Annotated in this window: 190 protein-coding genes, 7 tRNA genes, 3 rRNA genes, 4 pseudogenes and 2 CRISPR repeat arrays (2 of these 206 cut by a window edge); of the genes and pseudogenes, 94 read left to right on the top strand and 110 right to left on the bottom strand. The window is 52.3% G+C overall.

What is annotated here, in order from left to right:
* Positions 1 to 251, top strand: the final stretch of a protein-coding gene (locus LVJ88_RS10720) for a SulP family inorganic anion transporter (RefSeq protein ID WP_085356178.1). 1,309 nt of this gene lie to the left of the window's left edge; only the last 251 of its 1,560 coding nucleotides appear in the window; its start codon lies off the left edge, out of view; the stop codon is at positions 249 to 251.
* Positions 252 to 460: 209 nt separating this feature from the next.
* Here the strand turns inward: LVJ88_RS10720 and LVJ88_RS10725 are convergent, their stop codons facing one another.
* The 4 genes from LVJ88_RS10725 to LVJ88_RS10740 form a co-directional block, all read right to left on the bottom strand.
* A complete protein-coding gene (locus LVJ88_RS10725) occupies positions 461 to 808 on the bottom strand; it encodes a DUF805 domain-containing protein (RefSeq protein WP_085418363.1) in 348 nt (115 codons plus the stop codon).
* 141 nt (positions 809 to 949) lie between these two features.
* Complete coding sequence (prmC, locus tag LVJ88_RS10730; protein ID WP_085418362.1) at positions 950 to 1,789, bottom strand: peptide chain release factor N(5)-glutamine methyltransferase; 840 nt, start codon at positions 1,787 to 1,789, stop codon at positions 950 to 952.
* A 115-nt stretch (positions 1,790 to 1,904) separates the two neighbouring features.
* Entirely contained in the window at positions 1,905 to 2,108 is a 204-nt protein-coding gene (locus LVJ88_RS10735; protein ID WP_143773657.1) for a hypothetical protein, read from the bottom strand.
* Between the two features lie 76 nt (positions 2,109 to 2,184).
* Positions 2,185 to 2,808 (bottom strand): hypothetical protein, encoded by a 624-nt coding sequence (locus LVJ88_RS10740; RefSeq protein ID WP_096777399.1) that lies wholly within the window; start codon positions 2,806 to 2,808, stop codon positions 2,185 to 2,187.
* A gap of 261 nt (positions 2,809 to 3,069) precedes the next feature.
* On the opposite strand from LVJ88_RS10740, the pseudogene LVJ88_RS10745 reads away from it, so the two are divergent.
* Positions 3,070 to 3,234 (top strand): annotated as a pseudogene (locus LVJ88_RS10745) (diaminopimelate decarboxylase); the annotation flags it as partial.
* 328 nt (positions 3,235 to 3,562) lie between these two features.
* Here the strand turns inward: LVJ88_RS10745 and LVJ88_RS10750 are convergent.
* Together LVJ88_RS10750 and polA are read right to left on the bottom strand one after the other, a co-directional pair.
* A complete protein-coding gene (locus LVJ88_RS10750) occupies positions 3,563 to 4,456 on the bottom strand; it encodes a hypothetical protein (RefSeq protein WP_198941575.1) in 894 nt (297 codons plus the stop codon).
* A gap of 51 nt (positions 4,457 to 4,507) precedes the next feature.
* Positions 4,508 to 7,291: a DNA polymerase I gene (gene polA, locus LVJ88_RS10755; RefSeq protein WP_085418361.1), complete on the bottom strand. Its 2,784-nt coding sequence runs from the start codon at positions 7,289 to 7,291 to the stop codon at positions 4,508 to 4,510.
* A 381-nt stretch (positions 7,292 to 7,672) separates the two neighbouring features.
* Here polA and LVJ88_RS10760 point away from each other — a divergent pair, with 381 nt between their 5' ends.
* The 11 genes from LVJ88_RS10760 to LVJ88_RS10810 all read left to right on the top strand — a co-directional run bounded on the left by LVJ88_RS10760 (position 7,673) and on the right by LVJ88_RS10810 (position 20,298).
* Positions 7,673 to 8,149, top strand: coding sequence for an MJ0042-type zinc finger domain-containing protein (locus LVJ88_RS10760; RefSeq protein WP_054600605.1), 477 nt, complete (start codon positions 7,673 to 7,675; stop codon positions 8,147 to 8,149).
* A gap of 1 nt (position 8,150) precedes the next feature.
* Positions 8,151 to 9,467, top strand: coding sequence for an amino-acid N-acetyltransferase (gene argA, locus LVJ88_RS10765; RefSeq protein WP_085418360.1), 1,317 nt, complete (start codon positions 8,151 to 8,153; stop codon positions 9,465 to 9,467).
* A 243-nt stretch (positions 9,468 to 9,710) separates the two neighbouring features.
* The gene (locus LVJ88_RS10770) at positions 9,711 to 11,021 is read left to right on the top strand and encodes a sensor histidine kinase (protein ID WP_085360820.1); all 1,311 of its coding nucleotides are present in this window, start codon (positions 9,711 to 9,713) and stop codon (positions 11,019 to 11,021) included.
* Positions 11,022 to 11,398: 377 nt separating this feature from the next.
* Positions 11,399 to 12,205 (top strand): ABC transporter ATP-binding protein, encoded by an 807-nt coding sequence (locus LVJ88_RS10775; protein ID WP_054600599.1) that lies wholly within the window; start codon positions 11,399 to 11,401, stop codon positions 12,203 to 12,205.
* Positions 12,206 to 12,367: 162 nt separating this feature from the next.
* Positions 12,368 to 13,144, top strand: coding sequence for a lipid asymmetry maintenance ABC transporter permease subunit MlaE (gene mlaE / locus LVJ88_RS10780; RefSeq protein WP_054600603.1), 777 nt, complete (start codon positions 12,368 to 12,370; stop codon positions 13,142 to 13,144).
* A gap of 20 nt (positions 13,145 to 13,164) precedes the next feature.
* The gene (mlaD, locus tag LVJ88_RS10785; RefSeq protein WP_085418359.1) at positions 13,165 to 13,674 is read left to right on the top strand and encodes an outer membrane lipid asymmetry maintenance protein MlaD; all 510 of its coding nucleotides are present in this window, start codon (positions 13,165 to 13,167) and stop codon (positions 13,672 to 13,674) included.
* Between the two features lie 34 nt (positions 13,675 to 13,708).
* Positions 13,709 to 14,308, top strand: a complete 600-nt coding sequence (locus LVJ88_RS10790) for an MlaC/ttg2D family ABC transporter substrate-binding protein (RefSeq protein ID WP_085356169.1) — start codon at positions 13,709 to 13,711, stop codon at positions 14,306 to 14,308.
* A 3-nt stretch (positions 14,309 to 14,311) separates the two neighbouring features.
* Positions 14,312 to 14,590 carry an STAS domain-containing protein gene (locus LVJ88_RS10795; RefSeq protein ID WP_085356168.1) on the top strand — a complete coding sequence of 93 codons (279 nt, stop codon included), beginning with the start codon at positions 14,312 to 14,314 and terminating at the stop codon, positions 14,588 to 14,590.
* Complete coding sequence (locus tag LVJ88_RS10800) at positions 14,587 to 15,459, top strand: MlaA family lipoprotein (protein ID WP_082403081.1); 873 nt, start codon at positions 14,587 to 14,589, stop codon at positions 15,457 to 15,459. Before LVJ88_RS10795 ends, LVJ88_RS10800 begins: the two co-directional genes overlap by 4 nt.
* Before the next feature lie 327 nt (positions 15,460 to 15,786).
* Entirely contained in the window at positions 15,787 to 16,095 is a 309-nt protein-coding gene (locus LVJ88_RS10805; RefSeq protein ID WP_054600595.1) for a PepSY domain-containing protein, read from the top strand.
* A gap of 540 nt (positions 16,096 to 16,635) precedes the next feature.
* Complete coding sequence (locus LVJ88_RS10810; protein ID WP_244694159.1) at positions 16,636 to 20,298, top strand: VWA domain-containing protein; 3,663 nt, start codon at positions 16,636 to 16,638, stop codon at positions 20,296 to 20,298.
* A 134-nt stretch (positions 20,299 to 20,432) separates the two neighbouring features.
* On the opposite strand, the gene LVJ88_RS10815 is transcribed toward LVJ88_RS10810, so the two are convergent.
* The 3 genes from LVJ88_RS10815 to LVJ88_RS10825 all read right to left on the bottom strand — a co-directional run bounded on the left by LVJ88_RS10815 (position 20,433) and on the right by LVJ88_RS10825 (position 24,658).
* Positions 20,433 to 21,530, bottom strand: a complete 1,098-nt coding sequence (locus LVJ88_RS10815) for a FlxJ family methyltransferase (protein WP_085419013.1) — start codon at positions 21,528 to 21,530, stop codon at positions 20,433 to 20,435.
* A 398-nt stretch (positions 21,531 to 21,928) separates the two neighbouring features.
* Positions 21,929 to 23,542, bottom strand: a complete 1,614-nt coding sequence (locus LVJ88_RS10820) for a DNA recombination protein RmuC (protein ID WP_085419014.1) — start codon at positions 23,540 to 23,542, stop codon at positions 21,929 to 21,931.
* A 462-nt stretch (positions 23,543 to 24,004) separates the two neighbouring features.
* Positions 24,005 to 24,658, bottom strand: coding sequence for an IS1595 family transposase (locus LVJ88_RS10825; protein ID WP_244694147.1), 654 nt, complete (start codon positions 24,656 to 24,658; stop codon positions 24,005 to 24,007).
* A 64-nt stretch (positions 24,659 to 24,722) separates the two neighbouring features.
* Between LVJ88_RS10825 and LVJ88_RS10830 the strand changes: the two genes are divergently transcribed.
* Positions 24,723 to 26,072 carry a transferrin-binding protein-like solute binding protein gene (locus tag LVJ88_RS10830; protein ID WP_085417906.1) on the top strand — a complete coding sequence of 450 codons (1,350 nt, stop codon included), beginning with the start codon at positions 24,723 to 24,725 and terminating at the stop codon, positions 26,070 to 26,072.
* A gap of 132 nt (positions 26,073 to 26,204) precedes the next feature.
* Here LVJ88_RS10830 and speA read toward each other — a convergent pair whose 3' ends face one another.
* The gene (speA, locus tag LVJ88_RS10835; protein WP_085417905.1) at positions 26,205 to 28,112 is read right to left on the bottom strand and encodes an arginine decarboxylase; all 1,908 of its coding nucleotides are present in this window, start codon (positions 28,110 to 28,112) and stop codon (positions 26,205 to 26,207) included.
* 400 nt (positions 28,113 to 28,512) lie between these two features.
* On the opposite strand from speA, the gene LVJ88_RS10840 reads away from it, so the two are divergent.
* The gene (locus tag LVJ88_RS10840; RefSeq protein ID WP_172392816.1) at positions 28,513 to 29,853 is read left to right on the top strand and encodes an NCS2 family permease; all 1,341 of its coding nucleotides are present in this window, start codon (positions 28,513 to 28,515) and stop codon (positions 29,851 to 29,853) included.
* Positions 29,854 to 29,973: 120 nt separating this feature from the next.
* On the opposite strand, the gene LVJ88_RS10845 is transcribed toward LVJ88_RS10840, so the two are convergent.
* From LVJ88_RS10845 to LVJ88_RS10860, 4 genes are all read right to left on the bottom strand, one after another.
* Positions 29,974 to 30,489, bottom strand: a complete 516-nt coding sequence (locus LVJ88_RS10845; RefSeq protein ID WP_085417903.1) for a TPM domain-containing protein — start codon at positions 30,487 to 30,489, stop codon at positions 29,974 to 29,976.
* Positions 30,489 to 31,388, bottom strand: a complete 900-nt coding sequence (locus LVJ88_RS10850; RefSeq protein WP_085417902.1) for a TPM domain-containing protein — start codon at positions 31,386 to 31,388, stop codon at positions 30,489 to 30,491. The genes LVJ88_RS10845 and LVJ88_RS10850 overlap by 1 nt, the downstream gene beginning before the upstream one ends.
* 246 nt (positions 31,389 to 31,634) lie before the next feature.
* Complete coding sequence (locus LVJ88_RS10855; protein ID WP_197273123.1) at positions 31,635 to 31,958, bottom strand: YnfA family protein; 324 nt, start codon at positions 31,956 to 31,958, stop codon at positions 31,635 to 31,637.
* Between the two features lie 92 nt (positions 31,959 to 32,050).
* On the bottom strand, positions 32,051 to 32,641 hold the full coding sequence (locus LVJ88_RS10860) for a LemA family protein (RefSeq protein ID WP_085357673.1): 591 nt from the start codon (positions 32,639 to 32,641) through the stop codon (positions 32,051 to 32,053).
* Between the two features lie 358 nt (positions 32,642 to 32,999).
* Here LVJ88_RS10860 and rfbD point away from each other — a divergent pair, with 358 nt between their 5' ends.
* On the top strand, positions 33,000 to 33,863 hold the full coding sequence (gene rfbD / locus LVJ88_RS10865; protein WP_085417901.1) for a dTDP-4-dehydrorhamnose reductase: 864 nt from the start codon (positions 33,000 to 33,002) through the stop codon (positions 33,861 to 33,863).
* A 165-nt stretch (positions 33,864 to 34,028) separates the two neighbouring features.
* On the opposite strand, the gene mtgA is transcribed toward rfbD, so the two are convergent.
* A complete protein-coding gene (gene mtgA / locus LVJ88_RS10870) occupies positions 34,029 to 34,715 on the bottom strand; it encodes a monofunctional biosynthetic peptidoglycan transglycosylase (protein ID WP_085355625.1) in 687 nt (228 codons plus the stop codon).
* A 1-nt stretch (position 34,716) separates the two neighbouring features.
* Complete coding sequence (gene aroE, locus LVJ88_RS10875) at positions 34,717 to 35,532, bottom strand: shikimate dehydrogenase (protein WP_085417900.1); 816 nt, start codon at positions 35,530 to 35,532, stop codon at positions 34,717 to 34,719.
* Positions 35,533 to 35,720: 188 nt separating this feature from the next.
* Here aroE and LVJ88_RS10880 point away from each other — a divergent pair, with 188 nt between their 5' ends.
* Both LVJ88_RS10880 and glnA read left to right on the top strand, forming a co-directional pair.
* The gene (locus tag LVJ88_RS10880) at positions 35,721 to 36,302 is read left to right on the top strand and encodes a GNAT family N-acetyltransferase (protein ID WP_085417899.1); all 582 of its coding nucleotides are present in this window, start codon (positions 35,721 to 35,723) and stop codon (positions 36,300 to 36,302) included.
* A 110-nt stretch (positions 36,303 to 36,412) separates the two neighbouring features.
* Positions 36,413 to 37,831 carry a type I glutamate--ammonia ligase gene (gene glnA / locus LVJ88_RS10885; protein ID WP_085357683.1) on the top strand — a complete coding sequence of 473 codons (1,419 nt, stop codon included), beginning with the start codon at positions 36,413 to 36,415 and terminating at the stop codon, positions 37,829 to 37,831.
* Positions 37,832 to 37,990: 159 nt separating this feature from the next.
* Here the strand turns inward: glnA and LVJ88_RS10890 are convergent, their stop codons facing one another.
* The gene (locus tag LVJ88_RS10890) at positions 37,991 to 39,643 is read right to left on the bottom strand and encodes an ArnT family glycosyltransferase (RefSeq protein ID WP_085417898.1); all 1,653 of its coding nucleotides are present in this window, start codon (positions 39,641 to 39,643) and stop codon (positions 37,991 to 37,993) included.
* 233 nt (positions 39,644 to 39,876) lie between these two features.
* Here LVJ88_RS10890 and LVJ88_RS10895 point away from each other — a divergent pair, with 233 nt between their 5' ends.
* Entirely contained in the window at positions 39,877 to 41,655 is a 1,779-nt protein-coding gene (locus tag LVJ88_RS10895) for an extracellular solute-binding protein (protein WP_085417897.1), read from the top strand.
* Positions 41,633 to 41,818, top strand: coding sequence for a lipoprotein signal peptidase (locus LVJ88_RS10900; RefSeq protein ID WP_085417896.1), 186 nt, complete (start codon positions 41,633 to 41,635; stop codon positions 41,816 to 41,818). Before LVJ88_RS10895 ends, LVJ88_RS10900 begins: the two co-directional genes overlap by 23 nt.
* Positions 41,819 to 41,962: 144 nt before the next feature.
* Here the strand turns inward: LVJ88_RS10900 and fabF are convergent, their stop codons facing one another.
* From fabF to LVJ88_RS10915, 3 genes are all read right to left on the bottom strand, one after another.
* Positions 41,963 to 43,210 carry a beta-ketoacyl-ACP synthase II gene (gene fabF / locus LVJ88_RS10905; protein ID WP_085417895.1) on the bottom strand — a complete coding sequence of 416 codons (1,248 nt, stop codon included), beginning with the start codon at positions 43,208 to 43,210 and terminating at the stop codon, positions 41,963 to 41,965.
* Positions 43,211 to 43,381: 171 nt separating this feature from the next.
* Positions 43,382 to 43,618, bottom strand: coding sequence for an acyl carrier protein (gene acpP / locus LVJ88_RS10910; protein ID WP_054599558.1), 237 nt, complete (start codon positions 43,616 to 43,618; stop codon positions 43,382 to 43,384).
* Positions 43,619 to 43,927: 309 nt separating this feature from the next.
* Positions 43,928 to 45,958, bottom strand: coding sequence for a prolyl oligopeptidase family serine peptidase (locus LVJ88_RS10915; RefSeq protein ID WP_416171743.1), 2,031 nt, complete (start codon positions 45,956 to 45,958; stop codon positions 43,928 to 43,930).
* Positions 45,959 to 46,156: 198 nt separating this feature from the next.
* Here LVJ88_RS10915 and LVJ88_RS10920 point away from each other — a divergent pair, with 198 nt between their 5' ends.
* From LVJ88_RS10920 to ptsP, 4 genes are all read left to right on the top strand, one after another.
* Entirely contained in the window at positions 46,157 to 46,720 is a 564-nt protein-coding gene (locus tag LVJ88_RS10920; RefSeq protein WP_054599556.1) for a hypoxanthine-guanine phosphoribosyltransferase, read from the top strand.
* 63 nt (positions 46,721 to 46,783) lie between these two features.
* Positions 46,784 to 47,203, top strand: a complete 420-nt coding sequence (locus LVJ88_RS10925) for a PTS sugar transporter subunit IIA (protein ID WP_054599555.1) — start codon at positions 46,784 to 46,786, stop codon at positions 47,201 to 47,203.
* Positions 47,197 to 47,466, top strand: coding sequence for an HPr family phosphocarrier protein (locus LVJ88_RS10930; RefSeq protein ID WP_054599554.1), 270 nt, complete (start codon positions 47,197 to 47,199; stop codon positions 47,464 to 47,466). Before LVJ88_RS10925 ends, LVJ88_RS10930 begins: the two co-directional genes overlap by 7 nt.
* 1 nt (position 47,467) lies before the next feature.
* The gene (gene ptsP, locus LVJ88_RS10935; RefSeq protein ID WP_085417893.1) at positions 47,468 to 49,231 is read left to right on the top strand and encodes a phosphoenolpyruvate--protein phosphotransferase; all 1,764 of its coding nucleotides are present in this window, start codon (positions 47,468 to 47,470) and stop codon (positions 49,229 to 49,231) included.
* A gap of 152 nt (positions 49,232 to 49,383) precedes the next feature.
* On the opposite strand, the gene LVJ88_RS10940 is transcribed toward ptsP, so the two are convergent.
* A complete protein-coding gene (locus LVJ88_RS10940) occupies positions 49,384 to 49,836 on the bottom strand; it encodes a universal stress protein (RefSeq protein ID WP_085417892.1) in 453 nt (150 codons plus the stop codon).
* Positions 49,837 to 50,220: 384 nt separating this feature from the next.
* A complete protein-coding gene (locus LVJ88_RS10945; RefSeq protein WP_054599549.1) occupies positions 50,221 to 50,490 on the bottom strand; it encodes an oxidative damage protection protein in 270 nt (89 codons plus the stop codon).
* Between the two features lie 351 nt (positions 50,491 to 50,841).
* Here LVJ88_RS10945 and LVJ88_RS10955 point away from each other — a divergent pair, with 351 nt between their 5' ends.
* From LVJ88_RS10955 to aceK, 10 genes are all read left to right on the top strand, one after another.
* Positions 50,842 to 51,594, top strand: coding sequence for a Nif3-like dinuclear metal center hexameric protein (locus tag LVJ88_RS10955; protein ID WP_085417891.1), 753 nt, complete (start codon positions 50,842 to 50,844; stop codon positions 51,592 to 51,594).
* A 122-nt stretch (positions 51,595 to 51,716) separates the two neighbouring features.
* Positions 51,717 to 52,301 (top strand): ubiquinol-cytochrome c reductase iron-sulfur subunit, encoded by a 585-nt coding sequence (gene petA / locus LVJ88_RS10960; RefSeq protein ID WP_054599547.1) that lies wholly within the window; start codon positions 51,717 to 51,719, stop codon positions 52,299 to 52,301.
* Between the two features lie 11 nt (positions 52,302 to 52,312).
* Positions 52,313 to 53,662 (top strand): cytochrome b, encoded by a 1,350-nt coding sequence (locus tag LVJ88_RS10965; RefSeq protein WP_085417890.1) that lies wholly within the window; start codon positions 52,313 to 52,315, stop codon positions 53,660 to 53,662.
* 14 nt (positions 53,663 to 53,676) lie between these two features.
* Positions 53,677 to 54,465: a cytochrome c1 gene (locus LVJ88_RS10970; protein WP_198941562.1), complete on the top strand. Its 789-nt coding sequence runs from the start codon at positions 53,677 to 53,679 to the stop codon at positions 54,463 to 54,465.
* A gap of 307 nt (positions 54,466 to 54,772) precedes the next feature.
* Positions 54,773 to 55,342, top strand: a complete 570-nt coding sequence (gene grpE / locus LVJ88_RS10975; protein ID WP_085417888.1) for a nucleotide exchange factor GrpE — start codon at positions 54,773 to 54,775, stop codon at positions 55,340 to 55,342.
* A gap of 257 nt (positions 55,343 to 55,599) precedes the next feature.
* Positions 55,600 to 57,531 carry a molecular chaperone DnaK gene (gene dnaK / locus LVJ88_RS10980; protein ID WP_085355639.1) on the top strand — a complete coding sequence of 644 codons (1,932 nt, stop codon included), beginning with the start codon at positions 55,600 to 55,602 and terminating at the stop codon, positions 57,529 to 57,531.
* A gap of 398 nt (positions 57,532 to 57,929) precedes the next feature.
* On the top strand, positions 57,930 to 58,835 hold the full coding sequence (gene menA / locus LVJ88_RS10985) for a 1,4-dihydroxy-2-naphthoate octaprenyltransferase (protein ID WP_085417887.1): 906 nt from the start codon (positions 57,930 to 57,932) through the stop codon (positions 58,833 to 58,835).
* A 126-nt stretch (positions 58,836 to 58,961) separates the two neighbouring features.
* Positions 58,962 to 59,651, top strand: coding sequence for a Bax inhibitor-1 family protein (locus LVJ88_RS10990; protein WP_085355641.1), 690 nt, complete (start codon positions 58,962 to 58,964; stop codon positions 59,649 to 59,651).
* 122 nt (positions 59,652 to 59,773) lie between these two features.
* Positions 59,774 to 60,286 (top strand): pantetheine-phosphate adenylyltransferase, encoded by a 513-nt coding sequence (gene coaD / locus LVJ88_RS10995; RefSeq protein WP_054599541.1) that lies wholly within the window; start codon positions 59,774 to 59,776, stop codon positions 60,284 to 60,286.
* 238 nt (positions 60,287 to 60,524) lie between these two features.
* Complete coding sequence (aceK, locus tag LVJ88_RS11000) at positions 60,525 to 62,300, top strand: bifunctional isocitrate dehydrogenase kinase/phosphatase (protein ID WP_085417886.1); 1,776 nt, start codon at positions 60,525 to 60,527, stop codon at positions 62,298 to 62,300.
* Between the two features lie 137 nt (positions 62,301 to 62,437).
* Here aceK and LVJ88_RS11005 read toward each other — a convergent pair whose 3' ends face one another.
* From LVJ88_RS11005 to pilM, 9 genes are all read right to left on the bottom strand, one after another.
* Complete coding sequence (locus LVJ88_RS11005) at positions 62,438 to 62,878, bottom strand: hypothetical protein (protein ID WP_085417885.1); 441 nt, start codon at positions 62,876 to 62,878, stop codon at positions 62,438 to 62,440.
* 12 nt (positions 62,879 to 62,890) lie between these two features.
* Positions 62,891 to 63,691: an NUDIX domain-containing protein gene (locus LVJ88_RS11010; protein WP_085417884.1), complete on the bottom strand. Its 801-nt coding sequence runs from the start codon at positions 63,689 to 63,691 to the stop codon at positions 62,891 to 62,893.
* Positions 63,692 to 63,968: 277 nt separating this feature from the next.
* Entirely contained in the window at positions 63,969 to 65,048 is a 1,080-nt protein-coding gene (gene aroB / locus LVJ88_RS11015) for a 3-dehydroquinate synthase (RefSeq protein ID WP_085417883.1), read from the bottom strand.
* Between the two features lie 157 nt (positions 65,049 to 65,205).
* Positions 65,206 to 65,751 (bottom strand): shikimate kinase, encoded by a 546-nt coding sequence (locus LVJ88_RS11020; protein WP_085355646.1) that lies wholly within the window; start codon positions 65,749 to 65,751, stop codon positions 65,206 to 65,208.
* 58 nt (positions 65,752 to 65,809) lie between these two features.
* Positions 65,810 to 67,972, bottom strand: coding sequence for a type IV pilus secretin PilQ (locus tag LVJ88_RS11025; protein ID WP_085417912.1), 2,163 nt, complete (start codon positions 67,970 to 67,972; stop codon positions 65,810 to 65,812).
* 13 nt (positions 67,973 to 67,985) lie between these two features.
* Positions 67,986 to 68,519, bottom strand: a complete 534-nt coding sequence (locus LVJ88_RS11030; protein ID WP_054599535.1) for a pilus assembly protein PilP — start codon at positions 68,517 to 68,519, stop codon at positions 67,986 to 67,988.
* 17 nt (positions 68,520 to 68,536) lie between these two features.
* Positions 68,537 to 69,181, bottom strand: a complete 645-nt coding sequence (locus tag LVJ88_RS11035) for a type IV pilus inner membrane component PilO (protein ID WP_054599534.1) — start codon at positions 69,179 to 69,181, stop codon at positions 68,537 to 68,539.
* A gap of 1 nt (position 69,182) precedes the next feature.
* Positions 69,183 to 69,797, bottom strand: a complete 615-nt coding sequence (locus LVJ88_RS11040) for a PilN domain-containing protein (protein ID WP_085417882.1) — start codon at positions 69,795 to 69,797, stop codon at positions 69,183 to 69,185.
* 1 nt (position 69,798) lies between these two features.
* Complete coding sequence (gene pilM, locus LVJ88_RS11045; protein ID WP_054599532.1) at positions 69,799 to 70,896, bottom strand: type IV pilus assembly protein PilM; 1,098 nt, start codon at positions 70,894 to 70,896, stop codon at positions 69,799 to 69,801.
* A 150-nt stretch (positions 70,897 to 71,046) separates the two neighbouring features.
* Here pilM and LVJ88_RS11050 point away from each other — a divergent pair, with 150 nt between their 5' ends.
* The gene (locus LVJ88_RS11050; RefSeq protein WP_085417881.1) at positions 71,047 to 73,506 is read left to right on the top strand and encodes a penicillin-binding protein 1A; all 2,460 of its coding nucleotides are present in this window, start codon (positions 71,047 to 71,049) and stop codon (positions 73,504 to 73,506) included.
* 95 nt (positions 73,507 to 73,601) lie between these two features.
* Here the strand turns inward: LVJ88_RS11050 and LVJ88_RS11055 are convergent, their stop codons facing one another.
* From LVJ88_RS11055 to pgaA, 6 genes are all read right to left on the bottom strand, one after another.
* A complete protein-coding gene (locus LVJ88_RS11055; RefSeq protein ID WP_085417880.1) occupies positions 73,602 to 74,219 on the bottom strand; it encodes a hypothetical protein in 618 nt (205 codons plus the stop codon).
* A gap of 299 nt (positions 74,220 to 74,518) precedes the next feature.
* The gene (gene acnB, locus LVJ88_RS11060) at positions 74,519 to 77,104 is read right to left on the bottom strand and encodes a bifunctional aconitate hydratase 2/2-methylisocitrate dehydratase (protein ID WP_085417879.1); all 2,586 of its coding nucleotides are present in this window, start codon (positions 77,102 to 77,104) and stop codon (positions 74,519 to 74,521) included.
* Positions 77,105 to 77,282: 178 nt separating this feature from the next.
* The gene (locus LVJ88_RS11065; RefSeq protein WP_085357727.1) at positions 77,283 to 77,594 is read right to left on the bottom strand and encodes a hypothetical protein; all 312 of its coding nucleotides are present in this window, start codon (positions 77,592 to 77,594) and stop codon (positions 77,283 to 77,285) included.
* A gap of 31 nt (positions 77,595 to 77,625) precedes the next feature.
* Positions 77,626 to 78,852 (bottom strand): poly-beta-1,6-N-acetyl-D-glucosamine synthase, encoded by a 1,227-nt coding sequence (pgaC, locus tag LVJ88_RS11070; RefSeq protein ID WP_054599145.1) that lies wholly within the window; start codon positions 78,850 to 78,852, stop codon positions 77,626 to 77,628.
* Positions 78,853 to 78,982: 130 nt separating this feature from the next.
* Positions 78,983 to 80,863, bottom strand: coding sequence for a poly-beta-1,6-N-acetyl-D-glucosamine N-deacetylase PgaB (pgaB, locus tag LVJ88_RS11075; RefSeq protein ID WP_085417878.1), 1,881 nt, complete (start codon positions 80,861 to 80,863; stop codon positions 78,983 to 78,985).
* A 106-nt stretch (positions 80,864 to 80,969) separates the two neighbouring features.
* Complete coding sequence (gene pgaA / locus LVJ88_RS11080; RefSeq protein ID WP_096777378.1) at positions 80,970 to 83,378, bottom strand: poly-beta-1,6 N-acetyl-D-glucosamine export porin PgaA; 2,409 nt, start codon at positions 83,376 to 83,378, stop codon at positions 80,970 to 80,972.
* A 646-nt stretch (positions 83,379 to 84,024) separates the two neighbouring features.
* On the opposite strand from pgaA, the gene LVJ88_RS11085 reads away from it, so the two are divergent.
* Both LVJ88_RS11085 and glnE read left to right on the top strand, forming a co-directional pair.
* A complete protein-coding gene (locus tag LVJ88_RS11085) occupies positions 84,025 to 84,567 on the top strand; it encodes an isochorismatase family protein (RefSeq protein ID WP_085417877.1) in 543 nt (180 codons plus the stop codon).
* 94 nt (positions 84,568 to 84,661) lie between these two features.
* Positions 84,662 to 87,355 (top strand): bifunctional [glutamate--ammonia ligase]-adenylyl-L-tyrosine phosphorylase/[glutamate--ammonia-ligase] adenylyltransferase, encoded by a 2,694-nt coding sequence (gene glnE, locus LVJ88_RS11090; RefSeq protein ID WP_085417876.1) that lies wholly within the window; start codon positions 84,662 to 84,664, stop codon positions 87,353 to 87,355.
* A 168-nt stretch (positions 87,356 to 87,523) separates the two neighbouring features.
* Here glnE and LVJ88_RS11095 read toward each other — a convergent pair whose 3' ends face one another.
* Together LVJ88_RS11095 and LVJ88_RS11100 are read right to left on the bottom strand one after the other, a co-directional pair.
* On the bottom strand, positions 87,524 to 88,231 hold the full coding sequence (locus LVJ88_RS11095; RefSeq protein ID WP_085357741.1) for a phospholipase D family protein: 708 nt from the start codon (positions 88,229 to 88,231) through the stop codon (positions 87,524 to 87,526).
* A 41-nt stretch (positions 88,232 to 88,272) separates the two neighbouring features.
* A complete protein-coding gene (locus LVJ88_RS11100) occupies positions 88,273 to 89,541 on the bottom strand; it encodes a tetratricopeptide repeat protein (RefSeq protein WP_085417875.1) in 1,269 nt (422 codons plus the stop codon).
* 78 nt (positions 89,542 to 89,619) lie between these two features.
* Between LVJ88_RS11100 and LVJ88_RS11105 the strand changes: the two genes are divergently transcribed.
* Positions 89,620 to 89,802 (top strand): lipoprotein signal peptidase, encoded by a 183-nt coding sequence (locus LVJ88_RS11105; protein ID WP_085417874.1) that lies wholly within the window; start codon positions 89,620 to 89,622, stop codon positions 89,800 to 89,802.
* A 7-nt stretch (positions 89,803 to 89,809) separates the two neighbouring features.
* Here LVJ88_RS11105 and LVJ88_RS11110 read toward each other — a convergent pair whose 3' ends face one another.
* The 5 genes from LVJ88_RS11110 to LVJ88_RS11130 all read right to left on the bottom strand — a co-directional run bounded on the left by LVJ88_RS11110 (position 89,810) and on the right by LVJ88_RS11130 (position 96,731).
* Positions 89,810 to 90,568 carry a class I SAM-dependent methyltransferase gene (locus LVJ88_RS11110; protein ID WP_085417910.1) on the bottom strand — a complete coding sequence of 253 codons (759 nt, stop codon included), beginning with the start codon at positions 90,566 to 90,568 and terminating at the stop codon, positions 89,810 to 89,812.
* An 83-nt stretch (positions 90,569 to 90,651) separates the two neighbouring features.
* Positions 90,652 to 92,337: a sigma-54-dependent transcriptional regulator gene (locus tag LVJ88_RS11115; protein WP_054599140.1), complete on the bottom strand. Its 1,686-nt coding sequence runs from the start codon at positions 92,335 to 92,337 to the stop codon at positions 90,652 to 90,654.
* The gene (locus LVJ88_RS11120) at positions 92,324 to 93,919 is read right to left on the bottom strand and encodes a two-component system sensor histidine kinase NtrB (RefSeq protein ID WP_054599139.1); all 1,596 of its coding nucleotides are present in this window, start codon (positions 93,917 to 93,919) and stop codon (positions 92,324 to 92,326) included. The genes LVJ88_RS11115 and LVJ88_RS11120 overlap by 14 nt, the downstream gene beginning before the upstream one ends.
* A 282-nt stretch (positions 93,920 to 94,201) precedes the next feature.
* Positions 94,202 to 96,511 carry a DNA topoisomerase IV subunit A gene (gene parC, locus LVJ88_RS11125; protein ID WP_085417873.1) on the bottom strand — a complete coding sequence of 770 codons (2,310 nt, stop codon included), beginning with the start codon at positions 96,509 to 96,511 and terminating at the stop codon, positions 94,202 to 94,204.
* A 73-nt stretch (positions 96,512 to 96,584) separates the two neighbouring features.
* On the bottom strand, positions 96,585 to 96,731 hold the full coding sequence (locus LVJ88_RS11130; protein WP_082402929.1) for a lipoprotein signal peptidase: 147 nt from the start codon (positions 96,729 to 96,731) through the stop codon (positions 96,585 to 96,587).
* 131 nt (positions 96,732 to 96,862) lie between these two features.
* Here LVJ88_RS11130 and LVJ88_RS11135 point away from each other — a divergent pair, with 131 nt between their 5' ends.
* From LVJ88_RS11135 to LVJ88_RS11295, 33 genes are all read left to right on the top strand, one after another.
* A complete protein-coding gene (locus LVJ88_RS11135) occupies positions 96,863 to 97,750 on the top strand; it encodes an NUDIX hydrolase (protein WP_085417872.1) in 888 nt (295 codons plus the stop codon).
* A gap of 142 nt (positions 97,751 to 97,892) precedes the next feature.
* Positions 97,893 to 98,132, top strand: coding sequence for a TM2 domain-containing protein (locus LVJ88_RS11140; RefSeq protein ID WP_054599136.1), 240 nt, complete (start codon positions 97,893 to 97,895; stop codon positions 98,130 to 98,132).
* A gap of 268 nt (positions 98,133 to 98,400) precedes the next feature.
* The gene (gene pdxA / locus LVJ88_RS11145) at positions 98,401 to 99,396 is read left to right on the top strand and encodes a 4-hydroxythreonine-4-phosphate dehydrogenase PdxA (RefSeq protein ID WP_085417909.1); all 996 of its coding nucleotides are present in this window, start codon (positions 98,401 to 98,403) and stop codon (positions 99,394 to 99,396) included.
* The gene (locus tag LVJ88_RS11150) at positions 99,393 to 99,623 is read left to right on the top strand and encodes a VIT1/CCC1 transporter family protein (RefSeq protein ID WP_085355666.1); all 231 of its coding nucleotides are present in this window, start codon (positions 99,393 to 99,395) and stop codon (positions 99,621 to 99,623) included. Before pdxA ends, LVJ88_RS11150 begins: the two co-directional genes overlap by 4 nt.
* A 123-nt stretch (positions 99,624 to 99,746) precedes the next feature.
* A complete protein-coding gene (locus LVJ88_RS11155; RefSeq protein ID WP_054599134.1) occupies positions 99,747 to 100,325 on the top strand; it encodes a beta-class carbonic anhydrase in 579 nt (192 codons plus the stop codon).
* A gap of 20 nt (positions 100,326 to 100,345) precedes the next feature.
* Positions 100,346 to 100,954: a nicotinate-nucleotide adenylyltransferase gene (gene nadD / locus LVJ88_RS11160; RefSeq protein WP_085417871.1), complete on the top strand. Its 609-nt coding sequence runs from the start codon at positions 100,346 to 100,348 to the stop codon at positions 100,952 to 100,954.
* Between the two features lie 80 nt (positions 100,955 to 101,034).
* The gene (gene rsfS / locus LVJ88_RS11165) at positions 101,035 to 101,427 is read left to right on the top strand and encodes a ribosome silencing factor (protein ID WP_085417870.1); all 393 of its coding nucleotides are present in this window, start codon (positions 101,035 to 101,037) and stop codon (positions 101,425 to 101,427) included.
* A 153-nt stretch (positions 101,428 to 101,580) separates the two neighbouring features.
* Positions 101,581 to 101,658: transfer RNA gene (locus LVJ88_RS11170), tRNA-Pro, on the top strand.
* Positions 101,659 to 101,702: 44 nt separating this feature from the next.
* Positions 101,703 to 101,779 (top strand) — tRNA-Arg (locus LVJ88_RS11175).
* A 16-nt stretch (positions 101,780 to 101,795) separates the two neighbouring features.
* Positions 101,796 to 101,871, top strand: a tRNA-His gene (locus LVJ88_RS11180).
* A gap of 177 nt (positions 101,872 to 102,048) precedes the next feature.
* Positions 102,049 to 102,507 (top strand): transcriptional regulator NrdR, encoded by a 459-nt coding sequence (gene nrdR / locus LVJ88_RS11185; protein WP_085355668.1) that lies wholly within the window; start codon positions 102,049 to 102,051, stop codon positions 102,505 to 102,507.
* A gap of 303 nt (positions 102,508 to 102,810) precedes the next feature.
* The gene (locus LVJ88_RS11190; protein WP_054599130.1) at positions 102,811 to 103,377 is read left to right on the top strand and encodes a hypothetical protein; all 567 of its coding nucleotides are present in this window, start codon (positions 102,811 to 102,813) and stop codon (positions 103,375 to 103,377) included.
* A gap of 38 nt (positions 103,378 to 103,415) precedes the next feature.
* A complete protein-coding gene (gene ribD / locus LVJ88_RS11195) occupies positions 103,416 to 104,510 on the top strand; it encodes a bifunctional diaminohydroxyphosphoribosylaminopyrimidine deaminase/5-amino-6-(5-phosphoribosylamino)uracil reductase RibD (RefSeq protein WP_085417869.1) in 1,095 nt (364 codons plus the stop codon).
* A gap of 562 nt (positions 104,511 to 105,072) precedes the next feature.
* The gene (locus LVJ88_RS11200; protein ID WP_054599128.1) at positions 105,073 to 106,377 is read left to right on the top strand and encodes a nucleotide sugar dehydrogenase; all 1,305 of its coding nucleotides are present in this window, start codon (positions 105,073 to 105,075) and stop codon (positions 106,375 to 106,377) included.
* Positions 106,378 to 106,393: 16 nt separating this feature from the next.
* Entirely contained in the window at positions 106,394 to 107,446 is a 1,053-nt protein-coding gene (locus LVJ88_RS11205; protein WP_085417868.1) for a Gfo/Idh/MocA family protein, read from the top strand.
* 15 nt (positions 107,447 to 107,461) lie between these two features.
* Positions 107,462 to 108,502, top strand: coding sequence for a glycerol-3-phosphate dehydrogenase/oxidase (locus LVJ88_RS11210; RefSeq protein ID WP_085417867.1), 1,041 nt, complete (start codon positions 107,462 to 107,464; stop codon positions 108,500 to 108,502).
* A complete protein-coding gene (locus tag LVJ88_RS11215; protein ID WP_085417866.1) occupies positions 108,499 to 109,080 on the top strand; it encodes an acyltransferase in 582 nt (193 codons plus the stop codon). The genes LVJ88_RS11210 and LVJ88_RS11215 overlap by 4 nt, the downstream gene beginning before the upstream one ends.
* Before the next feature lie 16 nt (positions 109,081 to 109,096).
* On the top strand, positions 109,097 to 110,176 hold the full coding sequence (locus LVJ88_RS11220) for a DegT/DnrJ/EryC1/StrS family aminotransferase (RefSeq protein WP_085417865.1): 1,080 nt from the start codon (positions 109,097 to 109,099) through the stop codon (positions 110,174 to 110,176).
* Positions 110,177 to 110,236: 60 nt separating this feature from the next.
* Positions 110,237 to 111,664 (top strand): lipopolysaccharide biosynthesis protein, encoded by a 1,428-nt coding sequence (locus LVJ88_RS11225; RefSeq protein WP_054599123.1) that lies wholly within the window; start codon positions 110,237 to 110,239, stop codon positions 111,662 to 111,664.
* Positions 111,665 to 111,773: 109 nt separating this feature from the next.
* Positions 111,774 to 112,958, top strand: a complete 1,185-nt coding sequence (locus LVJ88_RS11230) for a glycosyltransferase (RefSeq protein ID WP_085417864.1) — start codon at positions 111,774 to 111,776, stop codon at positions 112,956 to 112,958.
* Positions 112,955 to 114,292, top strand: coding sequence for an O-antigen ligase family protein (locus tag LVJ88_RS11235; RefSeq protein ID WP_085417863.1), 1,338 nt, complete (start codon positions 112,955 to 112,957; stop codon positions 114,290 to 114,292). The genes LVJ88_RS11230 and LVJ88_RS11235 overlap by 4 nt, the downstream gene beginning before the upstream one ends.
* A complete protein-coding gene (locus tag LVJ88_RS11240) occupies positions 114,289 to 115,359 on the top strand; it encodes a glycosyltransferase family 4 protein (RefSeq protein ID WP_085357772.1) in 1,071 nt (356 codons plus the stop codon). The genes LVJ88_RS11235 and LVJ88_RS11240 overlap by 4 nt, the downstream gene beginning before the upstream one ends.
* Positions 115,360 to 115,499: 140 nt before the next feature.
* Entirely contained in the window at positions 115,500 to 116,567 is a 1,068-nt protein-coding gene (locus LVJ88_RS11245; protein ID WP_085417862.1) for a glycosyltransferase family 4 protein, read from the top strand.
* 15 nt (positions 116,568 to 116,582) lie between these two features.
* Positions 116,583 to 117,743 carry a glycosyltransferase gene (locus LVJ88_RS11250; RefSeq protein ID WP_085417861.1) on the top strand — a complete coding sequence of 387 codons (1,161 nt, stop codon included), beginning with the start codon at positions 116,583 to 116,585 and terminating at the stop codon, positions 117,741 to 117,743.
* Entirely contained in the window at positions 117,736 to 118,368 is a 633-nt protein-coding gene (locus LVJ88_RS11255; RefSeq protein WP_085417860.1) for a sugar transferase, read from the top strand. The genes LVJ88_RS11250 and LVJ88_RS11255 overlap by 8 nt, the downstream gene beginning before the upstream one ends.
* Entirely contained in the window at positions 118,355 to 119,320 is a 966-nt protein-coding gene (locus LVJ88_RS11260; protein ID WP_085417859.1) for an ATP-grasp domain-containing protein, read from the top strand. Before LVJ88_RS11255 ends, LVJ88_RS11260 begins: the two co-directional genes overlap by 14 nt.
* 29 nt (positions 119,321 to 119,349) lie before the next feature.
* Positions 119,350 to 120,024, top strand: coding sequence for an HAD family hydrolase (locus tag LVJ88_RS11265; protein ID WP_085357776.1), 675 nt, complete (start codon positions 119,350 to 119,352; stop codon positions 120,022 to 120,024).
* Positions 120,025 to 120,082: 58 nt separating this feature from the next.
* Positions 120,083 to 120,865, top strand: a complete 783-nt coding sequence (locus LVJ88_RS11270) for a formyltransferase family protein (protein ID WP_085417858.1) — start codon at positions 120,083 to 120,085, stop codon at positions 120,863 to 120,865.
* Positions 120,858 to 122,033, top strand: a complete 1,176-nt coding sequence (locus tag LVJ88_RS11275; RefSeq protein ID WP_085417857.1) for a DegT/DnrJ/EryC1/StrS family aminotransferase — start codon at positions 120,858 to 120,860, stop codon at positions 122,031 to 122,033. Before LVJ88_RS11270 ends, LVJ88_RS11275 begins: the two co-directional genes overlap by 8 nt.
* Positions 122,034 to 122,212: 179 nt before the next feature.
* Complete coding sequence (locus tag LVJ88_RS11280) at positions 122,213 to 124,117, top strand: polysaccharide biosynthesis protein (RefSeq protein WP_085357780.1); 1,905 nt, start codon at positions 122,213 to 122,215, stop codon at positions 124,115 to 124,117.
* 51 nt (positions 124,118 to 124,168) lie between these two features.
* Positions 124,169 to 125,299 (top strand): polysaccharide export protein, encoded by a 1,131-nt coding sequence (locus tag LVJ88_RS11285; RefSeq protein WP_085417856.1) that lies wholly within the window; start codon positions 124,169 to 124,171, stop codon positions 125,297 to 125,299.
* Between the two features lie 32 nt (positions 125,300 to 125,331).
* Positions 125,332 to 125,772, top strand: a complete 441-nt coding sequence (locus LVJ88_RS11290; protein WP_085417908.1) for an arsenate reductase/protein-tyrosine-phosphatase family protein — start codon at positions 125,332 to 125,334, stop codon at positions 125,770 to 125,772.
* A 37-nt stretch (positions 125,773 to 125,809) separates the two neighbouring features.
* Positions 125,810 to 127,978 (top strand): polysaccharide biosynthesis tyrosine autokinase, encoded by a 2,169-nt coding sequence (locus LVJ88_RS11295; RefSeq protein WP_085417855.1) that lies wholly within the window; start codon positions 125,810 to 125,812, stop codon positions 127,976 to 127,978.
* Between the two features lie 107 nt (positions 127,979 to 128,085).
* On the opposite strand, the gene LVJ88_RS11300 is transcribed toward LVJ88_RS11295, so the two are convergent.
* From LVJ88_RS11300 to LVJ88_RS11330, 7 genes are all read right to left on the bottom strand, one after another.
* Positions 128,086 to 129,537, bottom strand: a complete 1,452-nt coding sequence (locus LVJ88_RS11300) for an alanine/glycine:cation symporter family protein (RefSeq protein WP_085355687.1) — start codon at positions 129,535 to 129,537, stop codon at positions 128,086 to 128,088.
* Between the two features lie 106 nt (positions 129,538 to 129,643).
* Positions 129,644 to 131,113 (bottom strand): aldehyde dehydrogenase, encoded by a 1,470-nt coding sequence (locus LVJ88_RS11305; RefSeq protein WP_085355688.1) that lies wholly within the window; start codon positions 131,111 to 131,113, stop codon positions 129,644 to 129,646.
* A gap of 12 nt (positions 131,114 to 131,125) precedes the next feature.
* Entirely contained in the window at positions 131,126 to 131,989 is an 864-nt protein-coding gene (gene dapA, locus LVJ88_RS11310; RefSeq protein WP_085357788.1) for a 4-hydroxy-tetrahydrodipicolinate synthase, read from the bottom strand.
* An 89-nt stretch (positions 131,990 to 132,078) separates the two neighbouring features.
* A complete protein-coding gene (locus LVJ88_RS11315) occupies positions 132,079 to 133,332 on the bottom strand; it encodes an NAD(P)/FAD-dependent oxidoreductase (protein ID WP_085417854.1) in 1,254 nt (417 codons plus the stop codon).
* The gene (locus tag LVJ88_RS11320; protein WP_085417853.1) at positions 133,329 to 134,294 is read right to left on the bottom strand and encodes a 4-hydroxyproline epimerase; all 966 of its coding nucleotides are present in this window, start codon (positions 134,292 to 134,294) and stop codon (positions 133,329 to 133,331) included. Before LVJ88_RS11320 ends, LVJ88_RS11315 begins: the two co-directional genes overlap by 4 nt.
* 239 nt (positions 134,295 to 134,533) lie before the next feature.
* Positions 134,534 to 135,286, bottom strand: coding sequence for an AraC family transcriptional regulator (locus tag LVJ88_RS11325; RefSeq protein ID WP_085417852.1), 753 nt, complete (start codon positions 135,284 to 135,286; stop codon positions 134,534 to 134,536).
* Between the two features lie 30 nt (positions 135,287 to 135,316).
* Positions 135,317 to 136,168, bottom strand: a complete 852-nt coding sequence (locus LVJ88_RS11330; protein ID WP_085417851.1) for a mechanosensitive ion channel family protein — start codon at positions 136,166 to 136,168, stop codon at positions 135,317 to 135,319.
* Between the two features lie 389 nt (positions 136,169 to 136,557).
* Here LVJ88_RS11330 and LVJ88_RS11335 point away from each other — a divergent pair, with 389 nt between their 5' ends.
* From LVJ88_RS11335 to LVJ88_RS11350, 4 genes are all read left to right on the top strand, one after another.
* The gene (locus LVJ88_RS11335; RefSeq protein WP_085417850.1) at positions 136,558 to 137,580 is read left to right on the top strand and encodes a hypothetical protein; all 1,023 of its coding nucleotides are present in this window, start codon (positions 136,558 to 136,560) and stop codon (positions 137,578 to 137,580) included.
* Positions 137,581 to 137,741: 161 nt separating this feature from the next.
* Entirely contained in the window at positions 137,742 to 138,845 is a 1,104-nt protein-coding gene (gene prfB, locus LVJ88_RS11340) for a peptide chain release factor 2 (protein ID WP_085417907.1), read from the top strand.
* 80 nt (positions 138,846 to 138,925) lie between these two features.
* The gene (locus LVJ88_RS11345) at positions 138,926 to 140,248 is read left to right on the top strand and encodes a M16 family metallopeptidase (protein WP_085417849.1); all 1,323 of its coding nucleotides are present in this window, start codon (positions 138,926 to 138,928) and stop codon (positions 140,246 to 140,248) included.
* Positions 140,249 to 140,577: 329 nt separating this feature from the next.
* Positions 140,578 to 141,309, top strand: a complete 732-nt coding sequence (locus LVJ88_RS11350) for a dienelactone hydrolase family protein (RefSeq protein WP_085417848.1) — start codon at positions 140,578 to 140,580, stop codon at positions 141,307 to 141,309.
* A 102-nt stretch (positions 141,310 to 141,411) separates the two neighbouring features.
* On the opposite strand, the gene LVJ88_RS11355 is transcribed toward LVJ88_RS11350, so the two are convergent.
* The 4 genes from LVJ88_RS11355 to LVJ88_RS11370 all read right to left on the bottom strand — a co-directional run bounded on the left by LVJ88_RS11355 (position 141,412) and on the right by LVJ88_RS11370 (position 145,493).
* Complete coding sequence (locus LVJ88_RS11355) at positions 141,412 to 142,017, bottom strand: trimeric intracellular cation channel family protein (protein WP_085417847.1); 606 nt, start codon at positions 142,015 to 142,017, stop codon at positions 141,412 to 141,414.
* A gap of 331 nt (positions 142,018 to 142,348) precedes the next feature.
* Positions 142,349 to 143,236 carry a hypothetical protein gene (locus LVJ88_RS11360; RefSeq protein ID WP_085355698.1) on the bottom strand — a complete coding sequence of 296 codons (888 nt, stop codon included), beginning with the start codon at positions 143,234 to 143,236 and terminating at the stop codon, positions 142,349 to 142,351.
* Positions 143,233 to 144,987 carry a bifunctional biotin--[acetyl-CoA-carboxylase] ligase/type III pantothenate kinase gene (locus LVJ88_RS11365; protein ID WP_085417846.1) on the bottom strand — a complete coding sequence of 585 codons (1,755 nt, stop codon included), beginning with the start codon at positions 144,985 to 144,987 and terminating at the stop codon, positions 143,233 to 143,235. Before LVJ88_RS11365 ends, LVJ88_RS11360 begins: the two co-directional genes overlap by 4 nt.
* A complete protein-coding gene (locus LVJ88_RS11370; protein WP_085417845.1) occupies positions 144,984 to 145,493 on the bottom strand; it encodes an adenylyltransferase/cytidyltransferase family protein in 510 nt (169 codons plus the stop codon). The genes LVJ88_RS11365 and LVJ88_RS11370 overlap by 4 nt, the downstream gene beginning before the upstream one ends.
* 231 nt (positions 145,494 to 145,724) lie before the next feature.
* Here LVJ88_RS11370 and LVJ88_RS11375 point away from each other — a divergent pair, with 231 nt between their 5' ends.
* Both LVJ88_RS11375 and LVJ88_RS12690 read left to right on the top strand, forming a co-directional pair.
* Positions 145,725 to 145,937 (top strand): hypothetical protein, encoded by a 213-nt coding sequence (locus LVJ88_RS11375; protein ID WP_085417844.1) that lies wholly within the window; start codon positions 145,725 to 145,727, stop codon positions 145,935 to 145,937.
* Between the two features lie 44 nt (positions 145,938 to 145,981).
* Positions 145,982 to 146,197 (top strand): hypothetical protein, encoded by a 216-nt coding sequence (locus LVJ88_RS12690; protein ID WP_085417843.1) that lies wholly within the window; start codon positions 145,982 to 145,984, stop codon positions 146,195 to 146,197.
* Between the two features lie 338 nt (positions 146,198 to 146,535).
* Here the strand turns inward: LVJ88_RS12690 and LVJ88_RS11380 are convergent.
* The 8 genes and pseudogenes from LVJ88_RS11380 to sstT form a co-directional block, all read right to left on the bottom strand.
* Positions 146,536 to 146,751, bottom strand: a pseudogene (locus LVJ88_RS11380) (transposase); the annotation flags it as partial.
* Between the two features lie 200 nt (positions 146,752 to 146,951).
* Complete coding sequence (locus tag LVJ88_RS11385; protein ID WP_085419017.1) at positions 146,952 to 147,251, bottom strand: ComEA family DNA-binding protein; 300 nt, start codon at positions 147,249 to 147,251, stop codon at positions 146,952 to 146,954.
* A 324-nt stretch (positions 147,252 to 147,575) separates the two neighbouring features.
* A 5S ribosomal RNA gene (rrf, locus tag LVJ88_RS11390) occupies positions 147,576 to 147,688 on the bottom strand.
* A 138-nt stretch (positions 147,689 to 147,826) separates the two neighbouring features.
* Positions 147,827 to 150,713, bottom strand: a 23S ribosomal RNA gene (locus tag LVJ88_RS11395).
* 328 nt (positions 150,714 to 151,041) lie between these two features.
* Positions 151,042 to 151,117 (bottom strand) — tRNA-Ala (locus LVJ88_RS11400).
* A 49-nt stretch (positions 151,118 to 151,166) separates the two neighbouring features.
* Positions 151,167 to 151,243: transfer RNA gene (locus LVJ88_RS11405), tRNA-Ile, on the bottom strand.
* Between the two features lie 111 nt (positions 151,244 to 151,354).
* A 16S ribosomal RNA gene (locus LVJ88_RS11410) occupies positions 151,355 to 152,895 on the bottom strand.
* The 16S, 23S and 5S rRNA genes sit together here with 2 tRNA genes alongside, the layout of an rRNA operon.
* A gap of 455 nt (positions 152,896 to 153,350) precedes the next feature.
* Entirely contained in the window at positions 153,351 to 154,580 is a 1,230-nt protein-coding gene (sstT, locus tag LVJ88_RS11415; RefSeq protein ID WP_054599820.1) for a serine/threonine transporter SstT, read from the bottom strand.
* A 364-nt stretch (positions 154,581 to 154,944) separates the two neighbouring features.
* Here sstT and LVJ88_RS11420 point away from each other — a divergent pair, with 364 nt between their 5' ends.
* The 3 genes from LVJ88_RS11420 (at position 154,945) to purB (ending at position 162,453) form a co-directional block, all read left to right on the top strand.
* The gene (locus tag LVJ88_RS11420) at positions 154,945 to 156,774 is read left to right on the top strand and encodes an autotransporter assembly complex protein TamA (RefSeq protein ID WP_085418216.1); all 1,830 of its coding nucleotides are present in this window, start codon (positions 154,945 to 154,947) and stop codon (positions 156,772 to 156,774) included.
* A 136-nt stretch (positions 156,775 to 156,910) separates the two neighbouring features.
* Positions 156,911 to 160,822, top strand: a complete 3,912-nt coding sequence (locus tag LVJ88_RS11425) for a translocation/assembly module TamB domain-containing protein (RefSeq protein ID WP_085418212.1) — start codon at positions 156,911 to 156,913, stop codon at positions 160,820 to 160,822.
* A 260-nt stretch (positions 160,823 to 161,082) separates the two neighbouring features.
* Positions 161,083 to 162,453 carry an adenylosuccinate lyase gene (gene purB, locus LVJ88_RS11430; RefSeq protein ID WP_054599818.1) on the top strand — a complete coding sequence of 457 codons (1,371 nt, stop codon included), beginning with the start codon at positions 161,083 to 161,085 and terminating at the stop codon, positions 162,451 to 162,453.
* 64 nt (positions 162,454 to 162,517) lie between these two features.
* Positions 162,518 to 163,014: direct repeats of the CRISPR family, unit length 32 nt; unit sequence GTTTCAACACACAGCCACGCGAAGGTGGCTGA.
* Positions 163,015 to 163,455: 441 nt separating this feature from the next.
* On the opposite strand, the gene LVJ88_RS12585 is transcribed toward purB, so the two are convergent.
* Positions 163,456 to 165,528 (bottom strand): calcium-binding protein, encoded by a 2,073-nt coding sequence (locus LVJ88_RS12585; protein ID WP_085418211.1) that lies wholly within the window; start codon positions 165,526 to 165,528, stop codon positions 163,456 to 163,458.
* 630 nt (positions 165,529 to 166,158) lie between these two features.
* Here LVJ88_RS12585 and LVJ88_RS11445 point away from each other — a divergent pair.
* Positions 166,159 to 167,700 carry an ABC transporter permease gene (locus LVJ88_RS11445; RefSeq protein ID WP_085418209.1) on the top strand — a complete coding sequence of 514 codons (1,542 nt, stop codon included), beginning with the start codon at positions 166,159 to 166,161 and terminating at the stop codon, positions 167,698 to 167,700.
* 13 nt (positions 167,701 to 167,713) lie between these two features.
* On the top strand, positions 167,714 to 168,685 hold the full coding sequence (locus tag LVJ88_RS11450) for an ABC transporter ATP-binding protein (protein ID WP_085418208.1): 972 nt from the start codon (positions 167,714 to 167,716) through the stop codon (positions 168,683 to 168,685).
* Between the two features lie 213 nt (positions 168,686 to 168,898).
* Positions 168,899 to 169,396: direct repeats of the CRISPR family, unit length 32 nt; unit sequence GTTTCAACACACAGCCGCCTGAAGGCGGCTGG.
* Between the two features lie 190 nt (positions 169,397 to 169,586).
* Here the strand turns inward: LVJ88_RS11450 and cas2 are convergent.
* From cas2 to LVJ88_RS12620, 13 genes and pseudogenes are all read right to left on the bottom strand, one after another.
* Positions 169,587 to 169,880: a CRISPR-associated endonuclease Cas2 gene (cas2, locus tag LVJ88_RS11455; protein ID WP_085418207.1), complete on the bottom strand. Its 294-nt coding sequence runs from the start codon at positions 169,878 to 169,880 to the stop codon at positions 169,587 to 169,589.
* A gap of 92 nt (positions 169,881 to 169,972) precedes the next feature.
* Positions 169,973 to 170,986, bottom strand: a complete 1,014-nt coding sequence (gene cas1c / locus LVJ88_RS11460; RefSeq protein WP_085418206.1) for a type I-C CRISPR-associated endonuclease Cas1c — start codon at positions 170,984 to 170,986, stop codon at positions 169,973 to 169,975.
* Positions 170,987 to 171,312: 326 nt separating this feature from the next.
* Positions 171,313 to 172,419, bottom strand: coding sequence for a Shedu anti-phage system protein SduA domain-containing protein (locus tag LVJ88_RS11465; RefSeq protein WP_085418205.1), 1,107 nt, complete (start codon positions 172,417 to 172,419; stop codon positions 171,313 to 171,315).
* 24 nt (positions 172,420 to 172,443) lie between these two features.
* Positions 172,444 to 173,049, bottom strand: coding sequence for a CRISPR-associated protein Cas4 (gene cas4 / locus LVJ88_RS11470; protein WP_085418204.1), 606 nt, complete (start codon positions 173,047 to 173,049; stop codon positions 172,444 to 172,446).
* Between the two features lie 3 nt (positions 173,050 to 173,052).
* Positions 173,053 to 173,916 carry a type I-C CRISPR-associated protein Cas7/Csd2 gene (gene cas7c, locus LVJ88_RS11475; RefSeq protein WP_085418203.1) on the bottom strand — a complete coding sequence of 288 codons (864 nt, stop codon included), beginning with the start codon at positions 173,914 to 173,916 and terminating at the stop codon, positions 173,053 to 173,055.
* 2 nt (positions 173,917 to 173,918) lie between these two features.
* Positions 173,919 to 175,709 carry a type I-C CRISPR-associated protein Cas8c/Csd1 gene (cas8c, locus tag LVJ88_RS11480; RefSeq protein WP_085418202.1) on the bottom strand — a complete coding sequence of 597 codons (1,791 nt, stop codon included), beginning with the start codon at positions 175,707 to 175,709 and terminating at the stop codon, positions 173,919 to 173,921.
* Positions 175,706 to 176,377: a type I-C CRISPR-associated protein Cas5c gene (gene cas5c, locus LVJ88_RS11485; protein ID WP_085418201.1), complete on the bottom strand. Its 672-nt coding sequence runs from the start codon at positions 176,375 to 176,377 to the stop codon at positions 175,706 to 175,708. The genes cas8c and cas5c overlap by 4 nt, the downstream gene beginning before the upstream one ends.
* Before the next feature lie 79 nt (positions 176,378 to 176,456).
* Positions 176,457 to 178,157, bottom strand: a complete 1,701-nt coding sequence (locus LVJ88_RS11490; RefSeq protein ID WP_085418200.1) for a LeoA/HP0731 family dynamin-like GTPase — start codon at positions 178,155 to 178,157, stop codon at positions 176,457 to 176,459.
* 14 nt (positions 178,158 to 178,171) lie between these two features.
* Positions 178,172 to 180,367: an AAA family ATPase gene (locus LVJ88_RS11495; protein WP_085418199.1), complete on the bottom strand. Its 2,196-nt coding sequence runs from the start codon at positions 180,365 to 180,367 to the stop codon at positions 178,172 to 178,174.
* 18 nt (positions 180,368 to 180,385) lie between these two features.
* Positions 180,386 to 182,698 (bottom strand): CRISPR-associated helicase/endonuclease Cas3, encoded by a 2,313-nt coding sequence (locus LVJ88_RS11500; RefSeq protein ID WP_085418198.1) that lies wholly within the window; start codon positions 182,696 to 182,698, stop codon positions 180,386 to 180,388.
* A gap of 172 nt (positions 182,699 to 182,870) precedes the next feature.
* Positions 182,871 to 184,892 carry a transglutaminase TgpA family protein gene (locus LVJ88_RS11505; protein ID WP_244694160.1) on the bottom strand — a complete coding sequence of 674 codons (2,022 nt, stop codon included), beginning with the start codon at positions 184,890 to 184,892 and terminating at the stop codon, positions 182,871 to 182,873.
* A gap of 133 nt (positions 184,893 to 185,025) precedes the next feature.
* Entirely contained in the window at positions 185,026 to 185,277 is a 252-nt protein-coding gene (locus tag LVJ88_RS11510; protein ID WP_085418214.1) for a BolA family protein, read from the bottom strand.
* 360 nt (positions 185,278 to 185,637) lie between these two features.
* Positions 185,638 to 185,787 (bottom strand): annotated as a pseudogene (locus LVJ88_RS12620) (signal peptidase); the annotation flags it as partial.
* A gap of 67 nt (positions 185,788 to 185,854) precedes the next feature.
* On the opposite strand from LVJ88_RS12620, the gene ftsE reads away from it, so the two are divergent.
* Together ftsE and ftsX are read left to right on the top strand one after the other, a co-directional pair.
* A complete protein-coding gene (gene ftsE, locus LVJ88_RS11515; protein ID WP_085355540.1) occupies positions 185,855 to 186,508 on the top strand; it encodes a cell division ATP-binding protein FtsE in 654 nt (217 codons plus the stop codon).
* Positions 186,505 to 187,419, top strand: a complete 915-nt coding sequence (ftsX, locus tag LVJ88_RS11520; RefSeq protein ID WP_085418197.1) for a permease-like cell division protein FtsX — start codon at positions 186,505 to 186,507, stop codon at positions 187,417 to 187,419. Before ftsE ends, ftsX begins: the two co-directional genes overlap by 4 nt.
* A 108-nt stretch (positions 187,420 to 187,527) precedes the next feature.
* On the opposite strand, the gene pyk is transcribed toward ftsX, so the two are convergent.
* The 3 genes from pyk to LVJ88_RS11535 form a co-directional block, all read right to left on the bottom strand.
* The gene (pyk, locus tag LVJ88_RS11525) at positions 187,528 to 189,000 is read right to left on the bottom strand and encodes a pyruvate kinase (RefSeq protein ID WP_085355542.1); all 1,473 of its coding nucleotides are present in this window, start codon (positions 188,998 to 189,000) and stop codon (positions 187,528 to 187,530) included.
* 274 nt (positions 189,001 to 189,274) lie between these two features.
* On the bottom strand, positions 189,275 to 190,735 hold the full coding sequence (locus LVJ88_RS11530) for a surface lipoprotein assembly modifier (RefSeq protein WP_085355543.1): 1,461 nt from the start codon (positions 190,733 to 190,735) through the stop codon (positions 189,275 to 189,277).
* Positions 190,736 to 190,856: 121 nt separating this feature from the next.
* Entirely contained in the window at positions 190,857 to 191,699 is an 843-nt protein-coding gene (locus LVJ88_RS11535; RefSeq protein ID WP_085418196.1) for a Slam-dependent surface lipoprotein, read from the bottom strand.
* 380 nt (positions 191,700 to 192,079) lie between these two features.
* Between LVJ88_RS11535 and LVJ88_RS11540 the strand changes: the two genes are divergently transcribed.
* Positions 192,080 to 192,688, top strand: coding sequence for a class I SAM-dependent methyltransferase (locus LVJ88_RS11540; RefSeq protein ID WP_085418195.1), 609 nt, complete (start codon positions 192,080 to 192,082; stop codon positions 192,686 to 192,688).
* A gap of 315 nt (positions 192,689 to 193,003) precedes the next feature.
* On the top strand, positions 193,004 to 194,857 hold the full coding sequence (locus LVJ88_RS11545) for a Pycsar system effector family protein (protein WP_085418194.1): 1,854 nt from the start codon (positions 193,004 to 193,006) through the stop codon (positions 194,855 to 194,857).
* 83 nt (positions 194,858 to 194,940) lie between these two features.
* Here LVJ88_RS11545 and LVJ88_RS11550 read toward each other — a convergent pair.
* Positions 194,941 to 195,122 (bottom strand): annotated as a pseudogene (locus LVJ88_RS11550) (lipoprotein signal peptidase).
* Between the two features lie 299 nt (positions 195,123 to 195,421).
* Between LVJ88_RS11550 and folD the strand changes: the two are divergent.
* Positions 195,422 to 196,288, top strand: a complete 867-nt coding sequence (folD, locus tag LVJ88_RS11555) for a bifunctional methylenetetrahydrofolate dehydrogenase/methenyltetrahydrofolate cyclohydrolase FolD (RefSeq protein ID WP_054599844.1) — start codon at positions 195,422 to 195,424, stop codon at positions 196,286 to 196,288.
* A 136-nt stretch (positions 196,289 to 196,424) separates the two neighbouring features.
* Here the strand turns inward: folD and LVJ88_RS11560 are convergent, their stop codons facing one another.
* A complete protein-coding gene (locus LVJ88_RS11560; RefSeq protein WP_082403008.1) occupies positions 196,425 to 196,844 on the bottom strand; it encodes an META domain-containing protein in 420 nt (139 codons plus the stop codon).
* A gap of 270 nt (positions 196,845 to 197,114) precedes the next feature.
* Here LVJ88_RS11560 and murU point away from each other — a divergent pair, with 270 nt between their 5' ends.
* The 3 genes from murU to LVJ88_RS11575 all read left to right on the top strand — a co-directional run bounded on the left by murU (position 197,115) and on the right by LVJ88_RS11575 (position 200,920).
* Positions 197,115 to 197,813 carry an N-acetylmuramate alpha-1-phosphate uridylyltransferase MurU gene (gene murU / locus LVJ88_RS11565; RefSeq protein WP_085355549.1) on the top strand — a complete coding sequence of 233 codons (699 nt, stop codon included), beginning with the start codon at positions 197,115 to 197,117 and terminating at the stop codon, positions 197,811 to 197,813.
* 176 nt (positions 197,814 to 197,989) lie between these two features.
* Positions 197,990 to 199,894 (top strand): 1-deoxy-D-xylulose-5-phosphate synthase, encoded by a 1,905-nt coding sequence (gene dxs / locus LVJ88_RS11570; RefSeq protein WP_085418193.1) that lies wholly within the window; start codon positions 197,990 to 197,992, stop codon positions 199,892 to 199,894.
* Between the two features lie 246 nt (positions 199,895 to 200,140).
* Complete coding sequence (locus LVJ88_RS11575) at positions 200,141 to 200,920, top strand: ParA family protein (protein ID WP_085418192.1); 780 nt, start codon at positions 200,141 to 200,143, stop codon at positions 200,918 to 200,920.
* Here LVJ88_RS11575 and LVJ88_RS11580 read toward each other — a convergent pair.
* The 27 genes from LVJ88_RS11580 to mraZ form a co-directional block, all read right to left on the bottom strand.
* Positions 200,913 to 201,128 (bottom strand): signal peptidase, encoded by a 216-nt coding sequence (locus LVJ88_RS11580; protein WP_096777389.1) that lies wholly within the window; start codon positions 201,126 to 201,128, stop codon positions 200,913 to 200,915. The two genes, LVJ88_RS11575 and LVJ88_RS11580, sit on opposite strands and share 8 nt — an antisense overlap.
* Positions 201,129 to 201,244: 116 nt before the next feature.
* Positions 201,245 to 202,615, bottom strand: coding sequence for a signal recognition particle-docking protein FtsY (ftsY, locus tag LVJ88_RS11585; protein WP_085390588.1), 1,371 nt, complete (start codon positions 202,613 to 202,615; stop codon positions 201,245 to 201,247).
* A gap of 199 nt (positions 202,616 to 202,814) precedes the next feature.
* Positions 202,815 to 202,979 (bottom strand): lipoprotein signal peptidase, encoded by a 165-nt coding sequence (locus tag LVJ88_RS11590; RefSeq protein ID WP_233127543.1) that lies wholly within the window; start codon positions 202,977 to 202,979, stop codon positions 202,815 to 202,817.
* A 3-nt stretch (positions 202,980 to 202,982) separates the two neighbouring features.
* Complete coding sequence (locus LVJ88_RS11595) at positions 202,983 to 203,486, bottom strand: isoprenylcysteine carboxyl methyltransferase family protein (protein ID WP_054599838.1); 504 nt, start codon at positions 203,484 to 203,486, stop codon at positions 202,983 to 202,985.
* A 382-nt stretch (positions 203,487 to 203,868) separates the two neighbouring features.
* On the bottom strand, positions 203,869 to 205,041 hold the full coding sequence (gene ftsZ / locus LVJ88_RS11600) for a cell division protein FtsZ (protein ID WP_085418191.1): 1,173 nt from the start codon (positions 205,039 to 205,041) through the stop codon (positions 203,869 to 203,871).
* A 137-nt stretch (positions 205,042 to 205,178) separates the two neighbouring features.
* Complete coding sequence (ftsA, locus tag LVJ88_RS11605; RefSeq protein ID WP_054599836.1) at positions 205,179 to 206,414, bottom strand: cell division protein FtsA; 1,236 nt, start codon at positions 206,412 to 206,414, stop codon at positions 205,179 to 205,181.
* A gap of 24 nt (positions 206,415 to 206,438) precedes the next feature.
* Positions 206,439 to 207,206 carry a cell division protein FtsQ/DivIB gene (locus tag LVJ88_RS11610; RefSeq protein WP_085418190.1) on the bottom strand — a complete coding sequence of 256 codons (768 nt, stop codon included), beginning with the start codon at positions 207,204 to 207,206 and terminating at the stop codon, positions 206,439 to 206,441.
* On the bottom strand, positions 207,196 to 208,107 hold the full coding sequence (locus LVJ88_RS11615) for a D-alanine--D-alanine ligase (RefSeq protein ID WP_085355555.1): 912 nt from the start codon (positions 208,105 to 208,107) through the stop codon (positions 207,196 to 207,198). The genes LVJ88_RS11610 and LVJ88_RS11615 overlap by 11 nt, the downstream gene beginning before the upstream one ends.
* A 34-nt stretch (positions 208,108 to 208,141) precedes the next feature.
* Positions 208,142 to 209,542, bottom strand: a complete 1,401-nt coding sequence (murC, locus tag LVJ88_RS11620; RefSeq protein ID WP_054599834.1) for a UDP-N-acetylmuramate--L-alanine ligase — start codon at positions 209,540 to 209,542, stop codon at positions 208,142 to 208,144.
* Between the two features lie 237 nt (positions 209,543 to 209,779).
* Entirely contained in the window at positions 209,780 to 210,847 is a 1,068-nt protein-coding gene (gene murG, locus LVJ88_RS11625; RefSeq protein WP_054599833.1) for an undecaprenyldiphospho-muramoylpentapeptide beta-N-acetylglucosaminyltransferase, read from the bottom strand.
* Positions 210,848 to 210,852: 5 nt separating this feature from the next.
* Complete coding sequence (gene ftsW, locus LVJ88_RS11630) at positions 210,853 to 212,013, bottom strand: putative lipid II flippase FtsW (RefSeq protein ID WP_054599832.1); 1,161 nt, start codon at positions 212,011 to 212,013, stop codon at positions 210,853 to 210,855.
* A 145-nt stretch (positions 212,014 to 212,158) separates the two neighbouring features.
* Positions 212,159 to 212,593, bottom strand: a complete 435-nt coding sequence (locus tag LVJ88_RS11635; protein ID WP_085418188.1) for a hypothetical protein — start codon at positions 212,591 to 212,593, stop codon at positions 212,159 to 212,161.
* A 177-nt stretch (positions 212,594 to 212,770) separates the two neighbouring features.
* The gene (murD, locus tag LVJ88_RS11640; RefSeq protein WP_085418187.1) at positions 212,771 to 214,108 is read right to left on the bottom strand and encodes a UDP-N-acetylmuramoyl-L-alanine--D-glutamate ligase; all 1,338 of its coding nucleotides are present in this window, start codon (positions 214,106 to 214,108) and stop codon (positions 212,771 to 212,773) included.
* A gap of 149 nt (positions 214,109 to 214,257) precedes the next feature.
* Entirely contained in the window at positions 214,258 to 214,755 is a 498-nt protein-coding gene (locus tag LVJ88_RS11645; protein WP_085418186.1) for a group II truncated hemoglobin, read from the bottom strand.
* 45 nt (positions 214,756 to 214,800) lie between these two features.
* Positions 214,801 to 215,775, bottom strand: a complete 975-nt coding sequence (locus LVJ88_RS11650; RefSeq protein ID WP_085418185.1) for a hypothetical protein — start codon at positions 215,773 to 215,775, stop codon at positions 214,801 to 214,803.
* 86 nt (positions 215,776 to 215,861) lie between these two features.
* Entirely contained in the window at positions 215,862 to 216,944 is a 1,083-nt protein-coding gene (gene mraY / locus LVJ88_RS11655) for a phospho-N-acetylmuramoyl-pentapeptide-transferase (RefSeq protein ID WP_054599828.1), read from the bottom strand.
* Positions 216,945 to 217,089: 145 nt separating this feature from the next.
* Entirely contained in the window at positions 217,090 to 217,950 is an 861-nt protein-coding gene (locus LVJ88_RS11660; RefSeq protein WP_085418184.1) for a hypothetical protein, read from the bottom strand.
* 56 nt (positions 217,951 to 218,006) lie between these two features.
* Positions 218,007 to 218,198, bottom strand: a complete 192-nt coding sequence (locus LVJ88_RS11665; protein ID WP_085363935.1) for a hypothetical protein — start codon at positions 218,196 to 218,198, stop codon at positions 218,007 to 218,009.
* Positions 218,199 to 218,220: 22 nt separating this feature from the next.
* Complete coding sequence (locus tag LVJ88_RS11670) at positions 218,221 to 219,582, bottom strand: UDP-N-acetylmuramoyl-tripeptide--D-alanyl-D-alanine ligase (RefSeq protein ID WP_085418183.1); 1,362 nt, start codon at positions 219,580 to 219,582, stop codon at positions 218,221 to 218,223.
* 174 nt (positions 219,583 to 219,756) lie between these two features.
* Positions 219,757 to 220,698 carry an Abi family protein gene (locus LVJ88_RS11675; protein ID WP_085418182.1) on the bottom strand — a complete coding sequence of 314 codons (942 nt, stop codon included), beginning with the start codon at positions 220,696 to 220,698 and terminating at the stop codon, positions 219,757 to 219,759.
* Between the two features lie 69 nt (positions 220,699 to 220,767).
* Positions 220,768 to 221,286 (bottom strand): M23 family metallopeptidase, encoded by a 519-nt coding sequence (locus LVJ88_RS11680; RefSeq protein WP_198941571.1) that lies wholly within the window; start codon positions 221,284 to 221,286, stop codon positions 220,768 to 220,770.
* An 80-nt stretch (positions 221,287 to 221,366) separates the two neighbouring features.
* Complete coding sequence (locus LVJ88_RS11685; protein WP_085418180.1) at positions 221,367 to 222,386, bottom strand: FmdB family zinc ribbon protein; 1,020 nt, start codon at positions 222,384 to 222,386, stop codon at positions 221,367 to 221,369.
* 132 nt (positions 222,387 to 222,518) lie between these two features.
* Positions 222,519 to 223,994, bottom strand: a complete 1,476-nt coding sequence (locus LVJ88_RS11690; RefSeq protein ID WP_085418179.1) for a UDP-N-acetylmuramoyl-L-alanyl-D-glutamate--2,6-diaminopimelate ligase — start codon at positions 223,992 to 223,994, stop codon at positions 222,519 to 222,521.
* Positions 223,995 to 224,006: 12 nt separating this feature from the next.
* Positions 224,007 to 225,758, bottom strand: a complete 1,752-nt coding sequence (gene penA / locus LVJ88_RS11695; RefSeq protein WP_085418178.1) for a peptidoglycan D,D-transpeptidase PBP2 — start codon at positions 225,756 to 225,758, stop codon at positions 224,007 to 224,009.
* 43 nt (positions 225,759 to 225,801) lie between these two features.
* Positions 225,802 to 226,062 carry a cell division protein FtsL gene (gene ftsL, locus LVJ88_RS11700; protein WP_085355564.1) on the bottom strand — a complete coding sequence of 87 codons (261 nt, stop codon included), beginning with the start codon at positions 226,060 to 226,062 and terminating at the stop codon, positions 225,802 to 225,804.
* A gap of 36 nt (positions 226,063 to 226,098) precedes the next feature.
* Complete coding sequence (gene rsmH, locus LVJ88_RS11705) at positions 226,099 to 227,061, bottom strand: 16S rRNA (cytosine(1402)-N(4))-methyltransferase RsmH (RefSeq protein WP_096777388.1); 963 nt, start codon at positions 227,059 to 227,061, stop codon at positions 226,099 to 226,101.
* Positions 227,062 to 227,063: 2 nt separating this feature from the next.
* Positions 227,064 to 227,519: a division/cell wall cluster transcriptional repressor MraZ gene (gene mraZ, locus LVJ88_RS11710; protein WP_054600487.1), complete on the bottom strand. Its 456-nt coding sequence runs from the start codon at positions 227,517 to 227,519 to the stop codon at positions 227,064 to 227,066.
* Between the two features lie 320 nt (positions 227,520 to 227,839).
* Between mraZ and LVJ88_RS11715 the strand changes: the two genes are divergently transcribed.
* The 3 genes from LVJ88_RS11715 (at position 227,840) to LVJ88_RS11725 (ending at position 229,338) form a co-directional block, all read left to right on the top strand.
* Positions 227,840 to 228,988, top strand: coding sequence for a class I SAM-dependent methyltransferase (locus LVJ88_RS11715; protein WP_085418177.1), 1,149 nt, complete (start codon positions 227,840 to 227,842; stop codon positions 228,986 to 228,988).
* A 191-nt stretch (positions 228,989 to 229,179) separates the two neighbouring features.
* Positions 229,180 to 229,256 (top strand) — tRNA-Met (locus tag LVJ88_RS11720).
* A 6-nt stretch (positions 229,257 to 229,262) separates the two neighbouring features.
* Positions 229,263 to 229,338 (top strand) — tRNA-Ala (locus LVJ88_RS11725).
* A gap of 208 nt (positions 229,339 to 229,546) precedes the next feature.
* Here the strand turns inward: LVJ88_RS11725 and LVJ88_RS11730 are convergent.
* Positions 229,547 to 230,173, bottom strand: coding sequence for an RDD family protein (locus LVJ88_RS11730; protein WP_085418176.1), 627 nt, complete (start codon positions 230,171 to 230,173; stop codon positions 229,547 to 229,549).
* 179 nt (positions 230,174 to 230,352) lie between these two features.
* Here LVJ88_RS11730 and asd point away from each other — a divergent pair, with 179 nt between their 5' ends.
* On the top strand, positions 230,353 to 230,686 hold the start of the coding sequence (asd, locus tag LVJ88_RS11735; protein ID WP_085418175.1) for an aspartate-semialdehyde dehydrogenase. The gene runs 785 nt beyond the window's last position; the window shows 334 of its 1,119 coding nt (coding positions 1-334); its start codon is at positions 230,353 to 230,355; its stop codon lies off the right edge, out of view.

Raw genomic sequence — 230,686 nt, forward strand, 5'->3', positions numbered from 1 at the left:
TATCGTTTCTCAACAAAGCGGCGATTAAGAAAACCCTGAAAAACGTGCGCCCGCATTCAAAAATCACGATTAATGCCGAGCGTTCCTCATACATTGCCAGCGACGTATTGGAGCTGATTGAGGATTTTGCCAACATCTTCGCTAAAGAACACAACATCGATGTGATTTTGAAAGGGTTTAAACCGCAATACGACGAAGAAGGCAATAATTACAGCACCCATGTGCGCGTAGCCCATAAGAGTACGATTTAGACTGCTAAACAACGGCCTGCTTTCAGGCCGAAACTTGAAACCTGAGACCTTTGTATAGCCAAGCCAGCGGGCAACATACAACACAGAAATGCGCCGCAAATGGCGACTGGCAAATGTATAGGCCGTCTGAAAAAAGCACCGCATGCAACACTTTTTTCCAGTGCTGCATGCGGTGCTTTTTTCAGACGGCCTGTATTGCCGAAACAGAATTAAGCCACGCCTTTGGGGTTGGGGCCGTATTCGTTGGTGCCCGGTTGGCTGTCTTGGCAGGCCCAGTAGATCAATACGATGGCGCCGATAACGGGAATGAAGCTCAGCAGCAGCCACCAACCGCTGCGGCCGATGTCGTGCAGGCGGCGGATACTGACGCCGATGCTGGGCAGAAGCACTGCCAGCGTGTACAGCAATGCAAAGATATTGGTGCCCAGCAAGCTGTCTAAAGTTGAAAAAATAATAGAGGCAATAATGTTGAATAAGGTGAACATCCAGTATTCTTGGCGGCGCGAACGTCCGTTAAAAACCGCATATTTCTTTAATACTTCCAAATACCAATTCATCGTTATCTTCCTATGTTATTAAGGTTTGTTGAGCGGAAACTACCGATTGTTCAAGCACAATCGCCGCGATTATAACAAACCTATTCACAAACCATCATTTTTATTAATTATTTATCAAAAAGTTGCGATGACAGATGGATTTTATTCATCATGCTTGGAAAGATATCCGATGCGCCCCAGTGTGAGCCTGTCCAGCCCTGCCAAATCTTGGCGGGTTTCAACCGACTCAAAGCCGTTTTGTTCAAATATCGCCCTCACTGCCGCGCCCTGATCGTAGCCGTGCTCTATCATTAACATGCCGCCGGGTTTCAGATACATGCCTGCGCCTGCCGCCAAAATGCGGATACAGCTGAGGCCGTCTGAAAAATCGGTGAGCGCGGTTTGCGGCTCGAAGCGCAAATCGCCTTGATGTAAATGCCGGTCTTCCGCTTCGATGTAGGGTGGATTGGAAACCACAATATCGTAAGCATGGTATTCAGACGGCCTGCCCGCTTCAAACCACGAGCCGACAGCCCATTCGATGTCCGCACCCAGCCTTCGCGCATTGTGTTCGGCGGTGTTCAGTGCCTGCGGGCTGATATCGGAAGCACGCACGGCGGCATCCGGCCTTTCCAATGCCACGGTAACGGCAATCGCGCCGCTGCCGGTGCCCAAATCCCACACCTTTCCGCCCTGCGGCAGATACTCCAGCACGGCCTCGACCAAATGCTCGGTTTCGGGGCGGGGAATCAGCACATGCGGGTTAACGTGAAACAAACGGCCGTAAAACTCGCGGCTGCCTAAAATATAAGCCATCGGCTCGCCCTTGCAGCGGCGTTCGGCAAGCGCATCCAATGTTTGTAGGGTTGAGGCATCCAGCACATCACTTCCGCGCGTAACCAACTGGGCGCGGGTCAGGCCGGTGCAGTGTTGCAACAGCATCCTCGCTTCGAGTTTGGGCAGCGGGCAGCGATTCAGCCACCCCGTGATGGTTTGAGACATTTCAGACGGCCTGTATTAAGGTTGGAAGGCTGATATTATAAAGAAACACAATAAGGCCGTCTGAAAAGAAATCCGATAAACATTGCAGGGCAGGCATATCCCCGCCCACCTTTATTCACACGATGAAATATGCGGCGGCAGACAAATGGCAATCGGGCGACACATAACGGCATGTAGGGCGGGCAAAGATACCCGCCCTACATATAAGCAGGCCGTCTGAAATAGGCGAGGCTTTGCCTATCTGCGGCATATTTCTGTATTGTGCGCCGCCCGCCCGCTTAGCCTTGCATTGGATAGTCTGCGCCCGCAAAAGTCTCATGCTTCTTTAACGCCACATGAAAAAAGCGTTTGCGCATCTGTTCGTTCAACTTAACCGCCCTGCCCGCTACGGATATTCAGCGTTTCATCTCCGCTTTCATCGCGCGGATGCTCGCCTCACGGTCGCGGATATCGCGTTCCAAACGGGCGATTTTGGCCTGCTCCCCTTTTTTGCGCGCCACCGCCAACTGAGCCTGAGCACGGGTTAACGCCGTTTGCTCGGAGCGGATTTCGTTTTGCAGAATCTGATGGCGCGACATCTGCTGTTGCGCCGGCGCGGTAGTCACTTTCGGCACAACAATCACCGGCCTGCGCGCCGCTTTGGCCTTTTGATTTCGCAGCTTGATTTCCATAGAAGGATTGGCCGCATCGGCCGTGTTCGTTACCGAAGTAACAGGCGCATTCGGGTCGATTTTAATATCATCGTAAGCATCGGTTTTTTCAACGGGCCAAATCGTTTCGATTTGGTTCTGCTCCGTTTTCGGTGCCGCTCCCGCATCCGAAGGAACCGTTTGCTCTTCGGTATCGTTGGGCGAAGCAGCAAGATTGCCGCCGTCCATTTTGGAAGGATTGCAGCTGCTGTTGATTTTTTCAGACGAATAAACCGCCCGCCCGCCGTCTTTACAGATATAGGTAACGGCATGGGCGGGAAAGGCGGTTAAGCCCGGCGCAAGCAGGGCGCAGTAAAAACAAGCTTTCATGAATGGCAAGTAATGCGATGGAAAAATAGGGAGAATTATACCCACAATGTATGTAAATGTAGGTTTGAAGAATGAAACCGCCACCATAACCGGATAATCCGGCTTGAACAACAATAGGCCGTCTGAACAGAATATTTCAGACGGCTTGGGGAGTGGATATGCTAACGGCGTGTGCGTATGGCACGGAAATGACACTTGGAGTTGGGCTTGATGGAGATATAAACGGCAGTAGGTCGGATGCAAGTATCCTATCTACGCTTGCTACTCGTCATCCGCAACACCAGCGCATACGGCAGCAGCATGGCCAGCAACTACAACACCCGCAACCGCGCCGCCGAAGTGTTGGTAAACGGCGCAGAAGCCAAACTCATCCGCCGCCGCGAAACCATCGAACAGCAACTTGCCAACGAACAAGCCTGTTTATAACGAATATCGGCCATAGCGTTTTAAATCGTTGAGATGTGATAAGGCCGTCTGAAAATGAATTGCCCAAAGTTTAAAGGGCGGTTTATTTTCAGACGGCCTTATTGCTTCTCAAGGCTTGATCAATACATTAGCGAAAAGTCGGATACAAGTATCCGACCTATGAGAACTTGATCAATGCACCGGTAGGGTGTGTGGCATAGCCACGCACGCGGTTTTAGTTCAGATCGGCAAACAACGCGCGCGCGTCAAAGGTACACACCCTACATGCAGGCTACTGTTTACTACGACTTGCTACTTAGAGCCGGTGGATAAGCTTTTTAGCTTTTCTTTACATCTCTTTATCTTTTTCTGACTCTGTATCTTTTCCTGACTCTGTATCTTTTCCTGACCCTGTTTCTGTTCCTAACTCTCCGTGAACAACGGCACCCTCTAAACGATGGGCATAGAAATATACTAAAGCTGCCGGAAAAACCCAAATACATATAACAAAAGAAACTAAAGAAAACGGCAATATTTCTTGCTTAATCTCAAAATTCAAAGTATGCCAAATAATAATGGCAAGCAATATTTCTAAAAGCAATATCAGAGCTGTATTGCCGTGCTCTCTCAAATGCTTATATGATTCTGTAAACTCTTTGGTTATTTCACCTTTTTTCCCTCTCTGTATAGCTAATTTCATTAAGTGCTCTTTATATGAGTTAAATTCTTTACATAATAAATGTATTAAAATATACGAAAACAACAATACAGGAAACAAAAAATATCCTATTGCACTTATCCCAAACCCTAAGATTTGAAATAAACCTGAAATAATTGCCATTAAAAATAAAATAATTATTAAGGTTTTACAATAAAGTATTCTTTTCGGCTCATTCATAAGTAAATGTCTGATTGCATGAATAACCAAAACCGGATAAGAAGCGATATAGCAATATAATGTACCGAATAACAACCAACCAACTAAGCTGGCTGTATTAAATTTATCTGCGCTACCAAATTTCAACATGGGTAAATAAGCTTCTATGATTCCTTGCTTACCAACACTTAAATTAGCTCCCAATACTTCATATCCACTAAAACTAAAATAATTTATCAACACCCCATCTTCGCTAATTTTAATATGCTGATTAAACCACATTAAAATAAACATTCCGGCAATTGAAGGTACTAAATAGCGGACTAAATAGTTTTCCCACCATCGTGTTCCATTGCTATTACTCATATTGTTTCCTTTTTAGTCAGTTTAATAAAAGTCGATCCGGCCTACGGCAAATCAATGCGCCTCTTCCCAATTCTCCCCCACACCCACTTCGGCCACCAGCGGCACGCCCAGCATGCCATTGGCCACGCCGGCCATAATCTCGGGCAGTTTTGTTTTCACTAAATCCCGTTCTGATTCGGGCACTTCCAGCACCAATTCGTCGTGCACTTGCATGATGAGTTTGCTTTGGAGGCCGTCTGAAACGAGCCAGTTGCGCACGGCGATCATGGCGCGCTTGATGAGGTCGGAGGCGGTGCCTTGCATGGGGGCGTTGATGGCGGCGCGTTCGGCTCCGGCGCGGGCGTTGGCGTTTTTGTTGTGGATGTCGGGCAGGTAGAGGCGGCGGCCGAACAGGGTTTCTACGTAACCTTGGGCGGCGGCTTGTTCTTTGGTGCGCTGCATGTAGTCGGCCACGCCGGGGTAGCGGGCGAAGTAGCGGTCGATGAAGTTTTTGGCGGAAAGGTTGTCAATGCCCAGTGATTTGGCGAGGCCGTATTGGCCCATGCCGTAGATGAGGCCGAAGTTGATGGTTTTGGCGTAGCGGCGCTGTTCGCTGCTCACGTTCTCTTGGGCGACGCCGAACACTTCGGCGGCGGTGCGGCGGTGGATGTCTTCGCCGTTTTTAAAGGCTTCGATAAGGGTTTTGTCGCCGCTTAAATGTGCCATGATGCGCAGTTCGATTTGGGAATAGTCGGCGGACACGATTACGCTGCCTGCGGGGGCGGTAAAGGCGCGGCGCACGCGGCGGCCTTCTTCGGTGCGGATGGGGATGTTTTGCAGGTTGGGGTTGTTGCTGGCGAGCCGCCCGGTGATGGCGACGGCTTGGGCGTAGGTGGTGTGCACGCGGCCGGTGTGCGGGTTGATCATTTCGGGCAGTTTGTCGGTGTAGGTGGACTTGAGTTTGGCCAGGCCGCGGTTTTGTAAGATGATTTTGGGCAGCGGGTAGTCGAGCGCAAGCTGTTCGAGCACGGCTTCGTTGGTGGAAATGCCGCCGGACGCGGTTTTTTTCAGCCCTTTGGTGGGAATGCCCATTTTGTCGAACAGGATTTCTTGCAATTGTTTGGGCGAATTGAGGTTGAAGGGCTGGCCTGCGGCTTCGTAGGCTTGCTGCTCCAGTGCCAGCAGTTGGGTGCCGAGTTCATGGCTTTGTTGGGCGAGTTCGTTTTTATCGATGAGTACGCCGTTGCGCTCCATTTCAAACAGCACTTGGGCCACGGGCAGCTCCATGTTTTGATACATTTCCAGCTGTTTTTCGTCCATTTGTGCTTTCAGCCAGCCTTCGATACGCAGGGCGAAATCGGCATCTTGGGCGGCGTATTCGGTGGCTTGTTCGAGGCCGACATCGGCAAACGAAATCTGCTTGGCACCTTTGCCGCACAGGGATTCGTAGGTGATGGTGGGCAGGCCGAGCCAGCGTTCGGAAAGTTCGTCGAGGCCGTGCCCCAAGTGGCTTTCGATAATATAAGATGCAAGCATGGCATCGCCGGCAATGCCGTTCAGCTCAATGCCGTAGTTGGCGAAAATGTGTTGGTCGTATTTGAGGTTTTGGCCGATTTTTTTCAGACAGGCATTCTCCAAATGGGGTTTCAGACGGCCTAATACGTCTTGCAAATCAAGCTGTTCGGGCGCGGCGGTGGGTGTGTGGCCGAGCGGGATATACACGGCTTCGCCTGCTTTGAAAGCGATGCTGATGCCGACGAGCTGGGCTTCCATCGGGTTGAGGCTGGTGGTTTCGGTGTCGATGCCGATGGTGTCGGCTTGCGACAATTTGCTCAGCAGGGCGGCGAATTGGCTTTCGGCGGTAACGGCTTGATAATCCAGCGTTTCAGGGGCTTGGACGATGCCTATTTCCTTTTCAGACGGCCTCTCGGCAGCAAGCGCAGCCTGTTCGCCGATATGCGCCACGCCGAACAAATCGCTGTTGCCTTCGTGCATGCGCTCTTCGGCTTCTTTCAGCCAAGTGCGGAAGTTGAGGCGTTTGAATTCCACCGCCAGTTGCGACCATTTCGGCGTGGTGCGGCGCAGGCTTTCGAGGCCGTCTGAAAGATCGCCGTGCAAATCCACATCGGTTTTGATGGTCACGAGTTGGTAAGACAGGGGCAGCTGCGGCAGCGCGGCTTGCAGGTTTTCGCCGACTTTACCTTTGATTTCAGACGCATTCTCCATCACGTTTTGCAGCGTGCCGTATTGATCCAGCCATTTCACGGCGGTTTTGGGGCCGCATTTGTCCACGCCCGGCACGTTGTCCACCTTGTCGCCGATTAAGGTCAGATAATCAATGATTTGGTCGGGGCGCACGCCGAATTTGTTTTTCACGCCTTCAATGTCGAGCTTTTCGTTGCTCATGGTGTTGACGAGGGTAACGTGCTCGGACACCAGCTGCGCCATATCCTTATCACCGGTGGAAATCACCACGTTCCAGCCCGCTTCCTCGCCTTGCTTGGCCAGCGTGCCGATCACGTCGTCGGCTTCCACATCCGGCACAATCAGCACCGGCCAGCCCATCAGCCGCACCAGTTCGGGCAGCATTTCGGCTTGCGGGCGCAGTTCGTCGGGCATCGGCGGGCGTGTGGCTTTGTAGTCGGGATACATCTTGTGGCGGAAATTTTCGCCTTTGGCATCAAACACCACCGCGCAATAGTCGTGCACATAATCGGCACGCAGGCGGCGCAGCATGTTGAGCACGCCGTAAAGCGCGCCGGTGGACGTGCCGTCGGGCGCGGTAAGCGGTGCCATGGCATGAAACGCGCGGTAGAGATAGGAAGAGCCGTCAACAAGAAGAAGGGTTTGGGACATGGTAAGGCCGTCTGAAAAGGTTATAGATGGGTGGATTATAACGGAATCAATCAGAAACGGCGGCGGACGGGGCGATTGCCTCCCTATCGATTCAAGGCCGTCTGAAAAACATGAACCCTCACTTTTCAGACGGCCTTAGACAGATTGGTTTGGCACTACCCATGCTTCGTTCCATTCAAAAAAACGGCGGCGAAACGCTGTTTTGAAACAAGGCAAACTCACACCGCACACGGGCTAAATTTCATAGCCATAGGTAATAAAAACACACAAATCACACCGAACAGCCCCCAATCCCTACCGTCAGCCCCGGCTTGCTTCCCATGCCGTCTGAAAAACCTTAAAATGCCCAATCCTTTAATAATAACGTTCAATTACAACACTATGCCCGTCTGCGTCTGTCCTCACTGCAAAACCCGTTTGTGGGTTAAAGATACGCAACTGAATGTTGCGCAAGGTTTCGTGGTTTGCCGTAAATGCGAAGGCTTGTTTCAGGCCAAAAACCATATTGCCGAAACACCGAAAAACATCGACCCCAGCCTGCTGTTGAACGCCGTTACCGATACCAAACTCGTGCATTCCATCGGCCCGCAGGTGCGTACGCGCAAAACTTTGTCGAAAAATGAAATTGCCGACCTGCTCGACAATATGCTGGTGAGCGATGCCCGCAATTCCGCCAAAGCCGCCACCGCCGTTAAAATGAAAAGCGCATCCAAACCGCAGCCGCCGCAGATACCGGGGCCTGCGCCGATGCCTGCCCAAGAGCTGAGAAAAGACGGCTTTAACTGGACGTTGGCCACTTTGGTGGCGTTAACGGTATTGATTATGCAGCTTTTTTACTTGGTGTTACTGTTAAACTGAGATGACCGCATCCGTTGATTTTATCCGCGACTTTCGGGAAGCCGCGCCGTATATCCACTATTTGCGCGGCAAAACGCTGGTAGTAGGCATATCGAGCAGCCTGCTTTCCGGCCCGTCACTTCCCGCACTCGCCGCCGATTTGAACCTGATTGCCGGCTTGGGTGTGCGTTTGGTGGTGGTGCACGGTTCGCGCACGCAAATCAACGTATTGTCGGAAGCGGCCGGTATCGCGCCGCAATACCACAACGGCCGCCGCATCACCGACGAAACCGCATTGGTGTATGCCAAACAGGCTTGCGGCATAGTACGCAGCGATATCGAAGCCGCGCTTTCTTTCGGTCTTTCGCAAACCCCTTTGCGCGGCAAACCTCTGAATATTGCCGGCGGAAACTTCGTCTCGGCCCGCCCGCTCGGCGTGATAGACGGCATCGATATGGGCTACACCGGCGTAGTGCGTAAAATCAACACCGAAAACATAAGGCGAAATCTTGATGAAGGCGCGCTTGTGCTGATCAGCCCTCTGGGGCACTCGTTGAGCGGCAAAACATTCAATCTCAGCATGGGCGATATTGCAGAAAGCACAGCCATTGCCCTTCAGGCCGAAAAATTAATCTATATGGTGGAGCACGAAGGCATACTCGATGCAGGCGGCCAAGTGTTGTCCAATTTGTCTGCCCAAGAAGCCCGCAGTTTGCTGGAAAGCGGCAGCGTACACCCCGCTCAGCACCGCCTATTGCGATCTGCCGTTAACGCCGTGGAAAACGGCGTGCAGCGCACACAAATTCTCAGCGGTTCGCACAACGGCAGCCTGCTTGCCGAACTGTTTACCCGCCACGGTGTAGGCACATCGTTGGCACGCAATGCTTTTATGAGTATCCGTCAGGCGCAGAGCAGCGATATCCCCGACATAACCGCATTGGTACGCCCGCTGGAAGATCAAGGGATTCTGTTGCGCCGCAGCCGCGAATATCTCGAAAACCATATCGGTGAGTTTTCGGTTTTGGAACACGACCGCCAAATTTACGGTTGCGTTGCCCTGAAAACCTTTAGCGAAAAAACGTCGGGCGAGCTGGCCTGTTTGGTGGTATCGCCCGAAGCGCAAGACAGCGGTTACGGCGAGCTGCTGCTCGAACACCTGCTGAACCAAGCACGCAGCCGCGGCATAAACAGATTGTTTGCTTTGTCCACCCATACCGGCGAATGGTTTCTCGAGCGCGGTTTTCAGACGGCCTCTCCGGAACAGCTGCCGCTTGAACGCCAACACGAATACCATCAAAGCAAGCGGCAGTCGAAAGTGTTTGTGTATTCGATATCTTAGGGCGTATGGTGTCAATCATGAACACTATATAAATAAAATATTCAAAAAAACGGCTGTTTGTATCCATTGCACCTTGTGCCTAACGAACACCTAATTTCTACACGATATTATCTTGCGAAAATGTCTTATCCTGCCCTCGATCCGCAATCCTTGCGCTTGGTTGGGGCCGTCTGAAAAATGCTTTTGCGGCAAGCGGCACAACCGCCGCTTGTTTTGAAATACCACCGAGAAGATACACGATTTATGTTTCGCCACCCATCTATTCAGGCACGCCTTTCTGTTTTTCTTACCCTGATTATTCTCGCCACGGCGCTGATTTCAGGGGTGGTTACGTTCTACACCATGTTTGAAGAAGCAGAGGAACTGCAAGACGATATGCTCAAGCAGGCCGCGCTGCTCACCAGAAAAGACGAATTGCCCGAAGAAGCGGGTTATACCGATATCGATAACGATACCCGCGTTTACATCCAACCCGTTAACGACAACAGCCGCTTCAATATTCCGCTCGATGCCGAAGAAGGTTTTTTCGATACCACCGACAAGCAGAAAAAAAAGCCTTACCGCGCCTATATCCACCGTTATGAAGACGGTACGCTTGTGGCCTTTATCCAAGAAACCGAATTCCGCGACGACGTGGCTTACGACAGTGCTTGGTTTGCCGTGTTACCGCTGCTGGCATTGGTGCCGGTTGCCGTGTTGCTGACCATGCTGATTATCCATCTCAGCTTAAGACCGATTTCGCGTTTGTCGGAGCAGGCGGAAAACCGTAGCGATAATGACTTTTCTCCATTGTCCACCCATAAAATCCCCATGGAAATTTTCGGCTTTACCGAAGCCATCAACCATTTGTTGCAAAGAGTGGGCGAAAGCATACGCCAGCAGCAACGCTTTATTGCCGATGCCGCACACGAATTGAGATCACCGATGACGGCATTGTCTTTACAGGCGGAGCGTTTGTCGGGCAAAGGGCTGCCCGAAGATACGGCGGCATTGGTGGACGACTTGCGCGAGGGCATCCGCCGCAACCGCCGTCTTTTGGAACAACTGCTTTCTATGGCACGGGCGCAGGCACACGAAAACCATACCACCCAAAACATTAATTTGGCTAAATTCTGCCAACGTTTGGTGCAGGATTTATATCCGCTGGCAGAAGGAAAAAACATAGATTTGGGTGCAGATTGCGAAGGCAAAGAAATCTGCGTGGATGAAACCGAAATCTATACATTAATCAAAACCTTGTTGGAAAACGCCATTCTCTACACCCCCGAAAACGGCAGGGTGGATCTGACGGCGAAAGTGGACGGCCGCGGTTTGTATTTGGAAGTGGAAGATAACGGCCCCGGCATCCCGCCCGAAGAGCGCGAGCGTGTATTTGACCCGTTTTACCGCGTGCTCGGCAGCGGCACCGAAGGCAGCGGCTTGGGTTTGTCGATTGCCAAAACAATTGCGGAACGCTACGGCGGCACCATTTCTTTATCGGATTCGTCCCGCTTCGGGCAAGGTTTGAAGGTAAGTGTATGGCTGCCTCAAGGCGGTGTAAACTGCGGTTGTTAACACACGAGACTTTTGCAAAATCCCCATCTTCGGTGCACTTCTGCACTGCATCTACATCCGGGGTTTTGCAAAAGTCTTATCGTATTTTTCATTCACAAAGCATAAAATTGTCATATTGCCGTGCGCATTGAAGGGGGCATCAACAACCGTTCTGCCGCATAATATCCGCAGATGCCGTCTGAAATCTTAATCATGCCGTTCATCGCGCGATGATTTAGCTTGTTGTATTTTTTGCCTTATTTTCATTCATCGATAAGCAGAATGATTTCAGTAATTTACATACAGTAGTGTATTTTTGCATGAAAAGGCCGTCTGAAAAATTGCCCATGCCACCCTTAAGTTATTAAAATGCATTTCTTTCAACACACATCACACGCATGACCACCACCCCCTTCATTGAAATGAAAAACGTGGCGTTTGCCTATGGCGACCGCCCGATTCTTCAAAACATCAATTTCACTATCCAACAAGGTAACTTTGCAGCCGTAATGGGCGGTTCGGGCAGCGGCAAAACCACGCTGATGCGCCTGATTACCGGCCAGATTCATCCGCAGCAGGGGCAAGTGCTGGTGGAAGGGCGCGACTTGGCCAAGCTGAATGCCGAAGAGCTTTACGAACACCGCCGCCGTATGGGTGTGCTGTTCCAACACGGCGCGCTGTTTACCGATTTGTCGGTGTTCGACAATGTGGCTTTCCCGATGCGTGAGCTGACCAAACTGCCCGAAGCGGTTATCCGCGATTTGGTTATATTGAAGTTGAACGCCGTCGGTTTGCGCGGCATAGAAAAGCTGATGCCGTCTGAACTTTCCGGCGGTATGGCACGGCGCGTCGCTCTGGCCAGAACGATTGCGCTCGACCCCGAAATCATGATTTACGATGAGCCGTTTACCGGTCTCGACCCGATTTCTCTAGGTGTGATTGCCCATTTGATCAGCCGTGCCAATAAAGCTCTGCGCTCCACCAGTGTGATGGTAACGCACGATATCGAGCAATCGTTGGCGATTGTGAATCAAGTGATTTTTTTGGCACACGGCGAGATTGTGTTTTCCGGTTCGCCCGAAGAAATGCGCAGCCTCGATTCTCCGTGGGTGCAGCAGTTTATCGGCGGCCTGCCCAACGGCCCCGTGCCGTTCCGCTATCCGGCGCAAACAGATTTGCGTGAGGATTTGCTGGGTGCGAAATAAGTTGTTCAGACGGCCTGTTGTGCCGTCTGAACACACCATGATGCGAATGTGAACGCAATCAAATCTGTTTATACCGGTATCGGAAGATGCCGTAACAGTTTACACAGCGTATCTTGCCAAACGGCATGAGGCCGTCTGAAAAAGATTAATGTAAAAGAAATGATGAATTTTATCCAAACCATAGGGCGAAATACCCTTCACTTTATCCGCGCACTCGGCAGCGTGTGTCTGTTTTTTTTACAGATACTCGGCAAATCGGGCACGGCGTTAACCCGCTTTCGCTTGAGCGTGCGGCAAATGTATTTTGCCGGCGTATTGTCGGTGCTGATTATTGCCGTGTCCGGCCTGTTTGTGGGCATGGTGCTGGGCTTGCAGGGCTATACGCAGCTTTCCAAGTTCAAATCGGCCGACGTACTCGGCTTTATGGTGGCGGCAAGCCTGTTGCGCGAGTTGGGCCCCGTATTGGCGGCCATTCTCTTTGCCAGCAGCGCGGGCGGAGCAATGACCAGCGAAATCGGCCTGATGAAAACCACCGAACAACTCGAAGCCATGAACGTGATGGCCGTTAACCCCGTTGCCCGCGTTGTAGTGCCGCGCTTTTGGGCGGGCGTATTGTCGATGCCGCTGCTGGCTTCGATTTTCAATGTGGCCGGCATTTACGGCGCATACCTGATCGGCGTGCAGTATTTGGGTTTGGACAGCGGTATTTTTTGGTCGCAGATGCAGAGCAATATTTCGCTGCAATACGACGTGGTTAACGGTTTGATTAAATCGGCGGTATTCGGAGTGGCGGTTACTTTGATTGCCGTACATCAGGGTTTTCACTGCGTGCCTACCTCGGAAGGTATTTTGCGGGCAAGCACCCGAACCGTTGTTTCTTCGGCATTAACCGTGCTGGCGGTTGATTTTATCCTTACCGCACTGATGTTTACTGAATAACAGATATAACGAGTAATATGATGAAAAAGAATGTTTTGGAATTTTGGGTAGGTTTGTTTGTCTTATTGGGCGTAATCGCCGTCGGTTTTCTCGCTTTCCGCGTGGCAGGCGGCGCGGCGGTAGGCGGCGGCTCGGGGCAAACATACACGGTATATGCCGATTTTACCGATATCGGCGGTTTGAAAGTCAATGCACCGGTGAAAGCTGCCGGCGTGTTGGTCGGCCGCGTGGGCGGCATCAAGCTCGACCCTAAAACCTATCAGGCCAAAGTGAGCTTGAATTTGAACAACCAATACCAATTTAGCAGCGACGTTTCGGCACAAATTCTTACTTCCGGCCTGTTGGGCGAACAATACATCGGTTTGCAGCAGGGCGGCGACGAGGAAAATCTGGCTGCGGGTGACACCATTACCATTACCGGTTCCGCAATGGTGTTGGAAAACCTGATCGGCAAATTCATGACCAACTTCGCCGAAAAAAATTCAGGCGGTTCGGATGCCGCAGAAGCCGGAACAACACAAACCGAATAATCCGTTTATTATTTCAACAGGAAAAAAAGAATCTATGAAAAAGTCATCTTTATTCACCGCATTGGGCATGGCCGTTTTGAGCATCAATCTTGCAGTTGCCGCGCCTGCCGATGCCGTCAGCCAAGTGCGCACCAATGCCACACAAGTATTGAGCATCCTTAAAAACGCCAACGGCGGAAACGATGCCGCCGTGCGCCGTCAGGCCGAAAACTATGCCCTGCCCTATTTCGATTTCCAACGCATGACTGCGCTGGCGGTCGGCAATCCGTGGCGCGAAGCCACAGCAGCACAAAAGCAAGCATTGTCGAAAGAGTTTCAAACGCTGCTTATCCGCACCTATTCAGGCACGATGATCAAGTTCAAGAATGCCAAAGTGGTCGTTAAAGACAACCCCGTCGTAAACCGCGGCGGTAAAGAAATCATTGTGCGTGCCGAAGTTACCCCCCAAGGCGGCAAGCCCGTGAATATGGATTTCACCACTTACCAAAGCGGCAATAAATACCGTGCTTACAACGTGGCCATCGAAGGTGCGAGCTTGGTAACCGTTTACCGCAACCAGTTCGGCGAAACCATCAAGAGCAAAGGCATCGACGGCCTGATTGCCGAACTGAAATCCAAAAACGGCGGCAAATAAGCCATGGAATCCGAAGTACGCGGCGGTGTACTGCATGTGAAAGGCGAAGTAACCGTGAAAACGGTTACTTCTGCCGCTTACGGCCGCTTCGAGCAGCAATGCCGTCTTAACGAAACGCATACGGTCGATTTTTCGCAAGTGAGCCGTGCCGACTCTTCCTGCGTGTCACTGCTGCTGACTGCATTGCGCGTCAAACCGTCGTCGATAGCCTTACAGGGGCTTCCCGATTCGGTGGCGGCATTGGCCGAATTGTATGAAATCAAAGAATGGGTCAACCCATGAGTAAAAAGAATATTTGTTTAGCAGTGGCGGTTTTGGCGTTGTCTCAGCCCGTATGGGCGGAGCGCAATCCGGCCGACCCTTACGAGCCTTACAACCGTGTGATGTTCAAAATCAACGACACGGCCGATAAATATGTGCTGACACCGGTAACACGGGGTTACCGAGCCGTTACCCCCCGGCCGGTGCGCAAGGGCGTAACCAACTTTTTCGACAACTTGCGCGATGTGGTAAGCATGGGCAGCAATCTGCTGCGGCTCGACATTAAACGCGCCAGCGAAGATTTTGTGCGCGTAGGCATCAACACCACCTTTGGCCTGGGCGGTTTGATTAACATTGCCGATGCGGGCGGTATTCCCAACAACAAAAACAACTTGGGCGATACCTTTGCTTCGTGGGGTTGGAAAAACAGCAATTATTTTGTTTACCCGCTAACCGGCCCTTCTACTTTACGCGACAGTATCGGCTCAACCATCACTTATGCGTATCCGGTAAAAAACGCTATTTTTGAAACCAGCGCAGGGCGTATCGGTTCTACGGTTGTCGGTGCGGTCGATACACGCGACCGTTATCTCGATTTAACCGACAGCCTGCAAGATGCCGCAATCGATAAATATGCCTACACCCGCGATATTTTCATGAGAATGCGCGCCCAGCAAACGGGTGCCAAGTTGCCGCAAGGCAGTGAAGACGACATCGATATCGATGACTTGGTCGGTGAAGAACAGAATGCTGCCGGAACCCAAGAGTATGTGCCGGTTGAATCTGAAGCTGCCGTAACCGATCTGCCGCGCAGCAGTTTGGATGTGTCTTCGGAGCAAGCCGAACTGTTGACTTTGTGGGAACCGGAAGGCGGTATAGCCAAGCATTAAAGTCTATAAATTAAGTGTAGGAAAGCCCGGCGCTATTTACAGTATTGTTTTTTGAATACTGTAAATAGCGCCGGGCTTTTCTAAAGCGGGTTGCCAACAGGATCTATTGTCTATAAACACTTTTTGATATAAGGCCGCAAAGCAGTACGGGTAATAAGCACAGCAATGTTGTAGTAAAAAGTATTGATTGACTATATAAGCCGTCTGAAAATCAAATCACTTAAAGACCTTTCTTTTATATTTATATTTGCCTAATTTTCTACTAACTTTGAGCTTTTAATATATGCCTCATCCCATTATTTATCTCATGTGGTGAGGAGTATCATAATGTTTACCGTAAGAAGAATACTGAGCGGCGTGGCTTTTCTCATAGCCTTGTCGGTTGTGGCTGCCGTGTTTATCGGCATATTTTCATTAGGTTTTTTTGCTCCGGTTTCCGGAAAAGAAGCGGTTGCGGCGGCCGTTGCTCATACCGGCGGCTACGCAAAAGAAGTGGAATTCGAATACGATTACTACACCGGTTCTCGCTATGAAGTAGAAGTGATTGCCAACGGTTTAGAACACAATGTTATTGTGGATGCCGATAACGGCAAAGTGCTGGCCGTTAAAACCAAAAACAAAAAATACCATATTTAATCATACAGTTAAAAATAAAAACAACTAAATAAGCAACGCTGCTTACGGCAATTTGAAGCAGCAAACCATCCCGCTGAGGCATTTACGCCACAGCGGGATTTTTAATGATTTCAACATAAAAATAATATGATTCTATATAAAAAACAATACATTAAATTATTTTTCTAAAAATATCACAATCAAACAAACTTATACTGAAGTATAAAACATACACAATTTACTCAAATAAATATTCAAATTAAATTTTTCATAAATATCCAATAAGATTATTGAATATAAATATTATACCGATAAATTATTTTATCTATTAAAAATCATAATATTAATAAAATAAAATAAATTTAAAATTTATAGTTTACATATAAAAATATTAATTAAATATATTTTACATAAAAAATATAAAAATATTTGAATATCAGTTATTCATTATTAGAACCGCTCGGGATAATATCGCTGGAAAATAAAAATATCCTTAATACACGCCACCAAGAGCAATCCCGTTTTACCCCCCCTGTTACTTTATCTACTAAGGAGATTGTTATGAGCGAAAACACCAACATTCCAACCCGCAATGCCGATCCGGCCGTGGTCGTGCAAGGGACTTCTCAAGACGATGTGCTGTACGGCAGCACCGGCAAAACCGTTATTTACGGTATGGCCGGTAACGACACCATTCACGGCCAGTCCGGCATGGATACCATGTACGGCGGTCAAGGCAACGACAGCTTCTACATCAAAGGCGCAGGCGACACCGTGGTTGAAAATGCCGGCGAAGGCACCGACACTATTTACAGCAGTGTCAGCTACACTACCCCGCGCCATGTCGAGAACATTACCCTAACCGGCAATGCCCGCATCAACGGCACCGGCAACAACGAAGACAACGTGATTACCGGTAACGACAACTACAACCGTCTGAACGGCGGTCGCGGCAATGACAGCATCTACGGTCAGGCCGGTGAAGACACCATCGACGGCGGCGAAGGTAACGACAAACTTTACGGCGGTGCCGACCGCGACAACATCTTCGGCGGCGCGGGCGATGACGTGCTCGACGGCGGCGAAGGCAAAGACGTGATGCGCGGTCAAGCAGGCGACGATACATACTACGTTGACAACGTAAACGACACCGTAATCGAAGAAGCCGGCGAAGGCACCGACACCGTTTACAGCAGCGTAACCTATACCGCTTCGCGCAATGTCGAAAACATCACCTTAACCGGTAGCGGCAACACTTACGCTTTCGGCAATAACGCCGACAACATACTCACCGGCAACAGCGGAAACAACCGACTGAGCGCAGGCCGCGGTAACGACACCTTAAACGGCATGGACGGTAACGACCTGCTGATGGCGGGCGACGGCAACGACGTACTCTACGGCGGCGACGGTAACGATATTCTGCGCGGCGACAAAGGCGACGACCTACTTGACGGCGGCAACGGTAACGACAAGCTCGAAGGCGGCAGCGGTAACGACACCTATGTGTTCGCCAAAGGTTATGGCCATGACACCGTTTCAGACGGCATGGGCAGCAATACCGTGCGCTTCGGTGAACACATCGGCGTGAACGACATTACCGTTACCGAAACCGACGGCAATTGGGTTGTGAGCCTCAAAAACAGCGGCGACACGCTCACCATCCAAAACCAAACACAAGCCGGCGAAACCGTTGCCCGATTCGAGTTTTCAGACGGCCTTTACACTGCGGCCGAGCTGTGGAACACACTCAACGGCTCATCCGCCAATCCCGATGAAGACCAAACCCTTATCGGCACCGAAAACGATGATGTGCTCGTTGGCGGCAACGGCAACGATACTTTGAAAGGTCTCGGCGGCAACGATACCCTGCGCGGCGGAGCCGGTACAGACGTGATCGAAGGCGGCGACGGTAACGACAACTTTATCATTGCAGGCGACTTAACCACCGGCAGCCAGTCAACCAATCCGGCCTACGACAAAGTGTTGGGCGAACCGCTTGCCAACCTGAACGGTAAAAACTGGGGCGAGGCGGCAAACGGAGAAGTGCTGCGCGGCGGCGAAGGCAGCGACACGCTGTATGTATTCGGCACCACCGATTTAAGCGGTACCGTTTTGGAAAGCATTGAAAAAATCGAAATGCCTTCCAACGTAACGCTGCGTGCCGAGCAACTGGCAGGCTTGAGCGTAAACGGCGACGGTGTCGGCACCTTACGCATCAAAGACGAAAGCGAGCCGACAACCGTCACTCTGAGCGAAGACCAGCTCAAAAATGTGAAACATTTAGACATCGGCAGCCATGTGGTTATCGAAGTGAAAAACCTTGCCGCCCTCAAAGGCTTGGAAATCATCAGCGGCAACGGCACGCTGCGCTTTAAAGAAGCCAGCACCCTCACCGACAGCCATTCCGTTACCCCGTCGGTAAGAGTGGAAAATGCCGACGGCACATCTGCCTACGGTAAAGCCGAAGTGCTCGACAACATCGTATCGGCCACCGACGATAATGCCGTCAGCCAAGAAATCAAAGATTTAAGCTATCGAGATTTGCTGGCCGACAACGTGAAACAAGAAGGCGCAACCGTTATCACGCTCAAAGGCTCAAGCGGTAACGACTACATTTCAGGCGGCAATACCGGCGATGAATTGAACGGTGCCGACGGTAACGACGTTTTGGTGGGCCGCAACGGCAACGACCTTTTCGTCATCGAAGGCAAAGGCAAAAAAACCATCATCGACGGCGGCAGCGGCAAAGACACCGATACCATCGTGTTGAGCAACGCCAAAGAAGGCGTCGAACTCGATTTGAGCGCATTTAAAGGCCATATCGGCAGCGACACCACCATCCAAATCGGCGCAGGCGGCAGCCGTGGCGTAGCCGGCGGCGACGGCGACAAAACCAACCTGATGCTGATCATCGACACCTCGGGCAGCATGTGGGGGCAGAATATGGTCAACGCCCAAAAAGCCGCCGTTGAACTCATCGACAAATACGGCCAAGTAGGCGACATTGCCATCCGCATCATCGGCTTTAATAGTTGGGGTTATGTGCAGTTCAACGGCATGGATTCATGGATGAACAAAGCCGATGCCGTTGCCGCCATCAACACCCTGTATGCTTCCGGCAGCACCAACTACTATTCCGCTTTGGATACGGCCGAAGCTGCCTTTATCAGCAACCGCGGCAGCATATTCCACGAAAACGGACAAAACTTCTCCATGTTCCTTTCAGACGGCTACCCCAATACACCGGTTCAAATGCCCCGCCAGCTCCAATGGGAAGATTTTGCCATTAAACACAAAATCGTTTCCCACGCCATCGGCTTCGGCGGCATTTACTCCAAAGACGCGCTCGAACCGATTGCCTTCGACGGCACCAAAGTAGCCGATACCGCCGCCGATCGCACGCCCGGCCAAATCGAACCGATTTTGGAAGGCGACATCGGCAAGCTTTCCACCACCGTGAGCGGCACCGCCAAAACCGACTTTATCGAAAACGTGGCAGGCAGCGCCTACGACGATAAAATCACCGGCAACAGCCTCGACAACGAAATCAGATCGGGCGCAGGCAACGACACGCTCAACGGATTGGGCGGTAACGACAAACTCTACGGCGGTGCAGGCAACGATACCTACCACTTCGGCATCGGCTACGGCCACGATGTGATTTACGACAACCAAGGCAGCAATACCGTGCATTTCAACGGCATTTCGATGGGCAATATCAGCGTACAGGCCGTTACCAACAGCAACGGCATGCAAGACTGGGTGATTTCGGTTAACGGTCAAACCGCCGACACGCTGACCATTGCCAACCAGTCCGACAAAGCAGATGCCGCCGTTACCTCGTTTGTGTTCGCCGACGGCACCATGACCAATGCCGAATTGGCCAAACTGGCCGGTGTTGCCGCAAGCACAAGCAGCGTCGAAAGCACCGAGCCTGTTTTAGCCGTTACCGCTTTGGGTTCGACCACCGTGGCCGAACACACCGGCCCGGCTGTCGAAGTGCACGGCAACAACCTGCCCGCCGCATCCGAAACAACGGCAAACGCCGTTTCAGACGGCCTGCTCGACAGCAGCACCGGTTCGCTCGACAGCGCACTCGACAGCGTTCTGCCTGTTTCTGCGGCCGGCGGTTCGGTGAATGCCGTTGAAGCAGCCGTTTATGCAAACAGCGACGCAGCCGTGTACAACGACGACAACGCTTACACCGCTGCCGTTATCTAAGCTCCGGCTTTAAAGCAACGCAAAGGCCGTCTGAAAAAGTTTTCAGACGGCCTCATACTTTTTTAACGGCATCCGCTTGACCGGCACGCCTTAATGATTAAAGCCAATAAACTGATATCTTGGCAGAATAAAGTTTACTTGCCGGATGAACTTTTACGGCACCGCAGAATGCTGTGTCCCCTGCCTAATTTGTCGTGTATCTCCACCACTTGCAAACCGGCGTGTTCCACACAGCGGATCATGTCTTCTGAATGATAAATTTTGCTGTTGCCGTTGGCCATTACGGTGAAATAGACACTGGTTTGAGCCAAACAATAGGCGGCGGTTTCATATTTCTGCCTGTCCCAAAACGGCTCCATGATATAGAGGTCGGTCTCCGCACCCATCGAACGGGCGGCACGGCTCAAAATGGAGATTACTTCTTCTTCGGAGAAACAGTCGAGAAACTGGCTCATCCAAACCGCATCGAAACCCGTGGGAAACGGCACTTCGGCATCCAGCAGATCGGCGGGGTGGCCGTGAATCCGTTCTTCGCCGGTTTTGCCCGCCACCGCTTTGCGCATCAGGCCGATTTGCTGGGGCAAATCCATAATCGTTACCTCAACGTCGGCACGGTGAGCCACACACTGCACCGCCCAGCGGCCGGTATTGCCGCCGACATCCAGCAACTTTTTAACCGGTCGGGAAAATACGATTTCCAATGCTTCGGCAAACGAATTGTCGGAATAGTAATGGTCGAACGCAAACCATTTTTCCTGCGCCGTTTCAGGCAGCTGCGACAGCCCTTCGTAAATCGTGGGCCAATCGCCGAACACTTTCAACCCTTCGGGCTTGCCGTTTAACAAAGTGGCTTCCAAATCAAACAAGCCCTGATAGCACACCTCATGCACAAAATCCATGTTCACGCGCGCCATCTTGTCTTTGGTTAAAAACCAGCCTGCTTTAGAGATAAAGTAACGGTCGCCCTGAATCAGCACGGTGCCGATGGTTAGCGAAGATTCCAGCAACACTTGCGCCGCATAACGGCTCAAACCGGCACTGCGGGCAATTTCATCCAGCGTCATGCCGTTGCGCTCTTCAATCAGGCGGTCGAATATGCCGAACTTCACCATCAGCCGCGACACTTGGAACACAACCGGCGCAAAGGCAATCTCTTGTGCCAAACGCTGTGCATCGCCGGCAGAAAGCTGCTCGTTGGAATAACGTTTTTCTAAAGCAGGAAATAACTTCATAACGTATCAAATCAATAAATAGAAAATTAAGATGAAACGGCAAACAACAGCCGCATTGAGGCCGTCTGAAAGCGAGCTTGCGGGCTTCGCTAAACATTTCAGACGGCCTCAAACCATATTACATATTAAGAGTCTGTTCAAAGCCTAAAAAGACTGAACCGGTTGATTATAACATTCCTAACCGCTGCCGACAGCGTACCAAGCCGCAGCTGCCATGCCTGCCGCCGTTTTTACAAATACAACCGAACCACTTAAAAAGAGTACATACGTCATACTCGGGCTTGACCCGAGTATCGTGATGTTCAGCAAATTTAGGAGATACTCGGGCCAAGCCCAAGTATGACGGTTGTGTTATTAAGTAAATTGATTAACTATACTCCCCTACCAAACAACAGCCGTTATAAGGGCGATGATTCGGCTTCTCCGCTGCCTGCGGACAGCTCCAATGCTTCTCCGCCGGCTTTTTCCGCCAAACTTTTTTCCAGCTGCTTCGAGGCTTTTACGCCCAGCTTGCGCAGTTTTTCGGCGCGGTTCACCAGATTGCCGCGGCCTTCGGAAAGCTGTTTGAACGCGGCTTGGTATTGGCTTTGCGCCTGCTCGATGTTTTTGCCGACGCTTTCCAGCGTGGTAACGAAGCCGACAAATTTGTCGTAGAGCTTGCCGCCTTCTTCTGCAATCACCAAAGCGTTTTGGTTTTGCTGCTCGTTACGCCAGATGTTCGCCACCGTGCGCAGCGTCGCCAGCAGCGTGCTGGGGCCGACGGGCATGATGCGTTTGTCGAAGCACTCTTGAAACAGGTTGTCGTCGTGCTGCAAAGCCAACAGGTAGGCTGGTTCGACGGGGATGAACATAAACACGAAATCAAGCGTATTCACGCCTTCGATATGGCTGTATTGCTTGAGCGACAGGCTCTTGATATGGTTGCGGACGCTGGCGGCGTGGGCGGCGAGTGCGCGTTCGGCCTCTTCGGGCGTTTGCGCCTGCGTGTAGCGCACATAGGCGGTGAGCGATACTTTGCTGTCGATGATGATTTGCTTGTTGTCGGGCAGGTTGACCAACACGTCGGGTTGCAGGCGGCGGGTGCTGCCGTCTTCTTCGTGGCGCACGGAGGCCGCTTGAACAATATATTCGCGCCCTTTCACCAAGCCTGAATTTTCGAGCACGGTTTCCAGAATCATCTCGCCCCAGTTGCCTTGCGTTTTGTTTTGCACGCCGGTGAGTGCGTCGGTGAGGGCTTTGGCATCGGTGTGGAGCTGGGTGTTGAGGGTTTGTAGGCGTTTGAGTTCGTTTTCAAGCGTGAGCCGTTCTTTGGCTTCTTTTTCGTAAGTGCTTTGCACCAGCTCGCTGAATTTGCCCATGCGCTCGTTGAGCGGAGTGAGCAGGCGGTTGATGTTTTCGGTGTTGTGTTCGGTAAAGCGTTTGGTTTTTTCTTCGAGAATGTTGTTGGCGAGATTTTGGAACTGGTCGGTTAAGCTTTGGCGCGCTTCGCTCAACAGAGCGAGTTTTTCTTCCGAGGCAAGGCGTTCCTGCTCGATTTGGGTATGCAGCCTTTCGTTGCGCACGTTCAAATCGGCCACGGTTTGCTGCAATCGGGCATAATCTTCTTTCAGACGGCCTAATTCGCTTTCACGCGCCTGCAAGCCTTCGATGTGCTGTTTGGCGGCGGCAAAGCGGCTGTGGATTTCCTGCATTTCAGCCTGCAAATCCTGCGCGTGGCGGCGGCTTTGCGCCAGCTCGTTTTGCAGCGGCTCGATCTGGCTGCTGCGGGTTTCGGCGGCGGCAAGGGCGGTTTGGGCCGTCTGAAATTGCTGTTGCAGGGCATCAAGCGCGTTTTCCGCCTCGGCCTGCTCTTGCGCGGCGAACTGGTATTGCTGGGTGCGCTCCGCAAGCTGGCCGTTCAAGCGGCTTTGCTCGGCCTGATGTTTGTTGCGCAGGATCAGCCAAGTGATGAGGATGCCGAGAAAGGCGGCGGCAAGGGCAGTGAGAATAAGGTAAAGCGTAGATGTGTCCATAATAAAACAGGCCGTCTGAAAATGATAAAGCGCGTGCACTATATCATGTTTCAGACGGCCTAAGAGCAGATATAAAACAGCTACTTTGATCGTGCCTGCACATGATTTGAGACCACCGAAAAATCAGCAATCATAACTTGATACTCTCCCCTTCAACCAAACTGCTCGAGCAAATTAACTCACATTAAATCTAACATTTAGAGCCAGTCTGCTTCAAACCACAATTAACCACCAATATTGAAAACAATTATCAAGATAATTTAAATTATTGTTAATAACATTTGAATAACAAGTATTGGTTATTGATAATTGTTTTTATCTTTTGTTAAAATTTAAAAAACCATAACAATATTTTAATTATTGTATCTTGAGATACACAAAGCCGTTATTTCAACTTCGTGTTTCCGGTTGGTTTTATCTTTAAAGTTGACACTTTTTTTTTGGGGCTGAAGTAGATTAGCCCTAAACACCACACCAAAGCCGCAAAGTTTTTAACTGCTGCCTTGGTGTCCCGAAGTTAAAACGAAACTCACATTCTTTCAAGAACAGAGGAAAAGATTTTCGGTCGATTCCGTTGTATTTGCGCAAGACACGTTTCGCCTGATTCCAAAAATTCTCAATGCCGTTGATATGGTTGTGTCGGTCGGCAAACTTTTTGCTGTGATTAATCCTGTGATGGTGAAAACCGCTGACATCCAACACGTCGTAACTGCTCAGGCAGTCCGTATAAACTACGCTATCAGGTGTAATTTTCCTTGTAATAACAGGAAATAAACTTTCCTTTCGGGCATTATTCACTACAACCGTATAAACCTTACCTCCACGTTTAAGGATACCGAAAACCACCACTTTACCTGCTGCTCCCCTACCGCGCTTTCCTTTACGCTTACCGCCGAAATAGCTCTCATCCAATTCTATAGCGCCCTCAAAAACCTGATCTGCTTCCAAAGCCAAATGATGGCTGATAACAAGACGGATTTTACGGTAGAAGAGAATAGCCGTATTGGGCTGAATACCCAAGATATCGGCAGCAGAACGTGCGGTTACTTCCAATACAAAATATTCAAGCAGTTTTCTTTGCAGACTCTTCTTTAACTTACAGTGGGTTATCTTCATTTTGGCAGCCTATCATGACTGCTAATCTACGTCAGCCCCTTTTTTTTATAGAGAGAGTTACTCGATGAAAAAATTATCTTTACAAACGGTTGCGGCAGTCGCCTGCGCCCTTGCTTTGAATGCATGCTCTTCGGGCGGCGGTTCTACACCATCCGCTTCATCTACACCTACACCCCAACAAAATCAAAATCAAACAGAAGCCGATAAAAAAGCTGAAGCAGCCAAGAAAGCCGAAGAACTAGCAAAACAGAAGGAAGCTGAAGCAGCCAAACAAGCCGAAGAATTGGCAAAACAGCAAGAAGCTGAGCGCAAAAAAGCCGAAGAAGCTAAAAAAGCCGAAGAATTGGCAAAACAGCAAGAAGCTGAGCGCAAAAAAGCCGAAGAAGCTAAAAAAGCTGAAGAGTTGGCAAAACAGCAAGAAGCCGAACGCAAAAAAGCCGAAGAAGCTAAAAAAGCTGAAGAATTGGCAAAACAGCAAGAAGCCGAACGCAAAAAAGCCGAAGAAGCTAAAAAAGCTGAAGAGTTGGCAAAACAGCAAGAAGCCGAGCGCAAGAAAGCCGAAGAATTGGCAAAACAGCAAGAAGCTGAGCGCAAGAAAGCTGAAGAGGAAGCCAAGAAAAATCAAGCCAACGATAACCCTGCGCCACCGGCAGCAAGTTCTTCATTCACAGATGCTTTAGCCAAAGGTTTTATAGCCAATCATCCTCGTAAAGATAGAGCCGATTATATGGATCCCAATAAAGTTGGCGGCATCATATTGAGCATCAATAATACCGGAGGCACACTAACAGGTCAGTCTCCTAAAACCGATACATTTGATGAACTGATGGTCAACGGAACCAAAATTGTTTTATTGGGTGGGTCAACTGACAAACTTAACCTAATCGGTATGCGCCCGTTAGCACAACGCGATTTTCCTGACGGCGGCTATAAAGCAGAAGGCAAAGGTTGGGTAGGCAGTACCGGCGATGAGCGCCAAGGAGTTTTCCAAAACGTCCGCTACGGCGTTTATAGCGTTGACGGCCAGTCGCATTTGTTTGTGCAGGGTAAGCCGACCTTGTCGATGTATCTCACTTCAGGGAGATACTCATATGACGGTCATGCAGTTTACGGCAAAGACGGTCAATATCGTAGGGCAAAAACCAATGCCGTCGTAGATTTCGGCAAGAAAACCATAGATGTAACCATTACTCCGCAGGGTATCAGCGGACAAATCGCCCCTAGTCCGTTGAAATTCGGCGGCGTTATTAAGGGTAATACTTTCAGCGGTACGCAAAACAATATTGAAACCAAAGGCGGCTTCTTCGGAGACGGCGCAGCCGATTTGGGCGGTGTTTACCATGCCACCGGCGGCGAACATGCCGGCTATAACGGTGCTTACGGTGCATCAGACCGCGTCCGCAAGAATGATTAACGTTAACTGATTGACGTTAAAATAAAACCGAAACCTCAAATCAGAGGTTTCGGTTTTTTTATACAAAAATGTTTTATACAGGAATATTAGGGCGTGTCATCAGAAAAATAGAAACCTTCCGAATAACGCTTATCAGTCGTCAACGTCTTCCGGCTCGGTACTCAAATAGCTGCTTTGCTTGAGCGCGTGCAAAAATTCGGCGGTAAACAGCTTGCGCTCGGTGGATTTGAGCTGCGCCCAGCGGGTTTTTTCTTCAAAGCGGTTGATGACTTCGCCGGTGGAAAGATGCACATAGTGGAGCATGTCTTCAATGGTGTCGTGCTCTTCCATGCCGCCGAACTCGATGCTGCCGTTGTCGCGCACATACACGTTTACCGAATCGGTATCGCCGAAAAGGTTGTGCATATCGCCGAGAATTTCCTGATACGCCCCCACCATAAACACGCCTAAAACATACGGCTCGCCGTGTTTCAAATCATGCACGCTCATGCTCGATTCGATGCTTTGCTGATCGACATATTGGCTGATTTTGCCGTCTGAATCGCAGGTTAAGTCTTGCAGCACGGCGCGGCGCGTGGGGCGTTCGTTCAAGCGGTGCAGCGGCATAATCGGCAGCACTTGGCCGATGGCCCATGTGTCGGGCAGGCTTTGGAACACGCTGAAATTGCAGAAATATTTGTCGGCCAGCTTATCGGTAAGGTCGTCGTACACCTGCCGTTGCGAACGTCTGCCCGCCTGAAGCTGGTTTTTCAAACGGCGGCACAACACGGCATGAAGCTGCTCGGCCAAGGCTTTTTCTTTCAGCGGCACTTTGCCTTCGAGATATTGCTCGGTGACTTCGGTGAGATAATGGCCGACGCGGTAATAGGTTTCGGTTACCATTTCGCTGTCGTTGGTATCCAGCAGCGTAATCAGTTTTTTGGTGGCAAACGACAAATTTTCGGCATCGGAAATTTCCGGCACTTGCTCGGGCAGCCGCTCCACATCGGTGACATTCATCACCAGTACCGCATGATGCGCCGTCATCGCGCGGCCGGATTCGGAGAAAATATGCGGATGCGGCATATTGTGTTCGTTGCAATATTCGGCCAGCATCGACACAATCACATGCGAATATTCGCCCATATCGTAGTTGATGGAGCTGGCATTGCGCGAGTGCGTACCGTCGTAGTCCACACCCAAACCGCCGCCCACGTCCACATACTCAATCGGCAGCCCCAGCCCGCGCAGTTCGGCAAAATAACGCACCGCTTCTTTAAAGCCCATGCGGTAATCGGCAATATTGGAAATTTGCGAACCCATGTGGAAGTGCATCAGCTTCACATTGTCGGCCAAACCCGCCGCCGTGAGCTTTTCCACCGCCGAAATCAGTTGCGCGGCAGAAAGGCCGAATTTGCCTTTTTCACCGCCCGTGTCAGCCCATTTGCTCGACGACAGCGACGACAAACGCACGCGCAGGCCGATATTAGCTTTGATGCCCAGATTTCTCGACTCCTGAATCACCAAATCCACTTCCGACTCTTTTTCAATCACGATAAACACTTCATGACCGAGCCGTTGACCGATAAGCGCAAGGCGGATGAAATCGCGGTCTTTATAGCCGTTGCACACAATCGTGCCGCCTTTGGGCGCAAACGCCAGCACAATCATCAGTTCCGGTTTGGAACCGGCCTCCAAACCGATCGACACCTGATCGTTTTTCGGCACGATGATGTTTTTCACCACCGATTCCTGCTGGTTGACCTTAATCGGATAAATCGCCGTATATTTGCCCTGATACTCGTTTTTACGGATGGAACGGTTAAACGCCGTACACAGCCGCGCCACACGGTCTTGCAGAATATCGGGAAAGCGAAACAGCATCGGCAAATCCTGCCCGCGCTCGTTGAGCTGCGCCACCAAGCCGTATAAATCGACTTCGGTGTCGCTGTTGTTGTTAGGTTTGACCATCACATGACCGTTTTCGCCCACCGAAAAATAACCGTCGCCCCAATGGCGGATACCGTAAAGCGACGCGCTGTCTGCTGCCGACCAAGTCATATTCAAAGCCCTCAAAACTGGATGGATAAACGGCGGCATCATAGCATAAGCGGCCGACGGGTCGGGGAAATTTCAGACGGCCTTACTTGTAGGAAATTCTAGCGTTGTTTACACAACAGGTTGAGTAAAGTAGGTCTCCAAAACTTCAAAAGGCGTATTACTTTTCAGGCTGCTGTGAGGTTTAACCGTGTTGTAGAAATTCACAAACCGATGCAAATCTCTACAACGTTGTTGTACAAAGCCCTCTCTTTGCTCACGGCATGCTCCGTAGGCCGGCCGTTCGCAAGAAGCCCGCACATTGGCCTTCGATTTGGTTTTTTACTCTCGAAGTTTGTTCAAAGCCCGGGCTAATCGGCTATAATGCGTGCTCGTTTTACTTTCTTTAACTTAAATATACATTATGAATACCTCTCAACCCAGCTTGTTGGAACGCCTGTTCAAATTAAGCGAACACGGCACGAATATACGCACTGAGATTATGGCCGGCTTCACGACCTTTCTCACCATGTGCTACATCATCATCGTCAACCCCGGCATCCTTTCGACTACAGGCATGGATTTCGGTGCGGTGTTTGTAGCCACCTGTATTTCCGCAGCCATCGGCTGTTTTATTATGGGTGCGCTGGCCAATTATCCGATTGCCCTCGCCCCCGGCATGGGCTTGAACGCCTACTTCACGTTTTCGGTGGTAAAAGGCATGGGCGTGCCGTGGCAGGTTGCTTTGGCTGCGGTGTTTATGTCGGGCATCATCTTTATTTTGTTCAGCTTTTTCAAAATCCGCGAAATGCTGGTCAATGCCCTGCCCATGAGCTTGAAAATGGCCGTTGCCGCCGGTATCGGCCTGTTTTTGGCTCTGATTGCGCTGAAAGGCTCGGGCCTGATTGTGGCCAGCGAAGCCACTTTGGTGAAAATGGGCGAGCTGTATGTGATCGAAAACGGCGTGAAACTGCCCAACTGGCCGGTTTTATTGGCTTTGCTGGGCTTTTTCATGATCATCGTGCTGGATTATTTCCGCGTGCGCGGTGCGATTATTCTCAGCATTTTCGCCGTTACGCTGATTTCCATTTTTTTGGGTTTAACCGAATTCAAAGGCTTTACGGCACCTATTCCCAGCATTGCGCCTACCTTTATGCAGATGGATTTCAACGGCCTGTTTAACGGCAGCCTGATTGCCGTGATTTTCGTCTTTTTTCTGGTGGATTTGTTCGACAGCACCGGCACGCTGGTGGGCGTATCTCACCGTGCGGGCTTGCTGGTTGACGGCAAACTGCCGCGCTTGAAAAAAGCACTGTTCGCCGATTCTACCGCCATCGTAGCGGGCGCGGTATTGGGCACGTCGTCCACCACACCTTATATCGAGAGTGCATCAGGCGTATCGGCAGGCGGCCGCACCGGTTTGACCGCCATCACTGTGGGCGTGCTGATGCTGGCGTGTTTGTGGTTCTCTCCGCTCGCACAAACCGTACCCGGTTTCGCCACCGCCCCCGCCCTGCTCTACATCGGCGTGCAAATGATGCGAAGCGTGCTTGAAATTGAATGGTTCGACATTACCGAAGCCGCTCCGGCCTTCCTGACCATTGCTTTCATGCCCTTCACCTACTCGATTGCCGACGGTATCGCCATGGGCTTTATCAGCTACGCGGTAATCAAACTGCTGTGCAACCGTTCTAAAGAAGTACCGCCTATGGTATGGATTGTGGCCGTGGCATGGGCAGCCAAATTCTGGTTCTTGGGTGCTTGATACTCCGTTAATCATTCCGACCGATGCGTTCAGGCATTCAAACAAAAAGGGCAGATGATTCTGCCCTTTTTGTTTTTCAGACGGCCTCACACTTCAAGGCACGCCATATATTAAATGCCGTTATCTCAACACCACATCGTCCGGCAATTCGTTGTCGCCGCCGCTACACCCTTCACTGCGCGGCAGATGCTCGGTCAACAGCCCGTTCACTTCACGCAAACCGTTTTCCAAACCCGTTACAAACGCACCTTGGCGGAAAGCTTCGCGCATGGTTTGGCAAACGTGCTGCCAGTTGGCATCATCGACTTTAGCTGCGATACCTCGGTCTGCCACGATTTCAACCGCATGATCGGCAAACGAAATATACACCAGCACGCCGCTGTTCATTTCTGTGTTCCATACCCCCAACTCGCCGAACCACTGCCACGCACGGGTGCGGGTATCCAAACCGCGCAGCACCTCGGCACTGGGGTAGCGGGATTCGACCACGAAGCGTATCTGCCCGCAGTGATTTTGCTCCGACAAACCGATTTCTCGGCTGATGCGCTGCAAATCAGAAGTAGGCAGATAGCGTTCCACCCTAAAGCGCGGATGCAGCCAATGCTGCCATAAGCGTTTGAATTTATTTTGTTCCATTACCATCCTCCCGATGCACCGCCGCCGCCGAAACCGCCGCCTCCGCCGCTAAATCCGCCTCCGCCGCTGCTCCAACCGCCCGAGCCGCCGCCGAATCCGCCGCCAAAGCCGCCACCGCCGAAGCCTCCCCTACCGCCTCTGCCGCCACCGCCGGAAATGAATGCGCCGCTGCCCAAGGCAAAAGCCAATACCGTGCCGAACAATCCGGCCAATATGCCGACAAACATGCCCAAGCCCAGCACAAGCGCGGCAACAAATACCAAACCGCCCGTTGCCAAGCTGCCGAAAGTACGGCCGAACAAGGCTTTCAAAAACGCGCCGGCAAAAAACGGCAGAATCAACAGCATCATCCAGCCTTCTCCGCCTTCATCGGCGTAAGACGCAGTCGGCTCGACTTCAGGCAAACCCTCGCCCGCAATCAGTTTTTCCACCTGCACCACCGCTGCGGTAATCCCTTCGTCGGTTTGGCCTGCACGCAGATACGGGCGCAATACGTCTTCGAGAACCCGTTTGGCGTACACGTCGGGTATTGCGCCTTCCAAACCCCGGCCCACGGCAAGATGGGTTTTACGTTCGTCGCGCACCAGCAGCAGCAACACGCCGTCGCTGATGTCTTTTCGGCCGGGCTGCCACGCTTCCATCACGCGGGCGGCGTAGTCAAACGGCGTTTCCGGCTCGATCGTCGGCACGGTCAGCACCATAATCTGGCTGCCTTTTTCGCGGCTGTATTGCAGCAAATGTGCGTTCAGCTGCTCTCTGGCTTGCGGCTGCATCATCTGCGCCGTATCCATCACAGGGGCGGTAAGCGCAGGCACCGGCGTCAGCTCGGCGGCAAACAGCCACACGCTCGCCAGCATCATGGCCAGAAACGCGCCGAAGCGTTGTATTGCAGATTGCATGGAATTCCTCTTTACAAAACAGATTTCAGATTTTCAGACGGCCTCATCTTATGCTGTATAGCAAATAAACTTATTTTTGATACAAGGCAGCAAGCCGCGGACAGTACAGGTGGTACGGAACCGATTCTGTTGCCACTTCAGCGGCTTACAAAATCGTTCTCTTTGAGCTAAGGCGCAGCAACGCCGTAGCAGAAATAAAGTTTATTTGCTATAGGCCGTCTGAAAACACGGCAGGCGCAACCCAAGCTACTGGCGCGCGCCCGCCATAATCACCGCCATACCGCTCAGGCACAAAGCCACGCCTATCCAGTCGGTGAGGTGCGGTTTCACACCGTCCACCGCCCACAGCCACAGTAAGGCCATGCTGATATACACGCCGCCGTAAGCGGCATACACTCTGCCGCTGGCGGTCGGATGCAGCGTCAGCAGCCAAGCGAATGCCGCCAAACTCAAGGCGGCGGGCAACAGCAGCCACGGCGAACCGTTTTGCCGCAGCCACACATAAGGCAGGTAGCAGCCGATGATTTCCGCCAAAGCCGTAGCCACAAACAGCAACAGGGTTTTCAGCATCGTTTTCCGTCAACGTCAAAACACAGGCGGACATACATTTCAGACAGCCTCACGCTTCAACAGAGGTCGTCTGAAAGCATCAGCTTCGAACATTAAAACTCTACTTTCGGCGAAGTAGAAACCGCTTTTTCGTTTTCAACCGTAAACTGCGGACGCGCTTTCATGCCGAAAATCATCGCCGTGATGTTTTGCGGGAACTGGCGCAAAGTCGTGTTGTAGGTTTGCACCGATTTGATGTAGTTGTTGCGCGCCAAAGTCACGCGGTTTTCAGTGCCTTCGAGCTGCGCCTGCAAGTCGCGGAAGTTTTGATCGGCTTTCAGTTGCGGATAGTTTTCAGACACCACCAGCAGGCGGGATAACGCACTGCTCAATTCGCCTTGCGCTTGGGCGTATTGCTTCATTTTTTCTTCGTTGGTGGCATCTTCCGCCGTCATCTGAATACTGCCGACCTTACTGCGCGCTTCGGTCACTTCGGTCAGCACTTTTTCCTCGTGCTTGGCGTAGCCTTTCACCGTATTGACCAGATTCGGAATCAAATCGGCACGGCGCTGATATTGGTTGAGCACCTCAGACCAAGCCGCATTGGCCGCTTCGTCCTGCGTCTGCATGGTGTTATAGCCGCAGCCGCTCAAAGAAAACAGGGATGTGAATACAGCCAAAACGGCCAGCCATTTTTTCAACATAAGATTACTCCGTGATTAATCGTCAATATCGCTTTCAGACGGCCTCAACCCCAAAAGAAAAGGCAAGACAACATGCCGTCTGAAATCCGCCCGACAGTATAACCAAAACCCTTCCTGTCAAACGTAAAGTTAAGACAAACGGTATCAGCATTGTTTCCCTAAGCTTATGCCGAAATTACAATTCCTTACATTTCAACCGGCAAACCCGTTGCTCCCGCAAAACGCCGACGCCGCAGCCGCTACACTACATGCGCTTTCAGACGGCCCGAAACTTGCTTTATAATAATCCGCGCAGCAACGCATCCGCCGCTCAAACCATACGTCCATAACAAGGAAAACCTTCAAAGGAACTGTTTACATGAGAATTCTGCTTACCGGCTCCAAAGGCCAACTCGGCCGCTGCTTCAAAGACCGCCTCCCCGAAAACTGGGAGCTGATTGCCGCCGACTCCGCCACGCTCGACATTACCGACGCCGAAGCCGTGCTGAACATGGTTAAGAGCTTCCAACCCGACGCCGTGGTCAACACCGCCGCCTACACAGCCGTAGATAAAGCCGAAAAAGAGCGTGCCAAAGCCTTTGCCGTTAACGGCAGCGCCGTCCACAACCTTGCCGCCGCCGCCCGCGCCGTTAAAGCACGCTTTCTCCACATTTCCACCGATTATGTTTTCGACGGCAAAAGCAAAACCCCCTACACCGAAACCGCCCCGCCCGACCCCGCCGGCGCTTACGGCAAATCGAAACTCTCCGGCGAATTTCTCGCCTTGGCCGCCAACCCCGACAGCCTGATTATCCGCACCGCGTGGGTGTTTAGCGAATATGGCAGCAATTTCGTCAAAACCATTCTCAACCAAGCCGCCGCACAGCCCGAAATAACGGTTGTCAACGACCAAACCGGCTGCCCCACTTATGCGGGCGACTTGGCGCAAACCATGATCAACATACTCGATATGGACGCTTTCCCGCGCGGCATATACCACTACTGCGGCAGCGCCCCCGTGAACCGTTTGGAATTTGCCGAACAGATTCTTCAAACGGCCTCCAACGTGCGCAGCGGGTTTACCGCCCCCGTTTTAAAAGCCGAAAGCGGCAACAGCGCCGAACCGCCCTTCCGCCCCGAATACAGCGTGCTCGACTGCAATAAAATCCGTAGTGAACTGGGCATCAACGCACCGGATTGGCAAAAATCGCTGGCCGACGTGATTGCCAAGCTCAATCATTGATCCGCCGAAGCCGCCCATAACACATCAGGCCGTCTGAAACCCTATATTTCAGACGGCCTGATTCATTTCGATCGGGCAACTTATTCGTTATGTTCGGCAAGCGCAAATATAGCGTATGTAGTTGTTATTAAATTGCTTGATTAATTAAGAGCAAACTGTTCTGCTTCACTCCGTATCCGGCAACTCTGCCGAACCCATGCGCCGCAAAATAATATTCGTTTTCGCACGCAATCCTCTGTCGCGCGGGTTTTCGGCGTAATACAGCGGGCGCGGCACACGCGCGGCCAGTTGCGCGGCCTGCTGTTTGGTCAGCTTGGCTGCCGGTTTTTTATAAAAGTGCTGCGACGCGGCTTCCGCCCCGAAAATGCCGTAGCCCCATTCGATGGAGTTCAAATACAGCTCGAAAATTCGGTCTTTATCGGTGGTCGCTTCCATCATCGCCGTAATCGCCGCTTCTTCCGCCTTGCGCCAGTAGCTACGGCTTTCGTTTAAAAACAGGTTTTTAGCCAGCTGCTGGCTGATGGTCGAACCGCCGCCGCGGATTCTGCCGCTGCGCTGGTTGCGTTTGATAGCGTTGCGGATGCCGCTCCAATCAAAACCGCCGTGAGCGGCAAATTTGGCATCTTCCGAAGCAATCAGGGCTTTTTTGAGATTGATGGAAATTTGGTCGTAAGGCACCCAACGGTAATCCAGTTCCACGTCTTTGCCCTTATCACGGAAATCGCTCATGCGCATACTCATAAACGCGGTTTTGTGCGGCGCCACGGCGCGGTAGGTAATGATGTTGCCGTACACATAGGCGTTAAACAGAATAAAGGCGGCAAAAGGCAGCGCAATCAGCCATTTAATCATTTCAGACGGTCTCTTTCATGTATCGGATAACGGGTTTGATGTCCGGCTCGAAACCGCGCCACAAAGCATAAGCACACGCCGCCTGCCCCACCAACATGCCCAAGCCGTCGGCCGTTTTCTGCGCACCCGAACGGCGGGCGAAATCCAGAAACGCCTGCGCACCTTCGCCGTACACCATATCGTAGGCCAGTTCGCACGCGCCGAACACGCCCGCTTCTACATCGGGAATGCTGCCGCTCAAACCGCCCGACGTGCCGTTGATAACGATATCGAAATGATGATGCGGCAAAGCATCCAACGAGGCCGTCTGAATACCGAAACGCGCCGCCAGCTCTTCCGCTTTGGCCGGTGTGCGGTTGGCAACGGTAACGGCGGCGGGCTGCTGCGCCAACAGCACGGGAATCACGCCGCGCACGGCTCCGCCCGCGCCCAAAATCAGAATCCGTTTGCCCGCAATCTCCACGCCCTGCGCCTGAAGAATATCGTTCACCAAGCCTGCGCCGTCGGTATTATCGCCGCGGAAACGCCCGCCGCCCAGCGGAATAATCGTATTCACCGCCCCCGCCGCCTGCGCCCGTTCGGAATGCTCGTCCACCCAATCGTAGGCATCGGTTTTAAACGGCACGGTTACATTCGCCCCCTGCCCGCCTTCGGCAAAAAAACGTGCCGCCGCCTCGGCAAACGCACCCGGTTCGGCCAAAATGCGTTCATATTCAATCTGCACGCCTTCCTGCGCGGCAAACTGCTGATGGATTTGCGGCGACTTGCTGTGTGCAATCGGGTTGCCGAACACGGCATAACGGGGCTTGGTCATCATCTTTGTAGAACGCTGTTTTGAAATCTGAAATGGCGGCTATTATAGCTTAAAAAATAGTGGTTACTGCATTACCTCCGGTTAACCGCATCCGCAACGAAAATCTACATGGCTGTTGAAGATTGTTAACAATTTGCCTTAAAATACCCACCAAACCGGAACTGCCTAAAACCGTAGCACGGGAAAATAAAATGCCGCTTACCCAAGAGATTCAAGTATCAAGCGATATTGTTTTAAAACCGCATCAAACGGCTTATGCCGAAGATTTGTTTAAGGTTATCGACCGATACCGCAACGATTTAGCGCCTTTTCTGCACTGGGTGCGTTTTAACCGAACACCCGAAGATGCACAACAGTTTGCATTGGCATGTGAAAACCACCGCCGGCAGAAACGCGCGGCAGTATGGATAATCGAGATTGACGGGTCGGCAGCAGGCACGGTTAGCTTCCATCCCGATATTGATTGGCATCATAAAACCGCCGTATTGGGTTACTGGCTAAGCCCCGCGTATCAAGGCCGAGGAATTGCCTGCCGAAGCGTGGCAGCCTTGATGGATGCTTTTTCGCATTTGCTCGATACCTTCGTTTTAAAGATCGCCTCGCACAACAAAGCCAGTACCGCCTTGGCCGAACGCTTGGGCTTTGTATGGCTGCGGCGCGATACTGCGGCCGAACTGATAGGAAACATGCGCTACGACCAAAACATTTACCGCAAAACCCTTGGCCCGCCACCGCATCGCACCGCCGCCGCAAACACCAATCAGGCCGTCTGAAAACCGCAGTAATTTATTTTAGCCGCCGCCGCCTTTTTCAGGCCGCTTATGGCACAATACACCCGAATTTCCATCCGTTCATCTTCCCTATTCCCCAGCAGGAGCTTTATATGTCTGTTAAAGATGTTGTCAAACTGATTGAAGAAAACGAAATACGTTTCGTTGATTTGCGCTTTACCGATACCAAAGGCAAACAGCACCACTTCACGATTCCCTCGCGCGTTGTTTTGGACGACCCCGAAGAATGGTTTGAAAACGGCCAAGCTTTCGACGGCTCGTCTATCGGCGGCTGGAAAGGCATACAGGCTTCCGACATGCAGCTGCGCCCCGACGCTTCCACCGCCTACATCGACCCCTTCTACGACGATGCCACCCTCGTTTTGACCTGCGATGTCATCGACCCCGCCAACGGCCAAGGCTACGACCGCGACCCGCGCTCCATCGCCCGCCGCGCCGAAGCCTACCTGAAATCTTCAGGCATCGGCGATACCGCGTTCTTCGGCCCCGAACCCGAATTTTTCGTGTTTGACGGCATCGAGTTTGAAACCCACATGCACAAAGCGCGCTTCGAAATCACTTCCGAAAGCGGCGCATGGAGCAGCGGCAAACACCTCGACGGCCAAAACACCGGCCACCGCCCCTTCGTGAAAGGCGGCTACGCCCCCGTTGCCCCCGTAGATGCCGGCCAAGACCTGCGTTCAGCCATGGTAAACGTGCTCGAAGAAATCGGCATTCCCGTTGAAGTGCACCACGCCGAAGTCGGCACCGGCACGCAAATGGAAATCGGCACCAAATTCAGCACTCTGCTGAAACGCGCCGACTGGACGCAAGACATGAAATATGTGATCTTGAACGTTGCCCACAATTTCGGCAAAACCGCCACCTTTATGCCCAAACCGCTGATGGGCGACAACGGCAGCGGCATGCACGTTCACCAATCCATTTGGAAAGACGGCCAAAACCTGTTTGCAGGCGACGGCTACGCCGGTTTGTCCGACACCGCCCTGTATTACATCGGCGGCATCATCAAACACGCCAAAGCCCTGAATGCGATTACCAACCCCTCCACCAATTCCTACAAGCGTTTGGTGCCGCACTTCGAAGCGCCGACCAAGCTGGCTTATTCCGCCAAAAACCGCTCGGCTTCCATCCGCATTCCGTCGGTAAACAGCAGCAAAGCCCGCCGCATCGAAGCGCGCTTCCCCGACCCGACCGCCAACCCCTACTTGTGCTTCGCCGCCTTGCTGATGGCAGGTTTGGACGGCATTCAAAACAAAATCCATCCGGGCGACCCTGCCGATAAAAACCTCTACGACCTGCCGCCTGAAGAAGACGCATTGGTGCCGACCGTGTGCGCTTCGCTCGAAGAGGCTTTGGAGGCATTGAAAGCCGACCACGAATTTCTGCTGCGCGGCGGCGTGTTCAGCAAAGACTGGATCGACAGCTACATTGCGTTTAAATCGGAAGATGTGAAACGCATCCGCATGGCGCCGCATCCGCTGGAATTTGAAATGTATTATTCGCTGTAATGCCGATACCAAAACGCCCCGAGCCGCCATGGTTCGGGGTGTTTTTGTTGGAACAACATAGATCGTGCTTGATCAACAGGCAACTCACTTGAGGCCGTCTGAAAAACTGATTAATTATTTTTCAGACGGCCTCAACATTCAACAACCCTGCCCCGATTGCTATTCCGCTTTTTGGAACAACGCAAAACCTTCCTGCTTATTACGCGGCCGCGCACCTTCCCAAATCAGGTTCCAGCCTGAAGGTGCGGCGCTGCCTTTGGGCTGTTGTACCAAACGGTAGCGGCAGTTTAGATTGTCGGTTTGCAGCGGCAGCGTGCCGTATTGCCGCCACACGATACGGGCGGTTTCAGCGCTGCCGCCCACGCCGATACATTGGCTGCCCTCGGAAACCGATTGCGCCAAGCCCGCAGGCAGTGCGGCTTCCATCTGCTTCACCACCGGCGCATGGCTTTTGGCCGCATCAAGCCACGGCAGAAACAGCGTCATCATCAATGCCCACACCAGCGTAACCCCTGCCGCCCAGTTGGTTACGGCTTGACGGCCGCGGATATGGCGGCGGGTAATCGCCCACAACCACACAGGCGTAAACAAAACTGCCACCACCATCGGCATAATGTCGATATCGGGCGTGTAATACGGGCTGAAATATTGCGAACGCTCCGCCAGTTTTGCCGGCCAGCCGTAATTCATGGCAAAAAAGCCTATCCACAGAAACACCGCAAACAGGCCGAAAGCCATAATGCCGAACCAATTGATAAACGCCGCCGCACCGCGGCGCAACGCGTCCAGCTTCGCCGCTCCGAGCAAAGCCAGCGGCGGCAGCAGCCAAATCAGGTGGTTGGCGTTGCGGTGCGGATTCAGTGCAAGCAGAACCAGCATCACTGCCAGCCATGCTACTGCAAGCACACCCCACTTTTCAGACGCAAGTTTGGTGCGCGTTGCCGTCCACACTGCCAAAGGCCACGCCGGGAAAGCGAACCACAGCAGGTTTTTCAGAAAATACGGCAGCGAAAAGGCCGTCTGAAAACCGTTTATGCCGCCGAACGGGCCGAATATATATTGACCCGTCCACAACCGGAACGCCGCCGCATCGGTTTTCGACAAGGCAAACAGATACACCGCCATCAACGGCAGCGCAAAACACAACGCGCCGACCAAAGTCAGGTAATAACGCTTAAACCGCCACAACGGGCTAACAGGCAAAGCCAGCGCCAACAGCATCAGCGCAACGGGAAGCAGCAAACCGGCCGAAGTAAACAGCAACGCCCAGCCGCCGCCAAGCAGCAGCGATGCCATAATCACGCGCGTCTGCACCAAAGCGAAGCCATACAAGCACATACCGAGCGCGGCAAACACCACGGCATAGCCGCCGAGGAAGTGCGCCATCGTTACCAAGCCCGCACAGCCGATCAGAATCAATGCCACGCTGCGACCCTGATGTCGGCCCAAAAAGCGGAACCCCGCCTTGCCGCAGCACACCAGCCCGACCGCCGTAAACAATACGCTGGCAAAGCGGGAAGCCGAATAAGCATCCGCCCAATGGGGAGCCAGCAGTTTTTGAAACCCGGCCGCCACCCAAATATAAACGGGCGATATTTCGAAATAAGGTTTGCCCAGCACCTCGGGCAGCCATGTTTTACCGCCGTTTAAAAAAGATTCGACGGCCGTAAACACCGCCGGTTCGGCAGGATTCCACAAATCGCGCGAAAAAATGCCCGGCCACAGCCACGCAAATGCCAGCAACAGCAAAAGCCACGGTTTTTCTCGAGAAGCAGCGGGAGAACGGGATTCGGGCGGAGTGTAGGTCAACATGGGAAAACAAACGAAAAATAAATTGCGCTAAGTGTAACAAATTACCGCACCGGCTTGTAAACCGAATACGGGCGGCACGTTCCGACAACACGGTTTCAGGCAGGACAAGGCCGTCTGAAAGCAGGTTTTCAGACGGCTTTATCCTGCTTTTCTCACAGCAAACAGGCAAGCGGTTAAGTTGGCAGGCCATATCCGCTACAATACCGCTTCATTACCACTCGCCCTTTCCCGTTATGAAATCTCTGTTTGCCTTATTGCTGCTTCTGCCCGCCGCCTACGTTTCCGCCGCACACGGTTTGGCATTGGGTCAGCCCGTGCTCCATCCCGCCGGTTTCCAATCGTTTCACTATGTGAACCCCAACGCCCCCAAAGGCGGCACGTTTACCATGCCCCTGTCCGGCGGATTCGACACGCTCAACCCGTTTACCCTCAAAGGCGACCACGAATCAGGCATTACCACACTCACACTCGACACCCTGCTCGAAAAAGGCATGGACGAACCCTTTGCCATGTACGGCCTACTGGCGGAAGACGTGTCGCTCGCTTCAGACGGCCTCTCCGTTACCTTCAAGCTCCACCCCAAAGCCCGCTTCCACAACGGCGACCCTGTGCTGGCCAAAGACGTAGCCGCTTCGTTTAACACATTGGTCAAAGACCCCGCCGCCGCACCAATGTATAAATTCTACTGGGCAGACGTTGCCCGCGTAGATACCCCCGATGCCCGCACGGTCGTGTTCCGATTCAAAAAGCGCAACGCCGAACTGCATTTGATTTTGGGCCAGCTGCCCGTGTTTTCACATAAAAGCTACCCTAAAGGATTGGCCGCCGCGCCCAACACCCCGCCGGTCGGCTCCGGCCCCTACCGCCTGAGCAAAACCGAAAACGGCCGTTTGAGCGAATTTGTGCGCGACAAACACTACTGGGCGCAAAACCTGCCTACGCGCAAAGGCCGGTATAACTTCGACACCGTGCGCTTCAAATACTACAAAGACGAAAGCGTACGGCTCGAAGGCATCAAAGGCGGCCAATACGACTTCATGCAGGAAAACGTCGCCCGCAACTGGGCGCGCGGCTATTCCGATACCGTCTTGAGCAAACGCAACCTGCGCAAACACGAATGGAAACAAAACAATACCGCCGGTATGCAGGGCTTTGTGATGAACCAACGCCGCAAACCGTTCGACAACATTCTCGTCAGGCAGGCATTGGTAGAGAGCTTCGACTTTGAAAGTATCAACGCGCGTATGTTTTACGGCGCATACCGCCGCAGCAACAGCTTCTTTACCAACGGCGAAACCGCTGCACGCGGCAAGCCCGAAGGCATGGAACTCGCCCTGCTGGAGAAAGTACGCCCACACCTGCCCGCCGCAGTATTCGACCAAAACGTGCCCGAACCTCCGGTTACCGACCCCGTATTAGGCGTGCGCCCCAACCTGCTCAAAGCCCGCGCACTGTTGGAAAAAGCAGGCTACCGCTACCATCAAGGCGTATTGAAAGACGCGCAAGGCAAGCCGCTGGTGATCGAATTTCTCTCCCCCGGCAAAACCTACGAACGCATTACCGCCAAATGGCAGCGCGACTTGACCAAAATCGGCATCCGCATGAACGTGCGCTTGGCCGACCAGTCTGTATTTCAAAAACGTATGAACGATTTTGATTTCGACATGACCATCGTGGTTTATGGCAACAGCGAAAGCCCCGGCAACGAACAAGCCAACTATTTCAGCTGCGCCGCCGCCCAAACCAAAGGCAGCAACAACTGGGCAGGCGTCTGCTATCCCGCCGTAGAAGCCTTGCTGAAACATTTCGAACACTTCGAAAGCCGCGCCGAACTCGTGGCCGCTTCCCGCGCACTCGACCGCGTGATGCGCCACCAATACATCATCATACCCAACTGGTACAGCGACAGACACCGCGTGGTTTACCGTGATGATTTCAAAGTGCCCGAACGCCATCCCAAATACTACCAAGCGATAGAATGGGCGTTAACTGCCGGCTGGATACAGCGCTGACACAAAAGCAGGCCGAGACCTTTGCCCCCATCTGCGGCGCATTTCTGCGTTGCGCGCTGCTCGCTCGTTTGCCTATCTATACGATATGTCTGCACTCGCTGTGCTGCTACGCCTTGAACTGTATCCACATCTGAGGGTTTTGCGAAGGTCTCTGGCCGTCTGAAAATTTCGTTTGTTGGGTTTTGGCGAAACTTACAAACCTTACTTTCAGACGGCATCAAACTTGTTCAGGCCTTTATCTGAATGGTGCAAAAATTTCAGGCCGTCTGAAATGATTTCAGACGGCCTGAGCGTTTGATAAAAGTTTTTAGTCTGTAAATTTCTTGAATACCAAAGTGCCGTTGGTACCGCCGAAACCGAACGAGTTGGAAATCGCCACGTCGATTTTCAGATCGCGGGCTTCGTTGGCGCAGTAATCCAAATCACAACCGGATTCAACGTCTTGCTCGAAAATATTGATGGTCGGCGGAGATTTTTGGTTGTGCACCGCCAACACGCTGTACACCGCTTCCACGCCGCCGGCCGCACCCAGCAAGTGGCCGGTCATCGACTTGGTGGAGTTCACCACCACTTTGTAGGCATGGTCGCCCAAAGCCAGTTTCAAGGCGTTGGTTTCGTTGGCATCGCCCAGCGGAGTGGAAGTACCGTGGGCATTCACATAATCGACATCGGTAGGGTTCAAACCGGCATCTTTCAGCGCACGGGTAACCGCCAGTGCCGGGCCTTCTACGTTAGGCGCGGTAATGTGGAAGGCATCGGAACTCATGCCGAAACCGACCAGCTCGGCATAAATTTTGGCACCGCGTTTTTTGGCGTGCTCCAATTCTTCCAACACCAGAATACCGGCACCTTCGCCCATCACGAAACCGTCGCGGCCTTTATCCCACGGGCGGGAAGCAGTGGCGGGGTCGTCGTTGCGGGTTGAAAGGGCTTTCATGGCCGCAAAGCCGCCCATGCCGAGCGTACAAACCGCGCCTTCGGCACCGCCTGCAATCATCACGTCGGCATCGCCGTATTTAATCATGCGGGCGGAATCGCCGATGGAGTGGGCACCGGTGGTACAGGCGGAAACCATGCCGTAGCTGGGGCCGCGGTAGCCTTTGAGAATGGTAACGTGGCCTGCGATCAGGTTGATCAGCGAACCGGGGATAAAGAAGGGGTTGATTTTGCGGGCACCGGTTTCCATCACGCTTTTGCCGGTAGCCTCGATGCTGGGCAAACCGCCGATGCCCGAACCGATGTTCACGCCGATGCGGTCTTTATCGAGACCCTCTACATCGTCCAAGCCCGAATCGGCAATAGCTTGCAAGGCGGCGGCTATGCCGTAATGAATAAATACGTCCATGCGGCGGGCTTCTTTGGGGCTGATGAATTCGCCGATGTCGAAGCCTTTTACTTCGCCTGCAATTTGGCAGCTGATATCGGATGCGTCGAAACGGGTAATGGTGCCGATACCGCTTTTCCCGGCCAAGAGGTTGCTCCAGGCTGCGGCAATGTCGTTGCCTACGGGCGATACCTGCCCCAAACCTGTGATGACGACTCTTCGCTGACTCATAATGTTCTCGCTTTATGGGGTTAGACGTCTGCCGCCCGCTGTCGAAACGGAGGCAGGCCGTCTGAAACCGTGTTTATAAAAGTTTATAAAAGTCTGATAAGGCAAAAAGCCTCTGTTGGCAGGCAAAGCCGCAGCAGAGGCTGATTCATTTTATACCAGCGCAATCGGAAATTAGGCGCTGTGTGATTGGATGTAGTCGATAGCCAGTTGCACGGTAGTGATTTTTTCGGCTTCTTCGTCGGGGATTTCGCAACCGAAAGCTTCTTCCAGAGCCATTACCAATTCAACGGTATCCAAAGAGTCTGCACCCAGGTCGTCTTGGAAAGAAGATTCGTTTTTTACTTCGGCTTCGTTAACGCCCAGTTGTTCGGCAACAATTTTCTTAACTTGTTGTTCAATGTTTGACATGTCGGTCGGTCCTTATATGCCTTACGGCGGTTTTGAAAAAATTAAACTCGGTCGGATTGTACCGAATACTTTTAGAGTTTTCTATCGAAAAATGCAGCCTTGTGCATGTGTTTTAAACTGCATGGTGTTAGGCGGCATATTAGCATAGGCTTATTTTGAATCACAAGAGCCTTTTGGTTTCTGTTTAATTTCATTTATTTAGAATGCCGAACCTTGCAGTTTTCCGCTGGAAACACGCTGTTTTGCAAGATATGGGCATAGCGGTTTATACCGGGCGTGTTTGTTGCGAAACCGTTGTTTTCATACGGCCTATTGCTTTTTCTCTTCGTGCCGTTCCGTTCCGATGTAACGGTTTAGGAAGGCGAGAATGCAGGCAAATTCGGTTACGGATGCTTCCTGCGTGGTATTGCCGGTGTGCCCGCCGGAATCACCTGCATACAGCCATGCGGGTGTGCCGTTTTGCTTGAGTTTGGTGTAAAACTTGAGGGCATGGGCGGGGTGGACGCGGTCGTCGCTTAGGCTGGTGGTTATCAGGGCGGGCGGATAAGGGCGGCCGTCTGAAAGATTGTGATAGGGCGATAACTGCGTTAAGGCCGTCTGAAAAGCCGGGTCTTCGGGGTGGCCGTATTCATCAACCCAGCTTGAGCCTGCAGAGAGATAGGGGTAACGCAGCATGTCGGTTAAGGGCATTTCGCATACCATCGCTCCGAAGGCTTGGGGTTGGCGCACGAAGGCGGAGGCGACAATCAGGCCGCCGTTGCTGCCGCCCTGCAAGCCGATATGTTTGGGCGAACTGAGTCCGCGGCGGGTTAAGTCGTCGGTTACGGCAAGCAGGTCGTCCACGCTTTTGTGTTTGTGTGTGCCTTGCGCGGCCTGATGCCAGCTTGGCCCGAACTCGCCGCCGCCGCGTACGTTGGCCAGCACGAAGGCATTGCCGCGCTCGAGCCAGTATTTGCCGATGGTGCCCATGTAGTGCGGCAGTTCGGGCACGGCAAAGCCGCCGTACACATAAACAACCGTGGGTGTATCCGCGGTGCTGTTTTTGCCGACGTGGTAATAAGGTATGCGGGTGCCGTCGGCGGATTGGGCGTGAAATTGGCGCACTTGAATACCGTCGGCGTTGAATTGAACGGGCTGACGGCGCACCACAACCAGCTCCATCACACTAAGGTCGAGCGCAAACAGAGTCAGCGGGGTGGTGAAATCGCTGGCGGCTATGTAGATCACATCGCCGCCCCACGGCTGGTCGGACAATTCCAACGCGCCTTGCGGCAGATTGGGTAGGGTGACTTCGTGCCAGAGGCCGTCTGAAAAACGCCATGCTTTCAGACGGCCCGATACGTTGTCGAGCAGGCTGGCGACAACGAAACGCTTGGTGGTTTCAACGCTTTCCAGCGCTTGTGTTTCGTTTGGAGCGAACAGCAGTTGCGCCGCGCCGAGCGTGCCTTTGTTGAATTTTACCGCTACCAAGCTGCCGGCGGGATAACTTTGGTTGGCGCGTTTCCACTCGCTACGCAAGTGCAGCAAAAGCTGTCCGGCGAGATAGCCGGAAACTTCGCAGTCGGCAGGCAGGTTCAGCGGCAGGGTCTCGCCGTCGGCGGTTACTTGCAGATAGGTTTTGGTATAGAAGCCGTCTGAAGATTCGATTAGGTCGATTGGTGCGCCTTGGGCATCGAGGTAACGCCATGCGCTGACCATCATGCCGTCTGAATCCATGCGGTAAACGGGTGTGCTTTCTTCAAAGCTTTGGCCGCGTTCCACCAACCACACTTCGCGCGGATAGCCCGCTTGGGTGGTTTGGCGTTCGTCCCACGCGGGGCAAACCCACACGCTGTTTTCGTCGCGCCACGAGATGTGGTTTTTGCCGGCGGGAAAGTGGAAACCGCCTTCGACGATTTTGCCGGTGTCCAAATCAAATTCGAGCGTGTAGGCCGTATCGCCGCCCGCGCGGCTTAAGTTGAGCAAAACCATATTGGGCTTTTCGACATAATGCGATACGCCGCCGAGATACACGTCGTCGCCGAGAATGTCGTCGAAATCGGCCACCGAAAACAGATTGTGCCAATCGGGATAGCCGGAGCGGTAAGACGCCGCCGTACACACCTGATAAACGCCTTTGGGGTATTCGTCGTCTTGATGGAAATGATACATGCGGGCGCGGTGTTCTTGGCAAAACGCAATCTGACGCGGGTCTTGCAACTGCTTCACCATATCGGCCACGGTGCGCGCGAAGGCTTCTCCATCGGTAAATTGTGCTTGGGTTTCGGCATGGGCATCGGCCGCGAATTGCTGCGTAGCGGCGGAATCGAGGTCTTCCAGATAAAGATAAGGGTCGTGCATGGTGGGCAGGCCGTCTGAAAAAAATCGGCATTATAGTCAAATATTTCAGCCTTCACTATGCCCGCACCCATCGTTTCAGACGGCCTCTGCACCTCCTGCCCGCTCTGCCGGACAAAAAACCGCATCCGGTAATATTGAGTGGTTTTTCAAGGCTTACTATATAATACGGTTTTGACTACTCTGTTTTAGAATGACCTTATGGACATTGAAACCAAACGCCTGCACACACAATCCATGCTCGATAACGCCGAAATTCTGTTCGGCGAAGACGCCTGCCGCCGCGAACTTTTGCGCCTGGCCGGAGAAATCACCGAAGACTTGGGCGGCAAATATCCGCTGATTCTGCCCGTGATGGGCGGTGCCGTAGTATTTACCGGCCAGCTTCTGCCGCTGCTGCACTTTCCGCTGGATTTCGACTATGTGCACGTTTCCCGCTACGGCGACAAACTCAAGGGCGGCAATTTCAACTGGTTGCGCGCGCCCCAAGAAAGCGTGGCCGGCCGCCATGTGCTGATTCTCGACGACATTCTCGACGAAGGGCACACCATGGCCGCCATCAAACAGCAGGTATTGGATTTAGGCGCCGCATCCTGCTCCACCGCCGTTTTCGCCAACAAACTGATCGACAAAGAAAAACCGATTGCCGCTGACTATATCGGCATCAACGTACCCAACCGCTATGTGTTCGGTTACGGCATGGATGCCGCAGGCGCATGGCGCAATCTGGGCGCGGTTTACGCCTTGCGCGATACACAAGAATAAAACCGCACAGGCCGTCTGAACCGCTTTTCAGACGGCCTGCCCACCGCTTCAACAGGAACACACATGATAGGCCTACTGATTATTACCCACGAAGCCATAGGTGAAGCCTACCAAAGCCTTGCCCGCCACTTCTTTTTCGGCCAAACGCCCGAAAACATCCGTATTCTCGGCGTACATACCGACGAAGACCACGAAAGCATCATCAACCGCGCCCAACAGATGGTGGCAGACCTGCACTGCGTAGAAGGCGTGCTGATCATGACCGATATTTTCGGCGCCACCCCCTGCAACGCCGCCCGCCAACTGGTCGAAAGCGGCAAAACCGCCATGCTCACCGGCCTGAACGCGCCGATGATGATTAAAGCAGCCAACTACTCGCCCACGGCCACCGACTTGGCCGCATTTGCCCGCTCCGTGAAAGAGGCCGCCATCAGCGGCATTATCGACATCACCGAACCGCCCGAAGGATTACCCGTATGCTGAAACAGTCAGTCGAAATCATCAACAAACTCGGCCTGCACGCCCGCGCCTCCAGCAAATTCACCCAAACCGCCGGCCAGTTCCAAAGCGAAGTATGGGTCAGCCGCAACGGCAAACGCGTCAACGGCAAAAGCATCATGGGCTTAATGATGCTGGCCGCCGCCAAAGGCACGGTTGTCGAACTGGAAACCGACGGTGCCGACGAAGCCGCCGCCATGCAGGCATTGGTCGATTTGATTAACGACTATTTCGGCGAAGGCGAATGATATGTCTATCGTATTGCACGGCGTAAGCGCAGGCAAAGGCATCGCCATCGGCCGCGCCCACCTGATTACACGCGGCATGAACGAAGTGCCGCAATATGATTTGGACGAAACGGAAGTGGCAGCGGAAACCGCACGCTTCGATGCCGCCGTCAAAGCCACCCGCAAAGAACTCGAACAGCTGCGCAGCGCCATTCCCGAAAACGCCCCCACCGAATTGGGTGCGTTTATTTCGCTGCACCTGATGCTGCTTACCGATGTAACCCTTTCGCGCGAACCCGTCGATATTATCGAAGAGCAGCACATCAATGCCGAATGGGCATTGAAACTGCAAACCGACAAACTGGCCGCCCAATTCGACGAAATCGACGATGCCTACCTGCGCGCCCGCAAACAAGACATGCTGCAAGTCGTGGAACGCATCCACAACAATCTGGCCGGCCAAGGCAACGAACTTACCCTCGACACCGACCTGCTCGAAGACACCGTGCTGGTAGCAAACGACATTTCCCCCGCCGACACCGTATTTTTCAAAGAACAGCGCGTTACCGCCTTCGTTACCGATGCCGGCGGCTCCACCAGCCATACCGCCATTCTCGGCCGCAGTCTCAACATTCCTTCCGTTATCGGCCTGCACAACGCCCGCAAACTCATCAGCGAAAACGAATGGGTGGTGGTAGACGGCATCAACGGCATTCTCATCATCAACCCCGATGAAACCGTGCTGGCCGAATACCGCGCACGCGCACGCGAATACCGCGCACGCACCCGCGAACTGAACAAAATCAAAAAAACCGCCGCCACCACCGAAGACGGTGTCAATATCGAACTGCTCGCCAATATCGAATCGGCCGACGACATCAAATCGGTACACAACATGGGTGCCGACGGCGTCGGCCTGTTCCGCAGCGAATTTCTCTATCTCAACCGCGACACCATGCCGTCTGAAGACGAGCAATACGAGGTATACAGCCATTTCGTCAAAAAACTCAAAGGCAAAAGCCTGACCATCCGCACCGTAGATTTGGGCGTAGACAAAAACCCGCGCTGGTTCGGCCAAAACGGCACACCCAACGGCAGCACCAACCCCGCACTCGGCCTCACCGGCATCCGCCTGTGCTTGGCCGAACCGGTGATGTTCCGCACCCAAATGCGCGCCATCCTCCGCGCCGCCGTGCACGGCCCCGTTAAAATGATGTGGCCGATGATCACCTCTATCACCGAACTCAAACAATGCCTGATTCACCTCGAAACCGCCCAAAGGCAGCTTAGCGAGCGCGACGAACCTTTCGGCGAAATATCGGTCGGCTGCATGATCGAAATCCCCTCTGCGGCACTCACCGTAGGCAGCCTGCTCAAGCACGTCGATTTTATTTCCATCGGCACCAACGACCTGATCCAATACACTTTATCGGTTGACCGCGGCGACGATGCCGTCAGCTACCTTTACCAACCCGCACACCCCGCGGTGCTCAAACTCATCCAGCACGTCATCCGCACCGCCAACCGCATGGGCAAAACCGTGTCGGTGTGCGGCGAAATGGCCGGCGACACCACCTTTACCCGCCTGCTGCTCGGCATGGGCTTACGCCGTTTTTCCATGAACACCAACAACCTGCTGTCGGTAAAAGACATCGTTTTACACAGCAACACCATGGATTTGGAAAACGAAACCGCCCGCCTGATGCGCAACGAAGACCCTGAAAAAGTGGAAAAACTTTTGAAAAACATGAATAAAGAAGAAGAGGCGGAAAATCTTGCCAAATAGAGACCAATCAACTCACAGCCTTTTTGAGGCCGTCTGAAAAAGGCGACAACAAGCCGGCATACAAAAAAACGGGCGGATCAATCATCCGCCCGTTTTCACATGCCAAATTCCAAGCAAACCGCTTTTAAAAAAGCCAAAATCCGGCTGCTTCATCAATCTTCGTCTTTACGCCGCACCAGCAACACCGGAATATCCGACTTACGCACCACACCTTCGGCAACCGATCCCATCAGCAAGTGCATCAAACCCGAAAAGCCGTGCGTACCCATCGCAATCAAGTCGCAACGCTCTATGCCGGCCTGCTCAATCAGCAGATCGGCAATCTTATCGCCCGCACTTTCCATAATCAGGCCATCATGCTCCACGCCCAGCCCGTCCAGCTCTTGCTTGGCACGCTCCAACACTTTCACCCCCGCTTCTTCCACCGCCTTGCGCACGGCAGCGGCATCGGTATATCCCGGCGCACCCCAATTGAATTGACCTAAGTCCACCACATGCACAGCCAACACGACTGCACCAAGCTGCTTGGCCAGTTTGCCCGCTTCTTTCAAAGCATACAAAGAAGCCGTACTGTCATCTACGGGAACCATAATACGTTGATACATCGCTAACCTCCTCGGATTGTGGAAAAACGCTGTTGTTTTGCGGCATGAAACCTTTATAACATACTGACCTGCGCCAAGCATTTAAGTTGCGCCGTTTTTGCTTTATTTATTGTTTTGTATCAAATCTGCACAAGTTTGTTCAAACCTGCTTGCCAAGCGGTTTTTCAAAGCAGGGCAACCTGAAACTTTGCGCCCAAAATTATAGGGAAGTGCCAGGCACAGCAGAGCGAGCGCAGACTATCATATAGCCAAGCACACAGCGCAAAAATCCGCAGGCAGATAGGTTTTTATAAAAGTCTCAGGCCGTCTCAGGCCGTCTGAATACAACAAAAGCCGTACCGAACATACGTTCAGACGGCCTTTCGGATACTTCTGCCGCAAACATTATTCTTGCGGCACATAACCCTGCACTTGGTCGGCACCCTCGCCGAAAAAATAATTTTCCATCTGCTGCGCCAAATACTCGCGCGCGCGCGGGTCGGCCAAACTCAAACGGTTTTCATTAATCAACATCGTTTGATGGCGCGTCCAAGCGTCCCACGCTTCTTGCGACACATTTTCAAAAATACGCTTACCCAAAGCATTGGGCAGCGGCGCAAATTTCATACCGGGGGCTTCCTTGCCCAACTTGATGCAGTGAACCATACGAGTCATATCGGTTTCCTTGATTCCAATGTTTCAGACGGCCCCGATTGTAGCCGAGCCAAATAGGTTTGTATATCGCACCCCGCCCAAACCGTCTGCAACGAAGTTTGAAAAAATTGCGGTAAAATACGCCGACAGTCTCAAACATCCCGAATCCGGCCGCAACACAGCCGCCACCCGGTGTTGAGTATACATACAGAAACCTTTGCCAAACCCTCGAATGTGGATGCAGTTCAAGGCGCAGCCGCGCAGCGGGTGCAGCACATCATACAAATAAGTAAACAAGCTGGCGGCGCACAACATAGAAATGCGCCGCAGACGAAAGTTCTGTAAAGGTCTCATACAGTATAAGGAACAACCATGACACACTCGCGCCGCACCATTCTCGACTGGTGCGATGAAACCCTGCAAACCGATTTATTCAAAGACTACACCCCCAACGGCCTGCAAATCGAAGGCCGCAGCGAAATCCGCAAAATCGTTACCGCCGTTACCGCCAGCCGCGCAGCCTGCGACTACGCCGTCAAACAGCAGGCAGACATGCTGCTGGTGCACCACGGCATGTTTTGGAAAAGCGAACCCGCCACCATTACCGGCTGGAAAAAAGACCGCATCGCCACCCTGCTCAAACACGAAATCAACATGGCAGGCTACCATCTGCCGCTCGATGCCCACCCCGAACTGGGCAACAACGCCCGTTTGGCCAAACTTATGGACTGGACGACCGAACGCCGCTTCGGCGAACAAAACCTGTTAAATGCAGGCCGTCTGAACACACCCAAAACACTCGGCGAACTCAGCGCAAAGCTGCATCAGAAACTCGGTCGCAAACCCGTTGCCATAGGCGATGAAACCCGCATCATCGAAAACATCGTTTGGTGCACGGGCGGCGCACAGGGCTTTTTTCAGACGGCCATAGACGAAGGTGCCGACGCCTACATTACCGGAGAAATTTCAGAAGCACAGTTTCATCTGGCCAACGAAACCGGCACCGCGTTCATCAGTGCCGGACACCACGCCACCGAGCGTTACGGCATACAGGCTCTGGGAGAAGCCATAGCCGCAACATTCGGTATCGAAACCGTATTTTTTGACGAACAAAACCCCGCATAAAATCAAAAAATACTCCAAAATTTTTACCTTATTTTAAATAACTCTTTAAGTATCCCCATAAAATCAGGTAGAATTAAAGAGTTTAATGGCTCGGTATTCCCCCTAATTAGGATGACTGAATAATGGAAAATCAAGAAATCAATCAAAGCCGCCGCCGCTTTCTGACGCTGGCGACCGCCGGTGCGGGCGGAGTGGCCGCTTTAGGCGTAGCCACACCGTTTCTTGCCAGCTTTTTCCCATCGGAAAAAGCCAAGGCAGCCGGTGCGCCGGTTGAAGTGGATGTCAGCAAAATCGAAGCCGGTCAGTTGGTTACAGCTGAATGGCAAGGCAAACCCATTTGGGTGCTGAACCGCACCGAAAAGCAGCAGAAAGATTTGGCCTCACTCAACGGCGCAGTAGCCGACCCCAATTCCGAAGTAGAACAGCAGCCCGAATACTGCAAAAACGAAATGCGCTCCATCAAGCCCAATATTTTCGTTGCCATCGGCATCTGCACGCACTTGGGCTGCTCGCCCACTTTCCGCCCCGACGTTGCTCCGGCCGACTTGGGCGCAGATTGGAAAGGCGGTTTCTTCTGCCCGTGCCACGGTTCCAAATTCGACTTGGCAGGCCGCGTATATAAAGGCGTACCCGCACCTACCAACCTGATTATTCCGCCCTACAAATACCTGAGCGACACCACCATTTTGGTAGGCGACGACAAATAAAGGGACTTATCATGGCAAACCAAACCAATAATGAAAATAAATCATTGTTAGGCTGGGTGGACGCACGTTTCCCTTTGTCTAAAATGATGAAAGAGCACGTAACCGAGTATTACGCGCCCAAAAACTTCAACTTCTGGTATTTCTTCGGCTCGCTGGCCATGCTGGTACTGGTGATTCAAATCGTCAGCGGTATTTTCCTGACTATGAATTACAAGCCCGACGGCAACCTGAACTCATACCACCTGCCCGCCGCCTTTACCGCCGTAGAATACATCATGCGCGACGTATCGGGCGGCTGGATTATCCGCTACATGCACTCCACCGGCGCATCCATGTTCTTCGTTGTGGTCTATCTGCACATGTTCCGCGGCCTGATCTACGGCTCATTCAAAAAACCGCGCGAATTGGTGTGGGTATTCGGCTCGTTGATTTTCTTGGCTTTGATGGCAGAAGCATTTATGGGTTATCTGCTGCCTTGGGGTCAAATGTCGTTCTGGGGCGCACAGGTAATTATTAACCTGTTTGCCGCCATTCCCGTTATCGGCCCCGATTTATCCACTTGGATCCGAGGCGACTTCAACGTATCCGACGTTACCTTGAACCGTTTCTTCGCTCTGCACGTTATCGCCGTACCACTGGTATTGGTCGGCTTGGTGGTTGCCCACCTGATTGCCCTGCACGAAGTAGGCTCCAACAACCCCGACGGCGTAGAAATCAAAAAACTCAAAGACGAAAACGGTATTCCGTTAGACGGCATTCCGTTCCATCCTTACTACACCGTTAAAGATATTTTGGGCGTAGTGGTATTCCTGATCGTATTCTGTGCCATCATGTTCTTCGCTCCCGAAGGCGGCGGTTACTTCTTGGAAGCACCCAACTTCGACCCGGCAAACCCCCTGAAAACACCTGCGCACATCGCGCCGGTATGGTATTTCACACCGTTCTACGCTATTTTGCGCGCGATTCCTTCGTTCTTCGGCACACAGGTTTGGGGCGTACTCGGCATGGGCGCAGCGGTTGTATTGATTGCCTTGCTGCCGTGGCTTGACCGCTCTCCGGTGAAATCCATCCGCTACCGCGGCCCAATTTTCAAAACCATGTTGGTATTGTTCATCATTTCCTTCATCGGCTTGGGCATTTTGGGTGCATTGGTAGCCACCGACACCCGCACCATCGTGGCTCGTATTCTGTCTTTCATTTACTTTGCATTCTTCTTGGGTATGCCGTTCTACACCAAAATGGACAAAGACCGCCCTGTTCCGGAGCGTGTCACCATGGGTACCAGCAAACAAAAACTGATGTTCTTTGTTTACGTGGCGATTACCGTGGTAGGTGCATACTTGTTTGCAACCAACATTTAATGAGGGCAGTGAAAATGAACAAAACACTGAAAAACTGGTTCGCTGCCTTATTGCTGGCAGCACCGATCAGTATGGCCGCAGCAGCAGGCGGTGGCGGCCACTATGAAAAAGTAGACATTGATTTGCGCGACCAAGTCAGCCTGCAACGCGGTGCCCAAATCTTTACCAACTACTGCTTATCGTGCCACTCTGCTACCGGCATGCGCTTTAACCGTTTGCAAGATATCGGCTTGAGCGAAGAGGAAATCAAGAAAAACTTGATGTTCACTACCGACAAAGTAGGCGACGTGATGCAGTCGGCCATGAATCCTAAAGACGGCGCAAAATGGTTTGGTGCTGAACCGCCCGATTTGACCCTGATTGCCCGTTCACGTGGTGCCGATTACCTGTATGCCTACATGCGCGGCTTCTATAAAGACCCGACCCGCCCTACCGGCTGGAACAACACCGTGTTTGATAAAGTAGGTATGCCGCATCCGCTGTGGCAACAACAAGGCGTACAGGCCGTCGAGTTGGATGCAAAAGGCCAACCGGTCATGGTAAAAGACGAACACGGCAACATGGTTCCCAAACTTTATTGGGAATCTACCGGTCTGCAAACCCGCCGTTTGGCCAACGGAAAAGTCATTACCAAAGAATATGACGAATATGCCCGCGATTTGGTGAACTATCTGGTTTACATGGGCGAACCTGCCCAGTTGCAACGCAAACGCACGGGTTATATCGTGATGATTTTCTTGCTGGCAGTGATGTTGCCTTTGGCTTACTTCCTGAAAAAAGAATACTGGAAAGACGTTCATTAATCTCTTTTCCGCACATGAAAAGGCAAAACCCATTGGTTTTGCCTTTTTTATTTTTCGCCCGCAATCAAGATTGCCAACATAAAAAGACCTTTGCAAAACAGCCGTCTGCGGCTTGCTGCCTTGCATTAAAAATATATTGATAGACTATGCCCAACATATCTCAAAAAAACAGAAACATTCCGGTTTATCCACAGCAGATTCCCAACAAAAAATTTTTCCAACCGTTTTGTTCGGCACGGCTTGAATAAGCTTTCAGACGGCCTTATATAAAGCACCATTCACATCTTATCTATACAGGATAATCCACATGAGCGAACACAACCCCGTTACAGAAACAGAAGAAGCAGTAGAATCGGTTGAAACCATTGAAACTGAAACCGAGCAAACAGAAGAAGTGCAGGAAAAACCTTCTTACGAAGATTTGGAAGCCAAAATCGCCGAACTTGAAAGCACCCTCAAAAACGAACAGCTGCGCGGTTTGGCCAACGAACAAAATTTGCGCCGCCGCCATCAGGAAGAGCTGCAAGCCGCACACAAATTTGCAGGTCAGAAATTTGCTTCCGAAATGCTGCCGGTTAAAGATTATCTGGAAATGGCCCTACTCGACCAAAGCGGTAATTTCGACGCCTTGAAAATGGGCGTACAGATGACTTTGAACGAGCTGAATAAAGCATTCGAGCATACCCAAATTACCGAAATCAATCCCCAACCGGGTGAAAAACTCGATCCCCACCACCACCAAGCCATGCAGATGGTGGAAAGCGAACAAGAACCAAATACCATTGTGAGCGTTATGAAAAAAGGCTACCAACTTGCCGACCGCGTGTTGCGCCCTGCCATGGTTACGGTTGCCCAAAATAAAGGCAACGAGAACTGATTATTTGCATGGCACATGTTTTCAGACGGCCTGCATCAATACAGGCCGTCTGAAAACATTATCTGTGGATAAGTAAATCAAGCACTTGAATTAAAAATAATTATTTAGCCAAAAAAATTAAACGGCAACACTTGAAAAGTGAAAAATCCGCCTTATTTACGAATCCGACAGGGGAAAGATTCCCCACCAAGTTTAAGTTTCAAACATTATTCTATTTGATCTATTTGAATTGAAAAAATTTCTAAGGAGCAAAACATATGGCAAAAGTAATCGGTATCGACTTAGGTACAACCAACTCATGTTTGGCTATTTCTGAAAACGGCCAAACCAAAGTAATCGAAAACGCCGAAGGCGCACGCACCACACCGTCTATCATCGCCTACCTCGACGGCGGCGAAATTTTGGTCGGCGCACCCGCCAAACGCCAAGCCGTTACCAACCCGAAAAATACCATTTATGCCGCCAAACGTTTGATCGGCCATAAATTCGAAGACAAAGAAGTACAAAAAGACATCGACCTGATGCCTTTCGAAATCGTTAAAGCCGCCAACGGCGACGCATGGGTGAAAGCACAAGGCAAAGAATTGTCTCCGCCCCAAGTTTCCGCCGAAGTATTGCGCAAAATGAAACAAGCCGCCGAAGCCTACTTGGGCGAGCCGGTAACCGAAGCCGTGATCACCGTACCGGCCTACTTTAACGACAGCCAACGCCAAGCCACCAAAGATGCAGGCCGCATCGCAGGTTTGGATGTTAAACGCATCATCAACGAGCCGACTGCCGCAGCCTTGGCTTTCGGTATGGATAAAAACACCACCGGCGACCGCAAAATTGCCGTTTACGACTTGGGCGGCGGTACATTCGATATTTCCATCATCGAAATCGCCGATGTAGACGGTGAAAAACAATTCGAAGTATTGGCCACCAACGGTGACACCTTCTTGGGTGGCGAAGACTTCGACCAACGCCTGATCGACTACATCATTGCCGAGTTCAAAAAAGAACAAGGCATTGATCTGAAACAAGACGTGATGGCCTTGCAACGCCTGAAAGAAGCGGCCGAAAAAGCCAAAATCGAATTGTCCAGCGGCCAACAAACCGAAGTTAACCTGCCGTACATCACCATGGATGCCACCGGCCCGAAACACTTGGCAATGAAAATCACCCGTGCCAAATTCGAGAGCTTGGTTGAAGACTTGATCGAACGCTCTATCGAGCCTTGCCGCGTAGCCGTAAAAGATGCCGGCTTGAGCGTGGGCGACATCGACGACGTGATTTTGGTGGGCGGTCAAAGCCGTATGCCGAAAGTGCAAGAAGCCGTTAAAGCCTTCTTCGGCAAAGAACCGCGTAAAGACGTAAACCCCGACGAAGCCGTGGCTTTGGGCGCAGCGATCCAAGGCGAAGTATTGGGCGGCGGTCGCAGCGACGTATTGCTGCTCGACGTAACCCCGCTGTCGCTCGGTATCGAAACCATGGGCGGTGTGATGACCAAACTCATCAACAAAAACACCACCATTCCGACCAAAGCGTCGCAAGTGTTCTCAACTGCCGAAGACAACCAAAGCGCAGTAACTATCCACGTACTGCAAGGCGAACGCGAACGCGCTTCTGCCAACAAATCGCTGGGTAACTTCAACTTGGGCGACATCGCACCGGCACCGCGCGGCATGCCGCAAATCGAAGTAACTTTCGATATTGACGCCAACGGTATCCTGCATGTGTCTGCCAAAGACAAAGGCACCGGCAAAGAAGCGAAAATTACCATCCAAGGTTCTTCAGGTTTGAGCGAGGAAGAAATCGAACGCATGGTAAAAGACGCCGAAGCCAATGCCGAAGAGGATAAAAAACTGACCGAACTCGTATCTTCACGCAACCAAGCCGAAGCTCTGATCCACTCAGTGAAAAAATCATTGGGCGAATACGGCGACAAACTGGATGCAGACGAAAAAGCGAAAATCGAAGATGCTTTGAAAGCCGCCGAAGAAGCTGTGAAAGGCGACGACAAAGCCGACATCGACGCTAAAGCCGAAGCATTGGGTGCAGCCAGCCAAAAACTGGGTGAAATGGTTTATGCCCAAGCGCAAGCCGAAGCCAACGGTGAGGCAGCCGGCCAACAAGCCGACAGCGGTGCCAAAGGCAACGACGATGTAGTGGATGCCGAGTTTGAAGAAGTGAAAGACAAAAAAGACTAAACCTGATCCAAGCCGTTTTCAGACGGCCTGATTGGAACCAAAAAGGACGCTGTTTCAGCGTCCTTTTTTGTTACCTGTTTAAACTAAAAAACAAACCAATACTGCTCAATCACTGCCCAAAACTACCTAAAAAATCAATTTCCCAGATTGGCCGCAAGCCTCAAACCATACAGACAACACACGGAATTGATTTTACAGAATCACCCTCCAGCCCCTTCAATCGCTTGCACACCATATTCTTTAAGTTAATCAAATCAATGCCGTCTGAAAATTCAGCCGCGTAACCATCTGCCGCATTGCCTCATTTCGCTGAGCTGCATCCCTATCCGGTTATCATTCAGACGGCCTCGTCATATAATACCCACCTTTAACATTCCCAAACACATTACCACCATCACATGGCTTTCAAACACTGGCTCGCCGCCGCCCGTCCTCGTACCTTGCCGCTGGCCGCTGCGTCTGCATTATGCGGCGGTGTGCTTGCTGCCCTAAATCAGCAAAGCAATCCGCCGGTTTTAGTCTTGTGCGTCATGACCGCCGTCGCCCTGCAAATATTCAGCAATTTCGCCAATGATTACGGCGACGCCTGCAACGGTGCCGACTCATGCCTGCGCAAAGGGCCGAAACGTATGGTCAGCTCAGGAAACATCAGCCGTAATGCCATGAAGTGGGGGTTAACCGTGTCGGCACTGATCTGCTGCCTGTGCGGCCTTGCTTTGTTGGCAGCCGCCCTACCCTCCATCGGCATGGGCGGGCTGCACAATTGGATGTTGTGGCTGCTGCTGGGTGCGGCGGCCATCACAGCGGCTTTTTCCTATACCGCAGGTAAAAAGCCTTACGGCTATATCGGTTTGGGCGACCTTTCCGTTATGGTGTTTTTCGGCTGGGTGGGCGTATTGGGTAGCGAATATCTGCAAACAGGCCGTCTGAATGCCTGGTCGTGGCTGCCTGCTACCGCGCTCGGTTTGTGGTGTGCCATGGTGTTGAATCTCAATAATATGCGCGACATCCGCAGCGATACCGCCGCCGGAAAAATAACCGTAGCCGCCCGTTTGGGATTGCGGCGCGCCAAGTATTACCATGCTCTGCTGCTGGCCGCGGCATATATGATGTGGACGCTGTGGCTGATGCGGCATGTTCACTTGGCCGCTGCAGGCCGTCTGAATGCTTTTTTACTGGCGGCATCACTCATCCACTTGTATTTTCTTAAAAAAGCCCAATCTTGCACGCAGCTCGACAAGCTGCTGCCGCAATGGAGCATCACGATTTTGCTGTGGGTGTTGTTTTTGTGGGCGCATGTTTGACATTTGAAACTTTTGCACCGGCATTCGAACCGCCGGTAATAATTTTCAGCAAAAAGCTTTGATTTGCTGTTAAAATCGATTTTCATTCATTTTTTACACACATTCCTCAAATAGGGAGCAAACGCCATGCAAAACGACGTTTACGATTACACCCAAACCGCCGGCGCGGTGCAGAAAAATACCGTGCTGCGCAAAACCTACAGCCTGCTCGGTCTTTCTTTCATTCCTTGCGCGGCGGGCGCATTTTTGAGCAGCCAAATGGGCTTCAACTTATACGCCATGTTCGGCAACCGCTGGATCGCGTTCGGCGTGGTGCTGGCCTTTTTCTACGGCATGTGCTTCATGATTGAGAAGAACCGTTACAGCAATGTGGGTGCTACCCTGCTGATGGTATTCACTTTCGGTATGGGCGTGCTGATCAGCCCGCTGCTGCAATACAGCCTGAGCTTCAGCAACGGTGCGAAAATCGTCGGCCTTGCCGCCGCCATGACCGCCGCCGTGTTCTTTACCATGGCCGCGATGGCGCGCCGTACCAAAGCCGACATGAATTCGCTCGGCCGCTTCTTGGTGGTGGGTGCGGTTGTGCTGATGGTGGCGGTTGTTGCCAATATGTTCCTGCAAATTCCTGCATTAGGCTTAACCATCTCTGCCGGCTTCGTGATTTTCAGCTCTTTGCTGATTATGTGGAAAATCCGCACCGTAATCGACGGCGGCGAAACCAGCCACATCAGCGCGGCTTTAACCATCTTTATTTCCCTCTACAACATTTTCAGCAGCCTGCTCAACATTCTGCTGTCGTTGGGTGGTGAAGATTAATTGATACCAATCAAAGCCAAAGGCCGTCTGAAGCATTTCAGACGGCCTTTGGCTTTGACATTCGTTTTATCAGGCTTTATCCTGCCAGCCGTACATTCCATCCTGTTTTCTATCTTTTCGACATGACTACACGCCCAATCCGCCGCGCGGTGTATGCCGGCAGTTTCGATCCGCCCACCAACGGCCATTTATGGATGATCAGCCGCGCCCAAGCCATGTTTGACGAACTGATCATCGCCATCGGCGTCAACCCCGAAAAACGCAGCACCTACACCGTTGAAGAACGCCGCGAAATGTTGGAAGCAATCACGAGCGAATTTCCAAATGTGAAAGTTACCGTGTTCGGCAACCGCTTTTTGGTCGATTACGCCGACAGCATCGGCGCGCGTTTTGTGATCCGCGGCATCCGCACCGCATCCGACTACGAATACGAACGCTCGATGCGCTACATCAACAGCGACCTGCAACCCGACATCACTACCGTGATTCTGATGCCCCCGCGCGAATTTGCCGAGGTGTCGTCCACCATGGTCAAAGGCTTGGTCGGCCCCGAAGGCTGGCGCGACATGGTTCGCCGCTATCTGCCCGAACCTGTGTACCGCAAGATTTTGAAAGACCACGAAAACGGCGATTAATGCGCTCGTTTACCATCCAAACCGAAACATTGAAGGCCGTCTGAATGATTTTCAGACGGCCTCGAATATTTTGAAACCCCACTTCCCGACACGCTCCGTAAAAATCTCTCTAAACCCACCGCTTTTCACAACCCTCACTTGCCAAACCGTACAAAACCCCATAAGGTTACATCGGATAACATATAAACAAAAAAGGCCGTCTGAAAACAACGCCGGCCGTCAACACAAAGGAAAAATAATGTCCCGACAACTTACCCAAAACCTTGGGCGCGCGGTGGCCGAAACCATGCTGGCCGGCTTCAACAAGCACTACCGGCTCTACCGCGAAGTCACCGCCCGCGCCAAAGAACTGTTCGAGCAGCGCAACTGGCGCGGCATTCAAGATTTGGTGGCCGAACGCATCCAAATGTACGACCAGCGCGTGCGCGAAGCGGTAGAATCGCTCAACCGCGAGCATGCCGCCACGGCTTTGAACGATGAAGTATGGGCAGCGGCCAAAACCGAATACATCGCCTTGCTGGTCAACCACAAACAGCCCGAACTGGCCGAAACTTTTTTCAATTCGGTTTCCACCAAACTCTTGGCCAAAGAGTATTACAACAATCAGTTTATCTTTGTAAAACCTTCCACCAGCACCGAATATATCGATTCCGACCCGCCCACTTTCTGCTCGTTTTACCCCAGCAAACAAGGGCTGCGCGGCTGCCTTCGCGATATTCTGCACCACTTCGGCTGGAACGTACCGTTTGCCCATCTCGGCAAAGACATCAGCAACATTCTGCGCTCGGCGCGCAAACATTTCCAAGCCGAATGGCCGCCGCAAGAAATGAACCTACATGTGCGCGTGCTGCATTCGCCGTTTTACCGCAACAAAGCCGCCTACATTTTCGGGCAGATTATCAACGGCGGCGTGCGCCATCCCTTTGCCTTGGCCGTGCTGCACGACGAATCAGGCCGTCTGAAAGTCGATGCCGCCCTGTTTGAAGCCCAACAGATTGCCGTGCTGTTTTCATTTGCCCGCGCCTATTTTTTGGTGGACATGCCCGTGCCCAGCGGCTACATCCATTTCCTGCGCGATATGCTGCCGATGCGTTCGCAAGGCGACCTTTACACCATGGTCGGCCTGCACAAGCAGGGCAAAAACATCTGGTGGCGCGAATTTGCCCAACACCTCGAATACTCGCACGACAAATTCATTCTTGCGCCCGGCATCAAAGGGCTGGTAATGAGCGTGTTTACCCTGCCCTCGTTTCCCTATGTGTTTAAAGTGATTAAAGACACCTTCGGCCCGAACAAAGATTTCGACCAAGAATATGTGCGCCAAAAATACCTGCTCGTGAAAAAACACGACCGTGTCGGCCGCATGGCGGATACGCTCGAGTTCGCCAACGTCGCCCTGCCCAAATCGCGCTGCGACGAAGAGTTTTTAGAAGAAATGCGCACGCTCGCACCGAGCCAGTTTGAAGAAAACGATGATTGGGTGATCATCAAACACGTTTATGTCGAATACCGCTTAAAACCGCTCAACCTATTTATGCAGAAAGCCAAACCCGCCGACAAAGCAGCCGCCGTGATCGACTACGGCTACGCACTCAAAGAGCTGGCCTCCGCCAACATCTTCCCCGGCGACATGCTGTATAAAAACTTCGGCATGACCCGTTTCGGCCGCGTGATTTTTTACGACTACGACGAAATCGAGTACATGACCGACTGCAATTTCCGCAAAATCCCGCCCGCACCTAATCCCGAATACGAAATGTCAGGCGAAGTGTGGTATCCGGTGAACAAAGGCGACGTATTCCCCGAAGAGTTCGGCCCATTCCTACTCGGCGAACCCGATGTGCGGCAAGTATTTTTGCAGCACCATAAAGACTTGCTCACCGCCGAATTTTGGCAGGCTAAAAAAGACCGCCTCCAACAAGGCCAATACGACGACTTCTTCCCCTACCCCCAATCGGTGCGCTTTACACCTGAAAAAACCGCCGCAGGGCTGGTTGACGACGCCGATGCTTAAGCCTTCCTAAAATAGACAAAAGCCGTCTGAAAACATAGCTTTCAGACGGCCTCGATATACTTTAAATATCTACGCCCAAGCAAACTCTCTTTTTCCACCTTATTTACAGCAAATCATTCAACACAATCCCGCCGCACTCACTCCGCCGTAAAGGCCGTCTGAAAAACATCGCCGTTGATGTGGATATCCGCCAGATAATCACGGCGGTTTTGCACGCATACGGGCAGACGGATTTGGTTTGCCGCCCATGTGCCGTCTGCTTGGCGAACCAGTTTATAGCGGTTAAAGCCCATGTCCATGCCGCTCATGGAAAAGCTCACAAACACTTCCTGAACCTGCGGCGGCACGTTGTTCACGCGGATATCAAACGGCTGCTTGGCATGCACCCGGTCGCTGAATTTGACGACGGCACCGTTCGGCAGCGTACAGCCTGCATGCACATTACAGTCAGCCTGCGGGATAGCCGTAACATCCGGCTGTTTGCTCTGCCACCACAGCAAAGCCGCCACTTTCACCGCTGCAAATGCGAGCAGCAAAACGGCAATGGTTATTTTTTGACGACGGGTTAAACTGGACATTTTCAGGCGGCCTCAAGCCCATTCGGGTTCTTCATCAATCAATACGGCATGTGCGCCGCGCTCAAGCCATTGTCGGCCGCATTGCTTCACACGCTCTTCATCTGCCAGCACCACCAGCGGCATACTCACTCCTTCGGCCAGCACCGCCGACAATGCGGCGGCAGAATCATCATTCTGCACGCGCCACACCACCACATCGGCATCCTGAACCAACGGCCATTGCTGCGGCTGCGAAATCACCACCCAAACGCTGTCGGTCTGCGGCATCTTGCCTCGGCGGCGTAAGGTTTCTTCATCAATCAACACATGTTTGTGCTGCGGTTCGGCCAATTCAAACGGCACAACGCGGTATTCGCCCATACTGTTTTCGCCGTAAAAACCTGTTTTCAGACGGCCTTTCAATTCGGTAGGTACGGCCAATGCCGCCAGCAACGGGCCGTTGGCGGGCAGCATGGGCGATACGTCAAAATCGCCTGCACGCTGCCACGACCACGCCTGCCCTTCGCGCGATTCAGGCTCACCCGACCATTCGTCGGCCTCTACGCGAAAAAAACGCAAATGCACCCGCGCGTGTTCGTAATCGTGGATTTTGGTCAGCCACGGGCGGGCGCGCCGGATACGGATGCCCAACTCTTCTTCAAACTCGCGCTGCAAGGCATGAAATTCAGTTTCGCCCGCCTCTACCTTACCGCCGGCAAACTCCCAATAGCCGGCATAAGGCTTGCCTTCGGGTCGGGAACTCAACAAATAACGTCCTTGCCGGTCGAGCACCACACCGGCAACCACTTGTACCAAAGGTCGGGGCGAATCCATGTATCAACTACCATAAAATTAAAACGTAAGGCGCAATATACCGAAACCTCAGCCGCGCGTCATCCGTTTGCCGGTTTCGCTCCGAAGAAGGCCGTCTGAAACAAGACCCGAAAACTTCGCCGGAATGTTATCTCTACGGCTGAACTTTTACTACGGCGGTGCTGTTTTGTATTAAAAAATAGGGGCTGTACCGGATAAGCAGCCATAATAAGCTGCTTATCCGGTACAATCCCTTCAGTAAAGTTCGTGTGCTTATTTTTGCAACTTGCCTATACGTTTACAAATAAGGCGTTATGGCTTGTTTCAAAACAGCCGTATCCGTAATCTCGGTAATGTTGGCTTCTCCTAAACGGTTCAAAGCGATGAAACGCATCACCCCGCTGCTGACTTTTTTATCGTGCTGCATGTGGGCAATCCATTTTTCAAAAGCAAATTTAGGCGGTGTGGTAGGAAGATTGGCTTTTTGGATTAGGCTTATCATGCGGTCAGTATCATTTGCGTTCAGACGGCCTAATGCTTCTGAAAGGCGGCAGGCCAAAACCATGCCGGCTGCTACTGCTTCTCCGTGCAGCCATACGCCGTAACCCATTTCAGCCTCAATCGCATGGCCGAACGTATGGCCTAAATTCAGCCATGCACGAATGCCTTGTTCGGTTTCGTCTTGTGCAACGATGTCGGCTTTCATTTTGCAGCAATGATAAACCGCATCGGCAAGTAAAGCCTTATTTTGCTGCATCAGTTCGCTTATGTTCTGCTCAAGCCATGACAAAAAAGCGCTGTCGCCGAGTGCGCCGTATTTAATCACTTCGGCCATACCGGCGGAAAGTTCGCGCGAGGGCAGAGTGGATAAGGTGTTTAAATCGGCGAGCACTGCTTGGGGTTGGTAAAACGCACCTATCATGTTTTTGCCGAGAGGGTGGTTGATGGCTGTTTTCCCGCCCACCGATGAATCGACTTGGCTGAGCAGGGTGGTGGGTATCTGAATAAACGGAGCGCCCCGTTGGTAGGTTGCGGCCGCGAATCCGACAATATCGCCGATAACGCCGCCGCCCAGTGCGATCAGTGTGGTTTTGCGCTCGGCACGGTTTTCCATCAGTCCGTCAAAAATCAGATTGAGGGTTTCCCAATTTTTATACTGTTCGCCGTCAGGCAATATAATGTTGAAACAGTCGATATCTTCTGACGCTAAGGCCGTCTGAAGGGTATTCAAATACAAAGGGGCAATGGTTTCATTGGTAATGATGGCTGCTTTTTTGGTGAGATAAGGCTTCAGAATAGAACCTGCTTGAGAGAGCAGATTTTCGCCGATGAATATGGGATACTGGTGGGATGGAGCAGCTACATTGAGTGTACGCATATTGATGATTCGCTGTAAAAGTGATTAAGCTTAGGCCGTCTGAAAACTGTTGGATAAATGTTTTCAGACGGCCTCTTTATTATGGCCATGCCCGGCTTATTGGTTAGAGATTGGCTGAAAACAAACCGCATAATCTTGGGTATTACATGAAGGGGGTTTATAAGTTTTTATTTTGCCGCTGTTTCAATAGTGTTAAAAGATGTTCGGCAGTTTTATAACAGCTCGGGCGGTTGGCTTCGATAATAATGTGGGCAGTTTCTCGATAAATCTTATCGCGAATACCGTATAGTTCTTGAAGTTTGGCTAAAGGATTTTCTACTCGAAGCAAAGGCCGGTTATTGTCATATCTGGTACGCTCGAGCAATACCTCGGGAGTGGCATGTAAATATACTACTGTGCCGCGTGTGCGAAGGTAATGTTGGTTGTCTTTGCGAAGCACTGCCCCGCCGCCGGTAGCCAACACGATGTTATTCATGGCGGTTAGCTCGTCTATTACGGCAGTTTCTCTGTCGCGAAAGCCTTGCTCCCCTTCTAATTCGAAAATAGTAGGAATCGACACGCCCGTGCGCCTGCAAATTTCTTGATCGCTATCATAGAAAGAACGGCCTAAAACTTGGGCGATATGTTTGCCCATAGTGGTTTTGCCTGCACCCATTAAGCCGATTAAAAATAAATTGCCTGCTATGTTTTCCATAGCAGGCATTGTAAACGAAAATATACATATTAGGTGTTTATTTGCGTTTGTGCGGTTTCAGACGGCCTTAGTAGCGTAAGTTGCTGCCTACGTTGTCCATAATTCGCGGAGTGATGAAAATCAGCAACTCACGGCGTTTTTCGCTGCGGGTGCGTGATTTAAACAGGTTGCCCACAACGGGAATATCGCCCAGCAAGGGTACTTTAGCTACAGTATTACCGTTTTCTTCTTCGTAAATACCGCCGACAATCAAAGTGCCGCCATCTTCAACCATTGCTTGGGTTTGAAGCTGTTTGGTGCTGATACACTTGGTTGTTACACCGCCGGAAATACAGTCGGACGGGCTGTCTTTATTGATTTTAACCGTCATGATTACCTGCCCGTCGGGGGTGATATTGGGCGTAACGGTTAAACCCAACACCGCTTTTTTGAAGGTAATGGAAGTAGCGCCGCTTGAAGTTGCCTCTTCATAGGGGATTTCAGAGCCCGACTCAATCGTGGCTTCTTTACGGTCTTGCGTTAAAACGCGCGGGTTGGAAATAATTTTGCCCCTACCCTGTTCCTGCATTGCAGCCAACTCCAAACCCAATGCGCCTGAAGAAAGTGCACGAACCAGTGCAATACTTGAGGTGGCAGCTGAAACCGGTAAACTGATGTTGGGAGAGAACTCTAACGGTTTAGTCGTAGGGACGGTATTTGCACCGCTCAAAATATGGTTGGTTATTGTACGGTTGTTATCTACTTTAGTGCTGTGGTTGCTTAGTGCATTGTTAAGGTTGGAACCCCAAGTGTTACGGCCTTTGACAGCGTTGTAACCGAATTTTACACCGATGTTGCGCGAGAAAGAGTCTTCTGCTTCCACAATGCGTGCTTCTACCATAACCTGACGTGTCGGTACGTCTAATTCTTCAATCAGTTTTTGGAACTTATGAATAACATGGCGGTTATCGGTAATGATTAGGGTATTGGTAGCCGGGTCGATCAGCGCGCTGCCTCTTCCGCTCAGCAGGCTGTTACGGTCGCTATTATTGCCGCTTTCGTCAAGACGCAGAATTTTACGGAATTCTTCTACGTTTTTGTATTTCAGTTGGAAAGTTTGAGACAACAGCGGACCCAAATCATCAATTTCTTTCTGGGCTTGCAAGGTTGCTTTATCTTTAGCCAATAATTCTTCACGCGGGGCAACGTTGATGATGTTGCCTTGACGGCGCATGTCCAAATTACGAGCTTGCATCACTAAATCAAGTGCCTGATCCCAAGGCACATCTTTGAGCGATAAAGTCATTTTGCCATTCACAGTATCGCTGGCAACGATATTCATGCCTGATTCTTTAGCCAAAATTTGGAGAATGGTTCGCACCTCCACATCTTGGAAATCCAAAGAAATTTTTCGTCCATTAAACGATTTATTTGGCGTATTGGCTAAGCCTTGGGCAGCAATATTGGCTTTTTGGCTGATTTCGAAACTGTAACGGCCATGTGCTCCTTGGGTGCGTACATCCCAGCTGCCTTGATTACGGATGATCAGTTGGGTGTTGTTACCAATGCGTTTGATGGTTACGTTGCGTACCGGGGTGTTGAAATCGGCAACATCCAAACTACGCTGTGCCTGTGTCGGCAATGGATAGTTTTTCAACGTAATGATGATTCTGTCGCTTTGTTTCTTAATTTCAGGTTCGCCGCTGAAAGAAGAAGCATTCAACTCTACGATACCGGAGTTGCGGGTACCTTTACGGAAATCAATGTTGGCTGAAGCCGCAATCTGTTCTTGGCGAGCAGGTGTAGCAACGGGAGCCGGCATTGGTGCTGCGTTTCTTTGCAAAGGCGCGGTATTGCTGGTTTTATTATTAGCTTCGCTGATGTATACCCAAACTTCGTTGCCTTTGATTTCGGTATTGTATTGGCTGGCCTTATTCAGCCCCAAAAGGATACGGGCACGGTCGTCATTTTGTGCCGCTGTAATTTGGTTTAACAGCGGATCGGCGTACTCCAAAACAGGTTGGGGTAATTGGATAGACGTGCCGCTGAAGTCAAGTGCAATGCGGGCAGGCGTAGTGGTTACAAAACCGCGGGGAGATGTAACGTCTTTATCAAATTTGATTTTGATAATTTTCTGATTGTCAGGCAAAGAAGATACGTTGATATCGGTAATATTGCCCGAATATGCCGTCTGAACGGCAAAGCCGAGAGTAATGGCTGAAAGAATCTTTGTAATGTTGCGTGAGTTCATAAGTAATGCCCCTTTAATTGTTGTTTTGAGCTGCATCGCTGCCGTTGTCTGAGCCGCTCAATGGTAGTTCTGCTTTACGGTATGCCCAATTTCCATAACTGTCTTCAACCAGTTCGGTAATCAAAATCTTGTCTGCCGTGATCGATTGGATGCGACCGTGATTTTGCCCGATATAGTTGCCGGGAAGGACAGTGTAAACATGGCCATTGGCTTCAACATAGCCTGAAGTTTGTTTTCCTTTAGTCAGGCTGCCCACATATTTCAGATTTTCAAGGCTGTAGCTTTCGAGAACTTCTTTTGCCCGGTTATTATTGGGTGCGTTTGCACCTTGCTGCATGGCAACCAGCCTTTTGCTGTCGAAGGCATGAAGTCCGCTAAAATTCGGAGCAGTATAGTTTTTTGCTTGGATAGCGGCAGGTGCTTCAAAAGGAATGATTTTTGATTTGGCCTGTTGGCGGGTATCTCGCATCCATTTGGTTAGATCGTCGTGTGAAGATGTGCAGGCCGAAACAGCCAATATGCCTGCGAGTAGTAGTGTTTTTTTCATAATGTTTCTCTCAGGGGTTATTGGGAAGCCTGCGCTTCACTTGCAGCTTTCGCTGCTTCCAATTCAGCAGCCACTTCCTCTGCAGGGCGGGCTTTATAGGTATTGGCAGTTGCACTTAGCGTCAGAAGATTGCTTTTTTCATCTTTGCTGCTGCCTATTTTCAAGGATTCCAAAGTAATAATGCGCGAGAGCTTGCCTACGTCGCGTGCAAATTGGCTGATTTGGCTGTATTTGCCCGTAATGGCTATTTCATAAGGCAATGCTTGGATGGGGCCGTCGTTTACAGGTGTTTGAGGAACAACGCTGTCCATGCGCAAACCATTGGTTGCTCCGGCTTGATGCAGTTCTTGAATGAGATTCGGAATTTCTGCATCGGTAGGAAGCTGTTTGAGCAAAACATTAAATGACGAACGGATGGCTGCCAATTCTTCTTTCAAATTATCAAGGTTGGCGGCTTCAATGCTTTTTTGTGTGTAGGTTTCTTTTAACTCGGTTTCTTTCTGAACCGCGCCGTCCAATGTTTCCAACTGGTTGCTGAACAGTGCTAAATAGCCGGCTGCCAGAACGCTAACCACCACCAAAGATGCCAATACCAGCTTGGCCGGCATACTTAATAAGTGCAGGTTTTTGGTATCAATATTTTTTAGTGTTTTTGCTGCCATGTTATTTTCCCTGTTGGTCGGAAACCGTACCGCTTATGCCCGGAGCAGCGGCTGAAACGTCCGGTAATGTGTAATAAGATTGGTTTAACAGCACTTTAAGTGTAAATTCTTGTGCATTATCTACCTTTTTGATGTTTACCAATTCGGGTTGCATAAAAATGCCTGTACTGGGAATTGATCTCATAAACATGGCAATTTTGTTATCGCTGGTCGCTTTGCCGCTGATGTTGTATGAGGTCGGGCTTTCAGCTGTAATTGCAGTCAGATAAGTACCTTCCGGAATCAGCACATTTAAGGTATCGATAATTTGTGCGGCTTGGAACCGTTTTTCCTGTAACTCTTCAACTTTTTGTTTTCGAGCCAAAAACTCTTCTTTCTCTTTCTTTAATTTATTGATTTCAAGAAGATTTTCATCAAGCTTGGTAATTTCTTGAGAAAGAAAGCCGTTGCGTTCTTCTTGATTGCTGATGGCTCGGTTGATGCCGAAATAGGTCAGCGCAGAAAGGCCGATACCTGTTAACAAGGCAAGCAACATGAGCGATTTAAAGTTTTGTTTTTGCTTCTGCTGAATTTCTTCACGGTAGGGAAGAAGGTTGATTCTGGTTAGTTGAATCATATTAAAGCCCCCTTAATGCCAAGCCGAAGGCAAGAGTTAATGTTGATGCGTCTATTTGTAATTGGGAAATGTCGACTTTACTGCTGTTGGCTGCATATAAAATCGGGTGGATGCATTCGGTTGCCGTATTCGTGTGCGAGAAAATGGTTTCCGCCAATCCGGGTTGTTGTGCCGCCGTGCCGGTAAGCAGGATATGTTTGACGTTCGAATATTGATCGCCGGGTTGGGTAGTGTAGTAAAACTGGAGCACACGTTGGATTTCTTGCGCAACCTGTATATTGAAGCGGTCGGCTACTGCGGATTGGTAGTCGGAAGGCTTGGTGGCGGCATTCATCATTTGCGCAGCTTTTTCTTCGGTAACCTGATAGGTACGCTGGATGAGTTGGTTAAGCTGTTCGGTGCTGACAGTGGTTTCCTGCTTGTAGAGAATCTGGCCATTTTGGGTAATAACGGCATACATTTGAGTGGCATGAATGCCGAATATGGCGATTTTTTCATGCTCCAATTCGGGTGCATGTTGGTTGATCCAAAAAGAAAAAGCATTGTTTTGTGCGAATAAATCGATATCCAATGCAGATAAAGGCATGTCGGCATTGTTAAACGCTTCGATACGCGGTTCTACGTCGTCTTTTTTTGCGGCAGTAAGCAGTACACGGGTGCCGGCCGGAACCACGGATGTACCTATCGTGTGGTAATCGAAGTTCATTTCTTCGATCGGAGCGATTTGTGAAACTTCAAACTCTGCAAAACCGTCCAAGTCTAAGTCCGAATCTTTTTCGTTGTAGACAACGGTTTCAATCGTAACCAGGCTTTGAGGCAGTGCTGCGATGAAGTTTTTAGAAGAGCTGTTGAGCTGCGTATAAGAATGTTGCAGATATGTAACAAGCTGATCGTAATCTTGAATTTTGTTGCCTTTGATAATATTTTTAGGCAGTTTGGTAATAACGTATTTTTCCAACTGAATTTGGTTTAAACTACGGCCTGACAACTGGACCATCTTAATGGCATGTTGGCCGATATCGATACCGACAGCGGAACGGTGGGCAAGGTTGGATGACGTTTTACTATTTGTATTGTTTTGCTTTTTTGTTAATCGCATAATGTAACGCCTTGTGTTTTTGAGAAGAGTAACAGTTTTTATCCGTAACGGATTTCTTCATGGTTTACACAAAAAATAACCGTGTGTTGATGAAATCTTTAGCTATTTTACTTTATTTAATGCTTTTAATGGCAACTTTATTAATTAGTCATGATTAAAAAAATTATAACGACCTGTATTGGTTTGGTTTTAGGTTTATTACTCTTTGTGGTAGGTTTGGTTGCAATTGCCATTCTGATTACATATCCGAAACTGCCTTCTTTAGAAGCGGTTCAGCACTACCAGCCGAAAATGCCGTTGACGGTTTATTCTTCAGACGGCGAAGTTATCGGCATGTATGGAGAGGAGCGGCGGTCTTTTACCAAAATCGGTGATTTCCCCCAAATATTGAAAGATGCCGTTTTGGCGGCGGAAGACAAGCGGTTTTATGACCATTGGGGCGTAGACGTTATCGGCGTGATGCGTGCGGCGATCGGAAACATGACCGGCGGAGTGCAATCGGGTGCGAGTACGATTACACAGCAGGTGGCGCGTAATTTCTATTTGAGTAACGAGCGTACATTTACCCGTAAATTCAATGAGGCACTTTTGGCTTACAAAATCGAAAAGTCTTTAACTAAAGACCAGATTTTGGAGCTGTATTTCAATCAGATTTATCTTGGCCAGCGCGCTTACGGTTTTGCGGCGGCATCTAAAATTTATTTTAATAAAGATGTGAAAGATTTGACGCTTGCCGAAGCAACGATTCTGGCAGGATTGCCGAAAGCGCCTTCGACATTCAATCCGATTGTGAATCCCGAACGTGCCAAGTTGCGTCAGAAATATATTTTGAACAATATGGTTGAAGAGAAGATGATTACGCCGCAGGATCGTGAAAAAGCGTTGGCGGAAAATCTGCACTTCGAACGCCATGTTCAGAAAATAGACCAAAGTGCTTTGTATGTTGCCGAAATGGTGCGCCAAGAGTTGTATGACAAATACGGCGAAGAAGCTTACACGCAAGGTTTTAAGGTTTATACCACGGTAAGTACGGCTCATCAGCGTGTAGCCACCGAAGCTTTGCGTAAAGCATTGAGAGGCTTCGACCAAGGCAGCAGCTACCGCGGTGCAGAGCATTATCTTGATTTAAGCCAAACCGATAATGTGGAAGAAACGGTTGGACAATATCTTTCAACACTTTATACGGTAGACGGTATGATGCCGGCGGTTGTGTTGAATACGTCTAAAAAAGGCGTGGAAATTCAGTTGGCCAGCGGTAACCGCACCACTTTGAGCAATGCCGAGCTGGGTTTCGCGGCAAGGGCGGTGAACAATAAAAAAATGGAAGACGCGCAAATCCGCCGCGGTGCCGTTATCCGTGTGAAGAAAAACGGCAAGCGTTGGTCGGTGGCACAACAGCCGCTGCTTCAAGGTGCATTGGTGGCGTTGGATGCGAGAACCGGAGCGGTGCGTGCCTTGGTGGGCGGTTACGATTTCCACAGTAAAACCTTTAACCGCGCTACGCAGGCTTTGCGCCAACCGGGTTCTTCGTTTAAACCGTTTGTGTATTCCGCCGGCTTGTCGAAGGGCATGACGATGGCTACCCCGTTGAACGATGCGCCGATTTCGCTGCCCGGGCAAGGGCGTAACGGTGCGGCTTGGAATCCTAAAAATTCAGACGGCCGCTATGCAGGCTTTATCAGCATGCGTCAGGCTTTGACTGCTTCTAAAAATATGGTGTCGATCCGTATTCTGATGTCTATCAAAGTGGATTATGCGCAAGAATATATCCAGCGTTTCGGCTTTAAGCCGTCTGAAATTCCTGCCGGTCTGTCGATGGCCTTGGGTACGGGCGAAACCACGCCGATGAAAATGGCCGAGGGCTATACGGTTTTTGCCAACGGCGGTTATAAAGTTTCTTCTTATGTGATCGACCGTATTTATGACGGCCAAGGTCGTTTGCGTGCGCAAATGCAGCCTTTGGTTGCAGGCGAGAATGCACCGCAGGCGATCGATCCGCGTAATGCGTTTATTATGTATAAGATGATGCAGGACGTGGTGCGCTACGGTACGGCAACCCGTGCCAAAGCCTTGGGCCGCTCTGATATCGCAGGTAAAACGGGTACGACCAACGACAACAAAGACGCATGGTTTGTGGGCTTCAATCCCGACATCGTAACGGCGGTTTATATCGGTTACGACAAGCCCCGCAGCATGGGCCGTGCAGGTTACGGCGGAACGATTGCTTTGCCGGTTTGGGTGGAATACATGCGTTTTGCGCTGAAAGGCGTGCCGGTAAAAGGCATGAAAGCACCCGAAGGCATGGTAACCAAAGGCAACGATTATTTCTTGAAAGAGCAGCAGACAACCAACCCCGATTTGCCGCTGGATAACCGTTCAAGCCGTCCGGTGCGCAATGAAGAACGCGATCCGGAAATCGGACAGGCTGCGAAACCCGCCGCACAAAAAGCCCAACCTTCCGACTACGCACCGATCGAACAAGTGGTAGAACCGCTCAACGGCCGTAACGACAGAGGCGGCAATGCGGGCGGCGGAAACGGCGGTCAGGCTCAGCCTGAACCTTTGGCACCCGCGGGTCAATCGTCGAAGCAGTTGGATTCTCTGTTCTGATTCTGTCGAATATGGGATGATTGAGAGTTAAATATTTGATAAGTATGTTAAATAAGGCCGTCTGAAAAATTTTTCAGACGGCCTTTCATGTTGGTTTAAAGTTTCTTGAATTCCCATACCGTACCGTTTGAATGGAAACTCAAATAATACTGTTTGCCCACCGCTTCGATGGTGGCGGTGTGCCAAAAGCGTTTTTGGTTTTTTTCCAGTAACACGAAAGAAACATAATAAGGCTCGGTAACGGCTGCATCCACCGAGCGGGCTTTTTCCGCCCATTGGGCGGCAATGGCTGCGGCGTCTGCAAAACGCACCATAGAGAGAGGGGTGAGATTGGCGGCTACATTCGTTTCGGACGTGAGGCGTAAAGTGTCTGTGTAGCGCCATTTGCCGTGCTCGTAGAGATAATGGTCGATTTGCCCGGGTTTGTGCGGGTTTTGTATGTTCAACTCGATGCGGGGGCGGACACCGCTGAAAAAGTCGATACTTTCAAAGAAAATCAGGCTTTTCCCACGAAATTGGGGAAGGTTTTTTAAAGCTGTTTCGGCAGCTTGCAGCGCTTCGGCATTTTCCAAAAAATTATCTTGGGCAACGACGGCTTCAACTTCGGCAGATGCGGCGGCGGTTTGGGCGCGGGCATTGCTGAAATCGCAGGCATTTAACATAAATGCGCTCAGGCATGCGCATAAAATCAATAATTTGGAAGATTGGTGCATATTGGATTGGCATCGAAAAACGGTTGCCCAACATAACATTGCAGGTTTAAAAAGACAAGCTGCTGCGGCATGAAAGCCTATGCGTTGTATAGACAATCAACTTATTTTTAGGGGCTGTGGTTAAACCGGTTAGCGGAATCGTTCCGTTATAGCAAATAAACTGTATTTCTACTACGGCGTGCGGTCTTGTATCAAAAATAAGTTTATTTGCTGTAAATCTCTCTCTTTTCAAAGCAGTCCCATAATAAAAACGGCCTTGATTCATTCAAGGCCGTTTCAGCATTTATTCCGATAATGCTTTACACGTTTACTTTTTCGGCTACTTCGTTGTAGCTGTCGATTTCATTGAAGTTCATGTAACGGTAGATTTGGTCGCCCTGCTCGTTGATGATACCGATGTTGGCTTGGTATTCCTCAACAGTCGGGATTTTACCCAGTTTAGAACAGATTGCTGCCAATTCAGCCGAACCCAAATACACGTTGGTGTTTTTACCCAATCGGTTCGGGAAGTTACGGGTTGAAGTCGACATTACGGTTGCACCTTCGCGTACTTGTGCTTGGTTACCCATACACAACGAGCAACCGGGCATCTCCATACGCGCACCGGCACGGCCCAACACACCGTAGTGACCTTCGTTGGTCAGCTCTTGGGCATCCATCTTGGTCGGCGGAGCTACCCACAAACGCACGGGAATATCGCTCTTGCCTTCCAGCAGTTTGGAAGCCGCACGGAAGTGGCCAATGTTGGTCATACAAGAACCGATGAACACTTCGTCGATTACCGTGCCTGAACGCTCAGACATGAAGCATACATCATCCGGATCGTTCGGGCAGGCGATAATCGGTTCTTTGATATCGTCCATATTGATTTCGATAACCGCAGCGTATTCCGCATCTTTGTCCGCTTCCAGCAATTGCGGATTAGCCAACCATGCTTCCATGGCTTTGATACGGCGTTCCAAGGTGCGCGGATCTTTATAGCCGTCGGCAATCATGTTCTTCATCAATACAACATTTGAATTCATGTATTCGATGATCGGCTCTTTATTAAGCTTCACGGTACAGCCGGCAGCTGAACGCTCGGCAGAGGCGTCAGACAATTCAAACGCTTGCTCGACTTTCAGATCCGGCAAGCCTTCGATTTCCAAGATGCGGCCGGAGAAGATGTTTTTCTTGCCGGCTTTGGCTACGGTCAGCAAACCTTGTTTGATCGCGTACAGCGGAATCGCATTAACCAAATCGCGCAGGGTTACGCCCGGTTGCAGCTTGCCGCTGAAGCGTACCAATACAGACTCCGGCATATCCAAAGGCATTACGCCGGTTGCCGCAGCAAACGCTACCAAGCCGGAACCTGCGGGGAAAGAAATACCCAACGGGAAGCGGGTGTGCGAGTCGCCGCCGGTGCCGACAGTATCGGGCAGCAGCAGGCGGTTCAGCCATGAGTGGATCACGCCGTCTCCCGGACGTAAAGACACGCCGCCGCGGGTAGAGATAAACTCAGGCAGCTCTTTGTGGGTTTTTACGTCAACCGGTTTCGGATAAGCGGCGGTATGACAGAAAGACTGCATTACCAAGTCGGCAGAGAAGCCCAAGCAAGCCAAGTCTTTCAGCTCGTCGCGGGTCATCGGGCCGGTGGTATCTTGAGAGCCGACGGTGGTCATGCGCGGTTCGCAGTAAGTACCCGGACGAACACCTTGACCTTCAGGCAAGCCGCAGGCACGGCCGACCATTTTTTGAGCCAAAGTGAAACCTGCTTTGCTTTCGGCAGGTGCTTGCGGCAAGCGGAATTCGGTAGATGCGGGCAAGCCTAAAGCTTCGCGGGCTTTGGCAGTCAGGCCGCGACCGATAATCAGGTTAATACGGCCGCCGGCTTGTACTTCGTCGAGCAATACTTGTGATTTCAATTGGAATTCGGCAACGGTTTCGCCGTTTTTCACAATTTTGCCTTCGTAAGGTAGGATATCGACTACATCGCCCATTTTCAGTTGCGATACGTCAACCTCAATCGGCAATGCGCCCGAGTCTTCTTGGGTGTTGAAGAAAATCGGCGCGATTTTGCCGCCCAAGCATACGCCGCCGTAGCGTTTGTTCGGCACGAAAGGAATGTCCAAACCGGTGTGCCAGATTACAGAGTTGGTGGCGGATTTACGTGAAGAACCGGTACCTACTACGTCGCCTACATAAGCAACGGGATGGCCTTTGGCCTTCAATTCTTCCAACAGTTTGATGGGGCCGACTTCGCCGGGTTTGTCGGGATTGATGCCGTCGCGCGGGTTTTTCAGCATCGCCAAAGCGTGCAGCGGGATGTCGGGGCGGCTCCATGCGTCGGGCGCGGGGGAAAGGTCGTCGGTATTGGTTTCGCCGTCCACTTTAAATACGGTAACGGTGATTTTTTCGGGCACTTTTTCGCGCGAAGTGAACCATTCAGCATTGGCCCAAGATTCCAGTACGGCTTTGGCGTGTTCGTTGCCTTTTTGGGCTTTTTCTTCGACGTCGTGGAAAGAATCGAACATCAGCAGGGTGTGTTTCAAGCCTTCGGCGGCAATGGGAGCCAGTTTGTCGTTGTCGAGAAGCTCAATCAGCGGGTGGATGTTGTAGCCGCCGAGCATGGTGCCCAAAAGTTCGGTTGCATATTCGGGAGACACCAGCGGGCTGGTTGCGCTGCCTTCGGCTACGGCTGCGAGGAAAGATGCTTTGACTTTAGAGGCATCGTCCACACCGGGAGGCACGCGGTTGGCGAGCAGGTCTACCAAAAACTCACCTTCACCTGCGGGCGGGTTTTTCAGCAATTCGACCAATTCGGCGGTTTGCTGGGCGGTGAGCGGAAGGGCGGGGATGCCCAGAGCTTCGCGCTCTGCGGCGGCTTTGCGATAGGCTTCTAACATCTCAATGGTTCCTTTTAGTGGTTTTTTCTTCTGGATTTCACTGCGCATGTAATATGCAGTAGTTTGTTAATCATAAACTAAATTTGTGTAAATAGGAACTTTCTTTTAATGTGTTTTTGATGTGTACAGGCCGTCTGAAAGCGATGATTCAGACGGCCTGCCGACGGGGTTGAAAGGATTATTTTTCAGCTTGGTTCGGAAGTTCTTTTTTGGGTTTGCGGACTGCGAAAATCGACCACAGCAAAAGGATGTTTAATTGCAGCAAAACGATAACGGCGGCTATTTTAGCCAAGTCGGCCAAAGCCCAAGTACCGACTATCGGCCGGTAAATCAGTGCCTGATGGTCGCGAAAAATCAAATAGGCCGTTAAAAACCATAAAGTCCAGGTAAAGGCAAAGATGAGTATGCTTTTGGTGCTGATAACGGGGTTGGGATTGCGTGCTTTGTGTATAACCAATAGTTCGCGTAAGTCTTGTATTTGTTCAGACATTTAACGTCTCCTTTTTTATCGGGCCTGAAAGTTACTGCACGCCCCTGTCGGGGCTGATCCAGGTGGCTTTGCGCTTTTTGTCGCGCAACAGTGCTTTGGGGAAACCGTGAATGAGCGTGATGCTGTTGAGCATCCAGAATGCGTAGGGGTACCAAATGCAACTCATGAAATAACGCATCAGGTTGCGCTCGTAGCGGCTGTCGATAAACATACTCACGGAAAACTGCAGGATAAACATCATGAATGTGACCAAACTGGCTACTTTGAACAAAGTCAATTCCTGCATATCGCCGGTAAACAGGCCGGCTATACCGATTACGGTAACGGCTAAGAGTGAATACGCCCAAAACAAGGTAACGAAATATTCGGCATACAGCGGCCACAAGCGGATATGGTGCAGCTTCCAAATGCCGTTGAAGTATTTCAGAATCACTTCCGCCCCGCCCTGCGCCCAACGCAAGCGTTGGCGGTAAAGCCCGCGCACGGTTTCGGGCATCAGCACCCAACACAGGGCGCGGGGTTCGTAGGCTATGTTGTAGCCGGCGATTTGGGTTTTCCAGCTGATGTCGATATCGTCGGTAATCATGTTGTCGCTCCAGCCGCCGATTTTCACCAGCACGTCTTTGCGGATGCACATGATGACGCCTGACACGGTGAACAATGTGCCGACCATGCTTTGCGAGCGTTTGATCAGGCCGATGATGGAGCTGAATTCGGCCACTTGCAGCTTGCCCAGCACGGTACTGCGGTTGCGTACGCGCGGGTTGCCGGTTACTGCGCCCAATTCGGGGTTGTTTTCCATGTTTTGAATCATGTATTCGATGGCGCTGTAATCGAGAATGGCGTCTCCGTCTATGCCGACGATGTATTTGCCCAAAGCATGTCGCACGCCGTTGTTCATGGCCGAGGCTTTGCCGCCGTTGGGTTGGTCGACCACGACGATTTTTTCGGCCTGCATTGCCCAGCGGCGGATGATGCTCAAGGTATCGTCGGTGCTGCCGTCGTTGATGAATATCAGCTCGTAGTTGGGATAAGTAAGGTTGAGCAGATGGGGAATCGACATATCGAGGTTGGCGGCTTCGTTGTAGCAGGGGATCAGCACGCTCACCATCGGCGCTTCTTCTTGAAACATGTATTCCGGCTCATCCATGCGGTTTTCCCAAAAAAGGAAATAAAACAGCCCGGAAACCGTCCAGTAAACGGCCATGATGCCCGGATAGAGCATCACGAAAACAGCTAAATATTCATACCAGGTCATAGCGGCTATACCTTTACCATTATGGTTTTCTTACAATCGGGCGGCCGAACCGCCATGTATTTTTTCAGACGGCCTCCTTGCTTGGCGTGCCAAACGGTTGCCTGAGGCCGTCTGAAAAAATCGGCATTCATTAATGTTGGACTGAGAAGTCGGGCTTAATGGCCTTTAACGGCGGTTGGTTGTTGAGAAAGTCATCGTGGTGGTAGGCCAGATTTTTCACGCCTTCCTTTTTCAAAAGTTTCATCCAAGAGGTCATTTCGGCGGGATCGACGGGGCGGCCGGTCAGCGGGTTCACCGACTGCAATTCAAAAATGGTTTTATCTAAGGGAACATTGCTGCGTTTTACCGCTCCGGCCAAGCTTGCCACCCAACGTGCCGCTTCTTTGCGGCCGGGCTGTTGGCCGTTCAAGGTGTAGGGCATGGCCGAAATCGCCGTGAAGTCGTAATGATTGGCATAGCGGGCGAGCTTTTCGGCAAAACGGCTGTGCGCTTCGGGCGTATCCGAACCGTTTACGGCCAGGCTGCGCACGGTTTTCATTTCGTTGGTGCTGTTGTAGCTGTATTTGAGAACCGTTTGTTTGAGCATGTCGGTAAAGTCGGTGAGGTCGGCATCTGTGCGGCTGTCTTCTTTGCCGACTGTTAAGCCTTCGTGAAAGACCAAACCGTTAAAACGGCTGCTGTATGCCAAATCTTCATAAATCTCGGTAATGGCGCGGCGGTTTTTTTTGCTGTCGGGCGACAGATTCAACGAGCGCGAATGCGGTGCGGCGGCTTTATCGGCGTCGATATAGTCGTAATTTTTGCCCAAGTCGAACGCGGTTATCGGCATCTGTGCATATACCTTCACGTTAGAGCGGGTTATCAGCTGCCATGCCACACGGCTGAACAAATCGGCTTTCACTTTCAGATGGCGGTTGGGGAAATACACTGCTTCGGCCACACCGTCGTGGTTGTCGTCGGCAAAGGCTTGCAGATAAACGGTGGTGATGCCCAGTTTGTAAACGCGCTCGATGAGTTTGTCGAAGCGTTTTTCCAAAACGGCCGGATCGGGGTCGTACATATCGCCCAAATCAACGTGCACGGCTCGTTGGTGCGGGGCTTCGTAGATTTCGCCTGCCAAATAGGATTTAATCAGCGGATAGCCCGATTCGGTGTCGATCAAAGCCCTTCCGACGCTGGGTTGGCCTATGGTGTTGAGCTTGGCGTCGAACAGGGTGAAATCGTTGGTTAAGCCGACACCGGCAGCGATTTTTTGGGCAGTTTGGTTAAATTGCCCGTAAGGCCATACCAACAGGTTCGGGCGCGTACCGGTGTGTTTGGCAATCAAATCAACCGACTGCTGCAAATCGTGGCGGATGCGTTGTTCGTATTCCGCTTGGGTTTCGTAGCGGCCGTTACGGTAGGCCGGAAAAATGGCGGCAAACTGCGAACCGTAGGGATTGCCCGAAACGCTGTGGTGCAGATCGTGGGTGTGCGAGGCGATTTCTATCAAGCCGCTTTTCTGCATTTCACGCACCTGCTCCCATGTGATGAAAGCCGAGCGCGGCAGCTTTTTCTTGCCGTAGGCAATCGTGCCGCCGGGCTGAACTTCCAGCCATGAAGTTACCAAGGCATAGACGGCCGGATAGTTGAAGGCTTTGAGAAGCGGATAGATTTTGGTGTAGAAGCTGATGTAGCCGTCGTCGAAAGTAAGCAGAACGGGTTTGGGCGGCAGTTGGCCGCGCCCTGCCCGGGCATCTTCGATCTGCTTGAAGCTGACGGGCGTGTAGCCGTTGTCGCGCAACCAGTTGAAATGTGCGGTCAATCTTTCTACTGTGATGGTTTGCGGAAAATAGCTGCGGCGGATTTCGCCCTGCATTTCGTCTTGTTTCTCTTCCACAAACACGGGCGGCGGCTGGTTGTTGTCGATCACATCGTGATAGCACATTACGCCGTAGCGCACATCGGAAGCATAAGCGGTTTGTAAACCGAAGGCCAACAGCAGGCCGGCAAGCAGGCTTTTGTATTTCATGGTCTTTGCGTATCTCAGGTTATGGGGTTCGGAAAATGTTTTCAGACGGCCTGCGGTCGATTGCCGCCCGCAGGCTGATGAGGCCGTCTGAAATATTGCAAGCCAATCAATAAAGCTTGACCTTAAGGTTGAGATTGCCGAAATTTTGATATTCGGGCACACCGTCATACATTGCCTGACGGCGGCCGAACTCGTATCCCAGCATGGCACGGCGGCCGAAACTCCAACCGTGGCCGTATTTCAGCAGCCAAGTGTTTTTGGCCGCCGCGCCCGACTGCCAATAACGACCTACGCCGCCGGTAGCGGTTTGAACCAGCCTCACATCGTGATCCAGAGGCAAGGTGTAAGAAACCGCCAGCTCGCCGCCGAGGGTTTTGCTGCTTTCGGGATTAAAATAAAACGCGCCGGGTATGTTTTTATTGCGGCTGTAATCGGCTGCCACCGAACTGGCCAGCTTCCAGCGGTTGTATTGGAAAATATCGTGTGCCAGCCACGCGTTGGCGACGCGGCGGGTGTTGCCGTCGTCAAATTTCATCACGCCTGCGCCGATACCGGCATGGGTTTTGCCGGAATGGTTGTATTGGGCGTTTACGGTATATTCGTCGGCATACACGCCCTGCCCCCACGCCTTAACGGGCGTGTTGTCGCTGTTGAACGCGGCTTTGGCGTTCACACCCACATGATCGTTGATGCGGTAATCGGCACTGAGCGATCCGTAAGATTTATCGTTCAGTTGCGTGCCCCGTCCTGCCTCGGCACGCACAATTACCGGATAGAGGTTGACTTCTGCACCCACGCCTACGCGGCCTGCATCAAGGGCATTGCCGTTATTGGGTACATGTGCGTGTTGCTGCACGATATAGGCGCGGTGCCCTTCGCTGCTGCGCGGGCTGTCGAGCCGCACCGTTTCCCTCCATTCGCTGCCGTCTTCGGGCGAAGTGGCTTTCATGGCCGTGCCGGAAATATTCAGCTGTGCGGCTTTTTCGGCTTTGTGGTTACGGCGGAATTCTTCATAGTTGACATCATCCTTCCCCAACCCTGCCGACAAATCGCGCACGGCCGGCCAGTTGCCCGCCTCGATATAGGCGGCGGCAGATTTGGCATCCACCCATTTTTGATCTGCTTCCGACAAATACTCACGCGCCTGCTCGAAGTGGCGCACGGCTTGTTCGGTGTGGCCTTCAAGCTGAAGCAGTTCGCCCTTCAACACCAGCCCCCACGGGTCGGCCGGATGTTCGTCGAGCCAGCTTTGCATCATCACTTTGGCACCTTTGACATCGCCTTTCCACGCTTGGAGGCGTGCGTTCCAATAATGATAATTGGCGTAATAAGGGTTTTTGATTTCAACCGAATGTGTGAAATCGGGCGTGTATTTTTTGGCATTCCAATATTTGAGCTTGGCTTGGCCTTGATCGAAACGCATCAGATCGGCGTCTTTCCTGATCAGCAGCTCCACCAATTCGGGATCAGGCTTGCCCTGGGCGGCGTTTTGGTTGGCCAGATTGCGCTCCAACACTTTTCCGGCTTTGCGCGGGCTGCCCGCCATGAGCAGGGCGCGTCCGTATTGTTCCTGCACATAATCGGGCTGGCTGCCTTGGCGGGCCAATACGCGGTAATCGCGCAATGCCTGTTTTTCGTTGCCCACGGCCACAGCGGCGGCCATACGGTCGCGCAAAACCTGCGTATGCAGTTCGCTGCCTTCCGGCACTTTGCCCACCAACGCACTCAGGCGGTTATATACGGAACGAAGCTGGGGTGAATCGGAAGTAAACCTTGCGGTGCGCAGCAAAGTGGCCGCCTTTGCCGCTTCCAGCCATAATTGGTCCTGCTCGGTAAATGCCTGCGGAAAGCGGGAAATAATGCTTTCCTGCAAGGGGAAAAGCTGCAACCGGGCGGCGGTGCGGTAAAGCTGTAAAGCCTTATCCTGATTGGTCGGATCGGCCTCCCAACGACGCTGCTGTTCGCCCAATAATTCGGTTTCCGTTAAGGTTTGGCGTTTGAGATGGTGTTCGGCTTCCTGAATGTCTTTATCGCTGCCGAAACGCTTGCGGTAAGCGTCGATATGATGTTTGGCCGCGGCATAATCTCCGGCATCCGTCGATGCCAAAGCTGCGCCCAAATAGCCGACTTTATGATTCGGCGCCGTTACCTGAAGCCGGCGGTAAAAATCGGCCGACAAACGATAGCGGCGGCTATCGCGCGCGGCTTTGGCGATGTTTTCCAATTCGTCGGCGGCATAGTCTTCGATGCGGCAATCGGGGCAAATGCTTAAAATATCTTCGGCTTTACCCTGACGCAGCAGCAAGGCAATCAAATCGGCGCGCACTTTGGCATCGCCGCTTTGCCCGTAGAGCTTTTGCAGCTGCGCCACCGATTCGGCCAACTGGGCGGCGCCGCTGCGGGCATGTACCGCCCAGCGTTCCCGCTCGGCTTGGATATCTTGTGAAAAAGCAAACGGTGCAGCCGCAAAAAGGGCAACCACACCCAAAGGCAGTTTGTGGATTGTTTTCATCATGAATATCAGGGAGGGTTTAGGAAAGTGACCGCACGTTCAACCATGCGCGGTTTTTTGCCGATGCCGGCTTTCTCGTTTGCAGATATAAAAACAGAACGTTTCTTTTGTAATGTAGAAGCCTGTTATATAACGCCTTCTTACGCGCGAAAGATAATCAGGCTTTAGAATATTTGCACAAAGCTTATATCAATTCAGATAACGGTTGCTCGCGTTACCCTTTAACGGTCATTTAAAAGCCCTAACGGGTTTATTGGCTCATCATGAAACAATCATCATGATATGAAAATAAATGAAATAATTATCTTTCATAACATCATTCATCTTTTGTTCCATATAAATTCGCTACATTATTGTAAAACAAAGTAAAAATTCCGAACCGACACCTTTGCCCAAAATCAGGCCGCGAACCATTATTTTGTGTGTACAGCCCAAACTCCTATATTTCCAACTTGCCCCGACTGCCCAATTCAACCGACAATAGGCGGCCTTTGCAAAATTTCCCGATGCGCAGATGCAGTAGAAGGCGTATCCTATGCAGATAGGCAAACGAGCAGGCAGCAGACAACGCAGCAATACGCCGCAAACGGCGGTTTTACAAAGGTTTCAGGCCGTCTGAAACCACCCCCGACACTCACAGGAGATTTTCATGAACGCCCTTCGCACCGACAACACCGTTTGTATCGTGGTAGATATCCAAGAACGGCTCAACCCCGCGCTGGCCGATGCCGACTACATGACCGAACGCAGCCGCATTCTACTGCAAGGATTACAAGCCGTCGGCGTGCCTATGCTGGCTACCGAGCAATATCCGAAAGGATTGGGCAGCACCGTGCCCGCCATCCGCCTGCTGCTCGACGATGCACCGATATTTGCAAAAACCCGTTTTTCTGCTTTCCTGCCCGAAGTGGCCGACATTCTGCAAAACCTGCGTGCCGAAAACGTGATTTTGATCGGCGCCGAAGCCCATGTGTGCATGCTGCAAACCGTGCTCGACTTACGTCGCGAAGGTTTCGACGTATATGTGCCGTTTGAATGCACCGAATCGCGCGACCCCGCCAACAAAGCAAACGCCTTGCAGCAAATGCAGGCTGCCGGCGCGGTGGTTTCTAATGTGGAAAGTGTTCTGTTCCAGCTTTTGGGCGACGCCAAACATCCTGCGTTTAAGACCGTGTCCAAGCTGATTCAATAAGGTATGCCGCATAAACGGAGGCCGTCTGAAAAACTTTTTCAGACGGCCTCAAACATTGCTATGATAGGCCGTCTGAAACCTGTTTGCGCCCGTTATGAACCCTATCGAAAACGCCCGCCGCCATTCCCAATATCTCGCCCGTCATCTCGACAACGGCAACCTGAGCCCGAACATTCTCAACCCGATGCTGGAAAAAGTGCTGGAAACCGCCGATTTCGCAGCCTTCGCCGATTGGCAGCACATCCAAGCCGAGGAAAACGAAGCCGAACTCGCCCGCCAACTGCGCCTGTTGCGCCGCTATGTGATGGCGCAGATTATCGTGCGCGACATCAACCGCATCAGCGATTTGACCGAAGTTACCCGCACGATTACGCTGTTTGCCGATTTTGCCGTCAACACCGCGCTGGATTTCGCCCATGCTTATTATCGGGATATGTACGGCACGCCGATCGGCCGTTACAGCAACGGGCCGCAGTTTTTGAGCGTGGTGGCGATGGGCAAGGCGGGCGGTTATGAATTGAACGTGTCGTCCGACCTCGATCTGATTTTTATTTATCCCGAATCGGGCGACACCGACGGCAGGCGCGAGCGCAGCAATCAGGAATTTTTTACCAAAGTCGGCCAAAAGCTGATTACGCTGTTGAACGACATCACCGCAGACGGGCAGGTGTTCCGCATCGACATGCGTTTGCGCCCCGACGGCGACAGCGGTGCGCTGGTGTTGAGTGAAACCGCGTTGGAACAATACCTGATTCAGCAGGGGCGCGAGTGGGAGCGTTACGCATGGTGCAAAGGCCGCGTGGTTACGCCGCACGCCAACGGAATCAGCGCATTGGTGCGGCCGTTTGTGTTCCGCAAATACCTTGATTTCAACGCCTATGAAGGCATGCGCGGGCTGCACCGGCAAATCCGCAGCGAAGTCAGCCGCAAGGGTATGGCCGACAACGTGAAACTCGGCGCGGGCGGCATCCGCGAAATCGAATTCATCGCCCAGATTTTCCAGCTGATACGCGGCGGCCAAGTGCGTGCGCTGCAACTGAAAGGCACGCAGGAAACCCTGCTCAAACTTGCCGAACTGGGCATACTCCCGCACGAAACCGTTAACATGCTGCTCGAAGCCTACCGCTTCTTGCGCGATGTCGAACACCGCCTGCAATACTGGGACGACCGGCAAACCCAAACCCTGCCCGACAATCCCGAACAACAACAGCGGCTGGCCGAAAGCATGGGCTTTGCCGACTACGCCGCGTTTTCAGACGGCCTCGACCGATACCGCCGCCAAGTGAACGCCGTGTTCAACGAAATCCTTGCCGAACCCGACGAACAGCCGCAGGCGCAGGCCAACGGCTGGCAATGTATCTGGCAGCAAAACGCCGACGAAGAAACCCGCTCCGGCCGTTTGGCGGAACACGGCTTCGATGCCGTCTTAATCGGCCGGCGGCTCGACCAGCTCCGCAACAGCGGCAAATACCGCCACCTTTCCGCCCAAGCCCAGCCGCGTTTCGATGCCGTGATTCCGCTGTTGGCGCAGGCCGCCGCCACCCAACCCGACCCCACCGTTACCCTGCTGCGCCTGTTGGATTTTCTCGAAAACATCAGCCGCCGCTCGTCGTATCTCGCCTTTTTGCACGAGCACCCGCAAGCCCTGCAACGGCTGGCCGACATCATGGGGCAAAGCTCGTGGGTGTCCGGCTACCTGACGAAGCACCCGATTCTGCTCGACGAATTGCTCAGCGCACAATTGATGGACACCGGCAACGATTGGCCGAAACTCGCCGCCGAGCTTTCAGACGGCCTCAACAATGCAGCGGGCGACACCGAAGCGCAAATGGACATATTGCGCCGCTTCCAACACGCCCAAGTATTCCGCCTCGCCGTACAGGACTTGGCCGGATTATGGACGGTGGAAGCTTTGTCCGACCAACTTTCCGCGCTGGCCGACACCATCCTCGCCGCCGCCATGCCCGCCGTGTGGGCCGACACCCCGAAAACCCATACCGACACCCTGCGCATCGGCATCATCGGCTACGGCAAACTCGGCGGCAAAGAGTTGGGCTACACCTCCGATTTGGATTTAGTGTATGTGTACGACGACCCGCACCCCGACGCACCCGACGTATACGCCCGCTTCGCCCGCCGCCTCACCAACTGGCTTTCCGCCGCCACCGGCGCAGGTACGCTCTACGAAGTCGATTTGCGCTTACGGCCAAACGGCGACAGCGGCTTCCTTACCCACAGCATCGCCGCGTTTGAAAAATACCAGCGCGAAAACGCGTGGACATGGGAACACCAATCGCTCACCCGCGCCCGCTTCATCTGCGGCCTGCCCGAAACCGGCGCAGCCTTCGACCAACTGCGCACCGAAATCCTCACCCGCCCGCGCAACCGAGCCGGACTCGCCCGTGAAATCATCGCCATGCGCGAAAAAATGTTCGCCACCCACCCGCCCGAAGCCAGCGACGTCAAATACGCCCGCGGCGGCGTGGTCGATGTGGAATTTATCGTGCAATACTTGATATTGGCTTATGCGGGCGAACATCCGCAACTGCTCGACAACTACGGCAACATCGCCTTGCTCAACATCGCCGCCGATGCCGGCTTGATAGATAAAACACTGGCCGAACAATCGCAAACCGCCTACCGTTTCTACCGCCAACAGCAGCATAACGCCAAGCTGCGCGATGCCGGCAAATTGGCAGTCAACGAACAGGTTCAGGCGTATTACGGCAGCGTGAAAAAACTGTGGGAACAGGTGTTTGGCGAAGAGATCAGGCTTAAGGCCGTCTGAAAAGGAACAGCACTTTCTCAATCGGGATACATTGTGTTACCGCCATTGAGAAAGTGCTTTTTTATATAGCAAATAAACTTTATTTCTGCTGTGGCGTTGCTGCGCCTTATATAGCCAATCAAACCTAAACCGGGAAAACCCGATTATTCAGACGGCCATCTTTTAAAATTAAGATATATTCAAATTCTCCGGCCACACAATAAAATAACCGTATCGACCTTTTTTAATCATTCCTCCCGCCTTCTTACCATTTTCGGTTAAGTTATAGAATTTTCCATTCAACTCTTGCAAACCGCAATCACACAACTTTTGATTACACTCTGCTGTAGATATTCCCAACTTCTCCGCCAATTTAGCCGCGGTCAAACTACTGTATGTTTTTTCTCCTTCTGTATCATCAACAGATTCTTCATCTGAAAAACTCTTATCAATTACATCTAAAGAAATCTTTACTTCATCGCTGATACGGATAATTCTTTGAGCTTCGTTATAAGCATCTTGATACACTTCAATATCTTCGTCACGGCCGATTAAGATGCCCATTTCATTATTATTAACTTGACTGAATTCATATAAATTCAAACTGGTAATAATACAAGCCGTTTCACTGATATAACATTTGGCGTGCAAATTATGGCAATAACTGATGCGGATATAATTCAAATTTTTTAACCAGTTGACTTCTGCGGGCTGCAATTCACTTTTACCGTAAACAATACGGATATCGATTTTCATACGGTCTTTATCTTCTAATAATTCTTTAATCCGATCATTCAGCTTGAGATAAGGACTGATTAAATACAAACGTTCACGTGCATTTTTTATCAACTCTTCCAAATAATAAGTGGTTGCACTTGTGTTCAAAAATTTTGACATTGTTTTCCATCCTTGTTTGTTGTTATTAAAGATTGTCGTAATTAATCAACCGCCGCCACCGTAATCTTAGACAGGCCGTCTGAAAAGCCTTTTGAATAACGCCGCGGCACCATGCCGCTGATTGTGCCGTTTTGAACGGTGGTTTCATAAGCGCACACCAGCCGCTCTTCGGGCAGCAGGTTGTGCGAATAATCTTGATTGAGCAGGGGCGAAATGCGGCTGAACAAACGCCAGCAAACGCGGCTGCCGTCGGGCAAATCGAAGGCCGCCTGAAAATGGCTGTTGCCTTCGTTGCAGCCGACATGAAAATGGTCGTAATCAAACGCTTCTGTGTCGGGAAACGGCCTGGCATCGGCAAAACCGAAAATGCGGTCGTGTGCGCACAGGCTTTGGCAGGCATAAGGCCATATGTGCTCGCGCAGGAAAAATTGGTCGGCAAAATGGCGCGATACCAAAGGCTTGCTCACATAGGTTTCGATTTTTCGGCGCATATCGGGCACGCTTCCTGCTACCGCGCCCCACAAACCGGCCATAATCAATTCGGTGTGCGTTCCGGCATCGCGCATGGTATGAAAGTGTTTGCCGCCCGCTTCCCACTCGGCCACGGCGCGCGCTTCCCGCTGCGAAATCACCGAATCTGCATCACGGAAAATAACGCGGGCGGCTTCTTTATCGTCGAGTGCGAGAAAACGCCACATCGTGCCCGGCCATTGTTCGGCCGCTTCATCCACCCGCACGATTTCGGCACCGTTGGCCTGCAAGCGCTGCACCGCTGCTTGCGGCACGCTGCCGTCTATATAGAAACGGCACACCCAGCCCGGGTAAATCTGCGCAGCCAATTCGGTGTTCATGACGGCGGGTTCGAGATATTCGGAGCTGTTGCCGAACAGTGAGAATGAGATGATTTTTTTACCGTTTTGCGGCGGTTCAATCTGCGGCAAGGCGGGGCGGGCGGTAATGCTGCCGTGCCGGAGCTCCAATGCCTTGATGCCGTAGGTGCGGCAGTTTTCCCAGTCGTTCACGCTGCCATAGGCATGAGCCAGCGCGTCTAACGAATTGATATGCTTAGGGTCGCGTTGCAGGGCTTTTTTCGCATAGGTAATGCCTTCTTGCCAAAAGCCGCCTTTTACCGCCGCCGTTGCCGCATCGCTCAGCGGTGCGACGGATTGGGGAATCATTTTGTGCGCTTTCAGGGCTTCGGTGAGTGCGTTGCGGTAATCTCCGGCATCCATATAGTGCAGGAAAGAGGCGGAAATACGGTCGAGCTGTTGTTGGATTTTTTGTAATTTCGGTGGTAAGCGTTTGTTCATATTTGTGTTTTGAATAATTGATTTTCTAACGGCTTAGGTGTTTATTGAATCACATTGTGATGCGGCAGGCCGAGACCTTTGCAAAACCCCCATCTGCGGCGCATTTCTGCGTTGTGCGCTGCTCGCTCGTTTGCCTATCTATATGATATGTCTGCACTCGCTGTGCTGCTACGCCTTGAACTGCATCCACATCTGAGGGTTTTGCAAAGGTCTCAGGACGTCTGGAAATGCGGTTTTGCAAACCGCAAATCACAAGGTTAGGTCAGCCTTAACCGGCAACCGGCTCGAAAGGCAGATAAACATCGAAACGGGTGCTTTTGCCCGTGTATTGATAGGCGGGCTTTTCGCCGTTTAAATATTCTCCCAAGCGCGGGCGTTTGACGACTACGCGCTTTTTGGCAACGCGGCGGGCGGCAGCGAGCAGCTCGGCTTCGTTTTGCGCTTCGCCCACCAAGCCGTGAAAATAAGCCATTTCTTTTTTCACCGAGGCCGATTTGCGGCTTTCGGGATACATCGGGTCGAGGTAAACCACATCGGGGCGGCCTTGTTCGTTGGCCAAACGGGGCAGCAAGGCGCAAGTATCGCCGACATGCAGGGTAATGCGGGCGGCGGTTCGGGCCACTTCTTCGTCGGCAGACTGCAAAGCACGCAGGAGGCCGTCTGAAAGCAGGCAGGCAACGGCGTGATTTTGCTCAAACACATTCACTTGCAAACCGAGCGACGCCAGCACGAAAGCATCGCGCCCCAAACCGCCCGTGCCGTCCCAAACGCTAGGCTTTGCGGTGTGGTTAACCGCTTTGCCGATCAATTCTCCGCCGCCTTTGGTTCGGCGGTATTGTGCGGTTCCGCCTTCAAAATCAACACGCACCCTGCCCTTTTCTCCGGCGCGGCACAAAGAAAGGCCGTCTGAATCGGCCAGCAGATATTCGCCTTGGTCGGGAATTTGGCCGCATACGGGCAGATGAAAACGGCTGATTAGTTCGCGGGCGGTGTCGGTGGCGGTGTCGCTGAGATAAACGTAGGTCATGGTTTCAGACGGCCTGTGGCTTAAACGGTTGAACATCATTACTTTAACAATCAGGCGGGAAACGCTCAGGCCGTCTGAAAAAATCAGTGGATATCCAAGCGTTCCATACGGTAGCGCATCGAACGGAAGCTGATACCCAAAAGCTTGGCGGCCTGCGTGCGGTTGTAGCGCGTCTGCTTCAAAGCCTGCTCGATGATTTCGCGCTCGATTTGGTCGAGATAATCCTGTATCTGCATTTTGCCGGGCACAAAATCGGGCAAGCCGCCGCTCAGTTGCAGGCCGTCTGAAATCTCTTCCGCCGGGCTGTGGAGATGCTGGTGTTCGAGCTTTCCGGCCTGAAACTGCGGTGTGGTGCCGGTATGGATTTGCAGATCGTCAAGCTGGATAACCTGCCCCACGGTTAAGGCAACCGCCCGCTCCAAAATATTTTCCAATTCGCGGAAGTTACCCGGATAGCTGTATTGCAGCAAAGCGTCTTGCGCTTTGGGGCTGAGTTTGTAGTTTTCGCTGCCGCTGCGGTGTTTGTGCAGCAAATGCATAATCAGCCCGCCCAAATCTTCACGCATTTCGCGCAACGGCGGCATGCTGAGCGAAACCACATTCAGCCGGTAATATAAGTCTTGGCGGAAAGCCCCAACCTCGACCAAATGTTCGAGGTTTTTATGCGTTGCGCAGATGATGCGTACATCGACATAAGTTTCCCGCGCATCACCGATGCGGCGCACGGCTTTTTCCTGAATCGCGCGCAGCAGTTTCACCTGCATGGGCAGCGGCAGATCGGCCACTTCGTCGAGAAACAGCGTGCCGCCGTCGGCATGCTGGAAGAAACCCAAGCGGTCGCTGTCGGCACCGGTAAAGCTGCCTTTTTTATAACCGAAAAATTCGCTTTCCATCAGGTTTTCGGGAATCGCGCCGCAGTTGACGGCAATAAAAGGCTTGTCGGCACGGTCGGACAATTCGTGTATCGTGCGGGCGGCCTGCTCTTTACCCGTGCCCGACTCGCCCGCGATATAAACGGGCACGCCGCTTTTGGCCAAGCGGCGGATAAGGTGGCGCACTTCAATCATTTGCGGCGACATGCCGAGCAAGCGCGGCATATCGGATTCGCCGCCCAACTCTTTGCCTGAATCGGGCAGAATGCGGGCAGTTAATTCTCCGCTGGCAAAACGCTCTTTCAAAGAACGCAATCCTTCCGGCACGCCCGCCGAACGGGTAAGGGCCGAACCGGTATTTTTGCGCGGCGGCGTATAAGCGGTAAAAGGCATCGGAGCCGTTCTCGCGGGCATCGGCATAGGTTTGGCCGCTGCGGGCGGTGTCGGAGCGGGGCGGGCAACGGGTTCGGAACGGGGCGGCTCCGGCTGCACGGCAGCGCGTAAACCTTCCGTCGGCTCGCTGACTTTAACCGCCGATTTAACCAAAGAGCGCAGTTGCGAGAGGGTAATCGGCTTTTGCAGGTAATCAAACGCACCTGCCCGCAAGGCTTCCACTGCCTGATCGGCATTGCCGAAAGCCGTAATCACGGCCACGGGGGTGTCCAATGCCAGCTCGTTGATGTATTGAACCACTTCCAAACCCGAGCCGTCGGGCATACGCATATCGGTTAACACGAGCGAATAATCGTTGTTGTCGAGCTTGTCTTTGGCATCTTCTACGCCCACGGCCGTCTGAACGCGCAAACCCATTTTCATCAGGGTCATTTCCATCAGGTCGCGGATATCGGCTTCGTCATCCACCACCAATACGGGATCTTGCAGGTTATGGTTGCTCATTGCTTTCTCTCGGTAAAATCAGTTCGAAACCGTTCATTTCAGGGTGGTAGTGCAGCTGACCCATATTGGCATGCGCCAATTCGCGGGCCACATACAGACCCAAACCCGTACCCTGTTTTTCGGTGGTATAGAAAGGTTCGAACAAATGGTTGCGCACATCGGGAGGAACGCCGGTGCCGTTGTCGGCAACCACGATGGAAATGTGCATGCGACCGCTCGGTTTCATCAGCACGGTGATGGCGTGGTTGTCTTTGCGGCTGTGCCGCCAAGCATTGTTGCACAGATTCCACATAATTTGCTGGAGGTGCATGGGGTCAACCAAAACGCTTAAATTGCTGCCGTCCATATTCATGCGGATACAGCCGACCGAATCGGGGTTGTTGAGCGTAAACTCCTGTTTGAACTCCAACCAAAACTTCATCAGATTAATCGGCTCGCGGCTGAGACTGTCGCGCTTGTTGATCAAAGAAACATCTTCCAGCATTTTGTCGATGCGCTGGATGTTGGTGTCGATAATATTGTGCAGTTTGGCTTTGGTCGGGTCGTTGCCGTCTTCGTCCTGCAACAGGTCGCTGGCGTGGCGGATAGCCGACATGGGATTGCGGATTTCGTGAGCCAGATTGGCGGTAAGCTGGCCTAAAGAGGCCAGCTTGGTTGCCAGTGCTTCTGCCGCCACTTCCCGCAGCGAGCGCACAAACAGCATCAACAATTCTGTTTTTTCCTGAATCACCGGCACGGCGCGCACATGCATGGAGTGCTGGAAGATATGGATATCGGTTTCAAAGTTTTTATCGGGCTGATATTGCCAGCGTGCCACCAGCTCGCCGAAAACGGTTTCCTGTTTATCGACTTCCAAGCCCGGAAAATAGGTTTTGGCCTGACGGTTAAAAAGCCATACACGCTGCGCGGCATCAATCACGATCACGGCCTCCTGCACGCGGTTGAGCACCACTTTGTTCAAACCGCTCACGCGGCGGTAGGCCAATTGGTGTTTGGTAGCCGATTCGGTGGCGGCCTGCAGATAGGTTGCCGAGAAGGCCGTTAATGCGGCCACAAGGAAACACGCACCCGCCAAAAGCGCGCCGGATACGAATATGCGGCCGTCCCATTCCAGCGGGTGAAACTGAATTTGCCCTGCAAAAAACATGTTCAGCAAAATCAGCATCAGCGCATAACCGGCATAAAGCATGGGATAACGGCCGTGGCTGAGCAGGCAGGAGGTGGCGATGAAGGGCAGCACGAGAATGCCGAAGCCGGATTCTATGCCGCCGGTAATATAGGTAAGCACCATCACCATCGTAATATCAACGACGGCACTGGCATTGGGCAGCTCGAGCGTTTGGAGCTGCCAGTCGGGTTTGAAAATCGTTAACAGGATTAACAGGCCGTAAACGGTAATCCAACTGTAAAACTCAACGGTGGGAAACATGGTTTTGGCCGTTTCGCCGCCGGAGGAAAAGCTGAACAGGTGAAAGACCAATAGGGAAAGCACAATGGCAATCCGGGCGATGTTGATTAAGCCGGGGATGCGTTCGTTGAGTGTTTCCCAATCCTGTTTAACGAATAATCTGTTTACACTCATGTAATGTCGGGCCTTAGATGTTTTTGTTTTGGGCAGGTTGGTATGGGCAGGGTCGAACAACTCGAATGCAAAGCGGCAAGGCCGCAGTCACCTGAGAGTTGACCGACCGCAGAAGGCAACCGATTGATTACCGTTATTGTAGGGCGTGTCGCCAAAAGCATGGCGGCGGTATGCTTGGTTTTACCGATAACCCCCGCATGCTAACGTTTGGCGGCACAACCCGCCAACGCAACGGTACTCCCGCTCAATATAGTTGCTTCTGTATATTCAAACTTCATGTGATTATACCGAATCTGCGCCGGATAATCTTTTCAGACGGCCTGAAATCTCTAAAACTTTGCCTTTTCTGCCACGTTTGTTGTTTATATCTTGAATCCGCAGGCGCTCTTTATGTGCCGCTCCGCGTTTGCCGGTGCTTTCTACGATAAATTCGGGCGACGAGGTAACGGCGACATGTTCGAGTTTGACGCCGTCTGAAAGGCCGATTAACTGCAAGCCGCGGCCTTTGGCCATCACTTCCAATTCGCCGATGGTAAACGCCAGCAGGCGCGGTTCGTCGGTGGCCAGCAGCACTTTGCACTCGGGGTTGATGAGCGACACGGCATAGATGCTCACCGGCGGCAGGGTTCGCTCTCCGGCTTTGAGCGTCATCACCACTTTACCTGCCTTGATGCGGCTGACCATATCGCCGAGTTTGGCGATAAAGCCGTAGCCGCCGCTGTTGCTCAATAAATAATGCTGTTCGGGCAGGCCGGTCATCATGGCAACGACTTCGGCGCCGTTTTGCAGTTCGATCAGCGAAGCCACGGGAACGCCGTCGCCGCGGCCGCCGGGGATTTCCGCCGCATCGAGCGTGTAGGTGCGGCCGTGCGAATCGAGCACCACCACCGGCCACACGGTGCGGCCTTCGATCACCTGTTTCAACCCGTCGCCTTCTTTGAAGGTGGTTTGGCTTAAATCGACGTTGTGGCCGGCGCGGCTGCGTATCCAGCCTTTGTTCGACAATATCAATGTAACCGGCTCGTCGGCAGTGGTTTGCGTGAGGGTGGCGCGGCTGGCTTCTTCAACCAAAGTGCGGCGTTCGTCGCCATACTGCTTCATGTCGGCCTGCATTTCTTTGACAATCAATTTGCGCTTTTCGTTTTCGTCGCCCAACAATATTTTCAGACGGCCTTCTTCTTCGCGCAGTTCGTTCAATTCTTTTTCGAGCTTGAAACCTTCCAAGCGGGCAAGCTGACGCAGGCGGATTTCGAGAATGTCTTCGGCTTGGATTTCGGTGAGGCCGAACGCCGCCATCAGGTCGGGTTTGGGTTCGTCGGATTCGCGGATAACCTTAATCACTTCGTCGATATGCAGAAAAGCGATCATGCGCCCGTCGAGAATGTGGATGCGTTTTTCCACTTGGGTGAGGCGGAATTTCAGACGGCGTGTAACGGTGATGACGCGGAAATCGAGCCATTCCTGCAAAATGGTTTTAAGGTTTTTCTGCGCGGGGCGGTTGTCCAAGCCCATCATCACCAAGTTCATCGGCACATTGCCTTCCAAACCGGTTTGCGCCATCAGCGTGTTGATGAAGTTTTCCGGTTCGATACGGCTGGATTTCGGCTCGAACACCAAACGCACGGGCGATTCGCCGTCGCTTTCGTCGCGCACTTTTTCCAGCAGCGACAACATCAGCGCTTTGGTGTTTTGCTGGTCTTGCGTGAGGTTTTTCTTGCCGGACTTGGGCTTGGGATTGGTTTGCTCTTCGATTTCGGCGAGGATTTTCTGCGCGCTGGTGTTGGGCGGCAGCTCGGTTACGATAACGCGCCATTGCCCGCGCGCCAGTTTTTCGATTTCGTAACGCGCCCGCACGCGCACGCTGCCTTTGCCGGTTTCGTAAATCTGCTGCAAATCGGCGGCAGATGTGATGATTTGCCCGCCGCCGGCAAAATCGGGCGCGGGAATGTACTGCATCAGGTCGGCGGTTTCCAGCGAAGGTTTTTTCAGCAAGGCAATGGCCGCTTGGGTAACTTCGGTGAGATTGTGCGACGGGATTTCGGTGGCCAAACCGACGGCAATGCCCGATGCGCCGTTGAGCAGCACCATCGGCAGGCGGGCGGGCAGATGCACCGGCTCTTCAAACGCGCCGTCGTAGTTCGGCACGAAATCCACCGTGCCCATATTGATTTCGGAAAGCAGCAGCTCGGCAATCGGCGTGAGCCGCGCTTCGGTGTAACGCATCGCCGCCGCACCGTCGCCGTCGCGCGAGCCGAAGTTGCCGATACCGTCGATTAAGGGATAGCGCAGGGTAAAATCCTGCGCCATCCGCACCATGGCATCGTAGGCCGAAGCATCGCCGTGCGGATGGTATTTACCGAGAATCTCCCCTACCACGCGGGCGGATTTCACCGGCTTCGCGCCGTGCGTCAACCCCATATCACGCATAGCGTAGAGAATCCGCCGCTGCACGGGCTTTTGGCCGTCTGAAACTTCGGGCAGGGCGCGGCCTTTAACCACGCTCATGGCGTATTCGAGATAGGCGCGTTCGGCGTATTGGCCGAGCAGCAGGTAGTCGTCGCCGACGGCGGGTTGGGAGATGTGTTCGTTCATTGCAAGCGGAAAATGCTGAATTGAAAAAGCCTGTATTGTAAAGCAATTTGGATTCATCCGCCCGCACGCCTTTTCAGACGGCCTGAGACCTTTGCAAAACCCTCAGATGTGGATGCAGTTCAAGGCGTAGCAGCACAGCGAGTGCAGACATATCATACAGATAGGCAAACGAGCGGGCAGCGCACAACGCAGAAATGCGCCGCAGATGGGGGTTTTGCAAAGGTCTCGACCTGATGGCTTGGCCATTCGTTCCGCACACCCTCCAGCACATTGCCTCCGCAACATGCCCTATCCATATCCGCAAACCATTGTGCTGATATAATCGACCCGTCTCCCGCACCGGAAAACAATATGACCGCCCTACCCCGATTTACCCGCCGCTTGAGCGAAGCCGAACACAACCGCCTGCTCGACCGCCTGCAAACCCATTTCAGCCCCCAAAGCGGCACATGGCACGCTTTGTGGCTCAACGGCTTGAAGTTGGGCCGTCTGAACGAAACTTGGTTAGAGCGTGTGCGGCAAGACTGGCCGGAACGCAGCGAAAACCGCGCCGACGGCCTCTACCTGCACAGCGAAAACTGGCTGGCTATGGGCGACAGCCTGCAACACATGGCGCAAGGCTGGAGCAGGCTGGGTTTCTTAGGCGGCTGGCGCAACGAAAAATTTGATGTGGAAGATGCCGCAGGCAAGCCGCTGTTTGCTTTGGAACGCGCGGCTTTCCGCCCGCTGGGGCTGATGAGCCACGCCGTCCACATCAACGGTTTAACCCTGCACAACGGCGAATGGATGTTTTGGATAGGCCGCCGCAGCCCGTATAAAGCGGTTGACCCCAACAAGCTCGACAACCTCGTCGGCGGCGGCATCGCCAGTGGCGAGAGCGTGCGCGAAGCCATGATGCGCGAAGGCGGCGAAGAAGCCGGTTTGGATATCTCGCTGCTGCACAATCTGGCTTGCCAAAACCAACGCCTGAGCGTGCGTCCCGTAGCCCGCGGCCTGCACAACGAGCTGCTGCATATTTTCGACGTGGTGCTGCCGTCTGAAATCCGCCCCGAAAACCAAGACGGCGAAGTGGCCGAGTTCACACTCATGAACCCTACGGAGCTGACCGCCGCCATGTGCGACGGCCTAATGATGAACGATGCCATGCTTGCCACGCTGGATGCGTTTTCGCGCTACGGCCTGCTCGACGAGGGGCACGGCTTATCGAAATGGCTGGCCGATACCCGCCGCCCGGCCTGATCCGCCGAAACATCGAGGCCGTCTGAACACACTCTTTCAGACGGCCTCAACGTTTGCCTGTTTTTACCAAACACGTCTTTAATTTAAGCCGGTTCGCACCATTTAAACGCCGTAACCTGCCAACAATAAAAAGGAAAACTCAATGAACGTACCTGTTTCATACGCCGCTTCTTATCCGCACACCTGCAACAAAGCCCTGTATGTAGCCATGGCCTTGCTGTTCGGCACGTTCGGCGTACACAAATTCTGTGCCGGCCGCGTGTGGATGGGCATACTTTATTTTCTGTTCAGTTGGACATTCATCCCCACCGTCGTCGGCATTATCGAAGGCATTTTGGCGGCATTCAAACCCACCGACTCGCTCGGCGCGATTGTGGTGTAACCCCGCTGCGCACGGCAACGCCCGATTATCAAGGCCGTCTGAATTCAAGGTTTCAGACGGCCTCATGTTTTTGCAAAGCTCACGGTTTATAGCAAAATAGCCAATCCACTTAATTTTTAATACAAAGCCGCAAACAAGGTTTTCAAAGGTTTCAACCTACGGCAAGCGCCGCACCGCGGTTGCAGTAAAAAACATAACCCTGTTTAATAGTATGTCACAACACACCCGATCCATCGGCAGCTTGTGCCGCAACGACCCGGAGCATTCCATGACCCTTCCCGTATTGGCCGTAACCAGCGGCGAACCCGCAGGCATCGGCCCCGACATCTGCTTGGACTTAGCCGAAGCAGACACCCGCTGCCACTGCGTCATACTGGGCGACAAACACCTGTTGCAGCAACGCGCCCGGCAGCTCGGCAAACACATCAACCTGCGCGACTACCAAACAGGCGTTCCGCCCGAGCGCGGCACGCTCGATGTTTGGCATATTCCCCTGCGCGCGCCGTGCGAAGCAGGCCGTCTGAACACCGCCAACGCCGCCTATGTGCTCGAACTGCTCGACACCGCCTACAACGGCATCTGCGACGGCACGTTTGCAGGCATGGTTACCGCTCCGCTGCACAAAGGCGTGATCAACGATGCCGGCGTACCGTTCAGCGGCCACACCGAATATCTGGCCGAAAAGAGCCACACCCCGCAAGTCGTCATGATGCTCGCCGGAGGCGGGCTGCGCGTTGCCCTCGCCACCACCCACCTGCCGCTGAAAGACGTTGCCACCGAAATCACCCGCCCGCTGCTCGAATCGGTTCTGCATATTCTGCACCGCGACCTCCAAACCAAATTCGGCCTGCCCTCCCCCCGCATCCTCGTAGCTGGTTTAAACCCCCACGCAGGCGAAGGCGGACACTTGGGGCGCGAAGAAATCGACACCATTATCCCCGCGCTCGAAAAACTGCAACAGCAGGGCTTAAACGTGCGCGGCCCTTTCCCCGCCGATACCTTATTCCAACCCTTTATGCTGAAAAACGCCGACGCCGTGCTGGCCATGTATCACGATCAAGGATTGCCCGTGCTGAAATATGCCGGCTTCGGAGAAGGCGTCAACATCACATTAGGGCTGCCGTTTATCCGCACCTCGGTCGATCACGGCACCGCCCTCGATCTTGCCGGCACAGGCAAGGCCGATTCGGGCAGCCTGCTCGTGGCAGTCGGCACAGCACTGGAAATGGCTCGGCACATACCATCATCAGGAGGCACACAATGACTCAAAACGACAAAATCAAACCGCAACCCTACGAATCGTTCGAAGAGGCCGAACGCAAACGCGAAGAAGACGCCCTCGCCGTCAACCCGCCCTTAAGCGAACGCCAAAAAGCCATCGTACGCGAACAATCCGGCATCAACCCGATCGAACAAACCGTTAACGACGCACTAACCGACTTCGACCACGTTCACGAAACCGAACGCAAATTTGAAGATTCGGAAGATTAAACCAACACGACAGGCCGTCTGAAAACCAAGCCCGCCCGGTTTGCTTTCAGACGGCCTGTTTGCCACTTCGCCGCACGAAACCGCTATAATAACCGCCACGCAAACCCAAAAACCACAGCAGACATGAGCGAATTAGACACCATCTTGAGCTTCAATCAAGAATTTGTAGAATCCGGCGAATACGCCCAATTTTTCACCAACAGATTCCCCGAACGGCAAATCGCCATCCTATCGTGCATGGACGCCCGTATGGTCGAACTGCTGCCCCGCGCCATGGGACTGAAAAACGGCGATGCCAAGCTCATTAAAAACGCCGGCGCACTCGTTACCCACCCGTGGGGATCCGTGATGCGCAGCCTGCTGGTTGCCGTGTTCGAATTAAAAGTAAAAGAAATCATGGTGATTGCCCACCACGATTGCGGCATGCGCGGCCTGCATCCCGACAGCTTCCTCAAAAGCGCACGCGCGAACGGCATTCCCGACGACCGCATCACCACCCTGCGCAACGCCGGCATCGACCTCGACAACTGGCTCACCGGCTTCGACAACGTAGAAGAAAGCGTGCGCCACACCGTCGGCATCATCCGCCGCCACCCCCTGATGCCCGAAAACGTAGCCGTGCACGGCATGGTTATCCACCCCACCACCGGCAAACTCACCGTGATTGTGAACGGCAAAGACGAATGCCCCATCGCACCCTAACCTTTCAGACGGCCTTACACATGAAAAAAATAGGACTTTTCGGCGGCACCTTCGACCCCATCCACAACGGCCACCTGCATATCGCCCGCGCCTTTGCCGACGAACTCGCATTGGATATGGTCGTATTCCTTCCCGCAGGCAACCCCTACCACAAAACAGAACACACCCGCACCGACGCCCAACACCGCCTCGCCATGACCGAGCTGGCCATAGGCCACGACCCGCGCTTTGCCGTCAGCGACTGCGACATCATCCGCAAAGGCGCCACCTACACCTTCGACACCGTACAGATTTTCCGCCAACAATTCCCCTCCGCACAATTATGGTGGCTGCTCGGCAGCGACAGCCTGCTCAAACTCCATACTTGGAAAAAATGGCAAACCCTCGTCAGCCACACCCACATCGCCGTTGCCGCCCGCGAAGGCGACAACATCGCCCAAGCCCCGCGCGAACTGCACGGCTGGATAGGCAGCGCCCTGCAAAACGGCAGCCTCCATCTGCTGCAAACCCCCATGTACAACCTCAGCTCCACCGAAATCCGGCACAAAATCCGCGCAGGCCAATCCGTAACCGGGCTAATCGACCCCCAAGTCGAAAATTACATTGCCCGAAACCACCTTTACCGTTAACCTACCACCCTAAACTTTCACCTGTTTCAGACGGCCCATCCCCTTCCGGGCCGTCTGAAACACCCCAAACAGGAAACCATATGAACGAACAAGAACTGCAAGACCTGCAAAAAATGGTCGATATCGCCGTTAACGCCCTCGAAGACATCAAAGGCAAAGACATCGCCGTCCTCGAAACCCAAGAAAAAACCTCACTGTTCGCCCGCATGATCATCGCCAGCGGCGACAGCAACCGCCAAGTCAAAGCACTCGCCAACAACGTAGCCGTCGATCTCAAAGAAGCCGGCTTCGAAATCATCGGCAGCGAAGGCCAAGACAGCGGCGAATGGGCACTCGTCGATGCCGGCGATTTAGTCGTACACGTCATGCTGCCCGCCGTACGCGATTTCTACGACATCGACACCCTGTGGGGCGGCGAAAAACCCTCATTCCACGCCGGCGCACAAAAACCCTGGTACGCAGCAGACAACTAACCGCCCCAAACACACCGGTTCAGCCGCACACCATACCGCCGCATCCCGTTTCTTTTTCCAAAACAAATGAAACAGATAGACATTTCCACCCAAATTACCCGACATCAGGGCTTGACGGCAACAAACACAATCGGTATAGTTCGGCTTTCTCGTCGGGGCGTAGCGCAGTCTGGTTAGCGCACCTGTTTTGGGAACAGGGGGTCGTGAGTTCGAATCCCACCGCCCCGACCAGTTTCCCTGCGAGCAGCCCGATATATTAGGCGCGAAACCGCAACGCGCCCGTAGCTCAACCGGATAGAGCACCCGCCTTCTAAGCGGGCGGTTACAGGTTCGATTCCTGTCGGGCGTGCCAAAAGTTTTTCATTGCGGTGGCTGTAGCTCAGTTGGTAGAGCCCCGGATTGTGATTCCGGTTGTCGTGGGTTCGAGCCCCATCAGCCACCCCAAACACATAAACCCGTGTATGAATCATACACGGGTTTTATTTTATCTCGTGATACCGAAATCCCGCCGATTTCAAAGCAAAGCGCGGCTTCATCAAATTTACTTGTCTATATACGGCATTCCTTTATTTACGTTACAATGAACCGTCCTACACCAAAAACAATATGCCTTTAGCCTAGATGAAATGCCCTTTCTGCCATCATCCCAACACCCAAGTGACCGACTCTCGGCTTTTGGAGGAAACCAACAGTATCCGCCGACGCCGACGCTGCCTTTCTTGCGGTCAGCGTTTCGGTACATTTGAAACCGTAGAAATGCGGATGCCGCAGATTATCAAAAGCACGGGCGCACGCGTGCCGTTTAACCCGCACAAACTGCGTACCAGCTTGGAACGGGCTTTGCACAAACGTCCGATCGATCCCGAAACCATCGACGATACCGTGGCTTTGATAGAACAGCGTTTGTACAGCCTCGGACACAAAGAAGTGTCTTCCCAACTGGTCGGAGAAATGGCGATGGAAGAGCTGGCCAAAATCGACCAAGTGGCTTATGTGCGTTTCGCTTCGGTATATAAAAGTTTTAATGATGTATCGGAATTTACCCAAGCCATTGCCACGCTGCCCAAAGAAGGTGCATAACCAATCGTTTACAGCAAATAAACTTTATTTCTGCTCCGGCATTACTGCGCCTTAGCTTAAAAAGAACGATTGTGTAAGCCGCTAAAGCGGCAACAGAACCGGTTTCGCATTACCCATAACGTCTGCGGCTTGCTGCCTTATATCAAAAATAAGTTTATTTGCTATAAGTTGTTGTGAATACTCCGGCACCATTTCGACGGTCGGGCTTATTTTTCGATACCAACCTGTGCGGATTACCCTCAAACCGCTTAAATTTGATATACTTAATGCCATTTTTTTGCTAACACATACGGAATTTGATCAATGAAACTATCTGTTTTTACTTTGGCTGTCATGGCTTCCATCGGCTTGGCCGCATGCAGCCAACAAGTTGAAACTTCGGTTCCTGCCTCTTCAACCGCTGCTTCCGCCACTTCCGCAGAAAAACAAATCCAAACACTGACCGGCACAGACGGCAAAGTGAGCATCGTGATTCAGGGCAGCAGCTTTGAGAATGTTTTACAAGACAAAAACGCCTTACCCGAAGGCATTACCGCAGAAGAACTGACGCTGCTCCAGCGCGACAGCAACAGCGACATTACTTTATATGTGGTTAATTTGGGCGCACCCAAAACCGATGCCAAAACCTATTTTGCCAACTTGAAAACGGCTTTGGAATCCACACAAGGTTTAACCGAAGTTCAGGCCGGTGCCGCCACCGACACACGCATGAACTACCGTTTTGCCCAAAACGACAACCAAGGCAATCTGCTGCGTGAAAGCTGCATTTCTATTTACGAAAACAATCTCTACAATGTTTGCGCCAGCAGCCCCACCGCTTCTGCCGAAGCGTTGGCCGCGGTGCTGAAAGAAGTGAACCTGGTTAAATAAAAGATTTTGTGGATATTCACGCTTAAGGCCGTCTGAAAATGTTTGACGCAAACGATATACACATGATGCAAAACGCCCTCGCCCTCGCACGGCAAGGGCGTTTTTCAACATCGCCCAATCCCCGCGTAGGCTGTGTCATTGCCCGCGGCAGCCAAATTGTCGGGCAGGGTTTTCACGTCCGTGCCGGAGAACCTCATGCCGAAGTACATGCCTTAAGGCAAGCCGGAGTCATGGCACAAGGGGCAACGGCTTATGTTACGCTGGAGCCGTGCAGCCATTACGGGCGCACGCCGCCTTGTGCCAAAGCATTGATCGAATCGGGCGTATCGCGCGTGGTGGCTGCCATGACCGATCCCAACCCTCTGGTGGCGGGCAAAGGCTTGGCGATGCTGGAAGCGGCAGGCATCCGCACCCAAAGCGGTCTGCTTGAACACGAAGCCCGCGAATTGAACCGAGGCTTTCTTTCGCGTATCGAACGCGGCCACCCGTTTGTACGCTTGAAGTGCGCCGCCAGCTTAGACGGCAAAACGGCGCTTTCAGACGGCCGCAGCCAATGGATTACCGGTAAAGAAGCCCGTGCCGACGTGCAGATATTGCGTGCCGAAAGCTGTGCGGTGATGAGCGGCATCGGCACGATATTGGCCGACAACCCATTGCTCAATGTGCGTAACTTTCCCACTTTGCGCCAACCTGCCCGCGTCATACTCGACAGCCGCCTGCAAACACCTCTCGACAGCCGAGTGATACAAGATGCCGGCAGCCCCACTCTGATTGCTACCTTATCCAAAGATGAAACTTTATTACAAAAATACACAAACTACCCACATGTGCAAATAGTGAGGCCGTCTGAAAAAAACGGCCGCATCGACCTGAATCATCTATTGACATTATTGGCGCAGCAAGGCTACGGCGAGGTGATGGTGGAAGCAGGCGCAACGCTGGCCGGTGCTTTTTTAGAAGCAGATTTGGCAGATGAAATCGTGCTGTATCAAGCGCCTAAGATATTAGGCAATGCGGCACGCGGCCTGTTTGAATTGAAAGAGCATGCCCGAGTGCTCAATGAAGAAAGCGCGTGGAAAATCATTCAAACCGAAAATATCGGCAGAGATATAAAAATTACTTTGAAAAAGTAACCTATATTATTGTAAATAATTTAAAATATAAATTCATACGGCACAAGCTTACCATCTGCATGAAAATTTTTGTAAACCGAATATGCGTTCGTGTTTTTTCGGCCGATTATCCCAAACGATAAAAAGACAGGCGCATATTGATTGCTGCCCGTTTTTAAGCATATTTATCACTATTTTATTCAAGTATTTATTTCTTCATTATTCTCCCGCCCGACTTTATATAGGCGGGAGATTATTTTTATCTGCTTTTTAATTGTTGCCAATCGGCGTATTTGCGTTTGTTGGTGTTATGTAAACTTGGGATACCGTTAAAACGCGGCGTGAAACCGATTAAATTTAATTTAGTCTCAATAAACAATATTTATGGCTTTAAATATTTTTCCGCCTGACATGCAAAAACAGGCTTTACCGTCCGGCAACGCATACCGGCAAACACCGGAGCCTATACAGAACTGATTCTGTTGACGCTGCGGTAGAGCGGAGCTTGCCGCACAACTTAGGTTGACGGGCTATACATCAATCATAATTGTCATTGCTATCTATACTAAACAGAGAATATTCCATGAAAAATACCGCCATTCAGAAATTCGCCGATAAAACTGCCAAAATCGGTATCGTGGGTTTAGGCTATGTCGGCCTGCCGCTGATGTTGCGTTATGTCGACATCGGCTTTCATGTGCTGGGCTTCGATATTGATGCCGAAAAAGTAGAAAAACTCAATAAAGGGCAAAGCTATATCGAGCATATTCCCTCCGATAAAATTGCGGCGGCAAGCCAAAATCTGTTTGAGGCTACCACTGATTTTTCGCGTATCGGAGAGGCCGATGCCGTGATTTTGTGCGTGCCGACCCCGCTCAACAAATACCGCGAACCGGACATGAGCTTTGTTATCGATACCACCGATGCGGTGAAACCCTATTTGCGTGCCGGTCAGGTATTGTCTTTGGAATCGACCACTTATCCCGGCACCACCGAAGAAGAACTGCTGCCGCGCATGGAAGAAGGCGGCCTGAAAGTGGGCGAAAACGTATTCTTGGTGTATTCTCCGGAACGCGAAGACCCGGGCAACCCCGATTTTGAAACCCGCACCATTCCGAAAGTGATCGGCGGCCACACGCCCGCCTGTTTGGAAGTGGGTATTGCACTTTACCAACCCGCCATCGACAAAGTGGTGCCGGTCAGCTCCACCAAAGCGGCCGAATTAACGAAACTGCTGGAAAACATCCACCGCGCCGTGAACATCGGTTTGGTTAACGAAATGAAAATCGTAGCGGACAAAATGGACATCGACATCCACGAAGTGATTGATGCCGCCGCCACCAAACCGTTCGGCTTCGTTGCCTATTACCCCGGCCCGGGCTTGGGCGGCCACTGCATTCCCATCGATCCGTTCTATCTCACTTGGAAAGCCCGCGAATACGGCGTGAACACCCGCTTTATCGAACTGGCCGGCGAAGTCAATTCTTCTATGCCCGAATATGTGGTTAACAAAACCATGCTGGCCTTAAACGACCACAACCGCTCCATCAAAGGCAGCAAGGTGCTGGTTTTGGGCATCGCTTACAAGAAAAACGTGGATGACATGCGCGAAAGCCCCTCGGTGGAAGTGATGGAACTGCTGCGCGACTTGGGCGCGGAAGTGGCCTACACCGACCCGCATGTGCCGGTATTCCCGAAAATGCGCGAACATAAATTCGATTTGAAGAGCGAACCGTTTACCGCCGAAAACATCGCCCGTTTCGACTGCGTGGTGCTGACCACCGACCACGATAAATTCGATTACGACCTGCTCAAGCAGCACGCCAAGCTGATTATCGACACCCGCGGAAAATTCCAAGGCAAATTCAGCAACATCGTTAAAGCATAAGCGGGGCCGTCTGAAAATGTTTGAAACCATCAAAGGGCGCAAAATCAAATTTGCGTTAGTAGGTTGCGGCCGTATTTCCAACAACCACTTCGGTTCTTTTGAAGCGTTAAGCAACGATTGCGAAGTGGTGGCGGTGTGCGACAGCGACCCGGCGGCACTGGAAGCGGCGGTAAAACGCACCGGCGCGCAAGGCTATGCTTCCTATACCGAAATGCTTGCCGGCACCGATGCCGACATTATCGTGCTCACCACGCCCTCCGGCCTACACCCCGACCAAACCGTGCAGGCTTTTGAAGCGGGTTTTCATGTGATTACCGAAAAACCGATGGCCACCCGTCTGCACGACGGCGAGCGCATGGTCAAGGCGGCCGACAAAGCCGGCAAACGCCTGTTTGTAGTGAAACAAAACCGCTTGAACGCCACTTTGCAGATGCTCAAACGCGCCGTAACCGAAAAACGCTTCGGCAAAATCTGCATGGTGCATTTGAATGTATTTTGGACGCGCCCGCAGTCTTATTACGACCAAGGCGGCGGTTGGCGCGGCACTTGGGAGCTGGACGGCGGCGCGTTTATGAATCAGGCCAGCCATTATGTCGATTTGATGGAATGGCTCATCGGCCCGGTGCAAGACGTGCAGGCGATGATTTCCACCCACCGCGACATCGAAGCCGAAGACACCGGCGTGATGAACATCCGCTGGCGCAACGGCGCACTCGGCTCGATGGCCGTAACCATGTGCACTTACCCGAAAAACCTCGAAGGCTCGATTACCATTTTGGGCGAAACCGGCACGGTGCGCATCGGCGGCATGGCGGTGAACGAAATTCAGGAATGGAACTTTGCCGATTCGCGCGATTACGACCAGCAAGTGAAAACCGCCAACTACGAAACCACCTCGGTTTACGGTTTCGGCCATCCGCTCTATTACCGCAATGTGATCGACGTGATGCGCGGCGAAGCCGAACCGATTACCGACGGCCGCGAAGGATTGAAATCGCTGGAGCTGCTGATTGCCGCCTATCTCTCCGCCCGCGACAACAAAACCGTATCGCTGCCTTTGGTTTACTGATAAAGGCCGTCTGAAATGAAGATTGCAGTAGCAGGTGCAGGCATAGTCGGAGCGTGTACCGCTTGGGCTGCGGCACGGCGCGGACACAGCGTGGTACTGTTCGAACAGCATACCGCCATGGCACACACCAGCCGATCGTCTTCCAAGCTGCTGCACGGCGGGTTGCGCTATCTCGAAACCGGCCAGTTTGCGCTGGTTAAAAAAGCCCTGCACGCCCGCCGCTTTTGGCTGGAACAGGCTCCGCACCTGTGCAGGCCGTTGGAGCTGCTGTTCCCGATTTACGCAGGCACGCTCCGCCCCAAATGGCAAATCGGCATCGGCACCAAACTCTACGATTTTCTTGCTGCTGGCAGCGGCTTTCCCCGCAGTTCGTGGCTGAATAAAACGGAAGTGCTGAACCGCTGCCCCGCCCTGCTTTCAGACGGCCTCAAGGGTGCGTTTTCCTTTTACGATGCCCAAATGGACGATTTCGAACTGGGGCAATGGGTGGTCGGCCAATGCCGTGATTTGGGCGTGGAAGTGGTCGAACACTGCAAAATCGAAACTTTCGACAGCCTCGCCGGTTTCGACCGCATCGTCAATGCCACCGGCCCGTGGGCGATGGAACTGCGCGCACAACAAGGCGGCTCTCCGGCCTATACCATTGATTGGGTGCGCGGCAGCCATATCTTTACCGACCGCGAATGCACGCAGGCTTTGATGCTGCCGATTCCGCAGGAAAAACGGATTTTCTTCGTGCTGCCTTATCAGGGCAAAACCTTAATTGGCACCACCGAAGTCCGCCAACACCACCCCGAAGCGGAGAGGCCGTCTGAAGAAGAAACCGACTATCTGCTGGCCGCCTACAATGCCTATCACAGCGAAAAGCTCACGGCAGAAGACATCAGCGGCAGCTTTTCCGGCGTGCGCCCTTTGTTGAAAAGTGCCGCCAACCCCAGCGATGCTACCCGCGAATGGGCGTTCGAGCGCGTGGGCAATGTGCTGCACATCTACGGCGGCAAATGGACGACCGCACAAATACAGGGCGAAGCCGCTTTGGAGGAATTATTGAAATGACCGACTACACCGTACACCCTTCCGCCATCGTTGACGACGGCGCGAAAATCGGCGCGGGCAGCCGCATCTGGCATTTCGTGCATATCTGCGGCGGAGCCGTTATCGGCAAAAACTGCTCGTTCGGGCAAAATGTTTTTGTGGGCAACCGCGTAACCATCGGCGACAACTGTAAAATCCAAAACAACGTATCCGTGTACGACAACGTGCATCTCGAAGAAGGCGTATTCTGCGGCCCCAGCATGGTGTTTACCAATGTGTACAACCCGCGCTCGCTGATCGAGCGCAAAAGCGAATACCGCGACACGCTGGTTAAAAAAGGCGCGACTTTGGGCGCAAACTGCACCATCGTGTGCGGCATCACCATCGGCCGTTTCGCCTTTATCGGCGCGGGTGCGGTGGTGAACAAAGACGTGCCCGACTACGCCCTGATGGTCGGCGTGCCTGCCCGCCAAATCGGTTGGATGAGCGAATACGGCGAACAGCTTAACCTGCCGCTGCAAGGCAACGGCCGCGCCGTTTGTTCGCACACCGGAGCGGTGTACACGCTTTCAGACGGCCTCTTAAGCAAATCAGAATAATCTTAAGGAAACCATCATGCAATTTATCGACCTCGCCGCCCAACAAGCCCGTATCAAAGACCAAATCGACGCCAACATCCAAAAAGTGCTGGCACACGGCGGCTATATCCTCGGCCCCGAAGTCGCCGAATTGGAAGAACAGCTCAAAGCCTATTGCGGTGCACAATACTGCATCAGCGTTGCCAACGGCACCGACGCGCTGCAAATTGCGCTGATGGCCTTGGGCGTAGGCGCAGGCGACGAAGTGATTACCCCCGGCTTTACCTACATCGCCACCGCCGAAACCGTGGCCCTGCTCGGTGCCAAACCCGTGTATGTCGATATCGACGAGAAAACCTACAATATCGATCCCGCCCAAATCGAAGCGGCCATCACCGCCAAAACCAAAGCCGTCATTCCCGTATCGCTCTACGGCCAATGCGCCGACTACGACGCCATTAACGCCGTCGCCGCCAAACACAAGCTGCCGGTGATCGAAGATGCCGCCCAAAGTTTCGGTGCCACCTACAAAGGCAGAAAATCGGGCAACTTAACCACCATCGCCTGCACCAGCTTTTTCCCCAGCAAACCTCTGGGCTGCTACGGCGACGGCGGCGCGGTTTTCACCAACGACGAAACGCTGGCCACCGTTATCCGCCAGATTGCCCGCCACGGCCAAGACCGCCGCTATCATCATATCCGCGTGGGCGTAAACAGCCGTTTGGACACGCTGCAAGCCGCCATCCTGCTGCCCAAGCTGGCGATTTTTGAAGAAGAAATGCAGTTGCGCCAGCAAGTTGCCGCCATGTATGCCGAAGCCCTGCAAGATACGGGCATTGCCGTGCCGTTTATCGAAGCGCACAACCGCAGCGCGTATGCCCAATACACCATCCGCGTGAAAAACCGCGATGCCGTTCAGACGGCCTTGAAAGAAGCGGGCATTCCCACCGCCGTGCATTACCCGATTCCGCTGAACAAACAGCCAGCCGTCGCCAGCGATGCCGTGCTGCCGGTGGGCGACTTGGTGGCGCAGGAAGTGATGAGCCTGCCGATGCACCCGTATATGACGCACAAGCAAGTGCGGCAGGTGGCAGACGCACTCAAAGCCACCCTTTGACTGTTTTTCTTTTCAGACGGCCTCTCCGCTGTGTGGGAGGCCGTCTGAAAACATATTCGTATGAACATAAAAAAACTTTTAGGTTACGCACTCGGCCCGCTGGGCAGTGCCGCCATCGGCATCATTTCGCTGCCGCTGATTTCATGGTATTTCCCCGCCGAAGACATCGGCCGCATCGTGCTGCTGCAAACCGTGTCGGCACTCACGCTCACGCTGATGGGCTTGGGCTTGGATCAATCTTATATCCGCGAATACCATGCGGCCGAAAACAAAGCGGCGTTGTTTAAAGCCGTGATTGCGCTGCCGGTTGCACTCACCGCATTGTTTGCCGCCGCCATCGGCTTGTGGCGGTTATCGTGGCCGTCTGAAAAAGTGTTCGACATCAACAGCAGCACCTTGGGGCTGTTGTGCCTGCTTTTTTTCGGCGCATCGTTGCTGTCGCGCTATTTCGCGTTGATTTTGCGGATGAAAGAACGCTCGTTTGCCTTTTCGTTCAGCCAGCTCACACCCAAAGTGCTGATTTTGCTGTTGGTATTGGTATATGTGGCGGCAGGCTTGCCTAAAGACACTTTCACGCTGGTGGCGGCTTATGTGGCGGCGCAAGTGCTTACCGTAGGCGTGCTGGCCGCCCAAACACGCGGCGAATTGGCCGCTGCCGCCCGTGCGCCGTTTTCCGCACCGCTGCTGAAAGAAAGCCTGCATTACGGCGTACCGCTGGCTTTGGGCGGGTTGGCGTATTGGGGTTTTACTTCGATAGACCGCTTTCTGCTCAAGTCGTTAGGCGGCTTGTCGGAACTGGGCGTTTACTCGATGGCCGTCAGTTTTGGAGCAATTGCTTTAATCTTTCAGAATATTTTTTCGGTTATTTGGGCACCGATGGTATTTAAATGGGTCAAAGAAAATATCCATTTGGATAAAATCGGCGGCATTACCGAATCCATGACCGATCTGATTGCCGCTTTGATCTGCATCGTAGGCATCTGCTCGCCGATGGTCACTTGGATACTGCCGGAAAAATACGCACCGGTGCAGTTTATCCTGCTGTCGAGCATGCTGTTTCCGCTGCTCTACACGCTTACCGAAGTAACCGGCATCGGCATCAACGTGAGCAAGAAAACGTGGCTGATTACCGTGTTTTCGCTCGTTGCCCTGCTGTGCAACCTGAGCCTACTCTACTGGCTCGTTCCCCTGCTCGGTGCGCGGGGTGCGGCAATGGCGACCGCCGTATCGTTTTGGGTGTTTTCGGTGTTGAAGTCGGAAGCGTCGATACGCCTGTGGCTGCCGCTGCCGCGCGCCAAAATTTACGGCGGCACGGCACTGTGCCTCGCCGTATGCTTGGCCTACACCTACTTGGGCAACAGCCGCAACTACTACTTTTTCGCCCTGCTGTGGCTGGCGGTATTGGTGCTTCTTTATTTCAAACACCGCACCGCCCTGCATCAGGCCGCCGCGCAGATAAAAGGCCGTCTGAAACGCTCTGCCGCTTAAGCCGAACCGTTTTGCCGGCCGCCACGCTTACTTACGGTCAAATAAGATAAATAGAAACCTTGCAACACCCGCCGCTCGGCACAGGTTTCAAATAATAAGGCAACGCAGTATGCATGTTTTGATTATTCCATCTTGGTATCCGTCTTCGCCCGACGACATCAACGGCATTTTTTTCCGCCAGCAGGCTCAGGCTTTGCACCGGGCCGGCGTGCAGGTGGGCGTTATTGCCCCCGTGTTCCGTTCGATGCGCGGCGAACCCAAAACCATTTTTACCGGCGGCTACGGGCCACGCTACCATCTCGACGGGGGGATTCCCACCTACCTGCATGAAAGCATGTATTTCTTTCCGCGCACGCCCATCGACCGCCACCGCTGGCTCAAGGCCGGCATGGGTTTGTTCCGCCGGTATGTGCGCGAACACGGCCTGCCCGACATCCTGCACGCCCACAGCATGAACTACGGCGGCATTCTCGCCCGTCAGATTCAGACGGCCACGGGGATTCCTTATGTGATTACCGAACACAGCTCCACCTATGCCCGCAAACTCGTGCGCCCGTGGCAACGCAGCGCGATGCAGCAGGCGGCGCAGCACTGTGCCTCGCGCATTGCCGTCAGCCGCGATTTCTGCCGTCTGCTCGAAAACGAATATCACGGCTTGGATTGGCAATACATTCCCAATATCCTGCCTGCCAAGTTTTTCGAATCTTTCCATCCGGCCGACAAACCCGAAAATCCCGACTTCACTTTCTGCTCGGTCGCCCACCTGAACTACAACAAAGGCTACGACATCCTGCTGCCCGCATTTGCCGAAGCATTGAAGAAACACCCCCGTCTCAAACTGAAAATCGGCGGCAGCGGTTTGGCCGACGCACAACTGCACAAACTCACCGAAGACTTGGGCATAGGCCACGCCGTTACGTTTTTGGGCAGGCTGCAAAACGAAGCCGTGCTCGAACTGATGCGCAGCAGCGATGCTTTTGTGCTGGCCAGCCGCCACGAAACCTTCGGCATCGTCTTTATCGAAGCGCTTTCGCAAGGTCTGCCGGTGGTAGCCACCCGCTGCGGCGGCCCCAACTCGATTATCACGCCCGAAAACGGCCTGCTGGTGCCGACCGAAAACCGGCAAGCCCTAACCGAAGCCTTGATTTCGCTTTATGAAAACCGCCACCGCTACGATGCCGCCGCACTGCGCCGCAACTGCTTGGAAGAATTCGGCGAACACAGCGTCATCGGACAGATAACCGAACAATACCGCCGCGTTCTCCACGCGCACGCAAACGGGGAGCAGGCATGAAAATCAAAAATATCAACCTGTATATCCTGCTGGTTTTCGGCATGTTGGGGGCTTATATGGTCGGCCCTTCCTTATCTTATAAATTCGGCATACAGCGTATCGACAACTTTCTGACCATTCTGTTTATCGCCGCCACGCTGATGATCGGTGCGCTCGAGAGCAAACGCTTTCCGCCCCCCGTTGCCCTGCTGCTGCTCTGCTTAACCGTGATGACGGCTTGGAGCGCGCTGCACTTGGGCATTTCTTCCATCAGCGGCTCGCAATTTATCGATTTGATGTTTTTTATTTCGATTCCCTGCTTTTTTTATCTGCTTTATCTGATTATTTCGCGCTCGGAGCAGCCTTTGCGGTTTGTGCGGCGTTTGATTCTGTTTTTTGCGGCCTTTATCTGCATTCCGCCCTTCATCGAAATCGGCGCGGGCATTCAGTTTGTTACGGCGGCGGAAGAGCTGGCTATTGAAGCCGGCGCGGTTAAAGGGCTGTTTTTCAACCCCAACAACTTGGCCACCACCGCTGTGTGTCTGGCTCCGGCAGTTTTGGTGTTTTTCAATTTCGAGGCACAAAACCGCAAACAGGTGTTAACGGGTTGGGCGCTTTACCTGCTGCTGGGCGTGATTGTGTTCGCCAGCGTATCGCGAACGGCCATCGCCTGTTATGTGCTGCTGACGCTGCTGGTTTTGATGTACCGTAAAAACGGCTTGGCAACGCTGCTGTCGGTTGCGGTGGTTTATTTGGCCTTTGCCATGATTCCGCCTTATGCGATACAGGATTTTCTGCTTTCGTTGAACAGCAACGAATTTTTGGAGCGTTTTTCCAGCCGGATTTATCTGTTTTTATACGATTTCGGCAGCGACAACTCGGTGTCGTCACGTCAGGAAATCTACAACCATTTCTGGAACCACACACCCCTGCTCTTTACCGGCTACGGCCCGAAAAACTTTGCCGAATTTTTCGGCGGCCACATCAGCACCAGCTTGGGCTTTGAAAACCCGCACAGTTTTATCATCGAGCTTTATCTCGGCTTCGGTATCGTGTCTCTGCTGGGGTTTCTCGGTTATGTGGCAGGTTATACCGCCGTGTTCGCGTTTACCAAAGGCATCCCTACCCGGCTGCGCGTTTTTGCGTTGACGGCGATGGCGATATTTTTGATCGGCGGCTTTATCCCTTCATCGATTTTGCGGCTTCCTTTCGTTTGGCTGCCCTGTTTTCTGATTGCGATATATACGGTGTGCGCCAAACCGTTACACATTTTTCAGACGGCCTCACGTCTGAACCCTTACCCTAAAAGCAAATCCATACCAACCATAAAACCAAATCAAAGGCGGGCAACATGAAAATCATTCTGGCAACATCTATGAGCGGCTTGGGCGGCACCGAAAACGCCACCTACCGTTTGGGCAGGCTGCTGTGCGAACGAAACAACCAAGTGATCTTGGCTTCTTCAGACGGCCCTTTGGTCGAAGACTGCCGCCAAGCCGGCATGCAGTGGCACGATATTGATTTCTACAAACAAGGCTTGAAAGGATATTTGTCGGGCATGGCGGCCTTTATGCGCTTGCTGAAGCAGGAAAAACCCGACATCGTGCATTGCCAGATGGCGCGCATCGTGCCTGCCTGCGCCATGGCCGCCAAGCTGGTATCGCCCCGCACCAAAGTGTTTTGGCATGCCCGCGGTCTGGCCGGCGAAACCTACCCCAAAGTGGCCAAAATTTTCAAAAAACTGGGTGTGTATATCATTGCCAACTGCAAGCAGGAACGCGGCAAACTCATCCGCCACGGCTTTCCCGAACACCGCATCACCTATACCTACAACGCCCTGCATAAAGTTGACGGAGTGCCCGAAAAAACGGCTAAAGATTATGTGATGCTCGGCACGCTGTCGCGGCTGGACGATGTACGCTCCGTCGACCGCATGCTCGACATCTTCAAAATGCTTACCGACCGCAACCTGCCCGTGCGCCTGAATATTGCCGGTATCGGCGAAAACATGGAAAAACTCAAAGCCCAAGCGCAACAGCTGGGCATTGCCGACAAAGTGGCCTTTCTCGGCGGCGTGCGCAATCTGACCGAATATTTCAAAGAAGTGGATATTCTCGTGAACACGCCCTATTGCCCCGGCGACAGCTGCGCGGGCGTAGGCAACAACGTATTGGAAGCCGGGCTGTACCACACGCCGGTTATCACTTACGACATGGGCGGGATTTCCGAAATGGTCGTTCACGGCAAAACCGGCTACTGCATTCCTTTAGACGATAAAGAAAGTTTTGCCGACTCGGTAGAAAAACTGGTTTCAAACAAAGAACTGCGGGTTCAAATCGGCCGTGCTTTGAACGAGCATGTGAACAGCTTGTGCTCCGACGACGAAATATACCGCACCACCATGGCGGCCTATGCGATGTGAAACCGACCGGCTCACGGCAAACTCCGGCATAAGCGCACCGCCGGCGGTTTTTAATTTTATTTGCATTGCACGCTGCATTTTTAACACCGCCGTAACAGTCAAACCCTGAATTAAGGGACTATTACCATACCATCGTTACCATGAAGATTATTATTACTACCTCAATGAGCGGGCTGGGCGGCACGGAACATGCCGCTTACCGTTTGGGCAAACTGCTGCTGGATCACGGCCACACCGTTGTTCTGGCCTCTTCAGACGGCCCGCTGGTAAAGGATGCCGAAGCTGCGGGCATGAAATGGTACGACATTGATTTTTACAGCGGCAAAACCGGCTACTTGAAAGGCATGGCGGCTTATGTGTCTATGTTGAAGAAAGAGCAGCCCGACATCGTGCATTGCCAAATGGCGCGTATTGTTCCCGCCTGCGCCATAGCCGCCAAAATCGCTTCGCCGAAAACCAAAGTTTTTTATCACGCACGGGGGCTGGAGCCCGAAACTTATCCCAAAATCGCCAAATTGTTCGACAAACTCGGCGTGTACATCATCGGCAACTGCCGACACGAACGCGACAAACTGATCCGACACGGCTTTCCGCCACAACGCATTGCCTACACCTACAACGCCCTGCCCGCCCGCAGCGGCCGGTTTGAAAAAACCCCGAAAGACGAAGTGGTGCTCGGCACCTTATCGCGCCTGAGCAAAACGCGGGCCGTGCATTTGGTGCTCGACATCACCAAAGCCCTGCTCGACCGCAGCCTGCCGGTGCGCCTGTCGGTTGCGGGCATCGGCGAAGAAACCGACAACCTCAAAGCACAGGCTCAGGCATTGGGTATTGCCGACAAAGTGGATTTTCTCGGCGGCGTGCGCGATTTACCGGCCTATTTTCAAGAAGTGGACATCCTGCTCAACACGCCCGTGCTGATCGGCGACCACGGCGCAGGTGTGGGCAACAACATTTTGGAAGCGGGCTTATACGAAACACCGGTCGTTACCTACGACGGGGCGGGCATTTCGGAAATGGTGGTGGACGGCGAAACCGGCTACTGCGTTCCGCTGGAAGACCAAGCCCGCTTTATTGCCGCCGTTGAAACGCTGGTCAACGACGCCGCCTTACGCAAAACCATGGGCAAAGCTCTTCACGACAGAGTGACCACGCTGTGCTCAGACGAAGAAATCTACCGTACCACCGTTGCCGCCTACCATCTGTAAACACAGGAAACCGTCATGAAAATCGCCATTGTCGCACCTTACTGTTCGCTGCCCGGGGAGCCTAACTTCAACCGCTTCTGGTATTTGGCCGTATTGCTGTCGCAATCACACGATGTTTTGCTACTGACCAGTAACTTCAAACACATGAACAAATCTTTCAGACGGCCTGAAATGGCTGAAGAAGCGTCTCAAGGCCGTCTGAAAGTCAAACTGCTCAAAGAGAGCGGCTACACCAAAAACGTTTCCATTGCGCGCGTGCAAAGCCATCACGTTTTGGTTAAAGATTTCGAGCAATGGCTGGAACACTGCCGGGACGTGGTGTATTCCGCCTATCCGCTGATTGCCACCAACATTCTGCTGGGCAAACACAAAGCGCGCTTGGGCTACAAACTGATTATCGACGTGCAGGACGTTTGGCCGGAAGCCTTCTCCGCCGTTATTCCCACGCTGAAAAAAATTCCGCACAACCTGCTGCCTTTTGCCTCACGCGCCAACGCCGCCTATGCGTGTGCCGACGGTTTGGTGGCCGTATCTCAAAGCTATCTCGACCGCGCCAAAGAAGCCAACCCCAACGTGCCGGGCGAAGTGGTATATATCGGCGCAGATTACGACAAGCTCGGCAGTGCACAGCCCAAACATTTCGAGGGCGGCAAAACCCGTTTCTTCTATTTGGGCACGCTCAGTTACAGCTACGACATGGAAACCGTCTGCAAAGGCATACAGCGCCTGGCCGAAGCGGGCGAACAGGTTGAGCTGCACATCATGGGCGGCGGCCCCGATTTAGACAAACTCAAACAATACGAATCCGATTCGATTAAGTTTTACGGTTATATCCCCTATGCCGAGATGATGTCGGTGGCCAAGGGCTGCGATGTCGCCATCAATCCGATTCATTCCTACGCCATGCAGTCAGTAACCAACAAACTCTCAGACTATATGGCTTTGGAAAAACCGATACTCAACAGCCAAGTCAGCAGCGAAATCGATGAAATTTTAACCTTGCTGCCCCATGCGAACTACCGCTCCGGCGACGTAAACAGCTTTATTTCGGCCGCCCGCCACATACTCACACACAAAGATGATCCGGTGAACAGCGAAGAAATCGTGCGTCGCTTCAAGCGCGATATCTCCTACCGTAAAATCGTCAACCTGATTGAGAGCTTCGGCCATGAATAAAGTCATAAAACGCCTGTTTGACATCTTTGCCTCGGCGGCCGGCCTGTTGGTATTATCGCCGGTGCTGCTGATTCTTGCGTATTTAATCCGCAAGAATCTCGGCTCTCCCGTCTTTTTTATCCAAACCCGCCCCGGCAAAGACGGCAAACCTTTCGAGATGATCAAATTCCGCTCCATGCGCGACGCTTTCGATGCCGACGGCAACCCCTTGCCCGACAGCGAACGGCTTACCCCTTTCGGCAAAAAACTGCGCGCCACCAGTTTGGATGAATTACCTGAGCTTTGGAATGTCTTAAAAGGAGACATGAGCTTGGTCGGCCCCCGTCCGCTGTTGATGAAATACCTGCCGCTGTACAACGATTTCCAATACCGCCGCCACGAAATGAAACCGGGCATTACCGGCTGGGCGCAGGTAAACGGGCGCAACGCGATTTCTTGGGACGAAAAATTTGCTTATGATGTTTGGTACGTCGATAACCAAAGCTTTTGGCTCGATATCAAAATTTTACTGCTGACCGTAAAGAAAGTATTTGTGAGAGAAGGCATTAATGCCGGTGATGATGTTACCATGCCGACTTTTACCGGAAACCATCCCTCAGGGAAACAAGACCATGAAAACCAATAAAAACATTCTTATTTTATCGGCCGGGCGGCGCGTCGAACTGGTGCAGGATTTCAAAACCGAAGCAGCACGCTTTTCAGACGGCATCAAGGTTCTGACCACCGATCTGAACCCCGCCATGTCGGCGGCCTGCCATGTGTCGGACGGCACGTTCAGCGTGCCGCCGATTTCGGACGAACGCTACATCGACAGCATTTTCGATATCGCCCGCGCCCAAAACGTGGGGTTGATTATCCCCACCATCGATACCGAACTGCAAAAACTGGCCGATGCCCGCAACCGCTTTGAAGCGGCCGGTATCCATATCATCGTTTCCGATCCCGAACTGATCACCATCTGCCGCGACAAACGCTTTACCGCCGGCCTCTTTAACCGCCACGGCATCGACACCCCCGAAATTTACGACCGCGAAAACCTGACCTTTCCCTGTTTTGCCAAACCTTACGACGGCAGCCGCAGCATCGGCGCGAAATACATCCACTCGGCAGAAGATTTGTCTTACGACCTCTTAACCGACCCCAAAATCATTTTCTGCCGCTACATCGACATTACCAACGAATTTACCGAATTTACCGTTGATCTGTATTACGACCGTTCAGGCCGTCTGAAATGCGCCGTGCCGCGCGAACGCTTGGAAGTACGCACGGGCGAAGTGAGCAAAGGCGCCACCCGCCGCAACCACCTGTATTCGCTCATGACCGAAAAAATGCCGGTATTGGAAGGCGCGCGCGGCTGCATTACCGCCCAGTTTTTCTGCAAAGACAACACTGTTTACGGCATCGAAATCAACCCGCGCTTCGGCGGCGGCTTCCCGCTCACCTATGCGGCGGGCAGCAACTACCCCGGCTGGCTGATCGGCGAATACCTTTACGGCGGCAACATTCCGTTTTTCGACCAATGGCAAAACAATTTAATCATGTTGCGCTACGACGCAAAAATATTGGTGCCGGAGTAACACACACATCATCAGAAAGTATGAAGTAAATGAACAACATCAGACCATCGGAAAGTATTTTGGTCTTGGATTTAGACGATACGCTGTATCCGGAATACGAATACAAAATTTCCGGCATCCGAACCGTGTGCAAGCACATTTCCCTGCTCTACCCCGAGCACCGCGCCGACAACCTGATGGCGCAGCTGGATACATCCGGCAACCACTGGCTCGACAAGCTGTGCCGCCTGTGCGGTTTCAACGAATCGGAAAAACAATCTTTATTGTGGCTGTATCGGACACACACACCGAACTTAACGGCATTTATGCCGTCTGAAGAATTTAAAGATATGCTGAAACCATTTGCCGCCTGCATATTGATTTCAGACGGCCGCAGCCTGACACAGCGTTTGAAGCTGTATGCACTCGGCCTGTTGGAATGCTTCGACGAAATTTTGATATCGGAACCCTGCGACTCGAAAAAGCCCGACGACAAACGTTTCAAACATGTGCAGCAACAGTATTCCGGCCGGCACTACATTTATGTGGGAGACAATATTGCCAAAGATTTCATCACGCCCAACCGTTTGGGCTGGCAAACGATCGGTATCTTGCCCCAAAAACACAGTATCCACCAACATCAGGCAAACCGTTTCGACAACAGCCACCAACCGCACATATGGTTGGCCGGGATAAACGAACTCCCCGCACTGTTCGCACGATAACAAGCCTTTAACAAGGCGGGATCGCAGACACACGTTTATTTAAAATCAAGGATAAAAAATGACCAAAATTCTCTTTATGGGTCGGAAAAAAGTATCGGCCGGATTATTGGAATTCCTATCCGCGCAAAACAACATCGAGATCGTAGGCGTGCTGACCGACAGCCATCTGCAAGGTTCGCCCACCACGGCCGCCGCCAAACGCTTGGGGCTGCCGCTATACACTTTCGATACTGCCTTGCAAGCCATGAAAGAAGGTCGTTTGAACTACGATTTGGGTATTTCGGTGCTCTACTGGCGCAAACTGCGCGACGAATTTCTCAGCACGCCCTCTCGCGGCACCATCAATTTCCACCCCGCGCTGCTGCCCGAATACAAAGGCACCGGCGGCTACAATCTGGCGATTATGGACAAGCTTTCCGAATGGGGCATCTCCGCCCACTATATCGACGATTCCATCGACACCGGCGATTTGATCGAAGTGGTGCGCTTTCCGATGGATCCCGACACCGAAACCGCCCAATCGCTCGAACGCCGCTCGATGGAGGTGCTGGAAGGTTTTGCCCAACGCCTGATCATGCAGGCCGCAACCAGCGAAACCAAACTGCCAGCCTATCCCAACATCGGCGGCGAATACACCAGCCGTGCCGAGATGGAAGCCATGAAAGAAATCCGCCCCGGCGACGACGTTGACCGAAAAATACGCGCGTTTTGGTTTCCGCCTTACGACGGTGCGTATATCGAAATCGACGGCAAAAAATTCACTCTGGTCAACCGCCGGATTTTAGAAGACGTTGCCCCTAAAGATTCCACCAGCCTTTTTGCAGGACAAGCCGATGCTTAACACTTCTATCGCCCCGTGGCCTTCGTTTACCCAAGAAGAGGCCGATGCCGTATCCCGCGTATTGCTCTCCAACAAAGTCAATTATTGGACGGGCACGGAATGCCGCGAGTTTGAACAAGAATTTGCCGCCTTTGCCGGCACGCAATACGCCGTGGCACTCGGCAACGGCACGCTGGCTTTGGACGTTGCCTTGAAAGCCATGGGCATCGGTGCGGGCGACGATGTGATCGTTACCTCGCGCACGTTTTTGGCTTCCGCTTCTTCCATCGTAACCGCCGGTGCCAACCCCGTGTTTGCCGATGTGGATTTGAACAGCCAAAACATTTCCGCCGAAACCATTCAGACGGCCTTAACTCCGAACACCAAAGCCGTTATCGTGGTGCATTTGGCCGGTATGCCCGCCGAAATGGACGCGATTATGGACTTGGCCGACAAGCACAATCTGTGGGTTATCGAAGACTGCGCCCAAGCGCACGGTGCGAAATACAAAGGCAAGCCGGTCGGCTCCATCGGCCATATCGGTGCGTGGTCGTTCTGCCAAGACAAAATCATGACCACCGGCGGTGAAGGCGGCATGGTAACCACCAACGATAAAGAGCTGTGGTCGAAAATGTGGTCGTACAAAGACCACGGCAAAAGCTACGATGCCGTGTACAACCGCCAACACCCGCCCGGCTTCCGGTGGCTGCACGAAAGTTTCGGCACCAACTGGCGCATGATGGAAATGCAGGCCGTTATCGGACGCATCCAACTCAAACGTATGCCGGAATGGACAGCCAAACGCCAAGCCAACGCCGCCAAGCTGGAGGCCGTCTTAAAAAACTTCGGCAGCATCCGTTTGGTGGACGTTCCCGACTACATCGAACACGCGCAATACAAATTCTATGCGTTCGTGAAACCCGAAAACCTCAAAGCAGGCTGGAGCCGCGACCGCATCGTCGAAGAATTGGGCGCGCGCAAAGTGCCGTGCTACCAGGGTAGCTGCTCGGAGGTGTATTTGGAAAAAGCCTTCGACAACACGCCGTGGCGGCCGAAAGAACGTTTGAAAAACGCGGTGGAATTGGGCGACACCAGCCTGATGTTCTTGGTGCATCCGACCATCACGCCGGAAGAAATGGATTTCTGCTGCCGCCATATCGAAGAAGTGCTGAAAGCGGCCACGGCGTAAAGCCTGCCTTTTCAGACGGCCTGAACAATACGGCCGGCGCATGGCGCACACGATAAAGCAAACAAAGAAAAACAAAAAATAAATACTTTTTCAGACGGCCGTTTACCCGGCCCGAGGCCGTCTGAATCTGCCGCACACGAACACACAACAACAATAAATAACAACACCGGAAAACAGATATGAATTTGGAAGCCTTACTATCGTTGCCCCGCAACGTTAAAAAAGCCTGTTTCATCATTCACGATATGTTGGTGATATTCGTGTCATTTTGGTTTGCCCAAAGCCTGAAAGCGAGCTACGACGGCGAATGGGCAAATGCCGCCAACTGGCTGGCGTTTGCAGCCACGGCGGTGCTGACCATCGTATTGTTCGTCAAACTGGGTTTATACCGCGCCGTTACGCGTTATGTGAGCACCCGCATTCTCAGCACGGCGGTATTCGGCTGCATGCTCTCGGCGGTGTTTTTTCTATTCAGCGTATTGATTTTCGAGCAACGTCTGCGGCTCGCGCTGCCGGTGGTTTATTTTTTGATGCTGGTGGTGTTGGTAACCAGCTCGCGCATTATTTTAAAATCGATTCTTTCCGACCGCCGCCACCGCAAGCAGATGGCACCGGTGATTATCTACGGCGCAGGCCAGTCGGGCAGGCAGCTTCTCGAAGCCATCAAACAGGTTAACGAATACAACGCCGTGGCTTTTGTTGACGACAATTCCGCCATCCAACACACCACCATTTACGACCTGCCCGTTTACAGGCCGTCTGAACTCGAAGACCTCATCAAACGCTACGGCGTCGAAAAAATCCTGTTGGCGATACCGAGTGCTTCCCAAGAACAACGCAAGCTCATCATCGAACGCCTCAAATGCCTGCAATGCGAAGTGTTGTCGATTCCGGGCATGAAAGACTTGGTAGACGGCAAAATCAGCGTCAGCTCGCTGAAAAAAGTATCCGTTATCGACCTGCTCGGCCGCGATCCCGTTGCCCCCCGCCCCGAATTGATGAGTGCGGACATTTCCGGCAAAGTCGTTTTGGTCACCGGCGCGGGCGGCTCCATCGGTTCCGAACTGTGCCGCCAGATTATCCGCTACCGTCCGGCCAAACTGCTTTTGTTTGAACTGTCGGAATTTTCGCTGTACAGCATCGATAAAGAGCTGCGCGAATTTCAGACGGCCTCCGGCATGGATATCGAAGTCGTACCGCTTTTGGGTTCGGTGCAGCACCGCAAACGCCTGTTCAGCATCATGGAAGCCTACGGCGTGCAAACCGTGTATCACGCCGCCGCTTACAAGCATGTGCCGATGGTGGAATTCAACACCATCGAAGGCGTGCGCAACAATGTGTACGGCACGCTTTTCTGCGCGCAAGCCGCCGTAGATGCCGGCGTAGAAACGTTTGTATTGATTTCCACCGATAAGGCCGTGCGCCCCACCAACACCATGGGAGCGAGCAAACGCATGGCCGAACTGTGCCTTCAGGCTCTGGCTGCCGAAGCCGGCCAACAAACCCGTTTCTGCATGGTACGCTTCGGCAACGTGCTCGGCTCGTCCGGCTCGGTAGTGCCCGTTTTTGAAAAACAGATTGCCGCAGGCGGCCCGATTACCCTCACCCATCAAGACATTACCCGCTACTTCATGACCATTCCCGAAGCCGCCCAGCTGGTGATTCAGGCCGGAGCAATGGGCAAAGGCGGCGACGTGTTCGTGCTCGACATGGGCGAATCGGTGCGGATTATCGATTTGGCCAAGCAGATGATCCGCCTGAGCGGCTTGGAAGTGAAAGACGAAAACCACCCCGACGGCGACATCGAAATCAAAGTAACCGGACTGCGCCCGGGCGAAAAATTATACGAAGAGCTGTTAATCGGCGAAGAGGTTCAACAAACCGGCCACCCCCGCATCATGACCGCCAACGAAGTCATGCTGCCGTGGGATGCCCTGTCCGACATTCTCACCCGTATGGATACGGCATGCCGCGAAATGAACCAAATGGCCCTCAGACAACTCTTATTGGAAGCACCAACCGGTTTTGCGCCCAAAGACGACATCTGTGATTTGGTTTGGCTGCAAAACCGGCAGGCCGTCTGAAAACCCCATACCGTTCAGACGGCCTTCCGCCACACCCGAAAAGGACAAACCGTGAAGACAACACTCACTGTAATCAGCTTCTCGCTGCTGGCCTTAACCGCCGGCTGCACCGTCGTACCCGGCTCCGGCCTGCCCACGCGCAACAAAACGGTGGTGTACGACCACAACGAAAGCAAACAAGATACCGTATTAGACAGCCGCATCAATATTTACCCGATTACGCCGGGTCTGATCGACCGCATGCAGGAACACCGCCGCGGCGCACTGAGCAACCCCGCGCTCGAACGCCAAAAATCCGGCTACCGCTACCGCGTGGGCAGCGGCGACGTGCTGAACGTGATGGTTTGGCACCACCCCGACCTGAACACCCCCACGCCTTCCGGCACGCAAACCGAAAGCAAACAAGTGAGCAACGGCGTATGGGTTGACGAAGCCGGTTATCTTTCCTACCCGCTGGCCGGCAGAATCTACGCCCGCGGCAAAACCCTGCCCGAACTGCAAAACATCCTTACCGGCCGTCTGAAACGCTACATCAAAAACCCGCAGGTATCCCTAACCGTAACCGAATTCCGATCGCAGCGCGTTTCCGTATCCGGCGCAGTCGGCAAACCCGGCCAATTTCCGATTACCAACGTACCGCTGACGCTGCTTGACGTAATCGACCAAGCCGGCGGCGCGGCCGAAAACGCCGATACCAACAACATCAGATGGACGAAAGACGGCGTAGAACGCACCATCTCGCTGCAAGACATCCGCCAACACGGCGATTTGTCGCAAAACCTGCTGTTAAGCGGCGGCGACATCGTGTATGTGCCCACCACCGACAACAGCAGAGTGCATGTGATGGGCGAAGTCGGCAAACAAACCTCCCTGCGTATGGGCAGCTACGGCCTGACCCTCACGCAGGCACTGGGCGACGCGGGCGGCATCAACCAAGTAACGGCCAACGCATCCGGCGTATTCGTGATCCGCAACGTGCCCGAAGACCGGGCCAAACCGATACACGTTTACCAACTCAACCTGAAAGACGCATCGGCCTACGCATTGGCCAACCGCTTCAAACTGCGTGCCGATGACGTTGTTTATGTAACTGCCGCACCGGTATCGCGTTGGAACCGCGTAGTTTCCCAAGTAACCAACTCCGTTTCCAACATTACCTCCCTGAACAGCTCCTTCAACTGATGCCGGCCGCAAAGCCCCAGAAGCGACGCGAGATGTTTAACAAGATTTTAATCGTCTGTATCGGCAACATCTGCCGCTCGCCCACGGCGGAGCGGCTGTTGCAGAAAAAAATGCCCCACCTGCAGATATCCTCCGCAGGTTTGAAGGCTCTGGCAGGCAAAGATGCCGATCTGCAAGCCATACGCACGGCGCTGCGGCACGGCCTCATCATCGCCGGACACACCGCCCGCCAGCTTACCCCCGCCATGTGCGGGGAAGCCGATTTGATATTGGTGATGGAACCGCAGCACATCGACATGGTTGCCGACGTACTGCCTTCCGCCCGAAGCAAAACCATGCTGTTCGCCCAATGGCTGCCGCAAAAAAGCATACCCGACCCCTATATGCAGACCGAGGAGTTTTTTGAAACGGTTTACCGGAAACTGGAAGAAGCCGCCGAACAATGGGCATACAAACTGACCGTCAGACCGTAAACCCTCCCCGGTAAAAAATGAGAAGGAAAACCCGACAATGCCAACACCATACCCGCCCAACCTCCAACAAAAAAACAGCAGCGGTGAAATCGACGTAGGCCTGCAGCTGCGCAACTTGCTCAACTACAAATACCCGATTGCCATCGCGGTGGTTGCCGGCGGCCTTTTGGGTGCCGTTTACAGCCTGTCGGTTACGCCCGTGTACCGTGCCGACGCCATGCTGGAAGTAGAAACCAAGCAAAACCAGATTCTTACCGAAATCAACAACATGTTGACTTCGTCGGATTCGCCCACATCCGAAGCCGAATTGGAATTACTGCAATCGCGGCTGGTGCTCGGCAAAACCGTCGACGACCTTCAGCTCGACCAAACCGTCGAACCCAAATACCTGCCCGTATTCGGGCGGCTGGTGCACAACCTCAGAAGCGACATCGAACCCGAGCTGAAAATCCATACCTTCACCGTAGATGAAGAATGGCGCAACAAACCGTTTATCATTACCGCCAAAAGCAAAAAACTCTACTCCGTAGAGCTGCCCAACGACCGCATCATGGAAGGCAAAGTCGGCCAGCCGCTCAAAATCAACGGGCAAACCACACTGCAAATCAACCAGATTCTGGCCGAAAACGGACAGCGTTTCACCCTGACCAAACACTCGCGGCTCAATGCCATCGACCACATCAAACAAAACCTGACCGTATCCAGCAAAGGCAAAACCAGCCCCATCATCAATCTGGCATACAAAGGCACCGAACCCGAAAAAATCACCGCCATTCTCAACAGCATCGCCGACAACTACGTTAACCAAAACATCAACCGCGACGTTCAGGTGGCCGCCAGCGGTTTGGCCTTCATCTCGGAAGAGCTGCCCCGCCTTCAAGCCACATTGCAGGAAGCCGAAAACAAATTAAACGAATACCGCAAAAAAAGCGGCTCGCTCGATATTCCCGTCGAATCCAAAGGCGCGCTTGAAAGCCTGATCAACATCGAAACCCAAATCACCAACCTGCGCACCGAAGAAGCCGGCCTGGCAGAACTCTACACGCCCGAGCATCCCAACTACAAAGCCGTGCTCGACAAACTTGCCGTGCTCGAAAAAGCCAAAAGAAAAATCAACCAGCAAATTGCCGACCTGCCCAATACCCAGCAGGAAGTGATCCGCCTGACCCGCGACGTAGAAACCAACCAAAACACCTACACCCAGCTGCTGACCAAACAGCAAGAACTCAACATCATGAAAGCCAGCGCACAAGGTAACGTATGGATTGTCGATTACGCCGACAAACCCGAAAAACCCGTCGCCCCGCGTAAAGCCGTGATTACCCTGCTTTCCGCCATCAGCGCCGGCGTATTGACCGCTGCATGGTATCTGCTGCGTTCCGTGATGCGTCATGGCCTCAATAAGCCCGAAGACATCGAAACGCTCGGCTTGGATGTTGCCGCCATCATCCCCCTTTCACGCGCACAACAGAAACACGATGCCGCCCTCGGCAGCAAGCTCAAAGGCCTTTCCGCCTCCACGCCCCGCTCCGGCTACCTGCTCACCAGCGAAGCACCGACCGATGCCGCCGTGGAAGCCCTGCGCGCCCTGCGTACCAACATTTACTTCTCCATGAACGATGCCAAAAACAACCTGCTGATGATCACCAGCCCCGCACCCGGCTCCGGCAAATCGTTCATCGCCGCCAACCTCGCCGCAGTCATGGCGCAATCCGGCAAAAAAATCCTTTTAATCGACGGCGACATGCGCAAAGGTTATCTCGACGATTTCTTCGATGCCGACCCCGAACAAGGCCTTTCCGACATTCTCGAAGGCAAACTCTCCCCCGGCCAAGCCGTTCAGGAAACCCTTGTGCCCAACCTGAGCTTTATCAGCCACGGCACCCTGCCCGATAACCCGTCCGAACTGCTGCTCGACGGCCGTCTGAACACCCTGCTCAGCCGTGCCCGCCAGCGTTACGACTATGTGATTATCGACACCCCGCCGGTGTTGTCGGTTACCGATGCCAACATTGTCGGCCAGCAGGCAGGCATTACCCTGATGGTTACGCGATACGACAAAACCTCTGCCCACGAACTCGACCTCAGCGTCAACCGCTTGCAGCAAAGCAACGTCGAAGTACACGGCATCATCCTCAACGGCATGAAGAGCGACTCGCCCAACGGCTACGGCTATTACACTTCTTACAACTACAAGAAAGCGTAAACCCGCCGTATTGAACCGCAGCATCATGTATCAAAAGAAGGCCGTCTGAAAACCATGTTTTCAGACGGCCTTAACATGCTTAATAAACATTTATGCAGGCTTGCGCGTTATCGCTTACCGTGCTGTTGTGCGTACTCCACCCAAAACTCAGCATTCTCAATCCCGGCTTCGCGCGGGTCGAATACCGGGTCTAAGCCCGCTTTTTTCTGGCGGTCGTAATCACGCAGCGCACGCAGGGCGGGTTTGCTCAGGAACACGATGGCAATCAGGTTGAGGTAACACATGCTGCCGAAGCCGATGTCGCCCAAGCCCCACATCAGGCTGGCGGACTGCACGCTGCCGGTGAACACGACGGCTAAAAACACCACCCGCAAAATCATGCTGAGAATGGGGTATTTCAGCTTTTGGTCGAGGTAAAGCAGCGCGGTTTCGGCGATGTAGTAGTAAGCCAGCAGGCAGGTGAAAGCAAAGAAGAAAATGCCCACCGCCACGAATGCGCCGCCGAAATCGCCGAACACCGTGCCCAAGGCCGCCTGCGTGTAGGCCGAGCCTGCAACCACGCCGGGGATATTTTCCACCAGCGGCGTTTCCATGCCGGGCGGTTGCACGTTATACATGCCGGTAATCAGAATCATGATGGCGGTTGAAGTGCACACCAGCACGGTGTCGATATACACCGAAAAGCCTTGTACCAAACCTTGTTTCACGGGATGGCTCACTTCGGCTGCGGCCGAGCTGAACGTTGCCTCGCCCGCACCGGCTACGTTGGAGAACACGGCGCGGCGCACGCCCCACGAAATGGCGGTGCCGACAATGCCGCCGAATACCGCATCGGTGCCGAACGCGCTGCCGATAATCAGGCTCACGGTTTCGGGAATTTTCGCAGCGTGGCTAACCAACACAATCAGCATCAGGCCGACATAGCCCAAAGCCATCAGCGGGATGATGCGGTCGGCGGCGCGGGCGATGCGTTTGGTGCCGCCGAAAATCAGAAACGCCAGCATCGCAGAAACCGCGGTGCCGGTGATCCATACGGACAGGCCGAAGGCGTTCTCAAACGACGTAGCGATGGTATTGGCCTGAATGCCCGGCACCAACACGCCGTAGCTCAGGAAAATCACCACGGCCACCAGCACGGCAAAGGCTTTCAGCTTGAGGCCGCGTTCGATGTAGTAAGGCGAGCCGCCGCGGTATTCGGTGCCGACTTTGGTTTTATACACCTGCGCCAAAGTCGATTCTACAAACGCGCTGGCACCGCCCAACAGCGCCATCACAATCATCCAAAACACCGCCCCCGGCCCGCCCGCGGCAATGGCGGTGGCCACGCCGGCGATGTTGCCGACACCGATACGCCCCGACAGCGACATACAGAATGCCTGAAACGACGAAATACCCGCGCCGGATTCCTGCTTTTCCCTCAACAGGCGGATCATTTCGGGCAGATAGCGGAACTGCACGCCTTTGGTAATCACGGTGAAATAGAGGCCGACGGCCAAAGCCAGATAAACGAGGCCGTTACCCCAAATATAGTCCACCAGCGTATTGACTATGTTTTCCATCTTTTTCTCCTTTGTGGTTATTTGTGGTTATAGAAGGCCGTCTGAAAAAGCAGTTTGGGCTTCGCAGAAACCTACCGGCTTCAGACGGCCTGAGTATTGTTTTTTGTTATTCCACAAACCAAATCGTTTTTGCCTGCGTGTACTGCTCAAACGCTTCCACGCCTTTGTCGCGGCCGCCGAAGCCGGATTGCTTGTAGCCGCCGAACGGCGTGGCGATGCTGCCTTCCGAAAAGCCGTTTACCGATACCGTGCCTGCCTGAATTTTGCGGGCAACGCGGTGGGCGCGGCGGACATCGGAGGTGTAGAACGAAGCGGCCAAGCCGTAGTCCGATTGGTTGGCCAAACGAACGGCTTCTTCTTCGCTGCCGAAGGTGGTAACGGCCAGCACCGGGCCGAAAACCTCTTCTTTAAACACGGTCATATCGGCGGTTACGCCGTCGATGATCGCCGGCTCGAAATACCAGCCTTCGCCGGTTTTGCCGCCGGTAAGCAGTTTGCCGCCCTCTTTCAATGCGGTATCAAAATAGCGGCACACCTTATCGAAATGCGCCTCTTCCACCAGCGGGCCGAGATTGGTTTCAGGCAGGCGCGGATCGCCGACTTTCCAATCTTGCTTGAGGCCGTCTGAAAGCTTGGCCAGCAAGGTGTCTTTAATGCTTGCTTCCACAATCAGGCGTGAGCCGCAGCTGCAGTTTTCGCCCATGTTCCAGAATGCGGCGGCCAAAATCGACGGCACGGCTTTATCCAAATCGGCGTCGGCAAACACGATTTGCGGGCTTTTGCCACCGCATTCCAACACAATCTCTTTCAAATTGCTCTTGGCCGAATATTCCAAGAAATAACGGCCGACTTCGGTAGAGCCGGTAAAGGCCACCATATCGACATCGTGATGCATGCCCAAAGCCTTGCCCACCGTTTCGCCCAAGCCGCACACCAGCGTCAGCGCCGCTTCGGGCACGCCCGCTTCATGCGCCAGCTGCACCATGCGGTAGGCACTCAGCGAAGTCAGCTCGGCCGGTTTCACAATCACCGAATTGCCTGCCGCCAATGCCGGCACCACTTTCCACGCGAACATCTGCGCGGGGAAGTTCCACGGCAACACCGCGCCGACCACGCCGACCGGCTCGTGCACAATCAAGCCCATGGCGTCTTTGCCGGTGGGGGCGACGCGGCCGAAGGCTTTATCGACATATTCGGCGTAGAAATAAAAGGTTTCGATGGTGGCGGGCATATCGGTGTTGATGCACTCGCTGATGGGCTTGCCCGCATCGATACAGTCCAACGCGGCCAGCTCTTCGGCGTGTTCTTCAATCAATTGCGCCCAACGCAGCAGCACGGCCCGCTTTTCAGACGGGCTTTGGTCTGCCCAGAGGCCGTCTGAAAACGCAGCCCGCGCGGCGCGCACGGCGGCATCCATATCCTGCTCGCTGCCGTCGGCGATATAGCCGATAAGGGAATTGTCGATAGGCGTGCGGTTTTCCAGCTTCTTGCCCGAATCGGCGTGGTTCGGAATCAAATGCCCCGCCCACAGGCTGCCTGCTTTGGCGGCCTCGAAGATTTGTTCAACGGTTTTCATACGGCAGCTCCTTTATTTCAACAAAGCCGTAAATTCGGCGGCTTCCTGCGCGGTCAGGTTGTGCAGTGGCAGGCGCACTTTGCCGGCGGGTTTGGTGCCGTTTAAGCAGCCGATTTTGGCTTTTTGGTTGTAGTCGCCCGATTCCATCGAATGCAGGGCGGGATAAAGATTGGTGAGAATTTGGCGGGCTTGGTTCCAATCTTGGGCTTGTGCGGCGTTAAACAGGGCAACCTGCTCGCCGGGGAACACGTTGGCGGCACCGGCAATCCAGCTTTTCACGCCCCAGAAGAAGAAATCCAAAGGCTGGTCGTCGCAGCCGCACACCACTTGGAAATTGTCGAATTTCGCCTGAATCATGCGCAGCGCGTTGGAGAAATTGCCGGTGCTTTCTTTGATGCCGACGATGTTGGGGTGTTTCGCCAAATGCGCCACGGTGTCGAATTCGAGTTCCACGCCGATGCGGGCGGGGAAGTTGTAGAGAATAATCGGCAAGTCGGTTTTGGAAGCCACATATTCAAAGTGTTCGATAATGCCTTGTTGCGACGGCAGGCTGTATGGCGGCGCCGACAGCATCAGGCCGTGGTAGCCCAATTCTTTGGCGCGTATGGCACGTTGCGCCGCCACTTCGCTCGACATATCGCTCACACCGGCAATCAGCGTGCAGCGGCCTGCGGCAGCTTTGACGATGGTGTTCAACACGGTTTCGCGCTCGTCTTCCGACAAGGCGTAATACTCGCCGGTGGTGCCGCAGGCCACGATGCCGCGCACGCCTTTGGCGATAAACGCGTCCACCAATTCGGCCAGCAGCGCGGTATCGACCTGATTGTCGGCGGTAAACGGGGTAACGATGGGAACTAAAATACCTTCGATGTTCATGATGCTTCTCCTCTTGAGATAAATGGTGAATCAATTTAAAAAACCACACCCGTTCATACCCGGGCTTGATCCGAGTATGACGGCACGCCCTAGCTGCCGAAACGGTTAAAACGGTAAGGGCTTAAATCCATGGCAGGCTGTTCGCCGAAATACAGGGCTTTGACCAATTGCGCGGTCAGCGGCGCTTGGGTCAGCCCCAAATGCTGGTGCCCGAACGCTAGCAAAACGTTTTCTTTGCGGTCGATTACCGGCAGCGAATCGGCAACCGACGGGCGGAAACCCATCCACGGCACGGCATCTTGCCGGTTCAGACGGCCTTTGAGCATAGGCTCGGCCAAGCGGAACAGCTGCTCCGCCCGTTCCATATTCGGCGGCGCGTCCAGCCCGGCAAACTCCACCGTTCCGGCCAAGCGCAAGCCCGCGTTCATGGGCGTCATGATGAATTTGCGCTCGAAGCTACTCACCGGCACGTTCAAAATATCTCGGCTGTGCGGCAGCATCAGGTGGTAGCCGCGTTCGGTGTCGAGCGGAACATCGCTGCCGCACAGCTTGTTCAGCCACGGTTTGGAAAACGCACCGGCGGCAATCACCACGCGCTTGGCTTCAAACGCTTTGCCGCCGCCGATGATGCGGAACAGGCCGTCTGAAAAGGATTGGATATCGGAAACGTCGGTATGTTCACTCACCGTGCCGCCCGCCCGTATGAATGCTTGCTGCAAATCCGCCGCCATGCCCCCCAAATCGACCACATGGCCGGTATCGGGGTAAAACAGCGCACCGCGTTGCGTGTCGGCCAACGCCGGTTCGCGCTCGTGCAGGCGGGCATGGTCGAGCCATTCGTTGACCACGCCCAATTCATTCAACGCCCTGCCGTGTTTCTGCAACGCCGCCTGCCCGCTTTCGGTTTCGCACACCAGCAGCGAGCCTTCGATGCGGATATGTTTTTCCACGCCCCACTCGCGCGCAAACGCCTGCCATGCCGGTAAAGCGCGGCTGTTGAGCGCCATCAGGGCGCGGTGGCTGCGCCGGAAGCGTTCGGGCGTGAGGTGGCGCAGCAGGCTGAACAGCCACGGCGTGATTTTCGGCAGGTATTTCCAGTCCAGCCGCAACGGGCCGAGCGGGTCGAGCAGCATTTTCGGCAGCTGCTTGAGCACGTCGGGCGACGCTATCGGAAACACCTGTTCGGTAGCGATATGCCCTGCATTGCCGTAAGACGCGCCGCCGCACACGGTATCGCGCTCCAACAGCAGTACGCTTTCACCGCTGCTTTTTAATGCCAGCGCAATGCTCAAACCGACGATGCCGCCGCCGACCACCGCCGCAGAAAAAACTTGGCCGCTCATGATGTTTCGATTCCGTAACGGAACGGGTCGTCCGCGTTCACAAAAATTTCCGCCGCCGCATGAATGTGCGCCTCGCCTTTGATGGTCGGTATGATCATCCCCTCCGAATGCAGGCCGTCTGGAAACGGTTCGTAAGACGCGGCAAAGCGGCTGCCGATCACGCTTTCCTGTATCCATTCTTTTTCAGACGGCCACACGCCGTCGGCCGCCAAACAGGCCATCTTCGCGCTGGTGCCCGTGCCGCAGGGCGAGCGGTCGTAGGCTTTGCCCGGGCAGAGCACGAAGCTGCGGCTGTTGGCCGTGTCGGTTTTGCCGAACAGCTCGATGTGGTCGATTTCCTGCCCGTCTTTACCGGTGATGCCCTGCTCGTTCAGCGCGGTGCGGATGCGCCATGAAACATCGGTGAGCTGCTCCAGATTGTCGGGCGCGATGGTGCAGCCGTGGTCGTTCACCAAGAAAAACCAGTTACCGCCCCAAGCAATATCACCGGTGATGCTGCCGATGCCTTCCACATTGAGCGACACGTCTTTGCGGTAGCGGTAGGCCGGCACATTGCGCACGCTCACCGAGCCGTCTTCATGCAGCGTACAGCGCACATTGCCCACCGGCGTTTCGATGGTGTGGGTGCCGACATCAATGCGTTTAAGGTGTTGCAGCGTTTTAATCAGGCCGATGGTGCCGTGGCCGCACATGCCCAAATAGCCGCTGTTGTTGAAGAAAATCACACCGGCGGCAGAAGCGGGGTCTTGCGGCTTGCACAACAACGCGCCCACCAAAACATCCGAACCGCGCGGCTCCAAAATCAACGCGCGGCGCAAATGGTCGAAACGGTCGGCAAAATCGGCGCACTGCTCCTGCAAACTGCTGCCGGAAAGCTCGGGGAATCCGCCGTACACCACACGGGTCGGCTCGCCGCCGGTGTGGGAATCGATCACGGAAAAAGTGTATTCGGTATGCGGCATGGCACAATCCTATCGCTGAACAAACTTCCGCCCACCTTACAAAACCGCCGCTGCCGCCGTCTTGATGAATTTCCCGATTTTTGTGCAGAAATGGGCATACCCACAGTTAAATCACAAAGCCGTCATACTCGGGCTTTGACGAACGTACTTTGGTACAAATTGCTTCACCTACCATTTGCACAAAACAGAAATGCCTGTCTGAAAACCCTTTTCAGACAGGCATTTCTATACGTTCGCTGTTATCTCGATTTCTTAAATTCAGACGGCGACAACCCCACCAACGCCTTAAACTGCCGCGTAAACGCGCTGTGGTCGGCATAGCCGCAGCGGGCGGAAATTTCCGTTACCGACAAGCCCGTTTCCAGCATCGCCATCGCCGCTTCGATGCGCACTTTTTGAATGTATTGCGAAGGCGTGATGTGGAAAATCTTTTTGAAATAACGCTCGATTTGGGCGGTGGAAAGGCGCGAAACGGCTTCCAAGTCTTTCATTTTGATGCTTTGGTCGAAATGGCCGGCGATGTATTTTTCAATCAGCGCGATTTTTTTGTTCAGCTCGGGGCGGTTGCTGTCGTTGGTTTCCACATCCACCGATACACCCAGCATGGCAATAACCTCACCCTGCGGATTGCGCACGGGCATTTTATGGGTGATGCACCAGCCCAATTCGCCCGAAGCATAAGTATGCAGCTCCAGCTTGTTGCTGATGGTTTTGCCTTCGCTCAACACTTCCCGGTCTTGCTGCGTATAATGCTGCCCCCATTCCGACTGAAACAGATCTTCCGACGTTTTGCCGATCAAAGCGGCCATATCGGGCAGTTGCAGGCGGTGCAGCAGCGTATCGTTGGCATAAACGTATTGCGCCTGCGTGTTTTTTACAAAAAACACCGTGCTCGGCAGCACCTGCAACACAGGCGCAAACATGTTCAGGCTGCGGATGAGGTCGTTTAAATCCTGCGGCTGAACCGCGGGCGGGAGGAAGGCGGGTAGCATGGCGGATAAGGTTGTGCGGCAGTTTCTTTATTAATCTTTATTATTCAATAATTTATACTGAATACGGATAAATTCGTCGAGCAATGCCTGCTGGATTTCCAAACGCTTCTGCACCGGCGAGGCAAAGCGCACGACAATGTGGTACACCTTGTCGTCGTGCGGCACGCGGGTGATGCGCGGTTGTGCGGCCGGCGTAATAAACAGCTTTTGCGTCTGCACTTCTTCCAAGTGGCGTTCGATGGCGGCGATATAGGGCAGGCAGAGTTTTTCCAGCAGCTTTTGCAGGCCGGGCACGATGGCATCCGAATCCAAATGAATGGGCACGGGGATTTCGAGCGTATGAATCACATACATGCCCAGCACGTTGTCGCGCTGCACCGAATGCGACAGCAGCAGGCTGTTGGGAAAGGATACGGTTTTGCCGCTCAACTGCCCCACCAAAGTATGCGGGCCGATCTGCATCATCAGGGTATTGAGCAGATTGATATCGACCACCCTGCCCCGCAGCCCGTTCACTTCTATATAATCGCCAACCGAATATTGGTTGGTCGATGCCCGCAGCAGGCTGCCCGACAAGCACATGATCAGCTCTTTGGTGGCTAACACAATGGCGGCGGCCACGGCAAACATGGATAATGCCAGCGTTTGGATTTGCGCCGCCCAGATAATCGCCAGCCCGAACACCGCCAGAATCAGCGTAAAGTTGCGGCTCACCACCACCCAGCGGCGTTTCTCTTCGATTTCCATCGCCGGATGGCTGCGGAAATGGGCTTGCAGAATCACCCCGCGCAAAATCAGCACACCGATGATCATCAGCACCGATTCGAGAATTTCGGCCTTAACCGGCCCGTTTTGAATATATTGGTTTATGGTTTCCCACATAGCGGATTCCGTTAATGCGTTTTATGCCGTTAAGATAAAAAGAGACTTTGCAAAACCTACGGATGTGGATGCGGTTCAATGTGCGGCAGCGCAGACGGCGATTGTGCAAAAGTCTCAAAGAGTATAGCAAAGCCGCCTCAGCCGCCTTCCCCGCCCAAACCGTATCCGGCAGTAAAATATGTAAAAGTCTGTAGGCACTATTGTAAACACAATGGCATCGGCCGTATGGGAATTTGTGCCCGAAAACCCGATAAAAGCAGGTATTTTGCGCCTGCCGCAACATCCGCTAATGTCCGACTAATTTTATTGTGTTAGATTTAGCCTGCAGGCCGTCTGAAACCACCTGCCCGCGATATTGTCGAACCCTTGGAAAAGATAGGAAAGAAAATATGTTGAAACCCAATACACTCAGCCGCCTGTTGGCCGTATCTCTGGCCTGCGCCATGCTTCCGGCCTGCGCCGACAACAGCGGCAACAGCAATGAAACCGCTAAAACCGCCAAAGCAGAAAAGGGCGACAAAGCCGACAGCCGCTACCAATTGGCCAATATTTACGAACCTTCCGCCGCAGTACAGCTTTCAGACGGCCGCGTATTGATTGTTGAAGACGAAGCCAAACGCGCATTCAGCCTGCTCACTTTCGAGAGCAGCGGCAATTTCAAAGAAGACGAAAGCGCCGACGAAGCATTTATGGCCAGCTTCAAGCAGTCGCACAGCGATTTGGAAGCCCTAACCCGCGATGCGCAAGGCTGGGTATATGCCGTCAGCTCGCATTCCGAAACCAAGCAAAACGAACGCCTGCCCGCCCGCGAACATTTTGTGCGCTTTAAAATCAACGGCAACAAAGCCGAGCAGATCAGCTACGCGCCCAATCTGAAAGACGCGCTCGGCAACGCCCAATCTCTGCTGCAAAGCATTAAAAAACAAACCGGCCGCTCCATCGACTTCCACACCATGAACGTCGAAGGCATGCACTACGACCAAGCCGCCAACCGCCTGCTGCTGGCTTTCCGCGATCCGTTCAGCATGATCGTGCCGGTTGAAAACCCCGACGACATGTTCGGCAAAGGTGCGGCACCGCGCTTCGGCGAACCGGTGGTGCTCAAACTCAAAGGCGGCGGCATCCGTTCGTTAACTTACGATCCCGTGCTCAAAGCCTATGTGCTCGCCAATGAAGTAACCGGCGACAACGGCAAAGGCCAATCGCAGCTGTGGACGTGGGACGGCAAAGCCCAATCCGCACCCGTGGCGCTGAACCTGCCCGAAAACGTGAAGCTGAAAAACATCGAAGCGGTAGAATCCGTAACCCTCAACGGCAAGCCCCGCCTGCTGCTGATGGGCGACGAAGGCAGCGTGAAAAAACAACGCCCCGCCCGCTATCTGCTGATCGATTACGCCGATCTCAACAAATAATCCCGATGAACACTTTGAGGCCGTCTGAACATTTCAGACGGCCTCGATTGTTACCCGCCAAGCCAAGCGGCGCACACCCAAGCCGCATGGCAAGCCCTTATAAAATTCAGTACAATACACACCTGATTTTTAAGATTGAGACGAACAAAGAGAACATCATGATTGAAGCCGAAATCGTCAACCAATTAAACGGTATGCTCAACGACCTTTCCGCACGCAGCAAAGACATCCGCGGCTACCTCGACTACGACGGCAAAAAAGACCGTTTGGAAGAAGTCGTCGGCCTTTCCGAAGACCCCGATTTGTGGAACGACCCTAAAAAAGCCCAAGAAATCGGCAAGGAGCGCAAAGTGCTTGAAGGCATCGTACTCACGCTCGACAACATCGCCGCCGGTATCGACGACAACCGCGAGCTGCTGGAAATGGTGGTGGAAGAAAACGACGAAGAAGGTTTTGCCGCCGTACAGGCAGACATCGCCAACCTCGAAAAACAAATGGGCGAGCTGGAGTTTAAACGCATGTTCAACCAGCCGGCCGACGTAAACAACTGCTTTATCGACATCACCGCCGGTGCGGGCGGCACCGAAGCGGAAGATTGGGCGGGCATGCTCTACCGCATGTATCTGCGCTATGCCGAACGCAAAGGCTTCAAAGTGGACGTGTTGGAAGAAGACGAAGGCGACATCGCCGGCATCAACCGCGCCACCATCAAGCTCGAAGGCGAATACGCCTACGGCCTTTTACGCACCGAAACCGGCATCCACCGTTTGGTTCGCTATTCGCCGTTCGATTCCAACAACAAACGCCACACCTCGTTCTGCTCGGTATTCGTTTACCCCGAAGTGGACGACAGCTTTGAAGTGGAAATCAACCCCGCCGACCTGCGTATCGACACCTACCGCGCTTCCGGTGCGGGCGGCCAGCACATCAACAAAACCGATTCGGCCGTGCGGATTACCCACAACCCCACCGGCATCGTGGTGCAATGCCAAAACGACCGTTCGCAACACCGCAACCGCGACGAAGCGATGAACATGCTGAAAGCGAAGCTGTTTGAATTGGAAATGCGCAAACGCAACGAAGAAAAACAATCGCTCGAAGACAGCAAATCCGACGTGGGTTGGGGGCATCAAATCCGCTCGTATGTGTTCGACCAATCACGCATCAAAGATTTGCGCACTTCTTACGAAGTCGGCAACATCAAAGCCGTGATGGACGGCGATTTGGACGGCTTTATCGAAGCCAGTCTGAAACAGGGCGTGTAAACACATATCCGCCCCTTCCCATTCCTTCAGGCCGTCTGAAAGGCTTTTTCAGACGGCCTGCCACACACCGAAAGCCGCACATGTCTCCCAAACTTCTACTTCCCCTTATCCTGCTGCCCGTTTGCGCACAAGCCGCCGTTAACATCCAACGCTGGCACACCGCCGAGGGCACACAAGTGCTGTTGGTAGAACGCCATGAAAACCCCATTGTCGACGTTCGCATCAGCTTCAAAGGCGCAGGCAGCACGTCCAACCCTGCCGACAAAAGCGAAGTGGCCGAATTTACCGCTTCCATGCTGACCACCGGCACCGAAGAACTCGACGAAGAAGCCTTTCATGCCCGCGTAAACGACTTGGCCGCCTCACTCAGCAGCGACAGCGGAGAAGAAGGTGCCGCCGTTACCCTGCGCAGCCTCAGCCGGGCCGACAGCCTACGCCCCGCCGTTGCCTTGCTCAACCAATCGCTAACCCGCCCGCGCTTTGCCGAACCTGTGTTCGAACGCCTGCGCAAACAAAGCATCACCGCCTTGCAGCAACAAGAAACCGACCCCGGTTTCATCGCCGAGCGCGAGCTGACCCGCCTCAATTACGGCAGCCATCCTTACGGACGCTCCGCCTATACCGGCGCCGACAACATCCGCAAAGTGACACTTAACGACATCCGCGCCTTCCACCGCAGCCGCTACGGTAAAAACAACGCCGTTGTTGCCGTGGTCGGCGACCTCAACCGCCGCCAAACCGAAGCCTTGGTCAAACAGGCATTAAACGGGCTGCCCGCGCGCAGCACCGCCGCGGAAAACGTGCCTGCCGTGCCCGAACACCGCTCCGAACAACGCCGCATCCCGTTTGCGGGCGAACAGGCCCAAGTGATGCTGGGCATGCCCTTAATCAAACGCCACGATCCCGATTATTACGCGCTCGTCGCCGGCAACTACGTTCTGGGCGGCGGCGGATTCGACAGCCGCTTAATGCAAGAACTACGCGACAAACACGGCTACACCTACGGCGCATCGAGCGGCTTGTCGCCCGCCAGCCAAGCCGGTCCGTTTACCATCGGCTTCTCTACCCAAAAAAACAATACCGAACCTGCTTTACAGGCCGCCCGCCGAGTGCTGACCGCCTTTATCGAAGAAGGCCCTACCGAAGCCGAATTAAAGCAGGCCAAAGCCAACATTACCGGCAGCTTCCCCCTGCGCTTCGACACCAATGCCAAACTCTTGGGCTACCTGAGCCTGATCGGTTTTCACAACTTGCCCGACAATTATCTCGAAGCCTACCCCAAAGCCATCTCCGCCTTAACTGCCGAGCAAATCAAATCTGCGTGGCAACGGCGGGTGAATCCTGAAAACATCAATATCGTGGTGGTCGGTGCCGACGGCGGCGCGCAAAAAGCCAAGCCGTAACACGGTTCACAGACCGAAAAAGGCCGTAACTATTATCGAGGCCGTCTGAAAAAAACTTTTCAGACGGCCTCGATTAAATGCAGCGCACATAAACCGTTTTCATCCTATGCCCCGTCATACTCGGGCTTGACCCGAGTATCTCGAATTTTGAGTAAGGTTGAGAGATACTCGGATCAAGCCCGAGCATGACGTGTTTACTTTTCACATTGACTTATCAAACCGATCAACTCCATCAGGTTTTACAGCACTTTTCCCTGTCGCCCCTTGAACGGTGGTGCGCCTTCCATTAAGCTGGGGCCGTCTGAAACACCTAACCCAAAGGAGAAAAAATGACCGTTACCGCCCATACCGTAGAATACCGCACCGCCAACGGCCTGAACCTGAAAAGCACTCTGTATCTGCCCACCCAAGCCGTTGACGGCCTTTCCGGCATATTGGTTGCCCCCGAATGGTGGGGTGTAACCGAACACGCCAAAAATGCCGCCAAACGCTTGGCAGAAGAAGGCTACGCCGCGATGGCGATGGATCTGTACGGCGATGCCCGCCTTACAGACGATGCCGCACAAGCCAACGAATGGATGACCGAAGTGCTGTCCGACCTGACCGCCCTGCCCGAGCGCACCCGCTTGGCCTTGGAAGCATTGGCCGAACGCCCCGAAGTCAACCCGCACCGCATCGGCGCCATCGGTTTCTGCTTCGGCGGCAGAGTGGTGCTCGATATGGCACGGCGCGGCGACAATCTCAAAGCCGTAACCAGCTTTCACGGCATTCTCGGCACGCCCACACCGGCTCAAGAAGGCTTTGTAAAAGGCGAATTGCTGATTGAACACGCCGGCAAAGACGTAATGGTAAGCGAAGAAGATGTTGCCGCCTTCCGCAAAGAAATGGACGATGCCAAAGTGCGTTACCACATCGACGTTTTCCCCGAAGCCAAACACGGCTTTACCAACCCGCAGGCAACCCGCAACGGCGAGAAAAACGGCGTTGATTTAGCCTACAACGAAGCCGCTGCCGAACAGGCTTGGCAAAATATGCTGGATTTGCTGGAGCGTAATCTGTAATCCGCCCGACAGCATAATCCACCAAACGACATCAATAGAAAAAGGCTGTTGCGTGATGGTGCAACAGCCTTTTTTCAGACGGCCGTCTGAAAACCTCAAATACTAAAAACGCGGCAACGCCCACGCCACGCGGTAGGCCCACAATCTCAACGCATAGCCGCCAAACAGCAACACGTTCAACATCAAGGGATTAATCCATCCCACCCTATCCAGCAGATACATCGCCAAGCCGATAATCACCGACACCGTGCCGTAAAAATCTTTGCGCAGAATCATCGGAATGTCGTTCACCAGCACATCGCGCACAATGCCGCCGCCGACTGCCGTTACAAAACCGAGCATCACCACACCGAAAATATTCAAATCCAAATCAAGCCCCACCTGCGCGCCGGTGATGGTAAAAGCCACCAAACCCAGCGAATCGGCCAGCAAAAAAGCCGTTGCCAGCTCGCGTTTGCGGCTTTTCTGCAATTTAAACAGCCACGAAAGCAGCAGTGTCATACCGATCACGATCCAAGCCGTGTTTTCAACAAACACCACGGGAATGCGCCCGATAACCGCATCACGGATAATGCCGCCGCCCACCGCCGTGAGCAAAGCGGCAATGAACACACCGAGCATATCCAAACGCTTGCGCACACCGACCAAATAGCCCGACACGGCAAAGGCCGCGGTGCCGATAATGTGGATAATCTCAGTAGCAGTCATGTTAATAAACTTCAAAAATAGAATGGAAGGCAAGGCTTGAACGATCGGCTTGAGGCCGTCTGAAAGCGGGCTGTGCGGGCTTCTCTAAAAGACACTGAGCGGGTTTGGCTCAAACAAGCCGTGCGGTTTTCAATAAAACTTTTTCAGGGCAACACGTCGCTTTCGTAGGGCGCAGATTATCTATGCGCCCGCAGGTAGTGTTGCGCGAGGACTAGGCCGCCAGCCAATCAACTTTAATAACCAGAAATCCAAAAACCAAAACAAAGGCGGATGTATCATCCGCCTTTCGTTCGCTTACAACCTAATCAGCTTGTGTTTGCGTTTTGCCGGATCAACGGCAAGATCTGCGGTTCAGTCTGCCGTAACGATCTACAACATTCTGAATGGCTTGGGCGCTTTTATCGTCCACACCAAAAAAGGTAACGTGCATTTTCGATACGCTCAGGCTGCGGTCGTTGCTGCTGTTGTCGCGGCCGCCTTGTTCCTGAATACGCGTGCCGCCGAAACCTGCGGTAGAAAGACGGGAAATCAACACTTGGGCGGCCGAGCGGCTGCTGGTAACGCCCACGCTGATGTCGCCTTCGTAAAGCGATCCGCTGAAACCTTTGGCAGCCAGATTATCGAGTTGCTCGATCGCATCGTCTCCGGCAGACACCAAAACGCGGTAGGTTTTTTCGGTTGGGGCAGCCGCTTTTTTGCTGTTGCTGCGTTTTTCTACCGTGCGCGAGGCGGCATGCGGCCATTGTTGGAGCAGGCCTTTGATGCGGTGGTAGTCGTCTTCGTCAAAGGTAATGGATGCAGTGGAAACACATTGGCCGGCACGGCTCTGCTCTTTCTGCTCTGCGGCCGACTCGGCTTTTTCCCGTGCGGCTTTCTCCCGTTCAAGCTGCTCGCGTTTGGCCTTTTCTTCGCGCTCTTTTTTCTCTTTGGCCGCCTCTTCTTCTTTAACTTTTTGCGCCAAAGCAGCCAGCACCACTTCGTCATCCAACGGTTCGGATGCTACCGGACGCGGATCGTTCTTGCTGATCCAGTCGGGATAAAGGATTTCAGGCGGCCTGTCGTTTGCGGCGGCAGGCGGTTTCAGCTCTTGTTGCGCACCGGCTACAATGGGCACGGTGGGCGCAACGGCGTTTTTTTGTTTTTCTGCTACACGGCTGGCAACCATTCCACCGAAAACGATGATGTTTAATGCTACCAGCACAGCAAATAGCCATTTCATTGTTGTTGTATCCAGTTAAGTAAGCCGTAAATCACAAGATTATCTACAATTTTAACCGTGTTGTCCAAAGCAAAAACAGACGGTAGTGCTTGAACGACTTTCGGTGCTCCGCCACCGGTAATGATGAGGTCAACGGGCTTGTCCGGCCCCACTTTTTCTTTCAATCTGGCGTGCATCAGCAAAATCGATCCGCATACGGCATCCATGATGCCGCTGGCCAAGGCATTGGCGGTAGTGGTGGGAAAGGGGTACACGCGCCCGAGCGGGCGGTTGAGGTTGGCGGTTTTCAAAGCCATGGCTTCTTTCATTAGATGGAAGCCGGGCATGATGGTGCCGCCGAGATAATGGTTGTCATCCGTCAGCGCATCTACGGTAACGGCTGTGCCGCAGCTCACCACCACGCAGGCATTGCGGGTAAAACGGCGGCTGCCGAGCGCATTAAACCACCTGTCGGCACCGTGTTCTTCTACATTGCGGTAATGGTTGCGGATACCGAGCGCTTGGGGCATAGACGCATGCCATTCCACCGGTTTCGACAACTGTTCTGCCACCAAGGCTTTTTTGGCTTCGCCGCACACGGCACTTCCTACGATACGGATATCGAGGCCGTCTGAACGTTCCCGCCACTCTGCACCGAGCAGGCTCAAGTCGCGGTAAGGCGAGCGGCCGGTATGAACAATCGCACCGTCTTCCACCCATGCCCATTTTAGTTGGCTGTTACCGCCGTCCAATAACAGATAACGGCTGGAAGGCGCTGTTTGCAGCGGTTGGGGTCTGTCGTCGGGGCGCAAACTGATTTCACCGCTAACGATTGTTTGCTCGGCATCGGCCGTCTGCAAACGTAATGCGCCTTCGGCAGTTACCCCGGCCATGATGCCTTCATGACGTATTTCGCCGTTTTGCAACAGGCAAACCGCTCGGCGGTAATCGCGGTTGGCAGCCAGATAGGCATCCATCAAAACGCCGAATCCTTGCTGTTCAAACTGCATTAATACGCGGTTTAACTCTTCAAGCAAAACCGACAATAAAACATCTGCACTCACGGCAGATGAGGCCGTCTGAAAAGCTGCCTGCACAGATGTGGCATGTGCCACTTCTTTCGGCAAAACAAAATTGATGCCGATACCGATTACCGCAACGGTTTTACCGCCGTTGCGCACCGTTTCTATAAGGATGCCGCCGAGTTTGTCGCCTCCGACAACCAAGTCATTCGGCCATTTGATTTGGGCAGGCACACCGAGCTTGAATAAGGCATTCCTGCACGCCAAAGCTACCGCCAATGCCAACGCACCCAATTCGTGCTGGCTCCGCTCAAACACTCTGCCGAAGCTGAACATCAAACATTCACCCAAACGGTTATGCCATGTTCTGCCCTGCCTGCCGCGTCCTTTCGTTTGCTGATGCGCAACAACCAACATCTTGCCCGCTTTTTGAGGTGTATGTTTGGCTGCCTCAAGCACAATATCGTTGCTCGATGTACACTCATGATACAAGGCCGTCTGAAAACCGTGTCCTGCACCGATATGCTGCAAACGTGTTTCGTCAAACACCGCCAAAGGCCGTACCAAACGCCATTGCCCATCGTGCTGGCGCAACAATCCGCGTACATGCGGCGGCATTTGCTGCCACAAACAATTGATTTGATGCGGTTTCAAGCCGATACCCGCACTCAAAGCCGAGATATGTTGGGGCAGGCCGTCTGAAAGCGCGGCAAGCAGCTTCCAATGCTGCGGTTTAAGTGGTGTCGTCATTGCTGCTCCGACGCATCCACCGCCCGGATTTTCGCAAGCGTCTGCGTAGTCGAAGTCTGATGCAGAAAAGGAATCGAATACACCTCGCCGCCCCGAGCAAGCGTTTCCTGTGCACCAACAATCTTTTCCACCGGCCAATCACCGCCTTTAATAAGAATATCGGGCTTAACCAACTCAATCACAGCAGCAGGCGTATCCTCATCAAACCAAGTAACCAAATCCACACTGGCCAGCGAAGCCGCCACCGCAGCACGATTAGCCAAAGTATTAATCGGACGGTCGCTGCCCTTACCTTGCCGCTTTACCGAAGCATCGGTATTCAAAGCCAAAACAAGCCCCGCCCCGGCAGAACGCGCCTGAGCCAAATACGTTACATGGCCACGATGCAGAATATCGAAACAACCGTTCGTAAACACCAACGGGCGCGGCAACGCGGCAAGCCGCTCCACCAACTGCTCCGGAGGGCAGATTTTTTTCTCAAAATCAGGTAAAGGCCAGTTTTGCATTTTGCACTTCCAAACAAAAACACGATGCGAAATGATACCTAAGCACAAGGTTTAATGAAAGATGCCGAGGATATTAATGAATTTTTCAGACGGCATTAAATGCGGTCAAAAAGCCGAGCTATAGTCAACTCAACATATTTCTGATACAAGGCTGCAATACCGCAGTAAAAAATTAAGTTGATCGACTATAGGGCTAATACTCGCCCCTTAATACCATAATGAGAAATAAAAATGCTTACCGATGATCAAGTTATCTATCAAAAAATCGGCAAATTACTTTGGTCTATTATGCCAACTAATGCTTTGAAAATAATCTATTCAGGAATGTTTGATGATGATATCAAACAAGGTGGAGCTTATTGGATCAATCAAAATAATCATGACGAAAGTTTTTATAACGGTTTTGATCTCCATAGAGCAAATAGAAAACAACAGAGCAAATAGAAAACAACATTAATATTCTATTAGAACAATTACAGAAATGCGCAATTTTTAAAAGTACTCCATGGACACATTGCCATATCAGCTTATCAGACTCGGGGAAGTTTAATATCCGTTTCGCCTATATCTCTGAAGATGACAGCTGGCCAAACCTTTTTATGAGGGGAATAAGCGATTTAACAGAAGATGAAGCTGAAAATACCTATCATGTTCCCAGAGAAATATGGGAGAAAAGAGTTAGGGTAAAAAATCAAACTTCCTGAGTTTAACAAATAAAATTAATTTAAGAATTTAGTAAGCAAAATTACCCAATATAGCAATGAGCTTATGAAGTGAAATTAAAAAAACAAGTACAAAAAGTTCAGTAGAATTACCGAAACCAATCCCTTCATATCCTGCCGCTTTTTGCTTTAAATTTGAATACTTTCGATACTTTAATAACTGACGGTAATCAGCCTTAGAAGCACCCACGTCCTAAGACTTTTGCTTCCGCGTATTCCGCCACAGGTTGAAACCTTTGCAAAACCCCACGCCAACAAACAGCCGGAACATGCTTCATCATGTTCCGGCTGTTTGTTGGCGTGGGGTTTTGCAAAGGTTTCAGGCTGTGCCATTGACCGAGCAGGACGGCTTTGAACATAGATAACAGGGGATAAGCGGGACGGCCGCCGTTGTCGCGCACGTAGCGGGTTTTGCGGCCGGCGAGGTATTGTTCAATGGGTGTCCGGTCAAGAATACGGTCGAGTTTGATGAGTGGGAAGCGGTCGAGATGTTTTTCGATGTGGTGGAGGGCGTCGGTGTGTAAAAAGCTGCTCATGAACAAAATCCTCTAAATTCCCGGAGTTTGATGTGAGTGGGAATTTAAAGGATTTTTGAGGGTTTTGCAAAGGTCTCAGGGTGCACACCATCACCATATTCCCCAAACAAAAGGATTTCCGCTACCGTCTTCATCCGCAAGACCGCCCTATCGTCCGTTTGGGTGAAGACGGGTTTTCAGAGCTTCACCGTCCCCGGTGCTTATTTACCCTTAATTGCCGGAACGGCTTTGTCGGTTTTCTTCTTGGCTCCACCGTTCACCGTCGCCTCATCGCGCAGCTTCGCTAAAACACCCTCGCCGATACCCTTCACGTTCTTCAAATCGTCCACACTCTTGAACTGGCCATTATGCTGACGGTAGGCCACAATCGCCGCCGCCTTCGACGGGCCGATACCCGGCAAAGCCTTCAACTCCTCCTCCGTTGCCGTATTGATATTCACCGCCGCCAGCGACAGCGCCGACAACAACATAGCCGATACCCCTGCGTAAAATCGTTTCATATATGTTTTCACAATAATGCTCCTTATTCCGAATGTGTTTGAAACGCCCCGTCCGTTGCCGCAGATTTTGCAGCACCTTTGTGGGCGGCCAACCATCATAAACAGATTAGCCCGACCCTTCAAATACTAATAACCAAAGTAACAATACAGATGCCGGATATTGTCGCAACCGGGCAACATCCCCTTTCATCACGAGACGGAACACTACCGCAAATAAACCTTTTTTTGCCCTATGCCTGTAAAACCATATGTGCGGCAAACAAGCCTTCCCCCGAGCCAGCAAAAAACCCCTGATATATGCAATATCAGGGGTTCGGAATAAGTGTCTGGCAGTGACCTACTTTCACATGGGTATCCACACTATCATCGGCGCTGAGTCGTTTCACGGTCCTGTTCGGGATGGGAAGGCGTGGGACCAACTCGCTATGGCCGCCAGACGTAAACTGTACAAATCGGGAAAGCCGTTAGGGAAGAACTCTTCCGCTTATTATTCAATCAACTGTGATGTGTATCGTCTTCAAGACTGATGTAAGCTTTATTTTTGAGAACACGTCTTTCAAAGTTCTTCAAATGATAGAGTCAAGCCTCACGAGCAATTAGTATCGGTTAGCTTCACGCATTGCTGCGCTTCCACACCCGACCTATCAACGTCCTGGTCTCGAACGACTCTTTAGTGCGGTTAAACCGCAAGGGAAGTCTCATCTTCAGGCGAGTTTCGCGCTTAGATGCTTTCAGCGCTTATCTCTTCCGAACTTAGCTACCCGGCGATGCGACTGGCGTCACAACCGGTACACCAGAGGTTCGTCCACTCCGGTCCTCTCGTACTAGGAGCAGCCCCCGTCAAACTTCCAACGCCCACTGCAGATAGGGACCAAACTGTCTCACGACGTTTTAAACCCAGCTCACGTACCACTTTAAATGGCGAACAGCCATACCCTTGGGACCGACTACAGCCCCAGGATGTGATGAGCCGACATCGAGGTGCCAAACTCCGCCGTCGATATGAACTCTTGGGCGGAATCAGCCTGTTATCCCCGGAGTACCTTTTATCCGTTGAGCGATGGCCCTTCCATACAGAACCACCGGATCACTATGTCCTGCTTTCGCACCTGCTCGACTTGTCGGTCTCGCAGTTAAGCTACCTTTTGCCATTGCACTATCAGTCCGATTTCCGACCGGACCTAGGTAACCTTCGAACTCCTCCGTTACTCTTTGGGAGGAGACCGCCCCAGTCAAACTGCCTACCATGCACGGTCCCCGATCCGGATAACGGACCTGGGTTAGAACCTCAAAGCCACCAGGGTGGTATTTCAAGGACGGCTCCACAGAAACTGGCGTCTCTGCTTCTAAGCCTCCCACCTATCCTACACAAGTGACTTCAAAGTCCAATGCAAAGCTACAGTAAAGGTTCACGGGGTCTTTCCGTCTAGCAGCGGGGAGATTGCATCTTCACAACCATTTCAACTTCGCTGAGTCTCGGGAGGAGACAGTGTGGCCATCGTTACGCCATTCGTGCGGGTCGGAACTTACCCGACAAGGAATTTCGCTACCTTAGGACCGTTATAGTTACGGCCGCCGTTTACTGGGGCTTCGATCCGATGCTTGCACATCTTCAATTAACCTTCCAGCACCGGGCAGGCGTCACACCCTATACGTCCACTTTCGTGTTAGCAGAGTGCTGTGTTTTTAATAAACAGTCGCAGCCACCGATTCTCTGCGACCCTCCAATGCTTACAGAGCAAGTCTTTCACATCAAAGGGCATACCTTCTCCCGAAGTTACGGTATCAATTTGCCGAGTTCCTTCTCCCGAGTTCTCTCAAGCGCCTTAGAATTCTCATCCTGCCCACCTGTGTCGGTTTGCGGTACGGTTCGATTCAAACTGAAGCTTAGTGGCTTTTCCTGGAAGCGTGGTATCGGTTACTTCTTGTCCGTAGACAATCGTCATCACTTCTCGGTGTTAAAAAAGACCCGGATTTGCCTAAGTCTTCCACCTACCGGCTTAAACAAGCTATTCCAACAGCTTGCTAACCTAACCTTCTCCGTCCCCACATCGCATTTGAATCAAGTACGGGAATATTAACCCGTTTCCCATCGACTACGCATTTCTGCCTCGCCTTAGGGGCCGACTCACCCTACGCCGATGAACGTTGCGTAGGAAACCTTGGGCTTTCGGCGAGCGGGCTTTTCACCCGCTTTATCGCTACTCATGTCAACATTCGCACTTCTGATACCTCCAGCAACCTTCTCAAGTCACCTTCATCGGCCTACAGAACGCTCCCCTACCATGCACTAAGTGCATCCGCAGCTTCGGTTACAGATTTGAGCCCCGTTACATCTTCCGCGCAGGACGACTCGACCAGTGAGCTATTACGCTTTCTTTAAATGATGGCTGCTTCTAAGCCAACATCCTGGCTGTCTGGGCCTTCCCACTTCGTTTACCACTTAATCTGTCATTTGGGACCTTAGCTGGCGGTCTGGGTTGTTTCCCTCTCGACAACGGACGTTAGCACCCGCTGTCTGTCTCCCATGATTGCACTTTCCGGTATTCTTAGTTTGCCATGGGTTGGTAAGTCGCAATGACCCCCTAGCCATAACAGTGCTTTACCCCCGGAAGTGATACATGAGGCACTACCTAAATAGTTTTCGGGGAGAACCAGCTATCTCCGAGTTTGTTTAGCCTTTCACCCCTATCCACAGCTCATCCCCGCATTTTGCAACATGCGTGGGTTCGGACCTCCAGTACCTGTTACGGCACCTTCATCCTGGCCATGGATAGATCACTCGGTTTCGGGTCTACACCCAGCAACTCATCGCCCTATTAAGACTCGGTTTCCCTACGCCTCCCCTATCCGGTTAAGCTCGCTACTGAATGTAAGTCGTTGACCCATTATACAAAAGGTACGCAGTCACCCAATTAATAGGCTCCCACTGTTTGTATGCATCAGGTTTCAGGTTCTATTTCACTCCCCTCCCGGGGTTCTTTTCGCCTTTCCCTCACGGTACTGGTTCACTATCGGTCGATGATGAGTATTTAGCCTTGGAGGATGGTCCCCCCATATTCAGACAGGATTCCACGTGTCCCGCCCTACTTGTCGTATACCTAGTACCACTGATGAAATTTCGAATACGGGGCTGTCACCCACTATGGCCAAGCTTCCCAGCTTGTTCTTCTATCTCAACAGCTATCATATACAGGCTCCTCCGCGTTCGCTCGCCACTACTTACGGAATCTCGGTTGATTTCTTTTCCTCCGGGTACTTAGATGGTTCAGTTCTCCGGGTTCGCTTCTCTAAACCTATGTATTCAGTTTAGGATACCGTATTAATACGGTGGGTTTCCCCATTCGGACATCACCGGATCATAGCTTTATTGCCAGCTCCCCGATGCTTTTCGCAGGCTTACACGTCCTTCGTCGCCTATCATCGCCAAGGCATCCACCTGATGCACTTATTCACTTGACTCTATCATTTCAAGAACCTCTCTGACTTCGTTGTTTCGGCGTTGACTACCTACGCAACTTGAAGACTCTACTCTGACAAAGCTTACTGCTTGTTGTGTACCGAACTGTGCCTTTTGTGTTTCACAGTCCGGTCGATACAATCATCACCCAAATACTGTGGCTTACCTGTTACGGTAAGCCGACATTGTCTTTGTTTGTTGATTTCGGCTTTCCAATTTGTTAAAGATCAATGCGTCTGTTTATCCGCTTACGGTTAAACTTTGCAAATTAAAACGAGCTGCGCATTCTAGCAGCTTACTTTAATTTGTAAAGTCCTTTTGGCGTAGTTTTGGTGGAGGCAAACGGGATCGAACCGATGACCCCCTGCTTGCAAAGCAGGTGCTCTACCAACTGAGCTATGCCCCCATACTCTTAACCAAGTATCGATACCGATTACTTTCGCTTTGAGAATGTCTGGTGGGTCTGGGAGGACTTGAACCTCCGACCCCACGCTTATCAAGCGTGTGCTCTAACCAGCTGAGCTACAAACCCAAGGCCTCTTGTCTTTGCACACCCAAACTTCAAGCATGCAAAAATTCTAACGCATCTTTAATTTCACAGTTTACCGATAAGTGTGAGTGCCCGCGACCTCTTCTTCTCTAGAAAGGAGGTGATCCAGCCGCAGGTTCCCCTACGGCTACCTTGTTACGACTTCACCCCAGTCATGAAGCATACCGTGGTAAGCGGGCTCCTTGCGGTTACCCTACCTACTTCTGGTATCCCCCACTCCCATGGTGTGACGGGCGGTGTGTACAAGACCCGGGAACGTATTCACCGCAGTATGCTGACCTGCGATTACTAGCGATTCCGACTTCATGCACTCGAGTTGCAGAGTGCAATCCGGACTACGATCGGTTTTGTGGGATTGGCTCCACCTCGCGGCTTGGCTACCCTCTGTACCGACCATTGTATGACGTGTGAAGCCCTGGTCATAAGGGCCATGAGGACTTGACGTCATCCCCACCTTCCTCCGGCTTGTCACCGGCAGTCTCATTAGAGTGCCCAACTTAATGATGGCAACTAATGACAAGGGTTGCGCTCGTTGCGGGACTTAACCCAACATCTCACGACACGAGCTGACGACAGCCATGCAGCACCTGTGTTACGGCTCCCGAAGGCACTCCTCCGTCTCTGGAGGATTCCGTACATGTCAAGACCAGGTAAGGTTCTTCGCGTTGCATCGAATTAATCCACATCATCCACCGCTTGTGCGGGTCCCCGTCAATTCCTTTGAGTTTTAATCTTGCGACCGTACTCCCCAGGCGGTCAATTTCACGCGTTAGCTACGCTACTAAGGCATCAAGTGCCCCAACAGCTAATTGACATCGTTTAGGGCGTGGACTACCAGGGTATCTAATCCTGTTTGCTACCCACGCTTTCGGGCATGAACGTCAGTATTATCCCAGGGGGCTGCCTTCGCCATCGGTATTCCTCCACATCTCTACGCATTTCACTGCTACACGTGGAATTCTACCCCCCTCTGACATACTCTAGCTACCCAGTTTCAAACGCAGTTCCCAGGTTGAGCCCGGGGATTTCACATCTGACTTAAGTAACCGTCTGCGCCCGCTTTACGCCCAGTAATTCCGATTAACGCTCGCACCCTACGTATTACCGCGGCTGCTGGCACGTAGTTAGCCGGTGCTTATTCTTCAGGTACCGTCATCACTCAAGGGTATTAGCCTCAAGCTTTTCTTCCCTGACAAAAGTCCTTTACAACCCGAAGGCCTTCTTCAGACACGCGGCATGGCTGGATCAGGCTTGCGCCCATTGTCCAAAATTCCCCACTGCTGCCTCCCGTAGGAGTCTGGGCCGTGTCTCAGTCCCAGTGTGGCGGATCATCCTCTCAGACCCGCTACTGATCGTCGCCTTGGTAGGCCTTTACCCCACCAACTAGCTAATCAGACATCGGCCGCTCGAATAGCGCGAGGTCCGAAGATCCCCCGCTTTCCTTCTCAAAGCGTATGCGGTATTAGCCATCCTTTCGGACAGTTATCCCCCACTACTCGGTACGTTCCGATGCGTTACTCACCCGTTCGCCACTCGCCACCCAAGAAGCAAGCTTCTCTGTGCTGCCGTCCGACTTGCATGTGTAAAGCATGCCGCCAGCGTTCAATCTGAGCCAGGATCAAACTCTTATGTTCAATCTCTAACTTTTAACTTCTGGTCTGCTTCAAAGAAACCGACTGACAATGATATAATCTTGTCTCGTCTGTTTTTGTCGCAGTGTGAGGCCTAAGACACTCACACTTATCGGTAATCTGTGTTGTTAAAGAACTTAAATCCGCCGTCTCAGCAGCGAAGAAACCGAACTATACACACCCCAAACCCAACCCGTCAACACCAAAAATGCAATTATTCGCACCAAATCACCCATCCCGATGTTTCTTATCGGTTTTTATTTCACACTCCGTAACAGCCAAACCGACAAACCGGCAACAAAACCCTACATCAATACATCAAAACCCTAAGTCACATACAAAATACAACCGGACAAAATACAACCGTGCCGTCTGAAAAAGTTTATTTCAGACGGCACGGTTGAGTTATGGCTGCTTGACGGTCTACTTTATGTTCTTATTAGATTAGAGTCGATATTTTAATACACACCATTTTCTCTCTGCCTGCCATAGTCTGCAGCCGCTGTAAACAGAACGTCTGTCGAAGAATTCAACGCAGTTTCAGCAGAATCTTGAACTACTCCGATAATGAAACCTACTGCAACTACTTGCATAGCTACATCATTTGAAATGCCGAACAAATTGCAGGCCAATGGAATCAGCAGCAACGATCCACCGGCAACACCCGAAGCTCCTGCCGCACTAACTGTTGCAACCAAACTCAACAGGAGGGCTGTGACAAAATCAACTTGGATACCTTGCGTATGCGCGGCTGCCATAGCCAATACTGTAATGGTAATGGCTGCTCCTGCCATATTGATGGTAGCGCCCAAGGGAATAGAAATAGAATAAGTATCTTCGTGCAAACCCAGTTTTTTCGCTAAAGACATGTTAACCGGAATGTTGGCGGCAGACGAACGGGTAAAGAAAGCCGTCACGCCGCTTTCACGCAGGCAGGTAAGAACGAGCGGATAGGGATTGCGGCGGATTTTCCACCACACGATTAAGGGATTAATCACCAATGCAATAAACAGCATACAACCAAGCAATACTGCCAGCAGTTGCGCATACCCTATTAGGGCATCAAAACCTGTTTCTGCTATGGTAGACGCCACTAGGCCGAAAATACCCAAAGGTGCAAAACGGATAACCCATTTGACTACTTTTGAAACTGCATCCGCAAAATCTGCAATCATCATCCGCGTTTGCTCGGAGGCATGACGCAGAGCAAAACCCAAAACCAAACCCCAAGCCAAAATGCCTATATAGTTGGCATTGGCAATGGCGTTAACCGGATTGACCACCAAGTTCAGCAGCAGGGTTTTCATTACTTCTTTAATGCCGGAAGGCGGTGTAGCGGCAACATCACTGGCGTTGACCAATACGATTTCGGTGGGAAACAGAAAACTGGCGATTACGGCACAAAGTGCGGCTGTGAAAGTGCCGATGGCATACAGTGTAATAATCGGCTTGATATAGGCTTCGTTGCCTCTTTGATGGCTGGCGATGGCACTCATGACCAAAACAAACACCAACACCGGTGCAACTGCTTTCAATGCACCGACAAACAGCGTTCCCAGCAATCCGGCTGCCAAACCGGCACCGGGAGACAACCAAGCCAGTGCGACACCCAAAACCAGCCCGATAATAATCTGCTGAACCAAACTGACGCGATTAACGGCATCAATAACCGGATTTCCACTTGCCACGATGCATCCTTATAATATAAAGGTTAAGAATAGCTAACATTCTAAAATAAAACGCTTTGAATGGATAGCAGCATTAAATTTTTCACATTTTTCTTTGCCGCATTATTTGAAATTTACGCAAACAGAAATAATGAAACTTTGTTTTTCGCGCATTTTACAAGCTGTTTGTGTTTTCGGCGTATTTTCGTTTGTGAATTTGCAGTTTTCGGAAAATCTGTAAAATTTACTGCCCCGATAAATGCTTATTCATCTTCGGAGCGGGTTTTACCAAGGATGGACCAACTGCCGAACACTATAAAAAATGCTAAAATCGCCTCTCGTCTATACCGGCACGTTTATCAAATTAAATTGGTTTGAAGTTTATATGAAGAAACACACCGCTAAGCTGTTATTGCCCACTCTTTCGCTCGCCTGCGCCCAAGCTTTCGCTTATACGCCGGCTCCGGAAGACTATGTGCCTATCAAAAAGGAGCGGAAAGAACAGATTGAAGAAAGCGGTGGAAAAAAGCTGCCGGTAAAATATCCGATTCGTATTAACGTGAACGATAAAGAGGTCAAAGCAATGCTCGAAGAGCATCTGCCTTTGATCGCCCAGCAGGAAGAAGAGGAGTTGGATAAGGAACAGTTGGGATTTCTTGCCGAAGAAACGCCTGAAAACGTGATCACAATGTTGAAAACCAAAGGCTATTTTAACGGTAAAGTAACGGTAGAGCCTGCGGGCGAAGGTTATCGGGTGAACGTAACGACCGGCCCGCGCACCAAAGTAGACAACGTGGGTGTGGCCATTGTGGGTGATGTGCTGCAAGACGGCGATTTGGCGCAATACTACAAAACGGCTTTGGAAAACTGGGCGTTGCCGGTGGAAGACCCGTTTGATCAAAACAACTGGAGCAGCAGCAAAACATCGGTGTTGTCTGCGGTAACGCGCAAAAAATACCCGCTGGCCAAACTGTCGCATTCGCAAGCTACGATTAATCCTTACAACAATACTGCCGATCTCAATGTGGTTGTTGAAAGCAACCGCCCCATTTATTTCGGCGACATCCAAATCAGCGGCACGAAACGTTATCCCGAAAGCGTAGTGCGCGGCATGGCTAAGTTTCAGCCCGGTTCGCCTTACGACTTAGACCAGCTTCTCGATTACCAACAGGCTTTGGAACAGGACGGGCATTATTCGGGTGCTTCGGTACAGGCTGATTTCGATAATCTTCAAGACGACAGGGTACCGGTGAAAGTGGCGGTTTCGGAAGTGAAACGGCACAAGGTTGAAGCAGGCGTGCGTTATGATTCCGAATACGGCTTGGGGGGGCGCATCGGCTACGACTATTACAACCTGTTTAACCGCGGCTATATCGGTTCTTTTGTGGTGGACACCGACAAATATGAAACAACGGTGGCCGCTGGTATCAGCCAACCGAGGAAAAGCAACGGGCATTATCTGACTTCTAATGTTTCTTACACCCGCTCGACCACGCAAAATCTTGAAAAGCACGCTTTAAGCAGCGGCATTTGGCGTGTGCGCGACCGCAACAATATCGAATCGCGCATCGGTATCGAATATCTGACCGAAAGCAGCCGCGTTCCCGATACGAACTACGACTTGGGCCGCAGCCATGCCACAATGGTAACGGCTTCTTGGAAGCGGCAGGAAATGACTACCCTGCTCCGCCCGGAAAACGGCTATTATCTCGACGGCAAAATCGGTTCGACCATCGGTTCGTTGCTGTCTTCCACCACTATGGCTCGGGCACGCGCCAATGCCGGTTATTACTTCACGCCCGAAAACAAAAAAATAGGCACGTTTATCGTGCGCGGCCAATTGGGTTATGTTTATGCGCGTGAAGATCAGGAAGTTCCTTCTACCTTGCGTTTCCGTACCGGCGGTGCCACGTCGATCCGCGGTTACGAACTCGACAGCATCGGCTTGCAGGGGCCGAACAATTCGGTGCTGCCCGAACGTGCTTTAGCAGTAGCCAGCCTCGAATACCAATACCCGATCAACAAGAGTTTTTCGGCGGCGGTATTCCACGACATGGGCGACGCTGCTTTAAATTTCAAAAAAATGAACCTGAAGCACGGCACCGGCTTGGGTGTACGCTGGTTCAGCCCCGTAGCACCGTTCTCTTTCGACATTGCCTACGGCCACCAAGACAAAAAAATACGCTGGCACATCAGCTTGGGCACACGTTTTTAAACCGCCCCTTCAAGGCCGTCTGAAACCGTTTTTCAGACGGCCACACCTTTATCACGCAAGCTATTGAACATAAGCGACGGCAGAACATCTTCCTACCGCACCTGCCCGATCCGAGATGCACACAGGTTGAAACAACATGACAAACCATAAGGATAACGAACACACCGTGCAAACCCCGCCGGCCGCACCTGCCGCAGATGCTGCCGGCACGGGGCCGTCTGAAAAAAAGCCCGCAAAAAGAAAATGGCTCAAAATTCTGGCCGTGCTGTTTGCCGTGGTATTGTTTCTGCTGACCGCCCTATTCGGCGCGGCAGTATGGCTGGTAAGCACCGAATCCGGCCTGCGTTACGGCCTGTATAACATTCCGTCGTGGTTCGGCGTCAACATCCAATCGAAAAACCTCAAAGGCACTGTATGGGAAGGCTTTACCGGCGACGGCTGGCGCATCGAAACCGAAGGTGCCGACGTAGAAATCAGCGCCTTGACATTCGACTGGCAGCCGCAAGACCTCAAACAGAAAAAACTGCATATCCGCCAGATCATCGCGGGCGACATCAGCATTGTTACCAAACCCACTCCGCCGAAAGAAAAACAACCGCCGCAAGGGCTGCCTAAAAGCGTGAGCCTGCCGCTGGAAGTGCTGGTGGACAAACTGGAAACCGGCAAAATCAGCGTAGGCCCGCGTGCCGACAAACAAACGATGTATTTCAACCATCTGCTGGCTTCATACGGTTACGACCACCATCTGCACAGCCTGAAACTCACCGACATACAAACCCCGTGGAACCAAGCTTCGGGCAACGCATCTTTGGGCGTGAACAGCCCCTTCCCCATTCAGGCCGTTATCAACGGCAGCGGCACATTGGATAACGAACACGCCGTTGCCGCCACACGCTTTTGGGGCAGCCTGCAAGACGTTGAAACCGATATCCGCATCGACGGCGACAACGTGCGCCTGCACGCCACATCCGTGCTGCATCCTTTCGCCACCAAACTGAACGACAAAATCAAACTCGTGCAGGTAAAAGGCTTCAACATCAACCCGAGCGCGTTTTTGCCCTCGCTGCCCAAGGCCAAACTCGAATTTGACGCCACCATCGTGCCTTCTTTTGAAAAAGGCATCGGTTTGGAAGGTTCGATAGACTTGCTCAACAGCGCAGCCGCACCTGCCGATGCCCAAGGCATTCCGGTACGCAAACTGCTGTCGGGCTTTACCATCAACGATGAAGGACTGATCCGCATTCAAGATACCGAAGCCCAACTGATGAACAAAGGCACCGTAGGGCTGGCCGGTACCATCGATACCGCCAAACAAGAGCTTGCCCTCGCCGCCTCCCTGCGCGACATCACCGCCGCCGACGTGGTCAAACAAAAACTCGACGGCAAATTAAACGGCACCATCAAAGTCGGCGGTGCATTCAACAACTTGGAAACCGGCTGGCAACTGAACACGGGCAACGCCCTTTCAGACGGCCTCATCCAAATGCACACCGACACCCGCAACGGCCAACAAACCCTGCAATTCAAACAAGTGCGCGTGCGGCCCGAAAACGGCGGCGAAATCAACGCCACAGGTTCGCTGGAGCTGTTTAAAAACCAAGCACTCAAACTCGACGTTGTCAGCAAAAACTTCAACCCCGGCAAACTGAACGCACAATTTCCCACCGGAAGCGTAAACGGCACCATCAACGTAAACGGCGAAATCACCCATCAAAAATACAGCGGCAAAATGCAGTTCGGCCCCAGCACCCTTTCCGGCGTACCGCTCAAAGGCAGTGCCGATGTCGTTTATGAAAAAGCCCACCTCTCGCGCGCCGTGGCCGATATCCTGTTGGGTAACAACAGCATCAAAACCAACGGCAGCTTCGGCAAACAAGGCGACCGCCTGAACGTGGACATCAACGCCCCCGATTTGAGCCGCTTCGGTTTCGGATTAAGCGGATTGGTAACCGCCAAAGGCTATATCGCCGGCGACCCCGCCAAACTCGAAGCCGATCTGGTCGGACAAGCCCGCAGCCTGCGCGTTGCCGATGCCGTACAAATCAACGACCTCAACTTCAAACTGCAAGGCTCGCCCGATTACAGCCGCCCCTTAAACGTCGAACTCAAAGGCAACCGCATCAGCATACTCGGCGGCGGCTCGCCCACCGTGATCGATGCCGTCGATTTATCCGTTAACGGCACGGGTTTGAGCCACCGCATCCGCGGCGGCGGCAATATGTCGCTGGGCGGCAAACCCTACACCCTTGCCGTCGATGCCAACGGCGGCTTAGACAACAAACAACAATGGAAAGGCACGCTCAGCGTGCTGGATATCGGCGGCGCATTCAATCTCAAGCTGCAAAACCGCATGAACCTTGAGGCCGGCGCCGAACGCGTTGTGATGAGTGCGGCACGCTGGGCGGCTATGGGCGGCAGCCTGAATATGGAAAACTTTGTTTGGGACAAGAGAAACGGCATCACCACCAAAGGCAACGCCGTCAATCTCGATATGTCGCAACTGCATAATTTCTACACCCCGCCCGTGAAACACAATCTCGTTTTGGCCGGCGACTGGGATTTGTCGTACAGCCAAAACGCCCGCGGCTATCTCAACATCCGCCGCCAAAGCGGCGACGTAGAACTGCCCTACCGTAAACAGATGCTTGGTTTGGGCGCATTGTCGCTCAACACCACTTTCCAAAACGGCCGCATCGACAGCAAACTGAACGGCGTAACCGGCTACGGAAAAATCGACGGCAATGTCGTGATCAGCCAGCAGTTTGGTAACGACATCAAACTCGCGCCCATCAACGGCAAAATCAGCATCGGTGCGCCCAATCTCGAAGCCTTCCGCAACTTCCTGCCCGTAGGCCAAACCCTGAGCGGCAATTTGGAAGGCGTAGCCACCATAGGCGGGCGTGTCGGCCAACCGCAATTTAACGGTGCGCTCAACGGCAACGACCTTTATTACCGCAATCAAGATTTGGGCTTGATACTCGATCAAGGCGTATTGCGCTCGCGCATTCAAGGCCAATCGTGGCTGATCGACAGCCTGCGCTTCCACCGTGGCGGCACCGTCGAACTGAAAGGCACGGTCGGCCTAAACAACGCCGAACCTAATGTTAATGTCGACATCTTATTCAACCAATACCATGCGCTCGACAAAGCCAACCGCCGCCTGACCCTCAGCGGCAATGCCAAAATGCTCTATACCGAAGCCAACGGCATTATCCTAACCGGCGCACTTAAGGCAGACTCGGGCCGCTTCGGCCTGCAAAAATCCGGCATGCCCACTCTGGATGAAGACGTGGTGGTGCTGGGCGAGGTAGAAAAACCAAAAACCACACCCACGCCCATCAGCATGAATCTCGTGCTAGACCTCAACAACAACCTGCGCTTTACCGGCGAAGGTTTAGACGTTACCCTAGGCGGCCAACTCAACCTGACCGCCAAACCGGGAGAAGCCGTTCAGGGCGTAGGCACGGTTAACGTGATCAAAGGCCGCTACAAAGCCTACGGTCAAGACCTCGACATCACCAAAGGCCAAATTTCCTTCGTCGGCCCGCTGACCTCTCCCAACCTCAACATCCGCGCCGAACGCCGCTTGTCTGCCGTCGGCGCCGGTGTAGAAGTGCTCGGCAGCCTCAACAACCCGCGCATTTCACTCGTAACTAACGAAGCCATGAGTGAAAAAGACAAATTGTCGTGGTTGATTCTCAACCGCGCCAGCAGCGGCAGCGACAGCGACGAAGCCGCCCTTTCCGCCGCCGCCGGTGCATTTCTCGCAGGCCGCGTCAACGACAAACTCGGCTTGGTTGACGACTTCGGCTTTACCAGCAAACGCAGCCGCAACGCCCAAACCGGCGAACTCAACGCCGCCGAACAGGTGCTTACCGTAGGCAAACAGCTCACCAACAATCTCTACTTGGGCTACGAATACGGCATCAACAGCACCACCCAATCGGTGAAACTGGTTTACCAGCTTACCCGCGCCATTCAGGCCGTAGCCCGCGTAGGCAGCCTCTCGTGGGGAGGCGAGGTCAAATACAGCATACGTTTCGATTAAACACCGGCAGGCCGTCTGAAAGCACTTTTTCAGACGGCCTGAGATCTTTTCCCCCAATATATTAAGCCGGCCAGCCCTTGCCCGCCTTGTATGGCAGGTAAGGCGTGATAAAGCGATACACAACGGCGCAACCGCATACAGTGATGCCCGCCCCACCTATAAGCATGCCGTCTGAAAAGCCGCTTTGATGTATAATTGCCGCCGGTTTCAATCCCCAAGCCGCATAACGGCTGTGCACCGACAACAGACAGGAATCCGCTATGATCAACCCCATTTCCGCCCTTTCCCCGCTCGACGGCCGCTACGCCCAATCCGTAGAAGCCCTGCGCCCCATCTTCTCCGAATACGGCCTGATGAAAGCCCGTGTGAAAGTTGAGCTGAACTGGCTCAAAGCTCTGGCCGCCGAACCCAAAATCACCGAAGTGCCCGCATTCAGCGACTTCACCGTTGCCGAAATCGACCGTGTGATTGCCGAATTTTCGCTGGAAGATGCCGCCGCCGTGAAAGCCATCGAAGCCACCACCAACCACGACGTGAAAGCCATCGAATACTGGTTGAAAGAGCGTTTTTCAGGCGTGCCCGAAGTTGCCGCCGCCGGCGAATTCATCCACTTCGCCTGCACCAGCGAAGACATCAACAACCTTTCCCACGCCCTGATGCTGCAAGAAGCACGCGAAGCCGTGTTGCTGCCGAAGCTGGCCGAAATCACCGCCAAGCTCACCGAAATGGCACACGACTTGGCCGCCGTGCCGATGATGAGCCGCACCCACGGGCAACCCGCCACGCCATCCACCTTGGGTAAAGAAATCGCCAACGTCGTTTACCGCCTGCAACGCCAAATCAAACAGCTTGCCGCACAAGAATTTTTAGGCAAAATCAACGGCGCCGTCGGCAACTACAACGCCCACATGGTCGCCTACCCCGATGTGGATTGGGAAGCACACTGCCAAACCTTCGTCGAGCAGGCATTGGGCCTCACCTTCAACCCCTACACCATCCAAATCGAGCCGCACGACTACATGGCCGAGTTCTTCCAAACCCTCAGCCGCATCAACACCATCTTAATCGACTTCAACCGCGACGTATGGGGCTACATCTCCCTCGGCTACTTCAAACAAAAAGTCAAAGCGGGCGAAGTAGGCAGCTCCACCATGCCGCACAAAGTCAACCCCATCGACTTTGAAAACTCCGAAGGCAACTTGGGCATGGCCAACGCCGTGTTGGGCTTCCTTTCGGAAAAACTGCCCGTGTCCCGCTGGCAGCGCGACCTCACCGACAGCACCGTGCTGCGCAACATGGGCGTGGGCGCAGGCTACACCGTGCTGGGCTTGACCGCCCACCTGCGCGGCCTGAACAAACTCGAAGCCAATCCCGCCGCCTTAGCCGCCGACTTGGATGCCACTTGGGAACTCTTGGCCGAACCGATTCAAACCGTGATGCGTCGCTACGGCGTGGCCAATCCGTATGAAAAACTGAAAGACCTCACCCGCGGCAAAGACGGCATCACGCCCGAAGTGCTGAAAGTGTTTGTCGAATCGCTGGACATCCCCACCGATGCCAAACAGCAGCTGCTGGCTTTAACACCCGCGCTGTATGTGGGCAAAGCCGAAGCGTTGGCGAAACGTATTTAATTAAGGCGTTTGAAATAACAACAGGCCGTCTGAACATTTCAGACGGCCTGTTGTGTTTTTAGACGGTTTAATACACAGCCACGCGAAGGTGGCTGAGTGGTATCCGTGCCGTTTCTTCTCTTGCACGTTTCAACACACAGCCACGTGAAGGTGGCTGACAAGTGGGACGCGCGGTAAACATGATGTTGGAGATGTTTCAACACACAGCCACGCGAAGGTGGCTGATTGCCAACGGCCTGAAACCGACTACCGTTTAAGGGGTTTCAACACACAGCCACGCGAAGGTGGCTGAGTTGTGGCACGCAAACAATTCTGACGGGCGGGGTTGTTTCAACACACAGCCACGCGAAGGTGGCTGATGGATTTTCGGATAAATCAGCTTAAAATTACACATGTTTCAACACACAGCCACGCGAAGGTGGCTGATTGTTAACACTTGCACTTTTCCAATATCTTAACAGTTTCAACACACAGCCACGCGAAGGTGGCTGAGTGTAGTAATTATCCTACGTGTAAGTACGCTGCTGATGTTTCAACACACAGCCACGCGAAGGTGGCTGAAGCCCTTTCCCCATCCCTTGTGTCACGCAGCTTCAAGTCATCATCTGCGCTAAACAGGTTGTAAAAAGGCCATGCCGAACTATATCACGGCTTATGCACTGGCAACGGTTTGAATCGCCAAACAAAAATACTTCGCTAATCTCGGTGTGTTTTGATGTGAACCGCAGGTTGGCGCGATATAGCCGTTTTCAGACGGCATCACTCTATAGTACATCGGTCATACTCGGGCTTGGCCCGAGTATCGCCTAAATTTGCTGAAAATCGAGATACTCGGGTCAAGCCCGAGTATGAAGGTTTTGTTATTAAACTTAAGTGGATTAACTATATAGTTGCCAAACGAATCGAGACCTTTGCAAAACCTTGCGTCTGCGGCTTTTAGAGTGAAGGCCGTCTGAAAAGCGGTTTTCAGACGGCCTCTATCCAAGCTAAGCGGAAATAAGGTTAGATTAACGGGGTGGCGGTTTCATCGGATAAAGCCGACACGGGTGCATTCTGATAAGCATATTCGGCTTTTGCAGGCGGAGCGGCTTGTTTGCCGGCTTCGGCATTACCGAGAACGGCCTCGAGTTTGCTGTTGATTCTGCTTTCGAGCAAATCGTGGCTCACGGTTTCGGTATCGAATGCGAATAATTTGACGGATACGTTTTTTTCACGGTTCAGCTGCCGCTTTATTTCTAATGTATCTGCGCTGTCCTTGAAGCCGATAACCCAGTCGGTTTGCCCGCCTGCGGCATAGGTGATTTTTTTGAATGTGAGGTCTTCGGGGGTGATGCCTTTGTCGAAGCGCACGATATTGTTGCCTTGTGCGTCGATCAGGGTATCTCTGCCGCCGTCTTTGCCGAAAACGTAGGTATCGTTACCGGCTCCGCCATACAGCGTGTCGTTGCCTTTGCCGCCGTTTAGGGTGTCGTTGCCCTGCAAGCCGTGCAGCAGGTCGTTGCCGTTGCCGCCGATAAGCAGATTGCCGTTTACGTCGCCGAAGAGCATGCGGTCGCCGGTGTCGGGCAGGTCGCGCAGGGCGAATTTGATGGTGTGGGTGGCGTCGTCGCTGAGTGTGCGGTCGGGATAATAAGAATGGAAGGAGAATTGTATTTCGGCTTCCTGGATGCCTTTGTTGGGGATGAAAACCAAATCTTCGCTGTCGGAAACGTGGAAAATATCCGATTTAACCCATTGGCGGATGCTGCCGTCTGAAGACATATACGCCAAGCGGCCTCCGGTGATTTTTTGGATATCGTAGCTGTGTTCGGGATGGGCATTGTTTGCGCCTACGCCGAAATCGGCGGCACTCAAGCGGTAGGCGTTGTTGTTGTCGATGGTCAGGGTTTTGACATTGCCCTGTATGCCGATGATGTCTTGCAATGCCCACGGCTTGTAAGAACCTGTATCGAAAACAAAATTTTGAATGGCGGCATCATCGCTGTGGGCATTTTGGTTGTGGATAAGCAAAACGTCGCGGGTGCCTTTGATGCCGACTTTCCACACGTTGTCGATACTGCCGCTCGGCAATACATCTGCTTTGATTTCTAAATCTTGCGGGCGTAAACCTGCGCCGAAACGTACGGTGTTTTCGCCTTCGGGATCGTCAAGGGTTTCGATACCGGGAATGCGGTAATCGATAATGGTGTCGATGCCGTAGCCTTTGGTGAAAAAATAGGTGTCGTTGCCTTTGCCGCCGTATAGGGTGTCGTTGCCTTTGCCGCCGTCTAAGTAGTCATCGCCGTCGTTGCTGTCGCGCCAGTAAAGTCTGCCTTGGGCATTTTTTTCGGGGCGGGCATAAGTGCCGCCGATCAGCCGGTCGTTGCCTGTGCCGCCGTATAGTCTGTCGCTGCCGTCACCGCCGCGAACGTCGTCGTTGCCGCCTCTGCCGTCAATCACGTCGTTACCGCCGCCGCCGCGCAGCAGGTTGGTTTGGGCATTGCCGGTGAGTTTGTTGTTGCCGCTGTTGCCCGTGGCTCTTGCGGCCTTCTCGCCGGTTAGGGTGAGGTTTTCGATATGTTCGGACAGGGTGTAATCGGTGCTGCTGAATACGCTGTCGGTGCCTTGTCCGGCAAATTCAACGATTTTGTCGTTACGGTTGTCCACTTGGTAAACGTCGTGTCCGTTGCCGCCGAACATCACATCGGCTCCGCTGCCGCCGTCCAAATAATCGTTGCCGCCGTTGCCGTAAAGATAATCGCGGCCGCCGCCGCCCACCAAACGGTTGCGGTTTTCATTGCCGATAATCACGTTGCCCGCATCATTGCCGAAACCGTTGAGCGCGGTTTTGCCTACCAAAGAAAGATTTTCAACATTTTGCGGCAATGTGTAATGAACGGTGCTGTACACGGTATCGGTGCCTTGATCGGGTTTCTCGATCACGCGGTCGCCGGGGTGGGTAACGCGGAAAAAGTTGTTGCTTTCATCTCCGTACATCACACGGGGAGAACGGGCGGCAGATTCTGCTTTCAACGCCGATGCGCCGGCTTGGCCGTCTGTTGCGGTGCCTGAGGCCCGATTTTGTTTGCTGCTCATGATAACTTCCTTATCAAAAAATCAAGACAAATAATCATTCATGAGTCGAGACGCACCCTATGGTTTGGTGCAACGCACCTTAAAAAATATTAATATTGAATATATTTATGTTGTTATTATAATGTATAAATAATTGTAATTATAAATAATTTTTATTATTTATTTTCAAATAATAATACAAACGGATAAAGGCGTTTGCACGCACCCAATGCAGACGCGGTTCAAAGCGCAGCAGCATGGTCGGCGGGCAACGCACAACGCAGAAATGCGCCGAACATGGCGGTTTTGCAAAAGTCTCAAACTGATTGTGCAGGCTGATGGGAATGTTTTTTCAGACGGCCTTTGTTCAAATTCTCTGCTTTTTCAATTCCAAAGCGGGCAAAAGCGTGATTTTTGTAGCCCGTTTCGTGAAGTTAGGCATGTTTTGTCATAAAATACCCGAAAATCAACCGTGCCAAACAATCGCTGTGGCCAAGACAGCCAAGCAACCCCGACTTGAGTGCAAGCCGTCGATAACGCCGTTCAAGACTGACTTTTCGGCCAAAGGGGCGTAAAGTTGCATCATCAAGGTTTTTTTGGCAGTTAACCATCTCATAACCATTGTGTTCTTTCTCCTCGGGAGCGCCCAAAATGACGGCTGTCCGCGCCTTCTTATCAACCTGCCTGTTGGCCTTGCTGCCGCTCGGCTTTCTTGCCGTGATGGTGGTTGCGCCTTTGCTGGCTTTGGCGTTTTACGAAAACCAAGGGTTGGTGTGGCAGGTATTGCAAGACGAATACATTCAGATGCGTATCGGTTGGACAACGCTTCAGGCGGCTCTTACCTGCCTGTTCACGCTGCTGCTGGGCGTGCCTGTGGCTTGGACGCTGGCCCGTTTGGAATTTCGCGGAAGAAGATGGATTCTGCGGCTGCTGATGCTGCCTTTCGTGATGCCCACACTGGTGGCCGGCATGGGCGTGTTGGCTTTGTTCGGGCCGCACGGGTTGCTGTGGGCAGGCTGGGAAGACACGCCTTACCTGCTGCTGTACGGCAATGTTTTTTTCAACCTTCCCGTGCTCATCCGCGCCGCTTACCAAGGCTTTCTGCAAGTACCCGCCGCACGCCTTGAAACAGCCCGAACACTCGGTGCGGGCACATGGCAGCGTTTTTGGCATGTTGAACGCCCCGTGCTGCAACCTTGGCTCGCAGGCGGCATGTGTTTGGTGTTTTTATACTGTTTTTCAGGCTTCGGACTGGCCTTGCTGCTCGGCGGCAACCGCTACGCCACCATAGAAGTCGAAATCTACCAACTGATCGCCTACGAACTGGATACGGCCACCGCTTCCGTGCTGGTTTGGCTGGTATTCCTCATCACCGCACTGGCCGGCATCGCCTACGCTTGGCTAAGCCGCCGAACCGCCTCCGGCAAAAACATCCGCCCGCTGACGCCGGAACCGCCGCGCACCCGCACCCAAAAAACCATGTTGGCCGCCACACTCGCCCTGCTGGGCTTATGCTGTGCCTTACCGCTGTTGGCCGTGTGTTTTCAGGCGGCATCGGCCGGCGCTTCATGGCAGGTTTGGCAGGAAGCCGACACCCTTGCCGCCGCATGGAACACCCTGCGATTTACCTTTTCGGCCATGCTCGCCGCCATACTGCTCGGCATCCTCCACGCCGCACTCGCGCGCCGCGTTGTGTGGATACGCGGATTAACCTTTCTGCCGTTTATGGTATCGCCCGTATGCGTAGCATTCGGCCTGCTGCTGCTTTATCCCGAATGGACAGCCTCTCTGCCCCTGCTCATCGCCACCTACGCCCTGCTGGCCTACCCCTTTATCACCAAAGACATACTGGCCGCATGGGACGCCCTCCCCCCCAACTATACCGCCGCCGCACGCAGCATGGGCGCAAACCCCTTTCAGACGGCCCTTTACGTTACCGCCCCCCTGCTGCTGCCTTCCCTCCGCCGCGGCCTTACCCTCGCCGCCGCCACCTGCGTGGGCGAATTTGCCGCCACCCTGTTTTTATCCCGCCCCGAATGGCAAACCCTTACCACCCTCATTTACCGCTATCTCGGCACGGCCGGCAGCGACAACCACGACCGCGCTATGGTACTGACCGCCATCCTGATGTTGCTCGCCTTTATCGTCTTCCTACTGCTCGACTCGACAGAAAAGAAACAACAGGCCGTCTGAAAAAGGAAAACCCATGCTGCAACTCAAACACATCAACAAACACTACGGCAGCAAAACCGTGGCCGACAACATCACACTCGAAGTAGCAAAAGGCCACATTCTCGCCATACTCGGCCGCTCCGGCTGCGGCAAATCCACCCTGCTCAAAATCACCGCCGGGCTTGTCGAACCCGACAGCGGCGAAGTATGGATAAACGGCAGCAACCTCACCCGCACCCCGCCCGAGCACCGCCGCATCTCACTCGTCTTCCAAGACTACGCCCTGCTGCCCCATCTCAACGCCCTCCAAAACGTCGCCTTCGGCCTCAAAATGCAAGGCGTCCACCAAGCAGAAGCCCGCCAAAAAGCACAAGCCATGCTCACCGAAGTCGGCCTCGCAGACGAAGCACAACGCCGCACCCACAGCCTTTCCGGCGGCGAACAACAACGCGTCGCCCTCGCCCGCGCCCTCGTAACCGACCCCAAACTCATGCTGCTCGACGAACCCTTCTCCAGCCTCGACACCGGTTTGCGCCAACAACTGCGCCAGCTCACCGCCAACCACATCCGCCACCGCAACATTCCCGCCGTTTTAGTGACCCACGACCCCGAAGAAGCCTTCGCCCTTGCCGACCAAATCGCCCTCATGCACAACGGCCGAATCATCCAACTCGCCGCCCCCGGCGCACTCATCGCCGCCCCCTCCGACGCCCGCGCCGCCCGTTTGATCGGCGCCGACAACGTCAACGACACCCGCTACATTCCCCGACAAGCCATACACTTCAACCACCCGCAAGGACAAAACGCCAAAATCACCGCCCACACCCGCCTGCCCGACCGCAGCCTACTCACACTCATCCACCCGCAACACGGCGAAATACAGCTGCACCTCGATCCCTCGGAAACCCATAATCTCAACCTACACCCCGGCAGCGAATGGCCGCTTTGGGTAAACGCACGGAAAATTGTTTGGTTTCAGCAGGATACGGATTTTCAAACGTACTAAAAAGCCGAGAGGCCGTCTGAAAATATTTCAGCTAATTCATTTAGTTTGTAGCTGGATTTTTAGGTATTTGGAGATAAATGATTTTTCAGACGGCCTCAGATAAGTCGTCTGTTTATTTTGGGGATTTAAAACGGTAACGTTTGAATTTTTCAATGATTAGGCGGCTGAGGGCAGCTGACGATTTTTTTTCAAGTTGGCCGGCTTGTTTTTGTAGTTTCAACACACAGCCGCCTGAAGGCGGCTGGCGTTGGACGTGCCGTAATGTGGTTGAAAACGGTATTGTTTCAACACACAGCCGCCTGAAGGCGGCTGGAGATGGCGTTACAAGTGTTAGGATGCGAAGCCGTTTCAACACACAGCCGCCTGAAGGCGGCTGGTACTTCTCCGCCCAAATAGTTTTTAAACCCGTTTAGTTTCAACACACAGCCGCCTGAAGGCGGCTGGATTAGCGTGCAAAACTCTCTACCCACCAAAAGTCAGTTTCAACACACAGCCGCCTGAAGGCGGCTGGGCTCGGATTTTCAGACGGCGATTTAAGGCTAATAGTTTCAACACACAGCCGCCTGAAGGCGGCTGGTTCAAACAGCAGCGGGGAAACAGCGGAAAAAAGATGTTTCAACACACAGCCGCCCGAAGGCGGCTGGAATCTGAAACACCTGCGATTCGGGATTAATGCCTTGTTTCAACACACAGCCGCCCGAAGGCGGCTGGAGCCTCTTTGAAAACGCTTGCCAAACAAAGCATTCAGAGCCTTTGTGCGCTAACGTTTTCAAAAAAGCGGAACACGAGTATAGCACAGCCTTATTCTGCTCCACTCTCATATTTCAAATTCCTGATTGTTAAAGAACAATCCCGCATCGCTAACCTCCCCATGTTTTCATGAGAACCACGGGTTAGCGATTCACACGATCAGCGTATCCTGAAACACATCCACCGCCGCCTTCGCGCCGTGGTGTTCCACCTTGCGCCGCCATTTGCTGCCCAGATGGTAAAAACGCAGACTGTCGGTTTCGGGCTGGTAGATGTCGAGCAGCTTGGCTTTGAGTTTCACCCACTGATCAGGCGTTACGTCGCACTCGAATACCGAATATTGCACGCGCACGCCGTAATCCAAGCAATGTTTGGCTATGCGCCGCAGCCTCGCCTGTCCCTCTGTGTCTTCCAGCGAAATATCATAAGTAATCAACATCAACACGCTATTTCCCCTTATTTCTTTTTCAGACGGCCTCAAATATAAGCGGAAAGGTATAAGCGGAAAGGCCGTCTGAAAATGCCTGTCTGAAAAACTCAACGCATCAAAAACGGCGGATATTCCGCCAAATCCCCGCGCAGATGCCGCGCCAACAGCATCGCCTGAATATACGGCAGCAGGCCGATTTCTACTTCCTCCTGCAAAAACGGATGGATAATCTTCTCCTGCTTTTTCGCCTGAAGAGCCTGAAAAACCAGTTTGCGCGCTTCGGGCTTAATATTCACCGCGCCGCTGGCCTCATGCACAAAATCCTGCGGCTTGATTTGCCCGCGGTTAATCAGGGAAAGCACCAATCTGTCCACCCACCACGCGCGGAACTCTTCCAAAATATCCTGCGCCAAACTGTCGCGCCCCGGCCGGTCGGCATGCAGAAAGCCCACCTGCGGATCCAAGCCCACGCCCTGCAACGCCCCGCTGATGTCCTTGCCCAGCACCGCATACAGAAAAGACAACAGCGCATTCACCCCATCGCGCGGCGGGCGGCGGTTGCGACCGTCAAAATCAAAACCGCTTTTCTCCGCAAGCAAATGCCGGAACACCCCGAAATAACGCGCCGCCGCATCGCCCTCAATCCCGCGAACCTTGTCCAAACACTCCGCCCGCTTCAACTGCTGCAAAGAAAAATTCAACGCCGTTACCGCCGCCAGCACCTCCGCATGCTCGCCATGATTGCGCAAACGCCGCTGCAATACCCGCTTGGCCGACTGAATCTTCGCCGCAATAATATGCCGCGCAATCGGCATAGGATTCTGCTCCGACAGCCGATACTGCGCCCGCCGCAACAACACATTACCACTCTGACGCCCCTGCAAACGCCCCAAAAACCGCCCGTTTTCAGTAAAAAACGCCAAATTCACATTATTTTCACCGCAAAACCCCATCAAAAAAGGCGACACCAGCACATTGCCGAAACAAAAAATATGCCCAATCGCATGCACCGGCAACTGCGCCACCTTCTTGCGCTCCTGCTCCACCACCAGCGTTTCCCGCTCCTTATGCAGATAACTGCCTTGAGTGGTGATGTAGAGGGTGTTTTGCAGCTTACGCATGGTTTAAATCCCCTTTAATTTTTAACCGTTCTCTTTTATTTCTTAATTGGTTTGCCATTAAAGGCCATCTGAAAATTTTAGGCTTTTTGACTAGCATTGTAGGTTGGGTTGCATTAGAAAAAATTCTATATCTTTAACAAAACAGCTTACTTTCTACAATTTTGCTACTTCAGACGGCCTCAGTTAGGAAATTTCAGAACTTTTGTGGTTGAGTCTGCGGATAAGCCCACGTCTGCTTATGCATCCCAACAGCTTCTCTTAATCCAGATCATTTTAAGTATTTATGAATAAAAATAATTATCTTACTTAGGAAAACCCTTTTCCAATTAGTTTTCTCGCTTCAACTTCCTAATCCAAGTATCCCAAGATTCTAAAGTAATGGGTATAGTGTGAGATTCTTCAAACTTATGCCTTTCTAAACTCTCTTCCCGATCATTCTGTGTCCTTCCCCCAATAATTACGGTTCGAATCTTAATTTCCTTATTAGGATCTACGTAAAGCTTTCCCTCTGCTCCTACCAAATAGTTTTTTAATTTCAATTTTCCATTTTCAGCTTCACCTCTAAAAATGTGGCATTTCCTCCTAAAAACAGGCATATCCTCATAATATACAGCTCGCAATCTATCCCGTATTTGCTGCTCAGCCTTTGAAATATCCGCATGAGGTTGACCATACCCACTTTGGTTAAATAGATTAAAGTTTGCTCCTTTCACTTCAATTAATATTACATCCATACGGCTCCTTCCTGTAAATAACACGAAATCCACAAATCCATCTTTACTCTTCGACCCTTTTTCAACTGGATATTCTGAAAAAACAATATATTCATCTTCTGGATTAGCGTATACTTCTCCAAAAAATGACAAATCTTGTTTTAAAAAAGCTAAAATTTCTTGTTCTGCATATCCTTGCTCAATTAGATTGATTAAATCTTTTTTAGACTTCATATTTTTTTCGATTAATAACTTTCTAGCAATAAAGGCATCACTTTTTGGATATGGTGAGTCTATCCATGGATTTCTCTGAAGCCTAATCTGATCAGCTTGAATTCGAATTCTATGGTTTAAAGATGATCTATCATTAGATAAATCTAAAAAATTATTAAAACCAATAATATTTTTAATCTCAGTTTTATTAAGACTAATCCATTTTGCCAGCTTATTTTCTATAATGACTTTATCAAAAGTGTCGGTATTATTATCCCTCTCATAATGCTCAATAAAAATATGGTCACCAAATCCCTTTTCATTAATTAATTTCTGAATAATTAACTCTATAGCATTTGTTACAGATTGACCGTCATTCTTATCCAGTTCTGTCAAAAATGTTATTACTTCATCATGATTGCTTGTAACATATGAACGTACTCGACATAACCCACCAATTCCGCTTGATGGTTTTCCAAAGTCAAAAACAAAATCTAATATTTTCATACAGCTAAAACTCTTAAGTTTTCCTCATTTCTCAAACAATCCCGCCACATACCCCGCCGACCTATCCCTCTCCATCAACTTTGGCTGACAAACCTCAATCAACGAACAGGCTTTACAGCGTTTGCCGTATTCGGGTGGCGGAGTAATGCCGCTTTCCAAAAGCCCGCGCACTTCACCAATCACTTGCAACGTTTGTGCCCGCAAGCTACCTGAAAAGACAACGGGCAAGCGGTGGCGGGTTTGCATATACCACAATGCTCCCTCTGCTACCGTTTGCCCGGTCATTTCCTCCAAACACAAGGCTTGGGCGCAGAGCTGGATTTCATCGAACGGCTCGGGCTTGGGTTTGCCGCGTTTGTATTCGACGGGTTTCAGACGGCCTGTCTGAATATCGCGCTCGACCATATCCAATACGCCGTGTACGCCCAAGTTCTCTGCCGACACATGCACGCTGCGCTCGAAGCGTACGCCCTTGCGCGTTTCCGGCTCGCCGCCGTCCACCCGCTCATGCAACGCACGGCCTTGTGCGGTCAAAAAATTCTCCGCCCATACTTGTTCGTTATGAATCAAGGCACACTGGCGCGGGCAAAAGGCGTAGTGTTGCAGGGCGGAGAGCGGGATGGAGCGCATGATTTACAGCAATTCTTCTACGGTTACCCCCTTGAGGCCGTCTGAATTCACGCTGATGCGGTAATCGCTGAATGCGGCTGCGGGCGTGCCGCTTTCGCCGTGGACGCGCTCGACTTTGACGGCTTCAAACAGTTTATGCGCCGGTTCGTTGCCAAGTGCGCTGTCGTGCTTGAAGACGATGAGTTTACGGGCGGCCATTTCGCCGCGGGCGGCGGAGCGGTCGTGCTCGAACATGAGCCTTAAGGCATTCCACAGCTGTTGCAGGTCTTCATCGGAGAAACCGGTTTTGGCGGCAAGGTTGGCGGAAACGAAGCCGTGCACGCGGTAGAGTGCGTAGGGGACGATGTATTTACGCCCCATGGTGCGTTCTTTTTCGAGGTCTTTTTCGTTGGTTACGGCCATGCGGGTGATGGAGACTTCCAGCGGTACAATGGGGTCGATGGATTGGGCGAAGGCGAGCTGCACAGGGCCGCGCACTTGACCGCTGTTGACTTCGGTGGTCATCACTGCGCCGAAAGTGCGGATATCGAAGAAGTTTTTGCACATCCACGCGGTGATGTCGCGGGCTTTGGCTTCGTCTTTGGGCAGTTTTTTGGCTTCGGATTCGATGCCGAGGGCTTCATAAGCGCGTTTGTTTTGCAGGTTGAGCACGCTTTTTTCTTTTACATAAATTTCATAGCCTGCTTGGTTTTCGTTGGCCAGTTCGACAAAGTTGCGGATTTTGCGCTTCAGGCACACATCGGTTACCAAGCCTTTGCTGGATTCGGGGTCGAGGCGCGGCATATTACCTGCGTCGGGGTCGCCGTTGGGGTTGCCGTTGGTTACGTCGAAGAAAAACACGAATTCATAGCGGTTTTGGATAGACATTTTCATTCTCCTTCATGTGATTGGGTTTCTGCGGAATCTTTTTTGGCGAAATAGCTTTGTTTTTGGTGGTAATAGCCGATGGCGAAGCGGCCTTGTTCTTCTATGCTCAAATGGCGCGGAAAAGTTTCAGGTAGCCCGGCAATGATGCCGCCCAAATCTTTATCCAAGTTCACGGCCATGCCTGCTTTGTCTTTACGCAGGCGCGACAGATGGTGTTTTGCGCCGCTCAATAAACGCGGGAATACGGAAAACGGTACGGCGGAAGCGGAGCCGTAATAACGGTCGGCAATGCCGGCATTCAAATCGCCCAATGCCTGATTTTGAATGCGCTCCAGCACGGCAAACAATCTGCCGAGCAAATAAGCCGTGTTGCGGCTTTCGGTGTCCAAACTCATGGGGACCTCCTCTTTAATCAAACTTTTTCTGAAACGCCGCTGCAATACGGCTTTAATCATGGCCACGCGCAGGCCGTTGGCATCACCGTCGGCATGGATACGGGCAATCAGTTGCGACAGTAAGCTCATGGGATAGGGCGTACCGCCGATCACGGCGCGAGTCATTTCACCGGCCAACACGGGCGATATGTTTTCGCTTTTACCCAAAGGGGCCGTCTGAACCAGCAAACGCCAAATCGACGGCGGCGTTTTCCATGCACGCGGCTCAAGTGCCAAATCGCGCCAGTGCTGCTCCAAATGTTCCGCCAGCTTGCCAAACGTGGTATCCAGCCAAAAACGGATGGAAATGCGCGAGGCATTGGGCGCCAAACCCAGAATGTAAAAGCGGGTTTGGTCGTCCAGATTCGGATCGATTTCCCGAAGCGGGCGGCCTTTGACCACTTGCGCCAAAATATTGAAGATTTTTTGGTTTTCCTGCTCGTCGTCGGGCGGATCAAGCATATCGGCAAAACAGGCTTCGGCAGCGGCGGCTTGTTCGGGGGTATCGGCCTCCGCCCAAAAAACAGTGCTGGCATCGCCGATAGTCAGGCAATGGCCGTTTTCACGGCGCAGCAAGTAATTGAGTGCGGTGGTATAGGCAAAGGCGGATACTTCCGAAACCGGCGCATTCGCACCCTGCTCTTTACCGAAAGAAGTAAACGATTCTTTATTGAACGAGATAATCGATCCGCCCGAACTCTGCCCGCCGAACACGCCTTTAATCGCCGGATGCAGCCGCGCAATCGGCGCTGACTCGCCGCTAATCAAACACAAGCCCTGCTCCGCTTCATCGTTTTTCAGACGGCCTGCCCACAATGCCTGTGCCGCTTCGCGCTGATGGATATAGCCGCGCGTGCCGTCCAGCCTGAACACCACGTTTGCGTCCAGCATGTCAGGCCGGCATGGCGGATGGGCAAATTGTTCGGGCTGCCAGCGTTCCAAAAAACGGCGCAAGGCCAGCAAACCCCCGTCTTGCGTGTCTTTCAGGGCTTCCAAATGCAGCTCGCGGAAAGCGGCAAAGGTTTTTTCAGACGGCCTGAACGGCTGCTCTTTGGCCGTGGCTTTGTCTTTATTGGCTTCCACGCCCAGCGCATAGGCGGTTTTGTCCCACAAAAAATTGGGCTTCACGCCCGACGTGCGCTTTTCAGGGCGCGGTACACTCATCAAGCGGGGCTGCGTCTTTTTGCCCTCAGTCGTAAAATGCGGCACCACATCCACCAACAGGCCGTCTGAATCCAACACCAGCACCCAGCCGATTTTTTCTTCGCTAAACCCATAAGGCGGCACTTTAGGATTGCCCGCCACATCGTTTTCAGCGGCCAAACGGCGGTAATAACGCGCAAGAGAGGTCAAAATCATTTTTTCACCTCCTCCGCAAAAAACGGCGGCACTTCAACCACCCCGTTTTTCATCTCCGCACGGAAAAAGTGCGGCAGATTGCTGCCGTCGAAATCAATATCGTGCAGCATCCAGCCCAAATCTCGGTCGCGCTCGTTTTCAGGCAACTCCGACTCCGGCATGGAATCCTCATCCACCCAAGCAAAATGCGCCGGAAACTCACGCACACCCATGCAAGGCTGCTGGAAGCACTGCCCTTTTGCGGCGCGGCGTTTGAACATCTCAATATGCTTGGCAACCGTTTCGCCCTCACCCGCCCGCGCAGTTAACACCGCATGCGCCTCAATCACATAGGCCACGTCTTTCAACACCGTTGCCGCGCGCTGCTGACGGTCATCCTCAATCAGCGCATACAAATCTTCCACACTCTTGCGCCGCATCGCCCCGCTGACCTTACTGGCCGAAATCTTGCTGCCCAACTCATTGCGCCGCACCGACTCGAAGCGAATCGGCTTCAACACATGAATGCGGTCAATCACCCAACGAATCGCCGGCTTCCAATGCACCGCCGCCAAAATCCCCCGCGCCGCCGACGGTGTCATCACATCGTAAGACACCCGCTCTACTTTCATCTCAGGGCGGGTAAAGCAGGCGTAGTCGCCCCAGATGTGTAAGCGTACCCGATTCATTTTTTCTCCTATTGGTTTTTATTAATATGCCCCTAGAAGAGGGGCATATGTTTATTTAAATGTGACTAACAAAATTATTTTAGCTTTCCAAAATTCTATACGCCCCTTCAATAATTTCACCCTCTTTCTTCCATTCATCAAATGCTTTTTTGCGCTCAGCAGTTTGCATATTAGCTTCTTGAATCACTGAAATTTTTTCTTTTAACTCTGTATAAGCTGGAAATAATTGTTTAATAAAATCATCATTATTCAATGAATTAAGCAATCCAGATCGCTGTTCTTCAAGCATTTCCACAATATCTCCAACCATATTTAGAAAATCTTCTTCCGCTTTCGCCTTTTTATAACTATCCCAAGCTTCTAGCGCAATACCTGCAAAAGCCATAACGGCATTTACTTTCGCCGCAAGATTAACGGCTCCCCACGGCTTAAATTTCAGATACTTTGCAAGATCTACACCTACCATCTTCCCAGCAGCAACAATACCATCACGAGTAGCCAATACATGTGTATTGCTAATTTTTTGCTTGCTCAAAAATCCTAAACCCTTGTTCATTACAGCGGATCCCACAGAAGCCTCGAATCGCACCATTTCATTATCAAAGTCCAAGCTAATACGTTGCAACGAACTTTCTATAACCTGGCATTGTCGTCCAAACTCTTGTTCTAAACGGGTAGTTAATATAATCCCATCTTTTCCTAATTCATTTTCATAAAAATCTGAGAATGTATGTAAGTCTGTTCCTTTGACCTGACAAATCAATCCCGTGAAATAATCAAGCACAAATTCTTTCAAAGAACTACGTACATTATTGATTCGGGCAGTCATTGGCTCCAATTCAGAATTTAAATGTTGGGCAGTATCGGCTAAATGCACCAACTCATTATTTAGTATTTCCTGTGTTTTTTGAACAATTGGTAGCTGTTTACCTAATACATCCTGAATCATACTTTTTTGTGCTTCAAACACAATTGGTATTGCTCCACCATTTTTCTCTATGACATAACGAGTTGCATCTTGCAAAGTATGGATGCGAGATAACTTTTTAAATTCGTCTAAATGATCCAACCAATAATCAATTCCTTCTCCAAACGGATTTGCTGATACAGCGACAATCTTAATATCAGCAACTTCTTTATCTTCTAATCCGATCATAGTTTTCAGACGGCCTAAGACATTATCTGCTTTGGTCTTTAGATTCTCTCTATAATCCCAATCATCTTCCACATCTGCCACCTCATCAAAACGGCTTAATACAAACACAGTACGTGATAACAGGTTCAAATCACGAAACAACCATTGCAAGTCTTCTTGATGGCTCTCTTTGATTGGGTTAGTTGAATTCATGATATACAATATCAAATGAGCTTCACTAACATATTTTTTGGTCATCTCTTTATATTTCTCGATTTGACCTGCACTGTTTTGTTGTTCTTTAAAACCAAATAATCCTGGGCTATCAATAAGCTCAATCTCATTATCCACATGATAAATTTTTACTTCGTTTGAGGATTCTTGCTGACTAATATTCATACTTTGGTCTAAACGTTCCAACCAAGCAGAAGCAATAGAAGTTTTACCTTCTGAAAAACCACCAATTAAGGCAACTTTTAAAACCGTACTTTGCATGTACTTTTTAGCAGTTTGTAGTTTTTCTAATAAGTCTGGATTAGGAACCAAACCAAATGATCGACCTTTCTCAATAAATTGACTTAATTTCTCTAGCATACTTTGTGCTTTTTCTTGTTGAACTTTAAATACAGTCACAGTATTTGTCATAACATTTCCTTTTTTTAGATTGTTTGAGAAATAGCTTCTAACTCTGTTTCAGCTGTTTCTAATACCTCTATAACAGATTTATATTGTTTTAATGGAACTTCAAGTTCCATTAAAACTTTTTCAACCTGCTCATTCATCGCATTCTTGATACTATCAAGAATTTTTTCCATTTCATTTCCAATTTGGTTAGTAGCTTTCCGAATTGCACTATCAGTTTCTTTACGTTGCTGGGACTTCTTATAATCTGAGCTAAAAAAGCCAATGATTGATTTAGTTACCCCAATTAAAGCCCCAACTACGGCCAACACCCCACCTACAAAGGCAAAAGTCCAACCTGCTGGATTACTGGCCAATAATAAAGCACCTGTTACTACGGCAACACCACTTGAAACTAATCCTAAAAGATCTAATCCATTATCAATCTTTATATCTAAATTAAAGTTTTTTAAATTAAATGAATTACTTCTTTCATTAACAATATTATTTAAGTGAACACTTGTACGTTTTACGATACGCAACAACTCCTCTCCAAACTTGTTAGCTTCGAATTCAATAGAATTCCTCAATTTATTTTCTAGCTCTTTAGCTTGCAGCTCCATTTCATTTTTCAAATTACGTTTAAATGTGTCATTACTGATATCTTTATCTATTTCATTATAAAGACTAGCTCGAATTTCATTCTGAAAAGCCTGTAAAATTTTTCCTCTTAATGAATCTAAGCTACCTGAAAATTGTTCCATTAACACCTTAATTCTAGCTTGAGAATTCAACACTTCGCCTCTTACCTTTTTTCTATCCTCATTAAATTTTCGACTTAACGCTTTCAAATCACATATTGAAGAATCTAATGCTTGGTAAGCCTTATTTAAATTTGAACGTTTTATTTTATTGCGGTAATCAACAATGATTTCAGAAGATAATTTTTCTACAAAGTTAGGTAAGCCACTCAACTCCAAGATTTTATCTCTTGTACCAAAACGCTCTAGAAATTTTCTTTGTTCATTTGCCTCTTTACTTCCTGGCACAATGCATTCAGTCAACCCCAAATAAGCTGGCCTTGCACTAACGATTAAGCTCTGACAATACTTCTCTGCTAACTCTTGTTTTAATTTTTCGTCCAATGCCCGCAATCCATCTTTTTCACCTTGGCTAATTAATGGTTTTTTCAAAGAGCGAGGATTATTGACAGCATGGTTGTAGATTGTCCAAACTTCTGTTTGAGTACCTAAATGCTCTTTCATTTTTTCTAATGTACCTTTTTTATTTCCCTTCTCTCCCTCATGTGTTTGTGGCGGACGTGCAGTACGGGTTATATAAAATACGGCATGAGCTTTCTTAACAGCCTCTTCAATTGAAGCTCGTACAACATTTTCATCACCTTCAATACCAGGAACATCAATCAATACAAATTCATGATTATTATAGTTAAAGCTAAATGAAGTATTGTTACGGGTGAAATCTGAACGACCATCTCCAATGATCTGGCCGTCTGCGAACTCCTTCAAACTCTCTGCTTCTCTAATTAAACGTGTATTTTCAGCTTCTGCATCTTTCTTTTCTTGCAATAAAGCTTTTAGATAATCTTTAAAATCTTCTGATTCTTTTTGCTTTTCAGCTTCAATTTCAGATAAAAGCTGTCGTGCTGTAACTAATTCTTCTTTCTCTTTAATCGGAATGAATAAAGAAATAAAGCGCTGCCACCATTTTTGATTCTTTTTAATTTCCTTTAATAACTCAACCAAATGATGAACCTCAACTTCAGCTCGCATAATAGATTCTGCATATTTTTGATCCAACTTATTTAAAATTTCCTGCACTTCCTCTATTGCTTGTTCTTTATTCATAATAATTTGGCGAACTTTACAGAAAGCCTCTTCTGTTAAACCACTTTTCTCAGCTAATGTTTTAAATTTCTTTTGGCTTTCTATTTTACTTTCCTCTTTTAAAAATAGACGCAAAGCTTCTATTAAAGTTGATTTCCCTGCATTAGTTTCACCATAAAAAGCAATAGTAAATTTTTCCCATTCGCTTAATTTTTTTAATTCGTTAAGTTCTTTTTGAATAGCTTTATTTAATTTATATAGGTTACCTATTGCAAAAGATATATCTTTATCAATTTTATCTTTCCCATTTTGTTTTGATAACTTATTTATTACTACCTCAATTTGTCTGGCAATTTTTTCATAGATAAGATTTGATTCTGTTTCCATTGAATATCTCCAAATTAATTAAAAAACTAACGTCTCTACTTTCAAAAATCCTACATTGCCCCACCACAACCCAGCCACCTCATCATACAAATCCAACCCAATCAGGCTGTAAAACTGCTTGCCAAACCGCTTTTCGTTAACCGTTTCTATCCGCCCTGCTTTGAACAGGGTTTGCAAGGCGCTTTCTGGCACTTGCACGGTGTAAGGCTGGAGCTTGCGCAGCAGTCCGCCGATTTGGTCGGCGTGGCGCAGGCTGTCGATCAGGCGTTCGGCTTCTTGGTCGAACGGGATAATCAGCGGCTGCATATGGGTTTCGATCATGCGGAATTCTTGAGCGATGGCTTGGAAGGGGAAATCGAGGCTGTCGCCTGCCTTCTTGTGCATGTCGAGAATGCCTTTGCTATCTAATTCTTTGCCTTTTTCTTCGTAAACATATTGGAAGTAGCGGCGGATGGCCTGTAGTGAGAGCAGATCCTCGGCGTGGTGGCGCACGACTTCGCGCATGGCGGCGGAGAGCAGACCGAGTTCGGACGGGGCTTTCCATTTTTCTTCGGGTTTGAACACCCAGACAAAGCTGTTTTCAGACGGCCTTTTGCCTTCGCGGTTGCAGCGTCCTGCGGCTTGGGCGATGCTGTCCAATCCGGCTTCGGCACGCATGACTAAGGGGAAATCGACATCTACGCCGGCTTCGATAAGCGATGTGGCGATCACGCGGCAGGGTTCGCTGTTTTTCAGACGGCCTCGGATGGTTTCTAACACTTGGCTGCGGTGTTTGGCGCACATCAGGGTGGTGAGGTGGAAAACGCCGTCAAGCTGTTTGGCGCTGTCGTACAGGCTGCGGGCGTGGCGGCGGTTGTTGACGATAATGAGGATTTGCTTGTGCTGTGCGAGCTTTTCGAGCAAATCGGCATCGGTTTGGAGGCCGATATGTTGCACGGTGGTGCGGCGCAGTTTGTCAAACAGTTCGAGTGGATTGGGGGCCAGCTCGCGGGTGTTTTCCAAGCCGCGGTAAAAACCGTGTTCGGCTTGGATGGCGGGCTGGGTGGCGGTACACATGACGACGGAGCAATGGTAGTTGCGCGCCAGCTCTTTAACGGCCTGCATGATGGGCAACAAGAGTTTGAGCGGCAGCATTTGTGCTTCGTCGAGAATAATCACGCTGCCGCTGATGTTGTGCAGTTTGCGGCAGCGGGAAGAACGGTCGGCAAACAGCGATTCGAAAAACTGCACGGCGGTGGTAACGACAACAGGCATATCCCAGTTTTCGGAGGCTTGCCGCAATTTGTCTTTGCTGTGTTCGCCTTGCAGTTTGCTGCCGTCAAACGTGCTGTGGTGCTCCAGCACGGCGGCTTCGCCCAGATCGCCGAACGCTTTGCGGAACTCAGCGGCGTTTTGTTCGATGATGCTGGTGAAGGGAATCACATAAATCACGCGGCGCATGCCGTGCCGCTTGGCGTGTTCGAGGGCGAAGGCCATCGAAGTGAAGGTTTTGCCGCCACCGGTTGGCACGGTGAGGGTAAAAAGCCCCGGCACTTGCTCCGCCTGCCTCACGGCGTGGTCGAGAATATCGCTGCGCAGGCGGTTTAGGGCGGCATTGCGCTTTTCTTCTTCGGTTTGCTGCGGCTTTTCGGCAATATGCCGTCTGAAATCGCCGATAAAGCGGTTAAAGCGTTGTTGCAGCTGCAATAAATCGGGATGACCGCCGCGCTGCACGGTTTTATCTTCCAAGCCCGCATAAAAGGCTTCGGTGTCAAGATAATCGGCATCGACCAAACAGGAATACAGCATGCGGGTGAAAAAAGCCACGCTGAAGGACTTGGCATATTTATCCGCAGAATCGGCAATGCCAAACTTAACACCCGGCATCGGCAATTTTTGAGGCAGCTGAATCTCTTGCCGCCATACTTCATCCGGCTCGGGAATATCGTGAATCCCTTTGCCGAATGGCACGGCCAAGCGTTGGGTTAAGGTGCGGCGGTTGTCGCCCTCGCTGTTTCCGTTTGCCAAACCTGCATGATGGCCGGCTATGCAAAACGCCATTAATTTACCCAGCACACTCCAGCGTTCAAAAGCGATTTTTGCACCCGCCGTAGCATGGTCCACCGATGGGCCGCCATGCAGGCGGCGGTTAAACTCCGGCGTGTATTTGCCCAAATCGTGCAATTGGCCGGTATAACGCGCCATTTCCTCCGCACCAAAAAAAGCGGCAAACCCTGCAGCCATATCACCCACATTGTGGGCATGGCTGCACATGGTTTGCCAGTATTCGTAAGGTTGGTTTTCGGCGGAATGGGCGTAGTAAATTCGGATAGTTTGATTATCCACAGACATTCTCCAATGTATTTTTTATTATTTCTGCATTAACTACCAAGTGAGAAATATATCATAACAGTTGAGAAATTTGCACACCCTTTCACTGCAAAACAAAGGCCGTCTGAAAACTGCTCACAATCGGGTGAAAGCTGTTTTCAGACGGCCTCTGTTATAGGCAAAACCTAACAAATTAATGCTGCTGCCGGTAATGCTTTTTAACGATTTTCCGTACTGCGCGATACCAGCGTTTTTGGGTGCGCAATGTCGGGCGGTCGGCGGCGTAGAGCCAGTGTTCGTATTGTTTGAGCAGGCGGGTGAGTTCGGGGTTTTCGATGCCGTTGCTGTCGAGCAGTTTGTGCAGTTCGCCTGCGCTGACGGCGGGGGCAGTTTCGTCTTCTTCGCCCAGCAAGGCGGTTTTGAGTTGTGCGAAGCCTTCGTTTAGGTAATCGCGTTCGCGGTTGCGGTTGCCGAACCACCATTTCAGCAAGGGCAGCAATGCCAATGCGATGCCTACCGGCAGAACGAGCAGCAGGGTTTTCCAGTTGAATCCGCCCAAGCCGAGCAGTTCGAAGAGGTTGTTTTGTTTGCTTTGGTCGTAATTCACCACCCATTGCTGCCAGTAAAATTGGCCGGTATCGCGCCAGCGGGCGAAGAGGCTGTGGCCGTCTGAAACCATATTGCGTTCGGCTTCGGGCAGGGCTTGGCTGATGCCGCTTTCGGCACGCACGGAGGATACGGCGGCGGTGGGGTCAACGCGCAGCCATGCTTGTTCTTGCGGCAGCCACACTTCCGCCCATGCATGTGCGTCTTTGGAACGGATTTGCCAAAAGCCGGCTTGTTCGTTGTATTCGGCACCTTGATAGCCGGTAACGACACGGGCGGGCAGGCCGACGGCGCGCATCATCACCACGAAACTTTGGGCGTAGTGTTCGCAAAAGCCTTGCTGCGTGCGGAACATAAATTCGTCGATACCGTTACGCCCCGGGGTGCGCGGCGGTTGCAGGGTGTAGCCGAACTTTTTGCTACGGTAGTGGTGCAGCACTTTGTCGATAAACTGGCGTTCGTTGGCAGACTGCTTGGCCAGTGTGTCGGCAAGCAGGCGGGTTTGCAGGTTGCCTTCGGGCAGACGGGTATAGAAAACCCGTTCGCCTTCGGTGAGCTTGTGCGGCAGGGTGTCGCTCAACGATGCCTGCAAGGTGATGCGGCGCAAACCTTCGCGGCTGCGGTGGGCGCGTACAATCTGCCCCATTCGTTTGGTGAGGCTGCCGTGGAGCTGGCCGACGGGATAATCCAAAGCGGGCAGTGCGCCGTTTTGGTCGCGGATAATCATTTGATATTCGACGGTGCGTGCGGGGTTGGCTGCGCTGCGGGCTTCGTCTATATAGGTGTTGTCGAGTGCACGCCAACGCACGCCGTCGAAATCGGCCATGATGATGGCGCGCCAATACATATCGCTGCGCTGCGGCTTGAGGCCGTCTGAAAAGGTAATGTTCGCCACCCATTCGTCGCTCTGCACCAGATTGCTGATGCTGCCCGGCTCCATCGAATCGGACAAACCGGTTTTGGCCTGACCCTGCTGCGGCTGGGGAATGCGCCACAGCGGTTCGCTCAGCCGCGGCACGGCGGCAAACAGCACGGCGGCCAGCGGCAAGGTAAGCAGCAAGGCAAGGCCGGTTTGTTTGGCGGCTTCTTTCACATTCAAACCGCACAACACGGCAAAGCATACGCCCACCATCGGCAAGGCCAGCAGCAGCCACAGGCCGACTGCGAGGCTTTGGTCGAACAGCACCGACGAACCGATTAAAAACAGCATCGCCAACAGCAGCACCTGCCAATCGCGGCGGGTATTGCCTTCAAAAGCCTTGAGCATCACCATCAGCAGCAGAAACGACACCCCGCCGTCGCGCCCGATAACCGTTCCGAGCTGCTGCCACACCAGCGCACCGCCGATAACCATCAATAAAATCAATGCCGGCACGGGCAGCTTGGCGATGCCCAAGCGCAGTAAAGCCAAGCGCAGCAGCCACATGCCGCCGAACACCGCCATAATCGCAACCGGCAGTGAAGACACCAGCGGCAGCGCAGTCCATAACAAAGCCAGAAGCACGGCGAAAGCAACAGCGCGCGGCGGCGGCTGTTTGAGAAAAGAAGGGTTGAGAATCAGCATGATAGCTTGTGATGTAATGTGTTTGGTTGGCGGGCGGTGCGGCATCTTTTGCAGGCCTGAAACCTTTGCAAAACCCATGTTTAAGGTTCGGCCTGCCCGCAATTATTTGTTTTAATCGGTTGCAGCGCACCCCGAGCGGCATTATCCCCTACACCGCTCGGAGCGTTGTTCAGACGGCCTAACCGCCTTGTTTGGCAGCCCATTCGGCCGGAGTGGCCGCCGTGGTAATCGACAACGCGTGCAGTTCATTGCTGGCCAATTTGTCGGCCAAACCGTCTTTAATCAAGCGGTGGCGGGCAAGGCGGGCTTTGCCTTCAAATTCGGACGACACGATTTGAGCGAAAAAGTGGTGGCCGTCGCCCTCAACTTCTACATATTCGCAACGGGCAACGGCTTCAATCATATTTTTAACTTGTTCGGTGGAGAGCATGGCGGTTCCTTTCAAAAATCGCTGTTCAGACGGCCATAAGCCTTTGCGCAAATCAAGGCCGTCTGAAAAATAAGTGTGCATTATATAGGCAGGCATAAGCAAACAACAGACACAAACCCCAAACCTAACCCGTTAAGAACACCCAAACCGGCCAAGCTCCCGCCAAGCCGCACGGCAACTGTTCCCCGCAAGCCCCGACATACCGCCGATACACCCATGCCCGAGCCGCCCGCCGCAAACAAACCGCACCCGCCCGAACTGCATACAGAAAACAACAACCCCCTGCCGCGCCGCTGCGCAATAAAAATATTCCGCCTGCCTAGCGCGGCTGAAGCACGGCGGATTATTCGGTATAATCGCAGCCTGATACCTTTGCAAAACCCTCAGATGTGGATGCAGTTCAAGGCGTAGCAGCACAGCGAGTGCAGACATATCATGCAGATAGGCAAACGAGCGAGCAGCGCACAACGCAGAAATGCGCCGCAGATGGGGGTTTTGCAAAGGTCTCAGCCTGAGATTTCAGCCTTCTTTTTCAGACGGCCTATGCCGTCTGAAACCACTTTCAACGAGAAAAGCTATGATTCGTTTCGAGCAAGTTTCCAAAACCTATCCCGGCGGTTTTCAGGCATTGAAAAACGTCAGCTTCAAAATCAACAAAGGCGAAATGATTTTCGTGGCCGGGCATTCCGGTGCCGGCAAATCCACCATACTCAAGCTCATTTCCGGCATTACCAAGCCCACCCAAGGCAAAGTATGGATGAACAACCAAGATATCGGCAGCCTTAACGACAACCAAATCGGCTTCATGCGCCAGCATATCGGCATTGTGTTTCAAGACCACAAAATCCTGTTCGACCGCAACGTGCTGCAAAACGTATTGCTGCCGCTGCGCATTATCGGCTACGACGCCAAACAGGCTGAAAAACGCGCCCGCATCGCCATCGAAAAAGTAGGCTTGGGCGGTCGCGAACTTTCCGACCCGATTACCCTTTCAGGCGGCGAACAGCAACGCCTGTGCATCGCCCGCGCCGTTGTGCACCAACCCAGCCTCCTGATTGCCGACGAACCCTCAGCCAACCTCGACCGCGCCTACGCCCTCGATATTATGGAACTCTTCAAAACCTTTCACGAAGCAGGCACCACCGTGATTGTGGCCGCGCACGATGAAACCCTGATGGCCGACTACGGCCACCGCATCTTACGCTTGCAGGAAGGCAGGTTTGCATCATGAACCATTACCTGTCGCTCCATCTCGAATCCGCCGCCAACGCCGTCAAACAACTGTGGAAACAGCCTGTCGGCACCCTGCTGATTCTCGTTATGCTGGCCATCGCCATGACGCTCCCGCTCACGCTCTACCTCGGCGTACAAAGCTCGCAGGCCGTGCTGGGCAAACTCAACGAATCGCCGCAAATCACGCTTTATATGGAACTTGGCGCCGATGCGGGCGATACCGAAGCCGTCCGAAACCTGCTCGCCAAAGATGCGCGCATCACCAAAAGCGAATTTATCGGCAAGCAAAAAGGCTTGGAAGAACTCCAAACCAGCATGGGCGGGCAGGATTTAGTGTCGATGCTCGATGAAAACCCCCTGCCCGACGTTTTCATCGTTACGCCCGACCCCGCCACGGCACCCTCAGAAATGGAAGCCCTGAAAAACGATTTGGATCAGCTGCCTATGGTCGAAAGTGCCAGCTTAGACACCGAATGGATGCAAACGCTTTACCAAATCAACGACTTTCTGCACAAAATCTTCTGGTTTTTGGCCATTACCCTCAGCGTGGCCTTCGTTTTGGTGGCTCACAACACCATCCGTCTGCAAATCCTGAGCCGTAAAGAAGAAATCGAAATCACCAAACTGCTCGGCGCACCCGCTTCGTTTATCCGCCGCCCCTTCCTTTACCAAGCCGTGTGGCAGGGTGTATTGGCGGTAGGCGTCAGCCTCGCCCTGTGCGCTTGGTTGGTCAACGCATCGCAACCCCTGATTAACCGCATTTTCAAACCCTACGGCCTGCATATCGACTGGCGTTATTTCCACTTTTGGGAAGTGCTGCTGATTTTAGCCGTGGTGTCTGCACTGGGCGTTGCCGGAGCATGGCTGGCCACCCAGCAGCATTTGCTGGGGTTCAAAGCCAAGAAATAATGCAGCTTCATTAAAAAACTTTGTCTATACATAAGGCTACAAAAACCGAAAGGCCGTCTGAAAATTTTTCAGACGGCCTTTCGGTTTTTATATACGCAATGCCCGATCTCAACCGCGCACGGTAGAAACTTGCAGCATATTGGTCGAACCGCTTTCGCGCATACGCGAGCCGCTGGTAATGATGTATTGGTCGCCCGCGGCCAATACTTTGCGCTCCACCAGCGTTTTTTCCACTTGATCCAAAGCGGTATCGTGGTCGGTGCTGGTTGCCAAAATCATGGGGCGCACACCGCGGTACATCGCCATGCGGCGTTGTGCCGAAATGCTGGGCGTGAGTGCGTAGATCGGCAGTTGGATGCTGTGGCGGCTGATTTCGAAGGCCGTCGAGCCGCTCTCGGTTAAGGCAACAATGGCGCGGGCATTCACGGCTCGGGCAACGTGAACCGCGCCGCCGGCAATCGCCAGATTGGTGCTTACCGCGTCTTCGCTATGCTCTTCGCTCACACCGTTGAGCGAATCTTGTTCGGCTTCGGCGGCAGCACAAATCAGAGCCATTTGGCGCACGGTTTCAAAGGGATACGCACCGATGGCGGTTTCTGCCGAACACATCACCGCATCGGTTCCGTCCAACACGGCATTGGCTACGTCGCTCACTTCGGCGCGGGTCGGCACGGGGTTGGTGATCATGCTTTCCATCATCTGCGTGGCGGTAATGCTGAAACGGCGCAGCTCGCGGGCGCGGCGGATCATGCGTTTTTGCAGGGCGGGCACGGCGGCATTGCCGACTTCCACCGCCAAATCACCGCGCGCCACCATGATGCCGTCTGAAGCCAGAATGATTTCATCCAAATTGGTAATGGCTTCCACCCGCTCGATTTTCGATACCAAACCGGGGCGGACGGCATCGCTGCCCTGCATTTCCTGCTCCACCAAACGGCGGGCGGTGTGCAGGTCTTCCGCCGATTTGACGAAGCTGACGGCAAGATAATCGCAACCGATGGCGATGGCGGTTTTCAGATCGCGGAAGTCTTTTTCGGTCAGCGCACCGGCAGAAAGCCCGCCGCCTTGCTTGTTGATGCCTTTATTGCTCTTGAGCGTGTGGCTGTTCAACACCGTGGTCAGGATTTCGCTGCCGTTAACGTTGTCGACAATCAGGGTAAGCAGGCCGTCGTCGAGCAGCAAAATGTCGCCCGCTTTCACGTCTTTGGGCAAGTCGCGGTAATCGAGGCCGACGCGATCGCGGTTGCCCTCGCCTTCCAATGCGGCATCAAGCAGCAGTTTTTCGCCGGCTGCCAGTTTGATGCTGCCGCCTTCGATTTTACCTACACGGATTTTCGGGCCTTGCAGGTCGGCCATAATCGCCACTTCGCGGCCTGCCAATTTGGCGGCTTCGCGCACGATACGGGCGTTTTCTTGATGAAATTCGGGCGTACCGTGGCTGAAATTGAAGCGGACGACATTCAAGCCGCCTATGGCAATCATATCTTTCAACAGGTCAACATTGTTGCTGCCCGGGCCGAGGGTGGCCACGATTTTAGTATTATGGCGGATGCGGGTTAAATCGCGTTGTGAAGCACTCATGGCAAACATCCTTTCGATTGCGGTACGTTTTGTGTTATGTGCAAAGTGTGTTATGTGCAGAATTTTAACCCGAAAGCCGACTATTTGTTGGAAAATTACAGATTTTTATGATTTAAGCTAAATTTTTCGTGCGCCTGCCAAGCCGAAACGCCGGCGGCATTTTTTCTTATTTTATTCGGTTTTTTAAATGCTTAAATTCCATTACCCCTTTATCGGCAACAAAAGGCCGTCTGAAAGATTATTTCAGACGGCCTTGATTGAATGACGGCAGGGTTTAGAAGGTTTTTTGCAAGGCCAAGCCGATTTCGTTCTGTTTGTAGCTGTTTAAGCCGATATTGCCGTTTACTCTGCGGTGTTTGACGCTGAGCACGGGTTTCAAACCGGCAATCTTCCAGCGGTCGGCAGTCAGGCTGGCAAGATAAATCTGTTCGTTGTCGCGGCGGCGGTTTTGGAAAAAGGCTTCGTATCCGTCGTGCGTGCGGCGGCGCAGGGTAGCGTTCAATCCCGCGCTGAAACCCTGACGGAATATTTTTACCGCACCCAGCCGTGCAGAAGCCTGACGGTAGGCGTAAACGTCGCTCGCCGCCGTGCGCCGCTCGAAATCCAAACCGGCATACAGCAGCATATCGTTGCGCGGGAGGTAGGTTAGCGTATTGTTGACGGAAACTTTATGGCCGTCTAAATGGTTATAGCGGTCCACATTATCGAGACGCGCCCACTCTACCTCGCTATTCCACTGCCAGTTGGTGCCGTCTCTTTCCCATTCGCCGCGCACGCCGTAACTGCGTTGATCGGTTTTACCGCCGCTGCTGCTCCATTCGAACACCGGAGCAAGCGTCAGGCTGTCGCGGTGGTTTTCAAACTGGTAGCCGGCACTCAGATTGGCGGTATGCGTGCCGTGCTCTTTTTTATTGCGGTAAACCGTTCCGTAGGAAATGCCCCGCGCGGTTACGCCGTGATGCCCGCTGATTTGCCATTGACGCACGGCGGTGGCTTCATATTTTGCACCGAAGCCGCTCTCGACGGGGTCTGCCTGCAACAAGCCGGAGCATTCGCCTGCGATGATGTCGCCCACACACCATTCTTTACCTGTTCCGGGGCTGTGGTTGATGTTGCTGTTCCATACGCCGCCGATTTGTACCGACCCGCGCCATGAATTGCGTTGGTTTAAGGCCGTCTGAAAAGAGGCAATGTTTTCGCGAACACTTTCGGGCAGATCCGGCGCCCGGGCAATCTGCACAAATTGCGATTGGGCTTCACGGTTCAGATGGCCTTCATACAGCAATCTGGCCAAATCAAGGCGGCCCCGCGTGAAATCGGGCTGGCGTTCGAGCAGGGTTTCGTAATGCTGCTTAGACTGTTTCCATTTGCCCTCGGCACGGGCAAGCGAGGCACGCGCCAACAAGGCGACATCTTTATCGTGATCGGTTTGCTGCTCATACTCGGCAAGCAGCCGGCGCGCCTTGGGCCAATCACTGTGGTTGACGGCATCGTATAATGCCGCGCCGGTATCCTGAGGCTCCATTTCGCCGCCGCTCAAGGCAGCCTGCGCCGCCGCATCTTTCTCCCACACTTCGCGCTCCTGCGCCCTATCCATTTGACGGGTGTTCTGCCACAAACGCTGTTGGATATCGTCTTGCGTGAAAGCATGCGTCCGGCCGGCTTGGCGGGGAAAGTCTTGTGCAAAGGCAGGCCAGCACACGGCCAAACACAACCACACTGTTTTTCTTGACATAATCTGCACCTAAGAATGTTCAGATAATAAAAATCCGCTTATTTGATATTATAAACAAATAAGCGGATCGGTTGGATAAGGCTCTCGGAGAATCGTTCTCGTCAAGCCTGTTTATCCTGACTTACTTCTTCACACCGCCGAACGCAGTGTTCAGGTTCGGGTTGGTTTTGAACTTGGCTACACCGGCCAGGCTTGAAGCGCCGTTACCGAAGAAGTTACCGTCAACTTTACCTGCGTGGCCGTTAGCAAAAGCGTAACCTTCGAATTCTGCATCTTTGGTGTCGATGTAAGAATGAATGTTCATGCTAACCGCAGAGTTTTTCAACGAACCTGCCAAGGTACGGGCACCGAAGTCGGCTTTCAAAGTACCGGTCATCAAGTTGTTGCCCTTGTAGTTGTTGAAGCCTTTAACCGCGTAAGTGGCAGTACCGTAAACAGGCATGTTTCTGGTGCGGCTGTCGCCTGAGTAGTAAACTGCGCGGTTAGAACCTTTGGCAAACTCGCGGCCTACCCACTCACCGTATTGTACGCTCGCACCGCCGCTGCGGATGCTGTTGAACGTGAACTTACCGATGTTTTGGCCGGTGTAGTGGTTTTTGGCAACGATGGTTTTCACACCGTTACGGTCAACATTGGCTCGGTGTTGATCCAAAGATTTGTAGTAAATGCCTGATTGGTAAGCCGCGCTTTTCAGCAGCTTTTTGTTTACCGCTTCAGATTCGGGCTTGGGCAAAGCAGCGCGGGCAGCTTTGGCAGCTTGTTTGGCTGCTTTTTTAGCCGCTTTGGCAGCTTGTTTGGCCGCTTTCTTGGCAGCTTTGTCTTTCAGGTAGTTATTGTAGTCTTGGTTGTAGCTGGGCTGGTATTGGCCTTGGCTTTGATAATCATTGTAATCATAAGCGTAAGCACCGGCGCTCAAAGTAGCTGCAAGCAAAACCGCTGTGGTTTTTTTCAGATTGAGTTTCATAGTCGTATCCTTTTCATCAAGTAACAAACAAAGTCAGCTTCATAACAGCTGGGGCAACAATCTTTTTGATACCGCATATAGCCATATAGCCGCATTCAAACTTTTGCTGTTCCGAACCGGTGATGCCTTTTGTTTGATTAGCATTGTAGGGGGCGAAACTTAGGTTAAAATTAGCTGGATTTTAATTCTGGTAAAGATTTATACACTATTTGTATCCTACTGATTGCTTTAATTAATTTACCTGATTGTATTTACCTGAACAGGCCGTTTTCATGCCAAATGAAAGGCTGTTTTTTTCTATTTGTCTGTGTGGTCGGAACGGTGCGGAAACAGGCCGTCTGAAACAGCAGCAAACCGTTTTTATTTTTAGGAGAACATTTATGTCGCAATGGGATGAACGCTACCAAACCGAAGAATATGTATTCGGTACGGAGCCGAACGAATTTATCGCCCGCATCCGTGCTTATCTGCCTACGCAGGGCAACGCGTTGGATTTGGCCACCGGAGAAGGACGCAACGGCATCTTTCTCGCCCAACTGGGCCTGAAAACCGAAGGTGTCGATATGTCGGTGCGCGGTTTGGAAAAAGCGGAAAAACTGGCGCAACAAAAAGGGGTGGACTTCACCACCCGTATGGCAAACATTACCGAAATGGATATGCCGCCCGAACACTACGCCGTTATCACGTCGGTATTCTGCCATTTTTCCGAACCCGAGCGCACGCGCACCATGCAGCGAATTGTGCACGCTCTGCAACCCGGCGGCCTGTTTGCCGGCGTGTTCTACCATCCCGACCAAATTGCCTACGGCACCGGCGGCCCCAGCGACCCTGCGCTGTTGGGCACGCTGGAAGAAATGCAACAGGCTTTATCGGGCTTGGAATGGTTGGTTGCCGAACATTCCGTCCGCGAAATGAACGAAGGCAGCCGCCATCAAGGCATGAGTTCGGTTATCTGCCTGTTAGGCAAAAAACCTTCGTCCGGCCAATAAACCCCGCCGGCATCCGCAATACCCTATACAAACCCGACAAACCAATCTCCGGCCTTGTGCCGGAGATTTTTTACGGCAGAAGCTTTTGTACGAATATTTTCTTGAAAAATAAGTATGCCGGTATGAAACAATTACCTCTGATTATGGTCGTAATCTGTTGTAACAAACTATTTTGCCTGCGTTTTGTAAACAAATGTTATGCAAGATGCAATGTTGTAAATGTGATTGACCTTCATGATTTATGACTAAGATACTCCCGTCATTTTAGCTTTGACGCTACAACAAGAACATTAGCCGACACACTTAAGGTATGCCATGACAGAATACGACAACACCCGTTCCGAAAAACCGGCACAAAACGACGACTTAATCCATACCGACAACACCCCGAACGGGCAGCCCAACCACACCATCGATCACTTGGCTGCTCAGGAACCGGTTTTAATGTTGGAACATTTGGAAAATGAAAACCATACCGCGCCGACACAACCGGAAGATGCGTTATTAAACGAATCTGCCGATGAAGCCGCAGCGGCAAAAAAAGCAAAGAAAAAATTGCTGAAAGAGCAACGAAAAGCCAAAAAAGAACCGAAAGTTCAGCCCGAAGAAGAACCGGCATTGCAATTGGGAACGGCAAAAGGCGTGGAAACGATGTTCCGCAACGCCTTCCGTACCGAAATGGAACTACTGGCATTGGCGGCAACCAAAGCCAACATCATGATTTCATTAAATGGTTTCATCGTATCCGCCCTGATGATTTCCGGCGCATTCATTTTTTCAACTTCACCCGACTTTCTCGTGCCGGCCGGCATCTTTATGACAACAGCGGCGGCCTCTATCGTTTTTGCCTTATTGTCGGCCTCTCCCGAGCGCATGGGTAAAATGCGTGCCACCGTTGAATGGCTGAAAGACTTATTCAAACGCAAAGCGTCGCTGAAAGATTTCAAAACACGGGTATATGAACCTAAAGCCCACTTTGTGAACGAATCGCCCAATATCCTGATTTATGAAGACAGGGTCAAAATTTCCAAAGACCGCTACTGGGAAATGATGCAGGAGATTATGGCCAACCGCGAAGAAGTATATAAAAAAATGAGTGAAGAGCTATACTGGCTCGGCTCGTTGGCCAACAAGCAGTTCAAATACCTGAATATGTCGTATGCCGCTTTCCGCTGGGGCCTGCTTATCTCAGTGCTGGCTTTCATTACCATCAAAGCCCTGCCCAATGCCGTGCCGTCGATGCGTGCCGACAAAGCCGCCGCAGAACTGCGCAATTTAGGCATCAATTCATTCAAAGGCTTATACGAACCTTCGGCCGTACAGCAACTGCCCGACGGCCGCCTGCTGGTGGTGGAAGACGAACATTCGCGTGCGGCCAGCATCGTATCGTTTAAGCCGGACGGCACTTTAGACGAAAACGAATCGGTAGACAGCCGCATTGTCCGCGGCTTCAAACGTAAACTCAGCGATTTGGAGGGCCTGACTTTGGATAACGACGGCTATGTTTACGCCATTACTTCCCATTCCCGCAACAGAGAAGGCGTGCGCCGTCCCGACCGCGAACACTTTATCCGCTTCAAAATCCGCGGTAACGAAGTGGTTGAGTTGAGTTCGTTTAACGGTTTGGTGGACATACTCGAATCATCGGATCAAGTAGAACAGCTCATCCGCAGTAAAATCGGCACCATGTTGGATTTCAAAACCATCAATATCGAAGGTTTGGCTTACGACCCCAACAAAAACCGCCTGCTGCTGGGTTTCCGCGACCCCGAGTTCAGCGATAAATCGATGATTCTCTACATTGACAACCCTAAAGAAATGTTTGAGCAAAAAGCCAAACCCAACTTTGTCGATGTTGCCTTCTTGGATATTAAAGGCGGCGGTATCCGCTCGATAAACTATGATGCCGTATTGAAATCGTACATCCTGACCAACGAAGTAAAAGATGAACAAGGCAAGAAGTTTCCGCAGTTTTGGTTGTGGAACGGCGAGCCTACTTCCGAGGCCAAACCTATCGACTTGCCTAATATGAGCCACATGACCAACGTCGAAGCCGTGGATTCTGTTAAAGTAAACGGTCAAAACCGTTTGATCTTCATGAGCGACGACGGCGACGCCACCAAAAATATCGGCGGCAAATATATGATTGTCGAATACGATAAGTTTTAAGAGTTTGTTTAAAGTGCCGGCTTTGCTTCAAACAAACCGGCAAATAAAAACACTTGGCATTTCATTGCCAAGTGTTTTTTTATTCAAGTATCTACCCCGAGGCCGTCTGAAAATATAGTCAGAGACCTTTGCAAAACCCCCAGATGTGGATACAGTTCAAGGCGTAGCAGCACAGCGGTGCAGACATATCATTATAGATAGGCAAACGAGCGGGTAGCGCACAACGCAGAAATGCTCCACAGATGGGGGGTTGCAAAGGCCTCAGTTGTAGGAAATTCTAGCGTTGTTTACACTTTCCGTTTTTTGCATGCAGACCCATTTTGGGATTTTTGAGGGTTGTCAAGAATGCCGAAAGGCACGGCGAAGCCGCATCGTTCTTGAGAATACTCAAAAATCACGAAACCATCATTCCTGCAAAAAACAAAAGCTGTTTGGCATAAAAAGTGTAAATAACCCGACCTTTTCCAACACCTCAGTCAATCAACACATTCAGCGCACCAGATGAAAAGCGGATTCAAAAATGCGATAATCCGCACCTGTCCCCAATCCACCAAAGGAACCAACATGACCGCGCAGCTGATTAACGGCAAAGAGATCTCCCAACAGCGTTTAGAAATCCTCACGAAAAAAACGGCCGAACGCCAATCTGCCGGCTTGCGTGCCCCGTGTTTGGCCGTAGTTTTAGTGGGAGACGACCCCGCCAGCGCCGTGTATGTGCGCAACAAAAAAACGGCATGTGAAAAAGTCGGCTTCCGGTCGCTTTCCTACGAGCTTCCCAAAGAAACCACGCAAGAAACCTTGTTGAAATTGGTAGATGATTTAAATGCCGATCCCGAAGTCGACGGTATTTTGGTTCAGCTTCCCCTACCCGCGCAAATCAACAGCCAAGCCGTATTGGAACGCATTTTGCCGCACAAAGACGTAGACGGCTTCCACCCCTACAACGTCGGCCGTCTGGTTGTCAAAATGCCCCTGATGCGGCCGTGCACCCCCAAAGGCGTGATGACTTTGCTGGAAGCCTACGGCATAGACCCCAAAGGCAAAAAAGCCGTAGTGGTGGGTGCATCCAATATTGTCGGCCGGCCTCAGGCGCTCGAACTGCTATTGGCGCGTGCCACCGTAACCGTTTGCCACAGTGCCACACAGAATTTGGCCGAAGAAGTGGGCGCCGCAGACATTGTGGTTGTCGGGGTCGGCATACCGAATTTCGTTAAAGGCGAATGGATTAAACCGGGAGCGGTCGTGATTGATGTCGGCATCAACCGCTTGGAAAACGGCAAACTGTGCGGCGACGTGGAATTTGAGGCGGCCAAAGAACGTGCCGCCATGATTACTCCCGTGCCGGGCGGAGTCGGCCCGATGACCATCGCCACTTTGCTGGAAAATACTTTGCAGGCGGCAGAACTCCATGATGCGCCTGCCGCGCAATAAGAGCGGCATAGTCAATAAACTTTATTTCTGCTACTGCGTTGCCGCCTTGTATCAAAAATAAGTTTATTGGCTACAAACCTTATTCAGACGGCCTTTCCTATTCGGAAAGGCCGTTGCTGTTTCACTCTTCGGGCAGTTAATTTCCTTTAACCCTTTCGCCGCGCAAAAGCGTTTTTCCTTGCCGGTCGAACATCTCGATGTGTTGGCCGACAAAACGGTAACTCCGCACCAAAGGCAGAATGCGCGTCAGTTGCTGTTCCGTAGCGGCATCGGGGCAAGCCATTAACGTAGATGCGATACCGCCGAACTGCAATTTTTTGTCAGACGACGCAATATAACGGCCGAATACGCGGTTACAGTCGGTGCTGATGCTGAACGCCTTGTCTTTACCGTCCAACATCATCACCACTTCCGGGCGAACCGTTTGGCCCTCTGCTTCTTTAATCTGCCACGAGCCTTGCAAGGGCTGGGTATGGTTGCCTAAGGGCACCGCAACCGAAGTGGTGCATGCACCGATTAAAAACAACGGCAATATCAATCCGAATCGTTTCATCATTTACACCTTTCTATGCTATGCAGGGAAATTTGTATCTGTTTGTGCTCATTTGCTGCCACAGTCTATCGACTTCACTTTTATTACGGCGTTGCTGCGCCTTGAGCTGCATCCGCATCCGAGGGGTGGCAAAAGCCTCAGTTAATATGTTAACCAACATATTACCGAGATTTTCCTGCAAAACACATGACAAAAACTTAAAAAAACGTAAACCTTATTTTCAGACGGCCTTTGTTATACAATCCCAGCCGTTCAAACCGATACGGATTCAACATGAAAGCCATGATTTTAGCCGCCGGACGCGGAGAACGTATGCGCCCGCTCACCGATTCCTGCCCCAAACCCCTGCTCAAAGTAGGCGCAGAACCGCTCATCGGCTGGCATCTGCGGCGGCTGCACGCCGCAGGCATACGCGAAATCGTGATCAACCATGCTTGGCTGGGCAGCCAGATAGAAGATACGCTGGGCACGGGCGCGGCATACGGTGTAGAAATTGCCTATTCCGCCGAGGGGGAAACGGGTTTGGAAACCGCCGGCGGCATTGCTACGGCCCTACCTTTACTGGGCAGCGAACCTTTTTTGGTTATCAACGGCGACGTATTGACCGACATTGATTTTCAGACGGCCTTTAACGCCGCCCAAACCCTGCAACAGGAACAAAAGCTGGCACATTTATGGCTGGTGCCTAATCCGGCTCATAACCCGAAAGGCGATTTCGCGCTCAACGGCAACGGTGCTGTTCTTTCCGAAAGCAGCGAAGGCACGGCCTTAACCTTCAGCGGCATGGGCGTTTACCACCCGGATTTGTTCCGCAATACCCCGCCGCGCCAAGCCGCGAAACTTGCCCCCTTGCTGCGCCAAGCCATGAATGAAGGGCTGGTGTCGGGCGAGCGGCATAACGGCTTATGGCTGGATGTCGGCACGGTTGAGCGCTTGGCAGAAGCCGACCAACTCGCCCGCCATTGGGCATAAGGATTGATTCAGGCAAATACCCTTGCCGAAAACAGCCGAAACCCGCACCGCCGTGTTTCGGCTGTTTTCCTGCCGGTGAGTTTGCCGTTGCGCGCCCCATTTCCGTATCCCGCCACAAGAATCTCTTGTTATAATCAGCCGTTACCGTAGCAAACTCCATAGAAAAAGACCCTACCATGAGCCAAACCCCGTTACTCGACACCATCAATCTGCCGCAAGACCTGCGCCGTCTGAACAAAGACCAGCTGCCGAAAGTAGCAGCCGAATTACGCGCATTCCTGCTCGATTCTGTCGGCAAAACGGGCGGGCATTTCGCCAGCAACCTCGGCGCGGTCGAGCTAACCGTTGCCCTGCATTATGTGTACGACACGCCCAACGACAACTTGGTTTGGGATGTCGGCCATCAAAGCTATCCGCACAAAATCCTCACCGGCCGCAAAAACCGCATGGGTTCTATGCGCCAATACGGCGGTTTGGCAGGCTTTCCCAAGCGCGGCGAGTCGGAATACGACGCATTCGGTGTCGGCCATTCTTCCACGTCCATCGGCGCGGCACTCGGTATGGCGGTAGCCGACAAACTGGCGGGCAACGGCAAGCGCAGCGTGGCGGTAATCGGCGACGGCGCGATGACGGCGGGTCAGGCGTTTGAAGCCTTAAACTGTGCGGGCGATATGGATATCGACCTGTTGGTGATTCTCAACGACAACGAAATGTCGATTTCCCCCAATGTCGGCGCGCTGCCCAAATATCTGGCGCGCAACGTCGTGCGCGATATGCACGGCCTGCTCAGCACCATCAAAGCACAATCCACCAAAGTGCTCGACAAACTGCCCGGCGCGTTGGAAATCGCTCAAAAAGTCGAACACAAAATCAAAGCAATTGCCGGCGAAGCGGAGCACGCCAAGCAATCGCTGTCGTTATTTGAAAACTTCGGTTTCCATTACACCGGCCCCGTCGACGGCCACGACGTTGAAAATCTGGTGGAAGTGCTGCAAGACTTGCGCGCCAAAAAAGGCCCGCAGATTCTGCATGTGATCACCAAAAAAGGCCAAGGCTACAAGCTTGCCGAAAACGATCCGGTGAAATACCACGCCGTGTCCAACCTCGCCAAAGAGCCTGAAAAAGAACCTTACAAACCTGTGCCGCAACCCGCCGCCAAACCCACCTACACGCAGATTTTCGGCAAATGGCTGTGCGATCAGGCCGCCGCCGACCCGCGCTTGGTTGCCATCACGCCCGCCATGCGTGAAGGCAGCGGTTTGGTCGAATACGAACAAAAATTCCCTGAGCGTTATTTTGATGTCGGCATCGCCGAGCAGCACGCCGTTACCTTTGCCGGCGGCTTGGCTTGCGAAGGCGCGAAACCGGTGGTGGCGATTTATTCCACCTTTCTGCAACGTGCCTACGACCAACTCGTTCACGACATCGCCCTGCAAAACCTGCCCGTGATGTTTGCCGTTGACCGCGCCGGCATCGTGGGTGCAGACGGCCCCACCCACGCCGGTTTATATGATTTGAGCTTTTTGCGCTGCGTTCCGAATATGGTGATTGCCGCCCCGAGCGACGAAAACGAATGCCGCCTGCTGCTGTCCACCTGTTACCAACTCGATGCGCCGACCGCCGTGCGTTACCCGCGCGGTTCGGGTATCGGCGCAACGGTTTCAGACGGCCTCGATACCGTGCCCGTCGGCAAAGGCGTTGTCAGACGCGAAGGCAGCACAACCGCCGTTTTCGCTTTCGGCAGCATGGTTCAGCCCGCACTGGAGGCGGCCGAAACGCTGGATGCAACCGTGGCCGATATGCGCTTCGTGAAACCGCTGGACGAAGCATTGATACTCAAACTGGCACAGTCGCACGATTATCTGGTGAGCGTCGAAGAAAACGCCGAGCAAGGCGGCGCGGGCAGCGCGGTGCTGGAAGTGCTGGCCAAGCATAACATCTACAAACCCGTGCTGGTATTGGGCGTAGCCGACACCGTTACCGAACACGGCGACCCGAAAAAACTGCTCGACGACTTGGGCTTGAGCACAGCGGGCGTATTGCAACGCATTCAAAAATGGCAGGCAGACTTAAGCCGTTGAAACTGCCGTCCAAACCCTAATCACAATCAGACCTTTGAAAAATCCCCAGATGTGGATGCAGTTCAAGGTGTAGCAGCGCACAACGCAGAAATGCGCCGCAGATAGGGTTTTGCAAAGGTCTCACCATATCCGCTTGCCCATATAGAGAAGGCCGTCTGAAACCTGTTTTTCAGACGGCCTTCATACCATTCGGGCGCAAATAACGGTACAATTCACCCCAATTCAAATATCACACGGGTTTCACAGATGGGTGCAAATATTATCGCCGTGGCCAACCAAAAAGGCGGTGTCGGCAAAACCACCACCGTGGTTAATCTGGCCGCCTCGCTGGCAGCCGAAAAAAAACGCGTATTGGTGATCGACTTAGACCCCCAAGGCAATGCCACCACCGGTAGCGGCATCGACAAAGGCAATATTCAAAACGGCATCTACCAAGTGCTGTTGGGCGATTCCGACATTAAAAACGCCTTAATGCACAGCGAATCCGGCGGCTACGACGTACTCGCCGCCAACCGCACGCTGGCAGGCGCCGAAGTCGAGCTGGTACAAGAACTCGCCCGCGAAATGCGCTTGAAAAACGCGCTGGCCGATGTTGCCGACGACTACGATTTCGTGTTGATAGACTGCCCGCCTACCCTCACCCTGCTCACCCTCAACGGCTTGGTAGCCGCCAACGGCGTGATTGTGCCGATGGTGTGCGAATACTACGCGCTCGAAGGCATTTCCGATTTAGTCGCCACCGTGCGCAAAATCCGCCAAGCCATCAACCCGCGCTTGGACATTATTGGCATCGTCCGCACCCTTTACGACAGCCGCAGCCGCCTTTCTCAAGAAGTATCCGAACAGCTTCAGGCACATTTCGGCCCGCAACTGTTCAACACCACCATCCCCCGCAACGTGCGCCTCGCCGAAGCCCCCAGCCACGGCATGCCCGCGCTGGCTTACGATGCCAAAGCCAAAGGCACGCTGGCCTATCAGGAATTGGCTCAAGAGCTGTTGCAACGGGTGGGAGCTGCGGTTAAATAAAAAGCCTGCACCAGGTAAAATCAGACTGAGACCTTTGCAAAACCTCCAGATGTGGATGCAGTTCAAGGCGTAGCAGCGCAGCGAGCGCAGACATATCATGAAGATAGGCAAGCGAGCGAGCAGCACACAACGCAGAAATGCGCCGCAGATGGGGGTTTTGCAAAGGTCTCAGACTTTCTATCCGACCTGAATAAAGCAAACGAAACAGCTTTTCTGCTGACGGATTAAGCGATACTCAGTGAACAACCCCCTACCGCCACCATACAATCGAGGCCGTCTGAAAACTTATTTTCAGACGGCCTCGATTGTTGTTTCTCAAACTAATCAGTCAAACAAAGCATCCACAAACGCCCGCGCATCAAACGGGCGCAAGTCGTCAATGCTCTCGCCCACGCCGATATAGCGGACGGGAATCGGGCGGTTGGAAGCCAGCGCAGCCAGAATGCCGCCTTTGGCCGTACCGTCGAGTTTGGTAACAATCAGGCCGGTAACATCGAGCGCATCATCAAACGCCACCACCTGATTAATGGCGTTTTGACCGATATTGGCATCCAACACCACAATAATTTCATGCGGCGCGTCGGGCATGGATTTTTGCAGCACGCGCTTCACTTTTTTGATTTCTTCCATCAAATGCAGTTGGGTAGGCAGGCGGCCTGCGGTGTCGGCCAACACGATGTCGATACCGCGCGCTTTGGCAGCTTCGACGGCATCGAAGCAGACGGCGGCGGAATCGCCCGTGCTTTGCGAAATCACGGTAACGCCGTTGCGTGCACCCCATTCCTGCAACTGCTCGCGGGCGGCGGCGCGGAAAGTATCGCCCGCCGCCAGCAATACCGACTTGCCTTGCGATTGGAAATATTTGGCCAGTTTGCCGATAGAAGTGGTTTTACCCGCACCGTTGATGCCGGCCAGCATAATCACAAACGGCTGCCCGTTGTCGGGAATCACCAGCGGTTTCTGCAACGGCTTGATTAAATCGTAAATCGCATCTTTCAAGGCACCGCGCAGCTCGTTGCCGTCTTTCAAACCGCGCAACGATACACGTTTGCGCACGTCTTTCATCAGATATTCGGTGGCTTCCATGCCCATATCGCTGGTAATCAGCACGGTTTCCAGCTCTTCATACAGGTCTTCGTCGATCTGGCCGCCGCCGAATACGCCGGCCAGCGATTTGGCCATTTGGTCGCGCGATTTGGTAAGGCCTTTTTTCAAACGCGCCGCCCAACCGAGCTTGGCAGGTTCGTCTTCCTCCGTCACAGGCTTGGTAGGCGCGTCGGCAGCGGCAACCACCGGCGCAGTCATCGTGGCGATGCTGTCGGGCAGTCTCAAAGCATCGGCCAATTCGCTGCTGTTGAGTTCGGCCGCCTCTTCCACCGGTGCGGCATCGCCTTCGGGTATCGGCGAAACGTGGATTTTGGCTACCGGCGCATTCGGATCATATTGTTCGGGCAATTCGCTGCTGCCGGAAACCACGCCCGACACCAACTGGTCGAGCACGCTGCTTTCTTCATGTTCTTCTACCGCTTCAAGCTGGGTTTCGGTCAGCGGTTCGAGGGTTTCAGGCGTGGAGATTTCAAGGGCGGACGGCTCGTCCGCGATTTCGGCACCCGTTTCCGATACCGGCTTTTGCACAGGTTCGGCAACGGTTTCGGCAGTTTCCTGTTTTTTCTTGCGTTTAAAGAAGCTGAACATGGCTTTCCTTGTTTGAAAAAGTGGTTTCAGACCTGAATTGTAACGTATTTTCAGAGAATGCCAATCCGCCCAAGCAGAGAAACACGTCGGCGGAAAATAAGTTATATCGGCAACTGTAAATTTATTATCAATATTTTAGCTGAAACAAATGCCATTCTGAAAAAATAGCCTGCTAAAAAAGCCGTCTGAACATAAGTTTTCAGACGGCCTGAGACCTTTGCAAAACCCTCAGATGTGGATGCAGTTCAAGGCGTAGCAGCACAGCGAGTGCAGACATATCATATAGATAGGCAAACGAGCGAGCAGCGCACAACGCAGAAATGCGCCGCAGATGGGGGTTTTGCAAAGGTCTCGGCCTAAACAGCGTTTACCACAAATGGCGCATCGCTTCATGCTCTTGGCGGATACGGATAGAGAGAATAACCATATACACCGGCAAGCCGACCATCATGGTTGTCCAAGCATGACAAAGCAAGCCCACACCGATCAACTCGGGAATAATGTTTAAAAAATAATTGGGATGGCGCACATAGCGGAACAACCACGACCTGTTGATTTTATGTTGCGGATGGATATAGATTTTCAGCGTCCAAATTTCACCCAACGCACGAATAACGTAAAACAGCACAACCAAGGCAAACGCCGTCAATGCCGTACCTGCTGCGGAAATACCGTCAAAAACCGCTTCTCGGATATGCGATTCGGCAAGTGCCGAAAAATAATAGATGATATGTGCCGCAGCCAGCAGCTTGGAATTTTTCTCGCCAAACTGCTTGGCACCCGCCGCAATCAAGCGTTTTTCGTTTTGAACAGAAATAGAAAGAGAAACTAAACGGATAGCAAAAATAAGAGCAAAAACAGCTGTAATCATATAGAAAAGGTTTCCTAATACAAATGAACAAAGTGCCTGCAAAGCTTTTCAGACGGCCTCGGTATCTTTCCGCCTGAAGCCGTTTGCCTAAAGCCATGATAGTCAATCAACTTAAAAATAGTACATACGTCATATTCGGGCTTGACCCGAGTATCGCCTAAATTTGCTGAAACTCAAGATAATCGCGTCAAGCCGAGTATGACGGTTTTGTTATTAAGTAAGTTGATTGATTCTAGACGAACGGAAAAGCCTTTTTCTTACAACTGCGCATCTATAAAAGTTACCGCATAAGGGCAACGCATTGATTCAAAAAACATACGACCGTCTGAAACAATATGTTTCAGACGGTCGTATCGCTGATTCTTAATCAGAACAACAAATCTTAATCTGCTTGGCGACGCAGAATGGCTGGAATTTCAAAATCATCCAATACAGATTGATTTGAAAAATCAGAAGCAGTCAGGTTCATGCTGCGGGTATTGCGGCCGGAACGGATTAAGCCGTCGATATTGGAGAAACCGTCGTCCGTGCCGGTAGCCTGCTGGGTTTTCACCATACGCAGATTATTGTTGGAACCCAACACATTGTTTTCTTTCAAACCGGTTGCGATGATGGTTACACGGATGGCATCTTCTTCCATGTTTTCATCTTCGGCCGTACCGTATTTACGCTCTGCTTCGGGATGGGCATATTCGTCCACCACTTTCATGATTTCGCGGTATTCCGACATTTTCAGGCACCCCGGAGCGGTGGTAATGTTTACCAACACGCCGCGCGCACCATCCAAAGTCACATCATCCAAGAGCGGGCTGGAAATAGCTTGTTCGGTAGCCAAGCGTGCACGGTCGATGCCTTGGGCAAAGCCTGAACCCATCATCGCCATGCCCATAATGCTCATCACGTTTTTCACGTCGGCGAAGTCCAAGTTGATGAAACCGGGGCGGGTAACTACTTCGGAAATACCGGCAACGGCATCGCGCAACACATTGTCGGCAGCGCGGAATGCTTCACGCACGGTGATGTCTTCGCCCAATGCAGTCATCAGTTTGTCGTTAGGAATCACGATTAATGAATCCACTTGGCTTTTCAGGTGATCCAAGCCTTCTTGGGCGATGTGAACGCGTTTACCTTCGTGGCCGAACGGACGGGTCACAACAGCCACAGTCAAAATGCCTTGCTCTTTAGCAATTTCAGCAACAACAGGAGCAGCACCAGTACCGGTACCGCCGCCCATACCGGTGGTAATGAACAGCATATTGGCACCGCGGATGGCATCTGCAATGGCTTCACGGTCTTCTTGGGCTGCGGCGCGGCCGATTTCAGGGTTGGCACCCGCACCCAAACCGCGGGTTAAATTGGTACCCAACTGGATACGTTTGCCGGCATTGCTTTTGCCTAAAGATTGGGCGTCGGTATTCGCGCTAATAAATTCAACACCTTGAACGGTATTCAAAATCATGTTGTTGATAGCGTTGCAACCGCCGCCGCCGATGCCGATAACTTTAATGACCGCAGGGCTTGCAGCTGATTCTACTACGTCGTAAACCAATTCCATGTAACACTCCTTTGCGCCCTGCGTCAGGACGGATAAAACGGGATAAAAAATGGGAATAAATATACGCTAATTATATAAGAAGCATGATGCGGCTGGCAAAAGCCTTCTTATATTCTTATTATATTTTTACGTTTGTTTTAAAAGTTGTTTTTAAGCCAGTCGCGGAATTTCACCCACAAGCTGTCTTTGTGCTCTCTTACTACGACCGCGCCGGAAACGGGGCTGCCGTACACTTCGCCGCGGGCCGCCTGAAGCAAGCCGATGGCGGTAGCATAACGGGGATTGCGGATACGTTCGGAAACGCCGCCCATTTCTTGCGGCACACCGATACGCGCAGGCAGGTTGAATACGTCTTCCGCCAAATCCACAATGCCGGTAAGCAGTGATGCGCCGCCCGTCAATACGATGCCCGAAGTCAGCACTTCTTCGGGGAAACCCGAACGGCGCAACTCGTTAAGCGTCAGCTCCAAAATTTCTTCCACGCGCGGGCCGATAACGCTGGCCAATACGCGGCGGGAAATTTGGCGCGGCTGGCGGTCGCCTACGCTGGGCACTTCGATCATTTCATCCAAACCGTCCATGGTCGCAATGGCTACGCCGTGGTGGATTTTGATGTATTCGGCAGCGTTGTGCGGGGTGCGCAGGGCTTGTGCCAAATCTTTGGTAATCAAATCGCCGGCAACCGGAATCACGGCGGTATGGCGGATGGCACCGTTGGTATAAACGGCAATATCGGTAGTACCGCCGCCGATATCGATTACGCATACGCCCAAATCTTTTTCGTCTTCGGTTAAGACGGCCTGCCCGCTGGCCAAAGGCTGCAACATAATCTGATCCATGTGCAGGCCGCAGCGGTTAACACATTTTTGGATGTTTTGCAGGGCGGTAATGGCTCCGGTAATGATGTGTACGCGCGTATCCAAACGAACGCCGCTCATGCCGATGGGTTCTTTCACGCCGGGTTGGTTGTCAATAATATACTCTTGGACAACGGTATGCAGTATATTGTGGTCAGGCGGAATATTAACGGCTTTAGCGGTTTCAATAGCACGGTCGATATCGGCTTGCGACACTTCGCCGTCTTTGATTTTAACCACGCCTTGCGAATTGAGGCTGCGGATATGGTTGCCTGCGATGCCGGTGGTTACGCTGTCTACTTTACAGTCTGCCATCAACTCGGCTTCGTTCATGGCCTGTTTAATGGCTTGGGCAGTGGCATCGATATTGGTCACCATACCGGCTTTCAGACCGCGCGACGGTGCCTGACCCAAGCCGATAATGTGGATTTCATTGTCTTCCTGTATTTCGCCGATTAATGCGATAACTTTAGAAGTACCGATATCCAATGCGCTGATATATTTGCCTTTTACCATGATGTCCCATTCATTTTATTTATGTTACTGTCTGTTTGCTGTTTCGGCCTCTGGAATCGCGGTTTCAGACGGCCCTGCTGTTTCTTGCTCTTGTGTTTTCTCAAGATAGCGCACGGCAAAACCGTCTTTGTAGCGCATATCCACATAATCTATGTTGCTTTGGCGCACTTGCAGCACTTCCTGCCACATGTCGGCAAAGCGTTGCAGGCGTTTGGTTTCGTTTTCGCGCCCCAATCTGACGGAAATGCCGTTGTTTAATTCTACCGACCACGCCGAACGCGGTGTGTATTCGAGTTTGGCGATACTCAGGTTTTTGGGTTTGAGTATGGCGGTAAATTCGTTGTAATGCTTGACCATGATGGCTCCGGTTCCGGGCTGCCCTTCGAACAGCGGAAAGGTTTCGTCGGTGGCGGCATTAAACAGGTTGCCGTTGCTGTCTATCAAACCGGATTCTTTCCAGCGCCCTACCGGCACACGCTCTTTCAGGTTGATTTCAACCGTGTCGGGCAGGCGGCGGCGCACGGACACTTTATCTATCCACGGCAGTTTGGCAAAGGCTTCTTGGGCACCGTTCAAATCTGCTTTGAAAATATTGCCGCGGATGTATTGCTGCGCCACGCTTTGCAGTTGTTTGTTGCCGGTGCGTTGCACATCGCCTTCGATTTTTACCTGCTTGACCGGAAAATAAGGTGAATTGTAAACCCAAACGACCAATGCTCCCAGCAGTATCAATACTACCAGGATCATCAGCCAGCCGGTTACGCGCTTTAATGCGCCTGCATTATCCCACATGAGCGGTTTTCAGAATTTCAACACATAAATCGGCGAAGCTCAAGCCGGTTTGGGCGGCCGATTTCGGCACTAAGCTGTGGTCGGTCATTCCGGGCAAGGTGTTGATTTCCAGAAGATACAGTTTGCCGTCGGTATCTTTCAGAAAATCTACTCTCGATACGCCCTGCGCACCTATGGCTGCCGCGCCCCGTGCCGCTAAAACGCGCATCTGTGCTTCGTCTTCCTGATTTAAATCGGACGGGCATTGATACACGGTATCGTTACGGTTGTATTTGGCTTCGTAGTCGTAAAACTCGGTGGCGGGAATAATGCGGATGCTGGGGTAGCCTTCGCCGTTAATCACGGGGCAGGAATATTCTCCGCCGCCGATAAAGCGTTCGGCAATAATCTCGCCGTGAAAATGCTTGAGTTCTTCATACACTTCTTTCAGACGGCCTGCTTCTTTCACTTTTACTACGCCTACGCTGCTGCCTTCTGCGGCGGGCTTCACAAACATAGGCAGGCCGAGCTGCCGCTCGACTTCGTCAAAATCGCTGTTTTCGTGAAGCACGGCAAATTCGGGAACGGGCAAACCCAAAGCCTGCCAAATCAGTTTGCAGCGGTATTTATCCATGCCGACGGCGGAAGCCATCACCCCGCTTCCCGTGTAGGGAATGCCCAATAATTCGAGCGCACCCTGCACGCTGCCGTCTTCACCGTAAGTGCCGTGCAGGATATTGAAGGCCGTCTGAAACCCTTGTGTTTTCAGCTCTGAAAGCGGGGTTTCTTTCGGGTCGAACGCATGGGCGTCTATCCCTTTGCTTTTTAGGGCTTCGAGAATGGCGGCTCCGCTTTTTAAGGATATCTCCCGTTCGCTTGAAAAACCGCCCATCAGTACGGCAACTTTGCCAAATGCTTGCATGTTGGTGACTCTTTCTTTGTTCAGACGGCCTGTTTTATGCCCGGGCACTTGCTTCGATAAACGCTGCCGGCACTTTATTGATGCTGCCCGCTCCCATGGTCAGCACCACGTCTCCGTCTTGCAGAAGGTTGATCAGGGTTTCGGGCAACGCATTCACATCTTCGCAGTAGATCGGTTCGAGCCTGCCCAATACACGCACGGCACGCGCCAAGGCGCGGCTGTCGGCGGCCACAATCGGCTCTTCTCCGGCGGCATACACTTCGGTGAGCACCAGAGTGTCGACGGTATTCAACACGCTTACGAAGTCTTCAAATAAATCGCGGGTGCGGGTATAGCGGTGCGGCTGAAACGCCAACACCAAACGGTTGTTCGGATACGCACCGCGGGCTGCGGCCAATGTTGCGGCCATTTCTACGGGGTGATGGCCGTAATCGTCGATCAAGGTCACTTTTCCGCCCGAAGGCAAGGCAACTTCGCCGTATTTTTGGAAACGGCGGCCTACGCCTTCAAAGCCCAACAAACCTTTTTGAATGGCCTCTACCGACGCGCCGACCTCTAAAGCCACGCCGATGGCGGCAAGTGCGTTCAATACGTTATGGCGACCCGGCATGTTCAGCACCACTTCAAACGGTTCGGTGCCGTTGTGTTTCGCATGCACGGTAAAGCGCATTTGCGTGCCTTCGGTGCGCACGTCGGTGGCGTAAATATCGGCGGATTCGTCCAGCCCGTAAGTGGCAAAAGGTTTGCTGATGCGCGGCACAATCGCCCGCACATGCTCGCTGTCGATGCACAAAAAGGCTTTGCCGTAAAAAGGCATGCGGTGGATAAAGGTGACAAACGCCTGATGCAGCTTTTCGACGCTGTGATCGTAGGTATCCATGTGGTCGGTGTCGATATTGGTCACAACCGACATAACGGGGGTGAGATGCAGAAAAGAGGCGTCCGATTCGTCTGCTTCGGCAACGATGTATTGGCCGCTGCCCAAACGGGCGTTTGTACCGGCGGCGGTGAGTTTGCCGCCGATAACAAAGGTCGGGTCCATGCCTGCTGCCGCCAAAATAGATGCGGTCAGGCTGGTGGTGGTGGTTTTGCCGTGCGTGCCGGCAATGGCGATGCCGTCGCGAAAGCGCATCAGCTCGGCCAACATCAAGGCGCGGGGAATCACGGGGATTTTGCGCTCGTGCGCGGCCACCACTTCGGGATTGTCGGCCTTCACGGCGGTTGAAATCACAACAACGTCGGCATCGGTAACGTGGGCGGCGGTATGGCCGGGATACACCTGAATCCCCAAGCCGCTCAGGTGGCGCGTTACCGCACTTTGCGCCTGATCGGAACCGGATACGTTAAAACCCAGATTGTGCAGCACTTCGGCAATCCCGCTCATACCCGAACCGCCGATGCCCACAAAATGAATATTGTTAACTCTGTTTTTCATGTTGTTGTTATTCCTGAATTTTACATACCGTTTCAGACGGCCTTGCTATTTTATCCCCCTGCTTTTCGGCGATGCGGATGCAAGTGTCGTTTTACACGGGAATAAAAAGTTATCATTTTAATGGCCTGCGGCCCGAGAAGCTATGGGTTTAATGTAAAAGGCTGTTCAGGTTGTTTGAAAATATGCAGAAATTTTTTTCAGACGGCCTCAAGAGCAACCACAGGCCGTCTGAAATGATTACATGGTGGTGGCGATGGCGGTAACGGCAACATCGTCGGCACTGTGCGGCATGGCCAAAGTGCGCGCGTTTTTCGCCCACTCGAGGCAGCGGTCTCTATCCAGCGCCCACAATACTTCGGCCAGCTTTTCGGCAGTCAGTTGCGACTGCGGCAGCAGCAAACCGGCATCGGCTTTTACCATAAAGCGGGCGTTGGCGGTTTGGTGGTCGTCAACGGCATGTGGATACGGCACCAGCAGCGCGCCCACGCCTGCTGCGGTCAGCTCGGCAATCGTCAGCGCACCGGCACGGCAAATCACCACATCGGCATGTTGGTAAGCGGCAACCATATCGTCGATAAATTCCACGCATTTGGCTTTTACGTTCAGCAAATCGTAATCGCTTTGCAGGCTGCCGAGTTTGCCGCGCCCGGCTTGATGATAAATCTGCGGGCGTTCGTTTTCGGTAAGCAGAGCCAAAGCGCGCGGCACGGTTTGGTTCAATACGTCTGCGCCCAAGCTGCCACCCATTACCAATACTTTCAGACGGCCTTCCCTGCCGGCAAAGCGTTGGGCGGGTTCGGGCAGATTGGCGATGTCTGCACGCACGGGATTGCCGACCAAACCGTCGGGATTGTCAAATGCTTTGGGAAAAGCATACAGCACGCGGCGCGCCCAACGGGAAAGCTGTTTGTTGGCCAAACCGGCCACGGCGTTTTGCTCGTGAATCACTACGGGAATGCCCGCCAATTTGGCCGCCACCCCGCCCGGAAAGGTCACAAATCCGCCGAAGCCGATCACACAATCCACGCGGTGCCTTCTAATGATATGCAGCGCAGCCTGCACGGTTTTAAACAAAGTGAACGGCAGCATGATTTTGCGCTTGAGTCCGTTGCCGCGCACGCCTTTGATGGCCAGCGTTTCCAAACGGATATTGTGCTTGGGCACGATGCGCTCTTCCATCGAGCCTGCGCTGCCCAGCCAAATCACATGGTGCCCGCGCGAGCGCAGCGATTCCGCCACCGCCAGCGCGGGGAAAATGTGGCCTCCCGTGCCACCTGCCATCAACATAAAGGTTTTTGTTTTCATCGTTTTTACCCCTCGACTTTATAACCGCGCATTTTCAGGCGGTTTTCATAATCCACTCTCAGCAACAGTGCCATACAGGCCAGCATAATGATAACGGCCGAACCGCCGTAAGACATCAGCGGCAAGGTCAGGCCTTTGGTCGGCAGCAGGCCGATGTTCACGCCGATATTGAAAAAGCTTTGAATGCCCAACCAGATACCGATGCCTTTGGCAACGTAAGCACCGAAAAACAATTCCAAATCGCGCGCCTGCTTGCCGATGGAAAACGCCCGCCACACCAGCCACGCATAGCAGAAAATCAGCACGAAAATACCGACAAAACCGAATTCTTCGCCAATCACGGCCAAAATAAAGTCGGTATGCGCTTCGGGCAGATAAAAGCGTTTTTCCAAACTCGCACCCAAGCCGACGCCGAACCACTCGCCGCGGGCAATCGCCATCAGCGAATGGGTAAGCTGGTAGCCCTTGCCGAGCGGGTCTTCCCACGGATTCAAAAACGCCGCCACACGCGCCATACGATACGGCGCAACGGCAATCAAAGCAGCCATACTGGCCAAACCGATGCCCACCATCATCATGAACCACCGCCACGGCAAGCCGGCTAGAAACAACAGCCCCATCGCTACGGCAGTCACCACCACAAACGAACCGAAGTCCGGCTCCAGCATAATCAGCCCCAAGCCGATACCTACCGGCACGGCGGAAAAACCCACTTTTTTAAACTGCTTGAGAATTTCGGCACGACGGGTAAAGAAGCTCGACAGATACAGAATCACCGCCATTTTGAAAATCTCAGTCGGCTGCAGGTTGAACGGCCCCAAATGAATCCAGCGTTTCGCGCCGTTGATTTCGCGCCCCACCACCAGCACGGCCACCAGCAAAACCAAGCTGCCGAGCAGGATAAACGGCGTTGCCTTTTTCCAAGTTTTCAGCGGGATTTTCGCCACGGCCAACGCCACGCCTGCGCCTATGCCTAAAAATATGGCTTGGCGGCCGAGATAAAACCATTTGTCGCCGCCGTCGTGCGCGGCATAGGCAATCGAGGCGGAGTAAATCATCATCAGGCTGAACGCCGTCATCAATACCACCATCCACAGCAGCGAATGGTCGAATTTCTGCCCGCTGCGCAGAATTTTACGGTCGAGAATTTTGGATTCGGTAATCATATTGCTTGAATCGTTTCTGTTCTGGATTTAAATATTTCAGACGGCCTCAAACACATCAGGCCGTCTGAACAGATGGTGCGCCGCCTTTATAGCAAATAAACTTTATTTCTGACTACGCCTTTGCTGCCCTTTGCCGCAGTAATATTCAAGTCGGCCGGCTATGGGTGTTTTTAGGTAGGAATATTGAAAATATCGCGGCAGACAACAAACCCGCCAAGGCAAAAACAACAGACATGCGGATGCCGTAAAAAAACCAACCGAACACCAGCGACACCAAACCGCCCGCCGCCGCCATAATCAAACTGCCTGTCAAACCCCGTTTCGGCTCGAGCGCATAAACCGCAATCCAAGTCGATAACGCAGGAATCAAGCCGATAAACCATCCTGTTGTCAGAAAATAAAGCGAATGGGGAAAACCAAGCCATTCGCGCCATACGCTCAACGGAACCCACCCGAACAAGGCCAATATCAGCACGGCAAATATCGTTCCTACCGGCGCGCCCAATACCAGCAATCCCCACAACAAAGGAACATAATTCGGTTTCGCCGGCACATTATCTAAGCTGTTCAGCTGATCCAATCGGTTTTCCTTTCTGCTTCAGCAGCCCGAAGGCGAGCCGTCATATTGATTATGGGCAAACCGCCCCATATCATCATCTGCATTCAGACAAGCGGTGCGATTTCGGCGCAGGCAAGCACTTTTCCGTACTGCACGTTTTTTCAGACGGCCTCAAACCATCAGGCCGTCTGAAAAACCTTATAAAGCCTCAAATGCCTCAACAAACACCTGCGCCCGATGCGCATAGCCTTTGAACATATCGAAGCTCGCGCAAGCCGGGCTGAGTAAAACAATATCGCCGCTTTGCGCCAGCTTATAGGCCGTCTGAACGGCTTCTTCCAGCGTTGCGCAGTCAATCACATCCACACCGCAGCCGGTTAAATCGCGGCGGATAAGCGGCGCATCCACACCGATCAGCAGCACGGCGCGGGCTTTATTGTGCAACGCGGCGCGCAGGGGCGTGAAGTCCTGCCCTTTACCCTGCCCGCCCGCAATCAACACCAGCGGGCTTTGCAAACCGGCAATGGCGGCGGCGGTGGCACCGACATTGGTGCCTTTGCTGTCGTCGATAAACGTGATGCCGTTTTTCTCGCCGACTTTTTCCACGCGGTGCGGCAAGCCTTTAAAGGTTTGAATATGTTGCAGCAATTCGGTTCGCGGAAGGCCGACGGCTTCGCACAAAGCCAAAGCCGCCAACACGTTCGCCGCGTTGTGCAAGCCTTGCAGGGGAATGGCGGCGGTGCAGAGCAAATCGTTTGCACCGGCTTTCAGACGGCCTGCCTGAACGTCCGCCCAATAATCGGCCTGCCCTTCCAACGAAAACCATTTGATGTCGCGGTTCGGGCGTTTCATGGCACGGCACATCGCGTCGTCGGCATTGAGCACCTGCACGCCGCTGCCGCGGAAAATTTTGTCTTTGGCGTGGGCGTAGTCGAGCAAGTCGTCGTAGCGGTCGAGATGGTCTTCGGAAATATTCAGCACCACCGCGGCATCGGCGGCAAGATGGTCGGTGTTTTCAAGCTGGAAACTGGATAACTCGAGCACCCACACGTCCGCCGCTTTGCCGCCGCGCTGCATATATGCTTCCAACACGGGCGTGCCGATATTGCCCGCCACCACGGTGTCCAGCCCGCATTTTTCGCACAGATAACCGACCAAACTGGTAACGGTGGTTTTGCCGTTGCTGCCGGTAATGGCGATGATTTTGTCGCTTTTGCCTTTCAACTCGTGCGCCAGAATTTCCACGTCGCCCAACACCACGCCGCCGCTTTGCTTGAACACCTCGATTTCGGGTGTGCGCTCGCTGATGCCGGGGCTGAGGGCGAGAATATCGAAACCGTGCGCCAAAGCGTCTTTCAGACGGCCTGTATAACAACTTAAGCCGTTAAACCGCTGCTTCAATTCCGCCTCGCGTTCGGGTTTCAAATCAGCATCATAAGCCGCCACCTGCGCGCCCTGCCGCTGCAAAAACGCAATCATCGAAACACCCGTGCCGCCCAAGCCGGCGACTAGGATTTTTTTGTTTTGCCAGTTCATTTTGTTACTCTGAATATGTCCGTCATACTCGGGCTTGACCCGAATATCTTGTTATCTGCAAGGCCGTCTGAAATACCTCTCCCTGATATTTGGGAGATACTCGGGTCAAGCCCGAGTATGACGTGCTATTTTTATATCGATCAATTTTTTCAGACGGCCCCAAAAAACCCTGCTACCCCAAATACCTTCAACACCGCCACCAACTCCGCCAGCCTATCTTCAGGATTCCCCGCCATCGGCGGCATGGGCGGGGCGTATTCCGGTTCGTTTTGATTGCGCATCCAGTCGGCCAACACAAACAGGCGCAGCAGCAGCGGTTTTGCCCATTCGGGTTTGACCGACAATTCCTGCAAGGCTTGGGCGAAACAGGCGATCCATTGGTTGCGCGTGTTCATGCTTACGGCAAAAGGAAAATGCCGCTGGCGCAAGCGCGGATGGCCGTGCGCCTGTTCGTACAGCGGCGGGCCGCCGAGCCAGCCGCTTAAAAATTGAAAAAGACGTTCGCGGGCATAATCCAGCGTTTCGCCGTGCTGTTCACGCAGTTCGGTGTATTGCGGCTCTAAGTCCATCAAATCATAGAAGCGGTCGGTCAATTCCTGCACGCCCGCTTCGCCGCCCAATAAGTTGTAGAGGGTTTGTTGTATCATGTTTATTTTGTGCTTTTCATCTGCGGGTACACATTCCAAACATCATTACTTGCATTTCATCAGCAGTAACGGCTTTTTCAAAACTTGGTAAGGCGGTATGTCGTTTGCTTCCAATGAAAGTTTTTCATAGCGGTAAATGATATTGCTATTCTCATAATCTTCGGGCTTTTGCTCCGCATCGGGCGTTTTACGCAGATAAGCATTGCCCTTTGGGTCAAAACGGTAATCTTCCAATGAAATGACGCTTTGGTCTTCATACTCGATTTCAGAAGCAGATTCCTCCGCAATATGGAATTTATATTGAGGGTTTACCCATAACGCTTCATGAACCTTTACGGTTGCATTTAAGACATAAGATTCAATCTGTTTCAGATCTTCTTCTTTATACTTGTCGATTTCATCACTTGACTTAACGATTTCTACGTACGGCCTATTATTGTCAACCAGCCCCCGATCCGTAATCGTGTAACGTTGATCCTGATAAGTTAAACGGTAGTGGGTCACAATAAAATCGTTGTAGCGACCTGTATCGGATTGATAATACTTGGCGACCGCATAAAAGCCTTTGTTTCCTTTGCCTGCCAATTTCAAAAACGATAATTTTTGCGGCTTTTCAGCGGCAGCATAAACAAGCGGGCTTTTCAAACACCCGGCATCATCGTTCAGTACAGAGCGCATCTTCCCGGCTTTTTCTCCAACAAGTACGTTTCCCCATTCGTATCCGCGAAACATCAGGCGCATACCCTTGTTCAGATTAGGGTTATAACGCCCGTGTACTGAAAAAGGCGCAGCAGGATTGAACGGCTTCAAAACCAATTCGCTTCCCTGCTGCCGCCATTCTCCCACGATGGCGCCGCCGAAAAATACAATCGCAAAATGACCGTTCTCTCTCACAAATAAATTAGTCCCGCCCGCGGGGTCACTCCGACCCATTTTGTATTGGCCAACAGGATTGGGTAAGCCGGCAAATGCGCTTGCACCAAATATCAAAAGCAATAACACCCAAAAACGGTTTTTCATTTTGCAAATTTTCGAGAAAGATTAACGTGCATTCAGGGCATCACATCGTGTGTTTTATTGATGCGGCCATATCTTTTCAGACGGCCTCAACGCACCTTCAGCGTGCTCAAACCGATCAGCACCAACACGATGGTAATGATCCAAAAGCGCACCACCACCTGCGTTTCTTTCCAGCCTTTTTGCTCGTAATGGTGGTGAATCGGCGCCATCAGGAAAATGCGTTTTTTCGTGCGTTTGTACCAGCTCACTTGCAGCATCACCGAAATGGCTTCCACCACAAACAAGCCGCCCATAATCACCAGCACGAACTCTTGGCGGATAATCACCGCCACGGTGCCGAGTGCCGCGCCCAAAGCCAGCGCGCCCACGTCGCCCATAAACACTTGCGCGGGGTAGGCGTTGAACCACAAAAAGCCCAAACATGCGCCGCACATGGCCGCGCAGAAAATCACCACTTCGTTCGCGCCCGCCACATACGGCTGCTGCAAATAGGCGGCAAATTCGGAGTGGCCGCTGGCGTAGGCAAAAACCGCCAAACCGCCCGCCACCAAAACCACGGGGAAAGCGGCCAAGCCGTCCAAACCGTCGGTAAGGTTCACGGCGTTGGACGTGCCGACGATGGTGAGATAAGCCAACACCACAAAGCCGATCACGCCCAGCGGTAAGGCGACTTGTTTGAAGAAGGGCACAATCAGAATATTGTTGGCCGAGTTCTGCGCCACATAAAACAGCAGCAAACCTGCGGCCAATGCCACGCCCGACTGCCACACCATTTTGAACCGCGCCGACACGCCGTTCGGGTCTTTATAAACCACCTTACGCCAGTCGTCGTAAAAACCCAGCGCGCCGGTGGCCAGCAGCACCAGCAGCAGAATCCAGATGTAGATGTTGCCGAGATTGCCCCACAGCAGTGTGGACACGGTAATCGCGGTAAGAATCAACGAGCCGCCCATCGTAGGCGTACCGGTTTTAATCAGGTGGGTTTGCGGCCCGTCGTGGCGCACGGCTTGGCCGACTTTCAACTCGGTGAGCTTGCGGATGGTCCACGGGCCGAGCAATAGCGAGAATGCCAATGCGGTTAATGCCGCCATCACGGCGCGGAATGTGGTGTATTGAAAAACGTTCAGCGCGGAAATCCAGTCGCTGAAATGGGCTAACCATAGAAACATGGGGTTTACTTCCTTTTTGTTGTCGTATTTTTATTGATCTTGCTTAGGCCGTCTGAAAATGAATTGCCGGAACATTTCCAATGTGTGTGTATTTCGCGTTAGAAATCATCCGCAACGTCAAATCTATATCACGATCATTTTCTAGCTAAAAAGATACCTGTTGCCAGCAATTACTTTTTACCGTTTCGGTTATACCTTGCTTTTTGTGCTGCTTCTCAAGAATATCATGTGCCCTTTTATTGTAAGGAGGAGCTTTCTGTATTTGGGCAATCAGTGCCGTAGTAGCGCTTTTGGGGTAAGCCCGGCTAAATTGCCGCCAAGCATTTTTGACCTCTTTCGTCAGTTTTTGCCCCGCATCATCGTGGGTGATGCCGGTGTTATCCGCTCCCACTAAAAATGCTTCCTGATAAATCAGATGGGCACAACGGGCTGACCGTTTTTCAGGGCCGGTAGGGTATTTAGTTAAATAATTTTCCCAATCAGCCGTTCGTTTGCCAAGTTGCGACCACGGAATAGCAATTGCGGCATCATTAAACACCAGCTCTTTATCATGCTCGGCAAGCAATTCAATGTAATCGCGGTAAACAGGGCTGACTTTTTTGCTAAAACGCTCTTTGTAATATTTCGGAATCGTGCGGATGTCTGCCAAGCCTTCACCCACATCCCAATATTCCAAATCATACTTCGCTAAACGTTTTTGACGGGCAACGATGGCGGCAGTAGGTTTATATTCATGTATTTTTTCATTATAAATAAAATACTTATCAAGATAGTTCATCAATACATCATGTTCCGATTCCGATAACCTGCCGATAAAGTTCTCCATATTTTGCCGATGGCTGACATACAGCTTGTCTGCCTGCCCGGTTGAAGCATGCTTTATGGCAGCAGCAACACGTTGCTGTTCCGCGCCGATCTGTTGTAATAATTTTTCGGGCAATGGCGCGGAGGCTGCAAAAGCATTCAGCGCCAACAGCAAGCTGCCCAAAAACCATAAACGCATCATTTTATAATCCTTAAAAATAAATAGTGACAAACACTTATTTCAGACGGCATGTACATTTACCTATCGCCATACCTTTCTTTATAGGTATCGCTGTCAATCACACAAATCGGCGCATTGCCCGGATTTCTGCCGCCGCCCATATCCAAACACAGATCTTCATAGAGATAGGCCTGAAAATGCATACCGGCAACAAACGCAACAATCAGCGCCACCGATAATAAAGCAATTTTCACATAACGGTTCATCATAAAATCCCTTTCAGACAGGCATTCATTCTGTTGCCAACAACGCCTCAACCACTTCTTCCATCTTCATAAAGCGCGAGCCTTTTACCAGCACATTCGCCTCTTGCGGCAAATCGTGTGCCAGCACTTGAATCAGCGGGTCTTTGTCGGCGAACCACAGGCCGTTGCCGCCGAAGGTTTCCGCCGCGTACGCGCTGTCGTTGCCGACAAAATAGGCCGCTTCGATACCTTTACTGCGTGCGTATGCGCCCACTTCGGCGTGCATGGCGGCGGCTTCGTCTTCACCGAGTTCGCCCATATCGCCCATCACGAACACGCGCGGGGCGGAGAGTTGGGCGAGCACGTCGATGGCGGCTTTCATGCTGTCGGGGTTGGCGTTGTAGGTGTCGTCGAGCACGGTTGCGCCTTTGATGCCTTTTTTGATATTCAGACGGCCTTTGATGTTGGCAAAACCGGCGAGGCCGTCTGAAATTTCTTGCAGGCTCAATCCCGCTGCTTGGGCGAGCGCGGCGGCGGCCACGGCGTTGTGGACGTTGTGTTTGCCGGGCACGGGCAGTTTGACGGCGGCGCGCTGGTTGCCGCACACCAAATCAAATTCGCAGGAAAGCGGGTTCAACACGATATTTTCCGCGTGGATACCGCCCTCTTCCGCACCGAAAGTTTGGCATTTCAAGCCTTGTGTTGCGGCTTGGAAAACAGCGGCATTCGGGTCTTGGCAGGGAATCAGGGCGAGGCCGTCTGAATCCAACCCTTGATAAATCTCGCTTTTGGCTTTGGCAATATCGCCCACGCCGTCGAAACCGCAGCCGACATGGGCGCGCAGGGCGTTGTTAACGAGCGCGACATCGGGCTTGGCAATGCGGGTCAGCTCGGCCAATTCGCCGAAGTGGTTCATGCCCATTTCAATCACGGCATAGCGGTGCGCGGGCGTGAGCTTGAGCAGGGTGAGCGGCAGGCCGATATGGTTGTTGAAATTGCCCGCCGTCGCCAGCACGGCCTCCGCGCCGAAACGGTGGCGCAACACGGCGGCCAGCATTTCTTTAACGGTGGTTTTGCCGGACGAGCCGGTGATGCCGAATACAAACGGGTTGATATTTTCCCGCCACGCGCGCGCCAAATCTTGCAGGACTTTGAGCGTATCGGCCACTTTCAACGCACCCGGCTGCGCGGCGCAATCTTCGCGCGACACCACGGCGGCAAGCGCGCCTTTTGCCAATACGTCTGCCACAAAATCATGCGCGTCGAAGCGTTCGCCCGCCAAGGCAAAAAAGACATCGCCGCTTTGAATATCGCGGCTGTCGGTAACGATGCGTTTGACGGTTTGGTTGTCAGACGGCATCGGTAGGTTTAGGGTTTGGCAGATGAAGTTTAGGTCTAAGGGTTTCATGTTGGTTTTAAAGTTATCTTTTCGGTAAAGAATTGCATCTTGAGTCATGTTTTATTTTTCAAACAAACTTATTTTTAAACTTCGCTTTAAACTATTTCGGTTGATTTCACCGTTATTTCAGCGTAAGATTCACTGCGAAATGGCTGCTACCTCTGCTTCTGCATGTAGTGGCCTTTATTTTTTCCACAAATCCCATTCCCGATAATTTTCCGGCAATCCGAATGCAGTCAAGCTGATATTTGCCGCCCCTTCGGGAAATTCACACAGCACCTCATCAAACCTATCTGCCCATTTGGAGTTCGGACACAATATTTTCATCATCTGCTGCATGATGCAGAAATAGAAAAACGGACGGTAATTGTCGAGTTTTTTCCAATATTCATCTGCAGAAATCGGAGCCGCCTGTTGAACAATACGGATATTCCACAAGCGGTCATGATGAGCGGCGATATTGCGTATTTCATTCAAACTGCGCAACCACTTCGCAAATAAGCCGCCATGTAGTGCACCGTATTTATGAGCAATGATATTTTGCTCTTGTTGTTTCATACCTTCGTATAAACGAGACATTGCACCAAAGTCCCACAACCCACACACTGCACAAATTGGCAAACGCCCGTATTTATGCAAATTATGAACGACACAAGATGTTTTTCTTTGTCGGGCTTTTCTAACCAGCTCTTCCAACCGCTCATACCATTTCTGATACTTGGTCTTACCATTATTAGCCTGAATTGTTTTAGCAAATTTACCGTCGAAACACTCCGGTTTTTCATGAGCCAGCGGGTCTTTTTTACCCAAGATATGCACAATATCCACCCGCACAGCCATTTCGATCCGTTCCAAAGCATCCAATGCCAATAAACGCAGTTTTTTATCAAACAGGTATAGCGATAAAACATCCTCAAAATGACTATCGGGCTGAAAAGTATCCAACAAAATTTGCTCTTGACTATCCCATTGACGGAAAACATGAAAATAGCCGCTCAACCGGTAATACCCGATGAGGCGTAAATATCTTTCCGCCCGCTCTTCATCATCAATAACCAGTCCTCTTGTTTTTAATAATTCGACCTGCTCAGAAAAATCCAACCACGGTTTTATCGGTTCGTACATATTTTCAGACGGCCTTCCGTTATATTATTCTAATATTTATTTCAAATACTTAAATTTATCCAGTTCAGATTATCTACTCTGATCAATCAACGGATAAGGATTCACCGCACCGCTTGGCAAATAAACGCCGTAGTGCAGATGCGGGCGGGTGTTTTTGGCATTACCGGTTTTACCGACATAACCGATCACTTCGCCCGCTTTCACGCGGCGGTAGAGTTTGCGGCCGGCGAATTTGTCCAAATGGGCGTAGTAATGCCATGCTCCCGGGCCTTGTATGCCGATCACTTTGCCGCCCAAGCGGTTTTTGCCGAGTTTGGTCACGATGCCTGCGGTGGTGCTGCGTACCGGTGTACCTGTTTTGGCGAAAATATCCACGCCTTCGTGTTTGCGGCCACCGCTGCGGGCTGCACCCCAAGTGTCGTCGAAAGAGTGGCCTTTCACGGGGTTGATCAGGCTTTGTTCGGTGGGTGCTGGCATGGCTCTTAGTGCGGCTAATTCTTGGGTTGGCCGCGGGGCGTGTTTGGTTTGACAACCCCATAGGAAGATTAAGCCGATAACGCACAATATCCGGCTGGTGTACTTCAACATCACTTGGTTAACATCCTTTCTTTTTATTCAGACGGCCTTTCAATTAGGAAGAGGCCGTCTGAAAAAGTTGCCTGTCTTAGCTACATGGTTTCCCGTATATGTTTCATTAACGTTTTCGGCGTAGCAAACGTTAATTCATACATACTGCTTAAGGCAGCAGCTTGGGTAGCTTCCAAATCCGTTGCCAATACGATAAACCGTTCAGTAGGGAGGTTCAGCCGTTTTTTCAAACGGACATATTTTTCAATGTCTTTGCGGAATTCGCCCGACTTGCATTCAATAATCAACGGCGGCTGCCCAAGCGGCATAAAAACCACATCCAACTCATAAATATCTTCATTACCAAACTTGATTTTTACATTGCGAGCACAAGAAAAAGCATAGGTTTTGCCCCGCTGCTTGGCCTCAGTCAGCATTTTTCCCAAAACGTACCACTCCAGCCAACCACCACTAAAGAAATGTTTGATGGCCGCGGCTTTTTGTAAATTCAACCGGATAACTTTTTCCTGTTTTTGATAAAAATATTTCGCAAACAATGTATGGCTGTAAAACTGACGGCACAGATTATTGATTAATTGCGCATCTTTTTGCGCCATTTTGCCGACATCAATGTTGATGCCGGTATGGCTGTTACGGTATGCCCATCCAATACGCCCTAAAATGTCTTTAGTAATGTGGTATTTATCGCCGATTTCTGCTGCAGCCTCATCGAAATAACCGCTCATATCCACTGCGGAATAATCAAATGTAGGCTCAATATTTTGCTTGATAAACCATTTTTTCAACGGCTCATGCTGTTCTGCCGTAGCCAATACGTCGGTGGCAGCCAAATTAACACCCACCAATAAATTGTTGTGCTCATGTTCCGCTTGCTGTGCTTGTTGCTGAGTATGCTCTTCTGTGGATTCCTGCTCTTGGATTTTTAAAGCCTGCAACTCCCGATTTACCGCAAAATAACGCTCTAAAAGTTTTTGAACAAAAAACAAAGTGCCGTAAACCTTATTGGGTGCATGACATTTAGGACAACCTACTTCAGCCATATTCGGCTGCCAAGCATGTTCTGCCAAATGTCCACATTTGTTGCAACGATAAATGCCCATACGTTTTCCTTTCCGTTTTGTTTAGTGAGTTTTAAATATTTTTAAATTGTTCAGGCGGCCTTTTCAGACAGGCATTTGAAATACACCTACACTAAGGCCGTCTGAGAGCAAACTTAACGAGTTTCACCAAAACTACCTTCCCGCCAAAGCCTTTTGCGCTTCGTCGAAATCGGAAAAATAGTGCTTCTGACCCTGCACGTCTTGATAGGTTTCGTGGCCTTTGCCGGCAATCAGGATGATGTCGTTGGCGGCGGCGTGTTTAACCGCGTATTCGATGGCCGAGCGGCGGTCTGTTTCTACGTGTTCGGGTTGGGGCACGGCGGGGAGGATGTCGTTGATGATATCGGCCGGTTCTTCCATGCGCGGGTTGTCGCTGGTTACGACGACTTTATCTGCGCCGGCCACGGCTGCCGCGCCCATCAGCGGGCGTTTGCCTTTGTCGCGGTTGCCGCCGCAGCCGAACACGCACCACAGGTTTGCGCCTTGCGGTTTGATTTCCTGCAAGGTGGCAAGCGCTTTTTCGAGGGCATCGGGGGTGTGGGCGTAATCGACGACAACCAACGGCTTGCCGGGGTTCATGATGCAGTCCATACGGCCGGTGGCGGGGCGGATTTGGGCAAGCACGCGCAATACTTCGGCCAACGGGTAGCCTGTCGAACACAATACGCCGACGCATGAGGCGAGGTTTTGGGCGTTGAAGCGGCCGAGCAGGCGGGTTTTGACTTCGCCGCTGCCCCACGGGGTGTCGAGCTGCACGGTCATGCCGTCTGAAGAGGCTTCAAAATGGGTGATGCGGATGTCGGCCTGTTCTGCAAAGCCGTAGCCGTACACGTTTAATTCGGGGCGTTCTGTTTTCAGACGGCCTGCCAGTGTTGTGCCGAACGGGTCGTCCACATTAATCACGGCGTGTTGCAAACCTTGCCAGTAAAACAGGCGGGATTTGATTTCGCCGTAGGATTCCATGCTGCCGTGGTAGTCGAGATGGTCGCGGGTGAGGTTGGTGAACACGGCCGTCTGAAAAGGCACGCCGTTAACGCGGAATTGGTCGAGGCCGTGGCTGGACACTTCCATCGCTACGGCGTTTGCGCCTTGTTGTTTAAACCGGTGCAGCAGGGTTTGCACGGAAACGGGATCGGGCGTGGTGTGGGTAGCTTCCTGCAATTCGCTCCAAAAACCGTTGCCGACGGTGCCGATAATGGCGCATTTTTCATCCAATAAATCCGCTGCCTGCGCCAGCCATTGGGTAACGGAGGTTTTGCCGTTGGTGCCGGTTACGCCCCAAACTTTGAGGCCGTCTGAAAGATTGCCGTACACTTGGCCGGCCACGATTCCGGCGCGGGTTTTCAGGTTTTTAATGCCTTGATTGGGCACGTTCCATTCGGGATTCCACGCGAATTTGCCGTCGTCGTCCCAAAAAACAAAAGCCGCTCCGTTGGCAACGGCGGCGGGGATATACTCGCGCCCGTCGGTGTATTCGCCCTGACAGGCAATGAAAATGTCGCCTTGTTTGATTTTACGGCTGTCTGAATGCAACAAACGCCCTGCTGCGTTTTCACACAGCAAGGGCGGTAAGTCGGTTTCAGCTAAAGGAACTAAGTCGCTGAACATATTGTTTACTCTTTAATTTTTGGAGGCCGTCTGAACGGGTACATCTTTTAAGGGTTTGGTTGGCGAAACGCCGAGAATATTCAGGCTGCCGCCCATGATGCCTTTGAACACGGGGCCGGCCACCACGCCGCCGTAGTATCCGTTGGCAGTCGGTTCGTCCACGGTAACCGCCACAATCACGCGCGGTTTGTCTGCGGGGGCGAAACCGATAAAGGTGGCAACGTGTTTGTCGCTGGCATAACGGCCGTTAACCAGTTTGCGTGCTGTACCGGTTTTCGCGCCGACATCAAAGCCGTCCACCGCACCCATAGTGCCGGTGCCGCCTTTTTCGGTAACGGAAACCATGATGTTACGCACCGCACGGGCGGTTTCGGGTTTGATAATCTGCACGCCTTTGGGCGGAGCCACTTGTTTTTCAAAGCTTACCGGCAGCAGTTCGCCGTCGTTGGTTAAGGCGGTATAGGCGCGCGCCAGTTGCAGCAGGCTCAACTGCAAACCGTAGCCGAACGACATGGTGGCCTGCTCGATCGGTTTCCAGTTTTGCCACTTGCGCAACAAGCCGGGGCTTTCGCCGGGGAAGCCCGAGTGCATGCGCTGGCCTACGCCCAAGCTCTGATAAAACGTGTACATTTCTTCAGGTTTGAACATGGCCGACAGTTTGCTGGTACCGACGTTGGAAGACTTCTGCATCACGCCGCGCACGTCCAAAGAAGGATACACATGGGTATCGCGCACGGTAGCCGGGCCGATTTTGTAAGGATGGGTGTTGAGAAGGGTGTTCACGTTCACCTTGCCGGCATCCAAGGCTTTGGCTATGGGGAACGGTTTCATGGTCGAACCCGGCTCGATCATATCGGTCACGGCACGGTTGCGGCGCTGCTCGCTGCCCGCTTCGCCCGGATTGTTCGGGTCGTAGGCAGGGCTGTTCACCAATGCCAAAATCTCACCGGTTTGCGCATCCAACACGATGGCGCTACCGGCTTTGGCGCGGTGATGGGCAACGGCTTTGTTCAGCTCGTCGTAGGCCAGCGTTTGGATGCGCTGGTCGAGCGACATTACCATGTCGTGGCCGTTTTGCGGATCGCGGTTGCGCGGAGAATCAAGGCTATCAACGATATTGCCTTTATTGTCGCGCAGCACCACTTTGGCACCGTTTTTGCCGTGCAAATCATCTTCGCGCGCCAGCTCCAAACCTTCTTGGCCTTTGCCGTCGATATTGGTAAAGCCGATCACATGGGCAAAAAGGTTGCCCATCGGGTAATGGCGTTTGGATTCTTTTTGGAACGCCAAACCTTTAATACCCAAAGCGGCTACTTTATCGGCGGTTTCTTTGCTCAACTGGCGTTTCAGATAAATGAAGTCTTTGTCTTTCTTCGCCAAGCGCGCTTCGATGGTTTCAACCGGCACACCGATTAAGGCGGAAAGTTTGGCCAATTGCTCGCCGGTCGGCTGGATATCCATGCCGGAAGGTACGGCATACAGCGATTCGGTGGGCGCACTCAAGGCCAGTGTTGCGCCGTTGCGGTCGGTAATCGTGCCGCGCGACGCAGGCAGGGTGATGGTGCGCACGAAACGCTGGTCGCCCTGATTTTTCAGAAATTCATGTTGGGTGGTTTGCAGATACACGCCTCTGCCCACCAATGCCGCGAAAGCCAATGCCAATCCGCCCAGCACAAAAGCAATCCGCCCGTTGGTAGAAACGGGTTTCTTGGCCTTCGGCTGCTTAGACAGCATCTGCGGCTTATATTCGTTTTTGATTAACATAGCAACTTCTCTTTTTTATTTCAGCAACTTGCCGTGCTGTTATTTACTTCATTTCAATCATGCGGGTGTCTGCTGCGCTCGGAGGCTGTAATTTTTGTTTTTGGGCTGCTTCTTTAATCAATTTATGATTCGACAACTTGGCCTGCTCGAGCTTCAAACGCGCATAATCCTGTTCAAGCTGGATTTCGTGCTTTTGCGCCTTATCCAGCGAAATGTAGTATTGGCGCGACTGGTCTTGAACGGTAACCACCGCCAAACCCGACAACAATGCCAACACCAGCAAAATCACATTCAATTTATTCATATTTTTTCAGACGGCCTTCCGACTGCATCTGCCTTTTCAGACGGCCTGTTGTACTTCAAACTTGCCGCTTGTGCGCTCGGCCACACGCAATACGGCCGAACGTGCGCGCGGATTGGCGGCGGTTTCTTCTTCGCTTGGCTTAACCGCCTTGCCCACCGCTTTCAAAGGCGGCTGCGGCAAATCGGCTTCCTTCACCGCCGCCCAACGCGGCAGCTGCGGAGGCTGCGAATACTGCTTGACAAACTGCTTCACAATGCGGTCTTCCAGCGAGTGAAACGCAATCACAGCCAGCCTGCCGCCCTCTTTCAGACGGCCTGTAACCTGCGGCAAAACTTCTTTTACTTCTTCAAGCTCACGGTTGATGAAAATCCGAACGGCTTGGAACGTCCGGGTCGCCGGATCTTGACCGCGCTCACGAGTACGGACGTTTTGCGCCACGAGCTGCGCCAGCTTGCGGGTTGTATCGATGGGTGCCGTTTCGCGTTGCGAAACAATGGCGCGCGCAATTTGGCGACTAAACCGCTCTTCACCATAATTCTTAATTACCTCGTGCAATTCCTGTTCGTCGGCTGCGGCAATCCATTCCGCCGCCGACATTCCTCTCGTGGGGTCCATACGCATATCCAGCGGCGCATCGAAACGGAAACTGAATCCGCGCTCCGCTTCGTCTATCTGCGGCGACGAAATGCCCAAGTCAAACAATGCGCCGTCGATTTTCTCAATGCCCAATTCGTCTAAGGCCGTCTGAAAAGTAGCAAAGCCGTTGTGCACCACGCTCACGCGTTTGTCTTGTGCCGCCAATTCGTTTGCCACCGCAATGGCCTGCGGGTCTTTGTCAAACACCACCAAGCGGCCTTCTTCGCCCAACTTCGACAAAATCAGGCGGGAATGCCCTCCCCTGCCGAATGTGCCGTCCACATAAATACCGTTCGGGCGGATATTCAAAGCATCAACCGCTTCATGCAGCAGCACGGTTACATGCTGTAAAGGTTCACACATACTCACAGCTGTAAATCCGTTTGGCTTAATTGGAAGGCCAGCTCGTCGGGGTCGATATCCAAAGCCTGATTCATCTCAGCCTCCCAATGTTCGCGACCCCACAACTCCAAGCGGTTGGCGCGGCCGACCAATGTTACTTCTTTATCGAAATCCACGCGGCGGCGCAAATTGGCAGGCAATAGCACACGGCCGGCGGTATCCAGCTCCAACGTATCGGCATTGTGCAGCAACAGGTTTTGGTAACGCTGCAAAGTCGGATTGCCCGCCACCTTCAACGACAACAACTGCTCCGCAACCTTGCCCCATTCCGGCTCGGGATAAATCAGCAGGCGGCTGCGCGAATCCAGCGTTGCCACCACGGCCGGTGTGTAATGGCGCAGCAAAAGCTCGCGGAACTTGGCAGGAATCGCCAACCGCCCTTTGCTGTCTATGCTCAACTCGTGAACGCCACCAAACACTTTATCCCACTCCGCCGCTAAAATCGGGCAAATCAGACACTTTGACACACATTGCCCCACATGCCCACACTATATGAAATTTTGCAGATACGGTCAAATCGACTTTTCCGAAAAAATAACCTTTCAGACAAACACTTACCCCTAAAAAAAGCGACCCGCAGGCCGTTTGGAAGAGATGCATAAGTGCATAAAACACTACATATAGTGTAGTTCGATTTCATAAACTACTACATTTAGTAAAAACACCACGCAAAACGCGCTATTTCTATACGCGCTATAATATGCCCGCTTACGTTTAAAATTTACACTATCTAACATTCATGAACCCGCAATTGCCCGCCCCCTCCGCAACAGCCGCAGCCTCCTCCCAAGCCCTGCAAAACCTGATTGCCGAAGAAATCCGCCAAAACGGTAACTTCATTCCGTTCTCCCGTTTTATGGAACGGGCTCTTTATGCCCCGCACTACGGCTATTACACCGGCGGCGCACACAAAATCGGCGCGGCAGGCGACTTCATTACCGCTCCGACCTTGTCTCCGCTATTCGGCCAAACCTTAGCCCAACAATTAACCGCCCTATTGCCGCAAACCGCAGGCAACATCTACGAATTCGGCGCAGGCACGGGCGAGTTGGCCGCCACGCTGCTGCAACAGCTTTCAGACGGCCTTAACAACTACTACATTATTGAAATATCGAATGAATTAGCCGAACGGCAAAAACAGCATATTCTAAAAAAAGCTCCCCATGCTGTCGAAAAAGTTATCCACCTTACCGAACTTCCCGATGCCTTCGACGGCATCATCATTGGCAACGAAGTGCTGGATGCCATGCCTTGTGAAATCGTTAAACGCGAACACGGCAGCTTTTGGCAGATAGGCGTGTCTTTAGAAAACCAATCGTTTATCCAAACCGCCCGCCCTCTGGTGCAAGAAGAACTGCTCAAAGCCGCCGCGGAATACTTCCCCGCGTCCGAGCCGTACACCAGCGAATTGCACCCCGCCCAACACGCCTTTATCCGCACCCTTGCCGAAAAACTCGTGCGCGGCGCCATGATTTTTGTCGATTACGGTTTCGATGCCGCCCAGTATTACCACCCGCAACGGCACATGGGCACGTTCATCGGCCACTACCGCCACCACACCGTACACGACCCGTTTTTCCACGTCGGCCTTACCGACCTGACCGCCCACGTCAATTTCACCGATATTGCTTTGGCAGGCACCAATGCCGGATTGGACTTAATCGGCTACACCACCCAAGCCAATTTTCTGCTCAATCTCGGTATTACCGAAATGCTGGCGCAAACCGCCGCACCCGATTCCGCCGACTATATCCGCGAAACCACCGCCGTACACAAACTGGTCGGCCAGCATGAAATGGGCGAATTGTTTAAAGTAATCGCCTTCGGGCGCGGCATTGATGTTGATTGGCAAGGCTTTATGTTTGGCGACATCTGCCACAAATTGTGAATACAAAGCGCATACGAGGCCGTCTGAAAAAAGCATGGCAAACAAGCGGCATGTGGTTTTCAGACGGCCCCATGTTGTTCACACACAATAAATTGATATTTTTTCCTATAAAAATCAAACAAAAACAAAAGAAATACCGCAAATCGGTTGCCTGACCGAAAAAAAACCGTATAATCACGCTTTCACGAAACGGCGAATTAGCTCAGTCGGTTAGAGCAGAGGAATCATAATCCTTGTGTCCGGGGTTCGAGTCCCTGATTCGCCACCATATTTCGGGGGTATAGCTCAGTTGGTAGAGCGCTTGCATGGCATGCAAGAGGTCAGCGGTTCGATCCCGCTTACCTCCACCAAATAAAAAAAGACTTGGTAAACATACCAAGTCTTTTTTTATTTGGTTATATCGGCGGTTTTGACTCACAAGCAGGCTGACACAAAGCTGTTCAATTGCGCTCAATTGCTTTGCACAAACCTGCCTACCATTGATTTGGCTCACTTAAATATAGTCAATCCAACTTAACTTTGACCACATCCTTGCTGCGCCTTACATGAAAAATAAGTTTATTTGCCATGGCGTTCCGGCACCCTCACCACAACGGTATTGGCAAAATAATCCTGCAATGTGCGCCGGTTTTTAGCCGGATTAAACAGCATCGACAAACAAACCAGCCACACAACCGTCGACAACGAATTGGCAATATAATCTGCTGTGAAGCCGTCTTTTCCTGCCATAAACACCAGCAAATAGGCAACAACCATCACAGCCAATGTCAGCACGACGTTAAAGCCCACTTCTCGCACCATCACGGCATACCAAAAACCCGGGTTGGTTCCGTCATTTTTCAACAGCCGTATTTTCATGATTTTTTTACCGATGGATTGACCGTGGCGGCTCAACATCCAGCACTGTACGACCGTATAGCCCAATAAAATCAGCAAACCTGCCCCGATCCATATATTGCCCCAATCGGTGGTTCCCACAAGATAAGCAAAATTTTCTTCTGCCGTCATTTCGGCGTTTGCACTTACCGACAACATAATAAAGGCTAAAAAAATAGGCACAAAGGCCAAAACCGTAAATAAAGTATTCAACAAATAGGCAACAATACGGCTCTTGGGTGTGGCGATTTCTACGTCAATCACTTCTTCGGAAGATAAAGGTAGGTTTTGTTGATGGTTTTCATACATATCGAAAGACACTCCGTTAAACGGTAGAAAATAAAATAATGGTTAACACCGCTGTGTTTTTATTACATTACCACAAAAAAGCCTTTACTTTTACCGGCCTCGGCGTTAAAACGCTAGTTTGATAATTTTAACGATTTTGTAAACAATTTTTCTTATTTTTTATTTTTAAGGAGCAAACAATGAAAGTAGGATTCGTCGGCTGGCGCGGCATGGTCGGCTCGGTGCTGATGCAGCGCATGCAGGAAGAAAACGATTTCTCACACATCCCCGAAGCCGTATTTTTCACCACCTCCAACGTAGGCGGTGCCGCCCCCGATTTCGGCCAAGCAACCAAAACCCTGCTGGATGCCAACGATATCAACGAACTGGCCAAAATGGATATCATCGTTACCTGCCAAGGCGGAGATTACACCAAAGCCGTGTTCAAACCCTTGCGTGAAAGCGGTTGGAACGGTTACTGGATTGATGCCGCTTCTTCTTTACGCATGGACGACAACGCCGTCATTATTCTCG

Origin of the sequence: Neisseria dumasiana (assembly GCF_022870885.1) — a bacterium.
Taxonomy (GTDB): domain Bacteria; phylum Pseudomonadota; class Gammaproteobacteria; order Burkholderiales; family Neisseriaceae; genus Neisseria; species Neisseria dumasiana.

Bases quoted from the DNA above. Each gene is read 5' to 3' on its own strand.
- LVJ88_RS10725 (WP_085418363.1), bottom strand. From the start codon at position 808: ATGAATTGGTATTTGGAAGTATTAAAGAAATATGCGGTTTTTAACGGA.
- prmC (WP_085418362.1), bottom strand. From the start codon at position 1,789: ATGTCTCAAACCATCACGGGGTGGCTGAATCGCTGCCCGCTGCCCAAA.
- LVJ88_RS10735 (WP_143773657.1), bottom strand. From the start codon at position 2,108: ATGAGACTTTTGCGGGCGCAGACTATCCAATGCAAGGCTAAGCGGGCG.
- LVJ88_RS10740 (WP_096777399.1), bottom strand. From the start codon at position 2,808: ATGAAAGCTTGTTTTTACTGCGCCCTGCTTGCGCCGGGCTTAACCGCC.
- LVJ88_RS10750 (WP_198941575.1), bottom strand. From the start codon at position 4,456: ATGAGTAATAGCAATGGAACACGATGGTGGGAAAACTATTTAGTCCGC.
- polA (WP_085418361.1), bottom strand. From the start codon at position 7,291: ATGTCCCAAACCCTTCTTCTTGTTGACGGCTCTTCCTATCTCTACCGC.
- LVJ88_RS10760 (WP_054600605.1), top strand. From the start codon at position 7,673: ATGCCCGTCTGCGTCTGTCCTCACTGCAAAACCCGTTTGTGGGTTAAA.
- argA (WP_085418360.1), top strand. From the start codon at position 8,151: ATGACCGCATCCGTTGATTTTATCCGCGACTTTCGGGAAGCCGCGCCG.
- LVJ88_RS10770 (WP_085360820.1), top strand. From the start codon at position 9,711: ATGTTTCGCCACCCATCTATTCAGGCACGCCTTTCTGTTTTTCTTACC.
- LVJ88_RS10775 (WP_054600599.1), top strand. From the start codon at position 11,399: ATGACCACCACCCCCTTCATTGAAATGAAAAACGTGGCGTTTGCCTAT.
- mlaE (WP_054600603.1), top strand. From the start codon at position 12,368: ATGAATTTTATCCAAACCATAGGGCGAAATACCCTTCACTTTATCCGC.
- mlaD (WP_085418359.1), top strand. From the start codon at position 13,165: ATGAAAAAGAATGTTTTGGAATTTTGGGTAGGTTTGTTTGTCTTATTG.
- LVJ88_RS10790 (WP_085356169.1), top strand. From the start codon at position 13,709: ATGAAAAAGTCATCTTTATTCACCGCATTGGGCATGGCCGTTTTGAGC.
- LVJ88_RS10795 (WP_085356168.1), top strand. From the start codon at position 14,312: ATGGAATCCGAAGTACGCGGCGGTGTACTGCATGTGAAAGGCGAAGTA.
- LVJ88_RS10800 (WP_082403081.1), top strand. From the start codon at position 14,587: ATGAGTAAAAAGAATATTTGTTTAGCAGTGGCGGTTTTGGCGTTGTCT.
- LVJ88_RS10805 (WP_054600595.1), top strand. From the start codon at position 15,787: ATGTTTACCGTAAGAAGAATACTGAGCGGCGTGGCTTTTCTCATAGCC.
- LVJ88_RS10810 (WP_244694159.1), top strand. From the start codon at position 16,636: ATGAGCGAAAACACCAACATTCCAACCCGCAATGCCGATCCGGCCGTG.
- LVJ88_RS10815 (WP_085419013.1), bottom strand. From the start codon at position 21,530: ATGAAGTTATTTCCTGCTTTAGAAAAACGTTATTCCAACGAGCAGCTT.
- LVJ88_RS10820 (WP_085419014.1), bottom strand. From the start codon at position 23,542: ATGGACACATCTACGCTTTACCTTATTCTCACTGCCCTTGCCGCCGCC.
- LVJ88_RS10825 (WP_244694147.1), bottom strand. From the start codon at position 24,658: ATGAAGATAACCCACTGTAAGTTAAAGAAGAGTCTGCAAAGAAAACTG.
- LVJ88_RS10830 (WP_085417906.1), top strand. From the start codon at position 24,723: ATGAAAAAATTATCTTTACAAACGGTTGCGGCAGTCGCCTGCGCCCTT.
- speA (WP_085417905.1), bottom strand. From the start codon at position 28,112: ATGACTTGGTCGGCAGCAGACAGCGCGTCGCTTTACGGTATCCGCCAT.
- LVJ88_RS10840 (WP_172392816.1), top strand. From the start codon at position 28,513: ATGAATACCTCTCAACCCAGCTTGTTGGAACGCCTGTTCAAATTAAGC.
- LVJ88_RS10845 (WP_085417903.1), bottom strand. From the start codon at position 30,489: ATGGAACAAAATAAATTCAAACGCTTATGGCAGCATTGGCTGCATCCG.
- LVJ88_RS10850 (WP_085417902.1), bottom strand. From the start codon at position 31,388: ATGCAATCTGCAATACAACGCTTCGGCGCGTTTCTGGCCATGATGCTG.
- LVJ88_RS10855 (WP_197273123.1), bottom strand. From the start codon at position 31,958: ATGCTGAAAACCCTGTTGCTGTTTGTGGCTACGGCTTTGGCGGAAATC.
- LVJ88_RS10860 (WP_085357673.1), bottom strand. From the start codon at position 32,641: ATGTTGAAAAAATGGCTGGCCGTTTTGGCTGTATTCACATCCCTGTTT.
- rfbD (WP_085417901.1), top strand. From the start codon at position 33,000: ATGAGAATTCTGCTTACCGGCTCCAAAGGCCAACTCGGCCGCTGCTTC.
- mtgA (WP_085355625.1), bottom strand. From the start codon at position 34,715: ATGATTAAATGGCTGATTGCGCTGCCTTTTGCCGCCTTTATTCTGTTT.
- aroE (WP_085417900.1), bottom strand. From the start codon at position 35,532: ATGATGACCAAGCCCCGTTATGCCGTGTTCGGCAACCCGATTGCACAC.
- LVJ88_RS10880 (WP_085417899.1), top strand. From the start codon at position 35,721: ATGCCGCTTACCCAAGAGATTCAAGTATCAAGCGATATTGTTTTAAAA.
- glnA (WP_085357683.1), top strand. From the start codon at position 36,413: ATGTCTGTTAAAGATGTTGTCAAACTGATTGAAGAAAACGAAATACGT.
- LVJ88_RS10890 (WP_085417898.1), bottom strand. From the start codon at position 39,643: ATGTTGACCTACACTCCGCCCGAATCCCGTTCTCCCGCTGCTTCTCGA.
- LVJ88_RS10895 (WP_085417897.1), top strand. From the start codon at position 39,877: ATGAAATCTCTGTTTGCCTTATTGCTGCTTCTGCCCGCCGCCTACGTT.
- fabF (WP_085417895.1), bottom strand. From the start codon at position 43,210: ATGAGTCAGCGAAGAGTCGTCATCACAGGTTTGGGGCAGGTATCGCCC.
- acpP (WP_054599558.1), bottom strand. From the start codon at position 43,618: ATGTCAAACATTGAACAACAAGTTAAGAAAATTGTTGCCGAACAACTG.
- LVJ88_RS10915 (WP_416171743.1), bottom strand. From the start codon at position 45,958: ATGCACGACCCTTATCTTTATCTGGAAGACCTCGATTCCGCCGCTACG.
- LVJ88_RS10920 (WP_054599556.1), top strand. From the start codon at position 46,157: ATGGACATTGAAACCAAACGCCTGCACACACAATCCATGCTCGATAAC.
- LVJ88_RS10925 (WP_054599555.1), top strand. From the start codon at position 46,784: ATGATAGGCCTACTGATTATTACCCACGAAGCCATAGGTGAAGCCTAC.
- LVJ88_RS10930 (WP_054599554.1), top strand. From the start codon at position 47,197: ATGCTGAAACAGTCAGTCGAAATCATCAACAAACTCGGCCTGCACGCC.
- ptsP (WP_085417893.1), top strand. From the start codon at position 47,468: ATGTCTATCGTATTGCACGGCGTAAGCGCAGGCAAAGGCATCGCCATC.
- LVJ88_RS10940 (WP_085417892.1), bottom strand. From the start codon at position 49,836: ATGTATCAACGTATTATGGTTCCCGTAGATGACAGTACGGCTTCTTTG.
- LVJ88_RS10945 (WP_054599549.1), bottom strand. From the start codon at position 50,490: ATGACTCGTATGGTTCACTGCATCAAGTTGGGCAAGGAAGCCCCCGGT.
- LVJ88_RS10955 (WP_085417891.1), top strand. From the start codon at position 50,842: ATGACACACTCGCGCCGCACCATTCTCGACTGGTGCGATGAAACCCTG.
- petA (WP_054599547.1), top strand. From the start codon at position 51,717: ATGGAAAATCAAGAAATCAATCAAAGCCGCCGCCGCTTTCTGACGCTG.
- LVJ88_RS10965 (WP_085417890.1), top strand. From the start codon at position 52,313: ATGGCAAACCAAACCAATAATGAAAATAAATCATTGTTAGGCTGGGTG.
- LVJ88_RS10970 (WP_198941562.1), top strand. From the start codon at position 53,677: ATGAACAAAACACTGAAAAACTGGTTCGCTGCCTTATTGCTGGCAGCA.
- grpE (WP_085417888.1), top strand. From the start codon at position 54,773: ATGAGCGAACACAACCCCGTTACAGAAACAGAAGAAGCAGTAGAATCG.
- dnaK (WP_085355639.1), top strand. From the start codon at position 55,600: ATGGCAAAAGTAATCGGTATCGACTTAGGTACAACCAACTCATGTTTG.
- menA (WP_085417887.1), top strand. From the start codon at position 57,930: ATGGCTTTCAAACACTGGCTCGCCGCCGCCCGTCCTCGTACCTTGCCG.
- LVJ88_RS10990 (WP_085355641.1), top strand. From the start codon at position 58,962: ATGCAAAACGACGTTTACGATTACACCCAAACCGCCGGCGCGGTGCAG.
- coaD (WP_054599541.1), top strand. From the start codon at position 59,774: ATGACTACACGCCCAATCCGCCGCGCGGTGTATGCCGGCAGTTTCGAT.
- aceK (WP_085417886.1), top strand. From the start codon at position 60,525: ATGTCCCGACAACTTACCCAAAACCTTGGGCGCGCGGTGGCCGAAACC.
- LVJ88_RS11005 (WP_085417885.1), bottom strand. From the start codon at position 62,878: ATGTCCAGTTTAACCCGTCGTCAAAAAATAACCATTGCCGTTTTGCTG.
- LVJ88_RS11010 (WP_085417884.1), bottom strand. From the start codon at position 63,691: ATGGATTCGCCCCGACCTTTGGTACAAGTGGTTGCCGGTGTGGTGCTC.
- aroB (WP_085417883.1), bottom strand. From the start codon at position 65,048: ATGCGTACACTCAATGTAGCTGCTCCATCCCACCAGTATCCCATATTC.
- LVJ88_RS11020 (WP_085355646.1), bottom strand. From the start codon at position 65,751: ATGCCTGCTATGGAAAACATAGCAGGCAATTTATTTTTAATCGGCTTA.
- LVJ88_RS11025 (WP_085417912.1), bottom strand. From the start codon at position 67,972: ATGAACTCACGCAACATTACAAAGATTCTTTCAGCCATTACTCTCGGC.
- LVJ88_RS11030 (WP_054599535.1), bottom strand. From the start codon at position 68,519: ATGAAAAAAACACTACTACTCGCAGGCATATTGGCTGTTTCGGCCTGC.
- LVJ88_RS11035 (WP_054599534.1), bottom strand. From the start codon at position 69,181: ATGGCAGCAAAAACACTAAAAAATATTGATACCAAAAACCTGCACTTA.
- LVJ88_RS11040 (WP_085417882.1), bottom strand. From the start codon at position 69,797: ATGATTCAACTAACCAGAATCAACCTTCTTCCCTACCGTGAAGAAATT.
- pilM (WP_054599532.1), bottom strand. From the start codon at position 70,896: ATGCGATTAACAAAAAAGCAAAACAATACAAATAGTAAAACGTCATCC.
- LVJ88_RS11050 (WP_085417881.1), top strand. From the start codon at position 71,047: ATGATTAAAAAAATTATAACGACCTGTATTGGTTTGGTTTTAGGTTTA.
- LVJ88_RS11055 (WP_085417880.1), bottom strand. From the start codon at position 74,219: ATGCACCAATCTTCCAAATTATTGATTTTATGCGCATGCCTGAGCGCA.
- acnB (WP_085417879.1), bottom strand. From the start codon at position 77,104: ATGTTAGAAGCCTATCGCAAAGCCGCCGCAGAGCGCGAAGCTCTGGGC.
- LVJ88_RS11065 (WP_085357727.1), bottom strand. From the start codon at position 77,594: ATGTCTGAACAAATACAAGACTTACGCGAACTATTGGTTATACACAAA.
- pgaC (WP_054599145.1), bottom strand. From the start codon at position 78,852: ATGACCTGGTATGAATATTTAGCTGTTTTCGTGATGCTCTATCCGGGC.
- pgaB (WP_085417878.1), bottom strand. From the start codon at position 80,863: ATGAAATACAAAAGCCTGCTTGCCGGCCTGCTGTTGGCCTTCGGTTTA.
- pgaA (WP_096777378.1), bottom strand. From the start codon at position 83,378: ATGATGAAAACAATCCACAAACTGCCTTTGGGTGTGGTTGCCCTTTTT.
- LVJ88_RS11085 (WP_085417877.1), top strand. From the start codon at position 84,025: ATGAACGCCCTTCGCACCGACAACACCGTTTGTATCGTGGTAGATATC.
- glnE (WP_085417876.1), top strand. From the start codon at position 84,662: ATGAACCCTATCGAAAACGCCCGCCGCCATTCCCAATATCTCGCCCGT.
- LVJ88_RS11095 (WP_085357741.1), bottom strand. From the start codon at position 88,231: ATGTCAAAATTTTTGAACACAAGTGCAACCACTTATTATTTGGAAGAG.
- LVJ88_RS11100 (WP_085417875.1), bottom strand. From the start codon at position 89,541: ATGAACAAACGCTTACCACCGAAATTACAAAAAATCCAACAACAGCTC.
- LVJ88_RS11110 (WP_085417910.1), bottom strand. From the start codon at position 90,568: ATGACCTACGTTTATCTCAGCGACACCGCCACCGACACCGCCCGCGAA.
- LVJ88_RS11115 (WP_054599140.1), bottom strand. From the start codon at position 92,337: ATGAGCAACCATAACCTGCAAGATCCCGTATTGGTGGTGGATGACGAA.
- LVJ88_RS11120 (WP_054599139.1), bottom strand. From the start codon at position 93,919: ATGAGTGTAAACAGATTATTCGTTAAACAGGATTGGGAAACACTCAAC.
- parC (WP_085417873.1), bottom strand. From the start codon at position 96,511: ATGAACGAACACATCTCCCAACCCGCCGTCGGCGACGACTACCTGCTG.
- LVJ88_RS11135 (WP_085417872.1), top strand. From the start codon at position 96,863: ATGACCGCCCTACCCCGATTTACCCGCCGCTTGAGCGAAGCCGAACAC.
- LVJ88_RS11140 (WP_054599136.1), top strand. From the start codon at position 97,893: ATGAACGTACCTGTTTCATACGCCGCTTCTTATCCGCACACCTGCAAC.
- pdxA (WP_085417909.1), top strand. From the start codon at position 98,401: ATGACCCTTCCCGTATTGGCCGTAACCAGCGGCGAACCCGCAGGCATC.
- LVJ88_RS11150 (WP_085355666.1), top strand. From the start codon at position 99,393: ATGACTCAAAACGACAAAATCAAACCGCAACCCTACGAATCGTTCGAA.
- LVJ88_RS11155 (WP_054599134.1), top strand. From the start codon at position 99,747: ATGAGCGAATTAGACACCATCTTGAGCTTCAATCAAGAATTTGTAGAA.
- nadD (WP_085417871.1), top strand. From the start codon at position 100,346: ATGAAAAAAATAGGACTTTTCGGCGGCACCTTCGACCCCATCCACAAC.
- rsfS (WP_085417870.1), top strand. From the start codon at position 101,035: ATGAACGAACAAGAACTGCAAGACCTGCAAAAAATGGTCGATATCGCC.
- nrdR (WP_085355668.1), top strand. From the start codon at position 102,049: ATGAAATGCCCTTTCTGCCATCATCCCAACACCCAAGTGACCGACTCT.
- LVJ88_RS11190 (WP_054599130.1), top strand. From the start codon at position 102,811: ATGAAACTATCTGTTTTTACTTTGGCTGTCATGGCTTCCATCGGCTTG.
- ribD (WP_085417869.1), top strand. From the start codon at position 103,416: ATGTTTGACGCAAACGATATACACATGATGCAAAACGCCCTCGCCCTC.
- LVJ88_RS11200 (WP_054599128.1), top strand. From the start codon at position 105,073: ATGAAAAATACCGCCATTCAGAAATTCGCCGATAAAACTGCCAAAATC.
- LVJ88_RS11205 (WP_085417868.1), top strand. From the start codon at position 106,394: ATGTTTGAAACCATCAAAGGGCGCAAAATCAAATTTGCGTTAGTAGGT.
- LVJ88_RS11210 (WP_085417867.1), top strand. From the start codon at position 107,462: ATGAAGATTGCAGTAGCAGGTGCAGGCATAGTCGGAGCGTGTACCGCT.
- LVJ88_RS11215 (WP_085417866.1), top strand. From the start codon at position 108,499: ATGACCGACTACACCGTACACCCTTCCGCCATCGTTGACGACGGCGCG.
- LVJ88_RS11220 (WP_085417865.1), top strand. From the start codon at position 109,097: ATGCAATTTATCGACCTCGCCGCCCAACAAGCCCGTATCAAAGACCAA.
- LVJ88_RS11225 (WP_054599123.1), top strand. From the start codon at position 110,237: ATGAACATAAAAAAACTTTTAGGTTACGCACTCGGCCCGCTGGGCAGT.
- LVJ88_RS11230 (WP_085417864.1), top strand. From the start codon at position 111,774: ATGCATGTTTTGATTATTCCATCTTGGTATCCGTCTTCGCCCGACGAC.
- LVJ88_RS11235 (WP_085417863.1), top strand. From the start codon at position 112,955: ATGAAAATCAAAAATATCAACCTGTATATCCTGCTGGTTTTCGGCATG.
- LVJ88_RS11240 (WP_085357772.1), top strand. From the start codon at position 114,289: ATGAAAATCATTCTGGCAACATCTATGAGCGGCTTGGGCGGCACCGAA.
- LVJ88_RS11245 (WP_085417862.1), top strand. From the start codon at position 115,500: ATGAAGATTATTATTACTACCTCAATGAGCGGGCTGGGCGGCACGGAA.
- LVJ88_RS11250 (WP_085417861.1), top strand. From the start codon at position 116,583: ATGAAAATCGCCATTGTCGCACCTTACTGTTCGCTGCCCGGGGAGCCT.
- LVJ88_RS11255 (WP_085417860.1), top strand. From the start codon at position 117,736: ATGAATAAAGTCATAAAACGCCTGTTTGACATCTTTGCCTCGGCGGCC.
- LVJ88_RS11260 (WP_085417859.1), top strand. From the start codon at position 118,355: ATGAAAACCAATAAAAACATTCTTATTTTATCGGCCGGGCGGCGCGTC.
- LVJ88_RS11265 (WP_085357776.1), top strand. From the start codon at position 119,350: ATGAACAACATCAGACCATCGGAAAGTATTTTGGTCTTGGATTTAGAC.
- LVJ88_RS11270 (WP_085417858.1), top strand. From the start codon at position 120,083: ATGACCAAAATTCTCTTTATGGGTCGGAAAAAAGTATCGGCCGGATTA.
- LVJ88_RS11275 (WP_085417857.1), top strand. From the start codon at position 120,858: ATGCTTAACACTTCTATCGCCCCGTGGCCTTCGTTTACCCAAGAAGAG.
- LVJ88_RS11280 (WP_085357780.1), top strand. From the start codon at position 122,213: ATGAATTTGGAAGCCTTACTATCGTTGCCCCGCAACGTTAAAAAAGCC.
- LVJ88_RS11290 (WP_085417908.1), top strand. From the start codon at position 125,332: ATGTTTAACAAGATTTTAATCGTCTGTATCGGCAACATCTGCCGCTCG.
- LVJ88_RS11295 (WP_085417855.1), top strand. From the start codon at position 125,810: ATGCCAACACCATACCCGCCCAACCTCCAACAAAAAAACAGCAGCGGT.
- LVJ88_RS11300 (WP_085355687.1), bottom strand. From the start codon at position 129,537: ATGGAAAACATAGTCAATACGCTGGTGGACTATATTTGGGGTAACGGC.
- LVJ88_RS11305 (WP_085355688.1), bottom strand. From the start codon at position 131,113: ATGAAAACCGTTGAACAAATCTTCGAGGCCGCCAAAGCAGGCAGCCTG.
- dapA (WP_085357788.1), bottom strand. From the start codon at position 131,989: ATGAACATCGAAGGTATTTTAGTTCCCATCGTTACCCCGTTTACCGCC.
- LVJ88_RS11315 (WP_085417854.1), bottom strand. From the start codon at position 133,332: ATGAGCGGCCAAGTTTTTTCTGCGGCGGTGGTCGGCGGCGGCATCGTC.
- LVJ88_RS11320 (WP_085417853.1), bottom strand. From the start codon at position 134,294: ATGCCGCATACCGAATACACTTTTTCCGTGATCGATTCCCACACCGGC.
- LVJ88_RS11325 (WP_085417852.1), bottom strand. From the start codon at position 135,286: ATGCTACCCGCCTTCCTCCCGCCCGCGGTTCAGCCGCAGGATTTAAAC.
- LVJ88_RS11330 (WP_085417851.1), bottom strand. From the start codon at position 136,168: ATGTGGGAAACCATAAACCAATATATTCAAAACGGGCCGGTTAAGGCC.
- LVJ88_RS11335 (WP_085417850.1), top strand. From the start codon at position 136,558: ATGTTGAAACCCAATACACTCAGCCGCCTGTTGGCCGTATCTCTGGCC.
- LVJ88_RS11345 (WP_085417849.1), top strand. From the start codon at position 138,926: ATGTCTCCCAAACTTCTACTTCCCCTTATCCTGCTGCCCGTTTGCGCA.
- LVJ88_RS11350 (WP_085417848.1), top strand. From the start codon at position 140,578: ATGACCGTTACCGCCCATACCGTAGAATACCGCACCGCCAACGGCCTG.
- LVJ88_RS11355 (WP_085417847.1), bottom strand. From the start codon at position 142,017: ATGACTGCTACTGAGATTATCCACATTATCGGCACCGCGGCCTTTGCC.
- LVJ88_RS11360 (WP_085355698.1), bottom strand. From the start codon at position 143,236: ATGAAATGGCTATTTGCTGTGCTGGTAGCATTAAACATCATCGTTTTC.
- LVJ88_RS11365 (WP_085417846.1), bottom strand. From the start codon at position 144,987: ATGACGACACCACTTAAACCGCAGCATTGGAAGCTGCTTGCCGCGCTT.
- LVJ88_RS11370 (WP_085417845.1), bottom strand. From the start codon at position 145,493: ATGCAAAACTGGCCTTTACCTGATTTTGAGAAAAAAATCTGCCCTCCG.
- LVJ88_RS11375 (WP_085417844.1), top strand. From the start codon at position 145,725: ATGCTTACCGATGATCAAGTTATCTATCAAAAAATCGGCAAATTACTT.
- LVJ88_RS11385 (WP_085419017.1), bottom strand. From the start codon at position 147,251: ATGAAACGATTTTACGCAGGGGTATCGGCTATGTTGTTGTCGGCGCTG.
- LVJ88_RS11420 (WP_085418216.1), top strand. From the start codon at position 154,945: ATGAAGAAACACACCGCTAAGCTGTTATTGCCCACTCTTTCGCTCGCC.
- LVJ88_RS11425 (WP_085418212.1), top strand. From the start codon at position 156,911: ATGACAAACCATAAGGATAACGAACACACCGTGCAAACCCCGCCGGCC.
- purB (WP_054599818.1), top strand. From the start codon at position 161,083: ATGATCAACCCCATTTCCGCCCTTTCCCCGCTCGACGGCCGCTACGCC.
- LVJ88_RS12585 (WP_085418211.1), bottom strand. From the start codon at position 165,528: ATGAGCAGCAAACAAAATCGGGCCTCAGGCACCGCAACAGACGGCCAA.
- LVJ88_RS11445 (WP_085418209.1), top strand. From the start codon at position 166,159: ATGACGGCTGTCCGCGCCTTCTTATCAACCTGCCTGTTGGCCTTGCTG.
- LVJ88_RS11450 (WP_085418208.1), top strand. From the start codon at position 167,714: ATGCTGCAACTCAAACACATCAACAAACACTACGGCAGCAAAACCGTG.
- cas1c (WP_085418206.1), bottom strand. From the start codon at position 170,986: ATGCGTAAGCTGCAAAACACCCTCTACATCACCACTCAAGGCAGTTAT.
- LVJ88_RS11465 (WP_085418205.1), bottom strand. From the start codon at position 172,419: ATGAAAATATTAGATTTTGTTTTTGACTTTGGAAAACCATCAAGCGGA.
- cas4 (WP_085418204.1), bottom strand. From the start codon at position 173,049: ATGCGCTCCATCCCGCTCTCCGCCCTGCAACACTACGCCTTTTGCCCG.
- cas7c (WP_085418203.1), bottom strand. From the start codon at position 173,916: ATGTCTATCCAAAACCGCTATGAATTCGTGTTTTTCTTCGACGTAACC.
- cas8c (WP_085418202.1), bottom strand. From the start codon at position 175,709: ATGATTTTGACCTCTCTTGCGCGTTATTACCGCCGTTTGGCCGCTGAA.
- cas5c (WP_085418201.1), bottom strand. From the start codon at position 176,377: ATGAATCGGGTACGCTTACACATCTGGGGCGACTACGCCTGCTTTACC.
- LVJ88_RS11490 (WP_085418200.1), bottom strand. From the start codon at position 178,157: ATGACAAATACTGTGACTGTATTTAAAGTTCAACAAGAAAAAGCACAA.
- LVJ88_RS11495 (WP_085418199.1), bottom strand. From the start codon at position 180,367: ATGGAAACAGAATCAAATCTTATCTATGAAAAAATTGCCAGACAAATT.
- LVJ88_RS11500 (WP_085418198.1), bottom strand. From the start codon at position 182,698: ATGTCTGTGGATAATCAAACTATCCGAATTTACTACGCCCATTCCGCC.
- LVJ88_RS11505 (WP_244694160.1), bottom strand. From the start codon at position 184,892: ATGCCGCACCGCCCGCCAACCAAACACATTACATCACAAGCTATCATG.
- LVJ88_RS11510 (WP_085418214.1), bottom strand. From the start codon at position 185,277: ATGCTCTCCACCGAACAAGTTAAAAATATGATTGAAGCCGTTGCCCGT.
- ftsE (WP_085355540.1), top strand. From the start codon at position 185,855: ATGATTCGTTTCGAGCAAGTTTCCAAAACCTATCCCGGCGGTTTTCAG.
- ftsX (WP_085418197.1), top strand. From the start codon at position 186,505: ATGAACCATTACCTGTCGCTCCATCTCGAATCCGCCGCCAACGCCGTC.
- pyk (WP_085355542.1), bottom strand. From the start codon at position 189,000: ATGAGTGCTTCACAACGCGATTTAACCCGCATCCGCCATAATACTAAA.
- LVJ88_RS11530 (WP_085355543.1), bottom strand. From the start codon at position 190,735: ATGTCAAGAAAAACAGTGTGGTTGTGTTTGGCCGTGTGCTGGCCTGCC.
- LVJ88_RS11535 (WP_085418196.1), bottom strand. From the start codon at position 191,699: ATGAAACTCAATCTGAAAAAAACCACAGCGGTTTTGCTTGCAGCTACT.
- LVJ88_RS11540 (WP_085418195.1), top strand. From the start codon at position 192,080: ATGTCGCAATGGGATGAACGCTACCAAACCGAAGAATATGTATTCGGT.
- LVJ88_RS11545 (WP_085418194.1), top strand. From the start codon at position 193,004: ATGACAGAATACGACAACACCCGTTCCGAAAAACCGGCACAAAACGAC.
- folD (WP_054599844.1), top strand. From the start codon at position 195,422: ATGACCGCGCAGCTGATTAACGGCAAAGAGATCTCCCAACAGCGTTTA.
- LVJ88_RS11560 (WP_082403008.1), bottom strand. From the start codon at position 196,844: ATGATGAAACGATTCGGATTGATATTGCCGTTGTTTTTAATCGGTGCA.
- murU (WP_085355549.1), top strand. From the start codon at position 197,115: ATGAAAGCCATGATTTTAGCCGCCGGACGCGGAGAACGTATGCGCCCG.
- dxs (WP_085418193.1), top strand. From the start codon at position 197,990: ATGAGCCAAACCCCGTTACTCGACACCATCAATCTGCCGCAAGACCTG.
- LVJ88_RS11575 (WP_085418192.1), top strand. From the start codon at position 200,141: ATGGGTGCAAATATTATCGCCGTGGCCAACCAAAAAGGCGGTGTCGGC.
- ftsY (WP_085390588.1), bottom strand. From the start codon at position 202,615: ATGTTCAGCTTCTTTAAACGCAAGAAAAAACAGGAAACTGCCGAAACC.
- LVJ88_RS11595 (WP_054599838.1), bottom strand. From the start codon at position 203,486: ATGATTACAGCTGTTTTTGCTCTTATTTTTGCTATCCGTTTAGTTTCT.
- ftsZ (WP_085418191.1), bottom strand. From the start codon at position 205,041: ATGGAATTGGTTTACGACGTAGTAGAATCAGCTGCAAGCCCTGCGGTC.
- ftsA (WP_054599836.1), bottom strand. From the start codon at position 206,414: ATGGTAAAAGGCAAATATATCAGCGCATTGGATATCGGTACTTCTAAA.
- LVJ88_RS11610 (WP_085418190.1), bottom strand. From the start codon at position 207,206: ATGTGGGATAATGCAGGCGCATTAAAGCGCGTAACCGGCTGGCTGATG.
- LVJ88_RS11615 (WP_085355555.1), bottom strand. From the start codon at position 208,107: ATGCAAGCATTTGGCAAAGTTGCCGTACTGATGGGCGGTTTTTCAAGC.
- murC (WP_054599834.1), bottom strand. From the start codon at position 209,542: ATGAAAAACAGAGTTAACAATATTCATTTTGTGGGCATCGGCGGTTCG.
- murG (WP_054599833.1), bottom strand. From the start codon at position 210,847: ATGAAAACAAAAACCTTTATGTTGATGGCAGGTGGCACGGGAGGCCAC.
- ftsW (WP_054599832.1), bottom strand. From the start codon at position 212,013: ATGATTACCGAATCCAAAATTCTCGACCGTAAAATTCTGCGCAGCGGG.
- murD (WP_085418187.1), bottom strand. From the start codon at position 214,108: ATGAACTGGCAAAACAAAAAAATCCTAGTCGCCGGCTTGGGCGGCACG.
- LVJ88_RS11645 (WP_085418186.1), bottom strand. From the start codon at position 214,755: ATGATACAACAAACCCTCTACAACTTATTGGGCGGCGAAGCGGGCGTG.
- LVJ88_RS11650 (WP_085418185.1), bottom strand. From the start codon at position 215,775: ATGAAAAACCGTTTTTGGGTGTTATTGCTTTTGATATTTGGTGCAAGC.
- mraY (WP_054599828.1), bottom strand. From the start codon at position 216,944: ATGTTTCTATGGTTAGCCCATTTCAGCGACTGGATTTCCGCGCTGAAC.
- LVJ88_RS11660 (WP_085418184.1), bottom strand. From the start codon at position 217,950: ATGATGCGTTTATGGTTTTTGGGCAGCTTGCTGTTGGCGCTGAATGCT.
- LVJ88_RS11665 (WP_085363935.1), bottom strand. From the start codon at position 218,198: ATGATGAACCGTTATGTGAAAATTGCTTTATTATCGGTGGCGCTGATT.
- LVJ88_RS11670 (WP_085418183.1), bottom strand. From the start codon at position 219,582: ATGAAACCCTTAGACCTAAACTTCATCTGCCAAACCCTAAACCTACCG.
- LVJ88_RS11675 (WP_085418182.1), bottom strand. From the start codon at position 220,698: ATGTACGAACCGATAAAACCGTGGTTGGATTTTTCTGAGCAGGTCGAA.
- LVJ88_RS11680 (WP_198941571.1), bottom strand. From the start codon at position 221,286: ATGTTGAAGTACACCAGCCGGATATTGTGCGTTATCGGCTTAATCTTC.
- LVJ88_RS11685 (WP_085418180.1), bottom strand. From the start codon at position 222,386: ATGGGCATTTATCGTTGCAACAAATGTGGACATTTGGCAGAACATGCT.
- LVJ88_RS11690 (WP_085418179.1), bottom strand. From the start codon at position 223,994: ATGTTCAGCGACTTAGTTCCTTTAGCTGAAACCGACTTACCGCCCTTG.
- penA (WP_085418178.1), bottom strand. From the start codon at position 225,758: ATGTTAATCAAAAACGAATATAAGCCGCAGATGCTGTCTAAGCAGCCG.
- ftsL (WP_085355564.1), bottom strand. From the start codon at position 226,062: ATGAATAAATTGAATGTGATTTTGCTGGTGTTGGCATTGTTGTCGGGT.
- rsmH (WP_096777388.1), bottom strand. From the start codon at position 227,061: ATGTGTGAACCTTTACAGCATGTAACCGTGCTGCTGCATGAAGCGGTT.
- LVJ88_RS11715 (WP_085418177.1), top strand. From the start codon at position 227,840: ATGAACCCGCAATTGCCCGCCCCCTCCGCAACAGCCGCAGCCTCCTCC.
- LVJ88_RS11730 (WP_085418176.1), bottom strand. From the start codon at position 230,173: ATGTATGAAAACCATCAACAAAACCTACCTTTATCTTCCGAAGAAGTG.